Below are 230,686 nucleotides of genomic sequence, written 5' to 3' on the forward strand. Positions count from 1 at the left end.
AGCTACCTGAGTGCTATCCAACGTCACTCGTGCCGCGGCGCGACGACCGAGGACTGGGAGTGCGAATACACCTGCGTGACTTGTCTGTACTGCCGCGATAGCCGGTTTCAACGCCGGGGCGGACAACGATGATCCTCACGGCATAAAGTATCGGCGATTTACGGTGTTCGTAGGAGGTTGGCGTTCGTCCGACCGTTTTCACGTTGTTGCGGGCGGGTCCCGATAGGTGGCCTGAGTCGGGCGTAGCAGGTCGCTGGGGGGCAATGACGAGCGTGGCCGCGAGAATTCGCGCGGCCTTGGATTTCCGGCCTTGAATTTCCGGCGGTGGGGGAGACAGTGAGGACGACGCGATTACGGCATAGCCCCGGCCTGAGGAGACGCAAAGTCCCTTTTTCTCGGGTGTGTTTCGGCCTAGCCTGTCAGTTTGTTGAGAGCAATGACTCGATTCCGATAGCAGAATTCCGCTTCGCGCGTCGATCGTCGTCAATATACGCGCTAGCGTGTATATTGATTCAATGACCCCGTACCGATCAACAATGGTGATCACGCTGAACGGCGCCTCAGATCCGATGCGCGAGGCAGGACGCAACGACGATCCTGGTAGCGACCGTCATGTGGGATGATTAACAGACTTCCGAGAGAAGCGACCGATGAAACTCACATATGATCCGCAGGCCGACGCTCTTATGATCATCCTCGTTGAGCGCCGCACAAGAGCTGCTCAACGACATCTCGTCACCCGCGAAATCGCACCAGCCATGTACCTTGATCTGGATGCGCGCGGCAATCCCGTGTCCATCGAAATCCTCGATGCGAGCGCGCGCATCCCACACAAGCAGCTCAACTCTCTTCCGTCACCAGCACGAATCCTTTCACTCGCACAAGCGGCGAAGGAAAGCCGGCTCTCACCTGACACACTTCGGCGCCAGATCAACAACGGGCGGCTCAAGGCCACAAAACGGGGCCGAGATTGGGCAGTGTCAGCAACCGATCTCCTGAACTATCTGGAATCGCGGGACACTCGCGGACGACCATCGCGACTGGACCCATCGGCGCGCTTCCAACTCGATCGGCGAAGGGCACTTTCCCCTTCATCCTGACAGGATGCTGGGTAAGCGGCGTGCGGCTATGATGGTGCCTCTCACCCCAATTCCGCCAGCAACTCCCTCAGCTCCGCCGCGCTCCCCGGCCTCCCACCGGGCTCCTTGTCGAGCAACCGCATCACCAGCCCCGACAACGGCAACGGCACACTGGCATCGCGCTCCGCCGGCGACACCGGCACTGTATGCAGCACCTTCGCAATCAGCGCGATCGGTGACGCGCCCTCGAACGGCAGCGCGCCGGTCAGGCACTCATATAGAACGACACCAACAGCGTACAGATCGCTCCGCGCGTCCACTTCCTCGGCGAGTAGTTGCTCCGGCGCCATGTACGCCGGCGTTCCGATCACCATGCCAGCCTGGGTCAGCGTGCTGGTGTGTTGCGCCAGGCGCGCGATTCCGAAATCCATCACCTTGAGCACGCCGTCCGGGTCCAGCAGCATGTTCTGCGGCTTGATGTCGCGATGGATCACGCCCTGGTCGTGCGCAACCTCCAGCGATGCCGCGAGCTGCTGCGCGATGCCGAGTGTCGAAGGCACGCTCAGATGCCCGCGCATGTCGATCAGCTCGCGCACGGTGATTCCCTCGACGTACTCCATCGTTACGTAGTACGCGCCGTCGTGCTCGCCAAGATCGTGCGTGCGCACCACGTTGCGATGCGAGATGCGCCGCGCAAGCCTGATCTCTGTCTTGAATCGTTCCACGACGGTCGGATCGTCGCTCATCGCATTGCTGCGCAACGTCTTGATCGCAACGTCCTCGGCGAGCTCGCGATCGCGCGCCTTGTATACCATCCCCATTCCGCCGCGGCCCACCACGCGCGTGATCTGATACCGGTTCGCGAACAGCTCGCCAGGAATCAGCGCGCCGTCGTCCGGCTCCTGTGTGTCGCCGGTGGCAGCGGCCGATCGCTTGGCCTCGTCCATCTCACGACGAAGATTCGTCACGTGATCCTGCAACCGCTGTTCGCGCGCCTTCACTCCAACGGCCATCGAGTCGAACACGCGAGCAAGCCGCCCAAGCGCATCACCGCGCTCCGCGACCTGCGCCAGCGACCCCGCGGCGTATATCCCACGCTCGACCGCGGTCGCGGCCTCGGCGACTCGCTCCACCTGGCGCAGATAGTCCACTTCCAGATTGCGCAGTCGCTTCTTCTCTATGGATGCACCGACGCGCGCGCGCAGAATCACCTGATCGAATGGCTTGGGAAGAAAGTCGTCCGCACCCGCTTCAATGCACCCGGCGATCGTGGACAGATCATCCGCGGCGGATATCATCACGACCGGAATGTCACGCGTCGCTGGATCCTGCTTGATGCGTCGCAGCACTTCCCGGCCATCCATTCCCGGCATCCGAACGTCGAGCAGCACGACGTCGCACGAGGCTCGCTGCACGATCTCCAGCGCCTTCGCACCGTCTCCCGCGGATACGACGGTATATCCCTGACGCTCCAGATGCCGCTCGAGCACTGCACGGTTGTTCGGCTCGTCATCAACAATCAGGATCGTGCCGCGTCCCTCCGACGAAATATTTTCTGCCGCGGCAATGTCACGCTCAGGCGTTGCAGCTGGCTCGATCGACGCACTACGCTTCGCTGCAACCAGCTGCTCGGTCGCATTGCGGATCTTCCGCACGTCCGCCGAAAATTCCTCGTCGACGGTAGCATGATCCTGCGGGGTGAGCAGTGCGGCCATCGATTCCATGATCCGCGCGTGCGGCGCGCGCAACCTGTCGTACAACGCATCCACATCCCGCTGCGTCACGTCGCGACCACCAGGCGAGAGCGACGCGTTGATCATCTCCAGCGCATCCCGCACCGCGCGCAACGATTCCTCCAGCCGCGCGCGCCGTGCTGCATGATCGGGACCTTCCGCATCCTCGAGCAGCAGCTCACAGTAGCCGACTATGTGGTTCACCGGCGTGCGCATATCGTGACGCAGTGTCGCCACCTCATCCGCGGACAATGTGCGCGTTTGCGCCTGCTCACCCACCTCGGTCACGATCCGCCAAGCAGTGTGTTCATCTTGAGCAGCAGCCGGTCGATCTCTACGGGCTTCGTATCATAGTCGCTGCATCCGGCATCCATCGCCTTGTCCCGATCGCCGGACATCGCATGCGCGGTGAGCGCAATTATCGGAATGGTCTGCGTCTCCGGAGCGGCACGCAGCTGTCGTGTCGCTTCCCAGCCGTCGATCACGGGGAGGCTCATGTCCATCAGGACGATGTCGTACGCGCCACTCCGCGCCATCTCCACGCCCTGCGCCCCGTCGAGTGCCATGTCGACCTCGAAACCCTTCTTCCGAAGCCTGCGCGACAACATGTCACGATTCATCTCGTTGTCCTCCACCAACAGCACCCTGGACATCAGTGGGTCTCCCCGATCTGCGTGTCTCGTCTGATGCGATTGCCAAGCTTGGAGGCAATCTCCGAGAGCAGCTCGTCGCGCGAGTAATTTCCCTTCTGCAACACTGTCGTCACCTGCCCGTTGAGCTTGCTGCGTTCTGCGGCTGTCAACTCCTTTGCTGTCACCACGATCACGGGAACGGTACTCGCGCGGGGCAATGACCGGATCTCGGACAGAAACTCGAAGCCGTCCATCTCCGGCATCATGAGATCGAGCAGGATTATCGCGGGCTCCTCGACATCCATCTGCGTCAGCGCCTCGCGTCCATTCCTGGCTACTTTCACCCGCCACCCCTCGGCTCCGAGCGTGCGTCGCAACAGCTCGCTCGCAGATGGATCGTCCTCCACCACGAGTACCGATCCGCCCTCTTCAAGCGGCCGGTACTTCGCGAGCACCCGGCGCAACTGCTCGCGGTCGATCGGCTTGGTCAGATACTCCGAAGCGCCGAGTGCGAAGCCGGCTCGCTTGTCGTCCACGATCGTCAGCATGATGACCGGTACGTCGCACAGATCCGGATCCGCCTTGAGCGCGGCCAGCACCGACCAGCCATCCATCCCGGGCATCATCACGTCGAGCGTGATGGCATCCGGCCGTGTTTCCCGGGCCGCGCGCAGCCCTGCCTCTCCAGTCGCTGCCTCGTCGACGGTCAATCCTTCACGCAGCAGGAACCTGCGCATCAACGAGCGCACCGATGCCTCGTCATCGATCACAAGTACTCTGCCGGCACTCTGCGTGACGTCGCTGGCTGCGACCGGCGTCTCCGCCGGCGTGTTCTCGCCCACGCTGGCAGGCAGACGAACTGTGAACGTCGATCCGCGCCCGTGCTCGCTCTCCACGGTGATAGTGCCGCCCATCATCTCGCAGAAGCGTCGCGATATCGCGAGGCCGAGTCCGGTGCCGCCAAACCGACGCGTGGTCGACGCTTCTGCCTGCGAGAACGCCTCGAACAGTTTTGCCTGTTGTGCATCCGTCATTCCGATCCCGGTGTCGGAAACGCGGAACGTGTACTCGTCCCGGCCACCTTCAGCGGCACGCGCACGCGTTACATCGAGACGCACGGTTCCGTGATCGGTGAACTTCGACGCGTTGGACAGAAGATTGAGAAGCGTCTGCCGCACCTTGATCATGTCCGCTCGCATCGCACCGAGTCCGGGCGCACAGTTCACCTCGAGGTGATTTCCATTCTGCGCTATGAGTGGCTCGACGGTCGTCACGACGTCGTCAACTGTTGCGCGCACATCGAACGTCTCGAGGTACAACTCCATCTTGCCTGCCTCGATCTTCGACAGATCGAGCACGTCGTTGATCAGCGCGAGCAGATGCTTGCCGGATGATCTGATCTTGCCCAGATCGGCGATGTATGCGGTGTCGCCATTCTCCTCCGCGTCTTCCTTCAGCATCTCGCTGTAGCCGATGATGGCGTTGAGCGGAGTGCGCAGCTCGTGACTCATGTTCGCCAGGAACCGGCTCTTGGCCTGATTCGCAGACTCTGCTTCGCGCTTGGCACTCAACAGATCGGTCACGTCGTGATACAGCGCCATTATGCCGACGTTCTTTCCCTCGACTGCGACAGGCACGCCTGCGAGCTCCACGTCGAGCATCGAGCCATCCTTGCGGCGACGCTTGCCGATCCCTCTCGCCGTACGATGCGTTGCCTGACTCGTGTACGCCTTAGCCTCGGCTTGCGTCTCCTCCGTGTTGATCAGATCATCCAGATCGCGGCCGACGCCTTCCTCCTGCGTGTATCCGAACAATTTCTCGAAGGCGGGATTGAACGACGTGATGCGTCCGTTGGTCTCGAGCGTCACGATTGCAACGGGACTGTTGACGACCACCGTCTCGAAATACTCCTTCTGCCGTTGTGCTTCGGTGTACAGTCGCGCATTCTCGATCGCGATTGCGGCTTGTGGCGCGAACAGATTCAACAATCGCAGATCGTCGGCACCGAACTGTCGTGCCGGATCCGAGTGCACGCTCGCAATCGCTCCAACGAGCCGCTTGCCGATCAGCAACGGTGCAGCCATAACTGCGCGCACGGTACTGCGCACGTCGGAATAGCTTCGTGAACGACCCGACCATTCGTCGTATTCCGGAATGATCAACGGTTCGTGCGTCACCGCGACCGTACCCATCGCGCCTTCACCGAGTCCAAGACGGACGCCGGTGGAATCCTTGCCGATGTGATGGCTCGCGACGATCACGAGCTCGCGCGTCTGCTCGTCGTAGATCGCGAGCTCGCCACCCGTGACGCCGAGCAGCGTGACGGCGCGCTCGAGCACAGCCTGCAGCAGCTTGGAGAGTTCGCGCTCGGACGACAGGTCGGCCATCGTATCAAGCAGTGCCTTCTGTTCATCCGCGCGTCTGCGCTCCGAGACCAGCAGCCTCGCGCGTCCGATTGCGAGACTTGCGAAGTCGGCCACCGCGCTGAGCACCTTGAAGTCGGACGGCGTGAATGCGTTCGGCTCCGCACTTTCCACCACCAGCACACCGATCACCTGGCCATCGATGTGCAGCGGAACGTCCACCTCCGACCCGCTGTTGAGGCTGGGCAGGTAGCTGCGCTCGCCCGCGACGGCGGCGGTGTAATGGAGCTTCGCGTCCTTCATCGCTCGATCGCTCAGCCCCTCGCCGGGATGTACCCGCCAGGCTTTGGGGGCGTCCGGCCAGCCAATGCTCGCACGGAGCACGCGGTCGCCCGTTTCATCCAGAAGAAAGGCGCCGAGGAAGTCGTAGCCCAGCGCTTCGTCATGCAGGCCGTCGACCAGGCGCTGGCAGACCTGCGCTTCGTCGGTAGCCGCTACAAGATCGACGGCCAGCCGCAGCAGCGCGGCCTGTCGATGTGCAAGAGTCCCACGTCGCGGCGTCCTGCGAGCCGCGGATTTAGAAGACACCTGGCGCATGGCGCTCTGTCCTCTTGCTTGTGAAACCGCTGGGTCCGACCGGTCAAGTATGCGGGCAGGGCGTGGCCAACGCTACGGGGAAAAACGAATTGCCTTCGGCCGCTAGTGCGGGATGGCTCCGGCGCCTGCCGCCGGCCCCCATAATGCCGTAACGTTACTTGCCGGGGATGCCCAGCGCACGCATGGCCAATCAGCGATCGGGCAACTACGATGACAGCGATCATGCTCCACAACCTGCGCCTCGCACGGCGCCACGCCGGCGCCATTCTCACATGGATGACCCTGGCGCTCGCCGGCCTCCCCGCCGGCGCTCAGTCCTCCAGCGTCGGTTCGTTCGCCGAAGCGGCCGCGCGCGCCGCGGCTACTGCCGGTGCAGGCTTCGCCCGTCGCTCGTCGCTCCAGCAGATGTACAGCGGCACCGCCGTTCGTCCTTTCTGGACCGCCACCGGTCGTCCCACGCGCCAGGCCATGGCGGTAATTGGCATCCTTGGCGATGTCGCCACACGCGGCCTCGACGCGCGGAATTACGCTTCTACCGAGCTTGCCACCATGGCCGGTACGCTCGATGGCCGCAGCGACTCGACCCAACTGGCCCGGTTCGATGTTGCGCTATCACGCTCGGTGATCCAGCTGCTCGGCGATCTGCACGAAGGGCGCACGGATCCTCGCAAGCTCGGCTTTCACCTTCCCCCCTCGCACAGCAATCTGGATCTCGCGGCAATGGCGGTCGACGTGAGTGCCGCACCGGATCCGAACGTCGTGATAACGTCCGCCGAGCCAGTGTACACCGGCTACAGGGCGCTTGAGGCCATGCTCGCACGATACCGTACACTCGCCGCTGATCCGGGCCTTACAGCTCCTCCGCCCGCCAGTGGCACGCTCCACGTCGGCGACAGCTATGCGGGGGCGGAATCACTTCGTCGTCTGCTCGTCGCACTTGGAGACCTGTCGCCGAGTGCGGCGGCATCGGATGCGGCGCAAGGTGCGCAGCAGTACACCACGACTCTGTCGACGGCAGTGGCTGCATTCCAGCGCCGTCACGGGCTGCTGGATGACGGCGTCGCAGGCCCCGCGACGATGCGGGCGCTGCGAGTTCCTCTCGCACACCGGGTGCAACAGATCGAACTGACGCTGGAGCGATGGCGATGGCTTCCCGATAGCGTGCCTCCCCGCTACGCAGTCGTCAACATTCCAGGTTTTCGGCTCTACCTATTTGAAAACGACCGGTACGCGTCGAAGCCGGAGATTCGCATGAATGTCATAGTGGGTCGTGCGGGTCGCACCAGGGCGACGCCGATCTTCACCGGCACCATGAGCGAGGTCGTGCTTCGGCCCTACTGGGATGTGCCGATCAGCATATCGCGCAATGAGATCATTCCAGCGGCGCGGAGCCGGTCGGGCTACTTCGCCGACCAAAACCTCGAGATCGTCAGCGGTGGCGACGTGGGGGCTGCGATCTATCCACTGAGCTCGGCGAATCTGTCCCGCGTTGCGTCGGGATCGCTGCGAATCAGGCAGCGACCGGGGCCGAACAATTCATTGGGGCTCATCAAATTTCTCTTCCCCAACGAGTTCAACGTGTACCTGCACGATACGCCAGCGCAGTCATTGTTCTCACAGTCGCAGCGCGATTTCAGTCACGGCTGCATCCGCGTCCAGGATCCACTCTCTCTCGCCGAGTTCGTACTTCGCAATCAGGACGGATGGAACCGCAGCTCCATAGATAGCGCGATGCACGGAACGAAAACGATGCGCATATCTGTGTCGCGTCCAGTAGCGGTCTACATTCTCTACCAGACTGCGGTCGTTGCCCCGGAGGGTATCGTGTATTTCTACGATGATCTCTACGGACACGATGCGAGGCTGGCGCAAACGCTGGCACGGAGTCGTCCACGGGTACAGTGACGCGCCGGTTCTGTTACATGTTCTGTGCGGCCCAACACTACCTACGCGGCTCGCATCGGCCGGATTTTCGACAACGCCTTCACCGTCTTGCCAGCCCGGGCTACGTGATAGATATCACACCGAAGCTGCGCGTTGAGCCAGCTCTGCGCACTCACGCCAAAAAACTTCTCGAGGCGTAGTGCGGTATCAACGGTCATATTTCTCTTGCCGTGGATGAGTTCATTGAGCCGCGCGTAAGTCACGCCAATCGATTTCGCGAGCTGTACCTGCGAAATCCCGAGCGGCTTTAGATAGTCGCCGAGCAGAATCTCTCCGGGATGCTGAGGCTCTCGCTCTTTTGGTACGCGAATCATGAATCAATTCCTCTGTGGTGTACCATCCAATGCATCGATACATGCGTCGGGGATGAAATGACGACGCTTACGTCAGTAGTGATAGTCCACGATCTGGACATCGCTTGCTCCATCATCCGTCCATACAAAGCAGATGCGATATCGGTCGTTGATCCGAATGCTGTGCTGTCCAGCGCGATCGCCCTTGAGTAATTCCAGACGATTGCCGGGTGGAATACGCAGGTCCTCCAATCGCACCGCGTCGTCGATTCGGTCGAGCTTGTCTCCGGCAGTGCGAGCTAACTCTTCGGGGCACGTCTTCCGAGCTGCCTTGGTAGAAAATCCATTGAAAACGTCTTCCGTACCGCGATTATGAAATGAGCGGATCACACATGGGTTCTCTGGTCCTACCTGTTTGCCTGTATTATATATCGATATACGATATATTGCAAGTGACATAAGTACCCCTGTTTTTGGCTGCTCGCCACGGACAGGGAACATCAGTCAGTATACGGACAATGGTCGTTCCCCATAGTACCGTATCCGTACCGGCGACATCCAATACCACACGCCGCTACGGGGTCTCACTGAACGGCTCCGCCATGCATTCGCTCGACCTATTAGACTTCCACCATGGCCATCATCTCGCGTGGCTTCCGCAGCCGGCGGCCTCCCGTGGATCCCTCCCGCGTTCCGCCGGGCCAGTATGTGACGAACGATTTTCCGGTTCTGTCAGCCGGCCCTACGCCGCACACTCCACTCGACAAGTGGACGTTCACGATCCGCGGCCTCGTCGACACACCGAAATCGTGGACGTGGGACGAGTTCGCCCGACTCCCGCACGAGGAGGTGAAGGTCGACATCCACTGTGTCACCAAGTGGACCAAGCTGGACACCATGTGGTCCGGCGTCGCGATCGATACGCTGCTGCACGGAATCGACATCGGTAAATCGAAGTACGTCACGGCATTCTGTGACGGTGGCTACACCACGAACGTTCCGCTTGCGGATCTCGTCAACGGACAGGCGTGGATTGCAGTCGGCTACGACGGAGCGCCGCTGCATCCGGAACACGGCGGACCCGCGCGTTTGCTCGTGCCGCATCTCTACTTCTGGAAGAGCGCCAAGTGGGTGCGTGGACTCGAGCTGCGCGATCACGACGTTCCCGGATTCTGGGAAGTGAACGGCTACCACGACTACGGAGATCCATGGAAGGAGCAGCGCTACCAGGGCGACTGATCTGGCGCTCGGCGCGCGTCGTCGAGATAATCGAGGAGACGCCGCGCGTGCGCACGCTTCTGCTGGACTGCCCGGACTGGCCCGGTCATCTCGCAGGCCAGCACGTGGACGTGCGGCTCACTGCAGACGACGGCTACCAGGCGGAGCGCAGTTATTCCATCGCGTCAGCGCCTGCCGATGAAGTACTCGCGCTTACCGTGGAGCGCATCGACGACGGCGAGGTGTCACCGTACCTCGTAGGCGAGCTGCGCGTCGGGGATGAGATGGAGCTGCGCGGACCGATCGGCGGCTATTTCGTATGGAGCAAGATGCGTGGTGGTCCGCTGCTCCTGCTGGCCGGTGGGTCCGGCATCGTGCCACTGCGCTGCATCATGCGCCAGCGTGCTGCGGTGATGAGCGACGCTCCGATCAGGTTGTTGTACTCCGTGCGCTCGCAACACGAGATCATATATCGTAAAGAACTGGATCAGTTCGCTCGTAACGGAGTCGAAGTGATCTACACGCTCACCCGCGAGTGGCCCCCCGAGTGGACAGGATACCATCGCCGCGTCGACGGCGATATGCTGCGCGAGATCGCGTGGCCCGCCAGCGAGCGTCCGCTGGCGTACGTCTGCGGACCGACCGCGTTCGTCGAGCGTGGAGCGAGCGAACTGGTGTCATTGGAGTACGAGCCGGACAGAATCAAGACCGAGCGATTCGGTCCGACCAACGACAGCACGATCGTCGACCGATCGGCGCGCCAGAACAAATCACCAATCACATGAGTCGCTGACGCAACGAGTGCAGCCCGCGGATTCCCGAAGGCTGCACTCGTTTCGCTTCACGGAGCCGCATCAATGTCCGCGCGGCCACCCGTGATTCTGCTGGTTCGATTGGTCGGTGCCGGGGAGCGTCTTGCCCGTGCGGCTCGACTGACTTGATTGAGTCGACGTCGTTGGAAGTGTCTTTCCCGACTGCGCATGACCGCTCTGGTATCCACCGTTCGGTGTCACACGATCGGGATAACGTTGCCGAGTCGGATAGCTGGTGGAGCGCTGCGGAGCGGGTAGCGCCTTTCCACCCTGCACACCGCGGTCACCATACACTGGCTGCCGATACACGGGTTGATACACCGGCTGCTGGACGATCACCGTCTGCGGATACGTGTTGTATCGACCGTAATTGCCGTACTGTCCATCCTGACCGTAGCTGCCGTACCGGCCGTAGTTGCCATCCGGCTGCCAGAATGCTGCTACGTCATACGCTCCAGCGCCGCCCTGCGCGTCGCGAATGCGGACCACGGTCGTGTATCCGTTCTGCGCCGTGGGCTGCTCGATGACGTCGGCCCTGCCGCGCCCCTCGCGCATCTGCACAGTCACGTAGCCGTCGACCGGTGGAACCGCACTCATCGCTCGCGTGTTGTCGTAACCGGTCATCTCGCGCGGCCCCATCGCCATCACGGAAGCGCGGCCACCCTGCATCTGAACGCGGATCTCCTGATCCACATTGCCGCGCCACTCGAACAGCTCGCGCTGAGTCGAGCGCTGCGCGTTCGCGGGGGCGGATATTGTCAGCGCCGCGAGTGGGATTGCGGCAACGCTTGCTACTCTGAGAACAGAACCAACGAATCCTGCCTTCATGACAACCTCCTGTTGTCTTGCACGCTCTTGTTCAGAGTCGTGCTCCTGCATTCACACGATTGGACGTGGAGAACAGCGCTTGCGTTAAGGTATTTTCGGTCATTTCGAGAGTGAAAATCGGCTCCTTCCTGTCATGAAGATGACATTTAGTTCAGACAGGATCACTTGTGTCACGCCGGCACCGTCCGTGCGTTTGCGCTGGTCGCGCGACTTTGGCATGCAAGGCGCATATGACGCGCACGAGGCGCCTTCACATTCGACCGCGTGCCGCGTCCAACCAACAGACACAACTCGAGAGGATGACTTCCATGCGCTTTCGCACATTCAGTTTCGCCGCAGCGGTTGCGATGCTCGCGGCTTCCGTGGCCTGCACCGACAACACGTCACCGTCCAACAGGTCGGCCGGCGGGACATATGACCTCCAAACGGTGAACGGGACGTCGCTGCCGTATTCGTACAACACGAGCTCGGGTACGCTCACGATCGAGAGCGACATCTACACGCTCAACAACGACGGTACGTACAACGAAGCGATCAGTGAGACGGTCTCCAACGGTTTCAGCAATACACCGACCAGCGATGCAGAGGCCGGAACGTGGTATCAGAGCGGGAACGCTGTCGTGTTCTCGCCAAACTACAGCACGCAGGGCAACTACACGCAATACACCGGAGCGCTCTCAGCCGGCGGAACATTCAGCCACAGCTCGATAACGTTCTCGTACAATGGAGTGGTGTGGGTGTACAACCACACATGATGACGCGCAGCTCGTTACGCCTGGATCAGCGGGATGCCATAGATCGCCAATGTTCGTGGGCCGGCACGCGCTCGGCGCTGCTATCTGTCGCCGAGCGCGGCCAGCCGTCGATCCAGAAAGCGCTGCTCCTGCAACTGAGTCGCAAGGCTTCTCGCGGTCTTGTAAGATATGATTGCTTCGTCTCTCCGACCCGCACGCAATAACAGCGCGCCCCGCGCCGAATGCGCGAGATAGTATCCCGCAAGCTCTCCGTGCTGCATCAGACTATCGATCAGCTCCAGTCCACGCGTCTCGCCATCCCGCATCGCGATCGCCACCGCGCGGTTCAGCTCGACCACCGGCGATTCGTGAATCCGCAGGAGCACGTCATACAGTCCTACGATCTCGCCCCAATCAGTCTCCGCCGCCGTTCTCGCTTCTGCGTGCACCGCTGCGATCGCCGCCTGCAACGCATAGGGCCCGACCCTTTGCGATGCGAGAGCGCGCGTGGTGAGCGTGATCCCTTCGCGGATCTTCGCCTGGTCCCAGAGTGTGCGGTCCTGATCGTCCAGCAGAATCGGCTCACCGTCACCAGCGATGCGTGCGACCCGTCGCGAGTCGTGCAACAACATGAGCGCGAGCAACCCATCCACCTCCGAATCTTCATGAAGCTCGGCGAGCATCCGCGCAAGGCGAATCGACTCGGCGCACATGTCTGCGCGCGTCAGCTCGTCGCCGAACGTCGCTGAATAGCCTTCGTTGAAGATCAGATAGATGACCGCGAGCACGGCGTCGATTCGCTCCGGCAACTCGGCCTGCCCCGGGATCTCATACGGAATTCGCGCGTCCCTGATCTTGTTCTTCGCGCGCACTACGCGTTGCGCAAGCGTCGGAGCCGGTACGAGAAAGGCGCGCGCGATCTCTTCCGTCGTGAGCCCGCCCACGGTTCTGAGCGTGAGCGCAACCTGTGCCTCGATTGCGAGCGCCGGGTGACAGCACGCGAAGATGAGTCGCAGTCTGTCGTCGGGAATCTCATCGTCATCGCCACCGTGAACGCTGATCGGGACGTGCGATTCCAACTCCGCCGCTATCTCTGCGTGCCTGGCGTCGAACCTCGCACGACGCCTGATGTGATCTATCGCGCGAAAGCGTCCGGCGCTTACCAGCCAGGCGCGAGGATTCGCCGGCACGCCGTCGACTGGCCATCGCTCCAGCGCCGCGGCAAAAGCGTCGTGCAACGCTTCTTCCGCAACGTCGAAGTCGCCTAGCAACCGGACGAGTGTTGCCAGGACGCGGCGCGAGTCGGACCGGTAAGTGCTCTCCACAATCTCTCGCGCACGCGTCGAAGCATCCGTCATTGCATTCGAGCCGCTGTCAGCTGTTGAATACCATGATGGGCCGTACTTCTACCGAGCCAAGTTTGGCGCCTGGAATTCTGCCTGCGACCTGCAGTGCGTCGTTCAGATCCTTGGCCTCGATCAGATAATATCCGCCGAGCTGCTCCTTCGTTTCTGCGAACGGACCGTCGGATGTGATCGTCTTCCCGTTGCGAACGCGGATCGTCGTGGCCGACGACGTTGGCTGGAGCGCGTTACCGCCGATGAAATGCCCGCTGGCCTTGATGTCCTCACCGAACGCGTTGTACTCTCCCATCACCTTGCCCATCTCGTCCGGCGACATTTTCTGCCAGAGCGATTCCTCGTCGTAGATCAAGCAGAGGTACTTCATAATCGGCCTCACTGAAAGGGTGATTTCCTGCATCTTCGTCCGATAGTCGAGCGACCCGGCACAAAATCGACAGTTGGCAAAAAGAAACAGCTGTTACGCCCATCTCGCCCCGGTGAACGGCAGATAGATTTCACAAAACCTGCTTCCTTGCACCCATTTCGCCGAGAGAACGATGAGAGTAATCATCCGTACAGCTGCCGCCGTCGCATTGCTATTCACCGCCGCGGCTGTCTCAGGCGCACAGAAGACCACGCAGCTTGGCACGGGTGGCGGCGGCAGCCCGCACGTCAAGACGGACTGGACGATCGGCACTGCACACATCTCGATCTCGTATGGCCGCCCTGCGTTGAAAGGCCGTGCCGAGGCGACGTTGATGCCAACTGGCAGGCCATGGCGTACTGGCGCGGATGAAGCGACGGTGCTCACCACGGACAGGAGACTCACCTTTGGATCTGTCGCCCTCGCCCCCGGAAGCTACACCATCAATACAGTGCCGGGCGCAGCGTCGTGGCAGCTGGTACTGGGCAAGCTGGGCAGCCCCAAGCAGTGGGGAATACCGTATAAGAAGGAGCTGGAGATCGGCCGCGCCCCGATGGTACTTGGCAAGACCGCGGCGCCGGTCGAGCAGCTGACCATTTCCATCGATGCCGAAAGATCCGGAAGTGGCGGACTTCTCCGCATCGAGTGGGGGAGCACGAGCGCGGCGACAATGTTCACGATCGGATCGTAAACCGGATCGGTGCGCGCGCCGCAGCGTTACGCCATCATGGCGCGGCTGCGGTCGCGCCCTTGATCCTTTTCGCAAGATTATCGCCGATTCCCATTGCAATGAGGCCCACGAGAAGGTGCAGAACCTGGATCACCCAGTGCGCCGATCCCTGCATCAGCGCTCGCTGAGTCATGCCGAGCGCGAGGACCACGATTCCCCAGATGAAGCCAAGCGCAATGAGGCCACCGGATTGATGTGCAGCTATGGCGACGCCGGCGAGAACCCAGAGCGCGATCACGAACAGCACGCCGATCAGCATGTGTGCGTTCACCAGCTGCAGCGCATGGCCGGTCCAGAAGAACAGGCCCAGTATGATCAGTATCAAACCGAACAGACGCACGACAATCTGCGCCACTGCGGTAGTCGTCCTCATCAATTGATTCTCCTCTTGGTCGATGCGGAACTGCAAACTCTCGGGGAACGATGGGGCAGATACTTTGGGTACGTCAAGTATCTGGCCGGGTCAATTATCGCGAATCTTCTGGAAGTGACCCGGAATGTGGTGTCGATGCGTCATCGAGCGTATAACTACATATGACCAAATAGACACGCACATGCCGATCCATTCCGAGTTCTTTTTCTTTACCTCGGCGTTCGTACTGGGAGTCGTAGCCGGAATGCGCAGCATGATGGCACCGGCGGTACTGGCGCTGACGCTGTGGCGTCGTCCGGAATACGTCCCCGCCAGTGCGCCGGCGCAGTGGCTTGCGCTCTTTCCCGTCGCCGCAGTGCTTGGCATCGCGGCGCTGGGCGAGCTTGTAGCCGACAAGCTGCCGATGACACCAAACCGTACCGCGCTCGGGCCATTTGTAGTCAGGCTCGTGACCGGCTCGATCACAGGGGCTGCGCTGGTGCAGGTGGGGGGAATCAATCCCTGGGCCGGAGCGGCATGCGGCGCAGTCGGCGCGATTGCCGGGACGTTCGGAATGTTTCACCTACGCAAGTTTGCCGGGCGCGTTACCGGAATCAGCGATCCGTACATTGGTGCGATCGAGGATGTGGTTGCGATCGCGATTGCGGCGACGGTCGTTGCGCGGCTCGTGGGGTGATGGCGCGCGGGTAAATCCGCGGTTCATCCAATTCTGATCTCACGTGAAGGGGCCAGGCGCGGATTTATCCGCCAATTCCGATCTCACCTGAAAGGGCCCGGCGCGGATTTATCCGCCAATTCCGATCTCACCTGAAGGGGCCAGGCGCGGATTTATCCGCGCCCTACTACTACGGCCTCGGCGAAACGCGCGGCGCCAGATGTAGTGTGCGAGAAGAACAGCGACGGCTCCAGCATCTCCAGTTCGAGCAGTACGAAGCCAGCATCGGTTTCTATTCCATCCACGCGCGCGTACAGCCACGGCGATGGCGCGACATCGAGCACGCGCTGCGCGGCCCGTATGACTTCACCGTCCGGCTGGTCGGTGATCGACCGGCCGCCAAATCCGGTCTGAACACGAAAATCTCCTTCGGTTGGCATCTTCCGCACCGCGTGACTGAAGTCGCCATCGATGAACATCAGCGACCACTCGCCTCGTGTCTGGATCTCGGGCATGAACGGCTGCACCATTACATCACCAGCATCGAGTGACTCGGCGAATTGCACGCCGACGTCGAGCACCGTGGCGTGCGACACGCGCCATGTGCGGGTGGCGGCCGCGGAGATCACCGGCTTGACCACAGCATCCATCCATCCACGCTCCGCGAGCAGGCCGCCGAGGTCGGGCTTGGTGCCCTTCTCCAGCCATTCGGTGGGAACGATGGACACGCCCGCCCGCTCCAGATCACGGAGATACGTCTTTTCCATGTTCCAGCGCAGCACCGCTGGCGGATTCCACATCGGAGCGCCCGCGGCCTCGAGCGCATCGATCCATGCCCGAAATTCCGCGGCGTGGTGATGGTAATCCCACGTCGAACGAATGATTATCGCGTCAAAAGCGGCCCAATCGACCGATGGGTCGTTCCAGATCGCAGCGGCGACCCGAGCACGACGTCTTTCCAGCTGGGCGACCGCGAGCTGGTCATCCGGAGTCAGGTCCGGGTGAGCGGTTGAAGTAACGAATGCAATGTTCACCAGACAATGATTTCATGATGCCGCTCCAGGAACAAGTGCCAGCGACAAGAGCCAGGAACAAGTCTCGGGGCAAGTGCGAAGTGCGCGCCGATTGTCCATATTTTACGCGGACGAATTCACCGTAGCTCTCGTTGCCGTTTCAGTGCCCGAATATCGGCGAAAACTGGCAAAATCATCGCTGGATCTGAGGCAGGAATGAAAAGAATCGCTCTTGTAGTCGCTGTGGCATTGGGATCGGTCGCCCCGCAACTCACCAACGCTCAGACCGCCCAGGACGTCGCACGCTGGCAGAAGGAGGCGCAGAGCGTCACGATCACCAGGGACGACTGGGGGATCGCGCACGTCCGCGGGAAGACCGACGCGGATGCTGTCTTTGGGATGATCTACGCGCAGGCGGAGGACGATTTCAATCGCGTCGAGACCAATTACCTGAACTCGATGGGACGTCTCGCCGAAGCGGAAGGCGAGCCGGCGATCTATCAGGATCTTCGCATGAAGCTTTTCATCGACCCTGATTCGATGAAGACGCTGTATGCGTCGAGCCCCGAGTGGCTCAAGAAGCTGATGAACTCCTGGGCTGACGGCCTCAACTATTACATGTACAAGCACCCCGACGTGAAGCCGCGCGCGATCAAGCACTACGAGCCGTGGATGGCGCTGTCGTTCAGCGAAGGGAGCATCGGCGGTGACATCGAGCGCGTGAACCTCAAGCAGTTGCAGGCATTCTACGGTGGCGGTCCGGTAACCGCCGAGCCGGCGTCGGGTGTTCTCCCGCCGCCCGAGCCGGGCGGATCGAATGGAATGGCGGTTGCTCCGTCGAATACAAGAGATCACCATGCGCTGTTGTTGATCAACCCTCACACGTCGTTCTTCTTCCGATCTGAATTGCAGATGACGAGCGATGAGGGACTCAACGCGTACGGTGCCGTGACGTGGGGCCAGTTCTTCGTGTACCAGGGCTTCAACACGCGCGTCGGCTGGATGCACACATCGAGTGCCGTGAATGCGGTATCGGAGTTTCTCGAGACCGTCGAGAAGAAGGGCGATCGCTTCTACTACAAGTATGGGAACGAAGAGCGGCCGATGGTGACCAGGACGATCACCGTGCCATACATGACCGCAAGCGGAATGGCCAGCAAGACGTTCACCGCCTATTACACGCTCCATGGTCCCGTCATAAGAAAGAGCGACGGAAGATGGGTGACGATCGAGCTGATGCAGCGCCCGCAGATCGCGCTCATCCAGTCGTACATGCGCACCAAGGCGATGAACTACAAGGAGTACGAGAAGACGATGGAGTTGCACGGCAACTCGTCCAACAACACCATCTACGCAGACGCCGACGGCAACATCGCGTACTGGCATGCGAACTACATTCCACGTCGCGACACGTCGTTCGACTGGACTCATCCGGTTGACGGCAGCAATTCCAGGACCGCCTGGGGTCCCGTGTTGTCCGTTGCGGAAACGCCGCATCTGCTGAATCCAAAGAACGGCTGGTTGTACAACAGCAACAACTGGCCGTGGTCGGCAGCCGGCGCGTACAGCCCCAAGCAGAAGGACTTCCCGAGCTACGTCGATGTCGGAGTCGAGTCTGCACGCGGCCTGCATGCGATCCGCGTTCTTTCCGACAAGAAGGATTTCACGATCGAGTCGTTGCGTGCAGCCGCGTATGACAGCTATCTGCCAGCGTTCGCGATCATGGTTCCACCACTGGTCAAGGCGTGGGACGATGCTCCTTCTTCCAATCCGCTCAAGGCGAAGCTCGCCGAGCAGATCGCCGTCCTGCGCAAGTGGGATTACCGTTGGGGCGTCAATTCAATTCCAACGTCGCTGGCGGTATTCTGGGGCACGGAGCTTGGCCATACGAACCGCCACGCAACCGCGGGAATGTCGCCGGAGAAGTACGCGGCCAATGAGGCGACTCCGCAACAGCAGCTGGAAGCTCTCGCTGCCGCGTCCGACAAACTCACAGCGGATTTCGGAACGTGGAAGACGCCGTGGGGCGACATCAATCGCTACCAGCGCAACAACGGTGACATCGAGCAGAAGTTCGATGACTCCAAGCCAAGCATCCCGGTCGGCTTCACGTCGTCGCTGTGGGGCTCGCTGGCTTCGTTCGGCGCCCGCCCATATCCGGGAACCAAAAAGTGGTACGGCACCAGCGGCAACAGCTTTGTCTCGGTAGTCGAGTTTGGCGACAGCGTGCGCGCGGTGGCGATCACGGCTGGTGGCGAGAGCGGCCATCCGAGCTCTCCGCACTTCAACGACGAAGCGGAACGGTATGCGACCGGTAATCTGAGACCGGTCTACTACTATCCATCGCAACTGAAGGGACATACGGAGCGGGTGTATCATCCGGGGAACTAGCGGAGCCCGTTTCACTTGGTGAAACATGCGCCGGTCGCTACCATGTGGATGGATGGCGCGACCGACGCATGACACGTAAGATTCCCGTATGGCCACGTCGTATCGATCGATAGTCTCGCTGCTTCTCGCACTCGGCGCCGCGCCAGTGCTCCCCGCCCAATCCCGGCCCGCTCCGACTGTAACGTCGGACGGAATATTGCAGAGCAAGCGTCCCATTCCGGGCTCCGTTTACGAATCGCCCGCGTTTACGCGCGCCGTTCTGAAGGGAACGCGCACGCGCACCGGCGTGCCGGGCCCGAACAGCTGGGTTCAGCACGCGCGCTACAAGATCGATGCGAAGCTGGATCCCGCGACCAATACTGTCAGCGGGTCCGAGCACGTCGTCTATCTCAACAACTCACCGGATACGCTCCCGTATCTGATGGTGCATCTGTACCAGAACGTGTTCCGCCCCGAGAGCCAGCGCAGGGACGCAGCTCCGATTACCGACGGGATCAAGCTCGCGCGCGTCGCAGTGGAGGGAACGCAGCTTGCGCAGCAGAGCCAGAGTCAGGGCAGACGCGCCCGCGGATCTGCGAATGCAGCCGGCTACAGCGTGGATGGTACCGTCATGCGGATCGCGCTCGCCAGGCCGCTCATGCCGCACGACAGCGTGTCGCTCGATTTTGCGTGGTCCTACAATCCCGCGATGACTCCGTCCGATGGAAGGGAAGGGCGCGACGATCATCTCTATTTCATGGGATACTGGTATCCGCAGATCGCAGTGTACGACGACGTCGATGGCTGGGTCGCGGATCAGTACGTGCTGCAGGCGGAGTTCTACATGGAGCCCGCGGACTACGACGTCACGGTCACCGCACCGCGCGGTTGGGTCGTCGGTGCTACGGGATCGCTCCAGAACGCGGACGCGATCCTCAGCTCCACTGCGCGCGCGAAGCTCGCCGAGGCTCGGCGCAGCGGCAAGGTCGTGACGATCAGTACGCCGAGTGATGGTGCTGCAGCGTTCGCGAGCAGAGCACCGATGGTGACGTGGCACTTCACCGCGCCGGATTTACGTGATTTCGCATGGGGCGCCAGCGATCGCTATGTGTGGGACGCCACTCGCGCACTCGTGGCCGACTCCGGCCAGAAGGCCGATACCGTCGACATCTTCAGCTTCTATCGCATAAGTCCGGCTGCTGCGGCGTGGGCGGTTGGTGGCGCGCGGTACACTCGCGATGCCATCGAACAGCTTTCCGCGTATCTGTGGAAATACCCGTGGCCGACGATGACGTCGATGGAAGGCGTCCTGACCGGCGGCGGCATGGAGTATCCGCGCATGACGTTGATGCAGCCATGGGCCGATACGTTGTCACTCGCTGGCGACCTCATGCACGAGACCGGACACATGTGGTTCCCCATGATGGTCGGATCCAACGAGACGCGCTATACCTGGATGGACGAAGGATTCACGCAGTTCGACGAGGCGCAGGGATTGCGCGTGCTGTACGGAGAGCCGCGCAAGGGCGGTCGCATCGCGGACACCGAGCAGGGTCAACGCCTGCTGTACACACGCACGGCTGCTGCGGGTGACGACCAGATATTGATGACGCGCGGCGATCTGTTTCCGCCGGCGACGTACAACATCATGTTCTACGACAAGACGGCGCAGGTTCTCGCCGCCTTGCGCGGCATGTTGGGTGAGCCGACGTTCCACCACGCATTCCGCGAATACGGCAAGCACTGGGTCGGCAGGCATCCGTATCCGAACGACTTCTTCAATGCGATGGATGCTGGCGCCAAGCAGGATCTCAGCTGGTTCTGGAACACGTGGTTCTACAATGCATGGCCTCTGGATCAGGCAATTACGAGCGTGACTCCCGACGCAAACGGCGTCGCGATAACGATCGAGGATCACGGCCTTGCACCGATGCCGGTGAAGCTGGCCGTCACACGCGCCGACAGGACTGTGCAACGTATCGACATCCCGGTGGATGTCTGGCTCAATGGCGCACGGAGTTACGTTGCGCACGTTGCGGCGACACCAGGAGTAGTACGCGTCGAGATCGATCCGGACGGATTGTTTCCGGATATCAACCGCAAGAACCAGGTGTGGATTAAATAATCCCCGCTGTACGACGACGATCCCGGCGCGTTTCGCGTCGGTGTCGCGCACGTGATCGCCCGCATCGGGGTGGGGCAGGCACGGAGGCCTGCCCCTACGGCTCGTTCGGTACCAGTGGCTTCACTCTCTTCCCCCACATCGCCGGCGGCGGCTCGTGCGTTGCCCGATCTACCGGATGCTCGGCGAGCATCTTCATCGCGGTAGCGACAGCCTGCTCCAGCTGAGCATCGTGTCCGTCGGCGACATCCTTCGGCCAGTTCTCGACGTCGATGTTCGGTGAAATTCCCTCGTTCTCCACCGCCCACGCCTTGCCGTCTTTCCTGAAGAACCCTCCGCGCGGTGCGTACATGATTCCGCCGTCGACGAACAGCGGCGTATCCCATATCCCCACCAATCCGCCCCACGTCCGTTTGCCAACGAGCGGACCGACGCCACGGAACTTGAACATGTACGGCATGAGGTCTCCGCCCGATCCCGACATCTCGTTGATGATCATCACCTTGGGACCCCAGATTCCAGCTGCCGGGCTCGTGAAGGGATACCTGTCACCGACCGGATTGTTGAAGTAGCCGTCGATCGAGCGCTGCAATACGTCGATGATGTAGTCCGCAGCCGATCCGCCACCGTTGTATCGCTCGTCGATGATCGCGCCCTTGCGATCCTGCTGCGCGAAATAGTATCTGTTGAAGCTGCTGTAGCCGCCCTCTCCAGTGTTCGGAAGATGCACGTACGCAAGCTGTCCGTGCGACAACGAATCGACGATGTGACGGTTGTGCTCGACCCATGCGCGCGCGCGCAACCCGGCGTCGTTCGCTATCGGAATCACATTCACCCGACGCGCTCCCTCCATCGTCGGGCGCGCACTGACTGTCACTTCCGTCTGGTGGCTCGCCGTTCCGTCGAATGCGCGGTAGATACTCTCCGGAGCGCGAACGGGGATTCCGTTTACCGCAAGTATGTAGTCACCGACGTGCACGTCCACACCAGGAGCCGTGAGCGGAGCGCGCAGCTCCGGATTCCAGCTGTCGGTTCCGTAGATCTTGGTGATTCTGTAATAGCCGTTCTCGACGGCGAAGTCTGCACCCAGCAACCCGACCGTTACACGCGGGACCGCCGGCATGTCGCCGCCACGCACGAACGAGTGGCCGATCGCTATCTCCGAGCCCATCATGTCGAGCAGATAGTTGAGATCCGCGCGGTGCATGACGTAGGGAAGCAGCTGTCCGTACATCTCCTTCATCTTCGGCCAGTCGGTTCCCTGCAGATTCTTCAGATAGATGTAGTCGCGCTGATTCCGCCATCCCTCATCGAAGATCTGCTTGAACTCCGCCTTGGGATCGACCAGCATGCTCAATTGCGCGTTGAGCTTCCCCTTGCCTGCTGCCGGTGAAGTCGGCGACGTCGCGTCGACGAGAAACAGCGCACCCGTCGGGCCCGGTGTGCGGTACAACAGCTTCTTGCCGTCGGCACTTACAAAGAACTGCTGCACGTCGTGCACGAAATCGGTCGCCTTGCGATCCTTCAATTCGTATCTGTGAAGCACGGCGCCGAAAGCGGGGTTGTCCTCGGTCCCCGTCTGCGGGACGTTCTCCATGAAGAACACTGTGCCCGCCGATCCGGCGCGCAACTGATCGTAACCACGCTCCGCGATTCCCGACACGTCTACTACACGCTGTTGCAGGCCGTCGAAGTCGATCACGACATTGCGACGCGGCGCGAGCATCGCCTTGAGCGAATCCGACATCGGTTTCTTCGTCGTGTCGGATGTCGCCGTATCAGCCGCTGCCGCCTTCCGTGCCCGCGGAGCGCGTGGTGGCATTCCCGGAACCGGTGGCTCACTCGGGATACCTGCATCCTCGTCGCTCTCGGGGAGCAACGGTGATGGATCGGTCTTCTTCAATACCGCGAGATACAGCGCATCGGTCTCGAGGTGTCCGTAGCTGGACATGTCGAGCCAGCCGGACCCGAGCCCAAAATCGGTGGAGGCGAGGAACCAGAGATACTTGCCGCTCGCGTCCCACGCCGGCGCCTTCGCGTCCGCGAGACCATCGGTCACCTGATGAGTCTTGCCGTCCGTAATGTCGTATACGAATATCGCGCGGTAGAGAGATGGAAGCCGTTTCGCGTACGCAACCCAGCGTGAGTCGGGACTCCATACCGGATCCAGTGACCGATCGGGTACCATGAACTCGTCACCGCCGATGTCGGTTGCCTTTCCGGTCGCGACGTCGACTACCCACAGCCGCAGATCGGTGTCCTGCAATACTATGTGCTTCCCGTCGGGCGACCACGACGGCGTGTAGTAGTGCGTCGGATGCGGCAGCGCGATCGAGCGCGCCGGCTTGCTTCCGTCGGCGGATGCGATGACCAGCTGATACTCGCCCGATTTGTCGCTGAAGTATGAGATCCACTTGCCATCCGGCGACCATGCCGGATCTCGCTCCGCGGATCCGCTCGATTGCGTCATGTTGCGCACGTCGCCCTTCTCGGCGGGGACCGTGAAGATCTCGCCACGCGCTTCGATCGCCGCACGCTTGCCGGTCGGCGACAGCGCGATGCTTGCGATGTTGCGCGATACGTCCTTCCACTGCGGCATCATCCATGGGAAATCGCCGGCCACGTTGATGTTCACCACGTGTTCGCGACCGGTCTTCGGATCCAGCTCGTGAACGTAACCGCCCTGCTCGAACACAATCGCGTCGGCGTCCGCGTCCAGCGTCTTGACATCGAAGTCCGAGAAATCCGTTATCTGCTTCACCTGCTTCGACTGCATGTCGTACGACCACACGTTCGACACACCATCACGATCCGAGAGGAAGTACACCATATGGTTGCCGTACCAGACCGGATACATCTCCTTGGAGTTCGGACGCGGTACCGTGTCGACAGCCAGCGTCCTGGTATCCATGATCCAGATCGGACGATTCTGGCCACCGCGATAGTTGCGGCGCTCCTCGTCCCACGAGTTGTTCATCCTGTAGGCGATGTGCGCGCCATCGGGCGAGATGTGTCCCTGATAGGCGCGATACATCGGCATCGCGACCGACGGCCCGCCTTCGACCGGAACCGTGTACCATCTGGGCTCGGGCGTCGGAAGATTGGATGATCGCGTCGACGAGTACACGATCGACTTGCCGTCCGGCGTCCATCCCTGCACCTCATCCGGTGCAGGATGCCATGTCAGCCGCTGCGGCTCACCACCCGCCGCGGGCACGACGTACACGTCGGTGTTGCCTGCATACTCCGCGCTGAACGCGATCAGCCGCCCGTCGGGGGAGAAATGCGGCGACGACGTCTGTCCCTGGAAACTCGTCAGTCGCTGCGCAGAGCCGCCCGCACGCGGAACGACCCAGATGTTGTTCGCATACGCGAAGGCGATCTGTGTTGCACTGACGGTAGGTGAGCGGAGCATACGCGTCTGAGCCGGCGCGATTGCCGGAATGAACCAGACGATGGACGCGAGGCAGATGGCGCGACGCATGGCGGCGGGAGTGGGAGTTGGCGTGTCGGCGATCATGAACAGCTGCAAGGATCAGCTGCGAAAATGCACACGCCTTTCACCCGCCGCTAGAGACGGAATGCCGAGCGGTTGCAGGACCGCCGCGAGCGGCTCGGCATCCCTGGCTGCTACATGGAGATATTCGTGTTTGTCGTGTATCGGTAACCTGACGGTATCTCGAACAACGCCGCCGGCTGCGGGCCCAGCCTGACGGTCGTTATCGCCATCGAGCGCGTACTGGTGTGCTGGATTCCCTTCTCATTGACCGTGCTTGCCTTCATCTCGGTCCGCAATGGCGTCCCCTCGAGTGCCTGAGCGCGCACCCTGGTCTCCTCTTGGACGAAGTCGGCGTCGGTTTGTGCTTCCGCTGTAGCGGCGTGTTCGAGCAGCGCCATGATCGGGTTGTTCCCGAGATCGAGCCCCGGGCTGACCCAGTAGTCGGTAACGACTGTGTGATGCTCGGTTCCACCGTCGAACCCCATCGCAACGATGTGCACATCGAACCGCTCGGTAATCCGGATCTGCTCCGTTCCGTAGCCGAGTAGCTTCTGTCCCGTCGCTACACGCGCGAACGAGATCCTGGTGTTCTGCACCTTGAACTTGACGAGGGGCGACACCGCCTTGAGCGACGTCCCGATGATCCGCTCGAAATTCGGTGAGCTGATCTGACTCACTTCCTTGCGATCGGGATGTACGGACAGCATCCGCTTCCCGCCATCGGTGAGAATGATGTAGTCGTGCGAGTCGTTCCTGTCCATGTCGATGCGGGTGCGATCGCCATGCACCCGGACAGTCCCATTGGTCTCGGAGCCGGACTCGTCCCTCGTGGTGAACGTGTACATGTAGTCGCCAGCTGGCGGCGGTGTTGGTACGTCGCGACATGAACGCGTCGCGCTGTTACCCGCCAGAGTGGCACCGATTAGCATCGCAATTGTACCGATCATCTCTCCCCCTGTTGTTCCACACGAACCGCTACGCCAGATGGGTCACCGCAAACAGATATACGGTTCGCGGAGCAACCGGGGAGGGCATGGTCCATGCAGCCCTCATACGTGCCGATTCAGCTCCGGAGGAGAGATGGACAAGCGGGAAAAGCCAGCGCCGAACGATCGTTCCAAAACAGATTCGACAGCCGGGACAAAGAAGCCGGTGCGCCCCGATCCACCCCGCACCACAAGGGGCAAGTGGACTGTACCGAAATTCGGGTCCGCCGGCAGTGGCGGAGCGGAGCTGGAGCCCGGTCCGGAAAAAGATTGATCGTGTAGCTGAACGTGTAGTTGCGTATTCTTCACGTAGCGGCGAGGTACACACTTCGCCGCCAGGGTCTCCCTGCAACACGATCCATCCGCACAGGAGCGATCAGGAATGGCCAGCGCGACAACTACCAAGGCGACACACAAGTCACCGCACCTCGCGGCGCCAGATATCAACCCGTCGTTCACCAAGGGTGTCTTCCTCGGTGAGATTCGCGAGGATCTGGTCTTTCCGTTCCCGGTGATGTCGCCGGAAGAGACCGAGTCGCTTCGCATGATCATCGACGCGTTGCGCTCCTTCGCTGCCAGCAACATCGACTCGGCGAAGATGGACCACGACGGGAAGTTTCCTGACGAAGTCCGACACGGATTGCACGAGCTCGGTCTCATGGGCCTCAACATTCCGGAGGAGTACGGCGGCTTCGGTGCATCGGCCACGGTGTTCAACCGCGTCTTCGGAGAGCTTGGCGGAACCGATCCTGCGCTCACCGTCTATTTCGGTGCGCACGAGTCGATCGGGTGCAAGGGGATAACGCTCTTCGGGACCGACGAACAGAAGAGCGAGTGGCTTCCGCGTTGCGCGACGGGCGAGATAGTCGCAGGGTTCTGTCTCACCGAGCCTGGCTCCGGCTCCGACGCACAGGCGATGGCATCAACCGCCGTACTCAGCGACGACGGAACGCACTACGTGCTCGACGGCAGAAAGATTTGGATCTCGAACGCCGGCTACGCCGGCATGTTCACGGTCTTCGCCAAGGTGCCGGTGATGATCGATGGCAACATCAAGAAACGCGTCACGGCCTTCATCGTCGATGCACACAGCGATGGCATCATACTCGGTCAGCCAGAGCAGAAGATGGGCATCAAGGCGTCCGACACGCGCACGGTCACGTTCGAAAAGGTACGCGTTCCCGTTGGAAACGTGCTCGGTGAAGTGGGACAGGGATTCCACATAGCGCTCGAAATTCTCAACTCGGGCCGGCTGGGCCTCGCTGCGGGATCGTCACGCGGTGCGCGCCGGATCATGACCGAAGCCGCCAGATACGCCAACCAGCGCGAGCAGTTCGGCAGATCGATCGGCTCGTTCGAGATGATCCAGCGCAAGTTCGCGCAGACCGCCGCCGACATCTACGCCGCCGACTCCGCGGTGATGCTCACGTCAGAGATGATGGACCGCGGCGCGATAGACTTCTCGCTCGAGACCGCCGCGTGCAAGGTGTTCGCGTCGGAGCTCGCAGTGCACGCAGCGAGCGAAGCAATGCAGATCGCCGGCGGAATCGGATACTCGAAAGAATTCCCGTACGAGCGTGCGATGCGCGACTCACGCATCAACATGATCTTCGAGGGCACCAACGAGATCCTTCGCGCGCTGATCGCGTTGAGCGGTCTGCAACAGCCCGGTGAGCGCCTCAGGAAACTTGGCTCCGCATTCAAGGACCCGCTCCACTCGATGGGGGAGATCAGCTCGTACATCGCGGGACGTGCGAAGCGCGTTGTGAAGAAACCGGAATTCACACGCGTGCATCCGTCGTTGGCCAAGGAGGCGGATCGCGTCGCGACGCTGATTCACACTCTCGCGCTCGCTGTCGAGAGCGCAGTGATGAAGCACGGCAAGAAGATCGTCGAGCGGCAGTTCATTCAGGAGCGAATGGCCGACGCTGCGATCGGCATCTACATGAGCACCGCCGTGCTGTCGCGAACGACCTGGGAGATCGAGCGCGCCGGAAGCGTCGATGCTGTAAAGCCGGAGATGGACTGCGCGCGCCTCTTTCTGGCGGATCGTTATCGCCAGGTGCGTCGCTCGATCCGACGCATATCACGCAACCAGGACGATCGAATGAAAGCCGTCGCCGAGCGCGTGCTGGAGACGTCCGAAGCAGCACCGATAGCGCCGTCGGATCGCGTGTAGTGTCGGTTTGACTAGTCTGGTCAGACCATATACTGTTAATGCATGCGCGACACGTATTCCCTGTATGAGGCCAAGGCCAAGCTATCCGCGATAGTTCGTCAGGTGCGGGAGGGCCATCCGGTCGTGGTCACTTTGCATGGCGAGCCGGCGGTGGAGATTCGGGCCGTGTCGGGTGTGCGAGAAGGCATCGACGCCAAACTTGAGAGGATGGCCGAGCGCGGGGAACTCCTGCGTCCCAGTGGTCCTCGACGGTCTTTCCCCAGGCTTGCTCGGCGGCCAGGTGCGGTCGATCGATTTCTTGCTGATCGAGGCGAATGACGCAAGGAAGCAAGTCCGGAGTCGCCTACGTCGACACGTCGTGTCTGGTAGCGGTTGCTCTGGGTGAGCGTGGCGCGTCCGCACTCGACCGTCGGCTGAGTACATTCGGCGAGCTCGTCTCTTCCAACCTGCTCGAAGCTGAATTGCGGGCCACGTTGACGTGCGAAGGCGTCGTTCTGGATCCGGGCTTTCTCGCGGACATGTCGTGGGTGCTTCCTGCCCGTCCGCTGAGTGCGGAGATCGAGCGCGTAGTGGCCGCTGGCTACATACGGGGCGCCGATTGCTGGCATCTGGCAGTGGCGTTGTACATCGCGGATGATCCTGCCGAAATCACCTTCCTCACCCTGGACAACAAACAGCGCGAGGTTGCGCGGTTGCTGGGCTTTGGTATCTGACCTACGCCTGCTACCCGGCCTTCCTCACCCCGAATCTGATTTCCATCTGAGGTCTGGGCTCTGCTCGTTCAGGTTCGTCGAGCTCGGTGGACTCGTCCACCAGGTGGCTCAGCTTGTAGAAGAGGTGGAGGGCCTGGATCGGGGCGATGTGGCTGGTCGGGCCGGCCTTGGCTATCACGGTCGCTTCCTCGCGAACGATACGTGGAAGCTGCCGAGCCTGCGGGAGGGCCAGGAGCCGGTAGATCTCTATAGAGTGGCGGGCCAGCAATGCTGCGCAGAGGGCGTCAAGGAAGGCTAGCACAAGTTCTCCGTCTGTCAGGTCTTAATGTACATATTGCAACTATTATCGGCAAAATGGAAGGGGAATTAATCACAAAGTGGTAACAATTCGAGCAGGATTCGGTCTCTTCATTATCGGCCCCCAGAGGTCGCCGACGGCCTCGAGACGGCCTGGCAGGGTGCGGATCGTGAAGTCTCTGGGATCGAGAGCGGGCGTCAGCTCGTCCCAGCGAAGGGGGGTGGATACCGATGCCTCCGGACGAGCCCGTACGCCATAGGCGGCCGCGATGGTCTTGCCGCGGGCGTTCTGGCCAAAGTCCACGTAGATCTTCGAGCTGCCACGCTTGCTTATGGGCCTCACCACCGTAGCGGACTGCGGATGCGCACCGGCAACCGCCTCGGCGATCAGGCGCGGGACGCGCTCCGCTACGGCGTCCGTGGAGTTGGGCGGAAGCGGGATGACGATGTGGATTCCGGTGGCGCCGGATGTCTTGACTCCCGCACGAAGGCCGAGATGATCGAGCGCTTCCTTCACCCACAGCGCGACTTCGATGACACGCGCGAAGGGAGACTTTGGACCGGGATCCAGATCTATCACGGTGAAGTCGGGGTTGCTCAGCGATCCTACCCGCACGTTCCACGGATTGCATTCGAAAGCGCCGATCTGCGTGCAGTAGAGAGTCGTGCCAAGCGTGCCGCCGATGATGCGTTTCTGGATTTCTCCCGCGGGCGACTTTATCGACTCGACGCGGACGACGTCGGGCGGATTGGGCGGAGCCTTTTGCTGGAAGAAGAACTTGCCGGCGACGCCGTCGGGGAAACGCTTGAGTGACAGTGGTCGATCCGCCAGCACCGTACGCAGGTACGGCCACACGCTGGTGTAATAGCGCATTACTTCGCCCTTGGTGATCCCGGGCTTCGGAAAGAAGATCTTCGCAAGGCTCGACACCTTCAATGAGCTGTCGCGCCCGAGCTGAATCACTCCGTCGCCACTCGCGGCTTCGACGGCCTTAAGTTGGTCGGTGACCTTTCGAAGCGCGGCAGCGGACGGCGTCATGCAGCTGCGATCAGCGTGATGAATGCCAGACGCGCGTGCCGTCGGCTATCTCGTCCATGGTGCGGTTTGTCGTCACCGACTTCACATACTTCGTGGTGAGTATCGATTCGCTTTCGGGATGCGCGTCTTCGTCGCGGTGCTTGATGAGAAGCCATGATGGTTTCGATGCGCTTCTACCGAAGCCGCGCGTACGCACGAGTGCGTAGGATCCCTTGATGCGTTTTCCGTGGAAGTTGATCTTGAGCTCGCCGCGCTCGTACTGATCGCGCGCGGCGGAGTTCATGTCGTCGTCAGGTGGATTCTCGATCTCGTACGTGCCGTTGTCCCACAGCATCACAGTGCCGCCGCCGTACTCGCCAGATGGGATCGTTCCCTCGAAGCTGTTGTACTCGACGGGGTGATCCTCGACCTGCATTGCGAGACGTTTCACGCCGGGATCGGCGGATGGGCCTTTGGGCACGGCCCAACTCTTCATCACTCCGTCGATCTCGAGTCGAAGGTCGTAATGAAGTTGAGTGGCGGCGTGCTTCTGAATCACGAACTGGAGCTTCTTAGCGGCGGCGGAACGAGAAGACTTTCGCGCGCGCGTCGATGCGCCCGAAGGCTCCATTGTTTTCTCGAAGTCGCGTTTGCGCTGGTATTCCGTCAGCTGCTCGGCGGCGCTCGGCGCTTTCTTCGCCGCGGTCTTGCTCGCGGATTTGCTTGCAGTCTTGCGTGCAGTTTTGCTTGCAGTCTTGCTTGCAGTCTTGCTCGCAGTCTTGCTCGCAGTTTTGCGCCCGGTCTTCTTGCGAACGGCCATGGTCAGTGGTGGCGGCGTTGTGTGAAACAGAAAAGATCGGACGACGCGATTCGCATCATCCGATCTTCACGACGTCGGCAGCTTGCGGGCCTTTTTGACCCTGAACGATTTCGAACTCGACCTTGTCGCCTTCAGCGAGCGACTTGAAGCCGTCCGATTTTACAGCACTGTAATGAACGAACACATCCGGGCCGCCTTCGCGTGAGATGAAGCCGAAGCCCTTGGCGTCGTTGAACCACTTGACAGTTCCTTTGATCCGTTCCATGCCCGGGGTTTCCTCCGGAGTTTATCCGGGGCAAGTTTTGTGCACCATCATGCGGCGCCAGCTATGTAGCGCGCGATGCGCCCGCATTTGACGCAGCGAAGCGTCACGTGCGACTGCGGTGGTGGCGGCGTAATGTGTGGCTCGCGCTCGATGTTCGCAGCTCCGCAGGCAGGACAGCTCAATGGATCGCCAGTGCGATCTCTGCTTACGAGTGCCAGGACCTGGGCGGGGTTGTAAGTATTCGGTCGGGGTTTGCGCATACTATCCTACGATATGCCGAACGATTGTTCGACCTGGTTGGCTGTAGTGCTGGGGACGTGCTACGAGACACGTCTACGTACCGCCAGCTCAGAATGGACGCACCGACGGATAACCTGAATAGTAGTAGCTCAAGTCCGCGGATGGTCCTCCGCCCGTCTTATACCGGGGGTGGAACGGAAGGTTCCCTTCACCCTATTCGGGTTCGATTGCATCTGAATGGGCCAGGCGCGGATACATCCGCGCCCTACGGGGGAATGACGGCGCCCGGCTAATCCCAGTCGTGGCCTCTTCTATAGACGTGGCGTTTCACGCGCCATGGTTTGGTATCGCTGGTCTCTCGGCCGGAGGCAAAATTGGTCGGGTCGTCTATCGAATCGCTCATGTCGCACGCCTTGGCGGACGCCTCGTCGGCCCAGTGCACTATTTCGGCTTCCACGGTCATGGGTTGTACGGGACTTCCGAATTCGAGGCTGCCGTGGTGGGAGAGGATCATGTGCTGGAGCTCGAGGATCTGACCTTCGCTGCAGATAGGCGCGCCGAGCTGCGCGAGCGCGCGCTCCAGCATGAGCGCGCCCAGGACTACGTGGCCGAGTAGAAGTCCGCAGGGAGTGGTGGAGAAGCCGGTTGGGGCGACGTCGTACGCTTCGACCTTGCCGATGTCGTGCAGCAGTGCGCCGGCGAAGACCAGGTCCTGGTTTGCACGTGTGGTGCGTGCGGTGGCTCGCGCGATGGACGCGACTTCGAAGGTATGGAGGAGCAGGCCGCCGAGTTTGGCGTGATGGCCGGCCGGCGATCCAGGAGTGCGCTCGAAGCGGACGCGGAATTCGTCGTTTGCGAAGAAGAGATCGACGACGCTCTTGAGCGTGCGCGACTGCATTGCAGCGCGCTGCTTGTCCATCCAGTCCCAGAGGGCGGTGCAGTCGCCGACGGACTCGAGGAATGAGAGGACGTCGACCTGGTTTTCCGGGATCACGCGGAGCGGCGCCGAGAGGGCGAGCTGGCGTTTGGCGGATCCATTGCGGCCGTAGAGCGCGACGTCGCCGATCGCCTGGACGACCTTGCCGCGGTCCGCGCCGTCTGCCCAGTCGAGCTTGTCGGACCAGATGGGCGACGTGTCGATTCTGCCGGAGGAATTGCCGAGTGTGAGGATCGCGAACGGGTCACCGTTGGCGGTCTTTTTTTCCGTGCGCTCGAGCACGAGGAAATCACTCTGGACCCGCTCGCGCTCCTGGAGCGCAGGGATGTTGACGGCTGGCATCGTGATGAAGGTGATGGCGCGGGGTCGATCCGGCAATAGCGGAAACTGGCTTCCTTGCTTTCGGTATTTGTTCGGTATAAGCTTTTCTCATCAACCACGCCGAGTGCGCCATGCCGAAAACAGATGTCTGGTTCGATCCAAGCCGGTACGCGACTGTCGCGGAGCGGATAGCGCTGTTCTACAAGAGTCATCCGGGCGGGCGGATACTGACGGAGCTGGTGAACCGTGATACGGAGTCGGTGACGTTCAAGGCGCTGGTATTCCGGGGCGAGGGAGATACGGTGCCGGCGGCGACGGGATGGGCGACGGAGCGTGAGGGGGACGGCGACATCAACACGGTGGCGTGTCTGGAGAACACGGAGACGTCGGCGATCGGGCGTGCGTTGGCGAATCTTGGCTTCACGGCGGCTCGCGAGCGGCCCAGTGTCGAGGAGATGGAGAAGGCGGGCCGAACGCGGCGAAATCGCGGAATGGCGGTTAGAAGAGCTGATGCTGTCGCTATCATGGCGGAGCAATCGCCGGAGTATCGGAGTGCGTCCTCGGATCTGCTCGGGTTGCTCGTCGATGCCGAGCGGGCCGGGCTGCCCAGGGAGCGGGCGCAGCGTCTGCGCGACAGGCTGGAGCGGGGGCCTGCGATTCTTCCGTCCCGGATGGTTGAGTTGGAGCGGTCGCTGAGGAACTGGCTTTTCAGGAAGGAGAATGTCACCGGGTCGCGTCTATCCCCATGAGCGGCGGAACATGAGCTGAACGTGAGCTGAACGTGAGCTGAACGTGAGCTGAAAGTGAAAGGGGGCGGACGTGGAGGGTTGGCGGTTTGGGGAGCGGAGCGACATCGAGCTGCTGACCGGGATCCGGCGGAATGAGCTGCGAGCGTTACGCGAGTTCGTCGCCCGGTACGAGCCTGTGCTTCTGGACCAGGCTCGGCGGCTCTCTGTAAGTCCGAGTGATCGGGGGATGATCGTAACCGGATTCCTGGACGACATCCTGGTCAAGCTCGCCAGCGGGAAGGCGGAGGCACCGCGGTCACTGACCGCATTCGTGATCACGTCGTTCCGCAACTGCGTGATCGATCTGCATCGTGAGGCGACGGTGCGTGAGCGGCATGCGCGATCGGAGGAGGAGGCGATCGGCACGGAGTACGTAGTGCGTGCCACGTGCTCCGAGTTCATGCTGCGCGCGGCGCGTGGAGATGATAGTGGCGAAGAGTCGTCATCATCCGCCGCTGCCGAGCTTGTTCGTGTGCTGCTGGATGGATGCTCATCGGACGAGCGACAGCTGCTGGTCTGGAGCGCGCACCGCGTTCCGTTGCGTGAGTGCGCCGCGTGGCTCGGAATCGGTTACGACGCGGCCAAGCAGAAATTGTCGCGGCTCCGCGTGCGGCTCGTACGCGACAGCATCACGCACCTGTCTTCCCTTGCCGACTCCGATCGCAGAGAGGTATCGCGTCTGCTGCGACGTGCCGGCATAAGAATCAATAATGACGGAATGAGGTCCACAGCATGACCGGAGAACATCAGAACCATTCACTTCATCTCGAGATCGATAGCGACGACGATACCAACTCATTCACCCGGCTCGTGGGCGATGCGTTGGATGCGAGCGGTGATTGCAGCGCGTACGAGAACGACCGGTTTCTCGCGTGGCTCGAGCGTGAAGTGCATGGACGGAGTTCTGTTGCGGATCGGCAGTCGAGCGAGCGTGCGGCGCAACAGATCGCGAAACGTGCTCAGGCGCGCATTCGTGCGGCTCGCGTAGCTGCAGCGCTGCCGGCGCGTTCGTTCAGGGTTCGTCCGGCCGCACTGGTGGGGGACTTCGGCCACGTTGCGCGCGCAGCTTCGGAGTCCGGTTGCGCGCCGTGGGTGGAATCGCTCGCGGTCGCGGCCGGTACCGGGCGTGAGATCTGGGACGAGCCGTGCGAGCAGTGGGTGGAGCTGCCAACCGGATTTGCAGGTGCGGGCAATCTCGCGCTCACCGTTACGGGTGACAGCATGACGCCGTGTCTCGAGAGTGGTGACGTGATTCTCATCAACACCAGGAAGCCTGTGACGCGCGACTGCATAGTCGTCGCGCGTCGCGCGGATAATGGTTACGTGGTGAAGCACGTGACGAAGTGTGGACGGGCTGCGTTGGAGCTGTCGTCGTTCAACAGCGCGTACGAGCCGTTCGTGATCGATCGAGTGGCGGGAACAGTAGTGGGAGTGGTGATTGCGAAGCTGGTGCGCGATGGAGGAGTATCGTGAGTGAAATCGCCGACTGGCTGGACGATGCGGTTCCCGCGCTGGAGCAGGCGATTGTGCGACGGGCGATGTGCGACATCGGGATAGTGGAGATGCCGCCGGGATCGAACCGGTCGCCGAGGATCGATGAGTATGTGGCTGCGGTGGGGTCGCCGGTCGGGTCGCGGTGGTGTGCGGCGGCGGTAGCGGCGTGGTGGCGGGAGTGTGGTGCACAGGTACCGCCGTTGAATGGCGGGAGCTGTAATGCGTGGATGGCGTGGTCGAAGCGGCAGAACTCATGGAGCAGCGTACCCGTCGCAGGCAGCGCAGTAGTGTACGGGACCAATGGGATCGCGGTGCATATCGGCGTGATCGTGCGCGTTGCGCCGCTGCTCTTGAGCGTCGAGGGAAATACGAGCATTGCTGGCAATTCCGATCCGGGCGGTATTGCAGTCGCACTCAAGCAGGTCACGGCGTCGCGCGTGCTCGGGTACATCAAGCCAGGAGGTGCACAGCAAACGAAAGGGCAGTAACGCGGGTGCCATTACCCAACCAGGAGGATCGATGCAGCAGGTGCAGGACGTTTCGATGCGGAACAGGATCACGAATGTCGTGGCAACGACAATCGCGATAGCCGGAGCGATAGTCGCGTCGCCGTCGGCGGTGGCAAATCTGCCAGACGCGGTCGTGACGGTTCTCAAGACAGCTGCGACGCTCGGGAACACGACGCAGCCGTTGATCGTGACGGTAGCCGGGATTGTCGTGGCGGCCGTGACACATCCGCCGGCGTGGCTGAGCGCATTGAAGCAGGGGATCACGAGCCGATTGTAGTGGACGTGAGCGCGAGGTGAGCGCGGGTCACATGCGACACAGAGAGCGGCTCTCCAGTTCGGAGGGCCGCTTTTCCGTCGATGTCACCGGGTTCCGTCTGTGAAAGTGTGAGCTGCGCGAATGCGCGATCACTGTGCAGACATCGAACTAGGGAGTCGTTGCATGTGGAGAGACAGTAGTAGATCGCCGCGAATGTGGCACGGAGCCACGCAACATGCGATGTGGATGGTCGCATTGTTTCTCGCGACCGCGCTGAGCCTCGTACCAGCGTTCGCATCCGCCCAGGTGATCACTGGTGGAGGAACGATCAATCAGAATCCAAACGGAAGCTATTCGGCATCGTTCACCGTTACCGGTACCAGCGGGCACATCTACGATTTCAGCAGCAGTTGTACGGGATATGTCACCTCATGCGGTGTACCATCTCCCGAAGGGCTCAGCGCACGCACGGGGCATTTGAGTGCGACGGCCACTGTCACTTATACGACCGCTTCGGCCGGCAGTGGCACGCTTACTTTTCAGACCTTCGACGAATCCACTCTCGGCACGGTTTCGGCGACGCTGAACGTGTCACCGGTGAACACAGCCACGCCGTCTGTGACTGCAGATGACAACACCTGGTACACATCCGAAAATGCGAGCACCAACTATCCTCATTTTCATATCACCAACAACGGCAATACCGCGGCGAGTTACACGTTGTCGTATTCGTGTTCCGGCAATGTGTCGAGCTGTTCCGTAAGCTCGCCTAGTCCAACGATAGCGGCCGGAAGCTCCGCCGATATAGCGGTTTACTACCACACGGGGCCGTTCACGAGCGGGAACGCGACCGTCGGGTTGTCCGCAACGTCACCGTACTCGGAGACGGCGTCCAAGTCGATTACGGTGGTGCCGCTCTCGGAAGCCGTATCGGTGAGTCCGAAGGGTGGTACGACATCGGTATCGATACCAGGGGCGCAGGGAAGCGTGCCGTTCACTGTTATCGATATGGGCAACTCGAGCCCGGTGACGTACCACGTCACGTTCTCGTGCAGCGGAGTAGTGACGACGTGTCCGTCGCCATACGATCTGGCGGTAGCGAGTGGTTCGCCTGAGACTCGGTACCCGCAGTTCTGGGTGAGCCCCGACCTGGCTGGTGGAACGGGAACGTTCGCGATGACGGCGTCGATCTTCGACGGGTTCAATACTTATAGTGATTACGGATCGTATACAGTTACGGTACCGGATACGAGAACCTACACCGTTGCTGTTACGCCTACAGCGTTCGACGACTACACGGCAGAGAATGTATCGACCAACTACATCTTCACTGTAACGAACAACGGGAATACAGCAGCGACATATAGCCTTGGCGCTTCGTGCACCGGTGGGGAAACAAGTTGCGCAGTGGCGCCGACCGTGTACCTCGCCGCCGGATCGTCATCGCCTGTGGCTGTAAGTTTCAACACGAGTGCTGCAGGAAGTACAGGGTATGTCTCTCTCGTTGCGACAGGGTTGTCAAACAGCTCGACCGGCCAGGTTCACGTGATCCCACTGTCTCAAGCCGTGAGCGTTTCGGCGGGGGTGGCGAGCGCCGCGATGACACAAGGCAATTCGCAGGCACTGGGCTTCACGATCAGCGCGATTGGCAACACAACCAGTCCGATCACCTATACGCTCGGTACCGTTTGTACGGGTGTTGTGACCTGTCCTGCGACACCAACGCCATCGAGCGTCAATATCACGCCAGGCAGTCCCGGAAGCAGCAACGGTCTCGTTACCGCTTCGAGCAATCCTGCTGGCGGCGCGGGCGCGGTGACACTGACCGCGAGCTACACAAATGCATGGGGTCAGCTGTACCAGTCGAGTGCGACGACGACGATAACAGTTCCGGATGTGCGGAATGACTCGGTGATCGTTACGCCCAAGAACGACTCGATCGTGTCCGCTCCGGCCAATGCCAGTACGAGCTATGGCTTCAAGGTCCGTAACGCGGGAAACAATTCGGCGACGTACAGTCTTTCCATCACCTCGTGTACGGGGACGGCAAGCGGTACGGGTGGATGCTCGTTCGGGACGGGCGGTAATACCATAACAGTCAATGCCGGCAGCACGGGGACCGCATCGGTGTACTTCAGCACCGGCCCCGTGAATCAGACAATCACGATCGGGTTGCACGCAACGGCTACGACGCCGGCCGGTCACGTATACTCCGACGATGGTCTGGTCGAGATCATTCCTGCCATCAAAGGTGCGCCGATCATCGACCTGAGCAAGGCGAACTTCGGAGAAGCGATAACACGTGACCGATGCCTGACGATATCACTCGGCAAGGGTGCTGCATACAACTGCGGCGATCTGAGGCTCGTACACGTGCTTCCGACCATCCAGACCTACACCGAGCCGCGGACGCCAGCGCTGATATACGACAGCCAGCACGCAGCGCCGCATCCGATTATTTCGGCGGATGTGATACTTCCGTCGGACTCACTGCTTCCGCCGACGGTGAGTGAATCGCTCAAGGTAGCTGGAGTAACGCGCGCCACGGCTACGTGGGCTGGATCAGCATGGAGTGCGACCGGCACGGCGAGGCGTGTTGCGCTGTCGTTCGACGCATCGAGCCTTGCTACAGGAGTGTATCCATACACCGTCACTGTGACGAGCAACTTCACGTCTGGACCACTCAGCACCAGCGCGTCCGGAAATCTCATCGTGGTGAACAGGAGCGCGAGCTCTGGATGGTGGGTTGCAGGCGTGGAGCAGCTGTTCTTCCCGTCCGATACATCGACGCGTCTCTGGGTTGGCGGCGACGGCAGCGCGCGACTGTATCACTGGGTGAGCGCCAACGTATGGAAGGCGGCCAGCGTCGACCGGCCGGACAGTCTCACGCTCTCGGGAAGCACCTATACGCGCTGGGATGAGCATCGGTTGCAGGTACAGTTCGATGCATCGGGAAGACACGTTGCAACGGTGACGCGCCAGGGGCACGTCACTTCCTTCGGCTATAGCGGAACAGTGCTGACGTCGATCACAGTACCTGGTGCATCGTCGGCGTACACGTTCTTCCGTACCGGTACCGCAATCGACTCCGTGAAGAGCCTCGATCGCAAAGTTACGCTCACGCGCGGAGCTTCGAGTCTGACGTTCACCGACCCCGACGGTAGCACTGTGCGGTACGACTATGCGGGCTCGACGCCGGTCATCAACAAGCGAACGGATCAGCTTGGCAACGTTACTACATATCAGCTCGACTCGATCTCCAGCACGCTTTCCGGCGTGAGCGTCGCGATGCAGAGCCCGTCGTCGGCGATAGTCACAACTTTCCGTGCTGCCGAGGGTGCCGCGCTCTCGGGTCCGATCGACAGCGACAGCGTGTATACCCTCGTGAATGGTCCTCGCGCCGACACTACGGTTACCAGGGTGTGGGTCGATCGCTTCGGCGAGCCTGCCAGGATCGTGAACGCGCTTGGTGGGTCCACGTTGCTCGAGCGGACTGACTCGCGGTTCCCCGCGCTGGTGACGCAAACAACCGACCCAACGGGATTCATTACTACCGCTACGTACGACAGCCACGGCAACGATTCGACTGTCACGAGACACAATCCTCTCGGCGACGGCTCCAATCCGACCACTTCGTACAGCTGGGACCAGACATTCGATTTCATCAGCGGTATCACTCAGCCAACGGGTGAGAAGATGACGATGATCTACGACCCGGCGACAGGAAACAGGACATCGCAGTACCCGGGCACGAGCTCGAGTCGTGCGGTGCAGTTCTTCTACGATCCGGTAACGAAGAATCTTTCTGCGTCTCAGCTGCCTGGCACGACTGCTCGTGACTCGATTGCGTATGACTCGCTTGGAAACGTCGCGTTCACGAAAACGCCACTCGGTCACGAAACCACGTACGCTCGTGACGCAACGGGACGAATCGTCGGGACCACGGGACCGCTCGACAACGCCGGTAATTACCACATATATACACAAATTCAGCTCGACAGGATGGGCCGTGACACGATGGTCGCGAGCTGGAGCGACTCGGGCGCCAACTCACCGGGTTATATAATCCGCAAGAGTTACGACGCCGAGGGGAATCTGCTATCCGTCGTGAGCAAAAACGATCCGAATCAGGCCATCGGGACGATCAGAACGACGATGACGTACGACGCACTTGCTCGCGAAACGGCAGAATATACGATCGGCGCTGCCGGTGATACGGTGACAGCAAAACATTTCACATACGACGCCGCGGGGAACAGGACCAATGGCGGATCTGATGGCGGAGCCGGCGTATCAGTTACGTTCGACGCACTGAACCGGCAGATCATGCGCAAAAGCATCGATGATTCGGCCGCCTATTCATACGATGCGGCGGGTCGGTTGCTGACGGCAAACAACCGCTACGCTCAAGTATCGCGCGGCTACTATCCTGGTGGTGCGCTGCGCGTGGATACTCTTCGGGTAGCTGTGACGGATACGACTGTGGGAATCCCCGCACGGTTTGCCCAGCACGTGTATCGCGATTCGGTAACGTACGACGCTTCCGAGAGAAGGGCTACGTTGATATATCCCGACAACAGCGCCGCGACGTATGCGTACGATCCGGTGTTTGGTAATATCGCAACGATCATTGGTCCCGTCGGGAAGGCATACTCGATGCAGTACGATCTGTCGGGTCGCCTGGCCGAGCAGGTAAGGTTGAGCGGGACTGCAGACAGTGTTTACGAATCGTTCGGATACGATGACGATTCGCGTCTGGTGCGCGACACCGTCAAGGGAGCCGGTCTGTACAGCTCGACGTTGCGTACAGGGTCAGTGCAATATGACGCACGCGACAAGGTGTTGAATGCTCCAAACAGCATTGCTCCGGAAGCGTTTACCTACTCGCCGCTTGGCGCTGTTATCGCCGGCAACACGATGAGTGGCGCGACCGAGGAGTTCACCGTCGATGCTCTAGGCAATGCATACACGCACGAGCTGAATGGCGTGACGTCGAGCTATGCCTATCATGCTGGCACAACGCGGCTCGACATGATGCTGACGCCGAACGGGATCTACACCGATACCACGCGGTACGCGTACGACATCGACGGCAACCGGCTCGATGAGACGACCTCGCACTATCTCTCAGATCCGACGCCCGGGTTCACCAACAACTGTGCTCCAGCGGGCGATGCTCTCTGCATCAACACGGCAAGGAGCTACTCGTACAACGACGAGAACCTTCTGGAGCAGACCTATGTGATGATCGATTCGACGGTCACTCATCCGGGCTACTATCCGTACACGACCGACGAGCACTTCCGGTACGACGCACTGGGCCGGAGAGTGTGGGCCCGGATGAATCACAGCGCGAACTGCAGCAAGCAGAAGCCGTGGGGTGGCTGCTTCAACACGCTGCTGCGCTCGGTGTGGGACGGTAATCAGTTGATCTACGAGATCCAGACCAGTGCCGACAGTACAGCATCACTGGAGAACGACAGTCCAAGCGGGAGCGGGAGCTACGGGATCGTGAGCTACGTGCATGGTGCGGAGCTGGATGCGCCGCTCGCGATCTACAAGGGTGGGAGCCTGGCCGTGCTACCGTATGTGAACTACCGGGGCGAGACGGATATGGTTGTTTGCCCGAACGTGTGTAGCGGTGTGCCGATGCCGGGTCTGACCGATGGATTGAACCATCTGGACGGCGGGACGACATCGGGCCCGACGGGGTTCTATGGTACGCTTCAGTCGGAGGGGAAGACTGGAAGCGGGCTGGTGTATGCGCGGAACCGGTACGTGGATCCCGAGACGGGCAAGTTCACGCAGGCGGATCCGATCGGGCTAGCGGGTGGGGTGAATGCCTGGGGGTTTGTGGGCGGGGATCCGGTGTCCTACAGTGATCCCTTCGGCCTGTGCCCACCATGGCCCGATTGCATCGCTCAAGGCATCGCCAATTGGGGCGCTCAGCGCGGTGGTACCGTCGGCACAATTGCCCTAAACGGCGGTGCAGCGCTGAACGCAGGATTCGAAGCGATCGGCATCAATGACGCCGCGCGAGGTGGCGAGGCTATTGGCAATGGTCAGTACAAAGCCGCCGCAGGCTTCCTCGCCCTTACCTTTGGTGGTGAGGCATTCAAAGGTGCAAAACTGCTCAAGAATGTCCACGGCGGTTCTGCTACGGTGGACGAGGCATTGCGAGGAGCGGAGAAGTGGCTTGGGGAGGGATACCGAGAGCTGGACGAGGGAGTATTCCGCTCAGCCGACGGCACCCGACAGTTCCGTATGACAACGCGGGACTTGACAGACAAGAACCCGCATGTGCATTTCGAATCGGTCGGAAAGAACGGCAAGACGATCGAGCAGAACGCGCACGTTTATCTGCAGCAATAGCTGCAAGAGGACAAATGCGATACGTCACACTGATTCAGCCAGCGGACATCCACCCGGCGGCGAGACACTTCAAAGGGCTTCCGGCCGAACTGACGAATGAGCAGGATTCTCCGGAAGAGATGCCCTGGCCACGGGTTCTCGTGATCAGACAGAGTAAGGGGGGAGTCTTTCTCGATCGTTACACCGAGGAAGGCGAATCGGGCGGCGACACCTGGCACCAGAGCATTGAGGAGGCGCGAGAACAAGCACTCGCTGAGTACAACGGCAGCGTAGGGCCGTGGCGGGACGTTCCCGCGGAAGTGGATGATGCGGAGCTGATCGCCTTCGCGCTAAGCGAATTCGGCACACAGTAGCGCCACGTTATCAGGTGAGAGCCGCATGAGGGATTCGCTCATGCGGCTCTCGTTCCAAACAGAAGACAGTTCTACGGCTGTTTGGCCGTCTTGCATCACTACGATCCCCTAGCGCCATCAGGTCTCAATTCGGAGGCACGCAGGATGCACGCGGGGGTGTTGGTCCTCAGCCGGGGTGAGCCACGTCCGTGGCGGCGATCCGAGCGCGATCAAGTCTTATGGAGAAGGCTGCGGGATGTCGCTGGGAGCCTGTGCCCGCGCCTCGAATCATCCGACGGATCCGCGCCCGATCACCGCGTACTGCATTTGCTCCTTCTCGCGACATCGGTTATCAAACAGCTCGGTGCAGCTCGGCGTGACCGCGACTCTCGATGCTGTCATGGACTCGGAGGCGACTGCGACTCGCGCACAGCGAACAGCACACCGTGCACGAGTGTCCCTCGACACCCTGGTATCGGAGACGATCCGCACTCTTCCTAATGGCAGCAAAGCATTCCAGTCTGAAGTCTCTGGGCGAGTTCCCGGAAGTAAGGCCGTATACGAGAGGCAGGTTGACGCTTCTGGAAAGACGTTGGAATTTACCAAGACTACGGTCGATCCCGCTGGCAATGATGTTCATGTGAAAGACAAGATTCGGAACACCACCATCTACCCTCAACAGCAAGGCCGCCATGAAAGACCGTGCTAGCTTGCTTCGATCCTTGATCGACTTCGACGATCCAATTCAGGAGATCATGGCCGAACTGCAGCAACTCCCATGGGATGTCGAGATACCCGTGGTTCAGTTCTCCGTTGGCGATGCCACATCCGTTCTAAGGAGATACGAAGCCGGTCAGCTCTCTGCACCAGATATCGAAGCGTGGGCCAATGCAATTGAGGGACGCGATGACATCGGTATCGACGATCATCTGGACCTGCGTGAAATGATTTACCAGCTTGCCAACCCGTCATTGACGCAACGATTGACTCGTGATGCAGCACAGGGCTGGCTCAAAAAGCTAGGCGGATAATTGGTCGACGACTGCGGCAGTAGTGGATGTCTCGTTACTGCCGCAGTCGTGCTTTCTGACTTCTGCGCGTCTGCAACATAAGTGCGACCTCACCGTGCGGCGGCGGGTCGTGTATAGTCCTGGGCGTCGTGCGCTGTTTGCATCGCAGAACCTCGGGAGTGGTGAGCAGCAGTAGGCCGAGTGTGAATTGGTGCTTCGTGAGATGGCCGGATCACAGGACCTCTGTCGCCCATGCGGATGATTCGGGAGCGAGCTGTGTATTTCTTGGCGGATCATTACGATCCTGTCCGGATCTCCGAGCTTCATTACCCTCCGTGTAGCCACGGCCCAATGCTGCGGACGAGCATTCAGCTATCGTCGGGGGCGTGCGCCAGCTCCCGGCACGGCCGACCAATCTTGAGACCGTCCGCGCTCTTCGTGTAGCGGCATCACTTGCAAATATCAAACAGCGCCGACTTTCAGCGTACATTCCGATCCTTTCCGCAACGATCAACCGGCCTTGGCGTTCTGGAGATCATCGATGTCTTCAGGTGCGACGTCGAGTGATTTCACCCCTGGCGCGATGCATCTTCACAGACGACTGAAATTAGGAAGTTAGAATCCTGCCCCCGAACCCCGCATCGATGCAACATTTATCAATAGATTTGATACAGTCACTGAAGGAACGCGATACACCGTCGAAGTGGAGATCGGGTTTAATATGCCAGATGCGCTGATCGATCGATCTTTGCGCGGCGTGGTTCGGAGCTGGGTCCGGCGATTCGTGCTCGAGCCGATGCGTTCCGCCACACATGGAAGATTCACGAATGACTGATACAGCTCCGCCAGTCGGCAAACAACCACAGCGCGGACCATTTGCATGGGTGCACGCGTTCACGGGTTTCTATCCGGCGATGGCCGAAGAATTCTCCCACCTGGATCCGGTAACGCGGTTCCTCTACGCGTCGCGCAGCGTCATCCTGGTGATCTCCGCACAGGCTGCTTTGATCGCCGGACTGCTTGCCGTGATCGCCGGCGGCTTCGAGCCCATTCCGTTCGTGCTGGTGCTCGTTGGCTACGTGGTGCTCCACGCGATCAGCAACCTGTCCAACGATTATTTTGGATATCGCAGAGGACACGACACGGCTGACTCGCCGCGCCGACGCTACACCCTGCATCCGATCGCAAGCGGGGCAGTGACACCGCGGCTGCTGATCACCGGGCTCGTCATTCTCTCCGCCATAGCAGCGGCGATTGCGGTTTACTTCGTCACGTTGCGCGGACGGAATGCACTTGGACTGGTAATCGCAGGCGCACTGCTGCTCTATGCATACGACGCCGCCCCGAAAGCATTGAAGGAGCTCGGGCTCGGTGAGGCAGCTGCGTTCGTCGTATGGGGACCGCTGATGATCGGAGGCGGCTACTACGTGATCACCGGACAGTGGTCGGCGGCCGCGTTTCTCGCATCCGTACCATACGGGCTCGGCGTCGCGTCGATTCTCATTGGAAAGCACATCGATCAGCGCGGCTTCGACTCGTCGCAGGAGCAGCGGACGCTGCCGGTCCTGCTTGGCGAGCGTCGCGCGCGATTGTTGAATCAATCGGTGCTGGTTGGCATGTACGTTGTGATCGTAATCGCGGTCATCATGCACGCGCTGACGCCATTCGCCCTGCTGGTGGTGTTTGCGGCCCCGCGCGCGATGCGTGCGCTCCGCGTGATGTCGCGACCGGCACCGGCCGAAGCGCCGGCTGGCTACGTTGGTTGGCCGCTATGGTATCATCGGATGTGCCTGGTGCACAATCGCGCGTTCGGCTGGCTGTACATCGCAGGCCTCGGCGCAGGCGCGCTGTTCGCAACCTTTCTCGCGCGCTAATCGCCGACCATCCGCGCCAGTTTCCGTATACTCCATATTCCGAACGCAGGTCCAATAGCGAGCATGGCGAACGCCCAGCGCCAACTCACTAACTGCGCCATGTGCGGAATTCCCTGAATCGTCACCATCGTCAACAGAAATCCAAGTGACGTCTGCACGGTAAGCGCAGTCCCCACAGCGTGAGGCGGGACACTTTCCGTAACGAGTACCGAGAACTGCGCGCTGTCCGCGATCACGAAAAAGCCCCACACGAGCGCAACTGGAACGACAAGCCACAACGTCATGCCGAAGGTGAGTCCGATAAGCAGCGCACACAAGCCGCTCATCGTCATCGCAACCGTTACAAGCCACTCGCGCCCGCGTCGGTCCGCGACCAGACCACCCCAGATGCATCCCGCTCCACCGATCGCGAGCGCGGCAAACGATACCGCGGACGCAATGGACGTCGCACCACCTGCGTGACCCTGGTGCGCGATGATGCTCGCCGAGATGAATAAGGGCAGCCACGTCCACGCTGCGTACAGCTCCCACATGTGACCCAGATATCCACCTGTCGCGAGCCGGAAACACGGCTCGCGCATGATGTCGGCAACGAGCCTCCATGAGAACGGGCGCGGCGGAAACGGATACGGTCCGTCGCGATATCCGAATGTCACGAGCGCCGCTGCAAGGAGTGCGGCAACAGACGCGGTGAGAACCACAGGGCGGATTCCAGCGCCGGGAATTGCATGCACGAGATAGGGCGTCGCCTTTCCAACTGTCAGCGCGCCTACTATCGCTCCGACAGCGAGTCCGCGGCGCGCGCGAAACCAGGTGGAGATCATCTTCATCGCTGGCGGATAGACGGCGGCGAGTGCGATACCGGTGAGCATGCGACACGCAAGCGCGGTACGAAATCCCGGTGCGAGAAGCAGCGCAGCATTCGACGCCGATCCAACCAATGCGCCGGCGGCGAACAGGCGGCCGGCTGGTACGATGTCGACCACGTTGAGCGTCGCGAGCACCGCGGTGCCGACTACGAAGCCGAGCTGAACGATCGTAGTCAGCCACCCCGACTGCGATGCGCTGAGGTCCCACAACGTGCGATACTGTGCCGACACCGCACTCGCGGCGAACCAGAGCGACATGCCGAGCAGCTCAGCGCACGCAAGCAGCACGAGCATGCGCCAGCGCGATGGATGCGTGTCAGCTGGAAGTGTCACGGACGGGGCGCGCACTGCGCCATCACCAGCAGGTACAGATCGCGCGAACAAATTCGGTGAGACCATGAAGGAGGAAACTGGCTGACCAGCGGCTCCGCCGCAATCCAATGGACGGGTCTGCGCTCGTCCGCAGGAGCGATCCGTGCTACAGCCAGCCCTTCTCTCTCGCTATCCGAGCTGCTTCCACCCTCGTCGATGCGCCCAGTTTCGACATCGCCTCCGACAGATAATTGCGCACGGTTCCCTCCGACAGGCAGAGCATCGATGCTATCTCGGCGCTGGTCTTTCCTTCGCCGGCAAACCGTAACGCCTGTCTCTCCCGATCAGTGAGCGGATCAGGTGCGCTCCACGCCTCGGCGGCAAGATCGGGATCCACCGCGCGAAGTCCAGCGTGGACACGGCGCACAGCGCTCGCCAGCATCTCCGGCGGGCTGTCCTTCAACAGATATCCGCTGGCGCCAGCTTCCAGCGCGCGACGCAGATAACCAGCGCGTGCGAACGTAGTAAGAATCACGACCCGCGTCGACGATTTGAGTCGCTTGAGCTCGGCCGCTACTTCGAGACCGGTGAGATGCGGCATCTCGATATCGGTCAGGAGCACGTCTGGTGCATGTTCGACCACGAGTGATACGGCCTCACGTCCGTCGCGAGCACGCGCGACGACATGAATATCAGGCTCGATCTCGAGCAACGCGGATAGCGCGCCGAGCACCATCCCCTGATCCTCGGCGACAATCACACGGATTGTCATGCCGGCACGGCGAGTCGCGCGCCAGGCGCAGCGTCGGGTTGCGCGGGTGCGATCGATGCGAGCGTCACGAGAATCCGCGTTCCATTAACCGACTCGACGGAGATGTGGCCGCCGACCGATGTTACACGCTCGCGCATTCCGGTCACTCCGTTGCCATCCGGCGCCTGCTTGCCAATCCCGTCGTCATAAATGGAGAACGTTCGCACAGCATTCACACCGATGAGCGCGATGTCGCAACGCGTTGCATTTGCATGGCGGACGACGTTGGTCACTGCCTCCCGGAGAACGAGCGAAAGAACAGCTTCTTCCGCAGGAGAGAGCTGTACGGGCTCGATGTTCGCGCGCATCTCCATACCGCCGGCCTTAAGCATCGATTCTGCACTTGAAATCTCGCTGGCCAACCCGGAATCGCGATAGCCGGCGACCGCTGCCCTCACTTCCGAAAGCGCATCCCGCGAAATGCGCTCGACGTCTCGAATCTCGATCGCAGCGCGCGCCGGATCGCGATCGGCGAGGCGCGACGCGAGCGATGCCTTGAGCGTTATGAGAGATAGCGTGTGGCCAAGCAGATCGTGCAGGTCGCGGGCGATCCGCTCTCGTTCGGCGAGTTTGGCAAGATGTCCGATCTCCTCGTTCGCGCGACGGAGTCGCCTATTGGTCTCGCGGACTCTTGCGAAGTGACTGTTGCTGAAGCCAACGACAGCGCTGATCCCCACCTGCCAGCCCCATGTCCAGGGCGGAAGATGCAGAACTATCGCTTCGATCAGCGCTGTCGCGACCACGACCAGAATGCCCTGCGTCGCACGTCGCGCCGGCCGCAGGTTGCCGGCGAAAGACGCCGCGTAGACCGTGAGCACCGGTGCGCCAGGATTGACCGGGGTAAGTACGAGACCGATGATACCGATGCTCGCGATTATCCAGTACATCTCACGGTTGCCTCGGCACCAGAACCCGCGGAAATACAGCGGCAGGAATAGAATGCCGCCAGCAATCGTGGCGATCCAGACTCCAGTGCTGGCGTGCGAGAGCGCGGGCCACATGAACAGCACGGGGTAGTAGATCAACCACGCGAACGGGGTCCAGCCGATTTCGGGATCGCGCGGGAGGACCCTGAAACGCGAGGACGGCGCGCCGCTCAACATGCGTCAGCCGTAGGTCTTGCCTTCATCGCGGCGGTAGCCGATGACGGCGATGACAGTGAACAGCGCGCCGAATCCAATGAGTGCTGCAATGTGTCCCAGTGCGTGTGACGCAGGCTCGATGCCCACCGCCTCCAGCGCAAGCCGTGCGAGGTGGTAGGGCGGGAAAGCTACCGCGAATCCCTGCAGTAATTTGGGCAGCATTTCCGCGGGAATGAAGAGGCCTGATAGAAATGCCATTGGCAGATAGAGAATATTGACGACCGGCGCAGCCGAGTTGGGGCCTGCGAGATACCCGATCGCGAGGCCCATGGCGCAGAACGGGATCGCGCCGAGCGTCTCGGAAACGATCAGCATCGTCCACTGCGCCGCAGACATTCTCACATGTCCGAACACCGCTCCGATTGCGCACATGAGGAGCATCAGGACCGCTCCGATCGCGAGCGTCGTCAGATATTTGGCGGTGAAGTATGCCGGCAGCGGCATCGGACTGGCCTTCTTGACCGCCAACCATCCCTGTCCCCGCTCGACTGCGACGCCGACGCCGAGCGCAAAGAGGGCGATGCTTATCACACCGAACGCACCGTACGTCGCGAGCATGTATGTCGCGATCATCTCCGAATTCTTGCTCCCGTGCTGCATCACGAGCCCGAACAGGACGTAGAACATGATCGGAAATCCGATAGTCGGGATCATGAACGCCGGCATCCTGGTTTGCTTCCGAAGCTCGTACTTTGTTTCTGCGAGATAGATAAGGATGGACCGGAAACGCGGAACGGAGGTGACGGTGTCGTGGGAAGACGGCCGGGTTGCAAGTGTTGCGCTGGTCATGCCATCTCCCGCGGTTGCGTGATCGATTGTGTGAGCGCGAGGAACGCTTCCTCGAGCTGGATGGCGGATATTTCGAGATCGGCCAGCGACTCGTCGGCCCACAACAGCTCTCGCGCAACGGACTCGGCGTTCGTCACGACGAGATCCGTGTTGCCATGATCGTAGCGCAGCTGCGTAACGCCAGGAATGGCGCGGAGTTCTTCCTCGCTCAACCTTGTCGTGCAATGGATCTTGCGCCCCGAGACTCGTTGCTTGATCGCAGCCGGTGTTCCATCGGCGATGATCGATCCGTGATCTATCACGACGATGCGATCGGCGAGGGCGTCGGCCTCTTCCATGTAGTGCGTCGTGAGGAGGATTGTACGACCGCGCGACACGAATGCGCGGATCTGCTCCCAGAAACTTCTGCGCGTCTCCACGTCGAAGCCCAGCGTTGGCTCGTCGAGAAACAGCATGTCGGGATCGCCGCAGATTGCGAGCGCGAACAGCACACGCTGACGCTGACCCCCGGACAGATCGCCGAACCTGCGATCGCCAAGTCCATCGAGACCCGCGGCCGCGAATATTTCGGCTGTCGGCATCGGGTTCGGGTAGTAGGTGCGAAAGAGATCGATGTGCTCGGATACTCGCAGTGTTTCGGGAACCTTGCCAACCTGCAGCATCGCGCCGATGCGCTGGCGTGTGGACGAGCGTCGTGGATCGCCGCCGAATAGTGTTACGGAGCCCGATGTGGGTGCCGCAAGGCCGAGCAGCAGCTTGACGGTTGTTGTCTTGCCAGCGCCGTTGGGGCCGAGCAGAGCGACTACGCCACCCGGATCGATGTCGAGCGAGACGTCGCGCAGCGCGACTTTATCGTCGTAGGTCTTGGATACCGATGACAGGCGTGCGGCTGAAGTTGTTTGTGTCATTTGAAGCTCACCTCGTCGATTCGCAGGCTGAACGGGCCTGGAGTCGGTCCGGCGGTGAAGGCGATGCCCATCACGTCGTGACCGTCGATTCCCTCGAACGCGGTGAATGGGAATGCGTATTCCTTCCATTCCGGTCCGGCGACGAAGTCAACAGAGAGCGGCATGAACCCCTTGCTCTTGGCGAACAGCATTACGTGGTACGTGTGGCCGTCGCCTTTCGCCCAGAAGTGCAATGATTTGGCGGATGACAGATCTGCCGGCGCCATTGCCTGGATGCCGGGCATGAACATCGGGCCGGCCCATGCGTATTGCAGGCCTGGTGCGACTGTGCCAGTGGTCTCGAGCGATTTTGCCGTTCCGTTGGCGCCGCCATCGACGACCTTCATGGCGGCTGTTGATTTGCCACCGGCGAGCTGATCGGTGCTGACGATCCATCCCAGTCCGAACGATGCCTTTGTTGTACCGTCGTCGAAGTTGCTCACCATGCCGACGACAGATCCATTCGGTGTTGCACGGGTCGATGCCGGCGGTGGAGGTGGTGCGGGGATGCGATCGTACTTCACGCCGCCTTTCCATATTCCCTTGATGTCACGCGTTGCGGTGATGTCGGTTGTCGGGTCGCCGGCGACCAAGAGAAGATCCGCTCGCTTGCCGACCGCAATGGTGCCACGATCCGCGAGGGAGAAGATGCGTGCGGGAACGCTCGTGGCGGCGGCGAGTGCCTGTGGTGGAGTGCGACCCGCGCGCACGAGCAGCTCGAGCTCGCGATGCAGCGCGATCCCGTGCGCGGTACCGGGATTGGAGGCGTCGGTACCGGCGAGAATCGGCACATTCGCTGCAAGCAACTGCCTTACCGTAGCTTCTGCGAATGCGAAATTCATCGCTGCACGCGCACTCTTCGGGAACGGGAACGATGCGTCGATCATTGCGCGGCTACTCGCCGAGAGGTATGGCGACAGGCGCGGGTCGCGCGCGAGCGCCGCGACGCCGGAGCTATCGGCGATGCTCTCGAGAACGGTGAGAGTCGGTGTGACGAATGCGTGATGCGATGCGACGAATCGTCCGAACTCCGGATCAGGCGCGCGATCGATGAACAGGTGCTCGAGCCCGTCGACTCCTGCGTCGATTGCCATTCGTGCGTCGGCGAGTGAGCCGATGTGTGCGACCGCAAGCTTGCCACGTGCGTGTGCAGCCCTGACGAGGGCAGCGACGATTGGAGCGGACAGAGTCGGGATGTGTCTGCCATACGTCGATCCGTCGTCGATTATGATCTTGATGTAGTCCGATCCTTCGGCGATGCGCGCATCGACCCAGGCCTGTGCGGAATCCGGTGACGTGATGGTGGGGACCTGCACGCCATACTCGGTGCCGTGTCCAGCGGGAGCAGTGGCGAGGATGCCTGCGGAGTAGAGGTCAGCGCGGTCTGCTACGTTTCCCTTCTTCTGCTCTGCGCGCATGCTGGCGGCGAGACCCGGATCCGTGAACATGTCGAGCTCGGTCGTTACACCGAACACGAGCGCCTGTTGCAGCGCATCACCGAATGCGTGGGTGTGCGAGTCTATGAGACCCGGCAGTAGTGTTGCCCCGGTGCCGTCGATGACAGTTGCGCCTGACGGTGTTGGAATGTGTGACGCGATGGCGGATATTTTTCCATCGCTGATCAGTACATCACGCTCGCCGAGTGTTTTCGATCCGTCGAATACGCGGACGTGGTGAAAGAGAGTTGCATCGCGCTCGGATTGCGCGGCTGCGGGATGTGGTGAAGCGAGACTGATCAAGCTCGCGATGACGATCTGATATGGAAGCGGTGCACGCATTGTCGTACGCTCCGATTGGTCCTGATGTGGAACCGCCGAGGACGTGGCGGCACAAGGAGTATCTCGGATAGCGGAATGTGCTGGTAGTGGAGCGTGTCACCTGGATGACGTGACAACTGTCATGTGGACCGCGTAAGTTTTAGCAACCATGACGACACCAACGATTACTCCCGACGAGTTTTTTGCGGCCGATCTGCGTGTGGGGCGCGTTCTGTCAGCGGAACCGTTTCCGGAAGCGCGTAAGCCAGCGATCAAGCTGCGTATCGATTTTGGGGAGTTGGGCGTGCGGAGGTCGAGCGCACAGTTGACTGCTCATTACACGCCGGACGAGCTGGTGGGGCGGTTGGTGGTCGCGGTGGTGAACTTTCCGCCGCGTCAGATCGGGCCTTTCATCTCCGAAGTACTGGTCCTCGGGGCGTGCACCACACCGAGTGATGTGGTGCTCCTGGTGCCTGATATGGACGTTCCCGTGGGAACGCGGATTTCCTAGTGAGCGGAGGGTGTGTCCTACGCGGATCGTTGCTGCGGAATCAGAAAGCCCGCTGCGAGATCCTGGCTTCGGCTTTCGGATTGGTCGGGGCCTCCGGTCTCATCGCTGGGAGCGAATGGATCGGGCCAGTGCTCGAGGTAGGCCTTGAGTAGATCGGACGTTTGTTCGATGGCAGTCTGGCGTTTTACTCTAGAGATTCTGGGGTGGAGCTCGAGTGCCATTTGGGGTGCCTATCCTGGTTTGAGCGTCAGAATCGCACCGTGCAGGATGCACACCACTGAAGCCGATGGGAGTCGATCGAATTGGTAAGGATTCGATGCCGAATCAGGCGCGCGGGCTTTCGGGAGGGTAGGTGTAGATTGCCGTTGGCAGGCCTTCTGGCTTCATCTGACGCAGCTCGATGAAGGAGAAGCCAATCTTCTCGAGCAGCTTGATGGAGCGCGCGTTGTCGGGCGAGACCAGGGCCAGGGTGCGCGGCGCCTTGAGTGTGGTGCGGGCGAATTCCAGCATCGCGATCGCCGACTCGGTGGCGAACCCCTGGTACCAGAAGTCGGGGAGGAAGGCGTAGCCAAGGTCGGCGTCCTCGAACTGGGCCCGCCTGAGGAGTCCGCAGATCCCGATCGGGACGAAGGTGGTCTTGAGAGCCACCAGGTAAAGGCCGTGGCCGTGGCGCTCGTAGCTCGCGATTGGCCCGTTGAGCAGATAGGCGACCGCATCGTCGCGGGTTCGGATGCCCCGGTCGCCGATATTCGCGATGAACGACGGATCGTTGACGAGCTCGAGGATGAAACCGGCGTCGTCGGTGGTGAAGTGACGGAGGACGAGCCGGTCGGTTTCCAGAACAGTCGTCGGGGCGCGTGGCGTCACCCGCGACACCGCCGAGGCGCACTGGGAGTGTGGTTTGGTTTCGGCATGCAATGGCAGGCTACATTTGGAGACGGTGTGCCGGAGAGATGTACCGGACACGCATGTCATTCTTATAGAGTATCACAGTTTTCGAGGCGTTCCGTGGCACCACAGTTCATATATGTCATGAAGGATCTCCGGAAGGTAGTTCCACCTTCGCGCGAGATACTGAAGGGAATCTGGCTTTCATTCTATCCTGGCGCAAAGATCGGCGTGCTCGGCGCGAACGGCGCCGGCAAGTCGTCGTTGCTGCGTATCATGGCCGGCGTCGATCAGGATTTTCAGGGCGAGGCGTGGGCGCACGCGGGGACGCGGATCGGCTATCTCCCCCAGGAGCCGCAGCTGGACCCCACAAAGAACGTGCGCGAGAACGTCGAGGAAGGGGTGAAGTCGACGCGGGATCTTCTCACGAAGTTCGAGGAGATCTCGATGAAGTTCGCCGAGCCGATGAGCGATGATGAGATGAACAAGCTGCTGGAGCAGCAAGGGCGCGTGCAGGAGCAGATCGACGCGGCGAATGCGTGGGAGCTGGATCGCACGATCGAGATCGCGATGGACGCGCTGAGACTGCCGCCCGGTGATGCTGCGGTGACGAATCTATCGGGCGGTGAGAAGCGTCGTGTAGCGTTGTGTCGCGTGTTGCTGGAGCAGCCTGACATGTTGCTGCTCGACGAGCCGACGAATCACCTGGATGCTGAATCGGTTGCGTGGCTGGAGCGGCATCTCGCGGACTTCAAGGGAACGGTCGTCGCCATCACGCACGATCGTTACTTCCTGGATAATGTCGCGCAGTGGATCCTGGAGCTGGATCGCGGCGCGGGAATACCATATGAAGGGAACTACACGTCGTGGCTGGAGCAGAAGCGCGCGCGCCTGCAGCTGGAAGAGAAATCGGAATCAGCGCGTCAGCGCACTCTCGAGCGTGAGCTGGAGTGGGTGAGGATGGCGCCGCGCGCGAGGCAGGCGAAGAGCCAGGCGCGCGTGAAGCGATACGAGGAACTGGCTGAAGCGGACACGGCCGAGAAGACGATGTCGCACGAGATAGTGATTCCGCCACCGCCCAGGCTTGGCAACGACGTAGTGATCGCGAAGGGATTGAAGAAAGGCTACGGCGACAAGTTGTTGTACGACGATCTCACGTTCTCGCTGCCGCGCGGCGGGATCGTCGGCGTCATCGGGCCGAACGGCGCGGGAAAGACGACGATGTTCCGGATGATCGAGGGGACCGAGAAGCCGGACGCGGGATCGTTGACGATCGGAGACACGGTTGTGCTTGCGTACGCGGATCAGGAGCGCGCACTTGACGGAACCAAGTCGGTGTACGACGAGGTGAGTCAGGGGCACGATCTGATTCAGGTCGGTAAGCGCGAGATGAATGCGCGCGCATATTTGTCGACGTTCAACTTCAAGGGGACGGATCAGCAGAAGAAGGTCGGCGATCTGTCAGGCGGCGAGCGGAATCGGTTGCAGCTCGCGAAGGTATTGAAGGCGGGCGGGAATCTGTTGCTGCTGGACGAGCCGACGAACGATCTCGACGTGGATACGTTGCGCGCGCTGGAAGATGCGCTGATCGACTTCGCGGGATGTGCGGTGGTGATCTCGCACGATCGGTGGTTTCTGGATCGAATTGCGACGCACATGCTGGCGTTCGAGGGGAATAGCGAGGTGGTGTGGTTTGAGGGGAACTACAAGGAGTACGAGGCGGATCTGCATCGGCGCAAAGGCATAGATGCGGATCAGCCGAAGAGGATCAAGTACAAGGCGTTGGTGCGGGGGTAGGTATTCGCTCGCTGTAGCCAGTACCGCGTCGACAGTTTGAGCTTGCTCGACGCCATCAAGCGTGCGCTGTAGAATTGTGCTCCACGGTGAGCCAACGTTCGCGTTCATTGCTTCTGGTGGCATTGGTCGTCGTGTGAGCTTGTACTTGTGGGTATTTCGCAGGACGCGACCATCCTGCCTCTGCGGCAGTGACGTATCGGCGGTCAAGCCTCGTGGTTACCAGCCACGAGGCTTGACCAGTGTCCCCGTCATGTCTGTGATTGTATCCGGAAACTGGCTTGCGCCAAGCACGCCTGGTCGGATGACCTTCACGAACGATGCTGTCTCACGGAGTTTCACCGGAACCGGAATCCTGGGACTCAGCACACCGACAGGCAGATGCAGGCGATGCGCGACAACGTCTATCGGCATCACTAGATCAGAATCGCTTGAGATGACTCCTGCAGCGTCGAACTTGTCCTCGTACGCATCACAGAGCAGTTGAGTTGCGATGTTCACGTCGGAGCCCTTCTCTTCCGTCTTCATGTATCTGATCCATCTTGGCGGAGGATCCAGATTGATGGCGGAAGTGGCGTGCGAAAGGAAATGACCGAAGTATATCTCGACTTCCGGTAACGTCATCAACGCGCGCAGATAGCTTTGTTGGCGAGTCCGTTGTTCGGGATCGTCGGGCCTCGACGAAATTCGCGCGGTGAAGTACTTCACCTTCACAGCGTTCGCTCCCGGTAGCAGATGCCGAGCTAGAGCTACGAGGTCGAGCCACTTATACGGAGTGCGCTTGAGGCACCGGTTGTACAAGTTGAACCCATCGACATACACGTACGCGCGCTGACGCATATTCCCCCTTGAAAAGCAGAAGCCGCCTTTCGGCGGCTTCGCGCCCTGCCGCCGAAGAGGCAGGGGGGGTTGAGATTAAAGATAGGGTTGGCGGGCTCAATGCGTCAAGTCTTCTTGCTGCACGCGGGTGGGCACTTTCGCGCACTGACGGTCGGGTGTAAACAGCGGGTGAAGATTGCACAGATGAGCTGCTGCCGGTTTCAAGGACACCATATTTAGTGGACTGGACTTGCCAGGAGTGAAAGAGCAAGGATCGATTCACACATAAGTGGCCGTAATCCAGGGACAGGCGTGATGAGGTGTAACGAGTCAGACGGAGGGAAGGCGTTGGTGCGGGGGTAGGTTGCGTACATCGCCTCCGTCCGGAGCCGGGCCGCTATTCGCTCTCTTCCGATCCACGCATGAACAGCCGCACATATTCGTCAAACATGAACTGTCTGTTGCGCTTCTGTCCGGTGAGCTCACGCAGGATGCCAAGGCGTACGAAGTCGGTGATGAGTGCGGCGGCGGTATTGGTCTGGACGCCAAGGGATGCCGTGGCTTCCTTGATCGTGATCATCGGTCGTTGATACAGATTCTGCATCAACGCTTGCGCATGAGCTTGCCGGCGAGGATGAAACGTTGGGAGCTTCTCGCGCTCGATCCTTTCCTTGAGCGTGGTTATGTCGCGAAATACCTGGATGGATGACGCCGAGGTTTCGTGCACGCCGGTCAGGAAGAACTGTAGCCACGGGAGAAGCTTGCTCGTGCTGCGTACGGACATGAGCGCGTCGTAGTACTCGGACTTGTGGCGCTCGAAGAAGTCGGACAGGTACAGGGCAGGCTTCGCGAGCAGGCCGAAGTTCGCCATGTAGAGCGCGATCATGAGACGCCCAAGACGCCCATTCCCGTCCAGAAATGGGTGAATCGTTTCGAACTGGTAGTGAATGATCGCGATTCTGATCAGATGCGGCACATGGATGTCGTCGTCGTGCATGAACTTCTCGAGATCGCTCATCAGCTCAGGCACGTGATCCTGATGCGGCGGTACAAAGGTCGCGTTCTTGAGGCTCGTGCCGATCCAGTTCTGGCTTCTGCGGAACTCTCCGGGCTGTTTGTTCCTGCCACGCACGCCTCGCATCAATACCGCGTGCGTGTCGCGTAGCAGCCTGTTGGAGAGAGGCATGGTCTGCAGGCGCTCGATGGCGAAGCCAATCGCCGCCGTGTAGTTCTGTACTTCCACCCAGTCGTCGCGACGTTCCGGATCGATGTCGTTCGCGTCGAGGAGTGCCTCCTCCATGTTGGTCTGGGTACCCTCGATCCGACTCGACGTGGTCGCTTCTTTCAGGAGGTGCATGTGAATGAAGAAGTCGACGCCGGGAACGATACGCGAATAAGTGCTGAGCTCGCCCAGGAGGCGGCTGGCATCTTCCAGGAGGGTCAGCGTCTGGGGGTCAGAAACAGTCCACTCTTTGTCGATGGTGGTCGGCAGGAAGCTTCGATACTGGTACTGCTGTTCCGAGCGGCCCGACTTGAAATCCTTGACGTCCATGAGTGAAATCCGGGTCATCTTGACATTACGAGTCCTGGTATATCAAATATAAGCCAGTATTTGACATACCATGTATTTGATTTCAATCTGACATAACTTGCCGACTAATGTCAAATAGTCAGCACAATTTGATATACCATCTTCCTCGGGGGGGGGGTGGCGACCGGGAATGGTAGTTGCCGGTCACGGGGGTGCGTGAGTAACGGCCACGTCATGGGGAGGGGCTATGCTGATGCAGGCGGCTGGTGGGCTGGTGATCGACTGGACTCAGATGCCGACGTACAACACGATCATGGCTGTTGCGGCGGGAAGCGGACTGATTTCCCTCGTGTACTTCGCGCGCGAGCTCAAACACGAGACTGACGTGCATCTGGAATCGTGGGCGCTTGCGTTTGCGGTGCCGGGATTCATTCTCGCGATCACGGGGATTCACATGACGTTGACGTGGCCGTTCGCAAAATACTTTCCGTACGACAACATCATCTTCGGTGAGACCAGTTTTGCGTTCGGCGTGCTGTTGCTTGCCGCCACGTTCTATCTGTGGAGTCGTGGATCGACTGTAATCGCCAGCGGTGATCCGGCCCGGTATCTGGCGCGGGTAGCGAGACCTGTGTCGCTTTTCATTTTCGGAATGGGCCTGGCGCTGTGTGCAATCGCCATGGCTGGTCTCGTATTCAAATTGTTCGCAGCGCCTCCCCAAGAGCCGATCTCCGGAATGTTTGCTGGCTATCCGTGGATCGAGGCGATATTCATGTCGGGCCTGTTCGGTCTCGTGGGAATCGGCGCTCTACTGTTTCCGTTTGCGCTGCGTGGTTTCGCGCACGGTTCTGCTGATACTGTCACACAGCGAATCACCGGGTGGTGCTGGGTGCTTGGCGGTGTGGCGTTCTTCCTGTTTGGCGCGCTCAACTTCTTCACGCACATCGGGTTGATCGTTCACACGATGGGGTGAAGAGTGGCGTTACGAGATCGTTCTCTCGGATGCCTGCGAGTAATACGAACTCCGAACGTTAAACGGGTGATTAATCGGAGACGTGTTGCTGATCGTCACCTTACTGTCTTCCCGTCAACTCGAAGCTGAAAGGCTCCTGGACAAACTGCTGCACGCTGCATCCTCCAATGCGCGCGGGTTCGAACTCAGCGTTCGGCAACCAGCGCATGACGGAGTTCAGGAAGTCATTGTAGGCGGCGAGCAATTGTCCGGTCGGCCGCTTTTGCCGTGATGCCCAAACTTCCCTGACCGATCCGGGGATCACGTGACCGGTCGTGTCGATCCGGAACTCTGCTATCACGACGGCAGTGATTCCGGCACGCCGTTCGGTGAGCGGGTAATCGGGTCCGGAGCCAGCCTTCATTCTTGCTGGTACTTCCGGTGGAAAGAGGACGGAGAACATGGGAGATGCAAAGCGGCCGGAATGTGACAGTTGAATCTTGCCGGGATCCGTCAACTCGACGCTGAGACCGAATGTCAAGGAATCGCCGGGCGTGCCCTCAGGCCAGGATGGTCCTTCGCCTTCGTCCAGGGTCCTGTGCACAGCAGTGAGCAATATTGCTGCTGCAGCGGAGTCGGTATGCGGTGATATCAGCTGAAAGACGGGAGCGGCGTTGCGATAGGTGGTGACGGCGAGGGAAATGTGGGACTCGATCCTGTGCCAGGTGATGAGTGGCTCACCCGGCGGAAGCGTGTCGCCTTTAGCGTTGAGAAGACCGCGCACGTGCAGCGATACCGACTGCGCAAACAGGTCCGCCATTTGTCCAACGCCGGAATCGGCTGGCTCCTTGATGGTGGCTCTCAAGTAAACGATGCTCGGAATCGACGGGACTATGGAGACCGTGTCCAGACACGATGGCGCGTGCGTGATTGGACTCTTGTCGGGAGACTGCGCGAAAAGTTCGGGTGTCGACAGAGCGATGCACGCGGTGACTGCAAGCCAGACGATGTCATTCGGACTTCGTGTGTGTTGCATGATGAGTGAAAGTGTCGGACCAAATAAGCGAACGTGATTCCGAAGCTACCAACACCAGCAATATCCAGTGGGAAATCCCCGCTCGCCAATGTAGCACTTTCAGTTGATACAAGCTTGAGGTACCTGGGTCGCGCATCGGCCTCCTGTAAGTCCGGCGGAAAGGAACGGTCAGAAGGTAAGGCAGCTGGTCCAGATGAGGTTCAGGTTCGAGCCGAGCCAATGATGTATGGCTTGCGAAACGCCGAAGGTGTAACACTTTGTTGTATTGACGGAAGTTCCAGTGAATCGCAGTATTGCTCTCCATGCGATATTCACGCGATTCTTTCTACCGGGCGAGCGCGCTTGTAGCGCTTGTCATAACCTTTGGCTGCGGTGGAAGCGACTCGGTGGCACCGACAGTGCCTCCGGCGCTCACAGTCCAGGCCGGCGCGAACCAATCCGTCGTCGTGGCCACAGCAACACCCGTTAGTCCGTCAGTGACGTTGACCGATAGTCACGGCGGGCATCCAGCTGGCATCACGGTCACGTTCACACCGGACAGCGGCGCGGGCAGCGTCTCGACGCCGAGCGCAAAAACCGATAACTCCGGAGTCGCATCCGCGGGCGTATGGATGATCGGGACTGTTGCAACGACGCAGCATCTGACGGCATCGGCGACGGTCGATGGTACGGTGGTGAACACAACGCTGAGTGTTACGGCGTTGCCCGGCCGAGCAGCGGTTATCAAGATCGTATCTGGCGATGCGCAGAACGGGCCGTACGGAGCGACGCTTGTTACGCCGATTCAAGTATCCGTGAGGGATCAATACGGTAACGCGACACCTGGCGTGAATGTCCGATTCAGCGTGGACACTGGTGGAGTTACGGCGGTGACGGGTACAACCGGAGCAGATGGGACGGCGAGCACGCGCGTGCGGCTCCCCTTGACTATGGGGCCAGTCGTGTTGTCGATAGCAGCCGACTCCGTTCCAGAGGTAACGAGCAGCTTCACGTCACGCGGCATTCGCTTCGCCAGCTTCACCATGGATGCAAATACGACGTGTGGATTGTCAGTTGAAGGATATCCGTACTGTTGGGGTGATAACGCGGCTGAACAACTCGTGCCTGTGGGGGTTCCAGAAGGGCAGAACGCGATCAAACCATGGCCGGTCAAAGCCGATCTGGATCTCAAGTCGATATCAGTTGCGAACATCGGCGGTTGTGCCTTGCGCACTGACGGAACGGCGGTCTGCTGGGGAAGTAATGTTTTCGGAGCGAATGGAAATGGTAGCGAGTCACTACAGCTGGAACCGATGACTGCAGTTGCAGGTGGCCTTTCATTCGTCGAAGTTCAGCGGGGGCCTAATGCAACCTGCGGCACTACCAAGACGGGACAATCGTATTGCTGGGGTGGTAATGGCGTTGGCCAGATAGGCTCCGCGAACCTGTATCAGACGTCAGTGTTGAAACCCGCGTTGGTCGACAGCAACATCACGTTCCACAGCTACGCACTAGGATCACTTCATACATGTGCGCTCGATCCTTCCGGCAAGGCCTATTGCTGGGGAATGGATCTGCAGGGTCGTCTCGGCGTCGCCGCAGCAACCGTCGCGTGTAACTCGACCACCTATACATCAAGCGGAAGTACGACGATCGCGACCACGTGCTCTCCGTCACCCGTGCCGGTCAATACTTCGTTACGGTTCACGACTCTGGCAGGCGCGTCGGACGCCACGTGCGGTCTCGATTCAGGTGGTACGGCTTATTGCTGGGGCAGCAACGATTTCGAGCAACTTGGAAATGGCAGTTCTGTTGCTGACACGGTTCCCGCTCAGGTTCCCGGTGCGCCGGCGTTCAAGCAGCTCAGCGCTCACGACCGAGGTTTCTGCGGATTGACCAGCGCCGGCGACATCTACTGCTGGGGCTATGTTGGGTCAGTAGTCGGTGTTCCGAATCTGAGCTGTCCAAACTACAGTGATTGCACACCGACTCCGACCAAAGTCCAGACGGGGCGACAGTTCTCGTCGATCTCCTTCACGACTGGTCAGCTGTGCGGAATATCAGATGGAACCGCCTACTGCTGGGGAGGTGACTATCACGGCGCACTCGGGATTGGAGTGGGCAATGATCTCGGTGTCACTACGCCGACTCAGGTGTCGGGACAGACGCCATAGTGTCAGCCTCGCGAAACGCAAAATGAAATGCGCGACTTGTCTCGCTTGCTTTGCGGCGTTAATGGCGCAATTCGTATCTGCGCCAGTTGCGTCGGCGCAGACGCACAAATTCACTGGTGACATCTGGACGGAGGCAGACAGTGGCAGAATCGTTCACGCTTCCGGCGCGACTGTGTACCTCTGGCCTGAGATCGCTGCCGTAAAGAGCGTGATGAATTCGGCATGCACGGCGTACAGGACCGACATGACATCCTGGACCACCGCGCGCGAGACGCTGAACGATACTGGCTCGGCCATTCCTGCAAGTGCGGCGGTCACGCGCGATCTGGCTCTGCTGCACTCGATCGCGCAACTCCCACATGCAATGGTGCAGGCGGACTCGCTGGGCCACTTTGTCTTTGACTCGATTCCTGGTGGCACGTACTGGATCGAAGCCGAGACAGTGCGGAACGGCAGAATCGTTCAGTGGTGGAAGAAAACTTCACTGTTGACTCTTCCCTTCCGTATCGGCGGGAAGAACTCCGCCGCGCTGGGTTCGACGCGTCTGGGGCCACTCGAGTACCATTCATCGCAATTCTGCACCGACCCGGAACCACGCGTAGGTGCAGCCGCGTTCGCGAACGACACGCCATTGACGCCGACAGATGGAGTTTATCGACCAGACGAGCTCGACAGGAACGTGCAGGTCGTTTACAACGGTGATCGGATTCAATACCCGGAATCGATGCGCAAGGCCGGTATTCCTGGTGATGTCGTCCTCAGTTTCGTGGTCGATGCCAACGGGAACGCAGAAATGGACGCGGTCCGGGTAGTACGAGCTACTGCTCCGGAATTCGTCGACCCGGCAAAACGCAAGCTTGCCACAATGCGGTTTGCTCCGGCCCAGGCCAACGGTAGGCCGGTTCGGTCACGCGTGAGTGAGACGTTCAGCTTCAGCGTCCAGCCGTAGGCTGCCAACCGTCTCGGCCGGCTACTCGTCCGAGCCTGACTCGCTCTCTCCATTCTTCCGCGTCGGTAGCAACCGCGACGACGGCTAACGCGTACTTTATTCGGCGAGTATTTTCGCAGCTAGAATTTCCAGTCTCAGTCCAGTTTCCTTTTCAGAAGGCCCATTTCGAATGTCGATCTCTCGCTTGATCACCATCGCCGCCATTGGTATGGCGGCGCTCACATCTGTCGCCAACTCCGTCGCCAGCGCTCAGTCCACCGATGCCCTCTACGCCGAGATGCACTGGCGTGAGATCGGGCCGACGCGCGCGGGGCGCGCCCGGGCGCTCTCGGGGGTGGCCAGCCAACCGAATGTCTTCTATGTCGGGTACGACAACGGCGGTGTCTGGCGGTCCACAGATTACGGCTCTAACTGGGTGCCTCTGTTCGATAGCGAACCAACGGGATCGATCGGTGCCATAGCTGTCGCGCCTTCGGATCCGAACATCATCTATGTGGGGACTGGCGCCGGAATCATCCGACCGGATCTCTCGGTCGGCGACGGCATGTACAAGTCGACCGACGCTGGCAAGACGTGGACGCATCTGGGTCTCCGCGACAGTCAGATGATCGCGAACATCGAGGTCGATCCTACGAATCCCAACCGGTTGTTCGTCGCGGTGCTCGGACATCCTTACGGTCCGAATGCGGAGCGCGGAATATTCCGCTCGACTGATGGCGGCAAGACTTTCGAGAAGGTGCTTTACAAGGACGAGTACGTGAGCGGCAATGATGTTCGCATCGATCCAAAGAATCCGAACATCGTTTACGCTGCACTCTGGCAGCAGCAACAGAGTTACATCGAAGGCGCGGAGTTCGGCGGCACGGAAGGGGGAATCTTCAAGTCGACCGATGGCGGCACTACGTGGAAGCAGCTCACGAATGGACTTCCCGCAGGGGTGATCGAAGCGAATCTCGGTGTCTCGATGAGCGCGCCGAGCACTATCTATGCGATGGTGGCAGGCACATCCGGGTCCGCAACACCAGCTCGCGGTGGAACGACTGGAACGATTGGCTTCTACAAGTCGACCGACGCAGGCGAGCACTGGACACTTGCAGCGCGAGATGCGAACAATCCAGGAGCATCGTCGAACGCGGTGCTGGATCCGCGTCCACTCGTGCGCATCGGCGGTGGTGACCTTCCGACAATCGCAGTAGATCCAAAAAATCCGAACGTCGTCTACAGTGCATCGACGGTGTTCTGGCGCACTGAAGATGGAGGTGTCACATGGAGCGCAGTGCGCGGTGCACCGGGCGGCGATGATTATCAGAAGGCATGGGTAAACCCGAACGATACGAACATTCTGCTCGTAGTCGCGGATCAGGGCGCGATCGTTTCGGGCAATCGCGGCGTGTCGTGGAGCAACTGGTACAATCAGCCGACGGCTGCGATGTATCACGTGTCGACGGATGACGCATTCCCGTATCGCGTGTGCGGCGGCCAGCAGGATTCCGGCTCCGCTTGCGTGGACAGTAGATCGATGGATGGCGAGATCACGTTCCACGACTGGCATCCGGTGAACATTCAGGAATACGGCGTGGCGGCGAGCGATCCCAAGGATCCGGATCTCGTTTTCGGAAGCCAGCGCACCAACATCTCACTGTACAATCGCAGGACCGGCCAGACGACAAACGTGGGCCCCGACGCGGAAGCACGAGGCACCGAGTTCGGTCGCAACGTGCGTACGATGCCGATCATGTGGTCGCCGGTGAATCACAACGTTCTCTTCTATACGTCGAACGTCGTGTGGAAGTCGACCGATCAGGCGCACAGCTGGACGCGCATCAGTCCCGATCTCGCGCGTCAGACGTGGGCCGTGCCGGCCACAGTCGGAAAGTATTCCAGCAGCGTGAAGCCGGCACCACAGGGAAGCATCACTGCGCTCTCCGCGTCGCCGCGGGACGTGAACGTGATCTGGGCGGGAACCGACGACGGCAACATCCAGGTGACTACGAACGGTGGCGCCAAGTGGACCAACGTCACGCCTGCTCAGATCAAGCCGTGGACGCGCATCTTCAACATCGATGCGGGTCACTTCGATACACAGACCGCGTACGCTGCGGCGAATACTATGCGTATCGACGACCTCAATCCGCATCTCTGGCGCACGCATGATGGTGGCAAGACGTGGACCGAGATCGACAACGGTATCGCGCCCGGCGCTGCTACGAATTCCATCCGTGAGGATCCGCACAAGAAGGGATTGCTGTACGCGTCGACGGAAACTCAGGTGTGGGTGTCGTTCGACGACGGTGATCACTGGCAGTCGCTCAGGCTGGACATGCCCGCCGTGTCGGTGCGCGACATACAGATCAAGGACGACAGCATCTGCATGTGCTCCGATCTCATCGCGGGAACGCACGGGCGCGGCTTCTACATTCTCGATGATGTGACACCGTTGCGCCAGGCTGCGGAGGCTCGCAGCGCCAATGGTGCATACCTGTTCAAGCCGCAGACGGCATTGCGTATTCGTCTCGCGACCAACGATCCGACGCCATGGCCACCGGAGCTTCCCGCGGGAGAGAATCCGCCGAACGGCGCCATCATCGACTACTATCTGTCGTCGAACGTGTCCGGTCCGGTGACGATCGACATACTGGATGCGAGCAACAAGGTGGTGCGCACCTACACGAGTGAGCTCAAGCGCGATCCCGATCCGGGAGTGGATCGTGCTGCCTACGACAAGGTCTGCAAGGCGAATCCGGAGTCGCCGGATTGCGACGTGCCGTTGTACTGGCCATCGCGCATCAAGTCCATGCCGACGAGTGCCGGCATGCATCGCATCAGCTGGAACATGAGATACCAGCCGCTCGCCACGGAGCGCGGCGGAGTCGATGCTACGGGTGCGGTTCCGAATCGCAGCTCGCCGTCGCCGAGCTCGCCGTGGGCGCCGCCGGGTCAGTACACCGTGCGTCTCACCGTTGCGGGCAAGAGCTACACGCAGCCGTTGACTGTGCGTCTCGATCCGCGCGTGAAGACGTCGCCGTCTGCGCTTGCGGAGAACACCAAGCTGTCGCTCGAGATGTACGAGCTAGCGCGCACGACGCGCATGGCGTACGGGCAGGCGCACGACCTGGGAGAGAAGGTCGGTCAGCTTGTGAAGGAGCAGAATGTCGACGGTGCGTTCAAGACGGAACTCGATTCGGTTGCGCCGGACGAGGCGCGCGGCGGTCGACGGTTCTTTGGACGTGGCGGCGGTCGTCCTTCTGTCACACTCAACGCAGCGAGCAGTGCAGCGTTGGCGGCATCATTGTCGATGCAGGCCGCAGAGACGGCACCCACGGCGGCACAGATCGCTGCGTGCGCACGGGCCAGAGTGCAGGCTGCTGCGGCGATGGCGCACTGGAATACGCTCAAGACGACTGGGCTGTCGTCGTTCAACGCGCTGCTGAAGACGAAGGGTCAACCGGCGCTGACGCTGCCGGCGCTCAGGCTGCCAGCGGCGTTGCCGAGTGATGAAAATGGGAACGTGAATGAGAAGGAGAACGAAGGGTAGGCGTTGTAGGCGACACCGGCCACGACAACCTGAGGGGGTCGCATGTATTATCGGGCGCTGATGCGCAGACGTCCGCACGTTACTGCGATGGTTACTTTCGTCCTGGCATTTCTTATTTGGGGATGGTTGCTGCCGTGGGTATGGCATCAGCCTCGTGATTGGGCCACGGCGATCTCGATGGCGGTAGTGCTCGGGTTAGTATCGTACTTCAACCGCCTTCGCGCAGGGCGAGCGAAGGCGTTGATCATGGGGCTGCTTTCACTCGGCGCACTCGTACTGTACGCGAGTTCGGTTTATGCTGACGGGATTCCGCAGGACACCACCGAGCGGTTCTATTTTGCCGCAGTAGTTGCGATTCCGGTGTTCGGCGTCGTGTTGGCGCTTTGGATGTTGCGAAAGTCGCGAGTAGCAGCATGAACGGACTTGCACGCATGTCGGTTCTGGGAGTGCTGGTCGTGATCGCGTGCGGTGGTGATTCCACGAATTCCACCGCACCGATCGGACCAACCGATCAGGCCGCACTACAGAGTCTCACAATGGGGATGGCAGCCGTCACCACCTCGGCGGCATCGTCCGACGCAGGGTTCGCTCTGGCGATGCTGCCGCCTGTATCGGCGTTCACGGGTCAGGCGTTGAGTCACACATCCATCACTGTGGACGGTACGTCGGTGCAGGTCTTCGCGCTCGCTCGGCGCGTTACATACCCATCTGGTACATGCCTGGAGCAATTGCTTGGTATTTCCAATTTCGCCAATCCTGGTAGCTGCACAAGTTTTCCGGGAACGTTGTCGTTGATTCTGTGGCAAACAAGTTCAGCGTCGCAGGCACCAGACAGGGTTGTCGTGATCCTCGCCGATGCCGGCAACGCCAGCTTTGCGGGCCTGTCATCATCTGGCGATCCATTTCTGACTGGCACCGTGTTTCCGCCCATCGGCATCTATCTCGAGCGAAGCGGTGGCGTGTGGTTGGCGTCGGGCGGAAGTCTCAGTAGCACTGTCACGGCTACAGTGCAGACGTGTACGATGGCGCCGCCGATATTTGCGAAGTCTGCGACGTGCGGCATGGGATCGTTCCTGGAGACCGGCAATATTGCGTTCTCGCCGCTCGAAGTCGGTGGCGTCACAACGACCGGAACGCGCTCCATCACCATATCCGCACAAACGCTCAGCGGAATGATTCAGACTGTAACCGCAACTGCGCCGCTCACGATTCCAATCAGTGGATAATGACCATGCGTCGGTCCCGATAGGCTGAGTGCACGGGATGTCACTCATGACCGTCCGATGGATTCTGCTTGCCCTCTCCGGCTTCGCTCTACTGACCGGATTCGCGATGCACGGGTTGGTACGCCGTCTTCTGTTGCAACCCATCGTCAATACAACACAGCTGAGCAGCGGCATTTCATCGCTACCCTTGAAAGTGTTCCGGTTGATGATCACGCGTGCGTGGGTGTTCCGGATTTACCATCTATGCTTCGCAGTGTTGCTGTTCGCAGGCTGGTGGTACTTTGGGACCGACGCCGGGCGCCTCAGGTGGATGCAGTGGACGGTGCATCCGCAGTGACCACGACCACGGCAGTTACCAACCCGCTTACCCCTTGTCTATGAGAATCACACGCCTGGTACTTATGCTTACGGCCGCGATGACGGCCATGGTTGCGCCGCAGGCTGCGATGAGCCAATCATCATACCTGTTCGTGTGGGCCGGCGGAAGCGGACCTGGCGCGAGCGACTTCATGGCGACGATCGACGCGAATCCTACATCTCGAAGTTACGGGCGCGTGGTCGCAACTGTTCCGACCGGCACTATCGGCATGCCGCATCATACCGAGCAGGAGCTGGGCCCGAACGGCCATCTGCTCGCGAACGACTTTACTGCGGGACGCACGTGGCTGTTCGATCTGCACGATCCGCTCAAGCCGCGGATAATAACATCGTTCGGTGATGTGGCGGGATTCAGTCATCCTCATACCTACAGCAGGCTTGCGAACGGGCACGTGCTGACGACGTTTCAGTATCGCGCCGACGCGAACACGGCAAAGGAGATGAGAGGTCATGCGAGCGGTATGGCCAGCATGAACAATTCTCAACCGAACGTGACTGGTGGACTCGTGGAGATGGATGAGCGAGGCCATCCCATCATGTCGGCAAGTGCCGTCGATCCGTCGATCAGGGATCACTTCATCTATCCGTACAGCGTCCTTCCGATTCCCAGCATCGATCGCGCCGTATCGACGACTACCGACATGAACCTCGGTGACACGGTGGCCACGTCGCAGTGGGTACAGATCTGGCGGCTGTCCGATCTCAAACTGCTGCGCAGCATTGCACTGCCGCCTGGCTCCGGTGCACACACCAAGGCTAACGAGTTCTCGGGCGAGCCGAGGCTTCTGGCTGACGGCAGGAGCGTTTACATCCACACGTTCAATTGCGGGTTGTATCTGCTCCGGGATGTGTCGCGTTCGACGCCCGTTGCAACGCTCGTGCATACGTTCGACGGAACTGAGTGTGGAGTGCCGATTCTCACCTCGCACTACTGGATCCAGACAGTACCGGCGGATCACGGCCTCGTCACACTCGATGTAAGTGATCCGGAGCATCCGCGCGAAGTATCGCGAGTAATGGTTGGCAACGATGAGCAGCCGCACTGGATCGCGATCGATCACACTGGCAGAAGAATCGTGTTGAATTCAGGCGGGAAGGGAAACCGGCTGTTCATCATCAACTTCGATCCCGCGAACGGGCACGTGTCAGTCGACAGCGCGTTTCGCGATCCGGGAAGCACCAAGCCGGGAATCAGTCTCGCCGGCGCGAACTGGCCGCGTGGCTTCAAGGGGAACATAGTGCCACACGGAGCGGTGTTTTCGCGATAGCGTCACGATCACGTCGTACGGTATCCGACGGGAATCATTGACGGACCGGGACGTCACCCGACGTACAACCTTCCGAGCCATTCCTCTGTCCAAGTGAAAAGGCACCGATTCATCGTCGGCATGTCGCAACTTGGAAACAATCATGGCCCGCTTGAATATGAGACATCCGCTTGCATCTTCTATAGTTGTCGCACTTATCTGTGGGACCGGCCTTGGCGCGCAGGTCGCCCGCCCTGTCGCTGTAATCAATCTGGAACCCTATCAGGACAATCCCGACTTCCTGACGGTGCGCGCGAGCGTGAGCGGTCAGACTCGAACGTTTGCTTTCGACTCAGGCGAAGGCGTGTCGATGATCAGCCCCGAACTTGCGCAGGCCATCGGATGCAAGCCGTGGGGGCAGGTCACGGGTTTCCGCATGAACGGTGAGCGGATCGACGCTCCGCACTGTGACGGCATCACATTCGATGTTTCCGGTCAGCACTTTGCGGCGCCGAGTGTAATCGTGTTCGACCTGATGAAATTCTTCAAGCCGGGCCAGCCGCGCCTCGATGGGTCGCTAGGCTTCGATCTGTTCGCGGGGCGCGCGATTACCTTCGCATTCTCCGGCCGGTCCATCGTCGTGGAGAGTCCGGCGAGTCTTGCAGCACGCATCGCGAGTGGAACGGAAGTACCGATTCGCATCGTACGTGACGCCGAGGGTCTCGCGCTCACTGTCGATATCGGCGTGCCGACCCCGGAGGGAATGGCATGGATGGAGCTGGACTCGGGCGGCGGCAATTCGATCATAATCGGAAAGCACATCGCGTCGTTGTTCAAACTGGATCCGGAATCGAAAGCCATGCAGCAGGTGAGCTTCACCCTTGCCGGAAAGATCCCGGTGATAGCACCAGCTCGGGTAATGGATCACATGATCATGGATGGAAATGTCAACGTGCCGTTTCTCAGTAAATGGGACGTGACGCTCGATCTTGCGACTGGACGCGCGTGGGTCGCGCCAGCCGATCACGCCACGCACTAGTCCCGGGCGGCCGCCAACAGATCTGCTCGCATCATCGCCCCTGCGTAAGGTCGCCGGACGCTCGTGGCGCCGTTGGCTTTCCGGTCAGCAGATTGCGGATTGCGCGCCAGACCGTACGAACGAGCAACAAGACGAGTACGAGCAATATCAGCGCAGCCGCAAGTGCGATTATCGGATGTTGCCACACCGTGTAACTCATCGTTGCAACGACCCCGAGCTCAGCGACGTTGACGATTCCATTGCTGACTGGCTCCGGCGATGTGTCGACTGCGGTGCGCAGACCGAGCTTGGCAAGATTGGTGGTCAGGCCGAGTCCGCCGCCAAGTAATCCTGCGAGGGCGATGATCGCCGGATCGGCGTGCCAGGCAGTGGCAATCGCGAGTGCCGCTGCGGCCGGCGTGCGGATCAGCGTGTGCGTTGCTTCCCATGCGGACGCGACTCCGGGGATCAATGTCGCTAGAAACTCGACGATCGCCAGAACCAGCGCGACTCCGATGATTATCGGGTTGGCGAGTGTGGACAGCAGGCCTGGCAGGGGGCCGATCCAGCCGAAGCGCTCCCCGATCCCCACGAGGACGACGGTGGCGTAGAGGCTGATTCCGGAAGCGTACGCGATCCCGAGCGACTCGGCCAGCGTAATCAGAGAATCCATGCGAGTGTTGGGCAGGTAGGATTCGAGGTTCCGACGAGCGCGCCTATCTGTCGGAATGTATCATACCTTTCGCGAGCACGCGTGGCGGGCCTGGCCTGGCCAGCGGCTACCCGCCCCGAGCCAATGACCGAGAGATGCCAAGTGACGGATGAAAATGACGTCGCGGAGTTCTACACCAGGCGAATAGCGACTCTGCGTGCATCGCACGACGTCGCCGCGCGGCAATGGCGTCGTCTTGCCAATCTGCGGCTGGTCGTATTCGTCTTTGCCGCGGCGTCGGTATGGTGGCTCGTCGACGCAGGGCTCGCGTTGCGCTCGATGCCCGCGGCCGCCACGATCATCACGATCGTGCTGTTCTGGTATCTGGTCAGGCGCAGCTCGCGCTCGAGGGTCCGGGTGACGCGTCTGGCCGATCTCGTACTGATCAATGAAGAAGCGGTGCATCGCGTTGGGAGAGAATGGTCCCTGCTCGAACAACGTCCATGGGCCGACGTTCCAGTCTCGCATCCGTATGCGTACGATCTCGACGTGTTCGGATCGGCGTCGCTCGCTCAGCTGTTCCCGGGAGTGAGCGCCGCGCCGGGACGTACGACGCTCGCGTCATGGTTGTTGGCCCCCGCGTCGGTGGGCGATTTACGGAGGCGCCAGAAAGCCGTAGCTGAATTGAAGAACAGGATCGAGTGGCGGGACGAGCTGGTGCTTCATACGCGACGAATAACGACCGGCCCCGACCGGCTGCATGCGTTTGTCGAGTGGGCGAATCACGAAGATTGGGCTGCTGACAATGGCTGGGTCTTCGTGGCGGCGGTCGCGCTCCCGGTCGCGCTGGTACTCCTGGCTGTGGCGCAAGCGGTGGGAATCATTTCCGGCGCATACTGGCTTATCCCGATCGCGCTCGGCGGCGCCCTTACGGCGCGGTTCAAGAAACCTCTGCGGGTGGCGCTCGGTCAGGTTCAGGGTCAGCGCAACATGTTGAAGGGATACGCGACTGTCACTCAGTTGGTGGCGACGGAGTCATTCGAGTGCGATGCACTGCGGGACATTCAACGCGATCTCACTGGCGATGCAAACGCGGCGGGCCAGATGCGCGCGCTCGAACGACTGGCAGATTGCGCGGATGTGAAATTATCGCCGATGCTTCATTTTGCCGTGCAGGGGCTCTTACTGTGGGATTTTCACGTAGCGTATCTGTTGACGAGATGGAAGCGTGATACCGGGAAGCACATCGGTGGCTGGCTCGGGGCAATCGGCGTGGTCGAGAGTCTCGCGGCGCTTGCCACGCTTGCGCACGACAATCCCGATTGGGCGTTTCCGATTATTGACGCGCGTGATCCCGTAATCGTATCGGCGATTGCGCTCGGCCATCCCCTGCTGCCAGCGTCGATCAGGGTCGCCAATGATGTAACGGTCGGACCGGAACGAACACTGTTGTTCGTAACCGGCTCGAACATGGCGGGGAAAAGTACGCTCTTGCGTGCCATCGGGTTGAACGTCGTTCTCGCGCAAGCGGGATCGGTGGTCTGTGCCGAAGCAATGACGTGTCCACCAGTGTTGCTCCATACCAGCATGCGCGTGCAGGACTCGCTCGCGCGCGGCGTGTCGTACTTCATGGCGGAGCTGGAGCGGCTCAAGCTGATAGTGGACGCGGCCGAGGCGGTGAAGGAATCGCATCAACGGAAGTTGATGTATCTGCTGGACGAGATCCTGCACGGGACCAATTCCGCGGAGCGTCTGATTGCTGCGCGGCACGTGCTGGTGCGGCTCATGGATCTCGGCGCGATTGGAGCAGTGACGACGCACGATCTTCAACTTGCAGACGCCAGCGTGCTGGAGCACGCAGCGCAGCACGTTCACTTTCAGGAAGTGTTCTCGCGCAGCGCGGATGGTCGTGCAACGATGTACTTCGATTACAAGTTGAGGCCGGGGAAGGCAACATCGAGCAACGCGTTGAAGTTGCTGGAGCTGGTAGGGCTAACGACGGAAGGGGTGATTTCATAGGCGGTTGCGTTGCATCCGCGGACCACGAATTCCAATTATGCGTAACCGGATCGGACGGCGACATCACGGGTTCTTCCGAATACGTTTTACACGTAAATGGATCGCGCGCGGGTTTATCGGCGTTCATCCGATTCCCATTGCGCGTAAATAGACCAGGCGCGGATAAATCCCGTGAACATCGACGTTCGGTTGCATCCATGGGGGCCAGGCGCGGATAAATCCGCGCCCTACGCGGGACCACCAATGCGGTGCGGCATTGTGCGTACGTGGCGCAAGGATGGATCCGATCGGGATCCGCTATTCACCACATGATTTACTCATGCCAAAATTTCACTCGCGCACCCATCCGCGCTGGAAATCATACGACTATACGCGATCCGGTGTGTATTTTGTTACGACGATAATCCATGATCGCCGGCCTATCCTGGGCATTGCGACGCAACGTGGAATCGTACTGACAAGTGCTGGACGTATCGTCGATCAGTGCTGGCGGATGGTCTCAGACCAGTTTAAGGGTGTGGTGATCGATCAATTCGTGGTAATGCCGGATCATGTGCACGCGATTGTCGTGCTACTCTCCACACCAGATCGAACGCTCAACCTGAGCGACGTAATTGGCTGGACGAAAGGCCGTGCGGCACGCGAAATCAGTGCCCAGCCATCGCCACCTGCCGGCCCGATATGGCAACGCAGTTTTCACGATCGTATTGTTCGCAACGCCGAAGCCCTAGCACGAATTCGCAATTATGTGGCCGCCAACCCGGCGCGCGCGTGGAACGAAGCCCGGGCGTTGCGGCCGCGTCGAATTGGTGGTCCCGCGTAGGGCGCGGATTTATCCGCGCCTGGCCCCCATGGATGCAACCGAACGTCGATGTTCACGGGATTTATCCGCGCCTGGTCTATTTACGCGCAATGGGAATCGGATGAACGCCGATAAATCCGCGCGCGATCCGTTCATGTGATCGGAATTGGATAAACGTCGCGTCAATATGACCGTCGATGCACCCGGTCCTTAAAGCGTGGTCGTAACGGGATGATGTTCCATTGGACACCCGGTCACCAACGGTACACGTTTGGTCGGCGTAGATACGACGTAACCACTATACCTGCGCTGTCGCGCACAGGGGACCCAATGTCGCTCATCGCCCGGATCACGACCTGTGCGGCCGTACTGGTGGCCGCCGTTCCAGCCGCAACTCCTGCTGGTGCACAGGGAGTGGCGTCATCGCAAGGTTATCAGGAACCACCCGAATCCATCCGTCGCATTCTGGACGCGCCACCCGCGGCAACGGGGAGTGTCAGTCCCGACGGCAAGTGGATCGTGATCGCGGCGCGCGAGCCGGCCGTCACGACCATTGCCGACATGGCGGAGCCGACGCTGTATCTGGCGGGGCGCCGGTTTCATCCGGTCGCGAGCTATAGAGTGGACACCGTGGGAATTCGCTCGATGCGCCTCAAGCCGGTTACGGGGAGCGCGGCAAAACCGGTTCCAGTGCCGGCCGGTGGACGGATCGCGCAGTATTCGTGGAGTCCCGATGGTCACATGATCGCGTACACGACCGTGGACAGGTCGTTTGGGATGGGCATCAAGCTGTTTCCAGTATCCACCGCAACGGAGATATCGGTGTCGGCCGCGGGTCTGCACGGCAAACTCGGTGCGCCGTCGTGGTCGAACGACGGAAAGTACGTCGCATTGACGGAAGCAACGCGCAATGGGACGGCGCTCTGGATGGTGAACGTTGCAGCGCACACGGCGAAGCGCATAACGCCATACACAATCAACACGGTTACCGGTGGGTGCGACTGGCTGTCGAAGGCGCCGCAGCTGGTTTGTCTCATGAACGTGCCGGGACGTGGTGCGCCACCACCCGACGGCCAGACACCGGCTGGGCCGATAGTACAGGAATCGTACGGGCGCGCAGCACCAGTGCGCACTATCGAGTACCTGCTCAAGAACCAGCACGATGAAGTGCTGTTCGATTACTACTTCACCAATCAGATCACCATAGTCGCGCCGGACGGTGCGAGCAGAAATGTCGGCAAACCGGGAATTCACACCCGCGCCGATGCGTCGCCGGACGCCAGGTGGCTGCTCGTGCGCACGGTGCATCGGCCCTACTCGTATCAGGTCGCGCTGAATGATTTTCCGGAGCGCATCGAGGTGTGGTCGCTGGACGGGAAGGTTGCGCGTACAGTCACTGACAGACCGCTCACGGATAATGTCTCCAGTGCACGCGACGCCGTCGCCGCTGGAATACGCGTTGCGTCGTGGCGGCCGGACGTGCCTGCCACCGTGTTTACGGTCGAGGCGCTGGACGGCGGTGATCCGCGCAAGCAGATCGACAGGCACGACCGCGTGAGTCTCATATCTGCTCCGTTCACGAGTGCGCCACAGCCATTCATGGATCTCGAGATGCGTTATCGCGGGATCACCTGGATGTATCCCGATCTGGCGCTCGTGAACGAAGGTACGTCGCGTACGGCGAAGCTGCGCACGTGGGCGGTGAATCCATCCTCTCCTGCTTCAGCACGCGTACTGTTCGATCGGAGCTCGGAGGATCGTTACGGTGATCCGGGCAGGTTTGTAATGGTGTACGACGCCGCGAGCGATCGGCTGGTGCCGCTTCGTAGCGCGGACGGTCACACGATGTACCTCACGGGTGATGGCGCGTCGGCTGAGGGCGACCGTCCATTCCTGGATGCGATCGATATGCAGAACGGCAGCAAGCGTCGCATCTGGCAGAACTCGGGCGACCATTACGAATTCGTTGCATCGCTGACGGATCCGGCTGCCAGGAGCTTCGTCACCAGGCGCGAGTCACCGACCGAGCCGCCGAATTTCTTCCGGCGTGAAGTGGGGAGTGATGTTGCCACGAAGCTCACGGAGCTGGCCGATCCGGCACCGGCGTTCGCCGGCGTCACCGGAAAACTCATCACGTACACGCGAGCGGATGGCGTCAAGCTCTCGGCGACGATGTATCTACCCGCTGGCTACACGCCGTCACAGGGTCGGCTTCCGTTCTTCTTCTGGGCGTATCCACGCGAGTTTCTCTCCGCGGCGGCCGCTTCGGAAGTGCGCGGATCGCCGTACGAGTTCAAACGGCCGTCATTGCCGCGCGATCGTCAACTGCTGCTGCTCGCGGCAGGTTATGGAGTTCTGGATGGGCCATCGATGCCGATCGTTGCGAAGAACGGCAAGGAACCGAACGACAGCTATGTCGAGCAACTCGTGGCCAGCGCGAAGGCGGCGATCGACGCGATAGATTCGCTTGGTGTTGGTGATCGCAATCGCGTCGCAGTGGGCGGTCACTCGTATGGCGCATTCATGACGGCGAATCTGCTGGCACATTCGACACTGTTCCGTGCCGGAGTCGCCGAGAGCGGTGCGTACAACAGGACGCTCACTCCGTTCGGATTCCAGGCGGAGCCGCGTACGTTCTGGCAGGCAGAAGACATTTACAGTACGATGTCGCCCTTCTATTACGCAGACAAGATCAAGACGCCGATTCTGTTGATTCACGGCGTGAATGACGACAACGACGGAACGTTCCCCATCCAGTCGGAGAGAATGTTCGCCGCGATCAAGGGAAACGGCGGCACCGTGCGATACGTGCAGCTGCCACTGGAGCCACATGGATACACTGCGCGCGAAAGTCTGCGGCACGTGATGTGGGAGACGGTTACCTGGCTGGACAGGTACGTCAAGAATCCGACGGAAAAGACCAACTAGCAGCAACTCGAGAAATGCGCCCGTTGCGATATCGGTCGGAATCGCAACGGGCGCATTTCTCGTTTCCGCCACCTGTAGGGGATTCCCCTATCGACTTTCCAGTTTCTCCCGACTGAACGCGTGAGCGCCGGCTGGTAGGTTGCGGAGAACATCATCCGAAACCCACCGGACGGATACCGTGAGCAGATCGAGCATCGATATCGAAACCATGGAAGACGCTGTTGACGCAGTGGCGTCGCGGCGTGAGTCGCGACGTTCGTTTCTTCGCAACGGCGCAGTTGCCGCGGTTGCGGGAACGCTGCTGAGCGCATGCAAGCCTGCCGCCGCCTCCGAAGGCGCGCCGAAAACAGTGGCGAGGGCGACTCCGCCAGTATCACCTCCAGTCGCGTTCGGTGTCGACGACGTGAGTGCTGCGTCGATTGCCGCTGCCGACGCGATGGACAGGATGCACGAGGCCGGCATCAAGGCGTTCCCGGCCGCGAGCAAGGGGAGAGGGAATCAGCTCCTCGCACCACGCATCGAGCGCGGGGTGAAGGTGTTCGACCTCACTGCAAGGAGAATGCAGTGGGAAACCGAGCCGGGAAAGGCTACGGAGGCGTGGGCTTACAACGGAATGGTTCCTGGTCCAATGATGCGCGTTCGCGCAGGCGACCGCGTCAGGGTCAACATCAAAAACGAATTGCCGGAGTCTACATCGATCCACTTTCACGGTGTGGAGCTCGCAAATTCCCAGGATGGAGTGCCGTTCATAACGCAACCTCCGATCAAGCCAGGGCAGAGTTACACGTACGACTTCATACCGCCGAATCACGGCTCGCACATGTATCACTCGCACCACAACTCCACCAAACAGGTCAGCCTCGGCCTGCTCGGGGCATTCATCGTGGAGCCCAAGGACAGCTCGGAAGAGCCGCACGCGGACGTCGATCACGTGCTGATTCTGAACGACGGGCTGAACGGCTTTACCATCAACGGCAAGGGGTTTCCGGCTACCGAGCCGATCGTCGCCAAGCTCGGGCAGACGGTGCGGATCCGCTTCATGAACGAGGGGATGATGATCCACCCGATGCACCTGCATGGCATGCACATGACGGTGATAGCCAAGGACGGGTGGGCCCAGCCGCAGCCATGGAAATGCGACACCCTCAACGTGGCTCCGGGCGAGCGCTGGGACGTGCTGGTGAAGTGCAACAACCCCGGCACCTGGGCGTTCCACTGTCACATTCTGCCTCATGCGGAGTCGGAGCACGGAATGTTCGGAATGGTGACGGCGCTGATTGTGAAGTAACTGGCGGAAGGCGATCGGCAGGTAGTGATCTTCGTTGGTCGTGGTAGCTTTATAGCCATGACCAACGACAGTCAGGCCAGCGGGGACGGTACCCCTCCAGTCATTCCGGCCCCACCGTCCGGGTCACAATCGCGGCCACCGTCGGCCGGCATGTACGAGAGGATTGTGGAGGTCGCGGCGGATGCAATTGTGACGATCAACGAGGCACAGGAGATAGTGCACTTCAACCGCGGCGCGGAGCAGATTTTCGGATATCGGAGGGACGAGGTGCTGGGCACCAACCTGAACGCACTGTTGCCGCCGCAGTTCCGCGCGACCCATGCCGCATACGTAGTCGCATTCGGCGAATCCACTGAGACGGCCAGACTCATGGGTCATCGCCGTGAAGTGTTCGGCCTCAGGAAAGACGGAACGGAGTTTCCAGCCGAAGCATCGATTCTCAAGCTGGATGCGCCGGATGGCCGCCGGCTGTATACCGCTCTGGTGCGCGACGTGACCGATCGCAGGCAGATGGACGCGCACCAGCGGTTTCTCGCTGAGGTCGGTATCGCGCTCAGTCGCTCGCTCGACTACGAGGCCACAATCGCATCCGTGGTGCGCCTTCCCGTGCCGATGCTTGCAGATGCCTGTATCATCGAGGTGATCGACGAGTCGGGGGAGATTCGTCGTGCAACGCACGGGAGAGCCGACCTGTTGAGTGGAGCGGCATCTTCCGATGCAACAAGGCAGGAATTACCACTCATTGCGCGCGACCAGGCGGTGGGTGTGTTGACATTCCTGAAAGCCGGCACGCCGCGTAGCAACGACCGGGGTGAGGCGATCATCGCAGGTAACTTTGCCGCGCGTGCCGCGCTCGCGATCGACAACGCGCGACTGTATCAGCATGCGCAACGCGCAACGGCCGCCAGGGACGAGATACTGGGAGTCGTATCACACGACCTCAGGAATCCACTGAGCGCGATCGCGATGTGCTCGCGAGTGCTCGTGGACACACCGCCTTCCGATCCCGTGGCGCGACGCGATCTGGCGAAGACCATATACGAATCGACAACGTGGATGTCGCGCATGATTCAGGATCTGCTCGATGTGTCCGCGATTGAAGCGGGGGTCCTGTCGGTAATCCGCGACACCGAGGACATCGGCCAGATCGTGACGCGGGCCGCGGGACTCTTCACGCGGAGAGCGGCCGACAGCGGTGTCGCACTCGTAGTCACGCTGGAGGAACCGCTGGCGCGAGTGTCCGTAGACGCCGAGCGAATGGCACAGGCGATAGCGAACCTCATAGGGAACGCGGTGAAGTTCACCCCCTCGGGCGGACGTGTCTCAGTCGAGGCGTGCGCGCGGGGCGAAACCCTGGAGGTTGTCGTGGCGGACACGGGACGCGGAATCGCCGAAACGGACATCCCATTCATTTTCGATCGCTTCTGGCATACGCGCGGCTCCGCTGCGGGAACGGGGTTGGGGTTGGCGATCGCGAAGGGAATCGTCGAAGCTCACGGTGGAACCATTGCTGTTGCAAGCAAGATCGGAGAAGGCAGTCGTTTCATGGTCAGTCTGCCGCGAACGGGTGCTACTGACTGACCGGGATGAAAGTTGCAGGGTATCCAGTACAAACTCACCAGCAGCAGGAGGTTGCCATGAAGAACCAGCCTGATCCCAGGAACGACACCGGAGCATCGGACGCGGACGTTCCCCGGTTTCGCGAGCTCGACCGCGGTGAGATAGAGGAGATCCTTGCTCGCAACAACGTCGGGAGAATCGCATTCTCACTTCATGATCGCGTGGACATAGAGCCGATCAACTACGTGTTCGATGCCGGCTGGATATTCGGTCGTACGAGTCATGGTACAAAACTCGCGACGATCGCGCACCATCCCTGGGTTGCGTTCGAGGTGGACGAGGTCCACAGCCTCTTCCATTGGTCGAGTGTGGTGGTCAAGGGCGCATTCTATCTGATAGATGCGGACACATCGATACGACAGGATCCCGCTTTCAATCGCGGCGTCGAGTTGCTTCGGGCGCTCATACCTCAAACACTGACGGCCAACGATCCAACGCCGTTCCGCAATTCGGTGTTTCGCATTCACCTGGACGAGGTGACAGGCCGCGCGGCGAATGGATAGCGCTCTCGGGTATCGCAGCAAAGGCAGAGTGTCCCGTTGTTAGTTCCAAAGCTCGTTACCACGCTCAAGACGTACGATCGCGATCAGTTCCTTGGCGATCTTACAGCGGGAGTGATCGTTGGGGTTGTTGCACTCCCGCTCGCGATAGCCTTCGCAATTGCGAGTGGTGTTCCGCCGGGTCGCGGTCTGTGGACCGCGATCGTGGCTGGCTTCATAATCTCTGCACTCGGCGGATCGCGCGTTCAGATCGGCGGTCCGACCGGTGCGTTCGTGGTTATCGTTTACGGCATCGTCCAGAAATACGGGATCGACGGTCTCACCGTAGCAACGCTCATGGCGGGCGCGATACTCGTCGTCATGGGGCTGGCGAAGCTCGGCTCCGCGATCAAGTTCATTCCGCGGCCCGTCGTGACCGGTTTCACCAGCGGGATCGCGGTGATCATCTTCTCCGGAGAGATAAAGGATTTCTTCGGACTTTCGATGGGTACTGTTCCGTCGGCATTCATCGCGAAGTGGCAGGCGTTCGCTGCGCACGCGGGAGCGATCACTCCGGCTGCGCTCGGTGTGTCCGTTGCATCGATGGCGATAATTCTGCTGTGGCCACGTGTGAACCGGCGCATCCCGGGGCCGTTCGTTGCTCTGATCGTGATGACAGCGGCGGCACAGCTGCTGCACCTTCCCATCGAGACGATCGGCTCCAGATTCGGCACGATTGCGGCGTCAGTACCTCATCCGGAAGTACCGCATCTGTCGCTCGCCCAGATATCCGCCCTCGTCGGTCCCGCGTTCACGATCGCATTTCTGGCGGCTGTGGAATCATTGCTGTCCGCTGTTGTTGCAGATGGAATGATCGGCAGCAGACATCGCTCGAACATGGAGCTCGTCGCGCAGGGCGTGGCCAATCTTGCGGCGCCCTTGTTCGGCGGCATTCCAGCGACCGGTGCCATCGCCCGCACGGCGACGAACATCAAGAACGGCGGACGCACTCCGGTCGCTGGAATGGTGCACGCGCTGACGCTGCTGGTCATCACGGTGTTCGCGGGACAGTGGGCGGCGCTCATTCCACTCTCTGTACTCGCTGCGATTCTCGTCGTGGTCGCGTACCACATGAGTGAGTGGCGAACGTTTCTCACGGAGCTGCGCTCTCCCAAGAGCGACGTGGCGGTTCTGCTGACGACATTTCTGCTGACACTGCTGGTCGATCTGACAGTTGGTATTGGTGTCGGCATGGTGCTGGCAGCGTTCCTGTTCATTCGCCGCATGGCTGAGGTGACGCAGATCAGCTCCGTTGCAGACGAGTCCGACGAGGATGCGCACGCCGGCGATCCATATGAGACGGATCCGAACGCAATACATCGGAGGTCGGTACCGAAGGGCGTCGAAGTATTCGAGATCAACGGACCCTTCTTCTTCGGCGCTGCCGAGGCGTTCAGGGATACGATTGGACAGGTGGCTCGCAAGCCGCGCGTTCTCATCATTCGCATGCGCTACGTGCCGGCGCTCGATTCCACGGGTATGTACACGCTGAGTGAACTGGCGCGACGCTCCAGGAAGGATGGCACCACGGTTCTCCTTTCCGACGTGCACATGCAACCGATGGTTGCACTCACCGGATCGCCGGCACTCACGGAGATCGGGAAGGAGAATCTGTTCGACAACATCGACGCTGCACTGGTCCGGGCCCGCGAGCTGGTCGGTGTCCCGGTGGTGGACAGTGAGATAGCGGCTGGCGGTGAGCCCTAGCCCAGCGCGGCGTCGGACGCGTGACGCAGAGCAGTAATGAAGCCGGCGATGTGATCCGGGGCGGGCGGAGGCGCGGCGAAAAACGGATCCATCACTGTGGACCGAAGGACGACGAGTCCATCGCTGCCCGCGCGCTTCCAGTCATCTTCGGTGCAGACGCCGAGCTCGTGGAGCAACGTCGTGATCGCTCCATCGTACATGGGTGTCTGGAATCGCGTTCGAGATATGATGTATTCCGGCGTCGCGCCCGCGACCTCGAGACTCATCAGCGAGTAGATGCGCTCGTTGAACGCATTCACGGCGTCGAGAGTGGTGAGTGACGGATGATGAACCAGGTAGCAGATGATGTTGATGTCCGGTCGCGGTAGAAGCACAACCCGGAATGGCGCGACATCGGCTGTGTACAATCCGTCGTAAAGGCGGCGCGCACCAGCGGCAGTCTGTTCGATGAGATGACCATAGCCAGTCTCATTCAGCGGAAGGACCTTGTGGCTCAACCACACCGCCGCCGCTGCCGCGCCGGGCTTCGATCCCTCGAAGATGAAGCGTCCGAGGTAGAGATCCTGGACGGAGTCGAGTCCTGCCGTCGGCGCGAGGTAGGGCGGGTCGGTGGCGACCAGCTCTCTCGCGCGTCGTTCCTTCAGCAGAAAGGCTCCTGCCGGATAGGGCACGTAACCCAGCTTGTGCGGATCGATCGTGACGGAGTCCGCATCGCCCAGTGCGGTCATTGCGCGAACCCACAGCTCGCTCGGCCAGTCGCACCCTGACGATGCGCGGATGTCGGCAGCCGAGCGACGGTTGCCGTCCGCACTCCACGTCACCGCAGCTGCGTAACCGCCGTAGCACGCGTCGGAGTGTACGTGAAATGTGACACCGAGCTCTGTCTCGGCGCGCCCGCGTACAGCGAGAACCTCGTCGAGCTGATCGACAGCGGATTCTTCAGTCGTTCCGCACACCGTTATGCATGCCATGATCGGCACGCGTCGCCTGGTGAGAGAGCGAACAGTGTCCCATAGTGCCGCTGTATCGAGGCGAAAGTGACTGTCGACCGGAATCCGGACAATCTGATTGGACCCGATTCCAAGTGCACGGATGATCTTCTCCCACGAATAGTGCGCTGTGGATGCGACGAGGATGACACTGGCGGGCAGCGGATCGCCATAATCCAGTGCGAGGCGGCGTCCGTAGTCCTGGTAGCCGACCGTGGAGAGTGAATGGTTTGCTAGCGCCCAGGTCACGCGTTCGTGGGAATCCGATTTCCAGAGTGCGTCCCACAGCTCGAGCGAGTCTGTTGTCCGGATGTTAAGCAGCTGTTGGAGCGAGAGCGACTCGAGCGGCGCGGTCGTACCATCCGGTAGCGCAACCGTGAGATCGACGTGGAGATCGCGCGCCGCTCCAGCTGCGGCGAGTGGGAGGTAGAACACGTTTCGGGCGATCCACAGAGCCTCGAAATTCGCAACCGTTCCGCCGGACGTAAGATGTCCCCACGATTGGGCCGGATCGTATCCGATCATGCCTGCCAGCTGTGCGGCGACTTCCAACTCCAGGCGCGAGGTGACCGGAGACGCCTCGACCGAAACGTTGTTCGGATTGTAGAGCATGGTTGCGAAAAAGCCAACCTGCGCGGCGATCGTCTGCTCCGATAGCATGTGCGCGCGATATCGTCCGCTGAAGAACGGGACTCCTCGTTTGAGCTCTGCGAGGAGTCCCATCAACTCCTGCGTCAGCGTCGATACGGCGTTCTCGTACCCGGGCTTGCGCTTGTCGGTCTCGCGAATTGTAAAGCCATCTTCCGGATGGTAGTTGCGCCGCCAGAATACATGATCGCGCAGCGCCTCGACGATCACGCGCTCCAGCAGGTCGGCGTTCTCGGCGCGAGGGCCCAGGAACCATGCGCGAAGCGCGTCATGCGATTCCGAAGAATCCGGTGCAGGCGTGTCAGCCGCCGTCATGCGCCTGCCGTGTGCGATACGTACGCCAGCACTGCCCAGTAGTGACAGAAGCTTCCAGCCATCACGAACAGGTGCCATATCTCGTGAAAGCCGAACGTGCGTGGCGCAGGATCGGGCCACTTGGTGGCGTATACGACGGCGCCTACGGTGTAGAACGCACCGCCTGCGATGATCCAGATAAAGAATCCCATCGGAGCAGCGCCGAGCAACGGCTTCGCGACTATCATCGCAGCCCAGCCCATGCCCAGATAGAGTACGGTCGAGAACCAGCGTGGTGCCTGCATCCAGGACAGTTTCTGCACGATCCCCGCCAGAGCGATCATCCACACCGCGATCAGGAGACCGATGCCCAGCCGGCCTCGGAGCAGTACCAGACAGACGGGTGTATACGTGCCCGCAATCAGCACGTAGATCATCATGTGATCCAGGCGTCGCAGCATTGCCAGGCCGCGCTCCGAGCAATTGACCGAGTGATAGATCCCGCTGGCGCTATACAGGAGCACGAGGCTGGTCCCGAATATCGCGAACGCTACTATCTGCCGGGCGCTATCGTTGGCTACGCCATTGGCGAGAAGGACCACCATGCCAACCGCCGCCAGCGCTGCGCCGAGCAGATGCGTGAGAGCATTGACTGGTTCGCGAATCGCAAGCCGATATCTATGTCGCATGGGTATGATCCTTGTATCGATGATGTAAGGTAGAAGGCCAGTGCCGCTGGCGGTGTCGGTATTTCCCTGAGATGACGACGGCAGTTCCCTTATGAAGAATCCGACGATGCCTGACGGTGGGAAGCCAACAGGGGTCGTAGATTTCGTTCCGAGCCGGTTTCTCACGATCACTTCACTCATCCCCATATGCCGCCGCTAACCTGGCCGTATACGCATCTCCTGATCAATCACTTTCCTATCGTCCTGGTGACCATGGCGCTGGTTGCTGCACTCGGCGGTCTGTTGCTGCGACGTCGCGGTCTGTGGCTGTACGCGATGGGGACGCTTACCGTCGCTGGGCTGTCCATATACCCGGTGCATTTCAGCGGTGATCAGGCGGACCACGCGCTACACGACCCATGGTACATCGCCCGTGGTGCGATCGACGCGCACGACGACGCAGCCGGAATCGCCATGGTCATCATTCTGATTGCGGGCGTGGTGGCTGCATACGGATGGTGGCGCGCTCTGCATCGACGCGATGAAATCATCCCTGTGTGGATCCGCGCTCTGGTACTCGTCGGTGCGCTCGCAGGCTTCGCGTCCGTAGCGTACACGTCGTATCTGGGGGGCAAGATAATCCACGACGCTCCCGTACTCACGTTGCCGACGGCACCGGCAAACCTTCCGCCAGGCATCGCCACTCCACCGCGCGCGTCGGGACCGGGGAGCGAGTAACCGCGGCGCCCCGACGGCGTCAGCGAGCGCGGGCTGGTATGTAGGAGCAGTACGGATCAGAGGCGAGATAGTTGCCGGTAGTGGCGTAGGCGCGCGCACGCGAGCCACCGCAGATCGTGCGATACTCGCATACGCCACATTTGCCCTCGAGCCTGTCCGTGTCGCGCAGATCGCGGAATAGCGGGCTGTTACGATAGACGTCCACGACGTCGTGTGTGCGCACGTTTCCAGCGCTCATCGGCAGAAAGCCGGACGGATATATGTCGCCGCGGTGACTTATGAAGAGAAACCCGTTGCCATCGTTCACGCCCCGCGCGCGTCCAACGCCATCGGCAAGACTGAATCCGACTCCAGCCGTGAGCGGCGTCGCCGCTCGATCGTGTTCGCCGGCGCGTCGCTCCGCAACCTGGCGCTGCAGCACCACGCGGCGATAGTGTGGCGCTGCCGTGGTCTTGATGTCGAAAGGCGCAGTCTTCGACAGATCGTACAATCGGTGAAACACGCGCTCGAACTCGTCGGCTGTCGTCAGGTCTGATGTTCTGGCGCGCCCGGTCGGGACGATGAAGAATACCGACCACAATGCGATCCCGAGTGTCGTGATGAACTGCACGATTGGCTCGACGTCGTGCAGGTTATGGCTCGATACGGTCGTATTGATCTGCGTCGAGAGACCGATCTTTTTTGCTGCGTCTAGCATCCTGACAGTCCATTCAAATGAGCCGGACACGCCGCGGAATCGATCGTGAATCGCCGCATTGGATCCGTCGAGGCTGACAGCCAGACGTGCAAGACCGGCGTCACGAAGGCGGCCGAGGACGTCAGGTGTCATCAGCGGTGTGCCTGATGGCGTCATCGCCATGCGAAGTCCGATGGATGTACCGTGTCGGACCAACTCAACGGTGTCGTCCCGCTTGAGCGGATCGCCACCCGTCAGAACGAAGAGCGGCTTGCCAAACTGTCGCACGGTATCCATCAGACGCTTTGCTTCCGCCGTGTCGAGTTCGCCGCGGTCACGGGATGGCTGCGCGGAGGCTCGGCAATGGAGGCATGCAAGATCACACGCCTGTGTGGTCTCCCAGATGACTATGAACGGGGACTCGTTGAAGTCCGTGTCGCGGATGGACGGGCGTGTGGACGGCATCACCGGGGCAGGGTTCGGAGTGGTTGGGGACATCAGACACCGCGCGCGAGACGCACCGCCGCAATCACGATGATGATACCGAGCACGGCGTTCGCGCGCGCGAGGTGTGCCGCGTGACGCCTGAGCACGATTGCGCGTGGAGAGCCTGGTTTCTGGCGGCCAGCGGCTGGCCCAAGGATGAAATCATGAACGGCGCTCACCGTGACCATCGCTGTGACGGCAATGAGCTTGCATGCGAGCGAGTGTCCAACGCCACTGTGCCAGAACGCAGACGAGGCCCATACGTCATTCCACTGGAGCCAGCCACGGTAATGCAGATTTATCACGCCGGTGACGATGAGAATTGCGATTGCAATCCAGCCGGCGGTGCGGAATCTGAGTCCCAATTCCCGAAAGAGACGCTGCCGCAGCTCTGGAGGCTCGACAGATCGAAGGAGCGGAGCGCCAATAATGGCGATGAAGGACATGCCACCGAGCCAGAAGAGGGCAGTCAGTACATGGATCGTTACGACCGCGTAGTAGGTGGCCGACATATTGTGGATGCGTGTCGCTGGGCGAATTGACGTTGATCAGGTGTGCCATGGAAGATCGCCTGACACGTTACCGAGGTGCAGTGACGTTTGTCACAGTTCCGACACTGCACGAGAAACCCGGCGCGACATAGGAATCCATCATCAGCACGAACGAACCCATGCCGGGAACGGAGCTCTCGATGCGGACGGGGAGGCGGCAGCTGTCATCACTCAGAAATACGCGAATGATTCCCTCACCGCGGTAGCGCCGCGGATCGTGCACACGCATCTCCATGAGCGTCGTTACATAAGCACGGGATGCAGTCTGGACCACGCCGCCAGATGACTCACGGACCGTCACCGGATCGCGTGTCGCATCGAAGTGATTGTTGAATTGGTAGAGCGTATCCTTGCCCTGCGGAAGGGTCCGCAGATAGTAGATGAACGAAAGCTCATCCAGCGAAGCGTTCGTGATGCTCTCGCCGGAACTTCCGTCATCCCCCGTCCAGAGCCGATCGTCGGGATGGATCTTCACCGTGATGCTGTGGGAACGAAAGAAACGGCGCTCCTGCTCGTGGAAGCGGAGCGAGCGGACCGTCAACGGATCCAGCCATGACTCCATCAGCTGAAATCCCTTGAATGGACCCATTCCGGCTCTGGTTTGTGACCGGAGCAAGTACGTCGACGTCCCGCTCACATCCACCGGCCCCTCGACCGACATGGTTGCGTGACCGATTGCACCCACGCCACCGACATCCACCCGGTAGGTGATTTTCTCACCGGGAGCGAATGGCAGTGGCGTCTGACCGCGAGCCGGCGCGCCGAGCGCAGAAACTACGAGCGCAACGGCGGCCGGTGCGATGCATGGTATCCGGTTCAGAAGGATACCGTTCCTTCCATCATGAAGCCCTTGATCTTGCCGCCGCTTCGGATGTCAGTGATGGGGAAGTCGTTGTAGTTCTGCACCATGTACTCGCCCTTGAGTAGAACTGTCGGGGTGACGAACCACCCACCGCCGCCCTGTGTCCGATTCACATTCACGTCGGTAGGCATTCCGAGGAAGCTTCCCTTGACGTAGTTGTATCGGCCGCCGACGTAAAGCTTGTCATCCATGAAGCGATACAGACCCTCGCCGACGTACTGGTGCCAGGTACGATCTACCGACTCCGTGGCGCCTCGTCCCTTTGCCATTTCGGCGTTACCGAAGAACTCGAAGCCCTGATACTTGATGAACGGATTGACGACGACCGCAGTCACCTTGCTGCTCAGCTTGGGCTGAATCGCCCCGGACCACGCGTTTGCGTCCTCGGTGGAAGCGGTATTCTCCATCACGTCGTAGTAGCGCGATCCGGCGCGATCGCCGCTATACAGCGTGTTGTTTACGGAGCGAGAGGTGCCGTAAACCGAGCCGGTCAATCTGAAGCGGAGGTCGGGATTGACCTGGGTATCGTAACCGATCTTGCCAAGGAAGGTCGGCGAGCGCTTCTGCGGCTGCGTGACCTGTCCGTGGATTTCGCCACCGGTGACACCAGCCATCGCAAGGAATCCGTTCGCACGCACGTACGCCTCACCACCTATTTCAGTAGTGAACGCGTCCATTATGTAGTTTCCGACAAACGGGTTGTACATTGCCAGGCCATTGTCAGTTCTGCGATAGTGTGCATCGCCGTAATCCACCTCGAAGTGCCCGACCCTCAACGTCAGGTATTTCATGATGGAATTGAGAATGTCCACATCGATGGGTGATGCGTCGACAAGCAGATATCCGTCTTTCACCCACGCATCCTGGTGGTGGCGGGACGACAGGAAGGTCGTAACCTCGACACGCATTCCTTTCGCGAGCTGTGCGTTGAGATAGAGGTTTGCGACGGCATTGTTGAAGCCGTGTCCTATCTGAATGAGCTGGTTTGCATCGACGCCGTTCACCACCTTCGGCGCCGCGGTGTTGCTGTGCTCGAGTCCCTGGAATTGCTGCGTGAACGCCGCACCGAGTCCAATCTTGAAATTGGTGAACGGAACTGTGTCCTCCTTGGGTGGTTCGAAGACATTGATACCGCGTTGGTCACGTGGACGCATGTGCTGGATCTCTATGAGCGGAACCAGCGACGGATTCACGGTACTGTCGGCGGCGCGTGCGGCAGGTACGCCGTTCTGCGCCGCGAGCGTTGGGGCAATCGCACCGATCATCGCGATACTGATCGCGCTAAACAGGAACGGTTTCATTTTCGGTCTCCGTGAGGGAGTGAGATTGTATGTGTGACGCACGTGTTACTTGTGTGACTCGCGGAGCGGTGGTGTCACGCGCGAGGTATTCGCTGCGAGCTCCGATGAGAGCCCGGAGATTGCATCGGCGATTGCCGCGTGTGTCGCCTTCAACGTGAACTTCACCTGCAACTGATCACCAACGCGAAGCGTTCCCAGCATGAACGTCGGCGGTTTGATGCCGAAGGCGCTCATCTTGATGGCCTGCGCCGCCGTCGCGGATACGACGCCGTCGGATCCGCGCGCCGCCTCGATGGTCATTCGGATGGGATTGGCCTTGCCGGCAATTGTGAGCTCTCCCTGCGTTACTGCACTGAATTTTGACGCCGCCGCACTTTCAGCGATCAGGTCGTAACTCGTGAGCTTGTATATCACGTAGGGGAACTCGGCTGCATGCAGGGTCTTGTACATGTTGCCCTCGAGATCGCCTCCGCATTTCAGGCTCTTGACTGGAATCACCACCTGCACATTCACAATGGGATGCACAAGAGTGTTCAGGGCTGCAGTTTGATACGATGGATCGACGTCTATGTACGCCTGCATCGTGCTCGTGGTGCAGGTAAATCCATGCAGCGTGGATGTACCGTCGAAGGTGAGTTGACTGCCTGGAGCTAGCTGAAGGCGTACGGCACTTGCCTGTGCAGACAAAGTGGTGCCAAGCAGCGCGATGGCCGCTGCAGTCAAAACTGTCCGTGTGATCATGGCTCGTCCGTTCTGGTGTGAGTTTCTTCGTGCGTTTACGAACGAACGATACGGCCGACAGGTAGCCGCCGTCTGTCGGCGCTACCCTGAATTGTCGTAAGGGTATTTCCGATACGTGGATCATGACGAGCCATGGTACTGGAATGCCCTACAATCATTCCGGGAACGGCCGACAGACGGCGACCGAGGGGCGAGACAGATTGCGTTATCACTCACTGGAGGTGCACAGATGTCCAGCCCCGCTTTCTCCGCTGCGACGACACCGGCGGAAGGATTTCACGGAATTACTCGTCGCGGCTTGCAGCCGGCACTCGATGCCGTGTTTCCACTGTTGCTGGCAATCACCGAGGACGAGCGTGCGACGCCGGCCATCGCCATGACGCGTGAGCTGGCGCGCACTCATGGTGCGATTCCGACGGTGTTGCGTGCACTTGGCAGAGATCACGAGACGGAAGTGCTGATCCAGCCGTTCGCAGGTTACGTTGCAGAGGGCTTACTGAGCCCGGAGTATCGTGACGAATCCAGAGAACTGTTGCAGAAACAGGTGACTGCGGTGGCGGGTGACGTGCGGTGGCAGTTCGAAGTCGCCGATGAGCCACCGGTCGAGGCGATCGTCAATCATGCGCGACAGTTGCGCGCCGGTCTGATCGTCATTGGCCTGCGACGGCACGGCGTTGTGCATCGTGTGGTCGTTGGTGACCTGCTGCGGTCGGTCGTCCGTCTGGCTGGCGTGCCCGTGCTTGCGGTTCGGCCGGATCTCCTTGCCCTGCCGAGGCGTGTCGTCGTCGCGATCGACTTCGGCGAGGCGAGCGTTCGCGCAGCGAGCATGGCGCGACACATGCTTGCTGAGGATGGGGAAATGCATCTCGTGCATGTTGTAACCGACGCGACGCATCGGGATAGAGCTCCGGCGGGCATGCTGGGCGCCGGAACCTTCTCACGCGCGACGCGCGACCTGGCATCAATGGTCGATGATCTGAGACCTGGCCCGCGGATGACCATTTCGTCCCACGTGATAGAAGGCGAAAAAGAGGCGGCAATCGACGGCTTTGCGGAACGCGTTCGCGCGGATCTGCTCGCGGTGGGGAGTGATGAACACCCCTTGCTGGACAGACTGGTAAACAGAAGCGTATCGATGGGCCTTGCCAGGACGGCGCACCGGTCGGTGCTGGTAGTTCCTGCCAGGAACCACGAGCAGAACTCCACCGCGACGGGCAAGGGCAGCACTACGTAAACAGCGCAACGGGAGGACCGATGAGCATCACACGAAAGGACTACGTGAACGAGTTGGACGCGCCGCTCGAGGAGCCGTCGGCTGCACCAGAGGCTCTCGCAGCTGCCGGAGAGTTTGGCGTCCTCCTGGCGCTCAACGAGGACGAGCTTGCGGATGCGGCCGTCGCCGTGACGCGTGCTCTGAGCGAGCGACGTGGCGCCGGTCCTTCCGCGCTCTACGTCATCGAGGTTGGTACGTCAGTGCCGGAAGCGGCGATCGTAATCGTATCGATCGAGGAGGACCTGCAGGATCCACGAATACGTGAACGGCAGACTCTCGCGATGCGGAAGACGCTGCACCTGGACCGCGGTCCTGCGGCGGCGTGGCCCCTGACCCTGGCTGTGGGAAACGTAGCGCGAGTCGTGGTCGAGCATGCCGAGCGGAGTGGCGCACGGATGATTGTCCTGGGCCTGAATCGCCACAGCACGGCGGGCCGCGCGATAGGCAATGATACAGTCCGCGGTGTGATGGGACTCAGCAGTGTGCCGGTGCTGGCTGTACGCCCGGAACTGACGGACCTTCCAAAGCGGATCGTCGTGCCAGTGGACTTCAGCCGGGCGAGCATTCGGGCTGCGCAACTCGCGCGACGTATCGTCGATGAACATGGAACCATGCATCTCGTTTTCGTCGAGCCATCGAGATCTAAGGTCAGGACGGAAAGCGAAGAAGCGTTCGAGCTGATTCACACGCGCGGAGTCGAGGCAGCGTTCAGTGAGCTGGTGGCGGAGCTATGGCCATCGGTTGGTGTGAAGATCGATACCGTGGTGCGGCAGGGAAGTCCGGTCGCAGAGATAACCCGCTTCGCCGAGGAATCCAATGCCGATCTCATAGCCATTGGAAGCCAGCGGCATCCGTTTCTCGATCGATTGCTGCTGGGCAGCGTAGCCAAAGCCATCGCGGCAGATGCCAGATGGTCGGTTCTCGTGACGCCGCCGGTCCGGGCCGGCCATCACTGACCGCAAAGCACGCCTGGCAGGTACGGCGAGCAGGTACTATGGCTGCTCGCCGCGCTTTCGCCACCACCGCGCGATGCCGTCAACACTCATTCGATAGTTGCCGGCTTCTTCGTATCTGCGAAGCAGCGAAGGATCTCCAGTTCGGGTCAGGGTAACGTCTTCCATTGCTCTTAGTGCGTCCGAAGCAACGTCGGCTTCCTCGCCTGCGGCGAGCCGCCCGCCGACCCAGCCGGCCCAGAACCACGTGCGCGAGAGCAGCTCGTCCAGATGCCACGCTACGTCGTCGTAGCCTCCAAAGTGGGTGAGATACAGACGACGTGGCTCGAGTGCGCGCAGAATAGCGACGCTCTTCTGCCATTTTTCAGGCGAAAATTCCGGTGGTGGTGTCGGAGGCCTCAAATGCCTTGTGCCATCCAGACGAACACCGGCGACGTCACCCGTGAAGACCGAGCCGGTATCAGGATCGTGCAGCGCAAGGTGGTGATTCGCATGTCCTGGAGTGTCGTACGCACGCAGTGTACGTGCACCCGTGCGCAGATCGGCGTGATCCTCGAGAACACTGAGACGTTCCGCTGGTATCGGAATCATCTCCCCCCAGAGCGGTCCCATCAGATCGCCGTAGATTCGCGTCGCGCTCGCCATCAGTTTGGCCGGATCTATCATGTGCGGCGCGCCGACCGGGTGTACGTACAGTCGTGCGCGCGGCATTACACGGAGCAGGGATCCGGCACCGCCGGCATGATCGAGATGTATGTGAGTCACGACGACTCGCTCGATGTCTGCGGGATCGAAGCCTGCCTGGCGTATGCCGGCAAGCAGCGTTCCGCCTGTACTGGCCGGCCCAGTCTCGATCAGCGTCAGTGCATCGCCGTCAGCGACCAGATACGATGCGATGACGCCAGGCGAGCCCCGGAAATGATGGTCGAGCAGAAATACACCAGGCTCGACTTCGCTCGCCAGACGGTTGGATGCTGGAGTATGATCAACCGAAGATGTCATTGGCATGCCTGCAGTATTATTGGGCCAAACGTCAGGATGCAAGCACACGCCGGCGCGCGCGGGCGTTGGAATCGAGCTGACTGCACATGATGTCGCAGAGCGCGAAGACAGATTGATCTGCAAGCGCGTAGTAGGTGAACAGTCCATCCTTCCGCCGGGTAACGAAACCCTGCGCGTGCAGCAGCTGAAGGTGTTTCGAGACATTGGCCTGGCCAAGCCCCGTCTCACCAACCAGGTCAGTGACCGTCATTTCGTGCCGTCTCATGCACTGCAGAATCTGCAGGCGTGCCGGCTCGGCGAGTGCTCGAAAACGCTGCGCCACTAGTGCAAGAACATCGGGTGTCAGTTTCGTTTTTGCCATGTCTATTTTTCCTGTGGCACTCGATAACAGTATCGTAATGTAGTTATCGAATGCGTATCGAACAAAAGAGCGCAGTCGGGGCGGCGCATCGCCAATGAGGCATCATCTGCCTGCGCTGCTCTGGTCCCGTTGACGCCCTGCGGGTGTGCACCCCGCCAGCCCTCCCCAGCCAAGCATCCGCTCCAGCGGACAGAATCCCGTGAAACTCGACTGCAGAAGATTGACGCCTACAAAGGCAGTGAAGAGAAACCACGCGGGGTGAACCCAGTAGCCGAGTACCAGTGATGCAATGATGAATGTCCCGGCGAACCGCCGGATGATGTTGTCGTCACACATTGTCGGACTCCTGACCTGAAGTGTTTGCCGCGAACGCAGGGTGCGCACGCAGGTTCGAACCAACGCCACTCGATCGCACGTCGCGACTGCGCAATTCCCAGTAAAGAATTGGAACAACGATCATCGTCAGCAGAGTGGCCACTACCGCACCACTCATCAGCGCCACTGCCAGACCCTGGAAGATCGGATCGAGCACCATCACCAGGCCGCCAATCACAACTGCTGCTGCCGTCAGTGCAATCGGTCGGAATCGCACGGCGCCAGCTTCGATGACAGCTTCGCGAAGTGGCCGCCCACGCGCTTCCGCGAGTTGTATGAAGTCCACCAGCAGGATGGAGTTGCGCACGATTATCCCGGCAAGCGCGATCATGCCGATCATGGAGGTTGCAGTGAAGAACGCGCCGGTGATCGCGTGGCCCGGCAGGATGCCGATGAGTGTGAGCGGGATGGGCGTCATTATCACAAGCGGTACGGTGAAGGACTGGAACCATCCAACCACGAGCACGTAGATCAGCACCAGAACTACCGCGAACGCGAGGCCCAGATCGCGGAATACCTCGATCGTCACCTGCCACTCGCCATCCCACTTGATCGCCGTCTCGGTGAGCCGCTCGGGCTGGACGGCGTTGTAGCGCGCGATGCGCGCGCCGTCCACGCGAATCGCGTCCAGCTTCCTGTTCATCGTGAGAATGGCATACACCGGTGATTCGATCTGCCCAGCCACGTCACCCGTGACGTAGATGGCCGGCCGCAGATCTTTGCGCACGCGACTGCTCTCGATGGTCCCCGTGACCACGCTCACGAAGCGCGCGAGTGGCTGTGGTCCAGTAGCCGTCGCAATCGGGAGGGCAAGCAGTGCATCGATCGACGACCTCTGTTCGAGCGGCAGCCGCGGCACGATTGCGATGCCCTCGCGTGCGGTAGCCGAACTCGCGATGCCGGCTGGAGCGCCCGAGAGGGCGAGGTAGAGTGTCCGCGTTATCTGCTCGACACTGGCGCCCGCTTCTGCAGCGCGCGCGCGGTCGACCCGAAATCTGCGTTGCTGTTCCGGTGCCTCGACGGTCCAGTCGACGTCCACCACGCCCGGTGTGGTTTCAAAGATTCTTCTCACCTGTTGCGCGGCCAGCAGTCGCGTCGAGTCGTCCGCGGCATACACCTCGGCGACTAGTGTCGAAAGCACCGGCGGGCCCGGCGGGATCTCCGCGATCTTTGCCGAAGCGCCATATCGGACGGCAATTGAATCGATCGCCGGCCGCACCGCGACGGCAATGGCGTGGCTCTGGCGCGAACGCTCACCCTTCGACAGGAGATTCACCTGAACGTCGCCCACGTTTGGGCCAGACCGCATGAAGTAGTGCCGCACGAGTCCATTGAAGTTGAACGGCGCGGCGGTACCGGAATACACTTCCGTGCTCCTGACTTCAGGCACCCGGCTCAGATATCCGGCTATCTCCTGCCCCAGCGCGTTGGTGGTTTCGAGCGTCGATCCCTCTGGCAGGTCGAGCACCACCTGGAACTCGTTCTTGTTATCGAACGGGAGCATCTTGACCTTGACTGCCTGGATGAAGATCAGCCCGACAGATAGCAGGAGCAGTGCAACTACGCCTGCATAGAAACCGAACCGCAATCCGCGGCGCTCCATCAGTGGCGCCATGACACGCGAGTAGAATCGCGCGAAACGCGACTGCTCTTCCATCTCATGCGCACTGTCAATCGGCAACGTGGACGCCGGCACGGTGCGCACGTGTCCTTTCAGCAGCCGATATGCAAGGTACGGCGTCACGACGAACGCGACGGCAAGAGATGCCAGCATGGCGAACGATGCGCCGATAGGAATGGGACGCATGTATGGGCCCATCATCCCGGAGACGAATGCCATCGGCAGGATTGCAGCAATTACCGTGAAGGTCGCCAGGATCGTCGGATTTCCCACCTCGTCCACCGCGTCGATCGCTGCAACGTCCGGCGGTCGATCACCGATCTTGATGTGTCGGTAGATGTTCTCGACGACGACTATGGCATCGTCGACGAGAATTCCGATGGAGAAGATCAGCGCGAAGAGCGTGATCCGGTTGAGCGTGTAGCCAAGCGCGTAGTACGCGAACAGTGTCAGCGCGAGCGTGACCGGCACTGCTACCAGTACTACCGCAGCTTCCCGCCAACCCAGAAACAGCCAGATGAGTACCGTGACGGATATGGTTGCGATGAACAGGTGAAGAATCAACTCTCTGGCCTTGTCACCCGCTGTCTCTCCGTAGTCACGTGTCACGGCAAGATGTACATCAGCCGGAAGCAGGCGTCCTGTAGCCGCATGAACGCGTTGCATGACTGCGCGCGTCACCTCCGTCGCGTTGGCACCATGTCGTTTCGCGACCGCTATGGTGACAGCTGTCTCGGATGCTCCGTGCGATGCTGTATGCGACACGTAAGTCGTCGGCTCACCGTAACCCTGCGAGACGTCGGCAACGTTGCTCAGGTACACGGGTGCGCCCGCGTGCGTGCCGACCACCACGCTCGCCACTTCCGAGGACGACGTGAGCGGAGCGCCAATGATTACGCGGTATACCTGATTCGTAGCGGAAAACTCCCCCGCCTGAAGTTGCGCGTTTGCTCCGGTCAGTGCGGAAGCAACCTCGCCCGGCGTCACACCGTTCGCTACGAGCCGCGCCGGATCGAGCGTGACGCGGATCTGCCTGGGTTGGCCTCCCACAACGAACGTCTGCGCGACGTCCGGAACAGTTCGGATCTCATCTTCGAGATGGCCAGCGATCTGTCGCAACATGTTCGCGTCATAACTGGCTGAGTGAAGGGTGAGCGTCAGCACCGGTACGTCATCGATGGAGTGGGCCTTTACGACTGGCGGGTTCGCTCCCGACGGCTGTTCATCCATCGCACCAGCGAGCTTCGCCTGCACCCTCGTCACACTTCGTTCCTGATCTTCGCCGACCTTGAACCGTACGGTTACCATGGCGTAGCCATCGCCCGACAGCGAGTACACATGGTCGACGCCCGGTATCTCCAGCATGCGCTGCTCGATCGGACGCGCCAGCAGGTTGTCGGCCTCGCGCGGCGATGCGCCAGGCAAGGTCGAGATCACATCGATCATCGGCACGGAAATCTGCGGCTCCTCCTCGCGCGGTGTTGCAAGGATGCCGAGCGCGCCGAGGCCAAGCGACGCCAACGCGAGCAGAGGCGTCAGCTTCGATCGAATGAAAGCCCGGGCGATACGTCCTGCAATGCCCATGACTCAGCGTCTCCCGGCGGGAGCCGGCGCAACCGCTGGCGGAATTACGATCACGTCGCCAGCGCGCAAGCCGGAAATGACTTCTACGTCGCTTCCCGTCGTGTGTCCCAGTTGCACCCAGCGCTTCTCATCGCCCTCGGCCGTTCGAAGGGTTACACCGGTGAGGTCGCCCGAGCGCGAGACTGCGCTGACCGGCACTACGAGCGCACTCCGTGTATTCTGCGGCACCGACAGAGTCGCGACGCTTCCTGACAGACGTGCGCCGTGCGCGTTCGGGACGAGCGCGTTGATGGTGTACAGATTGCCACTCGCCGATGGCACGACCCCTTCCACGCGCGCAGTGACCTGCGCACCTTCGACGGTCGCTCGCAGCGACTGCCCTCGCCGAACCAGTTGTGCGATGTCCGGCGTTACGGTCGCGCTGAGCCGAAGCTGGCTGGCGTCCTGCACGGTCACAAGCGGTGCACCAGGTGTTGCGAACGCACCCGGATCCACGAATCGATGCGTCACGATGCCGGCGAAAGGCGCTCGTACGTCGGCATAAGCGCTCATGGCACCGAGTTCGGCGGCGGATGCCCGCGCAACGTGCACGCCGGCGTTGGCGCGCGCGAGCCCGGTTTCGACGGCATCCAACTGTGAGCGAGTCGCCGCGCTGTCCGCGTATAGTGCGCGAATGCGCGCGGCCTGTGTTGCGGCGTCGCTCTGGATCGCCTCTGCATCCGCAATCGACGCTGTGATCTGTGTCTGCCTCGCTGCAAGCTCGCGCGCATCGATCCGTACGAGCCGCTGACCGGCAGTGACGGCGTCACCTTCTGTCACGAGCACCGATACGACGTTGCCCATGAGCTTGGTGCTCAGCGTTGCCTGTCGCAGCGGCTGCGCAACGCCGTCGGCATCGAACACAGCCTGCACCGTCGTGTCCCTGAGCGTGTACGGCGTGCCCGCTAGCCGCACAGGCGCATGGCTGGCCGTCTCCGTTCTGGACGGTGAACAGGCTGCAAGTACGAGGACTCCCACGGTGCTTGCATCGAACAATCGGATACGCATGATCGGATATTCCTGGAGTGAGCCGAAAGGATCAGCGCTGGCGTTGCGCGCGTGGATTCGAAACTGGCGCGATTCCGACAGTCGGCGCCGCAGTGGCTGGCGCGTCGTCGTTGTCGAGCGCGGTGAGAGATGCCGGGTCGGCGCCGAGTGCACGACGACGCTCGGCATCCGCAATGATCGCACGATACCGGGCCTCGGAGAGAGCGAGAGCACTGTTCATCTCGACCGACTGTGCGTCGAGCAGATCTACAATGCTTGCCAGGCCACCTTCATATTTGCGCGATACTATCCGGTGAGCTTCGGCGCTCTGAACTACAGATTGCTCGGCGATACGAAGTCTGGTAAGCGCTACGGAGAGAGCGGTGCGTGTCTGCGCCACTTCGAGCGACGCCTGGGCCTGGACAGCGTCCGCCTGCGCCTGCGCCGCGGACGCATATCCGGCTGTCGCGCGGATGTCGGACAATTCCGCCGCGCTGCCAAACGGGCTCACTGATGCCATGATTCCGACTGTCCAGTTCCGCTGGCCGCTGTAGGGTCGGTTGGGAGCGTTCCAGTCGTACCGTGCGAACGAGTTGACGTGTGGTAGATATGTTGCGCGTGCGCGAACCGCGTCGGCGCGCGCGCTCGCCGATCGCAGCTGCGCGCTGCGTACATCCTCGCGTGGTGCCATCGTTGCGGCAGTGTCACCCTCGACCACTGCGCGAATGCGATCGGCCGACGGGAGCGAGGATGGCGCCTCCGATGTCTTCATCAACTCAGCCGGCGGCATGCCGAGAACCATGGCGAGCTCGCGTTGCGCAGTGTCGACGTTGCCATCCGCCTCGGCGAGTTGTGCCTCGATGTCGGCTACCCGCACGGATGCAAGCAGTGCGTCAGACCGTGTGACCATACCCTGTCGCACCATCGCCTCCGTCTGCGTCAGGTGCGCGTGGGCGGCGCGAGCCGCTGCGCGAAGAGTCGCGGCCCGCTCAGATGCGAGCACGGCGCCGTAATACGCGCGCACAACGTCCACTCGCGTCGAGAGCCTCGTCCACGCTGCACTCGCGTGGCCGGCGTCGGCCCCGCGGCGGGCTGCGATGCGGGCCGCCCACGCGTCGGCATTGAAAATGGGCTGTTCCAGCACAACGCTGCCCTGGTAATTGTCCATGGCGGCAGGAAAATTCAATCGTGCGGGGTCGAAATCAGCCTGTGTGGCGATGCCCTGCCGGAGTCTGTCTCCGAAGACGCCGATGGGATCAGTGGTTCTCGTGTATCCGGCCTCGAGCCGGACGTTCGGGAGGACGCCTTGGAGGGGAGCGATTGCCCGCGCGTCCTGTGCTGACGCCGTGGCGGCCGCGGCGCGGTTGGCGTACGCCGACCGATCTGCCTGTCGAAGTGCTTGAGAGAGCGTGATCTGGGAGCCGGCTGGCTGAGCGACGATCCCGCCAAGTATGACTGCAAGGAGCCCGACTGTGGATTTGTGCATGGGCGTTAGCGGCTGTATGACTGCAATACTATATGCGAATATAGTTATATACATCCACGGCAGAAGTCAACCGTCGTGCGTGCGTGTGCGCCACTGGCGCTACTCTATCGAGTACATCTCGCGCCGCTCCCCTGGGGGAATCAGCTGCAAATCAGCGATGGGCGAGCGAATAGACGTACGCTGCAACCGCGCACACCTGGGCGGCGCTCAGGGTGCCGCCACCCATGGGCGGCATGGGCGCAGAGTGCTGCTTCGGGTTGGGCACTCCGGTGCGCACCAGTCCGGCGATGGCCGCGTATGACCCATCGATATTGAGCCACTGCGCATCAGTAAGGTCGGGGGCCAGGGGGGTGCCCTTGGCGTTCGCGCCGTGGCACGCAAAGCAGTTGCCTGCTCCGCTGAACACGGTGCGGCCGCGGTTGGTCAGCGCCTGATCCACTGGAGGGCAATCGACAGTCGCCGCTGCCTGCGCCGCCGCGGGCCTGGGTGCGGCGCTCGTGTCGGCGTGGACCCGCCCCATCATCGACATGGAGCCCATTCGACCGCCCATGGCGCCGCCTGAGCTGAGTGTCGTCTCCGCTGCGATCGCCGACGTGGATGCCCCGCCGGTTTCTCGCGATGGAGGTGAGCAACCGATGATGAACGCGGCCACTACAAGGGTCAGACACTTCATGCGAGCCTCCCGCACCTAAGCGTGTGGTGCTTCGCCGCTCACGATTCGCCACGTATCACGGGCGATGAGCAGCTCTTCGTCAGTCGGTATTGTCCAGAGCTCGACGCGTCCGCCATCCCGGTCGAATCGACCTTCAGCGCCACCCGTGAGAGTGGCATTGCGTCCGGCATCCGTCTGAATTCCGAGCCAGTCCATGCCGGCGCATATGCGCTCGCGGACCGCGGGCGAGTTCTCACCGATTCCGCCGGCGAACACAATTGCATCCGCACCGTTCATGGCGGCGAGATATGCGCCGATGTACTTGCGCACGCGGTAACAGAAGACGTCGATCGCAAGCCGCGCTCGGCGGTCACCATTCTCGGCGTCCTCCGCCAGAAGCTCGCGCATGTCGGCGGTGAGTCCCGAAAGGCCGAGCAGACCGGACTGCTTGTTGAGCATCACGTCCATTTCACGGCTGGTGAGCCCTTCCTTGGCGCCCACGTAATCGATGATCGCCGGATCGATGTCGCCCGAGCGCGTTCCCATCACCAGCCCTTCGAGCGGGGTGAACCCCATCGATGTGTCCACCGAATGTCCATGCACGATAGCGCACGCAGACGCCCCGTTTCCAAGGTGCAGGGTGATGATGCGCGTCTGCTCGGGGGTCTTTCCGGTGAGTTGCCGGTAACGATACGCAACGTATCGGTGTGACGTCCCGTGAAACCCATAACGTCTCACCTTGTATCGCCTGTAGAGTTGGTACGGTATGGCGTACAGATGTGCGGTCTCGGATATGGTCTGGTGAAATGCGGTATCGAACACAGCAACCTGCGGCACTTTGTCACCGAGCACTTCGCGCGCGGCCGCGATGCCTGTGAGATTGTGCGGATTGTGCAATGGTGCGATATCGATTAGTTGCTCGAGGTTGCTTCGGACGGCTGCATCGATGAGAGTGGATCGCGTGAATCTCTCACCGCCATGCACGACACGGTGGCCAACAGCCTCGATGTCGGATGCAGCTGTGATCTCGACACCCGAAGCAGGGTCAGCCATCCATTTGATGACGCGCTCGACTGCATCTGCATGACTCCGGATCTGCGCCGTCGTGCGCGATGGTGTCGCAGTGCCTGCACCGAGAGTGAGGATTGCCTCGCCGCCGATGCGCTCGATCTGACCGCTGGCAAGTCGACGGTCCCTGTTGCCGTCGATCGCGCTCTGGTCGGTATCTATGAGCTGAAACTTGAGCGACGAGGATCCGACATTCAATACAAGGATCTTCATGAGGCGGCGTGTCGGGCCCAACGCCAGTCGCGAATCTCAGGCATGTCGTCGCCATGTTCGTTTACATAGGCGCGATGCTCGACAAGCTTGGAGCGAAAGAGATCTGCCGCCACGGATGCTGCGGCGTGATTCCTGAGACGCGGTACACGCGCAATGACATCCAGCGCCAGATTGTACCGGTCCAGCTGGTTGAGCACTGTCATGTCGAACGGTGTCGTGGTCGTTCCCTCTTCCTTGTAACCGCGCACGTGCATGTTGTCGTGGTTTGTGCGGCGATACGTGAGACGATGGATCAGCAGCGGATAGCCGTGAAAGGCAAACACTATCGGTCTGTCCCTGGTGAACATCGCGTCGAATTCGTCATCCGGCAAGCCGTGCGGATGTTCGCTGTTAGGCTGGAGCGCCATCAGGTCCACGACGTTGACGACACGCATGCGCAGGTCTGGTATGTGAGTCCGTAGCAGATCCACCGCCGCGAGGACTTCGAGCGTCGGCACATCGCCGCAGCATCCGAGCACCACGTCCGGGTCGGTGCCGCCGTCGTTGCTCGCCCAGTGCCAGATGCCGAGCCCTCGTTCGCAGTGGTCAGTTGCGGCGTCGATGTCCAGCCATTGAGGTTCGGGCTGCTTGCCTGCAACAATCACGTTCACGTAATTCCTGCTGCGAAGGCAGTGGTCCGCCACGGACAGCAGACAGTTGGCGTCGGGCGGAAGATACACGCGCACCACATCAGCCTTCTTGTTCACCACATGGTCGAGAAATCCGGGATCCTGATGGCTGTTGCCATTGTGATCCTGCCGCCATACGTGGGAGGTAAGAAGGTAATTGAGCGACGCGATCGGCCGCCGCCACGGGATGTTGCGAGCCGTGGCGAGCCATTTCGCGTGCTGGTTGAACATCGAGTCCACGATATGGATGAACGCTTCGTAGCAGGAGAACAGGCCGTGTCTGCCGGTAAGCAGGTATCCCTCCAGCCATCCCTCGCACATGTGCTCGCTCAACACCTCCATCACTCTGCCGTCGGGTGCGACGTGCTCATCGCTCGGCAATATCTCGGCGGTTGACGTGCGATCGGTGACATCGAACAGTGCGTCCAGCCTGTTGGAACTCGTTTCGTCCGGCCCCATGATCCGAAAGTTGCGTGCGCTCATGTTGAGTCGCATTACATCCCGAAGAAACTTGCCGAGCACGCGGGTGGATTCTGCGTCGACGGCTCCCGGCGCCGGTACGCTCACGGCGTAGTCACGGAAGACCGGCATTGCGAGATCCTTGAGCAGCAGCCCGCCATTGGCATGCGGATTGGCGCTCATGCGGCGTGTGCCTGTGGGCGCGATGCTAGCGATCTCCGGAACGAGTGTGCCATTCTCATCGAACAGTTCTTCGGGGCGGTAGCTCTTCATCCACTGCTCGAGCAATGCGACATGTCCCGGATTATCCTCAAATCCGGTGACCGGTACCTGATGCGAGCGGAACGATCCCTCCGTCTGCTTCCCGTCGACGAACTTGGGGCCCGTCCATCCCTTGGGCGAACGCAGGACTATCATCGGCCATGGAACGCGATGCGTGAAGCCGTGTTCGCGCGCGTCCTGCTGGATGCGCTTGATGTCCGCCAGAACGGTGTCCATGGTGGCGGCCATGAGCTGGTGCATCACGTGTGGGTCGTCGCCGGAGACGAAACGAGGATCGTAGCCGTAGCCTCGCAGCAGCGACGTCAGCTCGTCGTCGCCGATTCGTGCAAGAACGGTCGGACCGGCGATCTTGTAGCCGTTGAGGTGCAGGATCGGAATAACGGCGCCGTCCCGTGCGGGATCGAGGAATTTGTTCGAATGCCAGCTTGTCGCGAGCGCGCCTGTTTCTGCCTCACCATCCCCGATTGCACAACAGACGAAGAGATCCGGATTGTCGAATACGGCGCCATACGCGTGCAGCAGCGAATATCCCAGCTCTCCGCCTTCATGGATGGATCCAGGTGTTTCCGGAGCGACGTGACTGGGGATGCCGCCCGGAAACGAGAACTGCTTGAACAGGCGCTGGAGACCAGCGGTGTCACGACTTACCATCGGATAGATCTCGCTGTACGTCCCCTCGAGGTAGGTGTTGGCGACGACACCAGGTCCGCCGTGGCCTGGACCGGCGATGAAGATCGCGTCGATGTCGTGCTTCCGGATCAGCCTGTTCATGTGCACGTACATGAAGTTCAGTCCTGGTGTCGTGCCCCAGTGACCGAGCAGCCTGCGCTTTATGTGGTCGAGGCTCAGCGGTGCGCGCAGGAGAGGATTGGCGAGGAGATAGATCTGGCCGACGGAGAGGTAGTTCGCGGCGCGCCAGTATGCATCGATCAGCCGGAGTTCATCCGCGGAAAGTGGATTCCGGCTCGGCGTTTCATTCGCAATGACTGTCGTCATGTCGATTGCTCCATGGGAATTGCAGGATCAGGATGATCCTGCCGTCCTGTCAGTGACTGGCAGGACGGAATACGCCGATGCAGCGCACGCGACATGCCGCAGGAGTGGCGACGTGCGGGTCAGAACCGCTCGCCCTTCGCCTCGCGTGCCTGACTGCCCACAGGCCGAATTCTTGTCCACATCGTGAAGAAGAAGACCCCGATCGCGATTCCCTGCAGGAAGCCGGCCGCGACGATCGCGACGCGCAGCCACATTGCGGAGATGTTGAACAGGCTGGATCGCATTATTTCGCCACCGACCCGCGTGACGGTTCCGATCGTGATCAGCCAGTAAGCGATCGCGGCCAGTCGCGGATTGTATTGCGCGTCCGTCTTTTCCGGACGCGGAAAGAGCCACAGCGCGACACCCATGATCATCATCATCACGAAGCCGACGAACAGCGCGTGCGTGTGAGCGCTGACGAGATATTCGTCCGGTGCCGCACCCTGGAATTCCCGGCGCGCGATCAGGTACCCGCCTATCGACAGCCCGACTGCCAGAAAGGCGATTGCGGTCTTGAGGTAACGGCGGACGAGCGTGTACACGTCGCGCTACGCGCCGGCGCTCATGCAGCGACGCTCATGCAACTGCATTCATGCAACTGCATTCATGCAGCTGCAGTCGTGCGGCCACCTGGCCTGGGCGTGATCGCCGCCAGTACGACGAATGGACCGCGAGGCGCGCGCATGCCGTGCAATTCGTTCGGCTCGTAGGTAACGACGCTTCCCGCGGAAACCGTCACGTCCTGTATCTCTCCATTGACCGGTCCGGAGATCACACCGGTGCCGCTGACCACTGAAAGAACGACGGTAGACGTACTCGTGTGCATGGCCACGCTGTCTTCAGGATTCAGTCGGAAGACGACGAGGCGCACATCTGGCGAGTCGTGCACGATCGCGCTTGCCGCTCGGCCAACCGACCCGGATACTGCCTTGTCGGCGATCGTCAGGCAGTCGTGTACTTGCATCATACTGCCATTCCCGTGCTGTGGCGCCGGCCGGCGACCACTGCGTTCAGTGCGTTCAGCAACGCAGCTGGATCTGCACCGTCCCGCAGGGCGGCGTCCTGAACGGAAGTTGCACCACCGCAACACGCGTCTATTCCAAACTCGTTGAACACGTTTGTCGTGCCAGGGTGTGACTGTATGACGTCGTTGACGACGGATGCAAAAGTGATGACTTCGTCTTGCAATGACATGAGTGATGTCCGGATTTGATAAATGAATGTAGGCAATTCGCGACCTGATTCAAACTAGAGAACCGGGCGCACCATCGGTGTCAGTGTTTCCCTGAGATGGCGCAACCCGTTGCCTGACAAAAAAATCCGGGCTTGCCCGACTGTTTGCGGTGTCCGGCGCCCGTACGTTCATCTCAATGCAGTCACTCACCCGCGCTCCACGCGAGCCATAAGCGAGGTAGTTGTATGAGATCGTCGGTCAAGCTATATGCGGCTGTCGGGTACGTAGGCATCACCCTGAGCGGCCTCGCGTATGCCTGCGCGCCGAGTGTCAAGACGAATGCGTCCTCCGGCCTGCTGGCCGGTGACGCCGCGACTCGAACCTACGTGCCGCCAGGTTCGTACGACGAGTATTACGCCTTCCTGTCGGGCGGCTTCAGCGGCCAGGTGACGGTGTATGGGCTCCCATCCGGTCGTCTTTTCAAGCAAATACCTGTTTTTTCGCAATTTCCACAGACGGGCTACGGCTACAACGAGGACACCAAGGCGATGCTGACGACGACCTTCGGCCAGGTGCCGTGGGACGACTCGCATCACACGGAGATGTCGCTCACTGATGGCGTCCCGGATGGCCGCTGGCTGTTCATCAACGGTAACAACACTCCCCGTATAGCCCGTATCGATCTCAAGAAGTTCGAGACCGAGGAGATACTCCAGATTCCAAACGCCGCGGGTGGCCACGCGTCACCGTTCGCGACGCCGGATACCAAATACGTGGTGTCGGCGACGCGCTTCAGCGTTCCGATTCCGCAGACCGACGTTCCCATCGACAGCTACAAGAAGAACTTCAAGGGAACCATCACGTTCGTCAGAGCCGACCAGCCAGGGAAGATGGACGTCGCCTTCCAGATCATGATGCCGGGATACGACTACGATCTCGGGCACGCCGGCAAGGGTCCGTCCGACGGCTGGTTCTTCTTCACGACGTACAACTCCGAAGAAGCGAATACGAAGCTCGAGGTGAACGCGTCACAGGCCGACAAGGACTACATCGCCGCGATCAACTACAAGCAGGCGGAGAAGTGCATCGCCGACGGAAAGGGAAAGAAGTTCGGCGGGAGCTACGTCCACAACTATATGAATCCGGCCACCGGGATCGCGACGAGCGAGACGAAGACCGGTGTGACCATGTTGTATCCAGCCGATTGTGACGGTCTCGTGTACTACCTGCCGACGCCGAAATCACCGCACGGTGTCGATATCGATCCGACAGGCGAGTACATAGTTGCCGGTGGCAAGCTGGCTACCGTCATTCCCGTGCACTCGTACACGAAGATGATCAAGGCGATCGCGGACAAGCAATTCGAGAAGACGATCGACGGAATCCCGGTTCTCCGTTACCAGGCAGTCATTGCAGGCGAAGTACAGAAGCCGGGCCTCGGCCCGCTGCACACCGAGTTCGACGGCAAGGGCAACGCCTACACGTCGATGTTCATCTCGTCCGAAATCGTGAAGTGGAAGCTCGGCACTTGGCAGGTACTGGACCGGATCCCGGTGTACTACTCGGTGGGACACCTGATGATTCCCGGCGGAGACAGCAAGAAGCCGTGGGGCAAATATCTCGTCGCGCTCGACAAGATCACCAAGGACCGCTACCTGCCCACAGGCCCGGAAGGATCGCGCTCGGCGCAGCTGATCGACATCAGTGGCGACAAGATGAAGATGTTGCTGGACTTTCCGACCATGGGTGAGCCGCACTACGCGCAGGCAGTTCCGGCGAGCATGCTGCAGCCCACCTCGCTCAAGTTCCAGAAATTGACGGACAACCACAATCCGGATGTCACGACTTCGGAAGCCGCTGGCGGAATCACACGCAAGGGCAAGCGCGTCGATGTGAAGATGATTGCGATTCGCAGTCACTTCGCGCCCGACAATCTGGAGGGAATCGAGCTCGGCGATACAGTGTACTTCCACGTCACCAACATCGAGCAGGACTGGAACATCGCGCACGGGTTCGCCGTGTTCGGTGCGAACACGTCCGGTGTCACGCTCCCGCCAGGTGAGACGAGGACACTGAGATGGGTTCCACAAGCAACCGGCATCTATCCTTTCTACTGCACGGACTTCTGCTCCGCGCTGCACCAGGAGATGCAGGGATACGTTCGAGTGTCGGCGCCGGAGATGCACGTTCCACTATCGGCGAACATCAGCAAGATCGCACAGACTCAGAATGGTCGCATGCCTGCCGAGCGCGGGCAGCACGGCGAGCGTGGCGAACATGGCGAGCACAGGTAGAATGATGTCACGCCTCACCCGCATGCTCACGGCGATTGCGTCGCTCGCTCTTGCAGGACTCTTCGTCCTCCCACTGTGGCGCGTACAGCTGGTCGCGCCACAGTACCCGGAGGGACTGGGCATGCGGATCGGGATCAGCGATGTCCGCGGGACCATGCCGACAGATCTCGACAACATCAATGGTCTGAATCACTACATCGGCATGAAGCACATCACGCCGTCCGCCATTCCCGAGCTGCGGTACATGCCGTGGATCGTTGCCGCACTGATACTACTCGGGCTCATCGCCGCCAGCGTGGGCAGCAGAAAGTTGCTGCTCACCTGGATCGGCGGATTCGCCGTCCTTGCAGTTGCTGGACTGGCCGATTTCTGGCGCTGGGAATACGACTACGGCCACAACATCGACTTCGAGCACGCGATAATCAAGATCCCGGGGATGACGTACCAACCTCCGCTGATAGGCGTGAAACAGCTGCTCAACTTCACGGCGATATCCTGGCCGGATACCGGTGCGTGGCTGGCACTGGCTGCATTCGGACTGGGTGTGCTGGCAGTCATCATGACGTTCAGGCAGCGCGTTCCGGCTGCTCAGGAACATGCGCCCTCGTAAGTTGCTGCGCCCCGGCGCAGCCGCGCTGCTCTTGAGTCTTGGTGCGATCACCACGCCAGGGCTGGCGTCGCCTGTGCGTGCTGCGCAGCAGGTCGTCAACGTGTCGCCGACCGGGCCGGTACGCAGCATACGGCAGGCGCTGACGATGGTCGCGCGCGGCGGCACGATCATCGTGCATCCCGGAGTCTACAGGGACACCACGATCGTGGTTTCAATCCCCGTCACGATCATGGGAGACCGGTATCCGGTCCTCGATGGCGAGAACGTACGCCAGATAATGACCGTGACGGCGGACAGCGTTACTGTGCGCGGCATCGCATTTCGGAACGTCGGTGTCGCGTTCACGGAAGATCTCGCCGCGATAAAGGTCGTGCGGGCGCGCTACTGCTCGATATCCGACAATCGCATCGACAACGGCTTCTTCGGCATCTACCTGCAGGAAGCCCAGTACTGTGCGGTGATTCGCAACGTGATACGCGGCACGCACGCGCGGGATGCAACATCCGGCAACGGTATTCATCTCTGGCATTCGCGCGACATCGTCATCCAGGGAAACCGAGTGTCCGGTCATCGCGACGGAATCTATTTCGAGTTCGTTCGTGAGGCTCACGTTCACGACAATCTCAGCACGGGAAACCTGCGGTACGGCCTGCACTTCATGTTCTCCGACAGCTGCGATTACGAAGGCAATACCTTCCGGCGCAACGGTGCCGGTGTGGCGGTCATGTACACGCACAACGTGCGGATGGTGGGTAACCACTTCACCGATAACACCGGCTCGGCCGCATACGGCTTGCTGCTCAAGGAGATATCCGACAGCGAGCTCAGGGACAACATCTTTTCCGGTAATACGTCGGGGCTGTACGCAGATGGAGCCACGCGGCTGAATGCGCATCACAACACCTTTCTAAACAACGGCTGGGCGCTCAAGCTCCAGTCCAGCACCGAAGATGCCACATTCACGGCCAACAACTTCGCTGGCAACACGTTCGATGTGAGCACCAATAGTCGCTCGGCACACTCGACCTTTCGCGGTAATTACTGGTCCGAGTATCAGGGATACGATCTCAACCGCGACGGTGTAGGAGATGTGGCGTACCGTCCGGTACGGCTCACGTCCGTCGTGGTAGCGAGATATGAGCCTGCGCTCATCCTGCTACGCAGCAACTTCCTTTTGTTGATGGACGCCGCGGAGCGAGTGCTGCCGGCTCTCACACCTGAAACGCTGGCCGACTCCGCGCCCGCGATGCGATGGGTAAAATGAAACGACCACTGCTGCAGATCATGAACGTGTGCAAGAGATTCGGCGCAATGGACATCCTGCGCTCCGTAGATCTTACTGTCGCGGCCGGTAGAGTCCTGGCAATCGTCGGCCCCAACGGCGCCGGCAAGACCACGCTCATCAAGTCGGTGCTCGGACTTACCCGTCCGGATGCAGGACGTATAACATTGATGGGCACCGACGTACTGGGCGCGAATGCGTATCGCGCCAGCATCGGTTACATGCCCCAGATCGCGCGCTTTCCAGAAAATCTCACGGGCGCGGAACTGATCGCAATGCTGAAGGATCTGCGCGGACCGACGGCGCTGCTGGACACGGAGCTCATCGATTGTTTCGGGCTCGAGCAAGCTTTGGAAAAACCACTTCGCGTGCTGTCCGGTGGGACTCGGCAGAAGGTCAACGCAGCAATGGCATTCCTGTTCTCGCCAGAGCTGCTGATTCTGGATGAACCAACCGCCGGTCTCGATCCGCTCTCGAGCAGTGTGCTGAAGGACAAGATTCTGGTGGAGCGCGGCGCGGGCAAGACGATCATGGTCACATCACACATCATGAATGAGCTGGAAGAGCTGGCAGACGACGTCGCGTTCATGGTCGATGGCCGCCTGGCGTTCTCCGGAACACTCGACGATCTGAAGCGTGTAACGGCGCAGACGACCATGGAGCGGGCCGTGGCAGCGATGATGATGCGCGACTGTAGGGAGGCGGCATGAACACCATGATGAAGGTTCTCAAGTATCAGGCGAGAGACGCCATCCGCAGTCGGTGGTTGATTGCCTATGCGCTGTTCTTCCTGGTGGTGACCGACGCGCTGCTGCGCTTCAGTGGCGATCCGGTAAAGGCTCAGCTGAGCCTCGTGAGTATCGTCCTCTTCGTCGTTCCGCTGGTCGCCATCGTGTTTGGAACCGTATACCTCTACAACGCACGGGAGTTCGTCGAGCTGATTCTCGCACAGCCTGTCGATCGTCGTCAGACGTACTGCGGCCTCTATCTCGGCCTCACACTTCCGCTGATCGTAACCTTTGTCGTCGGTCTTGCGCTGCCATTCGCCTTGAACGGACTCGACGCGTTGGCCTGGGGCAGGCTCGCAGCGCTCCTCGTTGCCGGAACCGTCCTGACGTGTGTATTCACAGCAATCGCGACGTCGATCGCCGTGAAGTGCGAGGACCGGCTGCGCGGCCTCGGAGCCGCGATCGGAGTGTGGCTGCTCGTTACCATCGTGTACGACGGATTCGTGTTGCTGGTACTGGCGGTGCTATCGGATTATCCGCTGGAGCGTGCGACGCTCGGACTGATGATGGCCAACCCGATCGACATCGCACGGGTCGGCCTGCTGCTGAGATTCGACGGGGCCGCGATGATGGGTTACACCGGCGCCGTATTCCTCAAGTTCTTCAGTGGCTCGTCTGGAATGGTCGTCGCCACGCTTGCGCTGACGGCCTGGATCATCGCACCGATCGCGTTCGGGGTGCGCGTGTTCCAGAGGAAGGACTTCTGATCCGTAGTCAGAAGCACAGCAAGCACGGAAACTGCAAAAACAACAATCTTACCGGATGCAATCGTGAATCGTTCAGGTCTCAAGTCGAGCTTTGTCGTACTCTCCCTATTAGTGATCGGCGCGTGTGGGGGCGGGGAAAAGAAGGGAGAGAGCGAGGCGGGAGCTCCAGCGTCTTCGTCGCAGTCGTCGTCCCCGAGTGGCGACGTGGCTGCTCCGACTGGAAAAGTGGTGGTCGTCGAGCTCAACAGCGACGCGCAGGGCAACTATTTCAAGCCTGCGAAATTCGAAGTGCATCGCGGTGACGTGATCCGGTTCACTCTGAAGAGCGGAGTGCATAACGTGCACTTCCTGCCTGATTCCAATCCCGGCAAGACAAACCTCCCTCCGGCGAGTGATTTCCTTCAGCTGCCGGATCAGACTCTGGATGTCCCCGTCAACCTGGCACCGGGAAAGTACTATTTTCAGTGTGATCCACACGCAGCGCTGGGGATGCACGGATACGTGGAGGTAGAACGCTGAAGGCAAGTGCCACCGATGAGGTGCGACGGAGCAAGGTCACCAACTGGTACAATTCTCCGGCTGTAATTCCCGGCCTGGCGACGGCCTTTGTCCTGGGTGGTCTCGCGGCATGGATCCTCAGGTTACCCGTATGGGCCCATCACATATGGATGGCTGGGCTGGTTGCGGGTGGTGCAATCGTCGTGACGGGCACCATCCGCGGTGCGCTGCACGGCAGGTGGGCGTCGGACATCGTCGCGGCCATGGCGATCGTCACATCTGTCGTCATGGACCAGCCCCTGGCCGGCCTCATCGTGGTGGTAATGCAAACTGGCGGCGAGGCGCTCGAGCGATATGCGGAGGGTCGAGCATCGCGTGCGGTTCAGGAGCTCGAGGCGGATCGTCCCAAATCAGCCCACGTTCTGCGCGGCGGCGAAGTATCCGATATCAGAGCAGACGAGATTGTCGTCGGCGACAGGGTAATCGTACGCGCCGGCGAACTGATACCGTGCGACGGAATCGTCGAAGAGGGTAGATCCGAGCTCGACACATCAAGGCTCACCGGTGAATCGCTGCCGCAGTCGATCGAGCCGGGCGTACCGGTCAGTAGCGGAAGCATCAACGGCGATCGGTTGTTCACGATGCGCGCCACTGCGATCGCCGAGGCCAGTCAGTATGAGCGCATCGTGCAGCTCGTTCGGGCGGCACTGGAAACCAAGGCGCCGTTTCAACGGATCGCGGATCGCTACGCCGTCTGGTTCACGCCAATCACGCTCGTGGTAGCTGTTGTCGCGGCGGCAACCACGGGAGACTATCAGAGATTCCTGGCGGTGCTCGTCGTCGCGACACCATGCCCCCTCATACTCGCCCCGCCGATCGCGATAATCGGGGGAATCAATCGTGCGGCCCGGCGTCAGATAATCGTGCGCAACGGCGCGGCAATCGAGCGACTCGCGACCGCCAATGTTGCCGTGCTCGACAAGACCGGCACACTGACGATCGGAAAGCCCGTAGTTCATGCAGTCATTCCACATCCACCATTCTCGCGCGCAGACGTATTGCGTCTGGCCGGCGCCGTGGAGCAGGGCGCCGCCCATCTGCTCGCACGTACACTCACCGACGCAGCGAAGGCGGAGAATGCGTCTCTACCACCCGTTCGGGATGTCGTTGAAGCTCCCGGCCGCGGCGTCACCGGGAGTATCGGCGACGATACGGTGATGGTCGGCTCGCACGGTTTCATTGCTGAGCGTCTGACGCTGGACGCCGATAACTCGATTCCCGAGGATTCCTCCGTCGGACTCAAGGCGTATGTCGCGATCAATGGAAGATTCGCTGGCGTGGTGGCATACGACGAGCAGCTGCGAGAGAGCGTGCCAGCAATTCTCTCCGATCTCGAGTCACTCGACATTCCACGCGTCCTGCTGCTGTCAGGCGATCACGGTGACAATGCCCGTGCGATAGCAAAGTCGCTCGGCATTACCGAAGTTCGCGGCGATATGAAACCGGGAGACAAGGTTGATGTAGTAAAGGAGTTGACCGCAGCGGGTGCTCGCGTTCTGATGGTGGGTGACGGCACCAACGATGCACCGGCGTTGAGCGCCGCAACCGTCGGAATAGCGCTCGCAGGTCACGGCGGCGGTGTCACTGCGGAGGCAGCCGATCTCGTGATTCTGGTCGACGATCTGGGCCGCGTACCCGAAGCGATTCGCATCAGTCGCCACAGCATGAAGATCGCACGAGAAAGCGTCTGGGCCGGACTTGGGCTCAGTGGAATCGCAATGCTGTTCGCGGCCGCTGGCAAGATCGCGCCAGTGCCCGGCGCGCTGCTTCAGGAAGTGATCGACATCGCGGTGATAATCAACGCACTACGCGCCAGTGCTGGCCCGCGACGACCCGTTCAGCGACCCATCAAGTAATCGATGACGTCGGACGCGGTGTACGTCGTACGCGTGCCGAGGAAGTTCTGAATACCAAGCAGATCATCACCGCTCGTCAGCAGCGGCGGCTCCTCGATTCCGCCACCTCGCACCTGCGCCTGCCCGATGTTCGCTGTCAGTCCGTTGCAGAGACATTCACGACCCTCTGTGTCCGCGAGCGCGCCGCCCTTCTTGACGTACGCGTCCACCGGCTCGGCGGGACAGCGATATCCAATGCGGCCATCCGCATCGCGATAGGCAGTGCGCAGATAGCCGAGATCGCATTTACGCTCACGACGCGGCCCGTCGGCGTTGTCGCCGACCCATCGCACGACCTTGAAGGGATATCCTGTTGGCGACGCACGCGGATCCGTCACCACATCCAGGTCTCCCAGCGCTGCATGGGCCAGGACTTCCTTCTTGAGCGACTCAGCGATGCCAGATTCCTCGCAGTACGCGAATAGCGTTCCGACCTGAACGCCGGCCGCACCGGCGACAAGCGCGTCAACGAGTGCTTTCGGTGATCCGGCGCCACCCGCGATCCAGAACGGCAGACCGAGCTCGGCGATGCGTGCGATGTCGACGACGTCGCGCTCTCCATAGATCGGCTCGCCCCGCTCGTTCAGCTTCTGTTCACCTCTCGGTGGCGCGTTGTGGCCACCTGCGGTCGGACCTTCCACCACGAAACCATCCACGCGGCCGTTCGCCTTTCTGGCAAGCGTGGCTGCAAGCGACGTCGCCGCCACGATGGCGATGAATTTCGGCCGCTTCATCGGCATCGACTGGTCGACACCATGAGCCGCGGGATCGAAACTGAGAATTTCGGACTCCCCGGCCGGCATTCCCTCGACGTCGAATTTCATCGATGCAGTGCGATGCTCGGAGAGCGCGTCCAGCACGCCGGGGATCTCACGTGGGATTCCAGCGCCCATCAACACGTAATCCACGCCAGCGAGCATTGCACCGCACAGCGACGCCAGATTTGGCAGCTGTACCTTGGCGAGAAGATTGACGCCGACCAATCCGTCGTGGCCTTCCCTGGCCAGATACACTTCGACGAAATTCGCGAGCATCGTGACCTGCTGGCGCGCGACGCTGACGTGTTGCTTGTACATCGGAAGCATCTTGTACGGCTGAGCTGCTGCGCGACCATTCGGAAGGAAGTAGCGCTTGAGCGCATCCTCACCGACGTGGGCGATCGGAAAATGCTCGATCGCTCGCCGTATGTGTCCACCCGGATCGCCGTCCTGGAGTCGGCGCACGAAAACCGTATCGAGCGCAGTTCCCGAAACGACGCCAAGATGACCGGCGCGCGCAACGGCGCGCGCCAGAGGCCAGTTTGAAACACCGACTCCCATTCCACCCTGAATGATGGTCGGAAGCATGATGTTGCGCGGTACGGTAGTCATGCGGTGGGAAGTTACGGTTGGCTGCTTCTGCGTTCAGTCGGGGTAAGCTGGAAATATCGTAAAGGAATCCCCGACCATCATCACTTGCGCGACGGATCTGGCGCCGCCGTAAATACGAACGTTTTGACTATCGCGAATGCAAACAGCACGAGCAACACCGACTGAAGGGCAGTAGTCTCGACCGTGGGGAACACTCCCAGCCACGAAATGTCGGGTACGTGCGGCAACGGCGTCATCGGCAGCACGTTACCCTCCTGCAATTCCCGTATTCCGCGACCCGCGAACACGAACGCCATGTAGTACAACAGCAGGCTGGTTGCCGCGAAGAACGTCCGCATCGGAATCTTTACACCGAACCGGTAGAACAGCACGAATACGATGCCCAGCGCGACGGAGCCTGTGACAATTCCCAGCGTGAGCGGCAGCGCCGCGCCGTGTGCCTGACTGAACAGCGCCTGATAGAAGAGAGCTGTCTCTGCGCCCTCGCGGTACACCGCAAGGAATGCGATGAGCATCAATGCTCCGCCACTACCTTGCTCCAGCGCCAACGACACCTTCTCTCTGATGAACTTCTGCCATTTGTGCGCTTCGACCTTGGAGATCAGCCAGTAGCTGACGGAGAAGAGCACCACGACTGCAACCAGCAGCGATACCGCTTCGACGATTTCGCTGCTCGCTGGAATCGCGGCGAGCGCAGTCTTGAGGATCACCGCTGTTATCGCGCTGGCGACGACACCGAGTGCCGCGCCGATCCAGATGGAGCGCAACCGTTTACGGTTTCCGGTCTTGATGAGAAACGCGACTACGGCACCCACAACGAGTATCGCTTCGAATCCTTCTCTGAGGATTATGATGAACGATTGCCAGAACATCGTCACGGCACCTTCGTCACTTCCATTTGCGAGCGCCACCGCGCGCGGTAGTGTGTCTGCGATCTCGTTGCGAGCACGAGTCGCCGCAGCCGTATCACCGCCGCGCACGGCGACCCTGAACTCGCCGAACAAGCGCTCCAACAATGAAACCAGTCGGGGGTCCTTCGCGCGCACGACAGTTTCGAGCGGCTCGAAGGCGAGATACGCGTCGAACGCTCCGTCGCTTGCCGTGGCGGCGTTTCCGCGCCTCGCCGATGCGAGCGAGCTGTCAAGCAATGCGACTATCGAGGCCGCGGTGCTGCTGGCACCGGCTCCAGCGCCGGCAGCCTGCGACGGGAGTGGCATCGGCTGTCCGCGCAGCTGGTACACATAGTTCACTACCTCCCATCGCTGCTGAGGAGTGAGCGATTCCCCGAACGGCGGCATGGCGGTGCCGTTGATGCCGACCGACGTCACATTGTACGCAAGCGTCGGAGTCAGATTCGGGGTGCCCGCCGCGCTTCCGATCGCCGGCACAGCCGTGGACAGAGTCCGCGCCACGGGTCCGTCGCCGAGCCCGCGCGAGCCATGGCACGAAGCGCAGCTTTCCGTGAAAATCTGTCGCCCGACGGCGGTATCGAGTGGTGCGGACGGCAGCTCCAGTGCAGCTGCATCGCCCAGGGCCGAAAGCAACGAGGCCCGGTATTGCTCCAGAGCCGCCGGCGGTCGTTTCTGCTTCACGGCGTCGATCAGTTCCTGGAGTGCCGCGCTGGCGGCCGGAGCGTCCCGTCCCTCCAATCGGCCCGCGACCTCACTGGCGTTTTCCAGGAATCCGGCGACCTCGGCGTACTCCTCCGCCGAGATAAGCTGGCCTCGCTTGTCGACCGCCAGCCCGTACTCGGAGACTGCGACCGATACGATGCTCGCCAACCTTCTGGCGGCCGTATCCTGGGATCTCATGGTCGCTGGCGTAAGCCATAGTGAGGCGAGGGCGCAAAGGCACCCTACCCGCCGCTTGCAGTTCATATCCGATAAAAACTATCGGGTTACACTTGTACCGCTACTGCGGGCCTGTCCGGCCGCGAGGCCGCTTCAGACAGGGGTGGCTCCGGGCCGCCGCCGGGCGCCGTCGATGGTCCGCCAGATATTGTATACAAAACAGTATGCTGCGACGGCTGCCAGGACGCCTCCCGTGCCCAGCACGAACGGCGCAGCCGGCACTGCATTTGGCGCGAGGCAGAAGCCGATCACCATCAGCGCCAGACCTGCATTGGCGAGCCACCATTGCACAGCTGCCACGCTCCGATTGTGCAACGGATGGCCAGTGAAACGCGGAATTACATGATATGCGACACCGTAAATCATCATCGTCACAAAGCCCAGCAGATTCATGTGAACGTGCGCAGGCCGGTAGATAATGAGTTGCGGATGCACGGCCATGGCGACACCAAGCGTTACGCCGAGTGCGAGCCAGGTGATGCTTGCCTTGAGAAACGCCTTTACGAACCACTCCATTTACACAATTGCGTGTGAGTGAGATACATCTGCTGCTTGTGACGCAACTTACGTGGACGAGGAATTGATCGGTGTCGGCGTTTCCCTGAAGTGAGCGCGGCGATCTCCCGACACGGAATCCTGCGTCAGCGCACCGTGGCAGAACTTCTTTGTTCTGGTCTTCTCTAATCCCGGGCTGCGTCGACTGGGGCGAGCAAGGCTGTCCACAATCCTACGCGCTCGGCTGTAATCGCGTTTGGCGGCTCGAGCCGGTACCGTGTGGGAACAGAACCGATCGGCCAACCAGCGAGGTAATCCTGTACTGTACCGGACACACCACTCCCACGCGCTTCCCGGACTGCGCGCGTGGGGTAGTGCACCATGATCTCTCCGCCACGAGCGGTGTAGCCAAGTCCCGTGGAATCAATCAGCATACGAGAACCTTGCGCTGACGATCACTTCCGGGCAATCTGCACGCGCCAGATTTCCGGTCCCTGTGCCTGATACGTCCACTCGAAAGTACCGGGATGCTCCGCTTCGAGCTGATACCGAAGCGGACGCGGATCGTGGTCGTTGATGAGAATCATCGACTCCCCTTTCTTGAGACCCTCGAACGCGCGGAAGATGGTGGGATGCTTGTCGCGCGGAGGAATGACGCGAACGTCGAGCTCTATCGGGCTGGTGGACTGTGCTGCAGTTGACTGTGACACGTATTACTCCTGATAGGAAAATTGGTATCTGTCGTTAATGGTGTGATTTCGCCTGCTATGCGTTGCGCCAGATTCTCACCTGGACTTCGCTGGTCTCTGGTTCGTCTATGATGAAGTGAAATCCTCGCTCTCTCAGGATTGGTAGAAGGAACTGTGGGACACGCTGATTGACCTGGACCAGCATGCTATCAACAGGCAGCGTCTCGAGCGCTTCCAGCGTGCGCACCAGTGGCTCTGGAGGTTCGAGGTCGCGGACGTCGAGCCACACTTCCGTCCGTGCCGTGACACGGTTGTCCGCGCTGTCGCTCATCACGATTCGTGGTGCGACAGGTGCCGACGCCGTTGCTGGTGCCGTTGCTGGTGCCGTTGCTGGTGCCGTTGCTGGTGCCGTTGCCGAGGGCTCGATTGGTTCCTTTCGCCGAAAGAACCAGACCGACCAATCATCATCGGCATGCTGCTCGACCTTGTGACCAAAGCCGCGCTTCTCCATCACTCCGAACAGCGGCACCGGCTCGAATGGGGCACGTAGATGCAATACCGCGTCATCACCGAGCCCAGCGACAGCAGCCATGATTCGCGAGAACGGCTCACCTCCCTTCTTGAGCTCATCGCGCACGTCCAGCTCGACGACGGATGTGAACGGGGGCAAGGGGGTCGAATCGTCCGATGTTGCCGCGACCGGACTTGCGGAAATACTTGCGCCTCCGATTCCGAGTACGCCGTTGAGCTCGTTTACGAGAGACTCGACGTTCATCTTGCAGACGCGAGCTGCCTGTGCCACCGTGGTCACACGGGCCATTATCCGGCGCATCGGCGAATGACGCAATTTCGCCAGTTGCGGTGAGTGGCTCGCTATGACGTCGATCAAACGCTCGTCGCGCTCGAACAGGCTCTGCAGCTTGTCCGACGCCTGTACAGGGGTAATGCTCGTATTCATCTCGATGCCTTCGTGATTGTGGGTTGCACGCTCGCCGAGCCTATGCCTCTGAACGATGTGGCAAGCGCCACGCGTGCTATCTGACTCACGAACAGCGCTACGGCGGACGCTACCAGGATCGCTGCGATCCGGACCACTGGCGAAATGCCCGTTACGACACCTGTAACCATGCCGAGACTGCCGATAGCGAATAACGCGAGATCGATGTGCGCCACGAGCGGGGAATACAGCTCCGCCACGGTCGGAACACGCTTCTTTCCCATCTCGTTGCGGAAGCGTGCCATCCAGGCGAGGAACGGCACGATCTTGTAGAACTGCCCGATCACATAGAGTGTGAGGCCGCCGAGCAGGCCCAGCATCACGTAGGCAGTATCGAGTCGACGGTACTCCGGGCCTAAGGCCAGAACTACCGGAGCCAGTGCGGCAGTCGCCGCGAGAAAGATGAGAGCGGTGCCAGCATGTCGCAGTCCCGCGTCGAGTCGCGGCCGCTTGCGTGCTCTGAAAAAGAGCCACGCCTGTCGGAGAAAGCAGAATATTCCGCATTCAATCAACAGGAGCCCCAGCCACACGACGACGCTGGATCTGACGCTGTGGCCGACCAATATCCCCGGTGCCAGAAGCAGGACGCCAGCCGTGAGCAGCGTGAGTGCGCGAGCCGTCCATCTCGTATCGGCGCCGTGCGCCAGGAGAAACATCGGCAGGAGGCGATGTGATATACCGACGATCATCACCAGAACCCATCCGATCAGCGCGACGTGGAGATGCGTCGCGAGCACGGTGACGCGCCAGTCGCCGAGGAATCCGGTGTGCAGATTCTGCGAGAGTATGGCACCAATGCCGAACGTCACGGTGAGAAACGAGAGTGCTATCACGATCGCACTCCATATCACGTCGCGATCGGCCACTCTGCGCAGCGACAGCGCGACATTTACGATGAGACACGTGACGCCGATCGCTATCAGCGTGATTCCGGAGTTGCGGAGCATCACCGAGCTGAATGCGACTCCGGACGCAAACAGTGCGACACCGGGCGCGAAGGCGCAGAAGCTGACGTGTCCGGCGCGCTCCGATCTGATCGATACACCGAGTGCGACTGGCAGCAGTTGGTACATCGCCCCGAAGATCGTCATGCTGAGCCAGCCGAGCGTGAAGCAATGTGTCACGCCGGCGACATGCGGAGAGAGATACAGACCGGCGGCGAGCTCCGGCGCGATCCAGATGAGTCCGATGCAGCCTGTGCACAGGAAGAGCAGCGCGGCCGCGAAGTGCTCGCCGGGAAGGCGTAGCGACGGAGCGCCTTCCATTGCGAGCGCCGCCATCCCTGGCGCACGTGGTGGTGCTGACCGCGCGGACCAGGCTGGAGCGCGCGCCGCGATGCGCGGTACCGGTGGAGCGGCACTCACTCTGCGACTGCCTCGCCTTGCGCGAGCTGCCAGCCAAGCGCGTTGACGACTCTGTGCGCGATCGCGTCGAAGCTTCTGGCGAACTCGCTGTCGCCTCGCGTGATTACAGTCGGAGTGCCTGCGTCTCCCTCGCCCACCGCCAGTGCATCGAATGGGACTGTTCCGAGCAGCGGCACGTTCAGCGCGGTCGCGACGATGTTACCGCCGCCGCTGCCAAACGCGCCTGACATGTTTTCCACGACGCCCAGTACGGGCACATCCAGCTTCGCGAACATGTCTCCCGCCTTCTGCGCCTCGACAGCTGCGAGCCGTTGCGGTTGCGTGACAACGATTGCACCGGATACTTCGACGGCCTGCACGAGACTGAGCGGAATGTCGCCCGTGCCCGGCGGCAGATCGACGACGAGTACGTCGAGCTGCGGCCATTCCACTCCACGCGCGAACTGCTTCACCGCCTTCGATACCATGGGGCCGCGCCAGATCGCCGGCGACCCCTCGCCCAGGAAGAAACCAAAGCTGATGAGCGTGAGTCCCAGCACCTCGACCGGAATTATGTGCTTGTCGGCGGTCACGCGAACCTGTTGCGCGCCGTTCTCGATTCCGAGCAGGATCGGCACACTGGGGCCGTAGATATCGGCGTCGAGAAGGCCGACCACGAATCCCGCGCGAACGAGCGCAAGGGCAAGGCTGACTGCGACCGTACTCTTTCCAACGCCGCCCTTTCCCGCGCCGACGGCGATGATGTCGCGGACGTTGCTCAGTCTGACGCGGTCCGCCCATGGGTCCGGTACTCCGGCGCGAGCGTGTCCGGAGTCAGGAGCGTGCGGAACTGGCCTGGTCGGTGGATCCGGTTTGACTATCTCGACCGTGACGAGTGTCGCGCCCATTGCGGAGAGGCGATCCCGGACCGCGACGCTGAGCCGCTCGGGGATGGACTCGTCCGTGGTGCGGAGCCCCAGCTGAACCTTGACCTGGGTCCCGCACACGGAGACGTGCTTCACCATCCCGAACGACACGACATCGCGCGTCAGCCCGGGGTAGTGAACGTCTCCGAGCGCGCTGCGTACCTTATCAACGTCGAGCTCGATATCTGGCTCAGCTGTTGCCATGCCAGCACGCTAGCTTGACTCCATCTGGCGAGGTGTGACGGATGTCTCAGGAAGACGAGCGATGAGCGATCATGTAGTTGGTTCTGCAGCCCGCGCGAGGGTTCTGCACGAAACGCTGGCGACACAGTTTCCAGCGTCATTGTTCCAGTTCGATGCGCGAATGGCGGACGGATACTACTCCGACCGCTATTTCGTTCTGACCGCGAAGACCATATCGCACGCCGGGCTCGATCCGATTGTCACCATGCAGGTGTTTGCAAAACAACAGGGGATCCTTGCTGGCGTTTACGAAGCGCTTCGAATACTGCAGACTCAGCTCGCGATCAATCCGCGTACCGGAGTTCGCTACGACTTCGCCGAGCTCACGATCGATACGCTCGTGGATGGCGACGTCGTCGTTCCGTGGGAGCCGGTCATGCACATCACCGGTCCCTACCTTGCGTTCGCGCATCTGGAAACCGATTACCTGGGCGTGATCGCAAGGCGCACATTGATCGCAACCAACGTGCGACGTGTCATCGACGCTGCCAACGGTAAGCCTGTCATCTTCATGGGTGCCCGGCACGACGACTGGCGCGTGCAGACCGCGGACGGATTCGCGGCGAAGATTGGTGGCATCGCCAGCGTCTCCACGGATGCGAATGGCGCGTGGTGGGGCGGTGGTGGCGTCGGCACGATGCCACACTCGATGATCGCGTCGTTTGGTGGCGACGTGGTGCGCGCGACACTTCAATTCGCACGATACTGTCGCGAAGCAGCGCTGAACATCGACGTCGTGAGTCTTACCGATTATCACAACGATGTGATCGGCGACTCGCTCGCAGTCGCGCGCGCAATGCGCGATGAGTTTGGCGACGGCGCGCTTTGGGGTGTGCGCGTCGATACGAGTGAGAAGCTCGTCGACAGGTCGCTCGAGGCGCAGGCGATGCGCTTTCCGGAACGACGGCTCAATGGAGTGTGCCCGGAGCTGATCGTTCTGCTGCGGTCGGCGCTCGATGCCGAAGGGTTCCGGTACGTCAGGATCGGCGTGTCCGGCGGATTCCACGGGCGGAAGATCGAGCGCTTCGAGACGGACCATGTTCCCGTGGACTTCTACGGGGTGGGGAGCTCCCTCCTTGGTCACAATAACGGTGATATCGACGGCCTCGCGAACAACTTCGACTTCACCGCGGACGTAGTTCGCCTCGATGGGAACGCCGAGAGCAAGGTGGGCAGGGAGGAACGCGGCAACGCGAGGTTCATACGGGTGGATCACGACCGGCTCGAGCGCACAACTGCCGCGCGATGAAGGCCGCTTCAGCTTGCATGTAGTCACACCGCCCCGCAGATTGCGCGCGATGATACCGGTCGAGGTTGGATAGTGACAGTCTGCCTGTGGCTCACGGCGCATGGGTCCAGTTGCCTGGAGGCTGTCGCGGTCATCTTTGGTATCATCAGCGTCTACCTCGGCACGCGCGAGAATATCTGGAGCTGGCCAACTGCGCTCGTCAACGTGGCGCTCTTCTTTGCGCTCTTCCTCGAGTCCGGTCTGTACTCGGATACGGGGCTGCAGGTAGTCTATTTCGTCCTGTCACTGTACGGGTGGTACGAATGGCTGTACGGTGGTGCCGGTCGTACTGCGATCACTGTAACGCGCACGTCGCGAAGGACGTGGACCGTGCTGGCCGGAATCGGCGTCGTGGTATGGGCGTTGCTCGGAACCATCACGTCCCGGCTGCCGGGAACAGCACTGCCGTACGTCGACGCCGCGACCACGACTGTGAGTCTGCTGGCTCAGTGGATGATGACCCGCAAGCTCATCGAGAACTGGTTGATCTGGATTGCCGTCGATGTGGTGTACGTCGGCATGTTCATCTATAAGGGGCTGTATCTCACCGCATTCAATTATGGGATCTATCTCGTCCTGGCGGTGATGGGCTACTTCGCATGGAAACGATCGCTCGCGGCGACGGCTTGATCCGGGTTGTTCTGATCGGATCGGAATCCACTGGCAAAACTGAGCTTGCCAGGGAGCTAGCCGAGCACTATCGCGCCGAGCTGGTGCCCGAGTTCGTGCGCGATTTTGCCGTGCGGAAAGCATCTCCGATCGAGCTTGCTGATACCGACGCAATCGCGCACGGACAGATGGCGCTCGAAGATGAGCACGCAAAGCGGGCAACGCGGCTGTTGATACAGGATACAGATCTGCTCAGTACTGTCGTATATAGTGGGCACTATTACGGAAAGTGTCCGGCGTGGATTGCCGCCGCTGCACACGAGCGCAGGCCGGACCTGTACCTTCTGCTCGAGATCGACGTACCGTGGGTACCGGACGATGTGCGGGATCGGGGAACACGCCGCAAAGAGATGCAGCAGCTCTTCCGCGACGCGGTCGCCAGATCCGGGTCGGCCTACGTCGTGATCGAGGGGACGTGGGAGCAGCGATCACTGCGCGCGCGCGCTGCGATCGATCGGTTGCTCGCGTAGCGTTCGGTAACGCCTGTACTACGCGAGCAACCACGCCTGGTCAGATCCCGACTTTCAGTGTGACGAATACGTTGCGGGGCGGAAGCACGAAGTAGTACGACACCCCTTCACTCGCATATCCACTTCCGTACTTCTTGCTGTTCGTGAGGTTGTTGCCGCGAACGAGCAACTCCGCCTGACCGATTCGCCAGCCGATCGACGCATCCAGGTCAGCAGACTCCGGCAGGACATATCTGCGATCGCTCGTGTTCGCCAGGAATGAGACGCTCTGATATCTACCCTGCACGGCGAGATCGATCGACGGCGTCAGCGCGAACTGCGCGCGCGCGAAGCTCAGGAAGCGCGGCGTGAGCAACGGCTCGACGTTATGGTAGGTTACCGGCACATTGCCCGACGAATCGGTGTATTCGCGGATCCGGTTCATGCTTTCCGTCGCGTTACCGGAAAGTATCCAGCGCGGAAGTCCGCGATAGGTGACGTCGGTCTCGATACCGCGACGGTAGCTCGATGCGACGTTCTTGTTCAAAGGGCTTCCGATGTAGCTGAGTGCGCCAATCGGTGCGATCTCGTTGCGGAAGTCCATCGAGTAGAGGTTGGCCTGGACATCCAGCGTCGCGCTGCGGTAGTTCGTGCCGATCTCGACGTCGTGAACCGTTTCCGGTTTCACGCGACTCAGGCTGCCGACGAATCCGACACTGGACGTGTCCAGATTATCGAAACCGGCGAACATGTCGGTACGCGTCGGCTCGCGCGAATTCTTGCCGTACGACGCGTACACGGAAAGCGGACGCGTGAGCTGGTATGTAGCACCCACCTTCGGATTCAGGAACGACCATGAGGTCGAGCTGCCCGGTATGTCGGCATGAACGTCCGGCCTGTACCTGAACTCGGCGTGCCGTGCCTGAAGATCTCCGAATAGAGTTGCGCGGCCCAGGGTATATCCAACCTTGGCGAAACCAGCCAGATCATGCTTGTAGCTCGTATTGAAGTACAACGGATTGCTGAGATCAGGATGCATGAATGCGTAGTGATCGCGCGCGTAGCTGTCACCGTTGGCTCCGACGTCGAGCTTGAATCCCGAGAGATGATAACTCCATGCGCCGGTGAAACCGTACGACACGAAGTCGAGGTGCAACGTTTCGAGCGAGTCCAGAAGGACGTCGTAATCGCCCGTGGCAGCCAACCTGTAAATCGTCCCTGTGAAGGACGAGTTGGAGTTGACCAGATGGGTGTACGACAGGGCCGCCAGTCGCTCACCGAAGCCGTCGCGTTCCTGCGGGGAGAGCGGATTGATGCGGCGATTGGTGTCCAAGTCGGCTTTTGGAACGGCGAGGTAAGCCATGGTGTCTCGCATGTAGCCGGCCGTGACTGTGAATTTCAGAATGTCCCTGTCGCCAAAGTAGCCGCCACTCAGAAAGCCGGAAGCGCCATTGACCCCGGAGTGATACCGGTATCCGTCGGTCTTCAGCTGCGAGACGCGTCCGTAGAAGGCAAGATGGTGCGGTAGCAGACCTGTGTTGTAGTTCGCGCTGGCCCGCAATGAACCGAACGATCCGGCCTCTGCCTGGAGCGTGCCGGACCGCGGCGCAGCGGCGAGCGACATCGTTTCCATGTTGATGGAGCCAGCGTACGAAGCTGTACCGTTGCTGCTGGTTCCGACGCCTCGCTGCACCTGTATGGACTGCAGACTGTTCGCGAGATCGGGAAAGTCTGCGAAGTAGAGAACCTGATCTTCCGGATCGTTGAGCGGGATACCGTCCAGAGTGATGTTGATTCGCGACTGATCGATGCCGCGCAACCGGATGTAACTGTAGCCCCAGTAGTTGCCCGTTTCGGCATACGACGTGAGCGACGGAGTAGCGCCCTGCAGCACGAGCGGAATGTCCTGCCCGAAATAGTGCTGCTGGATGTCGCTGCGCGACAGTGTTTTCTGCGAGATTGGCGCGTCGGGTTCTCTGACCGCCGAGATCATCACGCGCTCGAGCTTCCGGGCCGAATCGGCGCGGGACGTCGTATCTCGTTTTGTGTTCTGGGCCGTGAGCGGCGCCGTGGCCGCAAGCGTGATGAGGATTGACGTCGCAAAGGCAAACGTCGTGACGCGCCTGTAGCGCGGGGGTGTAGCAACTCCATTCATTTCACTGACTCCCTACGCCGGTACAAACCGGATCAGGTTCTACGGGACTCTCTCAGCCTGCGCCCTTCGTGGGCAGGCACCCCGGTCAATGGATCAATTTATCGAGCTATGCGTGACGGCGCCACGCTCTTGCGCGGATCACTCAGTGGCTGTTTCGACTTCCTCGTCCAGGGGAGAGCAGAGCCACGCATACAACCCGACGGTGAAGATTGCACCGCCAAGCAGCATGAGCCACAGCTGCTCGTGCCAGATGAGGCCGATGAATGCGATGGTAATCCCAGCAGCGGTAATCAGCGGCTTGACCGTGCCTGCTGGTACGTCGATCCCGAGCTCCGCGGCTGTTGATTCAGTCTCGTGCTGGTATGGCGCGGCGCCACTGGCGATCGGGTGGCCATTTCTGTCCCACAATGGATATCGTGACTCGATGGTCGGCACCACAGCGTAGTTATAGACTGGTGGCGGCGATAGCGTGGACCACTCGATCGTCGGTGCGCCCCATGGGTTGTTGCCTGCGATCGCCCCATGCCGGCGACTTCGCAGAACGTTGATCACGAAGATCAGCGTCGCTACGGCGATGATGTACGCGCCGATCGTCGATATCTGGTTGTCCAGCGTGATCCCCTGTGCGGCGTCGTACGTATACACTCGCCTCGGCATCCCGTTGAGGCCGGCGAAGTGCATGGGGAAGAAGGCGAGGTTCGCCCCGATCAGCGTCAACCAGAAATGCCATTTGCCGAGTGGCTCGTCGAGCAGGTGACCGGTCACCTTGGGGAAGTAGTAGTAGAAGCCCGCGAACAATCCCATCATTGTTCCGCCGAACAGCACGTAGTGAATGTGCGCGACGACAAAGTACGTGTCGGTTTGCTGCAGATCGGTAGGCGCCGATGCGTGCATGACACCGGAAATTCCGCCAATGGTGAACATCCCGACCAGCCCCAGCGCGAAGAGGCACGCGGTGGCGAAACGGATCGAGCCGCTCCATACGGTCCCCAGCCAGTTGAAGATCTTGATTCCTGTCGGGATCGCGATCAGCATCGACGTAACGCTGAAAGTCGCATCGGCGACCGGCCCCATGCCGACGGCGAACATGTGGTGCGCCCAGACACCGAACGCGAGAAATCCGATCAGTATCAACGAATACACCATCGCAGGATATCCGAACAGCGGCTTGCGCGCGAAGGTCGGCAGCACTTCAGAGACCAGGCCGAACGCCGGGAGAATCAGGATGTACACTTCCGGATGGCCGAACAGCCAGAACAGGTGCTGCCACAGCAGCGGGTCGCCACCGGCCGCGGGTTCGTAAAACTGCGTCCCGAAGAATCGGTCGAACAACAGAAATGTCAGCGCGACTGTCAGGACCGGAAACGAAACCAGAATCAGGAACTGAGTGACGAATGCTGACCACGTGAATACCGGCAGCCGCATCATGCGCATGCCGGGCGCACGCATGTTGATGATGGTCGTGATGAAGTTGAACGATGAGGCAAGCGTGGACAGTCCCAGGATCTGCAGTCCGATCACATAGAAGTCCATGTTGAGGCCCGGATTGTACAACCGGGTGCTCAGCGGCGCATATCCGAACCATCCGCCGTTTGGCGCCGCGTTCCACAGCCAGCTCGCGTTGATGAAGAGTCCACCGAGCAGATAGACCCAGTAGCTGAACGCGTTGAGCCGCGGAAAGGCGACGTCGCGCGCGCCGATCTGAAGCGGGACCAGGATGTTGAAGAAGGCCGCGCTCAACGGCATGAGAGCCATGAATATCATGGTCGTGCCGTGCATCGTGAATATCTGATTGTACAGCTCGGCGGACACCAGTCGACCATTTGGTCCAAAGAGCTGCGCGCGGATTACCAGCGCTTCGATTCCACCGAGCAGGAAGAACGTGAGCGAAGTGTAGAGGTACAGCTGGCCAATTCGCTTGTGGTCGGTGGTGGAGAGCCAACTCCAGATACCGCTTCGTTCTTTCCTTTCTACGTGCGGCGCACCATCCACAGACGTTCGTGGAGGAGCGGTCACCGTCGTTGCCATGCGTCCATCCCGTGTGCGAAATGGGCAGAGCTCGAAGTGGTGATGCACGGACCATTTCGGCAGTGCCTCCGACGCAGTCTAGGACGATGGACGGTCGCTTGATGTGACTTATGTCACGTTTCGCGAGTACCTATCTCCCTTGAGCGCGCGCTCGCAGCTTTGCAACATCAGGAATCCGCATCCGCCCGCGCGGGAGCGATTCCACCAGCCCGGTGCGCTTCAACTGCCGCATCGCGCGTGAAACCGATTCCCGGGCGCTGCCTATCTCCATCGAGAGCTCTTCCTGCGTACGATCGAGCTTGATCTCGATTCCGAACTGAGTGTGCGTGCCCGATCTTTCCGCATATCCGACGAGCAGCATCGCCAGCCGCGCGGCTACATCGTGGAACGCAAGCGTCTCCGTCACGTGAACGAGGTGCCGGAGGCGCTTGCCGAGTGCGCGAATTATCGCCTGGGCTATGTCCGGATGCTCGCGGTACATCATTTCGAAATCATCACGCGCGAGAAACATCAGACGTGACGGCTCGACGGTAATCGCCGACGCGGGGTACGGGCCCCCGTCGAACAGTGGCAGCTCGGCGACAGGACGTCCGGGGCCCTCGATGTGCAGTACCTGCTCCTTGCCGTCCGGGCTCGTGCGATAGATACGCACTCGTCCCGACTGGATCACGTAGAGGCCGCGGCAGGTATCGCCAGCGGTAAAGAGCACACGGCCGGCGCCGAAGTCGCGCGCGACACACCGGGCTGCGAGCTGGTGAATTGCCGAGTCTTCGAGTTCCGAGAAGATCGCCATCTGCCTGAGCAGATGGGTGATCCCGGTTGACGACTCGTCAGTCGATTTTTCCCGTATCATGGGGCGCCGATTCGGAGCGGCGACCACGATGGAGGATCGCTGGCCGGGAAGCTGTCGATGGTGCTGTCACGGAATATTTCGCGCGTATCGTGCACACGACGTTGCTCGATCGCGCTGTCAAACAACGCACGGGTGGAGTCCGTGCAACTGTCTCCGACGCAGGTGAGCGGCGGTACCGAAACGATTCTGCGGTTCCGGACCCTGGCCATCGCGAGTGGCGTGCGCAGACGCGTGCCGTCCTGCAGCATCATGGTTGGCGTCCCGCGGACGTGATATTCCTCCCGACCGATCCTGCCCTCCTCGGCGACTGCGGCACGTGCGGCCGGACTGGCGAAGTCACGCTCGAATCGTGCGAAGTCGAGATCGGCAGCGCGTGCCAGCTCCAGCAACACACTGCGGTCGCCGATGTTGCGGCTCTCGCCGAAGAAGGCGCGCCGTACCGCGAGATCGAGACCCATGGCGATATTCATCCCCTGTTGCCGCGCTGCCCACACGGCTTCGAACGCCGGGAGAGTGGTCGCAGGCCAGTCAGGTGCAGTATAGGGGACGAAAGATGCGCCTGGCTCCTGTATCGCCGCGAGCCACCATTCCTGCTCCAGCACGTCGCGCGGGGGTGCCTCGTGATTGAACAGCTCCAGCGGGAAGAAACGCGTATATGCCAGAACGCGGCCGGCGTACTCCGGCTGAACGCGATGCACGCGGACAGCCATCACGTAGCACCAGGGGCAATAGTATTCAGCCCATTCCCACAATTCCGCGATCGATCGATCACTCATCTGTGTGACCTCCCGTCCAGTTCTGAAGTGTGCGCTCTGAAATCTGCGTCCTACAGCGTGCGCCCCGGCGGTACTCGGTTGCGGTTGTGACAATAATCACGTTTCCACGTCCGGCACAGCGCGATCATTCAATCTATCAGATACGACGGGCAGAGGATGCAAACACGCCCTTTCGCAGACAATACACGTACTTGAGCAGACTGGAATACGCCGATGGAGACACATAACGCAGCCGAAGGCGACATCTGGAACGCGCTACGTACCGTTATCGATCCGGAAATCGGTCTCGATATCGTTACGCTGGGCCTTGTATATGATGTCGCCGTCGGCACCGATTCCGCGGTGCCTGGCGAGACTATCCGCGTCACGCATACACTCACCACGCCCGGATGCCCCATGGAACGTATAATCACGTCCGGCATTCGCTCGGCGGTGGGTCGTGTTCCCGGTGTTGTGGCGGTGGAGACGAACCTGGTGTGGGATCCCATGTGGCACTCCGGGATGATCGCACCGGGTGCGTGGTGACGCTGATTACCCGGAGCAGCTGACAGAACCGCGCTCGCGCTGTTGCTGGCATCGGATGCCAGCGCTGCGAGCGGCGGTTCTGTCAGATGATTCCAGCTTCGCGCGGGTCGCAGCACTTGACGCATTCGAGCGTCTTGCCCAGGAAAGTCGCGCGGCCCGATTCAGTCGTGACCCAGGTTCTGACCTGCCACGGTGGGTCGTGCCGCACGTGTTGTGTGTGCCCGCACTCGAGATCGGCGACCCAGTGGTTCTCTTCATCCTGATGGAATCCGATTATCCGTCTTGGAATCGCCGACCCCGCGCATGCATCCCGCTGCATTACAAACTCCGTTGATGTCCGTCGATGTCGCCTAGTGCGACATTGTGGTGAACTGCTTTGGTGTTCCGACCTGCACCATCCCGACCGCGCCCTTCTCGGCGTCGGCGAACGAGTGGGTCACGAAGGGATACAGACCTTCGCCACTCTCGTCCTTGTTGAACACCGCCTCGAACACTACTCCGCCACCGGCGGGCACCGGATAGGTCTGAACACCTTCCAGAGCGTGAGCCGGGTTACCGTCGGGATAGACACGATCGAATATCGCGCCGACGAGATGGAAGTCGCTGTTGAAGTTCGGTCCGGCGTTCACTACATAAAAACGTACTCTGTCGCCAACCGCAACCTTGAGCGGATGTTCCTTGTACTGGCTCGCGCGGCCGTTGAAGACAACGTAGCTCGCCTGCTTCGCGCGCTCGGCGTCCCAGTCAGCCTGGACCACGTTGCTGTCGGCAGTCGGCTTGGTGTAGAACTCGCTCTGCACGATTACGAATTCCTTGTCGGCCTTTGTGCCCCAGCCGTCGCGCGGATCCACGATGATCGGGAGATACATCCCCTGCATGATGTGCATGGTGACAGGCGGAGTTCCGCAGTGGACCATGAACGCTCCTGCGTCGCGCGCAACGAACTCGAATGCTACGGAGTCCCTGGGGAGTATCATTCGATATGCGACGTTCGCCGCGATCTGCGCGGCGTGAAAGTCGATCGAGTGCGGCATGTTGGATTCGTTGACGACGTTCACGCGAACCCGATCACCCTGCCGGACGTGTATTATCGGACCAGGCACGGTCCCGCCGAATGTCCATCCGTCGTACTTCACGCCGTCCGCGATCTCGATCACGGCGTTCTTGATCGGGATGCGGTATTCCTTGATGCCAGCGTCGGACGCGTCGGTCAGACGCGCGTTGTACACTGGTGTGGTGGCGGTTACGACCTTGTCAAAATCGATATACTGCACCTTGTTCGCGCGGATCGCATTGTCGGTGAACCCCAGTACACCAGCTGTGAGGACACCAGTTACGGCCAGCGCTGCAAGAATCTGTGTACGTGTCATGATCTTCTCCGGATGATGCGAGATGTTCTGTTTCTCGCCTGCGGTTGTTCCGCATGTTGCATCGGGAAGCTAGGAGAAATATGGTATCCAATCTGTCGGGTTAAGCTGGAAATTCCCTGCGGGAATTGCCGTCCTGCGGGTAAAGGAAAGCCTTACCCGGAGTGGCCGCTGTAGGGGATTTCCGTACATATTTCGTTGTGGCTCCCCGACTTTGGAGAGTCTCCGACAGGGGTAGCTTTGACTCATGGATGCGGCCGCAAAAGAGACGGTGGAGCAGGGAGCCCGGCCGGAGGAGGAGATCCGTCCGGTGCCGCACGGCGCGCTGCTGACCCGGTTGGAGCGCGCCGATCAGTCCCCCCCGGGATTCCAGGACCGAGACACGGACTTGGACGCCGATCTGACAGCGCGTCAGGCGGACGGGCAGGGTGTCCGCAGAGTCCCTCGCTGGATCGAGCGTCTGCTCCGCATCCCGCTGCCAGTGAAGCTTGTCGGCGCAAACGTCCTTCTGCTCGTCGTGGCGGCAACTACAGCGCTCGTGCTACGCCATCGCGAGCTGAGCACCGGCCCCGTCCTCGCGGTTGTGATCATCGCATATCTCGTCGCACTGCTGCTGAACACGGGGCTCGTCGTACTCGCGGTTCGGCCGCTTCGTGTACTCGAGAAAACGGTGGACACGATCTGGCATGGTGATCTCGATGCACGGGTCCCGATATCCCTGCTCGCCGACAGACATGTCAGGCGTGTTGCGCGCATGTTCAACATTCTGCTCGATGGCCTCGTCGCGGACCGCGCACGCACGCGCCGCCTCGCCAGCGAGATCATCGACGCTGGCGACAGGGAGCGCGCCGCTATCTCACGCGAGTTGCACGATTCAGCCGCTCAGTCTCTCGCAGCGCTCGCGATGCAGCTCGGCGTCGCGGTCCGAAGCATCGACGACGCACCGCCCCACACGGTCCGCGAGCGCATCGAAGGAGCTCGGACACTCGCAAACAGCACGCTGGAAGAAATACGCATGCTGGCGCATACGATGCACCCGCGCGTGCTCGACGATCTCGGCCTCATCGCAGCGCTCAAGCGCCTCGCGCGCGAGACGGCGGATCATTCCGCCAGCTACGCAACAGCGGGGAAGGCCGGGGCCATCGTCGTTGAAGTGCTGGCGACGGAAGGCAGCGACGATGCGCTGTCGGCACCTGTCAAGTCGGTGTTGTATCGTGTCGCGCAGGAAGCTGTGCAGAATGCGCGCCGGCACGCAGCGCCCAGACATATCGAGATCCGTCTCGAGACCGGCGCGCGCTCCGTGATTCTGGAGATCGCAGATGACGGCCGCGGCTTCGATCTTGCCGCTAAGCAGCGCGAACAGACGGGCATTGGACTGTTCACGATGCGGGAACGCGTCGCCCTCGTCGACGGTGAGTTGCATGTCACAACCAGGCCGGGAGGCGGTACGTCCGTAGTTGCGTCGATACCGTTGCACGATTCATCTTCAGAAGTTCAACGCGGAGCAGATACATGAGCGCACCCACCATTCGCGTAATTCTCGCCGACGATCACGCCGTCGTCCGTGCAGGCCTCAGGGCGGTGCTCGGCGCCGCACCCGACATCGATGTGATCGGTGAAGCCTCCAATGGAGCCGAAGCCGTGCAGCTCGCCGACACTCTCGATCCCGACGTCGTTGTCATGGATCTGACGATGGATGGCATGGATGGCGCCACCGCAACACGCGAGATCGTCGCCAAGCATCTGCGCGCGCGCGTGCTCGTGCTGACGATGCACGCCGAGGAGGACTATCTCATCCCCGTACTCGAAGCAGGGGCGGCGGGCTATCTGATGAAGAACGCCGCCGATCGCGAGCTGGTCGATGCCGTCCGCACCGTTGCAGGCGGCGACATGTTCATACGTCCAAGCGCCGCCAAGATTCTCGCGCAGGGCGTGACGAAGAAGGATCCGCTGAACGCCGACCGCACGCGCTTCGAGCGCCTGACCGATCGCGAACAGAACGTCCTGCGCCTGACGGCGCAGGGATATTCGGCACCGGAGATCGGCGAGCGGCTATTCATCAGTCCCAAGACAGTCGATACATACAAGCAACGCATAGGCGACAAGCTCGGACTCACTCACCGCGCCGAATACATCGCGTTCGCGCTGAAGCTGGGGTTGCTGACGGAATAGCACTCGTCATTCCTGCTCCCCCTACCGCTTCGTGTCCAGCTGCGCCAACAGTGTCGCGACAGCGGCATCAAGCTGTGAATCCTTCCCCGAATAACTCTCGCCCATCGGACGTGTAACTTCCACGTCCACTGGACGCGGATGCAGCTCCATGTCCTTTCCGTCGAGACTCGTGATTCGCGTTGACGGAAGGCGCTCGGTCGTGCCATCGATCAACGTCGCCGCCGAGGTGAAGATGATCCACCCGCCAGTCGGCTCGCCAACTACCTTGCCGAGCTTGAGCGTGCGATAGCCCTGCGTGAAATCCTCGCCGTCACTCAGCGTGTGCTGATTGGTCACGAGTATCGTCGGACGCTCCAGCGAGCGCTGGCCAAGCTGCGTGCGCGCCGACACCACGGGCCGGTCCCGGCTCTCCATGTTCAGATACGGTTGCCGCGATAGTACGTCCATCGCGTAAACATTGACGAATCCGCCATTGTTGTTGCGTACGTCTATCACGACTCCGTCGCGCTTCATGTTCTCTGCATCGAGATCGACGTACAGCTGGTCCAGCGCGTTCTGCGACATGTCGTACATGTGTACGTAGCCGAGGCGCCCGTGGCTCGCCTTCTCGACGTACGCTCGCCGCTGCTCCACCCACGCACGATACAGCAATCCCTTCTCCGTAGTCGTGTTCACCGGGAGCACTGCAACATCGCGTGGTGCTGCAGACGGCGTGGCCGAAACTCCGAGCGTGGTTCTCCGGCCAATGGTGTAGGCGAGCAGCTGCTGAAGATTGGAGTGAGAGGTGAGCGGTGTGCCGTCCACGCTGCGCAGGTATTCGCCGACCTTGATGCCTGAAACCTCAGCCGGTGAAAGTGGAACGACCTGCGTGATGTGAAAGACACCGCTTCGCTCGTACTCGTCGCGATCGAATCCGAGCCCGACGCGGCCCGCATATGGAGGATGCGGAGCCTGCGCACCGATTCCGGAGTGCGACGAGTTCAGCTCACCGACCATGAGCGACAGAATTCTGCGCATCTGATCCGGTGTCTCCGCGCCTTCGATTCGCTGTGCGTATTCCGTGCGTATCGCGTCCCAGTTGACGCCGTTCATTCTGGGATTGAAGAAATTGTCGCGGAGATAGCTCCATGCTTCCGCGAAAACTTCGCGTTTCTCCCGCGAGAAGTCGACGTCCATCTCGGCCGACACTGCCAGTGGATGCGCCACGCGCGATTCGACCGTGATGCTGTTTATCCGGCCGCCTTCCAGGTAGAACACTTCCTTGCCGTCAGGCGACCATTGCGCGTCCGACTTGCGGCCCGTACTCGACGTCAGTTGCCGAGCCACCACGGGAGTCTTTGCGAGATCGTCGAGCGAGTACGTGTACAGGTTCGTCTGACCCGCCGAGCCCGCCGTCAGCAGCGCCGTTTTACCATCGGGACTTATCGACACGTCGAAGACATCCACTTCCACTGGAAGTAGCGACAGACGATCGCGAATTCTATCGAAGACGATGTTCGTCCGCGCCGGCGACCCCTTCACTCCATTGCGCCGCGCGGGTTGTGAATCCGGGCTGCTGATTGCGTTCCTGCTCGTGTCGCTCGAATCCCGCGGCGTCGCCGGCTGCTGGCGCCGCGGCAGCGGTTGAGTTTGCGGAGTCGGGACCCGTGGCGATTCCTCGCGAAAGAGATCGTGGAACTGATCTTCGCGAAAGTGCGGCGTACGCGGAATGAGATCGATGCGCGCAAGCTGGCGCATCTCTGTTCTCTGTCCCGTTGAGAGGAGTATGTAACTGCCATCCCTGCTCCATGCAATCGCGTTGCTGGACGTATTCGCCAGGAAGCTCACTGGCCTGCTATCCCCCCCGGCGATGTTCACTACCTGCACGTTGGAGAAATTTCTCGGGCCTGCATCCGGCGTGTAGGCGACCCAGCGGCTGTCCGGCGAGAACGCCATGTCGGATCTGCCAAGGAAGGGCGGCCGACTCAACTCCGCCGTTGCGAGCAGCCGATCGCTCATACTCGGCATGTCGAGCACTCGCAGCTCGCGTGCATCACGCGTGTACACGATGTGCGCGCCATCCGGCGACCATTGCGGAGATACGTCGCTCGAACCACCGTGCGTGAGCTGAGTTTCTTTGTTCGTGGTGAAGTCGTAACTGAAGAGGTGTCTTGGTCCGTCCCTGTCGCTGGTGTACACCAGCCGCTTGCTGTCGGGAGCCCACTCGAGCTGGTCTTCGGCGGCCGGCGTATTGGTCACGCGAATCGCATCGCCTCCGTCTTTTGACGACGCAGCGAATACCTCGCCGTGCACGATGAACGCCACCTTTCTGCCATCAGGCGATAGCGCGAATCGCTGAATGCCGTTCGTGAATGTGCGATGGTCGGTGCCTGCGGCAGCGGGGGAACCGCGCAGTGTGATCGGAACCGCAGCAGCCTTGTGCGTCGCGACGTCGTAACGCCATATCCCGAAATTGCGCTCGAACACGATCGACTTGCCGTTCGCCGATATCGCCGGCCAGATCACGCGGCCGTCGGTGAACGTCGTCAGTTGCCGTGCAGTCGCATTGGCGGATGCGGCTTGCTCCCACAGATTCGCGGTACCGCTCCGGTCCGACACGAAGTAGATGGTCGCCCCGTCAGCACTCCACATCGGCCAGCCACTCTTCGCGCCCATCGGAACTATCGGTGTATAGGTCGGCGTGCCACGTACATCGCGAACGAGATCGATCTCGCTCTCGTCCAGGTGGCTGTGACCCTTCCGCCACCACTGCCCGCGCGAGACGCCGCGCGCCGTGATCGCGAGTGTGTTGCCGTCGGGCGATGGTGCACCCCAGAATTCCGCCGCATAGCGATCGCCCGCCACCGCCATCGGCGTCCCGCCGTCGGAGTGCACGCGAAATTCGTCACTCATTCCCGAGATGTCGCTCCGGCCGGACGAGAAGTACAGCCACGCGCCATCGTGCGACCACGCGTCCAGCTGCTCTGCCTGATCGTCGTACGTGATACGTTGCAGCTCTCCAGTCGCCAGCGTCAGCACGTATATGTCGCCGTTTCCCGTGCGCGTGGATACGAACGCCATGCGCGTACCATCCGGCGAATACAGCGGCCGCGATTCGTCCGCAGCGTTCGACACCAGCAACCTTGCATCGCCACCCTGCGCTGGCACCGTCCATATATCGCCCGCCGATACGAACGCAATCTCGCTTCCGTCCGGCGACAGACTCGGCTCCGCGAACGACGGGAGCGCAGTTGGAGTGGGAGCGACGGCAGCTGTGGAACCGCGTTGCACCGACATCGGTCCGCTCGGAAGCGCGGCGATGGCGACGGACATGGCGAGGACTACGCGCGAGGAAAACAGCATGGCGAGTTTGATTACCGAGTGAAGAACGAAATCCCGATCGTGAATGCGAGCTGGTTCAGGCTGTCACTGTGGTTGGAGCACCCCGATGGGCGCAATTCGCCTCGCTACACCTTCGCTGCATATTATGTACGATAGCGTACATATCCAGTGATGGGTGTACACAGAGCCGGCATTCCGGGGCAGAATAATCTGGCCAATTCTGAGCGAGCTTGTGAGGGTGCGGGAGGTGCGCGTCCGTTGCTCGTTGCCCGTGTCTGGCACACTACTTACAGCTACCCCGGTGTGAACAGTCGACATCGACACGCAGCGGTGGTCATCATTGCGTTGCTTTCCTTCACCGCTTGCCATGGCCACTCGCCCGACTCCGGCGGTGATGTGGCACTCGCGCGCGATCTCGCCGAGGCTCAACTCGCTGGCTCGTCTGCGAGCGCGGGAGGGCGTGTCGCGTCGGACTCGGCGGACGCCGCCCCCAGCTCGGATGCAGGCAATCCGCCCGCCGTCACACCCCCCGGTGCGGCTTCGCTTGCGACTCGTGCCGCCGTCAGGAACGCCGTGGCATCTGCTGCATCGTCGCGGAAAGCTGTGGATCGCACACGCAACCGTGCGAAACAAACACGAACCGATCCTTGTGCATCAACCGAATCGCAGGATCAGAGCAGGTGCCTCGCGCTGAGTGCTCATCGCTCCAATGTGCGACTCGACTCGATCTATCGACTGATTGTGAAGGCCGTGCGCAAGCAGCAGCGCGTTCCGGCTGGTGCCGCAGATCCGCCCTACGCCGCGACGCTCGGTCAGGCAGAGAAGACGTGGACGTCGTGGCGCGACGCGGAATGTGAGCGAGTCACACGCGGCAAGGGCGGTGATCAGTGGGCCGTGCCGCGCGCCAGGTGTCTTGCGACTCTGACCGATGAGCGCGCAGCCGAGTTGGATCGGATACTGGGGAAGGCAAGGAAGCGCTGACGCGCCGTGCTCACCGCCAGCTATGAGGGGCGAGCCCTACTTCGTTCCGTCCTTGACCGCCTGTGCTACCGCTGCGGCCACCTGATTCCCGATGCCAGCGTTGACGGTACATGGCGCCGGGTCGCCGGACGTGCCGTTGGCTTTTGCCGACGCACTCGCAACGCTCGTAACTGCGCTGCTCTTTTCAGATCCGCGCAACGCTGTCGTCACCTGTATCGTCACGTCGTATCGCGAAGCGTTCGGAATCCCGGCGACATCGCCGCACTCGATCAGCGACGTGAGCGGCTTGCCACCGAAGTCGCTGTGCGAACGATCACGCTCTCCAGCGATGACGTGCGTCGTGGAATCATACTTCGTGATTCGCAGACCCAGCTTGCTGTACGCGATGGGTAGATATTGCCAGGTGGTTGTGGCTGACGCCTCGATATTGTGCCACACAAGCGGGGTCGGAGAGTTCGGAATGAAATCCACGCTCGTTGCGCCCACCTGAACCTGTTTGACGTCGGTCGTCTGCCCAATGTCGCTCGACGTGCCGGCGCCACCGCTTGCGCAGGCCATACAGGCTACACAGGCTGCCAGGGTGAGTGCACCAATTGTCGCAGATGATTTCATCCTTACCTCCAATAGGCGATTTTCTTCAGGGCGATTCCGCGCGTGGCCGCTCAACCCGGAAGCTACAGCGCGCAGGCTGGCGGCGACAGCTGTTCCCGGGGGATACCTTTATAGCCGGGTATCACAGGGTTCCACGCAATCACCAACATCCGTCCTGGACAAACCGTAAGCTTGCTATGCTGACCCCATATTCGCTTTTACAGGCAGCCGAGGTCCATATAACGGCCTCGGACGTCGCGACTGAATACGCCGGCTTCCTCGCGTACTTCGGTATATTCGGAGCCCTCGGCTTCCGATGGCTCGTGCTCCGTCGAACTGCGTCACGCCAGCCGGAGATCGGCGCAACCGGCAGTCCAGTTGCGCTATCGCTGCAGTCGGCGGAGATAGGCGCCGCGCGCATCGGTATGATCGGTGCGTTTTTCATGTTGCTCAATCTGCTGATGAACCTTTCAGCCCGAGCCGCCGACAAGGGAATATCCTTCGGGAGCGCGATCGCAGCGGGCGGTGGGCGGACAGTAGCAGCGTTCCTGTTCGTCGCCGTGTTTTTGCTGGCGTTCGCGGTCGCACTCAAGCGTGCACGCGCCGCGTGGATCGTTGCTGCGCTTGCCGGCATCATATACGCATTGCAGAATATCAGGTCGGGCAAGTGGGCGTCACTCGTCAATCCGCTGCACGAAGTGGCGGCATCGCTGTGGATCGGCACGCTGTTCGTCCTCGTAGTCGCGGGGCTCCCCGCGATTCTTCGCAGCTCGCTTTCGTCCGAGCGGCGCGGCACGCTGGTCGCTGATCTGGTCGGCGACTTCTCTCCGGTTGCGATCGGTGCCTCGTTGCTGCTTGTGATCACAGGTATCACTACAGCGTGGCGCCATCTCAAGTTCGTAGCGGCGCTGTGGACCACACCGTATGGCTACGCCCTCGACGTCAAGCTCGTGCTGGTTGCAACAGTCGTCGCGCTCGGTGCGTGGAACTGGCGACGCATGCGTCCGCGGCTCGGCGCGGAGCAGGCCGCGCATGACATACGGCGCAGTGCAAAGGCGGAGTTGTTCGTTGCGTCGCTCGTGCTGGTTGTAACTGGCATACTCGTAAGTCTGCCATCACCGCGGCTTCCACACCCGTAGCGAGAGCTGGGGACGACTCAGGAAGAAATCGTTTCACTCGCCGTCGCAGGCTTTGAGCTCGGCGGTGATGTCAGTATGCCGCGCCTCTCGTAGATCGGGTGCATCACCGCGCGCAGTCTGGGAAGACGTGACGCGAACCATATTCCGGCCGCGACCGAGGCTGCGCCGCCGAACAGGATCGTGTACTCCGATCCGATTTTCGCGGCGACCGCTCCGGCCAGGAGACTGCCGATCGGTGCGGTGCCCAGGAATGCCATGACGTAGAACGCCATCACGCGCCCGCGGAGACGCTCGTCGACGAGCGTCTGGATGATGGTGTTGATCGATGCCATCTGCACCATGAATCCTGCTCCCACGATCGGCAGTATCGCGAGCGACAGCCACAACTGGCGCGACAGCGCGAAGCCGATGAGTCCGAGTCCGAACGTGACGGTTGCCATGGCACTCACGTCCTCGAGTCCTATCACCGACAATCTCGAAGCGAGATACAGCGCGCCGATTAGCGCGCCCACACCCGATGCTGTCATGAGGAAACCCAGCGTGTGCGCGCCGCCATGCAGCGTTTGCGTTGCGATTGCAGGCATGAGCACGGTGTAAGGCATGCTCATCGTGCTCACGATCGCGAGCAGTATCAGCGCGGTGCGAATCGGCAGCGAGCCCTTGATGTATTGCAGTCCCGTGCGAAACTCCTCCGTCACGCGCGTCGTTATCGGCTCGCGCTCCGCGCGTGTGACGTGCATCGCCAGCAGCGAAGCGATCACCGCGATGTAGGAGATTGCATCGACCATGAAGCACCAACCCTCGCCGGCGAGCGCGATGATCATACCACCGATGGACGGCCCCACGATGCGACTCGCATTCACCATCGTCGAGTTGAGCGCTATCGCGTTTGACAGATAGCTGCGATCCTCCACCATCTCGACGACGAACGCCTGGCGCGCGGGAGTGTCGAACGCATTGATGCTTCCCTGTACCAGCTGGAGGATCAGGATCTCCGTGACGGTGATCACGCCGGCGAACGCAAGAATGGCGAGCGCGAGTGATTGCAGCATCGATAGAACCTGCGTCACCACCAGCACGGTATGACGGTTCCATCTGTCGATCAGCACGCCGCTGAACGGCGTGAGGATCAGCGTCGGGATCTGGCTGCAGAAGCCGACGACGCCGAGCAGTAACGCGGAGCCGGTGAGTCGATATACCAGCCAGCTCGTTGCGATTCGGGTGATCCATGTACCGACGAGCGATACACTCTGACCGCCGAAGAACAGGCGGTAATTGCGGCTGCTGAGTGCGCGGCCGATGCTCGGTCGGCGGGAAGTCGGTGGTGGTGTGGGGAGGGGTGCGGAGATGGGTGCGGTCATTTTTTCATGCCGCACGTCGGTTATTCAAGGAGCACGCCGCGCCGGCTTTCCGCAGCGTTCGTCAGATGGGGCCCGAATCAGTGCTCGTCGGATCCGGCAGGCAGCGTGGCTGCCAGGTCGGCCGGCTGGATCCATTCATTGGCCCAATCGCCGATCGCGACGATCGCCGTTTCGAGTGCGCGGCCCTTGTCCGTAAGCTCGTATTCGATGCGCACCGGTGTCGTGGGGAATACGTTCCGTTTCACCACCCCTTCGGCTTCCAGCTCCCGTAACCGCTCCGCGAGCATCCGATCGCTGATGTCGGGGACGTTCTCCCGGATTTCGTGGTATCTGGATTTGCCGGCGAGCATTGCGCTGATGATCGCGCCAGTCCAGCGGCGACCAATCAGTTCGACCGCCTTGTGATACTTGGGGCAAACCGATTCCTGGCTCATATACTGTATGTAAATAGGAGTACGGGCATTGACAATAGTTACTTATCTAAATATAGTAACTTATCTAGAGTTATCTACATGACTCTATGACCGAACGGTTTAAAATCCCCTTCTCGGAGACTTTGGATGTTTACAAGTACAAAGAACGACACAGGAGCTGGCGTGACTAGCTTGGCCGGAACATGGAAGATCGATCCTGCGCATTCGGGAGTCGAGTTCGTCGTCACCCACCTGATGATATCGAAGGTTCGGGGGCGGTTTTCGGATATTTCCGGCTCCGTCGTGACCGATGGCCATCCGGCGGGATCGCGGATCGAGGCGGAGATCGGCACGGCGAGCATTACGACCAATGATGCGGGGCGAGACACGCATCTTCGGTCGGGGGACTTCTTCGATGTGGAGAAATTTCCGAAGATCCGGTTCGTAAGCACCGCCGTGAAGCCGGCCGGGGACAACGAGTTCGTGGTAGCCGGTGATCTGACGATCCGCGGCGTCACGCGCCCGGTGGAGATGAAGGTCACCGCCGAGGGGTTCACGAAGGATCCGTGGGGCAACGACAGGGCGGGATTCAGCGGCTCGCTCAAGATCGACAGGCGCGACTTCGGCCTCACGTGGAATCAGGCGCTGGAAGCCGGCGGCGTCATGGTGTCGAACGAGGTGAGGCTGACGGTTGACGTCGAGCTGACGCATGCGCCGCAGTAGACTCGCCATGTAGCACGGATTTTGCCCCCTTTCTGCTTCGCGAGGCCAATACGGCAGACAGCGAACCAGAGAGGTGGCAATCATGGTACGTGGGACCAGAAGCAGCGCATTTGCGGTCGCGCTCTGCGCGGTGACGATGCTCGGCGCATGCAAGAAGGGGAATGAGGCGGCCGATACGACCATGGCCGGTGCCGGCACAACCGACACGTCGATGGCTGCCGGCGCGGGATCGAGCACTTCGATGAACGCACCCGCCGCGACCATGACGGATGCGCAGATCTTCGCGATGCTGGCGGCAGCCAACCGGGGCGAGATCGACGCCGGCAAGATGGCATCGACCAAGGCGACGAGTGCATCGGTCAGGTCGTTCGCGCGCGATATGGTGACGGCGCATACCAAGATGCTGAACGATGGCAACGCACTGGCAAAGAAACTCAACATCACGCCTGACACGACAGCGGCCGATTCCATCAATGGAATGAATCAGTCGACCGCGGCGACGCTGACGGCAGCGGCGAAGGGTGCGGCGTTCGATTCGGCGTACGTGAACGCGCAGGTAGCAGGGCACGAGTACGTGCTGGACATGATCAAGCGCGCGGAAGGGCAGGCGCAGAACCCGGAGCTCAAGTCAGCTCTGACATCGGCGGAGCCCCAGGTTCAGCAGCACCTGGACCGAATAAAGGATATTCAGAGCAAGCTGAAATAGCACTTCGCGGACGCGACATCGATCGCGTATTTCTGGACGGAGTGGAGCGTCGCTCGAGAGCGATGCTCCACTATCTGGTCGCCGCGATGCGGGCGACACAGACGACGGAACTGCAGTATCTGATTCAGAGAACTGCGCCGGTGTTTCTGAACGACATGGACCGCGCACACACGCTCAGAGGAATATTCTGAGAAGTGGAGTGCGCGGTTTTTGTCCGGTGTCAGTGCCCTGTGCGCGATGGTCGATGCGTTCATGCGTGGTGGCAGTACGATGCGCACGATTGGGGACCACTTAGGCATCCATCACTCGCGCGTGAGCCGGATCAGCAGCAACTCAGAGAGAGCGCGCGCGGGACGAGGCCTGACCGCGGATTTTCGGGTGCTGGATCTTCGGGTGGACAACCACCGCCTGAAACACCAGATTATCCCGGCCTCCTCGAAAACAATCATGCTCCTGCGTCGTTGTGGCAATGTTGCGCTGATTCTGTTGCTGGGCGTCGCGCTAAGCTGTTCAAGCGACACTGTCGCCGGTCCCGGACGACCCGCCGCGGGCACTGCGTTCACACGATCGCTGACGTCGGTCTCCGGTGCACGCATACCGGCTGTGTATTTCTCGAACCCGACCGCGGGCTATCGCTCGTGGGCAGATAGTGCTACCGCGACGTTGCAGGCGGACGGTGTGCTGGCATTCCATCTTTACGAATCAGGCACCAGCCCGCTCAGCGCGCCACACGAAAACCAACCGTCCACCGCGTATTTTGCGTCCGGGGTCCTGACCAGCGATTCGACGTTCGCCATCTACTATTTGGGTTCCTCGATCCCCGATCTCGGAACGATAAACGCCGATGGCAGTGTCACTGTCAACTTCAACGGCGTCGATGATAACGGCCAGCGAGTGTCATTCGGTCGCTGGGTTTTTGCGAGTGCGTATCGCGGACCGGCGCTCAACCCGGCGCCGCACATCAGCGGTGTCGATCCAGCAACCGTCACGGTCAGCGACAAGGCTGTCATGCTGACGATCAATGGATCCAGCTTTACGCCTGCCTCGACAGTCTCCGTCGGCGCTCAACAGCTGCAGTCGGTCCTGGTAGGCTCGACGCAATTGCAGGTGAATCTGCCACCGCAACTCGTGGCGACTCCGAGCACGTTCAACATCCTGGTTACGAATCCCGGGCCCGGCGGTGGCACGTATTACTACCCGGTCTCCGTCACGCGCGCCGCTCCGACAATTGCTTCGCTCTCTCCGAACACTGTTGCCGCCGGCGCCGAGATCTACACCATCACGATTACAGGATCCGGGTTTGACGCTGGCACGATGGTGTCGGTCAATGGCGTGCTGCGACACGCTTCGGGGGCGGTAACACCGACGACTCTGTCAGTGTGGATGGATCCATCGGAACTCGCCGCTGCTGGCGTCATCCAGATCGCGGTGGTGAATCCACCACCGGGTGGTGGGTCATCCAGTTCGCTGCCGTTCACGGTAACTGCAGCAGCGCGGCAACTCACATCGGAGATCATTGCTCCGGTATCGGCGACCGTCCTGGCCAGCGACCCTGTTCGGTCAGTGGTCTATGCAGGAGAGGACGGCTTCGATCCCGTTCACCCGAGATCCATAATCGCGCTCGACGGGGCAACTGGCAACGTGCTCTGGTCGATACCGACGCGCGGAACGCCAACGATGCTTGCAGTCTCGGGCGATGGTCAGTTCCTGTATTATGCCGCGTCCCTGGACTCTGCAATGCACCGCGTTGTACTCGCAACGGCGACGGTCGATCTCACGATACCGATGTACAACACTTCGCAGTGTTTTCCTCGGGTACCATTCGGCGTCGTGACTCCGGGAAGTCCTCACACTCTCGTCGTAGAGCAATACTGCTTTCCAGGCCTGGATTTCGGGTTTAGCGGAGTGATGGTATACGACGACTCGATTGCGAGGCCGAAGTTTGCATTCGATCCAAACAGTACGATGCTGGGTCCGCTCGCATTTGGAGCGTCTGCCACGGCACTGAATGCATTCTATGCGGGAGCAGTGTATGACATTTCGATCGATGCAGCTGGAGCGACGAGCAGCGCACCCCACTATATAAACGGCGGTCCACCCAATTCCGACATCGCGTACTTGAACGGAATAGTCTATTCGACCATAGGGCCACTCTATAATTCAGTCACGCACGGTCAGGTTGCGCGATCGACCTGGTTCCCATCCACCGTGTATTCCATCACCCCCGGCCGCGACGGAAAAACCCTGTACGCAATCACCGACAGATTGACGCTCGATGCGCTGGACGTGAGTCAGGGCACATTTGTCGGGAGCGTAGCTGTTCCCGGTCCGGATGCTCCAAGGCAGCAACTCGTTCGCTGGGGTACCGACGGTGTCGCGTTTATCGGTGGCGGAACTGGCCACGGTGGAAGTGTCTATCTGGTACGATCCGATCTCGTTCACTAGCGTTCACTATTGTCGTTTGCCTTTCCCCTCTGCCTCTATCGCCCCCGCTCCGCCGGCTCTCCTCGGATCAGCGCCCGCCGTAACAGTCCTGTCACTGAACGTGATCGCGGCTGCGTAGCCCATCCTGAGCTCGCCAGGTAGCGAGATGAAACGAAGCTGGTGGCCGAATTTCTCGAGGTCGCGCTCCACACTCGGCGCGAAGCCATCCTCGAGCTCGACGACGAAGTCGCTGCGATTCCCCACGCGGTCGCGTGAAAGAAGAAAACGAGGGAGCTCGATTGCGCGCTGAACGTCCAGCTTCTGATCCAGCACTCCCTCGACGATGCTGTATACCGCCGACGTGATCCACGAGTTGCCTGCGGCACCAACCGCGAGCACGGGCCGAAGCTTCGCGCCCGATCCATGGAAGACGATCGTAGGTGCAAGCGTGCTGCCGTTGCGAGCATACGGTGCGCGACCTCCGAACGCGGCGCTGTCGCTGCCGTACGACGTGACCTTGTCGTTGTAGAGGAAGCCGAGCCCAGGTGACACGTAGAAGCTCCCACCCCATGTGCCGAGTGTCTGAGTCACCGCTACCACGTTGCCGTCTGCATCGCCGACGGTGAATGCAGTGGTGCCGGTGCGGTGACAGTCGCTCTCGCCCTCTTCGGCGTCTGTGCCGCCGCATCCTGTCGCAAGCATCGTGTTTCCGCCGTCGGCTCCGCTCTGCTTGCGGCCAGTATCACTCGCTGCACCGCTCGCACTGTCCTTCGCGGCGCCACCGGTGTGCGCCATGGCGCACTTGGGTGTGTCGCCGCTCAACTCCTTGCTCGTGAGCGCGCGCCGCGCATCGAAGCAATTCCATCGTGCGCGCGCACTGTCCTTGCTCGTGAACGCGCTGATGTTGACCGGCCAGAGGCCGGGATCTGCGATGCGGTTGCGTGCCGATGGAACGAGCTTCCACGCTTCGATCATCGCGTGGATGGTGGCCGCATCTTCAGTATATGATGGGAGCCGCGGCAAACGCTCGAGCATGTTGAGCTGCGCAACGAGCGTCGCGCCGCCCGAAACTGGAGGGGCGCTCGAGTAAACAGTAAAGCCGCGGTAACTTCCGGCAACCGGCTCGCGCTCGGCGGCGTAGTAGCGCATGAGATCGCTCATGCGCATCGCGTTGCCGTGTCCGCGCAGATCGGCGACCATTCGGCGGCCAACGGCGCCCCGATACACCGCATCCGCGCCGCTGTCGGCGATCTGTTGAAGTGACCAGGCGAGATCAGGATTGCGAAGTGTATCGCCAGCTTGCAACGGCTTGCCGTCCGGGAAGAACAGCTTGCGACTTCCTTCGTATTTGAGGAAATGCTCCCGCTCCGTGGCGAGTGTGGTGGCAAGCCCATCGCTCACGACGTATCCGCTCCTCGCTGCGCGTATTGCGGGTGCGACGAGATCGGCCCACTTGACCTTGTGGCTCCCGTATTCCATCCATGCCTTGTGCATCCCTGCAATCGTGCCCGGTACGTTCGGCAGCACGGGGCCGTCGTCAGGGTAGCGTCCGTTGACGAGAATCGCGTGCTCGTTGGTGAGGACGTCCTGTGGAAGTCGCGTCATGAACTCGATGACGACGGGGTGCGGCATCGAGTCGAGCCGGATGAGCATCTCGCCGTAGCCGCCGATCCCGCTCGCGTCGGGCTCTACGACGCCGAGTGCGAATGACACAGCTACCGCGGCGTCGACGACGTTTCCACCCTTGCGAAGAATTTCGAGACCAGCTTCAGTGGCAACCGGATTCGCGCTCGAGACGGCGGCGTGTCCTGTAGCTGGTTCGCGCAGCGATGGACGACGCAACAGCATCTCGTGCACGATCTTCGCGAGATCATCATCGGACCTTGCCGCAAGTGCGCGCGGACGGAACGTGTCGCGGAGTGTCTCCCACTGCGTGCGACGCGACGCAGCATCCGGAGTCGAGTAATACAACTGCGCGGTGCGCTGCCACGCGGCGTCGAATCGCGCAGCGTTGCGATCGCGACGATCGACTGCGATCGCCAGCGTTGCGGAGTTTCCACTATCGGGTGCGGGCGGTGCGGACACATACCACAACTCGCCCGATCCCTTCTGCACTGCGCCCGCGGCGCGATCACCCAGACGGTCTGGATCACCGTTGTAGCCGGGTGGCGGCGGTGGAAGCTCCACGAGTGCGAGAGTGCTTCCGCTTGGCGACCACGATGGTGCAGCCCGGCGCGCGCTGACGAGATTCACGTAATCGTTATCCGGCGTGGTGATCCAGACACCAGCGGGACCGCTACGCGTGCCGAATGCGATCCGATGCCCGTCCGGAGACCATGTCGGATGCTCGACTTCGCGATTGGTTACTACGGTTGAAATGGAATCGCCATGCATCGAGGCGATGCGGAGCCTGCTCCCCGTTTCCGTGACTGCCACGAAGGCGATCTGTTTGCCATCGGGCGCGAACGCCGGCCAACCCTCGGCGCCGGTCTTCGACTTGGTGAGTCGTCGCTCATGTCCATCTGTCGAACGGATGTAGATGCGTGCTGTGGGGCCGCGGCCGCGTACAAAGGCCAGCGTGCCGTCGGGTGCGAATGTTGGGCTGCTCTCCCATGCGTTTGAATCGGTCACACGCTGGGGAGACCCCGCGGCCGTGCTCGTTCCTGCGGCGCCGAGCCGCACTTTATAGAGTCGGGAGTCGCCTTCGCGACTGGACGCGAACACGAGAGAGCTGCCGTCCGCGCTCCACGCCGGCTCGCGGTTCCATGCAGCTCCTGACGTGATCTGGATCCAGTGCGTGGCATCACTCGCAGAGCGCTGCACCCAGATGTCGCCGTCGATGGCGAGTGCCAGGCGGCCGCCCGGTCCGTAAGCCGCGTCCTGTACGCCGCCGGTCGGTGTTCCGGGACTGGCTGCTGTCTGGAGGACGAGCAACATGGCTGCGAGCTGAACCATCACTGGGTGATCTCCTTGAGTGATCGGGGGCGAGGCCCGACCCGTGACTACCGACCTCGAGCGTGGAAGAGGACGGGAAGCGGAATTGCTTTATTGATTACGGTATGTACGCGATGCAGTCGATCTCGACTCGCAGTCCGTCGCCCGGCAGAGCCGCCGCCTGCACCGTCGTGCGAGCAGGGCGGTGATCGCCGAACACGCGACCATAAACAGCGTTCATCCGGCCGAATTCATTCATGTCGATGAGAAACACTCCGCAGCGCAGCACATGCTGCAGGCTGGATCCGGCCGCCTCGAGTATGGTCTGCACGTTCCTGAGGCACTGCTCCGTCTGACTTTCGACATCTTCACCCGCCATGCGATTCGTGGCCGGATCGAGCGCGCCCTGTCCGGAAACGAACACCAGTCGCTCGAATCCCATCGCGGGAGAGTATGGGCCGAGCGGCCTGGCTGAGCCGCTGGGTGTGATGGGGAAGTGGTCGGTCACGATGTGTGGGGCTGTGAGTGAAATTGTACCTGAGCCTAGTGCGTTGGCGTGCGTGCCGGTAGTCGTGTTCCTGCTGCCATGGATCCGGAAGCGGGTGGCGGCGCGGAGCGTTGGAAAGTTCTTCTTGCGGTTGTGCGCGACGCCGGTATCTTGGTGCCCTTGGTCAGGCGTTCGCACCTGCGCAATCTGTCGCTCTCCACGCACAACGAGGCGTCGTTGAGTACTTCCGTTGGGCGTCCCGCGAACCTCCGCTCCTTTGCTCGGAGCCTGATGGCGGCATCGCTTGCGATGCCCATAGTACCAGTGGCTGCGCTGCATGCGCAACCCATGGTGGTGCAACAGGTCGGCTCCAAACCGGCTGCAGACACGCTCAGGAACCCGCCGGTTCTGCGCAACATCTCCTCCAAGCCGCACACGGTCGAGGTAAACATCGTCGCGGCGCCCGCCCGGATTTCTGTCCTGCCGGGCCGTCTCACCGATGTGTATGCGTATAATGGATCCATTCCGGGCCCAACGCTGGAGGCACGCGAAGGCGACCGAGTCATCATCCACTTTCGCAACGAGCTGCCGGAGGCGACAACCGTGCACTGGCACGGGGTGCATCTGCCTGCAAAGATGGATGGCAGCCCGTTCGACCCCGTGCCGCCGGGCGGACACTACGATTACATCTTCAACATCCCACGCGGAACCGCCGGAACGTACTGGTATCACCCCCATCCCGACGGACGAAGTGAGTACCAGGCCGCGATGGGATTGTTCGGCGCATTCATCGTTCGCGCAGCCAATGATCCAATAGCGACGCTTCCGGAAAAGTTGCTCATACTGTCGGATAACCGCTTCCGACCCGACGGATCGATCGAGTTCGCCGATTCGAATTCAACCCAGTCAAACATTGACATGGAGAACGGGCGCGAAGGCAACGTGCTCTTCGTCAACGGCCAGGTCATGCCTTCCATCGTGATCCGTAAGGGCGAGGTCCAGCGTTGGCGCGTGGTCAATGCGTCGGCGGCGCGCGTGTACCGGCTTGCCATCCCCGGTCAGGTGCTGCTGCACGTTGGGAGTGACGATGGTTTGTTCGAGCACGCGGTGCAAAGGAACGACATCGTGGTTGCCAACTCCGAGCGAGTGGAGCTGCTCGTTCGTGGAACAGGGAAACCCGGGAGCAACGCGGAGCTCATGGATCTGCCCTACGATCGCTACATGCCGCAGACTCGGCCGGCGGACTGGAATACGTCGCGTGTTCTGCTCGACTTGCACTACAGCGATCGGGTGATGCCGGCTCCTGTCACGCTGCCGACGACGTTTCGAGTCGTTCCAGCACTCGATACGGCCACTGCTACGGTTACGCGTACTGTCGTGCTGAGCCAGGGTATGATCAACGGACACACGATGGACATGTCACGCGTTGACATGCAGGCGTCCGTTGGCGCGACAGAGATATGGGACGTAGAGAACGTCGTTGGCATGGATCATCCATTTCACCTCCACGGATTTCAGTTTCAGGTGATCGACCGGAACGGTGTACCGGAGCCGTTCCGCAGCTGGAAGGACGTCGTCAACATCCCCAAACACGAAGCCGTGCGATTCATCGTCCGCTACGCCGACTTTCCTGGGAAGTGGATGTTTCACTGTCACATCCTCGCGCACGAGGATCATGGCATGATGGCGGTTCTGCAAGTGCGATAACCCCTGCAAGGAGGTCAAAGTGACGCGAACCTTCCTTACGCGACTGCTTGCTGTCAGCTCATTAATATCTGCCGTCGCAATAGTGGGATGGGTGCACCAGAGTCCGGACGAAGTCGGCCGCGTCGCCTTGAAGTCGAATCACCTGACGCCTTCTCCCGACGACGAGATTCTACTGGGACGATCCCTGGTATTGAATCACGATTGCGCAGGGTGTCACGGCGGTGTCAGCCCGGCATCGAAGGAGTGGCTCGCCGGCATGACGCGTCCCGACCAGGAGTTTCTGATCGGGCCCTGTGCGCTCAAGCTCGATGCAAAACCGTGCTGGCGCACGCGTCCGCGCAATCTCACACCGGACAATGCAACAGGCCTGGGGCGGTTTACCGAACGGCAGATATTCAACGCGCTGCGTTATGGCCTTCGTCCGGAAGACACGCCTGACGTCGACATCACGTCGGGTACTCCGGGCGTCGGCAACTTTCCTCAGCACCCGCACTATCTCGCTCCACCGATGCCGTGGCCGGGTTGGCGCTACATGTCCGACAGGGAGCTGCAGGCGATCGCCGCATATCTCAAGCGCGCCGTCAAACCTGTGAGCAACAAGGTTCCGGAGAGCGAAGGACCGCCCGACTTCTGGGCGAGCGTTTACACCGTCGATCTGATCGGTCCCTATCCGCCGCCGGCATTCCCCGCTGCCAACGAGCGGGTTCCTTGATGGAGAACGAAATACGGGACGGCAGCTGCGGATCGAGTCCGAGCTGCCGTCCGGTATTTCGTTATTGCGCTGGCTGGCTCGACGGCGGCACGAGCCCGAGCATGCGCATGTAGGTAACCATGTTTCCGTAATGCTCGTTGTCGTGCGTCGCGTTTACCAGGAGCACACCACCCTGCGTGAAATGCTGTCCGAACATTTCCACGGCTCCGCCCAGATTCGAGGGCGGCACTGCATACGCGCGTGCACAGTACGTATTTGACTCATCCAGTGCCTTCACGAGCTCGGCCTTGGACATGTTCCGCTTCTCGAAGTCATCTTCGGCTGGCACCTTTTCGCCAAGTGCAGCGGCGCAGAACATCATCTGAGAGCCGGCGACGTGCGCGACGAGCTGACCGAAGCTTCGAACGGTCGCGACCGGCTTGTACGCATAGGAGGATTCCGGCACCGCTGCCGCCGAACGAGCCAGGTACTTGCTGACGGTGACCCACTGGTCGCGCACTTCGGAATCGGGGGAGCGTGGCGACGAGCCAGGGGCCTGAGCGAACAAGGGCGGCGCAACAAGGAACGCCAACACAATCGCTGGGCGGATGAACATGGCGAAGCTCCTGAGCGAGAGGGGGCCGACGATACTCGAATGTCGCGCCGGTCGGGATTGCGCGCAAGGAGCAAGATGGCGTGCCCCCGCTGCTGGAATCCCTCGCCGAATAACCTTGTGCGACGGGAACAACCTGATCCCGTCGCACAACCTGCGGACCTCCCTACGGCTTCTTCGTCTCGCTCTTCGCCTCTTTTCGTTCGTCCTTCGGCGTCTCGTGTCCGACTTCCACTATCGCGCCGGTCTTTGCGTTGACGTTCACTTCGTCGATACCGCTCTTGCCGGACGTCTTCATGTCGAACGAGTAGATCAGACGTCCCTTTTCCTGTTCCAGCTCCTGCGACTGAATCGACGCTTTCGGCAGACGCTTCATCGCGATGGCGCGCGCAGAGTCGAGTGATATCTTCGCCTGCTTTGCGAGCGCAGGCGGGACGTCCGTCTTAGGCGTCGTTCCCTGTGCGAACAGGGGCGCGGCGATCAGAGTAGCGGCTGCTGCCGCGATCGATGCGATCTTCATGATGCTATCTCCTGTGATGGTTGAGCGCGGCGTGCACTTCGCGCCGATCATCTAACCATACGGCGTCAACCTGTCCCGCCGGTTACAACAGGAGCCCGATCGCCAAACGCTCGATCGGGCTCCGGTTGCACTCTCGTTGTGTAGATACTACCGACTCATCTCGATCAACACGAACGATCCCGGCAATACGGGCGGACGCCTGCGCGGTGCACCAGCTACCTGCGCGGGTGAAGGACCGAACTCCGCGGTAACTGTGTACAGTTTGTGAGTCTTTGGATCGAACGTCATGGTGCGCGCCGCTGGCATCGTCGTGATAGTCTGCAATACGGCAAACGTGCCAGGCTTCGTCTCATGCGCGACAGTGATCGTGCCGTCTCCGTTGGAGCTGAACGCGAGGCCGGTACCAGGATCGAACTTGTTTGCATCCACACCAGATCCGATCGGCACCGTACCAACCACCGCACCGCGCTTGATGTCGGACATCGCCATCACCTTGCTGTGACATCCACTGAACAGCAGCATGTGCGCGCGATCGATCGCCAATCCACTCGGCGACTGGCACGGTGCCAGCGGCCAGCGACGGACAACCTTCATGGTGCGCGTGTCGATCTCGACGATCTGACTCTTGTCCTCGATGTTGGCGTACACCTTACCGTTGCCGCCACTGACACCGAATTCCGGCTTGCCGTCCAGCGGAATGTTGGTGATGAGCTTGCCAGTTACCGGGTCGATCACCGATGACGAGCCAGCGTCACCATTCATCGTGAAGATCCTGTTCGACGCATCATCGTAGAGAATTGCATCATCGTCCACTGCAGCAACCGTCTTGCCGAGTACGCGGAGCGTCTTGAGATCGAACATGTACACGGTGCTGTCTTCGCCTGATGTCACGAACCCATGTCCTGCATGGTATGCGAAGGCGACACCGTGCGCACGGTTGAGTCCCTTGATCTCACCAAGGAGCTTTCCGTTGGACGGATCCACCACCATTACGCGATTTTCGCGTGCAATGAAGATGCGGTTCCCGACAGTATCGAACGCAAGGTAGTCCCAGCTTCCGTCGCCGCCGAGCTTGTAGCGGTTGGTGATGTGGTACTGGCCGTTCTGTGCGGCAAGCGCGAGTGGAACCGCAAGCGTCGCGATCAGGGCGAGCTTACCGATGGTACGTAATGTCATTTACGGTTCTCGAATAGACGCGGGACGATGGCTGCCACGGCATCACTACCTGCAGCTACGGTTTGATCGGGAACGGTGCGTCGCGGAAGACTTCCGCTTCTGTCTTGTATCCGCCGCGTGGTGCCTGTTGCACCGGCGTTGGACGACGTGTCGCCTCACCGGTTGCGGGCGTTGGTGTCACGGCAGTCGGTGCGGCAGCTACTGCTTGCGGTGGCGTCACAGGCTGCGGCGCAGCTGCGACCGGCTGGACAACTGCAGGCGGCGGCGCTCTGTGCTCGGCGACCTGTTTCTGCGCTGGAGCGGGCGCGCGTTGCGCGTCCGGGGCTCGCTCGACCGCAGAAACTACATCGCGACTACCGGATGCGGGAGCGAGCGTGAGCGAAGACGATGTCGACGACGCCGCGTCGAGATCTCTGCTCAGATCCGAAGACGGCTTGGCCGGCGCGTTGCACGCCGCCACGCCAGTGACAGCGACCAACGTCATTCCAGATAGCCATACCAAGCGTCGTGTCTTCACCGCATCCTCCACAGGATCATCAGTTGAACCTACGATCTATAGTACTCCCTACCCGCCTGTCCGAGCCATCGAATACCGCGAAAGCCCGAATCGAACGACCGTTCGAAGAATTTACCCGTCAGACTTGAGCGAATCACTTGTATGTGCCCGTTTCCTGCAAGGGTAGGGTGATTTGTCAGTGTATCGGGGGCATCGAAGGGTGGATACGTTTCTTGGGAGAGCACTTACTGACGCCGCGACGGGCCTGCCGAACATCCCCTATTTTCGGATAATTCAGAACTGGGAGGAGCGGAGGGCCAGGCGCAGGAACACCATGGTCAGAGTAATACGCGTCGCCGCCGAGGGCGGCGCCGAGAGCCTGCGGCGCGCCCTGCTGTGGCGACTCTGCCAGGAGCTCCGGACTTCGGACCTGATCGCGTCGGAGGGGAAAGACACATTCCACATCCTGCTGACCACGCCGGATGCCGAGAATGCCGCCGCGATCGCAGAGCGAGTTCAGCGCCTCGGCGCCACGCTCGGGGAGTCCGCCAACCTCGAAGGCTCGCCGCTCGTGCTACGGACGGCAATAGAGCCGCCGACGGAACATGTCGCCGAGAAGGGACCCTGCGACCCATGTGAGGACCACGAACTCATCAGACAGCCACCGCCCGCGGCGCGTGGTGACGGGCCGGCATCTGACGATCCGGCCTGATCGCACCAGGCGGAAAGCGCTGGCGCTGGCCCGGCCCCGGGCCGCAGGGCATTTTCAATGCTCACCAATAACCCGGAAGTTTCGTTTGACTGACGAACTCGGATCGCGCGCATGCAGGGCTGTCAGGCGTGCGCGTCCCATGCACGCAATCGCTGGAAATTGCTTCGGTGCGCTGATCGCGCTGGTTCTGTGCATCGGGACGAATGCGCTCGCACAATCCACAAAATCTGCACCGCGTAAATCCTCGAGTAAATCTGCGCCCGACAAGTCTGCGTCGATAAAGAGCGCCGAGTCTTTTGTGTTGAAGAGCGGCAATGACACAATCGCCGTCGAGACCGTGCAACAGAACGGCAACGACATCAGCGCGGCGATGGATGCGCGCGGCAGCAGTCGTTACACGCTGGATGTGAAAGTCGATTCGCAGAGTCTCGTGTCACGTCTCGAGATCAAGGCGTACAGTCAAGCGGGCACGACACCGACGGCACACGCAATCGTCGCGATCGTCGATGATAGTGTATTCGCACAGGTCGGTACGGGAATACAGCGCGCCGCCACGAAAGTCGGGGCAATTCCGTGGGTCAATCCGTCGTTTGCATTGCTGCAGGTACTCGTGCAGCGCGCACGTCGACTCGGAGCGGGACCGGTCACGATCCCTCTCTTTCTCATCGAGGGCGGCAGCACCGTCTCGGCGACTGTCACGCGGCTCGGCGCGGATTCCACGATCGTCGACGTGGGTGGCGCAGAGCTGCGGTTGCACACGTCACCGAATGGAGAGGTTCTGGGCGGCGCAGTTCCCGCCCAGCATTCGGAGATCGTACGTCACACGATTCCGTATTCCGCGACCGGTGTCGCGCTCGCCAAGCCCGATTATTCCGCACCGGCGAATGCGCCGTACACGAGTGAAGAAGTGAGGGTGACTACTCCCGGGTCGTTCGTACTGGCTGGAACACTCACGATGCCCAAACGCCGGAACGCACGCGTTCCCGCGGTGGTCATGATAACGGGTTCTGGACTGGAGGATCGCGACGAAACCATCCCCGGTGTGGTTGGTTATCGTCCGTTCCGCCAGATAGCCGATACACTCAGCGCGCGCGGTATCGCGGTCCTGCGCATGGACGACAGGAGCTTCGGCGCATCGGGCGGCGATGCTGCTTCGGCCACGACGGCCGATTTTGCGAATGACATCCGCGCTGCGCTTGCATATCTCAAGTCGCGCCCCGACGTAGATGACGGGCACCTCCTTTTGATCGGACACAGCGAAGGTGGCGAGATCGCGCCGATGATTGCAGCAACCGATCCATCGCTCGCGGGAATCGTGACGCTCGCTGGACCGGCGTCGACCGGCCGCGAGATCAGTCACGCACAGCTCGAATACGCTGTCACGCGTGACACTGCGCTCAGCGCCGTGCGGCGCGATTCCATACTCAAGGGACAGGACGCGATCCTGGATTCGGCGGCGGCGCATCAACCGTGGGTGAAGTACTATCTGTCGTACGATCCGATCGCCACGGCCAGGAACGTACGCGTTCCCGCTCTGGTGCTTCAGGGTGGCAACGATCGGCAGATCAGCCCGGATCAGGCGGAGAAGCTCGCGGCAGCGCTACGGGCTGGTGGCGACAAGGATGTTACGGTGCACGTCTTTCCGGAGCTCGACCATCTATTCCTGGTGGATCCGACCGGTGATCCGAGCGGTTATGCGAGGTTACCGTCGAAACTCATCGGTGCTGACGTCCTGGGGACGATCGCCGATTGGGTGAGCGAGCACTCGAACTAGAGCGATCAACGTGGAGTGCAGGGCGAGTCGTGGTGACGCACAATGTCGGATGGGGTTGATCCGCGGCGAGTGTAGCGGATGCGAGACCAACCCCACCCTCCATCCCAGCTTCAACTACGGACCGTAGCCTGGAGGTGGCGCCGGATTGTTCGTCGTCGACGATGCGGCGACGATGATGGTGCCAGTCATCTGCGGATGGATCGTGCAGTGGAACGTGTAAGTCCCAGCTGTGCTGAATGTGCGCGAGATCGACGTGTTTGCATTGACGCCGGTTATGTCGCCGGGCGGATTGGTTCCGGTATCGAACTTCACCGCATGCCCCACCGTTCCGAAGGCGAAGGTCACCGTACCGCCGGGCGCGATGGTGACGGCGTTGGGCGAGAAAGCCAGTTGTGCTGTAGCGGCTACCGTCGCGGTTTGGGGGGACGGCCCCGGCGGTCCCATGGTTCCGCTTCCGCTCGCGCCTGACGATCCGCATCCGACGAGTCCTGCGGCGAGTACTGCGGTAGCCAGTGTCAGGTTTCCAAGGTGCATTTCGGGTACCTCTGTTGTAGAGATGAAGTCTTACCTGTGGATATCTGATTTGCGTACATGTACGTAACAACCACATTGCGAGAGAGCGCATTCGCAGCACGGTGAATCGCATGTGATTGTCGGTCAACGATTCGCACTGCGCGATGTAGTTGTCTGCGTGGATTTCGTTGGCATTCGCGATGAGTATTGCGATGCGAGTTGACTGATGTCACGAGCATTTGCACCGGCACATGCATGCGACAATCACGGCTTGCCGTTGACGGACGCAAACACGCCGTCCAAGCGCAGGGATATACCGTTCACCGTATTGCGATTCATGATGCTATTATTACAGGATGTCACGGGGCGTCCAAGCGATGGGTAGAACCGTTACGCCGGCCTCCGGCGCCGCATCTGATACCGGGATGAGCGGCCTCCGGTGGAGGACGCTCATCGCGATCTGGTCGCTTCCCGCCTTCGTCGCGTCGTACTCTTCATATGTAGCCGCCGGCGCCCAGGGGCACCCGATTGCGTTCTGGCGAGCGCTCGCGATGCAGTGTCCGGGATGGTATGTGTGGGTGCCGCTCACGCCAGTCGTGTTTGCGCTTGCGAGAAGATTCCCCGTCGAGCGGCGTCCGAATCTTCGCACCGTCGGCGTGCACGTGGCGTTTCTGATTCTCGCGCTCGTCCTGTACACCACGGTCTACGTCTGGGCCAACATCGAGTTCAGGCCGTCACCGCTCGCGCTCACGCCTGCGTTGGTCAAGTCGGTGCTCGTCGGCTCGATCGTCATGACGCTGGTGCTGTACGCCGCAACGCACACAACGTGTCTCGCTTTGGAATATGCAACGCGCGATCGCGAGCGCGAGCGGCGCACACTGGAGTTGGAAGCGCAGCTTGCCCGCGCGGAACTGCATACGCTCCGCGCACAGTTGCATCCGCACGTTCTGTTCAACGCGCTTCACACTATCGCCTTGCTGGCGCGCCGCGATTCCAATGAAGCGATCCGCGTTACCGTGCTGCTCGGCAACGTTCTCCGAAGCGTGCTCGACAGCGGTGGCACCGACGAGCGTCCGCTGCGCGAAGAGATATCGCTGATACAGCAGTATCTGGCGATCGAGCTCGTGCGCTTCGCCGACCGGCTTCAGGTGGTGTGGGAAATCGAGGACGAAACGCAGGACGCGATGGTTCCAACGTTGCTGTTGCAGCCCCTGGTGGAAAACGCGCTCCGCCACGGAATCGCGCGCAGCGTGAATGGTGGCACCGTAGTCGTTTCAGCACAACGGTCGGAGCAGAGCGTGTGCATCACGGTCTGGAACAACGGACCGTCGTTGCCCGGTGGCAGAATCGGGCGCCGCGGTGTGGGGCTGCAGAACACGGAAGAGCGGCTGCACAGGCTCTATGGTGACGCCGGACGCCTTACCATCGTCAATGATCCGCGCGGCGGGGTGAGTGTCCGCGTCTGCGCGCCGTGGCGTACCGCCGATGTCGCGGCACCCGGTGACAAGGCGGAGCTAGTGGTCGGTCCCTACACCACGTACAGCGTGACTCGCGAGGCGAACTCGGATCTCGTCGTAGCGTCGACGCCCGACAGGTAGCCGCGTCCCGTCACGCAGTACCATCGCGGCTGATCCGTCACGTTCGCGCCTCAGCTCGGCAATCTGATCGACGTTCACCAGAATCGATCGATGCGCGCGCGCGAAGTTGTTCGGATCGAGATCCTGTTCGATCGCGCCGAGTGTGCCGCGCAGTAGATGCGCCTTTCCCTGCGAATGGACGACGATGTAATCGTTGTCGGCCCCGATCCATTCGACGGTATTCACCGGCACGATGATTGTACGCACGCCATGCGGAATCAGAATGCGCTGTACGTACGCCTTGGGTGTGGCTGCAGCCGCAGACGGCGCGAAATCATTCCGCGCCAGCGACAACACTGCCTGGCTCAGCCGCTCCGCCCGTATGCGCGCATGCAACCGTCGCACCCGATCCATGCAGCGAGCGATTCTCGCATCGGTGAACGGCTTGACGAGGTAATCCGACGCGGCGAGGTTGAACGCTTCGATCGCATAGCTGGAATACGCCGTGACGAAGACGAAGATCGGCAGCTCTTCCGGCGGCGCTTCTTCCTGCAAGGTGCGTACGACGTCGATTCCGTTGACGTCGGGCATCTCGACATCCAGAAAAACGACATCCGGCCGGTTAGCGCGGATCATCTTGATCGCCTCTCTGCCGTTCCTGGCGCCCGGAAGTACTTCGATCCCATCCAGTGCGGCGAGGATATGGCCAAGTCCGTCGCGCGCGATGGCCTCGTCATCCGCTACCAGAGCGGTAAGTGTCGCCGTGGGCGTCGTGGCCGAATTCGACTCGTCGGACGTCATACCATGGAGAATACCATCCGACGGCGTAAAGGGCGAACCAGCACGCCTAATGGTCGGTGGCACGGGCTGAACGGTCGGCCTCGCGGGTCTAGCTGATACGCTGCCCGGCGAAGCGATATCCACGTTTCCGGACTGTCATCAGATAGCGCGGCTCGGACGGCACCGGCTCCAGCTTGCGCCTGAGCTCAGCGATGTGAATGTCGACTGTGCGTGTGACCACTTCCGAGTGGTAGCCCCAGACCACCTTGAGCAACGTCGCGCGCGAGGCGATGGCGCCGCGCATTCGTATCAGCGCGACCAGCAGGTCGAATTCCTTGGTCGTGAGCGCAACAGGTACTCCGTTCTTCCTGACGGCGCAGGCAGGAATATCGATCTCGACGTCGCCGAAAGCGAGCACGGTCGCAGTATCATCATCGCTCGGCGCTGATTCCTGTACCAGAGTCTTGAGTCGCGCCAGAAATTCGGTGGGAGCGAACGGCTCGACCGTGCACCTGCCGCCCATCGACGCTCCCAGGGCGGAAGACCCGGTCCCCGACGCCCATGGAGCGAGTATCAGAATCGGTGTGTCTCGGCTCGCCGAGCGCGGCGTGCTGATCATCGAAAGTGGCGGTGCATTGGGAGTGCAGGATGCAACGACGATAGCACCGGGGCGATTCACCAGCGTGCTGCTCGCGATTCTGAGATCGTCGGCTCTCTGAACGTCGTAACCAGCGGCGGCCATGAGTCTGTCGATGCCGAGCGCCGCGCCATATTCCGCGCCGATTATGGTGATGCACTGTGCTGGGTTGGCCATGCGTCAGCTCCGTTCAGTGGTGAACAACTACACGCAATGCTAACGTAACCCGTACAATGCTGTCCTGTCGCCGACATTGCGGTGAGGTGCACCGGCCGCGCGGCGAACGGTCCCATTCGCCGCATTCATGCACCCGCCGCAGCTATTGCCGCACCATGGTCTCCTGCGCGGCAGTAGCCTGCCAGCGCCCGTCCAGATACCGGAGCACATCGGTGAAGCGAAGCGTGGATACCGGCTTGTTGTCCGCACCGGCGATCGTATTCAATCCCCGCACCAGTACAGTGTTGTCGAAGCGATCGATACGCCACTCGCTGAAATGCTGAGTCAGTCCCGGCGGGGTTACCGGGGCGCTCGCGAGCACGTCACGTCTGGTTCGCAACATGCCCTGCCAGTTGGTATCGACAAAATTGTTGGCCAGCATGCATCGTAACGTGGTGGTGTCATGCGCAACCGCCGCCGTCGCCCATGTCGTTTCGAACGACACGACGGCGGAGTCCGTCATGATCCTGTGCATTGTTGGCGCGCAGGAGGATCGTTGCGCACCAGCAGGCGCAACAGCGGCGATTATCCAGAGGCTGGTCGCTGCAATTGATGCGAATCTCATTCAACCGCTCGTTCGTTCAGATCCACAGCCATTCACGGGTAGAATGGCCGCCCGTCCCGGATACGACCCGCTTGTCCCACGGGTATGGACAATCGACGTCATGATCGATTAGTCATAGGGTGAACTTACGCATTTTTTCTCCCACTATAGCTTGGTGGCATGAGAGTGTTCTGGCGGCGCGCAGAGATCGTCGTGGTCGTGGCCACCGCGGTCGGCCTCCTGATGTTCGGATATCACTACCTCGACTTCGTGACGCGGGGAGTGTCCGTGCCGATCTACGATCCTCTCATAAGCGAGATGACCGGCGCATGGGGCGCGATTATCCTGCTGATGGGCCCCGTGCTTCCCATTGTACGCAGGATTCAGAAGCGTGGTGGCGCCCTGGCAGTACCGTTTCACCTTGCCGTGCTCGTTGGCTTCTCTGTCCTGCACACGTCATGGAACGCCGTCACGCGGCAGCTCCTGTACACGATCTTCGGGCTCGGTCACTACGATTACGGAATCATGCCGACGCGCTATTTCATGGAATTTCCCATGGATGTGATCGCGTACGCATTGTTCGTATCCCTCGTGACGCTGGTAGATCACTATGGCGCGTCTCGCGATCGCGAGGTGCAGGTTGCGCGACTGGAAGGAGAGCTCAACAGGCTGCGGCTCGCGACGCTCGAGTCTCAGCTGCAACCGCATTTTCTTTTCAATGCACTGAACACCGTGTCGTCCGTGATGTACGAGGATCTCGCTGCCGCGGATAGCATACTCGCGTCTCTCGCCGATCTGCTGCGCCGCACACTGCGCTCGTCGCCGGGCCCGGAAGTATCGCTGCAGGATGAGCTCGAGACGTTGGACCTCTATCTCGCGATAATGCGCGCGAGGTTTGCGGACAGACTCACTGTCGATGTCGATATTTCCGATGACGTACGTCGCGCGGCCGTCCCACCGCTGTTGTTGCAACCGCTCGTTGAAAATGCGCTCAAGCACGGCGATCCAGGGCCTTCGATTCCGGCGCATGTCACGCTGCGAGCCCGACAATCAGGCGGCGATCTTCTGCTCGAAGTCCAGGACAACGGCCTTGGAATCACGGGATCTCCCGAAGCTGCAATCGGAAAGGGGATAGGACTCGGCAATACCAAGCGTCGCCTCGACCATCTCTATGGCGACCACCACCAGCTGGCGTTGCAGAACAGATCGTCTGGCGGTCTCAGTGTCACGGTCAGGATCCCGTTCCACCGTATCGCGCCGGAGGCGACTCATGAGTAACGCAGCCGGCCTCAAGGTGCTGATAGTGGATGACGAGCGCCCCGCTCGGCAGAAGCTGCGCAGATTGCTTGGCAGTGATACGGAGGTCGTTGCGATATATGAAGCGGCCGACGGCGTCGCGGCGATCGAGACGATCCGCAACGAAGCACCCGATGTAGTATTTCTGGACGTCCAGATGCCGGGCGTGGACGGGTTCGGTGTTGTTGATGCGCTGCCACCCGATGCGTTGCCCCACCTGGTATTCGTCACGGCTTTCGACACATACGCCGTGCGAGCGTTCGACATGCACGCCGTCGACTATCTGCTCAAGCCGTACGATGCCGAACGGTTCGAGCGTGCGTGGGCGCGTGCCAAGGAGACCGTCGCGGGCAGGCTAGTCGGCGAGGAGCGCGACCGTTTGCGCCGATTGGTCGAGGACGCCGAGGCTTCGCGCCCGCAGCGCGCAGAACGGATACTCGTCGAATCGGGCGAGCGCGTATTATTGATTTCCGTGGACAGGATCGACCGTATCGAGTCAGTGCGAAATTACGTGCGGCTGAAGGTTGGACCGGATGTCTACCGCGTTCGCGCCACCCTGACGCAATTCGAGCGGCGGCTCGATCCCGTGAAATTCGTGCGCATCAGCCGCTCGCAGATCGTGAATCTCGATCGCGTCGCCGAGCTCAGGCCCTGGTCGCACGGAGACTATGTAGTCGTGATGCGCGACGGCTCGCAGACGCGGTTGAGTCGCCGTTACCGGGACGGGCTGGATCGATTCGGACTTTCCTGACCCGGGCGCCGGGCGGGGCACTCCGCCGGCGTGGGGCGGCCAGCTTGTCGCTCAACCATCTGTATCAACCGCTCGCCGCGCGATGGCGGTCATCGGCGGACGTTACGTCAGATGCCGCGGTGCAGTGGCCATATTTATAGTTTGTGGGGTATCTTCGCACCGTGGCCCAATCATGATATCACAGCTCTCATATACTACTCCTGCACGCAGGATATCTCACCGCATCCTTCACGCCGCCCTGGCCGCGGCCTTGCTCGTCGGCGCCAGGCCCGTCGTGGCGCAGTCGGGTGAGGGAATCGCGATCGGGGCGATGGCGCCGGCAGTGACCGTCGCCGACGTGTCCGGCAAATCCGTTCGCGTGACGCCGACGATCGGACGCCCCATGCTGATCGAGTTCTGGGCGACGTGGTGTGAATTCTGCGAGCGTCTCGAGCCGACGATGAAGGCGACGTACAGCAAGTACGGCGACAAGGTTCAGTTTGCAGCGATCGCCGTGAACGTGAATCAGTCGCCCAGGCGCGTCGCGAAGCACGTGAAGGATCGGTCGCTCAAGTATCCCGTGTACTACGACGACAGTGGCAAGGCAACCGATGCATACGATGTCGCAGCCACTTCTTTCGTCGTGATCATCGACAAGAAGGGGAGGGTCGCGTACACGGGCGTTGGCGACAAGCAGGATCTGGACGCGGCCATTCGCGGCGTTCTGTAGTCAATTCGGTTGTCAGCACGGTAATCAGTTCTTCAATCCATCCCGTAGTTCGTCCGTAACTCTCCAGCAGCGAGTCGATGACAATGTTCAGGATCATGAAATTCCCGGCAATCGCGATGTTGATGGCAGCGCCATTCTGTTTGAAGGCCCAGGGATCGATGGGTGGAATGGCGATGCCTCCGGCGCAGGCTTCATCCGCACCCGAAGTGGGCACGATGGCGCCTGATTTCACGGCGCAGGGCGCGGACCAGTCCGGTACGCATGCTGTATCTCTCAGTTCCCTGCGCGGGCACGTTGTCGTGCTGGCGTTCTATCCGGCGGATCGGTCGAGCGGATGCACTCACGAGCTCAACAAGTTCCGCGATGAGTACTCCAAGATATTCGGATCCGATGTAACGGTGCTTCCCATCTCGCTCGACAGCCTCGAATCACACGTGAGCTGGGCACACGACTCGAAATTCCCATTCACGCTCGTCGCCGACAACGGCGGAAAGATCGCGAGCACGTATGGCTCGTTGATGGCGGGGCGTCCGTACGCCAGCCGGACCGTGTTCGTGATCGGCAAGGATGGCAAGATCGTGAGCCGCAACATGAAGTTCGGTGCACTGGATCAGCACGCCTACGACGATCTTACCGCGGCGATCGCGAAGGCGAAGACCGAGTAGCACGACAGTCGGGAAACTGTAGCTCGGAAGCGTGGATCTCTCCCAGATCGGAATCCGGCTGTCGCAGAGTCCTGCGACAGCCATTCCGATCCTGTTCTTCACCGGCGTCCTCACCAGCCTGACGCCGTGCATCTATCCAATGATTCCGATCACCGCGGCAATAGTCGGTGGTCAGTCGGTTGGCCGCAGCACTCGCCGCGGCGTCGCGTTGACCCTGATGTACGTCTTCGGGCTCTCGCTGGTTTACGCGCTGCTCGGGTTGCTCGCGGGGCTCACGCAAACGCTGTTCGGCACTGTGAGTGCGAGTCCGTGGGCAGCACTCGTCACCGGCAATCTGCTGCTTCTATTCGGTCTCTGGATGCTCGACGCGATTCCGATCCGAATCCCCTCCGCACTACTCGGCGGCGGACGCACCGAATCGGTCAGTTCGCTCGGCGGCGCATTCATAATGGGATGCGCATCGGGACTCGTCGCGGCACCGTGTTCCGCGCCAGTGCTCGCCGCGGTTCTCACATGGGTCGCGGTGACCAAGAGCGCGGTACTCGGCTTCATCTACCTGTTCGTCTTCTCCATCGGCATGTGCGCGTTGCTGGTGGTAGTCGGAATATTCGGCGCAACATTCGCGCGATTGCCGAAGTCAGGGATGTGGATGGTATGGGTCAAGCGCGCGCTCGCGCTCGTGATGCTCGGCGCTGCGGAGTACTACTTCGTCCACGCCGGCTTGACGATGTAGGCGTGTTCCACGCGCACTCTGGATCTCGCGTGTCGAGCGCCGCACGGGTGCGCTGCAGGACTCAACCGATTCCATCGGGCTGCAATACAACGCCGTTAGAACGCCGCAGGCAACAGGCGTCGCGGTGGATCGAACGCCTTGTGACCGCGCGTGTCGTACGGGACGTCCCGCGGCGCACCTCCATTCGGCCAGTCCAGCTCCTTCCCGTGTGAATCACGTCGCGGATGAGACACGACAAACGCCGCGACGTCGTATGCTTGCTGATCGCTCAATATGCCAGCCGAATCGAACGGCATGTTGTGTCTGATGAACGACGCCGCGCGCTCCATACGCGCCAGCGACGCCCCTATCGAATAGGAGCGGGGCCCCCAGAGAGGGGTTGCAGGTGGTATCCCCTGTCCATCGGCGCCATGGCAACGCGCGCACCGCGCGGTAAATATCGATGCGCCACGTGACGTCTCGCCGCTCATATCAGGCATCTTCGGCAACCCTTCGCCGCTCACGTGACTCCCCACCGCCACTCCGTGCGACACGAGCGCGAGATATGTAACTATGTCGTTCATCTCCCTGCTGTCTGACGGAATATTTCGCCCCGCCATGCTGCGCCGCATGCAGTTGTTGACACGATCCTGGATCGTGATCACGCGCCCGTCGCGCGTCGCATAGTTGGGATAGCGTGCGTACGCGCCCGTCAACGGAATCCCGTTTGGGCGTCGGCCGTTGTCGACGTGGCAACTGAAGCAGCGGAGTGAATTGCCGACGTAGCCGGGCAGGCTGTCGCGCGTTGCCGCAAGAATCGCGAAGCCGCGCCGCGCCGACGCCCCTTCCGGGCCGGATGGATATGTCGCGGAATCGTAAAGCGTCACAATCGTTCTGGACGCGATCGTAGTCGTACTGCTCGTGCGAAGACTGTCGCGCGCGTTTGCAGCATCATTCGCACGAGTGCCACACGCGAGCGACGCAAGCGCAACTACGCTGGCCGTAATGCGAAGCATGAATTCCCGTCCAACTCCTGACATCGGTCCTCCGTGGAGCGCTGCAACGTCCCAGGCAATGGGAAGGTAACGCTCCACGGAGGACCTGCGCGACCGCTGGTCGAGCCCGCCAGCCGCGATCGCCAGCCGCGGCCGCCAGCTACGCGGGCATCACTGTTGCGCCGGCAGCGCGAACGCCATCACGTAGTCGCCAACGCCGAATTCCTTGCCTCCGCCGGCCGTGATCACCATGTACTGCCTGCCATCCCGTCCGCTCACGTAGGTCATGGGCGTCATGCGAGCGCCTGCCGGAAGTCGAGCGCTCCAGAGTTCGTTTCCGTTCGCCGCATCGTAAGCGCGCACCATGCGGTCCAGTGTGCCGGCCTGGAATATGACTCCGCCCGCGGTCACGATGGGGCCGCCCAGCGCCAGACCACCCCATTTCTCGCGGCCCGGCCCGCCCGTTGGCCAGCCGCCGAGCGGCACTTCCCAGCGCCGCGCGCCGGTCGACATGTCGATTGCAATCAGCGTTCCGAATGGCGGCTTGACGCACGGTACGGAATCCGGACCGACCAGCAGGGAACGGCGTCGCATCACATACGGAGTTCCGTGCATGTGTGTGTATTCGTATCCCAACCGCGAATCGGAGCTGCTGATGCCGTCGCGCTTGTATTCAACCGAGTCGATGAGCTGCACCATCGCCGGAATGCGATTCGCCGGCACGATGATCGTGTTGGTGCGAGCGTCGAAAGCCACTCCGCCCCATGCCGCGCCGCCGACGTTGGATGGACGTTGAATCGTGCCGCGCAGGCTTGGCGGCGTGTACATCCCATCGTTGCGAAGAGACCGCGTCATGGCGCGACAGGCGGCAAGCGTCTCCGGTGTATCGCCCCATATCTCTGTCGAGTCGATTCCCTGGGGCGTGAGCGGAGCAATGACAGTGTTGAAAGGCTGCGTTGGCCAGCTCTGCTCGCCAGGAACGTCGCTGCGTGGCACCGGGCGCTCCTCGACCGGAAAAACTGGTTTTCCAGTAGCTCGATCGAGCACGAACAACTGACCCGTCTTGGTTGCCTCGACCACGACATCCTGCTTGCGCCCGTCCTTCGTGATGGTGACGAGCGCGGGCGGTGCTGCATTGTCGTAATCCCACAGATCGTGGTGCACCGTCTGGAATTCCCACACCACCTTGCCGGTCGATCCACGCAGTGCAACTATGGAATTTGCGTAACGGTTGTCACCCAGCCGCTCGCCGCCATAGTAATCGGGACTGGGACTCGTGGTGGGCAGAAAGACGAGATCCCGCGCCGAGTCGACCGCCATCACCGACCAGACGTTCGCTGCACCCGTGTTGTGGCCGTTCGGGCCGCCCCAGCTCTTGTAGTGCGGATCGGATGGATCCTGGGTGACAGGATCGAATCCCCACCGGCGCGCTCCGGTCCGTGCGTCGAACGCGCGCACTTCCCCGCTTGGCTTGTCGACACGTCCGTTGTCGCCAATGCTCGAGCCGATTACAACGAGACCATCGATGATGACTGGCGGAGACGTCTCCACATATTCTCCCCAGTTCGTAAGCGGTGGATTGCGCAGCCCTTGCTTGAGATCGATCGTGCCGTGATCGCCGAAATCATCGCACACCTTTCCGGTGTGGCCATCGATCGCGATCAGACGTGCATCGACCGTCGCCAGGAAGATGCGCATCGCGCATGGAGCATCATGGTTGGCTGCCGCATCGATCCATGCCGTGACGCCGCGGCTTGCGAAATCACCGGGATCGACCGCGCGATCGACGTGCGCATCGAACACCCATAACTCCGAGCCGCTCGTCGGATCGAGCGCGATTACTCTGCCGAGCGGAGTGTTCAGATACATGACTCCGTCGATCACGATCGGAGTCGTCTCGAACTCCGCGCGATTTTTCGCAGCGAGCTCGGGACGTGTTTCGCCCGTGCGGTAGGTCCACGCAAGCGTGAGTGAATGCGCGTTCGCGGGAGTGATCTGCGACGCTGGCGAGAATCGTGTACCGGCGGCATCGTAGCCATAGGATGGCCAACCGATCGCGTGGAAGGCGGCGGAGCCCGCGACGCGTACGCCGCCGTCCGTCGTGGCCAGCTCCGCGGCTGTGTGCGGTGTTGTGGCGCACGCAGAGAGAGCGAGTGCGCCGGCAGCCGTCATCAGTGCAATCAACCGGTCGAGCACCCACGTCCTAGGATGAGATACAATCTGCATCATGAGTCGTGTTGGATTGAAGTTTTCCGGGACACGCCGCTACGCACCGAGCGCCCGTTACTGGTGAAACTCGCAGGGATGCCGACCCGCCAGCAACGGATTTGGGACAGACGGGACTGGCACGGGAGGAAGGGGACTGAGGTCGGCAATTTTCGGGAGTCGCCAGCGAATTAGACTTTATCGCCAGACTAGCAGGTCAGGCCCCGTGTTGAGCCACGCGCGATGATGCGATCATGTTGTTGCACTGCCAGTTGGACTCAGCGATCACCGTCAACGCGGAGGGGCTCAGACGCAACACAAGACGGATGAGGTAATCGCAACTTCCTTTGGCGTGCCTGCGGTATCCAATTACTCATCTACTATGGTGCATTCAGCTCTTCACCGTTGTACTGGATCCGCCGTAGAGTCGCCTGGTTCCGCGGGATGGCCAGGACCGATCGCCCCTGCATCTCGATTCCTACTGAATGCAACGATAACTGCGGCAGAGGAACCACGGTACAATGTTACGCTAAAGCCGGCGTTTGATTTGGTACGGTGCTCTCGTGCATCCCCGACAATTACGATAACTGGCGAATGACTGACGACGATCCCGGAAATTGGTACTGAATCTCGCGGGTCGATTCGGGTTCCGTGCAAGGAATCAGCTTTCATCCATGCGTAGCGCGCCCTCCACGAAACGGCGCACGCCTCAGCAGGTGAGAAGTCCTTCTTTGAAGGCCAAACTCGAATTGGAGCCAGCTTTGACGCGCTTTCAGGACAGTGATACTCTTTCACCCACGCACGGACGAGCGGTGTATCTCCAAATCTGGACGTCGTATGTCGATCTGTCGCAACAACTCTTTGCGTAACATCTTGGCTGATCGCAAAACTTGAAACGGCGATCAGCGATAGTACCGCAGCAGAGTTCAGGATGTACGCAATTGTCATGTGGCCACCATTAGTAGGCTGACCATATCAGCCCCGCCTCGACACCCGGATTAACTCCATCGTACGGGCGATAGTAGAGTTCACGATGCTGCGTGACTACAACTCCAATTTCATGGAGATTATTCCAGATCGCCTCGTCGTGCGCATCATAACGATCTGAGCTATTCTCTAAACGTGTGGAAATGGACATAAGCGAAAGGCGGTGACACCTTCTCTGGTGAGACCAATCACCACCGGCCTTGTGCCGGTCAAAGAAAAGGAGCCACCGCCCAATGAGGAAGATCGTCACAGCAGCAGCGGAGTCAAGTAGCTCGTCAAGCCCAGCGGCAGGTCCGCCTGAGCTACGGTCGTGGGAGACGTTGGAAACATTCGCTAGAGGAGGGATTCAGCAGCTCCTTCAGCGCGTGCTCGAGGAAGAGGTTGATGAGCTACTGGGCCGGAAGAAATCAGAACGTCGGACGGAAGAAAGCGCACCAGGTTATCGGAATGGTGTTGGGCGGCCACGGAAGCTCACGTTGTCGAGCGGCACGATCACGGTACAGCGGCCACGCGTGAGCCACATGGAAGAGAAATTTGCGAGTCGCTTGCTTCCGTTGTTCAAGCGACGGACCGAGGAGGTCGGCGCGCTTTTGCCGGAGCTGTACTTGCACGGCTTGTCACTCGGCGATTTCGATCTCGCACTGCGCGGCCTCTTGGGCGACGCTGCACCGCTCTCGCCGAGTTCGATCCTACGATTGAAGGCGGAATGGCAGGAGCAGTACAACATATGGAAGCGGCGTGATCTCTCCGACCTTGAGATCGTGTATCTCTGGGCCGACGGGATCTACGTGAAGGCCGGCCTGGAGAAGGAAAAGGCCGCGCTCCTGGTGCTGATAGGTGCGACTTCTAACGGTGAGAAAGTGATCCTCGCCGTCGAGAGCGGGCAGCGTGAATCGAGTGAGAGCTGGAGTGCCGCCCTCCGCGACCTGAAAGCTCGCGGGCTGCGCGCGCCGAAGCTTACGATTGCAGATGGACATCTCGGTATCTGGGCCGGGCTCGGCAGCGTGTATCCAACATCGGCCGAGCAGAGATGCTGGAATCATAAGTTGCGCAACGTACTGGATGTGATCGCGCTCAAGCATCAGCCAGAGGTGAAGCTCAAGCTGCAAAAGATCGCTACGGCGGAAACGCAGAAGGAATGCGAGCGGCTGAAGCGAGAGTTTCGGAAGTCATACGAGCGCGCGCATCCGAAAGCAGTCGAACGCCTCGAGCGCGACTGGGACCGCATGGTGACGTACTACACATTTCCCCAGGAACACTGGGCGCACATCAGGACAACGAACGTGGTAGAATCACCATTTGCCGCGGTCCGACTTCGCACCGGCGCTGCGAAGAGATTCAAGAGGGTCGAGAATGCAACGGCCTTGATCTGGAAGATGCTGCTGGTCGTGCAGCAGAACTTTAGGAAACTGAACGCACCGCACCTGCTAGCCCACGTTTATGCCGGCACTGAATACCAAGACGGGATTCGTGTCGTCAAACCAGCCAGAGAAAAGCTCGCCGCCTGACGCGCGTTTCCACACAATTTGACAAGAGCTCCACACACAGCTTCAACTCAACAAACGCTTAGGGCGATACATGTTACCAATCGTGATGCGCGTGACCACGTAGGCACAGTTACGAGCCGGAGACAACATATCTCCGTTTGAGTTCTGCGCAAGAGCAAATATGAATCGTCGCAAATTTCAAGGAATCTCTGAGATCCCATCGAACACGCTGACTCATTGGGTAAGCAGACGGCTAGACGGTGCCTCATCCCCGTACTGCCCTGCCGACTCGACTCGGCTGATTTCCGCGAGGTTCGATCACATAACCCCGTCTGACCCGGGCGACGAAGACGCCACGCGATGTCGTACGAGGCCGCTCAGACAGTGTAGGATCGCCTAAGCTCGCGCCGTCCCCCATTCCTATCCGTACTTAACGCCAATTCATCCCACAATTCATCCCAGTCTTGACGACACTTAACCGTGGGTATAGACTAGAATTAACCAAGGTTAAAAGACCACATCGGGTCAATACGCACAAAAATGCTCTCCCCGTCCGTCGAAGACTATATAAAGGCTATCTACAAGGCCCGCAGCGATAAAGGCACCATCACAACGCAGGATCTGGCCGACCGGCTCGGCGTCAGCGCGCCCGCGGTCAGCAAGATGATGCGGCGCCTGACGGAGCTCCGGCTCATCTCGCATGCCCCGTATCAGGCGGTCGAGCTGACCGAAGCCGGCGAGAAGATGGCGCTCGAGATCATCCGGCATCACAGGCTGCTGGAGCTCTACCTAGTACGGGCGATGGGCTTCACGTGGGACAACGTGCACGAGGAAGCCGAACGGCTGGAGCACCACATCAGCGAGGAGTTCGAGGACAGGATCGACGAGCTGCTGGGTCATCCGGCTGCCTGTCCGCATGGCGATCCGATTCCGACGCGCGCCGGCGCCATCGCACGCAGCTCCAATCGCTCGCTTGCGGTGCAGCGTGAGCCCGAGCGTCTCGTGGTCCAGCGCGTAAGCGACGAGGACGCGGACCTGTTGCGTCACTTCAAGTCACTCGGCGTCGTTCCCGGCACGGCGTTCGAGTTCGTTCGACAGGAGCCATTCGAGGGGCCGCTCGTGCTCCGGATCGGCGGCAAGCTGGTGCGCATCACGCCGCAGGCCGCGCGCGAGGTATTCGTCGATCCCGTGTCGAGAGAGGATTCACACTCATGACCCTCACCTCGACGGAACCCGAGCTCGATCCCGAAGACACGGGCGTTAGAAAGCACGGTTGGAAGCGGCTCAGCATCATACCAAGCCTTCCCGAAGTCAACCGCTCGATCCACGTACCGGACAAGCGGTACATCTGGCGGCGTGCACTCGCATTTGCGGGCCCTGGCTACCTCATTGCCGTCGGATACATGGATCCCGGCAACTGGGCCACCGACATCGCGGCGGGAAGTCTATATAACTACTCGCTGCTTTCTGTCGTTCTCATCGCGAACTTCATCGCGATCTTTCTGCAGGCGCTCTCCGCCAAGCTCGGCATCGTGTCGGAGCGCGACCTGGCGCAGGCGTGCCGCGACGCATATCCACGCCCGGTATCGATCGGCTTGTGGCTTTCCGCCGAGATCGGGATCATAGCATGCGACATCGCCGAAGTGCTCGGGGCCGCGATCGCGCTGAACCTGTTGTTTCATCTGCCGCTCGTGTGGGGAGTGGCCCTGACCGCGCTCGACGTTCTGATAGTCCTCGCGCTGCAGAACAAGGGATTCAGACTGATCGAAGCCTTTGTCGTGACGCTGATCATAACGATGATGGTGATATTCGGGTTCGAGATCGCGTACTCGAAACCCGACTGGGCTGCGACCATGCGCGGATTCATACCTACGTCGCAGATCGTGACCGATCCAAAGATGCTGTACATCGCGCTCGGCATACTCGGCGCGACGGTCATGCCGCACAATCTGTATCTGCACTCGTCGATCGTGCAGACGCGCCGGCATGGACGGAGCGTTTCCGATCTGCGCGACGCGCTCAAGTATTCGTACACCGATTCAACAGTGGCGCTGATGCTCGCGCTCTTCGTGAACGCGGCGATCCTCGTCGTATCCGCGGCGACGTTCTACAGGACCGGTCACCACGAGGTTGGCGAGATCCAGGATGCGTACAAGCTGTTGTCGCCATTGCTCGGCGTCGCGGTCGCCACGCCATTGTTCGCGGTTGCTCTGCTCGCGTCCGGGCAGAATTCCACACTGACCGGAACGCTCGCGGGCCAGATCGTGCTCGAAGGCTTCACCGAGTTCCGCATTCCGGCGTGGCTGCGCCGGATGATCTCGCGAATGCTCGCGATCGTTCCGTCGATTTTCGTTGTCGCGTGGTATGGCGACCGTGGAATGGGGGCGCTGCTTCTGTTCAGCCAGGTGATACTCTCGGCGCAGCTCTCCTTTGCGGTGATTCCACTGGTCCAGTTCACGAGCGACCGTACCAAGATGGGCGAGTTCGTGAACGGTACCGTGACCAGATGGATCGGGTGGGGACTTTCGGCCCTGATTGCGGGTCTCAATGCGTATCTGATCGTCACGGCGCTCAAATAACGTGAACGGTCCGGCGTCTTGACATAGGGGTGGGGGGTATATAACGTTCACGCAGATACCCGTCCAGGGTATGTTCCGTCAAATCTGGAGTCCACCATGACAGCACCGGCCGCGAGCCGCGATGAATCCCTCGTTCTCGACATCACGGGAATGAGCTGTGACCACTGTGTAGCCCGAGTCAAGAAGGCCGTCGACAGTGTGACTGGCGTTCACGCGAGCGACGTCGGGATCGGAATAGCCACCGTCAACTTCGATCCATCAACCGTATCGGCAGATGACATAGCCGCCTCAGTCACACGTGCCGGTTATCCGGCGCGCGCCAGGGGTGCGGCGTAAAGGGTTCCGATCGTGACCAACGCAACAAGGGTCGCGCCGGCAGGGCGCAATCGCGCCACCGCCGACGGCGATCGCAGCGCGATCCGGATACCCGTGTCGGGTATGACCTGCGCCGCGTGCCAGGCGCACGTGCAGCGTGCGCTCGAGGGCGAGCCGGGTGTTCTCGACGCGTCCGTGAATCTCATGATGAACAGCGCCGATGTGAGATACGATCCGGCGGTCGTCACGCCCGACAGACTCGTTGCCGCGATTGTCGATTCGGGATATGGCGCGGAGTTGGCTTCACCGGACCAGACGGCGTTCGAGGAGCAGGAAGCGAGGGAGCGCGCGCAGGACGAGGAGTTTCGCGATCTGCGTCTCAAGGCGATAGTGAGCGGAGTCGTAGCCGTCATCGCGATGCTGCTCTCGATGCCGTTGATGCAGGCCAACGCGATGATCGTGCATGGTCCCGTCGCCGATCCGTTCATGCGCTGGGTGATGACGTCGCTCACTCCGGCGTTGCAGACAGTTGCGCCGTGGGCGTACGCGATCGATCCCGAGGTGCTCTCATACGCGCTGCTGATCGTCACGCTCGCGATCATGGCATGGGCGGGCCGTCGCTTCTATACGGGTGCATGGAGCGGATTGCGTCACCGCACGTCGGACATGAACACGCTGATCGCGGTTGGTACCGGCGCGGCGTTCATCTATTCGACGATCGCAACGGTAATGCCTGGATTCTTCATCAGTCACGGTGTTGCGCCAGACGTCTACTACGAAGCCGTCGTCTTCATCATTGCACTGATTCTCACCGGCAACGCATTCGAGGCGCGAGCGAAGCGGCAGACTGCGGGTGCTCTTCGCGCCCTCGTCGATCTCCAGCCAAAGAACGCCCGCGTTCTACGTGGCGATGCAGAGGTGGCCGTTCCAATCGATTCGATTCAGCACGGCGATACGATAGTGGTACGCCCGGGCGAGCGGGTCCCCGTGGATGGGCAGATTATCTCCGGCCACAGCGCGGTGGACGAATCGATGCTCACCGGCGAATCGCTGCCGATCGAGAAGACCACTGGCGATCGCGTGATCGGTGGTACCATCAATCGCACCGGCAGTTTCCGCTACGCCGCAACGTCGTTGGGCCAGAACAGTGTCCTCGCGCAGATAGTGCGGCTGATGCGCGATGCGCAGAGCTCGCGCGCCCCGATACAGCGCCTCGCAGATCGCGTGAGCGCCGTGTTCGTGCCGGTCGTGATAGCGCTTGCCGTCGTAACGTTCATCACGTGGTTCGCGGTCGTGAGTGTGCACGGCGGGTCCGCGCCTCTCGTGCGCGCGTTCGCTGCGTCCGTAGCGGTACTGATCATCGCATGCCCGTGCGCGATGGGACTTGCCGTCCCGACGGCTGTAATGGTCGCAAGTGGACGGGGGGCCGCGCTCGGCATTCTCATCAAGGGCGGCGAAGCGTTGCAACGTGCCGCGGATGTGACGACTGTCGTGCTGGACAAGACGGGAACGGTGACCGAAGGGCGTCCGTCCGTCACCGATGTCGTCCTGCGTCCGGCAACTGATGGCGGCGCTGCGATCGACGAAGCTGAATTTCTGGCGCTGGTGGCGTCGATCGAAGCACAGTCCGAGCATCCGCTCGCGGAGGCGATACTGCGGCATGCTGGTGAGAAGGCGATTCGCGGCACCACACCCGAGGCGTTCCAGTCCGTCACCGGACAGGGCGCACTGGGCGCCGTAGGCGGTACCGCCGTGATCGTCGGTAACGAAACATTGATGCGTGAGTACGCGATAGATGTTTCGTCGTTGCGCCCGGAAGCGCAGCGACTGTCGGGCGACGGAAAGACGTCGATCTATGTCGCCATCGATGGCAGATTGTCGGGTCTCGTTGCAGTTGCGGACCGCGTCCGCGATACTTCACGCGAGGCAATCGCATCGCTTCATGAGATGGGACTGGAGGTGGCGATGTTGACGGGCGACGATCAACGTACCGCCGACGCAGTCGCTCGCGCAGCGGGAATATCGCGCGTCGTTGCCGGTGTCCTGCCTGATGGAAAGGTAGCGGAAATTGTACGATTGCAGTCCGCAGGGAACATCGTAGCCATGGTCGGGGACGGCATCAATGACGCACCGGCGCTGAGCCAGGCCGACATCTCGTTCGGCATCGGCACCGGTACCGACATAGCAATGGAAGCAGCAGATGTCGTGCTGATGCGCGGCGATCTGCGAAGCGTCGTCGATGCCATCACGTTGTCGCGCCGTACGCTTGCGACGATGAAGCAGAACCTGTTCTGGGCATTCATCTACAACGTGGTCGGAATCCCCATAGCTGCCGGAGTGCTCTACCCGAGCTTCGGAATCCTGCTCAGTCCCATCCTCGCGAGCGCCGCAATGGCGTTCAGCTCGGTGAGCGTGGTGAGCAACAGTCTCCGGTTGCGCCATGTTCGGATCGCGTGACATGAACGGGCCAACAATTACATCAACAAGACTTGATTGATGCCAACATCCGCGAAAACACCCGCCAACACGACACGGAAGGCGCCGGCTTCACCGAGTTCCGGTCGAAAGGCAGTCGGCGTGGACTCCGACGCCAAGTCCAGAAACCTCCTCCGGCTGCGCAGGATCGAGGGTCAGGTGCGCGGGCTGCAGAAGATGGTCGAGGATGACCGCTACTGCGCCGACATCATGACGCAGATAGCGTCCACGCACGAGGCGTTGCGCGCGGTCGGTCGCGAGTTGATGCGTAACCATCTCAAGCACTGTGCGGCGTCGGCGATCCGTACGGGCGGTGAGGAAGCGTCCGAGATGTACGACGAGCTGGTGGACATGATGTACAAGCACAGCCGGTGACGACGCCAACCACGCGCCGAATTGGTGGGCATTTCCGACGACGCCATCCGCGCGCCGAATTGGTACGCGTTTCCGACGACGCCATCCACGCGCCGAATTGGTACGCATGCGTAGGGCGCGGATCCTTCCGCGCCTGACCCCGTTACACGCGATCGGAATCCGATAAACGCGGTATATATCCGCGCGTGACCCCGTTACACGCGATCGGAATCCGATAAACGCGGTATATATCCGCGCGTGGCCCCTGTCGGCGCGATCGGAATCGGATAACCGCGCCGCCGATTTCGGAATGCCGCGTATCGGATCATTATGATGGATGGAATTCGGATCGCGTGCCGTATCGTGATGCCGACAGCCGACAATTTCGGCGTTTCTGAATTACAACGATTACATCGGGCGCCGACCAGAACGATCACGACGATCGGCGTCGGTCGGATACCCCATTCCGGTTGCGCGTAACGGGGCCAGCCGTGGATATATACCGCGTTTATCCGATTCCGATTCCACGTAAATGGGCCAGGCGCGGAAGGATCCGCGCCCTACGCATGACCACCAATCCGGCGCGTGGGTAGGATCATCGGAAGCGCGTACCAATTCCGCGCGTTAGAATATCCCGATGACCCGACTCGATCTCATCGTCGCCGTGACTATCGTGTGCGCCACCGCACCGGGAATCGCTCGCGCTCAGGCACCAGCCACGCTCAACCTGATGCCTGTTCCGAGCAGTGTAGCGGTTCAAAACGGATCAATAAATATTGATTCGACATTCCGTGTCGCAGTCGTGCATGGCGACGATGCGCGACTGATGCACGCTGTAGAGCGAATGATACCGCGCCTGGAGTATAGAACAGGTATCGCGATGTCCCACGCAATCGCACACGATTCCACCGGCGCGACGCTCGTGATCGATTGCGACGGTCCCGGCGAACGAGTGCAGGGTATCGACGAAAATGAATCGTACACGCTCACAAGCGGCAACGGATCCCTGACCCTGCACGCAGCGACGACCGTCGGTGTGATCCGCGGACTCGAGACCGTCCTCCAGCTCGTCGACGGCGACGCGCAGCACTACTTCATCCCCAATGTCAGCATCACCGACACGCCGCGCTTCAAGTGGCGTGGACTGCTCGTCGACGTGAGCCGCCACTTCGAGCCGGTATCCGAGATCGAGCGAACGCTGGATGGCATGTCGGCCGTCAAGCTCAACGTTCTGCACTGGCACCTGTCCGACGATCAGGGCATTCGTGTCGAGAGCAAGCGTTATCCCAAACTGCAAGGCGTGGGCTCGGACAGTCTCTACTACACGCAGGCGCAGATCCGCGAAGTCGTGGCATATGCGCGCGATCGCGGCATTCGCGTGGTGCCCGAGTTCGACATGCCGGGACATTCGAGCGCCTGGTTCGTCGGATATCCGCAGTACGCCAGCGGACCGGGGCCGTACGCGATCGGTCGACGCTGGACAGGCTACGCTGGCGTGTTCGATCCGACGCGCGAGACGGTCTACAAATTCATCGACCGCTTCATTGGCGAGATGTCCACGTTGTTCCCCGATGCGTACTGGCACATCGGTGGCGACGAGGTAAATGCAACACAGTGGAAACAGAGTGCGCGCATTCAGAAGTTCATGGCAGCACGCCATCTCGCGGATCACGCTGCACTGCAGGCGTACTTCAACCAGCGCCTGTCGCGCATTCTCACAAAGCATCACAAGCACATGATCGGCTGGGACGAAATCCTGCACCCCGATCTGCCGCGCACCACGGTCGTTCAATCGTGGCGCGGCACGCAGTACCTCGGTCAGGCGGTCTCGCAGGGTTTCAGCGGAATTCTCTCGGCGCCCTACTACCTGGATGCGATGAAGTCGTCGGAGCAGATGTATCTCGCCGATCCACTCGCCGGCGACAGCACGCTTACTCCGGACCAGGTCGCGCGCGTGCTCGGTGGCGAGGCGTGCATGTGGTCCGAGCTCATCGCTCCCGAGAGCATCGACTCGCGCATCTGGCCGCGGTTGGCTGCGATCGCCGAGCGTTTCTGGTCGCCGAGGAGCGTGACCGACGTGGGAGACATGTATCGCAGACTCGCCATTCAGGACGTGCGCCTGGAGCAGCTTGGGCTGGGACAGGAGTCGCATACCGACCGATTCCTGCGACGCATCATGAATGGTCCTGATATCGCGCCGCTCGCGCATTTGCTCCGGTTCGCCGAACCGGTGACATTGGGCCAGCGCGTGCACGGCGGGCCGACCACGCAGATGACACCGCTGGTGCAGGTTGTGGATGCAGCGCAGCCCGATCCACCGAATAGATGGCGCATTCAGCAGTTGGTTGCCGACGTCATCGCTTCGCCCAGGACAAACGTTGCTGCGCACGATACACTTGCGAAGTGGTTCTCCGACTGGCGCGCGCTCGCACCGCGCGTGCATGATGCCGGGAATCGGTCGCCGCTCGCGCAGGGTGCGATTCCAGCAGCTGACGCGCTTGCACGTGTTGGCACGATCGGGCTCGCGGCGCTCGAGGCGCGCAAGAGTGGCATGCCGTTATCGCAGGCCTGGACTGACTCGGCGAAGGTGATTCTGACTGCGGCTGACAAGCCGCAGGGGTTGCTGCATCTGGTCGTGGTGCCGGCAGTGCGGCGGTTGTTGACGCAGTAGGTTGGAGGCAGTTGCCGCAGCCGGCCAACTACTGTCCGGAAATGGGACGCCCTATCCCGATTCCGGACATTTTCCCATTGAATCAAGCGTCATTATAATCGACTAACTCGTTGTCCCACAACGAGATATGCCTATCCGCGCCCGTGGCACGCTTGTTCCCTTAGGACGGGCACCACAACGGGGGCAAAATGGGCGTAGGTGACTCGCTGAAACGTGAAACCGGGCGTGCGATCCGCTCGCTCGCGCGTAGTCCCGGCTTCACGCTGATCGTGGTCATCACGCTCGCGCTCGGGATCGGAGCGACGACGGCGATCTTCACGATGCTGGACCGGGTGGTGTTGCACGCGCTGCCGTACGCGGATTCTGACCGGCTCGTTTGGTTGGACTCGCCGACGCCGGGGATCAAGCCCGACTCGAGATGGGGACTTTCTTCCGCCGGCTTCTTCTACTTCCAGAAGAATGCGCACACCCTCGAAAATGCCGCCGCACTCATGCCGGAGCGGATGACGATTACCGGCAACCGGGCCGCAGAGCGCGTTCCGGCTGCGCTGGTAAGCGGGAGCATCTTCGACGTCCTTCGTCTGCGTCCGATGCTGGGACGCGCGCTCAGTCACACGGACAATCTGCCGAATGCGCAACCCGTGGTTGTGATCAGCTACAACTACTGGAAGACGCGTCTCGATAGCGACCCGCACGTGGTTGGCCGATTGATCACCGTGAATACGATTCCGATGCAGGTGGTCGGAGTGATGGGCCCGGACGCGACCGTCCCCGACGTGACTTCTCCGAATATCGACCTGTGGCTACCGGCGGAGCTCGATCCCAATGCGACGCCGCAAAATCATCACTATCTCCCAGTAGTTGCACGCCTGGCGCCCGGTGCAACGGTGGCGTCAGCACAAGCAGAGCTCGCGCAGATCACGAAACGTTTTCCGGTCATGTTCCCTACTGCCTACAGCGATGGTTTTCTCAAGGGCACCGGGTTCACTACCGCCGTAACGCCGCTTCGGACACGCATCATTGGCGACGTATCAACACGGCTGTGGATCCTGCTCGGTGCGGTGGCGCTCGTGTTGGTAATTGCATGCGGGAATGTCGCCAATCTGTTTCTCGTGCGTGCAGAATCGCGTCAGCGAGAAGTCGCGATCCGGACAGCTCTGGGAGCGAAACGGGCGGACCTTGCACGGCACTACTTCGCTGAGACGATACTGCTCGCGTTGATCGGCGGCGCCGCGGCGTTTGGACTCGCCGCGATCGGATTGCATGTAATAGTTGTGCTCGCCCCACCTGATCTGCCCCGCATGAGCGAGGTTCATCCCGGATGGCTGAGCTTGCTGTTCACCATGGGGGTGTCGCTAGCCGCCGGCATTCTGTTCGGAGCGCTGGCTCTGATGGGTGCGGAGTCCGCCGATGATGCAATGATGTTGCGTGAGGGCGGACGCGGCATGTCGTCGTCGGCGAGGCAACATTTCACGCGCGGCATGCTCGTCGCCGCGCAAACCGCCCTCGCGCTCGTGCTGCTCGCAGCAGCCGGCCTCATGTTGCAGAGTTTTCGAAATCTCCGTGGCGTCTCACCCGGGTTTGACCCTTCGAACGTACTGACTGCGGAGTTGAGCCTGCCTGCCGCTCGGTACTCGACGATGGAGCAGGTGGAGGGCTTCTATCACGATCTGCTGACACGCACCGCCGCGATCCCCGGAGTTCAGGTTGCAGGCGCGGGTGAAGTGGTTCCGCTCGGCCCGTCCAATGACGGTACTGCAATCGGCGGGTTCAGCGGCTGCTCTGGAATGGCGATCGAGAATCCTGGCGAGGATGGAGGACGATCGGTCGGCTGCATCGGCGCCAAGACGATTTCACCTGGGTATTTCAGTGCACTCGGCATCAAGCTGCGGGGCTCCGAGCCGAAATGGAGCGACGTCGAGTCGCATACGGCTGGCGTCGTCGTCACCAGGGCGCTGGCCGCGCGCCTCTGGCCAGGCCAGGACGCGATCGGAAAGGGAATCAAACTCGGTACGCGCAAGCCACCCTTCTATCGTGTCGTAGGAGTTAGTGACGACATTCACGGCTCGGCGTTGAGCGATCCGCCGGCCGAGGCAGTCTTCTTTCCGTTGCTGCCCATTGCGAATACATACCTGGAAGGACCGGTGAGGACGATGACGGTCGTGCTTCGGTCGACCGGCGTACCACCAACTGTGCTCGCCGGATCTCTCCGACGTATCCTCCGGCAGATGGATCCCGATGTTCCTCTCGGTAATGTCAGACCGATGGAAGACATAGTCGCGCGCTCGATGATCCGGCTCTCGTTCACAATGACGCTACTCGGGATCGCAGCTTCGATGGCGTTGATCCTGAGCGCGATCGGTATCTACGGCGTGATCTCGTACATCGTCGGCAGGCGTCGCGGCGAGATCGGAATTCGCATGGCACTCGGCGCACATGCGTCACGTGTCGGTACGATGGTGGTAAGACAATCCGTACAGTTCGCCGTGGCGGGGATCGTCATTGGCATCCTCGCGACGGTCGCGATAACGCGCGTACTCAGCTCTGTACTGTACGGCGTAAGCCCCACCGATCCAACGACGTTGGTCGTCGTCTCCATAATCATGCTGCTCATCGCAGTTCTCGCGAGCTACGTTCCCGCGCAACGCGCAATGAGCGTCGATCCGGTCGAAGCACTTCGAGCGGATTAGTGGCTGTTCAAACAATATGACAGAGCAAAGAATCTAAGTGGACATTCCGCGAGAACGCGCGCCGAACAGACAGCGCTACATATATGGAGGAGTCGGACTGGCCGCGATCATCGCGGTTGTCATCGGAGTCGCGAGCCTCAAGCCCGCGGCGCCGAGCGTCGACAGGTCATCGGTCGTGATTGATTCGGTGCGCCGCGGCGACATGGTGATCGATGTGCGTGGCCCTGGCTCACTCGTGCCAGAGCAGATTCGCTGGGTATCGGCGATAACCGCCGGTCGTGTGGATCGCATCGACGTGCGCCCTGGTGCGACGGTCACAGATACGACTACGCTGCTCGAGCTGAGCAATCCCGACGTGCAGCTCGAGGCTCTGAGCGCACAACAGCAGTTGAATGCCGCCGAGGGTGCGCTTGTTACGCTCCGGATCAACCTGTCGACACAGAAGCTCGCGCAGGAGGGAGTCGTCGCGACGACGACGTCCGACTACAACGACGCGATGCGAAACGCGACGGCATTCGACGAGCTGGAGAAGAAAGGATTTCTCGCAAAGGGTCTTCTTGCTCCGATGGATGTCAGCAAGGCAAAGGACAAGGCCGTCGAGCTCAAGGCGAGGATGGCGATCGAGAAGCAGCGGCTCGATGTGATGTCGCAGTCGATCGCACAACAGATCGAATTGCAGAAATCACAGGTCGACAAGTTGCGCGATATCGCGCAGTTCCAGCAGAGTCGCATAGCGTCAATGCAGGTTCGTGCCGGTGCTGCCGGCCAGGTAACCGAATTGTCCCTCGAGCCCGGTCAATACGTGCTGCCGGGAACCAATCTCGCGAAAGTCGCGCAGCCTGGCCGCCTGAAGGCGGTGCTGCACATTCCCGAGACGCAGGCGAAGGACATCCAGATCGGTCAGCTCGCGTCGATTGATACGCGCAATGGAATCATTCCAGGTCACGTCATACGCATCGATCCGGGTGCGGTGAATGGGACAGTCGAGGTGGACGTCGGGCTCGATGGAGCGCTGCCGAAGGGTGCGCGGCCCGACCTCAGCGTTGATGGCACGATCGAGTTGGATCGCCTGAAAAACGTTCTCTACGTGGGGCGTCCGGCGTATGGCGAGCCGGAGAGCACCGTAGGCCTGTTCAAGGTGACCAACGGTGGCAAGGAAGCACAGCGAGTGAACGTGAAGCTGGGACGCGCCTCGGTCAACATGATCGAGGTCGTTCAGGGATTGAGCGCAGGCGACAAGATCATCACATCAGACATGTCCGGCTCGGATACGCAGAGCCGAGTGAGACTGCAATGACTTCACAACAGGTGGACGGAGCCCAGGACCGGCTACTCGAATCATTTCTGCGCGATCTGCGCTACGCCGGACGGCGGCTGCGCAACAACTGGGGCTTCACGGCGCTAGCCGTGCTCACGCTTGCGCTCGGTATCGGCGCCACAACTGCTGTGTTCAGTGTCGTCAACGGCGTGTTGCTGAGACCGTTGCCGTATCCCGAATCCGACCGGATAGTAACGCTCGCCGAGCGTACAAAGTCCGGTGGTAGCATGCGCGTCGCGAATCCCAACTTCGCCGATATACGAGATCAGAGTCGAAGCTTCAGCAGAATTGCGTTTTACGGCGACTGGCAAACCACAGTGGTTGGCGGAAGCGAACCAGTGCTCGCCGGAGTCGCCCACGTCTCGACGGATTTCATTCCGGTAATGCGCGTGAGCCCAGTAATGGGTCGCTCCTTCACGCGCGAGGAAACATCGCAGGGCGGGCCAGCAGCAGCGCTGGTGAGTTCCGATTACTGGCGTGATCATCTGGGCAGCGCGGCGAACCTCGATGGTCACACGCTCAAGATCGAAGGTGCCAGTTACCAGATCGTTGGTGTAATGCCCAGGGGGTTTCACTTCCCGGACGCTACCGAAGTGTGGATTCCGGACCCGTTGGATCTTGGGCCAACGAGAACGGCTCATAACCTTCAAGTCGTCGCACGACTTCGGGATGGCGTGACAGTCTCGCAGGCGCAGAGCGACCTTGATCTCATCTACAGGCGTCTCAAGGGTACGTATGGCACGGGGATGGATGCCCACGGCTTCAGCGTCAAGACGCTGCACGACGATCTCGTCGGGTCCGTGCGGAGTCCGCTGCTCCTGTTGCTCGGTGCAGCTGCGCTCGTGCTGCTCGTTGCATGCACGAACGTCGCGAGCACGCTGCTTGCCGCTGGTGCTGCGCGGCGTGGCGAGATAGCGATTCGTGCCGCGCTCGGCGCAAAGCGTGCGAGAATGCTGCGCCAGCTTACCACGGAAGGTTTGCTACTGGCGATGCTTGGCGCCATGGCCGGACTGGCGCTCGCGGCGTCCGTGCTCAAGATGATGCAGCTGCTCGCGCCGTCCGGCGCGCTGCCGCAAACCGGTGACATTGGTCTGGACGGAAGAGTGGTCACGTTCGCGCTCGCGGTTGGAATTCTCGCGGCGGTCGTGTCCAGCCTGTTTCCAGCGCTCCGCACGTCGAGTGTGAGTATCACCCAGGATCTGGTGACGCGTGGCGACGTTGGCGGTCGCGGACGGATATGGGGATTGCTCGTCGCGACCGAGGTGGCAATGGCGTTGCTGTTGCTCGTTGGTTGCGGGTTGCTCGTCCGCAGCTTCGCCAAGGTGGCGAGCATCGATCCTGGCTTTCACACCGATCACGTGCTCACGGCGGATATCGCGCTACCAGAGGCGAACTACCCGGATACGACTTCAGTCGCAACGTTCTACGATCAGATGCTTCCTCAGCTGACCCGGTTGGCCGGCGTACAGGAGGCCGGTATGACCCACCATATCCCGCTGACCGGCTCGGCTGAGAACGGTGGCTTCGAGATAGAAGGCGTCGGCAAGGCGAAGAGTTATACCGATTATGGAATAGCAACCAGCGGGTATTTCCGGGCACTGAAGATCCCACTCAAGAGCGGCCGACTGTTCGACGACAGGGACCGAGCCGGCACGCAGGACGTGGCGGTCGTGAACGAAACGTTCGCTAAGGAGTTCTTCCCGGGCGTGAATCCAGTCGGAAAACGCGTTCGCAATCTGGCCAACGACGACTGGATCTATGGTGCAGATCGCTGGGTCACCATCGTCGGAGTCGTCGGTGACATTCACGAAGCGAGCCTGACAGCGCCGGCGACACCAGCCATCTTCGTAAATCCGCTCCAGCGTCCGTTCAAGGCGCGATACGCTTCACTCGTGGTGCGGAGCACGGTCCCGCCGGAATCACTCGTGCCGGCGATGCGCGCCATTCTCAAGCAACGTGGCGTCCCAGCGACGTTTCTGACCATGGATGCGCGAATGTCAGGGTCGGTCGCCGGCCGCAAGTTCAGCACGTCGGTGCTCAGCTTCTTCGCTGTAGTAGCGCTGGTGCTCGCGGCAATCGGCATATACGGCGTGGTATCGTACCAGGTCGTGCAGCGGACCCGAGAGATGGGCATCCGCATGGCGCTGGGCGCGCAACCCGCTCAGGTGCGAGGGCTGATCGTGCGCAATTCGATGCGAGTCGTGGCGCTCGGTCTCATTGCAGGCGTGCTGGCAACGCCGCTGCTGACACACGCATTGCAGACGCTGTTGTTCGGGATCAGCGCAGCAGATCCCGGGACGTTCGCGATCGTGTTGCTGATCTTCGCGGCGGTCGCGATGCTCGCGAGCCTCATACCGGCTCATCGCGCGACGCGTATAGATCCCGTGCTGGCACTGAGAAGTGAATGACTTTCAACCACCAACGACCTGAGAGCATCATGAACGACAATGCTACGGCTGGCCCGAAATCATCTTCCGCGACCGCCGGAATGCCCGCGACACAGTCTCTCATCAAGCTCGACGGCGTCACGAAAGTCTATTACACCGACGAGCTCGAGACGCACGCACTCTCAGGGATCCAGTTGGATATCCTGGAGGGAGAGTACGTCGCGATCGCCGGTCCATCCGGTGGCGGCAAGACAACGCTTCTATCGATACTCGGCCTGCTCGATTCGCCTACACAGGGCGTGTATCTCCTCGGCGGGCAGCCGGTCGAATCGTTGAGCCGATCGCAACGCGCCGACGTTCGCAACCAGCGGATCGGGTTCATCTTCCAGGCGTTCAATCTGATCGGCGATCTCACCGTCTACGAGAATGTAGAACTGCCACTCACCTATCGCGGAATGCCGTCGGACGAACGCAGGCAGCGAGTAAACGCTGCGCTGGAGCGGGTCGGTATGTCGCATCGAACCAACCACTATCCGGCGCAACTTTCAGGTGGTCAGCAACAACGCGTCGCGGTCGCACGAGCCGTATCGGGCGATCCGCTCATTCTTCTCGCCGACGAGCCGACAGGAAATCTCGATTCCGCGAACGGCGAGGCGATTATGGAGTTGCTCGGCGAATTGCACGACAATGGCGCCACGATCTGCATGGTAACGCACGACCCACGCTTCGCGCGGCATGCCGATCGGTCGGTGCATCTGTTTGACGGCAGGATTGTGGAAGAAGAGCGTGGTGAGCGGGCAGCTACGGATCAGCGCGAGCTGCGCGAGAGTGGTTTCGGCGTTGTGTAATGAGCCCTCCGGGTTCGCGGCCGTCGCCTTGTTGCTCGGTGCTATCGGCATATACGGCGTCGTCAGCTACTCCGGCGAACAGCGGAATAGGGACAATCAACAGCTGGAACCTTCATGAACACGCTGCTCAGTGACACCCGCTACGCGATCCGCGGTCTCGCACGAAGCCGTACCTTCACTATCGTTGCCATACTCGCGCTCGCCATGGGTGTCGGTGCGAACAGCGCTATCTTCTCGGTAGTCAACACAGTCCTGCTCCGCGCGTTGCCGTACCCGCAGCCGAATCGTATCGTGATGCTGTGGGAGCACAATCTGTCAAAGAGCGTCTCTCCACACAACGTGGTGAGTCCGGCGAATTTTCTCGCGTGGCGGGACGATGCAAAGTCGCTCCGCGCCATGGGTGCATGGTTTGACCAGCAGGGTGCCGTGAGCGGTGGAGGCCGAGATCCTGTCTCGGTGCCCATTCGACACGCCTCGGCGGCGACGTTTGCCGTCCTTCGCGTCAGCCCCGTCCTCGGTCGCACGTACACTCGCGACGAGGATGTACGAAACGGCCCGCGGCTGGCAGTCATCAGCTACGACTTCTGGCAGCAGTATTTCGGTGGTCGTGCGGATGTGATCGGTAGTCCGTTCCGGCTCGACGGTGAGAGCTTCACCGTGCTTGGCGTGATGCCGAGGGACTTTCGCTTCTTCGATCCGGTGAAGGTATGGGCACCGATGCAGTTCGACGACTCCGCTCGCACTTTCGGCGGACGATACCTGCACGTCGCAGCGCGTCTCGAGCCTGGCGTCACCGTCGATCAGGCAAACAGCGAGATCCGGACGATCGCCGAGCGACGGGCTCGTGATGTCCCGCAACTCGACGCCAACTGGACCGCGAACGCGCAGCCGCTGCGGGATGCGCTCGTCGGCGATGTACGTACGGGATTGCTCGTGCTGTCGGGAGCGGTAGGATTCCTGCTGCTGATAGCGTGCGTAAACGTCGCGAACCTGATGCTGGCCCGAGCAAGCAATCGTCAGAAGGAGTTCGCGATCCGCGCGTCACTCGGCGCAACTCCCGCACGACTGGTGCGGCAACTGTTGACCGAAGGAGTGGTGCTCTCGGTTGTCGCATCGCTGGTGGGGATCGGTCTCGCGCTATTTGGCATCCGTGCAATCGTTGCGCTGGTTCCAAGCACGTTCCCCATACCATCGATCTCCGACGTTGCAATCGACTGGCGAGTCCTCGCCTTCACGCTGGTCATTGCAGTGCTGACCGGAATCGCATTCGGACTGTCGCCGGCGCGGACCGTCTCGCAAGTAGAGCTGCAGGATTCGCTGCGCGAAGGAGGACGGACCGGAACCGGGGCAGGTCGTGCCAGCACACGAGTGCGCGGCGCGCTCGTCATCGCCGAAATGTCGCTGGCGATCGTGCTGCTAGCTGGCGCCGGACTGATGATGCGATCGTTCTCCCAGTTGAATAGCGTGAACCTGGGCATCGAGCCCGACCATGCTCTCATGGCGGAAATCGCGCTTCCGAACGCGACCTACAGCAATGATACGACGCGCGTCGCGTTCTTCAATGAAGTGGAATCCCGGATCGCGAAGCTACCCGGTGTGAAATCGGTTGGCTCTATCAGCTACCTGCCGCTGACCGGACTGCGCTCAGCTACGGGGTTCGCAGTCGCCGGACGGCCAAGACCGCCGAAAGGCCAGGAGCCGACGGGCGACATGCGAGCGGTGACCCCGGGATACTTCCGCGCGATCGGGACGACCATCAAGGCCGGCCGATCCTTCACTGACGCCGATATCGCCGGCAGACCTGAGGTAGCGATCATCGGTGAGACGCTCGCACGAACGTACTGGCCAAATCAGAATCCGGTCGGCAAGTACATCGATTATGAGTGGGATGGAGATACACACGTCCGGATCGTGGGCGTTGCCAGCGACGTGCACGACGCGGGGGCGGGCAAGGATCCGTACATGGAGATCTATCGTCCACTGGCACAATTCCCGTACTCGGGAATGACGATGGTAGTCCGCGCATCGGGCGATCCGGCATTGCTCGAAGCTCCACTGCGCAACGTTGTGCGATCGGTCGATCCCAACCAGCCAATCGCGAAGCTGGAAACGATGGACGCGCTCGTATCGCAATCGCTCGCCAACGGCAGGTTGAGCATGATGCTGTTCGGCATGTTCGGAGCCGTGGGGCTGCTGCTCGCGTGCATTGGCATATACGGTGTCACATCCTACGGCGTGCTCCAGCGCACTCGAGAGTTCGGCATTCGAATGGCGCTCGGCGCGCAGCCGTCCGATGTACGAAATCTGGTAGTTCAGGGGGGTGCGAAGTTGACACTGATCGGAATCGGCATCGGACTCGTCGGCGCGATCCTGCTCACAAGGCTCATGCGCAGTTTGTTGTTCGGCGTCACGCCGACCGATCCGATGACGTACGCAGGAAGCGTCGCCGTGCTCGCCCTCGTGTCGGTGGTCGCGTCGTATGTGCCCGCTCGCCGCGCGACCCAGGTGGATCCTGTAATCGCTCTGCGCAATGAATAGAGTCATAGCTCGCACGATACTCGTCTGTACGTTCGCCGCACCTGCCAGCGCCAGTGCGCAGATCCCAACGACCGGCCGCACCCAGCTGCCCGACGCGTCGCCGACCACGTTGACGATGGATCAGGCAGTTACGCTGGCCCATCGAAACAACCCCGATTTCCTGGCGACGCGTAACAATCGTCGCAATGCATCAGCGGAATTGCGGACCGCATACGGAGGGTTGCTGCCGCAGCTCAGCGCATCGCTCTCCGGCCAGTACCAGCAGGGCGGCCAGCAGTTCTTCAATGGTGTGTCGTTGAGCTCCAATAGCGATGTGATGCAATCACAGTATGACATCGGTCTCAACTATCGCATCAATGCCGCGACTTTCATCACGCCAAAAGTGCAGCGTGCCAACAGCGCTGCCGTGAACGCCGACATTGCCGGCGCATCGGAAAGCCTCACCGCGACAATCAAGCAGGATTACCTGACCGCGCTTCAGAGCCTGGCGCAGGCCCAGCTTCAGGACTCGCTCGTCACAAACGCCAGGGCGCAGCTGGAGCTGGCACAGGCGCGATCCCAGGTTGGTACTGGTACGCTGCTCGATGTGAGGCGCGCCGAAGTGGCGCTCAGTCAGCAGCAGGTAGCGCTGGTCAACGCACGCAATCAGAACGAGATCGACAAGCTGCGACTCTTTCAGCAGATGGGCGTGCCACAGCCACAGAACGTACAGCTCGTGAGCGATCTGAGGGTTGGCGACCCGTTACCTGCACTCGATACCATTCTTGCACTTGCGCATCGACAGAATCCCGGTGTCGTCGCGCTGAGAGCACGCGAGCATGTTGCCGATCTCACCGTGGATCGCGAGCGCACCGAGTACACTCCCACACTCACGCTCAGCACCGGCATTGGCGGGTACACGTATCAGTATCGCGATCCCAACTTCCTCGTGAATCAGGCACAGGCGAATACAGCCAGTGCACGGTCGAGCTGCATCGCTACCCAGGAAGTACGGCAGGCGGTCGGGCTTCCGAACACGCTCGCGCAGTGTAGCACCATTCAGTTCACCGATGCGCAGGCCGCGCAGCTACGGGCACAGAACGCTCAGTTCCCGTTCTCGTTCACACGCGCTCCGGCGAGCGTGACCGCGCAACTGTCGCTTCCTATCTTCGATGGGTTTGCACGCGAGCAGCGTCTTCAGGAGTCGCAGGTGGCGCGGGAGAACGCCCGCTACAAGGTGAAGTCGAGCGAGCTGGCACTCAATGCCGATATCACGGCAGCGTATCTGTCGCTCCAGACCGCGCAACAGACAGTCGCCCTCCAGGAGGCAAACGCCGCCAAGGCGCGCCAGGAGCTCGACTTCGTACAGAATGAATACGCCGTCGGTCTCTCTACGTTCATCGATCTGTCGACGTCGCGAACTGCCTACGCACAGGCCGAGACCGACCACATCAACGCGATCTACAGCTACCACAAGGCATTCGCGGTCCTGGAGAGCGCTGTAGGGCGGCCGTTGCGGTGATTGCGCAAATAGCCGCAACGCATAATCCCGCAATGTAAATTTGCATGGTGGGTATTTGCCGTATATTCAGGCAACGAACCAACGCCGCCGCCAGGTCTTGAATGCCCACAATCCTCGTAGCTGACGACCAGCCGGACATCATCGAGGCCCTCCGCCTCCTGCTCAAGGGCGCCGGCTACAGCATCGAGACCGCGCGCTCCATCGCCGGCATCATTGCGGCCGTCGAGAGCAAGCCGCTCGATGTGGTGCTCATGGATCTCAACTACACGCGCGATACCACCTCCGGGCGTGAAGGTCTGAGCGTGCTCGGCCGCATAAGAGAGATCGATGACTCGCTTCCGATCATCGTCATGACGGCGTGGGGAAGTGTCAATGGCGCGGTCGACGCGATCCGTCACGGTGCATCGGACTATATCGAGAAACCGTGGGACAACACCCGCCTGCTCACCACGATCAACACGCAGCTCGAGCTCGGCAAGGCAGTGCGCGCGGGACGCCAGCTCGAGCGCGAGAACCGCGCGCTCAAACGGACGGGCATGCCGGAGCTGATCGCGACGTCGCCACGCATGCGACCGATCCTCGATCTCATGGAGCGCGTTGCTCCGTCGGACGCGAACGTGCTCATAACGGGCGAGCACGGAACGGGAAAGGAAGTGGTGGCACGCTGGCTGCACGCCGCATCGCCGCGCGCGCGCTCCGCGTTCGTAGCGGTCAACATGGGCGGGCTGTCCGACGGTGTCTTCGAGAGCGAGCTGTTCGGTCACGTGAAGGGCTCCTTCACCGATGCGAGAACCGATCGCGCCGGCCGCTTCGAGCTCGCCGACGGCGGAACGCTGTTCCTCGATGAGATCGCCAACGTCCCGCTGAATCTGCAGGCCAAGCTGCTGCGCGTTCTGCAGACACGCGAAGTCGAGCGCGTCGGCTCGTCGCGTCCGAAAGTAGTCAACGTGCGCGTCCTCTCCGCGACCAACGTCGATCCGCACGAAGAGGTGTCCGCCGGTCGCTTCCGCGAAGACCTGCTGTTCCGTCTCAATACGATCGAGCTCAGACTGCCACCGCTGCGCGAGCGCCGCGAAGACATTCCGGCACTTGCAGCTCACTTCCTCGAGCGCCAGTCTACGCGTTATGGCAAACATCTCACCGGCTTCGATCAGCCGGCGATGCAGACGCTGATGGATCACCTCTGGCCCGGCAACATCAGGGAGCTGGAGCACACAATCGAGCGCGCAGTACTCCTCGCCAATGGAGACGTCGTGCGCACCTCCGACCTGGCATTGACGGAGCGCGGCTCGACCAGTGCGCAGCGGCTCGAAGATCTCACTCTGAGTGAAGCCGAGCGTACTCTCATCCAGAAGGCACTCGCGCGCTTCGACGGCAATGTGAGTCACGCCGCCAAGGCGCTTGGCGTCAGCCGCAGCGCACTCTACAGGCGCATGTCGGCGCATGGCCTCTGACGACAGACTGATCGGATCCGAGCGCGGCGCCGCACACTTCGAGCGCCGCGTTCTGCTGCTCGCTGCGGCCGTCGCCGTGCCGGGCACGACACTCGCACTCGTGCTGCTCTGGATCAGCAGCTATTCGCTCGGCGCTCGCATCATGATTACCCTGGCGGTCGTGCTCGCGTGGATGCTGCTCGCGGCAGCTCTGCGTGCCTATGTGATCCATCCACTTCGCACGATCTCGAATCTCGCAGCCGCACTGCGCGAAGGTGACTTCTCCGTGCGCGCACGCGGCGAGAGCACCAGCGACGCACTCGGCCTCGCACTGTTCGAGTTCAACAGACTCGGTGCGATACTTCGCACTCAGCGGCTCACCGCGCTGGATGCCTCTGCCCTTGCACGGACAGTGATGCGCGAGATCAACGTCGCGGTTTTCGTGTTTGATGACGAAGACATCCTGCGCCTCGTAAACCGTGCTGGCGAGCGACTCATCCACTTGCCCTCCGAGCGCGCCATCGGCCGCTCCGCGGCTGCACTCGGACTCGCCGACTGTCTCGTTGGCGATCCCGACAGAGCGTTTGAAGCCGAGTTCGTTCCCGGTGAGAATCGGTGGCAACTACGCAGGACGACTTTTCGCCAGGGCGGGCGCCCACATCGGCTTGTGGTTCTCGCCGATCTGAGCCGCGCGCTGCGTGATGAGGAGCGCAGTGCGTGGCAACGGTTGCTTCGTGTTCTCGGTCACGAGATCAACAACTCACTCGCGCCGATTCAATCGCTGTCCGCCACGCTGCGCGAGCACGTCAAACGAACGCCGCGCGCGAATGACTGGGAAGAGGATCTCGATCGCGGGCTGGAAGTAATCGGCGGGCGGTCAGCAGCACTCGCGCGCTTCATGGCGGCATATACTCTGCTCGCGCGCATGCCAGCCCCGACGCGTGCCCCCGTCGATGTCGCAGCGTGGATCGGCCGCATCGTTCAGATGGAGACACGTGTCCCGATCAGCGTTCAAACTGGCCCGCAAATCGTGATCGATGCCGATGCCGATCAGCTGGATCAGATGCTCATCAATCTCGTGCGCAATGCAGCCGATGCATCACTCGAAACCGGCGGCGGCGTAACCGTCGGCTGGAGCGTCGAGGATTCGTTCGTGGATGTGTCGATTCAGGATGAGGGGTTTGGTCTGCCCGAGACGGCCAATCTCTTCGTCCCGTTCTTTACGACCAAGCCGGGCGGATCAGGTATCGGGCTTGTTCTCAGCAGGCAGATCGCCGAGGCGCATGGCGGCAGCCTTGCACTGATCGACGGACAGGGCTGCGAGGCGCGGGTGCGCCTTCCGATCGCTCCTCTCTTATAGAGGTAGATCGGTCATCGAACGATCGTTCGAATAATGCCCTCATCTGGTTCGGACCCCGCGTCGATTCTCACGCACCTCGCTCGACGTGTATGTAGGGGACACACACGAACAATAGGAGATCAGGACAATGCGATTCATGATCATCGTAAAGGCGACCAGGGAGTCCGAGGCTGGCGTGATGCCGACCCGTGAGATGCTGGCAAGGATGGGTGCGTTCAACGAAGAGCTCGTGAACGCTGGCGTGATGCTGGCGGGTGACGGGCTCCTCTCCAGCGCGAAGGGCGCCCGTGTGAAGTTCGCGAACGGCAAGACTACGGTCATCGACGGGCCGTTCACCGAGACCAAGGAGCTCGTCGCAGGCTTCTGGATCTGGCAGGTCAAGTCGAGAGATGAAGCCATCGCCTGGCTCCGGCGAGCGCCATTCGATGACGCGGAGGTCGAGATCCGACAGGTGGCCGAAGCCGAGGATTTCGGTGATGAATTCACGCCGGATCTGAGAGAGCAGGAAGACCAACTCCGGGCACAGATCGCACGCGGGTAGCGGTCATCGTCATCCCCGCCGTCGGCGGTGATGACGACTCTCGACTTGAACAACGGGCCGTGCATGCCCTGATTTGTATGCGTGACAGAATCCGCTACGCATCGCGCAATCGACGCAGTCTGGAGAATCGAATCCGCGAAACTCATCGCGGGCCTGACACGCATGGTACGCGACGTCGGCCTCGCCGAGGACCTCGCTCAGGATGCACTTGTCGCCGCGCTCGACCAGTGGCCCCAATCGGGAGTTCCTGACAATCCCGGCGCATGGCTCATGGCGACCGCCAAACGTCGCGCGATCGACGCCATGCGTCATGGCAAGGTCGTCGAGCGAAAGCAGGATGACGTCGGGCACGAGATCAGGGCGCAGCACGATGCGGCCGCTGTCGATCTCGACGCGACCATCGATGACGATGTCGGTGATGATCTGCTTCGTCTCATCTTCATCGCCTGCCATCCAGTCCTTTCAGCCGAAGCGCGCGTCGCGCTCACTCTGCGTCTCCTCGGCGGGCTCACCACCGACGAGATAGCGCGCGCCTTTCTCGTTTCGGAGCCGACGATCGCACAGAGAATCGTTCGTGCCAAGCGCACGCTCCGTGATGCCGAAGTGCCGTTCGAGCTCCCCCGGGGAGAGGCGCGCACCGCGCGCCTTGCGTCGGTGCTCGAGGTCATCTACCTCATCTTCAACGAAGGCTACGCTGCGACCGCCGGAGATGACTGGATGCGGCCTGCGCTATGCGAGGATGCGCTGAAGCTTGGTCGCATTCTGGCGGAGCTTGCGCCTCAAGAGCCGGAGGTTCACGGACTGGTCGCCTTGATGGAGATCCAGGCGTCACGCGCACACGCACGCGTCGATCAGCATGGCGATCCCGTGCTTCTCCTGGAACAGAATCGTGCGCGCTGGGATCAGCTTCTCATACGTCGCGGACTCGCCGCGCTCGAGCGCGCCGAGCGACTCGGCAGTCCCGGATCATATACGTTGCAGGCCGCGATCGCAGCGTGTCACGCGCGCGCACGAACAGCTGAAGAGACGGACTGGAATCGCATCGCGTCGCTGTATGCACTGCTCGTGCAACTCGTTCCGTCTCCGGTGATCGAGCTCAATCGCGCAGTCGCAGTATCGATGGCGTTCGGCCCCGCAGCTGGTCTGGAAGTAGTTGACGCACTCATGTCGGAGCCGTCACTACTGAACTATCACCTGTTGCCCGCGGTCCGGGGCGACCTGCTCGCCAAGCTTGGCCGCCGCGACGAAGCGAGATCCGAGTTCGAGCGCGCCGCCTCGCTCACGCGCAACATACGAGAGCGCAATCTGCTCGACGGCCGCGCCGCGGCGATGACGACCTACGACACGACGTCCACCAGCGCTATTTCCCGGCCGCCAGCGCGTGAGTCAGCCGATACAGAAACTCCAGACCATCATAGTACGACTTGATCCACATCCGCTCGTCTCTCCCGTGAGCGTGCGAGTCACCGTTGCTGAGAATGCCGCTTACACCATAAGTGGGAATTCCAGCAGCACGAAGGAATCGACCGTCGGTCGCACCGGTCGACATCACCGGAACCACGAGCACATTTGAGCCGAACATGTCGTGAGTGATTTTCGTCACGGCGTTCATCAGCTCCGGTGTCAGAGGACTCGGAGCAGCCCTGGCCTTGGGCAATGGAAACAGTGGCGTGATCTTGACGCCGGTGTCGGCGATGACTCTGGCGAGCGTCGCCTCGACCTCCTGGGGATCCTGCGTCGGGACGATGCGGCAATTCACATTTGCAGTGGCGGTCTGTGGAAGTGCGTTGTACGCATGCCCACCCGCCAGCCTCGTCGCGACACAGGTGGTGCGCAACATCGAGTTGTAGCGTGGCTCCGCGGAGAGTGTCGCCGCTGCCGCACGATCGTTTGGGTTCGCAACTATTGCACGCATTGCCGCACCCGCCGCTGAAGTGTCCGACGCGCCCGTCTGACTCAGGTATGCGCGCGACACTTCGTTCAGCTCGACGGGAAACTGGAAGTGCTCGAGTTTGAGGAGCGCGTGCGCCAGCTCGTAGATCGCGTTGTCCGGACGCGGCACCGACGAGTGCCCGCCGCTGTTGGTTGTCGAAACCGTGAAATGAACCGAGACTTTCTCGGCCGCCTGAATGTTGTTGGAGAATGGCTTGCCGTTGCGAATGGACCCGCCGCCACCCTCGTTTATGGCATAGGCGGCGTCGATCAGATCCTTGTGGTTCGCGACCAGCCAGTCGACCCCGTTCGCGTCACCGCTTTCCTCGTCCGATGTGAGCGCCAGGATCACGTCACGATCTGGCTTCCAACCCGCCGCCTTGTCGCGCAGAAGATTCGCGACGAAGATCGATGCCATCGCCTTGTCGTCACTGCTGCCACGCCCGTAGTAGTAACCATCCTTCTCGGTGAGAACGAACGGATCCATGCTCCAGTCCGAGCGCAGCGCCGCAACGACGTCCAGATGCGCCAGCAGAAGCAGGGGCTTCTTGTCGTGCCCCGTGCCGCGATAACGCACGACGAGGTTGGCCTTTGTCGGATGCCCCTCCGGCGTCAGGATCTGGACGTCGGCCGCGGGAAAGCCGGCGGCGCGAAAGCGAGCTGCCATCGCGTCGACCGCCGTCGTCACCGAGCCGACGCTGTCCGCAGTGTTGATCTCGATCAACTGCTTGTAGATGTCGTGCGCCCGTGCCTGATTCGGCGTGAGCGGTGTCTGTTGGGCACGGACGGCGGTGGGGCAGAGTCCGGCCAGCATCGCTGCAGATGCTGCCGCAGATACCATGGTCGTACGAACGAAAAGAGAGCGCATCGTGGGTTCCCTGTGTGAGCTGCAGACGTAGCGAGAGGTGGTAATGTTGATCGTGCTAGTCGGGTTGTCAAACGACCGCCCGGCGATCAGCTTCCGACAGGACACCAATTCGATCAAACCAGAGATTCCAATGCCCACAACTCGTGGCTACGCTGCAAAGTCTGCAACCCTTCCGCTGGAACCATTTTCATTCGAGCGCCGCGAACCTCGCGCGCACGACGTGGTCATCGACATCGCATACTGCGGCGTCTGTCACAGTGACATCCATACGGCGCGCAACGAATGGGGCGGCACCATCTACCCCGTCGTACCAGGTCACGAGATAGTCGGCCGCATCGTACAGACCGGGTCGGAGGTCAAGCGATTCGCGGTCGGCGATCTCGCGGGAGTCGGGTGCTTCGTGGACTCGTGCCGGGAATGCGATAGTTGCCGCGACGGCGAGGAGCAATTCTGTGAGCGGCACCTCGTGATGACCTACAATAGCGTCGAGCACGATGGAAAGACGCCGACTTACGGCGGCTACTCGTCCCGAATCGTTGTCGACGAGAATTACGTGCTCACGATTCCGGATAATCTTCCGCTTGAAGGGGTTGCACCGCTGCTGTGCGCCGGAATCACGACCTATTCGCCACTTCGTCGCTTCAAGGTCGGACCGGGCCAGAAGGTCGGCGTGGTTGGACTGGGCGGCCTCGGTCACATGGCTGTCAAACTGGCCTCTGCGATGGGTGCGCACGTGACGGTGTTGAGCACGTCCAAATCAAAGGAAAAAGATGCGCGCCGCCTCGGCGCCGATGACTTCGTCGTGACGAAGGAGCCAAAGAATCTGGCGCCGCTGGCCGCGACTTTCGACTTCATCATCGACACGGTATCAGCGCCGCACGATCTGAACATGTACCTCGGCCTGCTCAAGCGACGTGCGGTGATGGTACTGGTCGGTGCACCGCCAGAGCCAACGGCGGTTGCGTCGTTCTCACTCATCATGAAAGGCCGGATGCTGGCAGGCTCTCTCATCGGCGGAATTCGCGAAACGCAGGAGATGCTCGATTACTGTTCGCAGCACGGAATCACGTCCGACGTCGAAGTGATTCCGATTCAGGAGATCGAGCGCGCGTACGATCGCACTGTCAAGGGTGACGTTCGTTATCGATTCGTGATCGACATGAAGTCGCTTGCGTAGCTGCCGGTCTGGTTGCCGGTGTAGTTATCGCTTGCAGTAACCAACAGATATCGCCTGAATGGTTTCCGGCTTTGGCGCCTGGTTTCGCACCGGCTTTCGGGCAATGCTGTCGGGACTCAGCGCTATCGAGTCGGTGGCGAATTCGACGCCGCACAGGCGGCTGAGTGTGGCTATTTTTGCGGCGCCGCGCTTCACGATCGTCGCTCCCGAATCAGCGGCAACAGTCGCGAATGGCGTTCCGACGGCTATGCCACCGGTAGTGTGTGGCCCCGTGTGGGTTATGAATACCCTTCGCAGCGTGTCGTTCTGGAATGTGAGAGTCACCGTATCCTTGCCCATGCCGCGAACGACGATGATATCCTCACTGTCGCGGCCGGCGCGCGCACTGATCGCGTACACGAACGACATCACCGGCCGTCTCCACTCGCCGACGTGCAACGGGCCGACAGCTTCCCGTCGGATGATCGAATGATCTCCTTCCATCAGAGGGCCTTCATCTACCGGCTTCGCTACCGGGCCCGTGTCCGTTGTGCGTTGCGCAACGGTTTGCCCGGAAGGAGTGGATGACGCGCCTTTGGTGACGTCCTTCGCCCCGCCGCCGCACGCCACAAATCCAGACACGGCCGCCGCAATGCCTATCGCCCGGATTCTGGCGTGCAAGACTGCGCGCATCATTTCCGTCACGCTCGCTCGCGCGCCTTCTGTGCACGCTCGGCGCCATACTGGCGTCCGTAATTCGACGACGCCCAGATGACCAGAAGGATTGCGCCGACCACGATGTAGTAACCCCTTGCGACTCCGCTCCAGTTTACGATCCATGGCAGGACTATAAGCACGATTCCGACCACCAGCTCTATGAGCCCATGATTTCGGAGCGATAGCGGCTTGTGTCCGGTGTCGGGGAATTTTGTCGATAGCGTGACGATGAGATGGATTGCCGCCAGAACGTACGACACGATCGCTGGAGGCCCGCTCATGCCGAGCAGGATGGGAGCCGCGATCAGGCCGATCACGGCAACCATGTCGAGGGAGCGGTGCACGGACGCCGGTATGAGTTTCATCTGAGATCCTGATGGAGACGCCTCCAACATACCAAATCTGCGCCGGACTGGCACGGCCGACCGCCGTACCGGCTTGTGGCGGCTCACGCCGGCAGACACGTTATGGCATGTCAAAATCCTTCGACTTGCGTGCCGCGGCTCATCAGGCAATGCTGGATAACGGCTTCATCCCCGACGTGCCCGCTCAGGTTACGGCCGAGGTCGCCGCCGCGATCGAGCCGAACGGCGCGGTGGCCGCCGGTGTGTTCGACCTTCGCGGCCTCCCCTGGTCCTCGATCGATAACGATAACTCCAGAGATCTGGACCAGCTGGAGATCGCGGAAAAACTTCCCGACGGAACGGTGCGCGTCCGCGTTGCGATCGCGGACGTCGATACCACCGTGCCGAAGGACTCGGCCACCGATCGCTTTGCGGGCGCAAACTCTACATCGGTGTACACCGGCATCATCACGTACCCGATGCTCCCGGATCGACTGTCGACCGACCTCACCTCGCTTGGTCAGGACGACGATCGCATGTCGGTTGTAATCGAGTTCGTCGTTGCTGTGGATGGAGGCATCGTGTCGCACAACGTGTACATGGCGCGCGTCTTCAATCACGCCAAGCTCGCCTACAACAACGTCGGTGCGTGGCTCGACGGCAGCGGGAGCCTGCCAGCCAGCGGCACAGCAGCAATTCAGGATCAGCTTCGCCTTCAGGACAGCGTTGCACAGACGCTCCGTGCCGTTCGCGCCCGCAATGGCGCACTGGATCTCGAGACGATAGAAGCGGAGCCCGTGGTGCATCCGGACAATTCCGTGGACGTCGAGCTCGTGCAGAAGAGTCGCGCCGGCCGCCTGATCGAGGATTTCATGATCGCTGCCAACGTGGCGATGGCGCGATTTCTGGACGAGCATAATTCGCCGACGATTCGACGCATCGTGCGATCGCCGGAACGATGGAATCGGATAGTCGCGCTCGCCGCCAAGCTTGGAACGACGCTTCCGGATCAGCCGGATTCCCTGGCGCTATCCGAATTCCTCGTCGCACGACGGAATGCGGATCCCGACCACTTCGCCGATCTGTCGCTCACAGTCGTCAAGCTGATCGGCCCCGGAGAGTACGCCGCGCATGTGCCGGGCGAGACGGACGTCGGTCATTTCGGGCTCGCAACCAATGACTACACCCACTCGACCGCGCCCAACCGCCGGTTCGCGGATCTGGTTACGCAGCGACTTCTGAAGGCCGCGCTGGCCGGAAAGCCGTCGCCCTACACGCGGGACGAGCTCGTGTCGATCGCCGCGCACTGCACCGAACGCGAGGATAGCGCGCGCAAGGTCGAGCGTCAGGTGCGCAAGTCAGCTGCCGCGGTATCGATGTCGTCCCGCGTAGGTGAGGACTTCGATGCGATAGTAACAGGCGTCAATCCCAACGGCACCTTCGTCCGCCTGATCCACCCGCCGGTGGAAGGACGAGTCCTTCGCGGCGAGGCCAATCTGGACGTCGGAGACAGGATACGGGTCCGGCTCCTGTCCACCGATCCGAACCGTGGCTTCATCGACTTTTCCGCGGAATCCCGTGACGGCGCCGCCCACTGATCGCGCCGCTCTGGTCACCCGGCTGACCCGGAGTTACGATATCCGCATAATCCTCCGACCTCCGAACAACTCAGCGATGCCAAACAGACGCATCCCGGCCGTGGCCATGCACATTGCGAGCGCACGCTTCGTAACCACGCTCACGCTTACCATAATTGCGATTGGAATCGGTGCGCCTTCACTCCGCGCACAAGCGACCGCCAGCTCTGCGGTGCCGATTCCGCCAGTACTCAAGGTCTTCGACCCATCGTTTATCGATACGACCGCTCATGCGTGTCGCGACTTTTTCGCGTTCGCCAACGGCGCGTGGCTCAAGCGCGATACGATTCCCGCGGCATTTTCGACGTCGGGTGTCGGCAAGGACATGACCGACGCGAACGAACTCGTAGTGCGCTCGGTTCTGGACGAGGCGATGGCATCGCGCCACAGCGAGCCGGCGACCAGCACCCGCGCGAAGCTTGGCACTTTCTACGCGACGTGCATGGACTCGACGCTCGCTGAGAAACAAGGCGTGAGCCCGATTCGCGCGCAGCTCGACGGCATCTCAGCGATCAAAACGCGCAGCGAGCTCGTACGACAGATTGGCGAGTTGCAGAAATCAGGCGTCGGAGCGCTCTTCGAATTCGGTCCCGGCGCCGATCCGAAGGACGCGAACCACTATATAGTGTGGGTCAGCCAAGGCGGGCTCGGCATGCCGGATCGCGACTACTACACGAAACCCGATCCCGCGTCGGATTCGCTCCGCAGGAAATACGTGGCTCACGTCGAACGGTCGCTTGTGCTCGCGGGTGAATCAGCCGCTGACGCGGCGACCGACGCACAGCGTGTGATGACGCTGGAGACCGAGCTCGCAAAGGCATCGATGACACGCGTAGCGATGCGCGATCCAAACGCGACCTATCACAAGACCGCGCTCGCGGATCTCGAGCGTACAGCGCCGGCAATCGAGTGGCCGAGCTATTTCCGGACTGTCGGACTCACCGTTCCGGTGCAGTTCGTCAACGTCGCGCAGCCGGAGTTCATTCAGAAGGCGAGCGCCCTCGTCCAGACCGCTCCAATGGAGGAATGGCGCGCGTATCTCAGGTACCATCTCATCTCCAGTGCGTCGCCATGGCTCAGCTCGCCATTCGCGAACGAGAGCTTTGCCTACTCGTCGCTCTACAGCGGCGCGAAGGAGATGCTCCCGCGCTGGAAGCGCTGCCTCCGTGCCGCCGATCGCCAGATCGGTGAGGCGCTGGGCCAGGCGTACGTCGACAGGACGTTCCCGCCAGCGGCCAAGGCCGCGGCGAAGCAGGTGATCGATGACATTCGCTCGTCGTTCCACGATCGTCTCCTCGCGCTTACGTGGATGTCCGATTCCACACGAAAGTATGCGCTTACCAAGCTCGCGAAGATGAACGAGAAGGTCGGATATCCAGACCACTGGCGCGACTATACCGCGCTGCGCGTCTCCGACGGCGCGTTCGTACACAATGTGTTCAACGCAAACGTGTTCGAGTGGAACCGCGTCATCAATCGCCCCGGAAAGGTTGTCGACAAAACCGAGTGGGGAATGACTGTGCCGACCGTCAATGCGTACTACGATCCGTCGGTGAATGAAATGGTCTTTCCTGCGGGTGCTCTGCTCCCGCAGACGTTCGACGCGAGTGGCGACATGGCTGCCAACTACGGCGCGCTCGGCGGAAGCTGGGCTGGTCACGAGCTCACGCACGGCTTCGACGACGAGGGCCGCCACTACGACGCCGACGGCAACCTGCGCGACTGGTGGGTCGCGAGCGACACGTCACGGTTCGACGAACAGGCACAACGTATAGTCGATCAGTTCAACGGCTACATCCAGGTCGATACGACGCACGTGAATGGCAAGCTGACGCTCGGCGAGAACATCGCTGATTACGGCGGCCTGCTCACTGCCTACGACGCGATGGAACGCGCGCTCAACCGCACCGGAAAGCGCGAAACCATCGACGGTTACACTCCGGAGCAGCGCTTCTTCATCGCCTACGCTCAGACCTGGCGCGAGCATTCCCGGCCCCAGACGATGCTCACCAGAGTGACAGTCGACCCGCATGCACCCGCGGAATGGCGCACCAACGGTCCGGTTTCGAACATGCCGGCCTTCGCGAAGGCGTTCAACTGCAAGCCAGGCGATCCCATGGTTCGCCCGAAGGACCTCGTGCCACAGATCTGGTGATCACTGCCGGCGCCACTGGCGCCGGTCGTCCGCTCGCGCCACGTTATCCGCTCGCCCGCCGTATGTAGGGCAACGATCCGGGTGCCTCCATCGCGCCCACAGACCGCCCGCTCGAAAGAGCGGGCTCACTCCAGCTCTGGTCAGCATGCTTCGTAAGACACTGTTTCTTGGCGCGCTCCTCGTCGCGCCGTACATCCCGCTGCACGCCCAATCCTTCCCAACCGATGACCCGATCATCAAGCGAATCTGGGCGCTCGGTATGGACAGCACGCACGTTTATGAGCTGTCCCAGGCACTCTTCGATTCCGTAGGCCCGCGACTGCAGGGCGGCGACGAGCTTCGCGCCGGCAACGACTGGCTCGTGAGCAAGTACAAGTCGTGGGGCATCGAAGCCCACAACGAGCAGTATGGCACCTGGCGTGGATGGCGTCGTGGTTACTCCCACATCGACCTGATCTCACCACGCGTTCGCTCGCTCGAAGGACAGATGGTGGGCTACAGCCCGGGTACCGGCAAGAAGGACCTCACGGCGACCACGATCATTCTGCCTCGCTTTGCCGACAGCACCGAATTCGTCAAATGGCTCCCCAACGCCCGCGGGAAGTTCATCCTCGTCTCCGCGCCGCAGCCGACCTGCCGTCCCCGCGAGGACTGGGCGACCAACGCCACGCCCGAGTCCAGGGCTCGCATGGACAGCCTCCGCACGGCGATCAACGCCGAGTGGGGCGGCCGCAACGTTCGCGGAACCGGCTACAGCCTCGCACTCGGCGGCGGTGAGCTCGGCAAGCGCCTCGAAGAAGGCGGAGTTGCCGGCCTCATCACGTCACGCCCGAAGGACGGCTGGGGGACGATCGAGGTCTTCGAGACCTACAACACCCGGGCGCCAACCGTTGCGCTGAGCTGCGAGGACTACGGTCTCGTCTTCCGTCTTACGGAAAACAAGCAGAACCCGCAGGTTCGGATGAACCTCGACGCCGATCTGCTTGGTGAGCGTCCTGTGTTCAACACGATCGCCGAGATCAAGGGAACGGAGAAGCCGAACGAGTACGTGATGCTCTCGGCGCACTTCGATTCGTGGGATGGCTCCTCCGGCGCGACCGATAATGGAACGGGCACCATCACCATGCTGGAAGCGATGCGGATTCTCAAGCAGGTATATCCGCACCCCAAGCGCACGATTCTCGTCGGCCACTGGAGCGGTGAGGAAGAGGGCGAAGTAGGATCCAAGGCCTTTACCGAGGATCATCCTGAAGTCCTCAAGGGACTGCAGGCGCTCTTCAACCAGGACAACGGAACAGGTCGCGTCGTTCGCATGGGCGGCGCTGGTCTTCCGAATGCCGCTGTCCACATCGAGCAGTGGCTGTCCAAGCTTCCGACGGTCTTCCAGGAGCAGGTCAAGTTCAACGGACCTGGCTTCCCGGCCGGCGGCGGAAGCGATGACTTCTCCTTCGGCTGCAATGGTCTGCCAGCCTTCGGACTCGGCGCCCTCAACTGGGACTACGGGAACTACACCTGGCACACCAACCGCGACACGTACGACAAGATCGTCTTCGACGACCTCAAGTCCAACGCGACGCTCACGGCGATGCTGGCCTACCTCGCCTCGGAAGATCCGACGATGATCACGCGCGAGCGTGTCGATCTCGTCGCCGAGGCAGCTCGCATGGCAGCGCAGAATCCCGCAGCTACCGGCAACGGGCGGTTCCGTGCGCCGACGACCTGGCCCGCGTGCGTCAAGGCGCCGCGGACGACGAACCCGCGTCTCAAGTAATCAGATCGCGGTCTGAAACAAGGATCCCCGGCTGCGCAACCGATGCGCAGCCGGGGATCTGCTTATGTGGGCGTCGCGGTGGACTTTAATCGTTGTCCAGCATTGCTTCCGGATGCGGCTGCGCCGGTCCGTCGATCAGCGCCAGCAGCGCACGATCGCTCAGCTCCTGCCATCCAGCCGGAAAGCTCCAGAATCGCCGAATGACCATCTCGTTGAGAGCGATGAGCGACTTTCGGGCGACCGATCCGTCGCTTTCGGACATCTCCATCTCGCGCACCCGCCATTTCTTTCCCTGAGCGTCGGCCACGTCGCGGCACGCCCCCTGATGCTGGGTGTTCACTGTTCAGCGCATGATTTGGCGAACGACCGATTCATCAGAACCCACAGTTCAGAGATAGCTGCATAATTCACGGCACTTCGGACGTATCCGAATTGGCAAGCCAGCGAATCACCGCGAATTGCGAGCCAGTCTGGCGCAAATCGTGGCGATCAGCCCTACTTTGATTATCGCGGTGCGTAAATGCATTTCTTGAGTTTGCAGGCGACTGGATGAATCAACGCCGTGCATATGGATCGAACAAGCGTTCCAGCCCGATGAATTCCGCCGCCAGCGCGGCTAATTTTTGATGTGAGCCGGACTTCCGGCACCTGAATCGCAACCTGAATCCGACCATGGCACAACTGAATTCATTCGACGTGACGACGGGCGTAGATATGCAGGAAGTCGACAACGCAGTCAATCAGTCGCAGAAGGAGATCGGCCAGCGGTATGATTTCAAGGGCTCCAAATCGACGATCGAGTTCAAGCGCGCCGAAGAGATGTTGGTGCTTGTTGCAGACAGCGAGTATCAGATGAAGGCACTTACCGACGTGTTGTGGGGCAAGCTCGTGAAGCGCGGCGTTCCGGTAAAGAACCTCGACATTGGTGAAGTTAAGCCTGCCGGCGGTGATACTGTGCGGTGCGAGATAAAGCTCAAGACCGCGCTCGACACTGACACGGCAAAGAAAGTCGCTGCAGCGATCAAGGAAGCCAGGATTCCCAAAGTTCAGGCAGCGATTCAGGCGGACCAGGTGCGCGTGAGCTCGCCATCGCGAGACGATTTGCAGAATGCCATGGGTGTACTTCGCGCCGGCGACTTCGGCGTCGAGTTAAAGTTCGGCAACTATCGCTGAGCGATGGTGTTATCTGTCACAAACGTCGATCAGCTGACAATTCGCGCCGCGACGTGCGAAGACGCTCCCGCACTCGCGGAATTTGCAGAGCGATCGTTTCGCGATACGTTCGGATGCGACAATGTGGAGTCCGACATGGCGCAGTACGTCGCGCGTGCGTTCGGTGAAGAGACTCAGCGTGCCGAGCTTGCCGACTCGCACCGCGTCGTCCTGTTGGCGGAAATCGGCGGCGTGATTGCGGGCTATGCGCAGCTGATGAATGACTCCGCGCCGGACGATATCGCGATGGAGCGATCGGTGATCGAGCTTGAACGGTTTTATGTCGCGCACGAGTGGCATGGGCGCGGAATCGCGCAGCAGCTCATGGCGCGTGCGACGGAGGCGGCAGATCGGTCGGGTGCCGCGACGTTATGGCTGGCCGTGTGGGAGCGTAATCCCAGAGCGATAGCTTTCTATCGCAAATCCGGATTTGTGGACGTTGGGTCCAGGCTTTTTCTGCTTGGCAGCGACCGTCAGACGGATCGTGTAATGAGCCGGCTACTGCCGAGCTGAGCTGCCACAGATAGTCAGTTGCATGCTGGCGCGCCGTCGAATACCGCTGGTGCAACAGGAGCCGTTCCGACAAATATCGCGCATGTATGGCCTGGCGCGTTCAGGTGCGTCGCCTTGGCACTCCAGCCCGACACTCCGGAAGCGGTCGCGACGACGGTGACATTCTGCGATGCACCGAATGTGTTCGTCGAATCGCTTGGTGTCGTGTAGGTGTGTGAGAAGTAGGCGCCTGAGTTGGCGGATGCGTACGCCTCTTCCGATATCTCGAGATTCTTGAGATCGGTCTTGACCGCGGTAAGGTACGCCCGCTCCTTGACCGCGCTGTATTGCGGAATTGCGATCGCCGCGAGAATTCCGATGATCACGATCACGATCAGCAGCTCGATGAGGGTAAAGCCTCTGCCGACTCTCAATGGGTTTGCCCTCACGTTGACAGGTCTCCGGTAAGCGTTGCGTTCTGACGGACACCACTGGACTTGGCAACGCCCGCGCCACGTTGTGGCACGGATCGTAAGACCTTGCTGCGTAACGCTTTAGGTCGCTGCCCGGGCTCGGCCAAACGTTTGATGCCCGTTGTAATCCGCAACCACTATTGCGTTTCGCGGCTGTGTCGGCCGATCTTCGTCAGCTGCCCGCAGGCACCTTGACCGGCTTGATAGCGTGACCGTCGCGGATGTCGTCCGAGGGGTTGAGCGCGACCGTCGCTCCCTCGTCCACACCCGATAGAATCTCTACCGTGGCGCCGTAATCACGTCCAACGGCGACCTTGTGATAGTGCGCGACGTTATGGTCATCTATCACGATCACCTGAGTGCCGCCGGCATTGAAGAGAAGCGCATTGGCCGGCACCACAACCGGCGCGACCATTCCGCCGGTCGCAAGATCTACCTGCACGAAGCTTCCGGAGAGCAGCGAATGATCGGTATTCGCGACGTCCACTTCTACGAGGAGAGTCCGCGTGCCGGGATCGAGTGCTGCAGCAGTGCGTGCAACCTTGCCGGTAAATACATGGTCGTGCTGCTCGGCCAGCGACACGCTTGCCTTCTGTCCGATCTGAATGGAAGGCGCGAGCGATTGCGGCACGTTCACGTAAACGCGCATTGTGTCCGTCTGCGATACGCGAAATAGGCCAAGTCCGCCGGTGCCGGCGCCACTGGTGCCTGGACTCACGAGGGTGCCGACATCGACATTGCGCGCGGTAACCACGCCGGCGAACGGCGCAGTGACCTTGCTGAATCCCTGCACGCTCGTGAGGCGCTGAACGTTGGCGCGTTGTGCATTCGCCGTAGCGGCGCTCGCCTCGTACGCCGCTGTCTTCTCATCCAGTTCCTGCTGGCTCACTGCACTGTCGCGCGCGAGTGACTTCCATCGGTCCAGGTCGCTCTTCGCAAGCGCGAGTGACGCGTTTGCCTGACTCAGCTGCGCCTTCGCTTGCTGTACTTCCTGATCCACTTCGGGTGCTTCTATGGTTGCGAGCACCTGTCCGTCCTTCACGCGGGCACCGATGTCGGCATACCACTGGCGGACGTATCCAGCTGACCGCGCATAGACGACGGCCTCGTGCAGTGGCTGAAGTGTGCCGGGCAGAACGAGCGGCGAGCTCTTTGCTCGCACGGCTGTAGAGACCGAGGTCGGCATGGCGGTGTCGGAAACCGCGCGGACTTCGTCAGCCAGCGCGCGTCGCTGCGCGATGCGGGGAATGATTCCGATCGCCAGCAGGATCATGATGATGGCGGCGAAGACCGGCAGTGTCGCGCGTGAGCGGCGTAGCGGGGCGGGGGAATGCGATGATGAGTGCGTCATGAGTGCAACAGTGGGTCATCCACGCCACCCGGTGGTCGGATGCGCAGAACGCTGTAAACAACGGGAACGAGCACGAGTGTCGCGACTGTCGCGATGATCAATCCACCTATCACCGCTCTGCCAAGTGGTGCATTCTGCTCACCGCCCTCACCGAAGCCGAGCGCCATGGGAAGCATGCCGATTATCATCGCGAGCGCAGTCATGAGTACCGGCCGAAGACGAGTCTTGCCTGCATCCAGAGCCGCCTCGACAGCATCGAGCCCGTCTGCCCGGCGGGAATTTGCAAAGGTGACGACGAGGATACTGTTGGCGGTCGCAACGCCCATCGCCATCACCGCGCCCATGAGCGACGGAACACTGAAAGTCGTGCGCGTGACGAAGAGCATCCATACGATTCCGACCAGCGCGGCTGGAAGCGCCATGATGATAATGAAGGGATCCAGCCACGACTGAAAGTTCACGACCATCAGGAAGTACACGAGCAGAATCGCGAAGGCCAGACCAAAACCCAGTCCGGTGAACGCCTCGCGCATGCTGGACACCTGTCCCCGCATCACGATAGTCGTCCCGAGAGGCATCTTTTTCTGTATCTGTGCGACGACGTGATCGATGTCGCGCGCGACGCTGCCAAGGTCGCGGCCTTCCGCGCCGGCGTAGACATCGTACACGCGCTGCACATTATAGTGGTCCACCACCGCCACGCCACTTCGCCGCGATCCGGTGGCGAGGTTGCCGAAGAGCTGTGGTGCCACACCAGCGGCGATCACTGGCGTCGATTCCAGATCACTGAGCGATGACAGGCGATATTCCGGCGTCTGCACTGCAACCTTGTACGACACGCCGTTCTGGGGATTGAGGAAGAAGTTGGGAGCCGTCTGGCCGCTCGAGCTGAGCGAGATCAGCAGACTGTTCGCAACGTCGCGCTGCGTGAGGCCGAGTTGGGAGGCACGCGTGCGGTCGACGGTGAAGTACAGCTCCGGAGCGTCGATGACCTGTTGCTGGCGTACGTCCACCGCTCCCGGGATGTGCCGCATGGAGTCGGCGATCTGGCTCGCGACCGCATACCCGTCGACGTTCTTGCCAGGCACCACCTGCACGTCGATTGCTGCTGGAAGACCAAGGTTGAGTATGCGATTGACTATGTCGGCCGGCTGGAACGCGAACGTGACACCGGGAAACCGCTGTCTGAAGTCGTCACGAAGCATGTTCATGTATTCGGCGGTCGAGCGAGCGCGGCCCTCATTGAGCGAGATCAGCAGCTCTGCATCCGCCGGCCCGATCGTCGCGTTGTCGCCCGTCGACAGGTTGATGCTGCTGGACGGAACTCCGACGTTCGCGAGGATCAGCCCGAGATCGCGGGGCGGAACGTCTTCGCGAATCGCGTGCTCGACCTGCGCTATGATGGCGTCGGTCTCCTCGAGTCGCGTCCCCGCCGGCGCACGGACATGAACTCGAAACTGGCCCGCGTCCACACGAGGAAAGAAATCCTGGCCTACGAACGGGAGCAACACCAGCGATGCGAGTACGGCAGCCGTTGCACCCATGGCGACGCGACGCCGATGCTGCAGCGCCGTCGCCAACACGTTGCTGTACCATGCGCGCATGCGGTCGAAATGCGTCTCGAACCAGCGATTCACGCGCCAGAAGATGTCCGACACGGCCGCACCGCCGTGGTGCGCCGCGTACATCGTGACTTCAGCTGGCAGCAGATACCGCACCATCAACGGTACGAGAGTACGCGACAGAACGTACGAGGCGAGCATCGCGAATATGACCGCCATCGCGAGCGGTTGAAACAGCGCGCCTGTGACGCCTCCGAGGAAGAACACCGGCGTGAACACGACACAGATGGCGAGAGTCGAGACGAATGCGGGTACAGCTATCTCGTCGGCACCATCGAGAATCGCCTGCATGAGCGGCTTGCCCGTTCCCAGATTTCGATGAATGCTTTCTATCGTGACCGTAGCGTCATCCACCAGGATTCCGACTGCGAGCGCGAAGCCGCCAAGAGTCATGACGTTGAGACTCTGACCGAGCGCGGCGAGGCAGATCATCGAAACGAGGATGGACAGCGGGATCGACGTCGCCACCACCAGCGTGCTGCGCCAACTGCCGAGGAAGAGCAGTATCATCGCTGCCGTCAGCAATCCGGCGATGATCGCTTCGCGAAGCACCCCGTGCAACGACGCGCGCACGTACAGCGACTCGTCCAGCATGAGGTTGAGCGATACACCCGCGGGAAGGGCCGCCTTGACGGCCGGCAGCGCAGCCTTGATGCGCGCGACGACGTCCAGCGTCGAGGCGTTGCCGTTCTTTACGACGCTCTGATAGACACCGCGATGCCCGTTCTCCCGTACGAGATTCGTCTGCACTGCATAGCCGTCGCGAACCTGCGCCACATCCTTGATGTAGACCGTGGTTCCGTGCACCGTCTTGATCGGCATGTCGTTGAGCATCGCCGCGACGTCAGGAGTGGAGTTCAGTCGTATGTAATACTCACGACTTCCGAACTTCGCCGTCCCGGAAGGCAGTACGAGATTCTGTACGTTGATTGCGTCGCTGACATCCGATGGTGAGACGCCTTTTGCGTACATCGCCGCCGGATCCAGGTCGACCATTACCTGGCGTGCCTTGCCCCCGTACGGCAAGGGAAGCGATGCACCCTGCACGGTGGCAAGCTTGAGCCGCATCGTGTTGGTCGCCAGATCGTAGAGCTGAGTCTCTGACAGAGTCTTGCTGTCGACGCCGATCTGCAGCACCGGAACGTCCGTCGCGTTGAAGCGAAGGATGATCGGCGGCTGAATTCCCGGTGGGAGATTCTTGACCGCGGTCTGTGAGGCGGAGGTGATCTCCGCGAGTGCGGTCGGTATGTCGGTGCCGGGCTGGAAATAGACCTTGATGACGCCAACGCCGTTGATCGACTGCGATTCGATGTGCTCGATGCTTCCGACGGTCGCGCTGTAGTAGCGTTCCGCAGTCGAGACGATTCGGCGTTCCATCTCTTCCGGCGGCATTCCACCGTACTGCCACACCACCGTCACGAGCGGAATGTTGATGGCGGGGAAGATGTCGGTCGGCATCCTGAGCGCCGAGACGACTCCGAACAGCGCGATCAGTATCGAAACCACGACGAAAGTGTATGGCCTCCGAAGTGCCAGCTTGACGATCCACATCTATCTGAGCTCCCGGCCGAGCACGCGCTCGAGTCTGGCTCGCGCGATCTGATAATCGTAGCGTGCCTGGACGAGCGAAGTTTCTGCCTGCGCGAGATTGAGCTGCGATGTTACCTCATCGAGAAAGGTCGACGCGCCGGCTCTGTACCGCAGCTCCTGCACGCGTAGATCCTCGCGCGCAGCATCGACTGCCTCGCGCGCGAATCCGATTCTCTGCGCCGCCACTGTCGCGTCGTCGTACGACTTCACCGCGTCGGCGCGCACACCGCGCTCGGTATCGACGGCTGTCGAGTGTGCTGCCACCGCATCCGCCTCTGCACGAGTCACGGAAGCGCCACGCTGGAATCCGTTGAACAGCGGGTAGGAAATCCCGAGCTGCAACGTCCATCCGCCAACCGGGCGCGGATTCACCGAGCGTTGTTCCAGCCATCCGTAACCGCCGCTCGCAAGAACGGTGGGAAGGTACTGTGCGCGCGCTGCCGTAATCGCCGCGTCCGCCGATTGCGCGGCGGCTGTCGCGGCACGTGCCACCGGCGCTGCGCTCACTGCATTCCTCACCAGCGAATCGCGAGAGACCGGAAGCGGAAGCGAATCGTCGCCGGGCACCGGCGCGGCATCTACAGGTACGTCGCTGCCGATCGCTCGGGCCAGTGCGAACTGGCTCGCCGTCTTCTGCGATCCAGCCGTTGCAAGCGCGTCTCGCGCCGTGGCCAGTGCGACCCGCGCGCGAAGTACGTCGGAGCGTGTCGTCGTGCCCGCGCGCAGCCGACTGTCGGCGTCCCGCATTGCGAGCTGTGCCTGTGCAACCTGCGCTGTAGCGACATCGACGAGCTCGCTCGCCCGCAACACGTCGAAGTAAGCCTGCTTGGTCGCGAGCCGCACGTCGTATTCACTCGCGGTGAGCCCTGCATCCGCAGCGACCTGTTGCGCATCGGCGCTCTGGCGCTCTGCACCCCGTCGTCCACCCGTGAAGACCGGAACCGCCGCCGAAATCCCGGAGCCGTACGTATCGTCCAGAGGGCGGACGGAAGACGACACCGGAATCCCGTTGGTGACGCTACTTCCTCCTTGAACAGTCGTTCCACGACCGGCGCTGGAGGCGACGCCGAGTGATGGGAGGTATTCGCCGGTAACAACGCGGCGGTTTGCTCGGGCAGTCGTGACCGCTGCCTTGCCCGCCGCGAGCGCCGGATTGACACGCGCGGCCATCGCCAACGCCTCGGGCAGTGTTACGGTGCGAAGAGAGTCGGCCGGCTGCTGGGCGCGCATCAGCGCGGGTAACATCACGGCGGCGGCAAGAAGAGCGCGCACCCTGAGAGAAAGTGGAACCGGAATGTTGGTTGGAGCTGGGATGGTACGACTTGATGGCGGCTTGAGCGGCGGCGGTGCCCTGCCAGGACAGATACGCCCTGGTCCCGCCGCCTGTTGCGGCGGGTGGCGGCTGGAGTCCCGATCAACTAAGCTACGCGTTCCATGACTTTGTGTCCTCCATGAGTGTTCTTGCCATGACGGGGCTGGTCGCGATTGGCTCATTCGCGGCTGGCATGCTTGGAGCACTCACGGGGCTCGGCGGTGGCATGATCATCGTGCCCATGCTCACCCTGGTGTTCGGAGTGGATATCAGGTATGCGATCGGCGCTTCACTGATTTCGGTGATAGCGACGTCGTCCGGTGCGGCCGCCGCGTATGTCCGCGAGGGCTACACCAACATTCGAATCGGAATGTTCCTGGAAGTAGCGACCACGCTCGGCGCGCTGGGCGGAGCCTACATTGCCGGACTCATCTCGACGAGCGCCATAGCGGTAATCTTCTCCCTGGTCCTGGCATACTCGGCCTACCGGTCGTTTCAGCCGCGGGAAGAACATTCCATCGACGGCCCGCCGGACAAGTGGGCCACGCGCCTCAGGATGGACGGCACATATCCTACCGCCGAAGGGCTGCAGGCGTACACCGTCCACGCAGTGCCGACCGGCTTCTCGCTCATGTTCCTCGCCGGAATCCTGTCCGGGCTGCTTGGCATCGGATCGGGAGCCGTGAAGGTGCTCGCAATGGATCAGGCGATGCGTCTTCCGTTCAAGGTCTCGACGACGACGAGCAACTTCATGATCGGCGTGACCGCGGCGGCGAGCGCGGGCGTCTATCTGCATCGCGGGTACATCGATCCTGTGCTCGCGTTCCCCGTCATGCTCGGCGTGCTTGCCGGTGCGCTTACGGGTGCACGAGTTCTTGCCGGCGCGAAGGTGCGCGCACTGCGCACGATATTCACCGTCGTGATAGTGTTCCTCGCTGTGGAAATGGCTTACAAGGGTCTGCGAGGCGGCATATGAGTGAGCCGCTGTGGCGCACCGGTCGCTGGAGCGACGAGCACGTAGAGCTCTTCGTCGGAAATCTCCTGCGTTGGGGAGTGATCATAGCCGCTGCCGTGACTGTTGTCGGTGGCGCGCTCTTCCTCTCGCTGCATGGCGGAAGAATCGCGGATTACCACGTATTCCATGGACAACCGGATGCGCTCAAATCCGTCTCCGAGGTTGTGGCCAAGGCGCTGCGGTTCCAGCCTGAGGCGGTGATCCAGCTCGGGCTGCTGCTGTTGATCGCAACCCCGATCGCCCGCGTCGCACTGTCCCTGCTCGCCTTCGTGAAGCAGCACGACCGTACCTACATCGTAGTCACGGCGATCGTGCTGGGCTTGCTTCTCTACAGCTTGACGGGAGCGGGCGCCTAGCCTGCCCACCGAAACCGTTCTCCGCAACAGGTCACGTCAATGTTAGCGTCGATTGTCACCCTCCTGACGTTGCTCGGCACGATATCACCTGCGCACGTCGCTCCGGCGCCTGTCGCGCAGATTCACTACACGGTAGCGATGCCGGATCCGGCGTCGCACCTGTACACCGTCACCATCGATGTCGATGGCGTGAAGGGTTCTGTCCTGAAGCTGCAGATGCCGGTCTGGTCGCCCGGACGGTACGCGCGCATGGATTTCGCCAAGAATGTACAGGAGTTCTCCGTAACCGATGGTAACGGCAAGGCGCTCAAATGGGATCGCGAGAACGGATCGCTGTGGCGCGTTTATCCCGGTGCTGCGCATCGCGTTGTAGCTCACTATCGCGTATTCGGCGACGATCTGTCCGGAACATTCAGCGTGCTCGACACGTTGCACGCGAACTGGAATGGTGCATCGCTCTTCATGTACGTCGAGGGCCGCAAGCCCTCGCCGGTTACGTTGCATGTCGATGCACCCGATGGGTGGCACATCATCAACGGCGACGCGCAGAAGCTCGACCAGACCGATTATTCATTCGAGAACTACGACCGCCTGATCGACACGCCGACCGAAGTCGCGCCTGGTTTCATGGTCGATTCATTCACGGTCGACAACAGACTGTATCGCACGGTCGTTCATCACAACGGACCGACCACTCCCGAAGAACGCGCCCGCTTCGTGGCCTCGATTCGCAGGATCGTCGAGGCTCACAACCGCGTGATCGGACCGCCGCCGCTGCGCATGTACACATTCCTGTTCCACATCGGCTTCCCCGGCGGCGATGGCATGGAGCACCTGTACTCGACGCAGATCATCGATCGCAAACCGTGGGTGGATACTGCCTCCGTTCTTGCGGGAGTCGAGACGGCCGCGCACGAATACTTCCACGTGTGGAACGTCAAGCGCATCCGGCCGTTCGCGCTCGGGCCGTTCGACTACACGCGCGAGCAGTATCAGCCGAGTCTCTGGGTGGCGGAGGGCTGGACGCAGTACTACGGCGAGATGGCGACGTCGCGCGCGAAGCTTGGCTCGACCGAAGACACGTATGCGATGATGGCGGGAATCGTCCAGGCAAACCTCACCGCGCCGGGCCGCAAGGAAGTCTCCGCGCGCATGGCCTCGTTCGAGGCTCCGTTCTTCGATGGCGCACCGCGTGCTCAGAAGACGAATGCGTCGCAAACATTCTTCACCTATTACTTCAAGGGTGCTGGCATTGCGCTCGCGCTCGATCTGATGATCCGCGACCAGAGCAACAACGTGCGCTCGCTGGACGATGCCCTGCGTGCGCTCAAGAAGCTTTCGTGGGATCAGCCGAACGCGTCCTACTACCTGCAGGGACGCGGCTACACCGAGGCCGACGTGGAGCACGCGGTATCGCAGGTGATGGGCAAGGACATGCATCCCTGGTTCGAGCGCTACGTGGGCGGAAAGGAAGACATGGACTTCGACAGCATCCTCGCTCTGGCCGGTCTGAAGCTGAACCGCGACGCCACGCGCTGGACGATTACTGCCGATCCGGGCGCATCGTCAAGACAGATCGCGATACGGGACTCGTGGCTGGCGGACTCCCAGCAGTAGCTCGCCAATGGTAGCGCTGGCGTCCTAGCGCGCCGCCTCGAACCGCGTCCTCTTGCCGATCCACGAAGCGATGGCAGTGACACTGCCATCGCAGGATCGTCATTTGTCAACCTCAACGACGTGTAATGCAACCTGGGTCCCCCTCACCTGCACGGTCATGGCGCGCTGCGCTAGTCGTCGCCTGCCTTGCCGGCACGACGGTTGTGTGCGCCATCCTGGCAACTGAGGTACGGCAGGTCAATGCCGCCCTCGACACGACTACATCGCAGACACTCCGGGACTACGCGACTTCGGCGGGCCGGATCCTGGGCACGGAGGCGATCCGACGGTCGGAGGGGTTCAGGTCGAGACTCTACGGTCCGTTGATGGGCACCATAGTCGTGGATGGAGCAGCGCCGCCATTGGCCACCTTCGCGCACCGCGCCGACTCTCTCTACGCCGCAGAGAAATACGACCCTGATTCGCTTCGCGGCTATATCCGCGTCGATGTGCGAACCCATAGTTGGGAAGGCGTGGGCTCGATGGCCGATTCCAGCCGTGCGGCTGCGGTGGTGGCCAAGGCCCTGGCGAGAGCGAGACTGGATACGGCACGAACGCCGCTCCTCGTGCTTCCCGGCGCGCACGAGCCCATAATCGTCTCGGCCGCGGCGGTCGCCGACTCGGCCGGGCGTCAGTACATGTATATCGTCGTTCAGGCGCGTGCAACGAATTTTCGCCACGCGATGCAGGCGACAATGCAGTCGGTACCGCTTCTGCCGCCGTCATTCGCGGGATCTGCGTGGAACCTGGACAAGTCCGCCGCTGCCAATCACGTCTCGAACGATTCACTCATCGGTGTACGGATCACCGCAGTCGATGGAACGGTGCTCTACGTATCACCCCATTCCTACGACAGTCCCTACCGCGGAGAGTACCACTTCCAGAGCGGACCGGACGGCTTCACCATTGAAACCGTGCTTCGTCCGAGTCTCGCTACGGCGCTCGTGCCCGCAGTCGTTCGCACCGCCAGCCGGTCGCTTTACATCGGGCTCGGACTTGTAGGCTGCTTTCTTCTGGCCGTTTCCTTCATCGCCTTCTGGGGCGAGATGTCGCATCAGACGGCCGAGCGGGCCAAATCGCTGCAGCAACTCACGACAGGACTTCGGCATGAGCTGAACAATGCGCTCGCGAGCGTCATGCTCGAATCTCAGATGCTCGCGGCGTCCGACGACGCATCGCTCGATGCGCGCTATGCGGGTGCCGCGATCGCTGAACAGGCGGAGCGGATGCGGAAAGCTCTGCGGCGGCTCGACAACGTCGATCACCTGCCGGTGGTCAACTACTTCGAGGGAAAGTCGATGCTGGATCTCACCGGCTCGCACCCTACGGAGCAGGAGCGCGAAGCCGCACGCGCAAGCTGACCTAGGCTCGGAACGGCGTTACTCTCCCCTCCGTTTTGCCCTCGCCGTCGGCGCTGCAGTCAGGGGATCTTCCGGCCAGACATGCTTTGGATACCGTCCGCGCAGCTCCTTCCGTACCTCGAAATAACTCCCGCGCCAGAAACCTTCCAGATCACGCGTGACCTGCACTGGCCTGCGCGCTGGCGATAGCAGCTCGAGCGTCAAGGGAACGCTTCCGGCATCGACAGTCGGTGTCTGCTTCACGCCGAACATCTCCTGTAGTCTCACGGCAATGCTTGGCGCGTCCGGCTTGCCGTAGTCGATTGCGACACGCGTGCCCGTCGGCGCGACATAATGAAGTGGTGCGAGTCTGTCGAGATCGCTGCGCTGCCGCCAGTCCATCATCGCCATCAATGCACGGTCGAGATCGTCGTCCAGATCTCGCAGAGACGTGCGTCCGTCCAGAATGGGCGCCAGCCAGTCGTCGAGCGTCGCCGTGAGGAACTCGTCGGACATGTCGGGCCAATCCGCGTGTCTCGCTCGCACGAATGCGACACGCTCGCGGACTGTCTTCGCGGCGCCACTCCATGGAAGCGTCTGAATCCCTTCGCGGCGCACTATGTTCAGCATCAGCTGCGCCGCGCCTTTCATTCCAGAATCGGTAACTAGCGATTCACTGAGTGTGATCGCGCCGAGTCGCGTTCGCATTCGCGCGCGAACGCTGCGCGCGCGATCATCCCACTCCAGAACCTCCTCGACCTCGATCTGATCTGCGAACAGCGCATCGATCTCCGATTGCGTCAACGATGCACCTAGAAATATTCGCGACGATCGCGCATCACCGTCGAGCTCGGCGGCTACTATGTATTCGGCTGACGACAGTCCCTGCGGGTGTGTGAGCGCTGCGCCGCGCCCGTTTCGAAGCAGGAAGCGCCCGTCCATCACGTCGCCCCGCGCCTGACCGATGCGGTCGGGGTATGCGAGCGCCAGAACCACTCCCGCGTTCGCTGTCTCACCCGCGGAATGACTGGCAACACCCAGCTGACGTCTAAGCGCCATGCTTTCTGCCGCAATCCGTCGCAGTTGCGTCCCGTCGACCTGCGCGCCGTGCAGTGCGACGCGACCAGCCGGCGCGTGCAGCAACTCCAGACGAATCCCGATGTCGGCGTCGGCAGCTCCATCGACGCCACGTACGAAGTCACGCTCGCCGAGTATCGCGGCAATGTCACATGCGATCGCACCATTGCCGATAGCGATCGATCTTATCAGCATGTGCGCGATGCGTGGATGAACCGGCAGCGCCGCCATCGCGCGACCATGATGCGTGATGGCACCGGACTGATCGAGCGCGCCGAGCATCGTCAGCAGTTGCGCTCCCTGCTCCAGCGCCGATAGTGGTGGAGCATCGAGCCAGCGAAGCTCGTCCACATCCTTTATCCCGGCAACTGCAAGCTCGAGAACAAGCGGCGCGAGATCAGCCTGAAGAATCTCCGGACTCGTGTGCTCCAGAAGATGATGCTGCTCGTGCTCCGGCCAGAGACGGTAGCACCTGCCCGGCGCCGTTCGTCCCGCGCGTCCCGCGCGTTGGTCGGCAGAAGAGCGTGATGTGCGGACGGTTTCGAGGCGCGTCATTCCGCTTCGTGGCGAAAAGCGGGGTGCGCGCGCGAGTCCGCTGTCGATCACGACCCGGACACCTTCGATCGTGAGACTCGTTTCCGCGATTGGCGTCGAGAGCACGACCTTGCGCGAGCCGCGCGGTGCGGGTGCAATCGCCGCATCCTGTGCCTGCTGCGACAGATCGCCATACAGCGGCTCGACGTGCACGTTGTCCGGCACGCGCCCCGCGAGCAGTGCGGCGACACGCCGTATCTCCGCTCCGCCGGGAAGAAATACCAGAATGTCGCCGTCGTTATCGTCGAGTGCAGCCACGACTCTGGATGCAACCGCCGCTGCCAGGCTCCGTGCGTCCGGCCGCGCCGAGTACGCCAGCTCGACCGGGAAGATCCGCCCTTCGCTTCTGATCACAGGAGCACTATCCAGAAGCGTTGCGACCCGCGCGCCGTCCAGCGTGGCCGACATGACGAGTATTCTGAGATCAGGTCGTATCAATGACTGCGATTGCAGCGCGAGTGCGAGCCCGGTATCGGCGTGAATACTGCGTTCGTGAAACTCATCGAAGATGAGAAGCCCCACGCGCTCCAGCGTTGCATCGCTCTGCAACATTCGCGTGAGGATTCCCTCCGTCACTACTTCGATCCTCGTTCTCGGCCCTATTCGCGTGTCGCGCCGCACCCTGTATCCAACAGTGTCGCCGGCGCGCTCACCGAGCAGCTGAGACATGCGATGCGTTACCGCGCGCGCGGCCAGCCGGCGCGGCTCCAGCATCACGATCCTGGAGTTGCCGAGCCACGGCTCGTCGATCAGAGCGAGAGGGACGTGAGTCGTCTTTCCGGCGCCGGGAGGGGCCTGCAGTACGGCGCCGTTCCCGCTCGCCAGCGCCGCGCGCAGGGCGGGGATCGCCTCGTCCACGGGAAGCCGCGCTCCAGGTAGTTCTTCGCCGCCGGCGTCGACTGGTCGAGTCATTCACAGTTGAAGTTAACGACACCCGGCATGTTCCCGGTCGCGCCGTCGCTGGCGTACGGCACGGGCGCGGCGATCGGGAACATGCCGGGTGATCCGAGTGGAACGGTGTGAACACGCCTTCGAACATGTGATCCGACAACCGGTGCGCCTGTCAGCCCACGCGGGCGACCTGTGAACCGTATATTCGGCGACTGGCTCGTGTCGGTCGTCAACCACTGCTGTGAGGGCTACATGCGATTTTTCAGTCTCCCGTTTCTCGCTTCGCTTGGCGTGCTCGCCGTCCCGCTGGTCGCGGCGTCTCCGCCTCCATCGGGCGACATCCTCGGCTTCACTCCAGCATCGTCGCGAATTCAACGCGACTGGGAGAACAAGTTTCGCGCGTTACCCGATCCAGCGCGCATGCGCGCGGACATGAAACTGCTCGCCGCGCGTCCACATCACGTTGGCTCGCCGTACGACAAGCAGAACGCGGAATGGATCCTCAAACAGTTCAAGGATGCCGGATGGGATGCGCACATCGAGACGTTCAACGTGCTCTTCCCGACACCAAAGCAGCGACTCGTCGAGCTCGTCGCGCCGACACGCTTCACGGCGAAGCTTCAGGAACCACCGGTACCGGGAGACCCGACGTCGTTCCAGACATCGGAGCAACTTCCGACTTATAACGCGTACTCGATCGACGGCGACGTCACGGGTCCACTCGTCTACGTCAACTATGGAATCCCTTCGGACTACGATGAGCTTGCACGGCGCGGTGTATCGGTCAAGGGCGCGATAGTCATCGCGCGTTACGGGCAGTCGTGGAGAGGCATCAAGCCGAAAGTCGCCGCGGAGCACGGCGCGATCGGTTGTCTGATCTATTCCGATCCTGGCGATGACGGTTACAACGATGGCGACGTCTTTCCGAAAGGACCGATGCGTCCGGCCGACGGCGTCCAGCGTGGCAGTGTGATGGACATGCCAACCTATCCAGGTGATCCGTTGACTCCGGGTGTCGGCGCTACGAAGGATGCAAAGCGTCTCGCACTCAAGGACGTGAAAGTACTCACGAAGATCCCCGTGCTTCCCATCTCGTACGGTGATGCGAAGCCACTGCTCGCGGCCATTGGCGGTGACGTTGCGCCGAACGGCTGGCGTGGTGCGCTCCCGATCACGTACAAGGTTGGACCCGGACCTGCGCGAGTCCATCTCGTCGTCAAGTCCAACTGGGACATCAAGCCGATTTACGATGTGATCGGCCAGTTGCGCGGAAGCTCGTCGCCGGATGAATGGGTGGTTCGTGGAAATCATCACGACGCATGGGTGAACGGCGCGGACGATCCGATCGCCGGTCAGGTTGCGCTGCTGGAGGAAGTCCGCGCAATGGGCGCGCTCGTCAAACAGGGCTGGCACCCCAAGCGCACGATCATCTACGCCGCCTGGGATGGAGAGGAACCCGGTCTGCTGGGTTCGACCGAATGGGCTGAAACACACGCGAAGGAGCTCGCGGCACATGCAGTTGCGTATCTCAACAGCGACACTAACGGACGCGGTTATCTCGGCGTCAGCGGCTCGCACGTGCTGGAGAAGTTCATCAACGGTGTGATGCGCGACATAACCGATCCCGAAACCGGCGCGAGCGTTGCAAGCCGGTCTCGCGCGCGTTCGCTCCTGCATGCGTCCGCCGCCGCGCGCAAGGATATTCGGAACCGCGCCGATCTTCACATCGGCGCACTTGGCTCCGGCTCCGACTACACTGCGTTCCTGCAGCACGTCGGCGTTCCATCGATGAACCTGGGCTTCGGCGGCGAGGATCAGGGTGGTGTGTACCATTCGGTGTACGATGACTTCTACTGGTACACGCACTTCTCCGATACGTCGTTCGTATATGGCAAGGCGCTCGCGCAGACTGCCGGCACCGCCGTGATGCGCCTCGCTGACGCTGACGTGATTCCGTATGACTTCACCGATCTTGCGCAGACCGTCGGCACCTACGTGACCGAGCTCAAGACGCTTCACAAGACGATGGCATCGGATGTCGTCGAGCACAACCGTGAAGTTGCCGACAGTGGATTCTTCCTCACCAACGATCCGCGTCATCCGCTCACGCTTCCGAACGCTGAAGCGGCGATACCGGATCTAGACTTTGCGCCGCTGGACAGCGCGACTGCTGCATTGACCCGGGCCGCTGAGCGCTATCAGGCGGCATTCGCGCAATCGATGGACGGCGCAGCCACGGAGAGCTTCGTCAAGCTCAACGCAGATCTGCTGCAGAGCGAGCGCGTGCTCCTGTCGGATGCCGGACTCCCGAACCGTCCCTGGTTCAAGCACCTGCTGTATGCGCCCGGTTACTACACTGGCTACGGCGTCAAGACGATCCCCGGCGTGCGCGAGGCGATCGAACAGAAGGAGTGGCCACTGGCAACAACCGAGATCGGACGTGTGTCAGCGGCACTGAACGCCGAGGCCGCGTTGGTTGACAGAGCCGCAACGGAATTGGGCCACTGATAGAGCGATAGGCGTGATGTTCGTCATTCCCGCGAAAGCGGGAATCCATGTTGTCGATCTCTGGTTGCGATGACACCAGGAAGTTGATCGGCATCAGATGGATTCCCGCTTTCGCGGGAATGACGAGTCTACAACGTAGTATCCCTGCTCAGAGCCCCGACGTCTTGTCGATGAACGCCGCTACGTTGCTCTTGAATTGCGCGAGTGACGGAACATTGACATAGATCATGTGCCCCGACATGTACTCGGCTTCGGTGATCTGACTGCGTACCTGCTTCGGAACGCCGAGATGATCCATTGTCCACTCGGCGGCAAAGTACGGCGTCGCAAGATCGAAGAGGCCGCTGTTGAGCATCACGTGCAACTTGGGGTTCGTGCTCAATGTGTTCGCGAGATCCACCGCAACGTTGGTATGGCCCGGCCAGCCGCGTCTGTCGCCATGCGTCCAATCCCATGGATTCACCCTGCCGGAGATCGCGTAGAGCTTGTCGCGGCCGTAGTTGAGTTCCTCGTGCATGTACTGGTTGAACAGCGACACGTACGCCGAACTGATGTCTGCCGACTGCGGATCGTACTCGGCGTTTTCCGCGAGCAGGTCCCCGGTCTCACCGACAAAGCGCGCATCGAGACGACCGACTGTCTGGCCGTGCTCGCGCAGCAGCTCCTTCTCGAACTGTCCAGCGTTCACCCGAAGGTTCGCCTTGTCGATGTACGCACCGTTGAGTCCCGTGTACTGCTGCAGCTTGGCGATGATTCTCGCGCGATCCGCGCTCGAGAGATTGTCGCCCGCCATCAGAGCCTGCGCATAGTCAGTCGTGGCGAAGTGCTCGACTTCCTTGAGAAACGGGCGCAGCTCGGCCGGTCGATTCGCCAGTGCGTTGTGATACCACGCAACCGCCGCATACGATGGCAGATACATGACGTACGGCATGTCGTTTCCGGCGTCGAACGTGATTGTCTGGAAGTCCAGCACCGACGACAGCAGAATCACACCATTCAGATCGATGTTGTAGCGATTCTGCAACACGGCCGATAGCGCCGCGGAGCGCGTGGTTCCGTAACTCTCGCCCATCAGATAGCGCGGCGAGTTCCATCGCCCCGACTCGCTCAGATAACGACTCACAAATTCGCCGAGAGAGCTGGCATCCTGATCCACGCCCCAGAAATTCTTTCCCTTCGCCTTGCCGACCGGCTTGCTGTATCCCGTTCCCACCGGGTCGATGAAAACGAGATCCGCCTTGTCCAGCATGCTGTACTGATTGTCCACCAGATGATAAGGTGGCGGCGCTGAATGCACGGTGTCGGGAATGTCGACGCGTTTGGGCCCGAGCAATCCCATGTGAACCCACACGGACGACGATCCCGGTCCACCGTTGTACGCGAACATGATCGGTCTGCGAGAGCGGTCTGTTACGCCACGTTGCGTATACGCCGTGTAATAGATCTCCGCCGTCGGCTCGTCTGTGCTGTCGCGCAGAATTATGTTGCCAACCGTAGCGTCGTAATCGATTCGCTTGCCGCCGATCGTCGCCGAGTGATGCGTAACCACATGCACCTCTCTCGCGGGTGCTGGCGCGCGGGAGCCTTGCAGGATGGTGGTTTCGACCGTTGTGTCGGCGCGCCCCCGAACCGTCGTGTCGCGGCTGCTGTCCGGACGTGCTTCCCCGCGTCGCGTGGCACGCTGGCCGAACGCGGCGGCTGGAATCAATACTGCCGCGACAAGAAAGGCGGCTCTCTTCATGTTGGAATTCCGGTTTTGGCTGAATTTCATGGGCTGTGTCAGATTCGCACGGCGGCGGGTAACAGAGGCAGATATTACACACACGATCGCGCTCCGCTAGCCGCCATCCGCTGATAACGGGCCGCAACCGGAATCCCTGCTCGCTCATTACCTATATTTCAGCCCTACGCCCATGAAGACCGCATTCATATATACGGCTGCAGTCGTCGCCCTCGGCGCCTGCTCCCAGACGCCCGGGGTTGCGGCGCAAACACCTGTTCACTGGTCAATTGCCCCGGTTCGGGGTGCGATCACCAATGGTACGGTATCGACCGTAAGGGTCGATGGCACCATTCAGGCCGGCTGGCACATTTACTCCATCAGCCAGCCGCCCGGCGGACCGTATGCCACCCGGATCTCCGTTCCAGATGGGCAGTCGTTCGTCGCCGCCGGCAGCCCCGAGGCGGTCCTGCCGCCGCACGTCGCATTCGACAGCGCCTTCAAGATGAATGTGCAGTTGCATGAAAACGCGGCCAGCTTCGACGTACCTGTGCGCTTCACCGGAAAGTCCGCCGCTGGCGACTCCGTCCACGTGAACGTCAGGTACCAGGTCTGCAACGCATCGCTCTGCCTCCCGCCGCAGACCGCGAAGCTCGTGGCGCCGGTCGTAACAACGGCCAGGTAGTCACCGCCGATGATTCTCAGCGTCGGATGAATCCGTGATCCAGGCACCGGCGGGAGTTTCTCCTGCCTTTCTCTGGCTTGCTGCGACCGCAGGTGCGTTGTCGCTGCTCACACCGTGCGTCTTTCCCATGGTGCCGATCACGGTATCGTATTTCCTGCGTCACGCCCAGACTAGCCGAGCCCGAGCGTTCACCGCGGTCGCGATCTTCGGACTCGGCATCATCGTCACCTTTACCGCACTCGGCGTTACCGTCGCCGCGCTCGTTGGAGCTGCGGGGCTGACGCGCTTCGCCGCCAACGCATGGGTGAACCTCGCGATTGCAGCAATCTTTCTCGCTCTCGCGCTCAACCTGCTTGGCTTCTATCAGTTGAACGTGTCGAGCCGAGTGCTGAGCGGCATCGATTCGGCCACGCGGGGCAGGAAAGAATCCGACGCAACGACCACGCTGCTCATGGGTGTGCTGTTCACGCTCACGAGCTTCACGTGCACCGCGCCGTTCATCGGCACGCTGCTGGTCGCCGCATCACAGGGCGAATGGCAACGGCCGATTGTCGGAATGCTGGTTTATGCCATCGTATTCGCGCTTCCATTCATCGTTCTCGCGACTGTTCCTCGCTGGATCAACAGTCTGCCCAGCTCCGGCGCATGGCTGAATCGCGTCAAGGTCGTGATGGGCTTCGTCGAGATCGCCGCGGTGGCGAAGTTCATATCCAACGCGGATCTGGTCTGGCACTGGAATATCTTCACGCACGATGTCGTGCTCGCGATCTGGGTAGCGCTCGCGCTGATCGCCACGTTCTACCTGTTGGGCGCATTTCGTCTGCCGCACGAGCCGCCGCTCGCGCGTTCGGAAGCAACCCGGACATCGCAGCGCGCCCTGCCGCACATCAGTGCCTCGCAGGCGATTCCGGCGCTGGTGTTTCTCGCGATTGGCATGTGGCTGGCCACCGGCCTGACGGGTAGCACGCTCGGTACGCTGGAATCATTCCTTCCTCCCGTCGGCGGCGCACCGGCTCCGGTAAACGCCGCCGATGTCCCAGCCGAGCTCAACTGGCGGCTCAACGATCTTCCCGCCGCGCTCGCCGTAGCGCGTCAGGAGAACAGGCGTGTATTCATCGATTTCACTGGATACACCTGCACCAATTGTCGCTGGATGGAAGCCAACATGTTCACTCGACCCGAGATAAGAGTCGCGATGAACCGCTTCGTCCTCGCGCGTCTCTACACCGACGGCGACGGCGATATCTACGACAGGCAGCAGCAGATGCAACAGCAGCGCTTCGGAACCATTGCCCTGCCGCTCTATGCGATAGTCGATCCCGACGGCAAGACCGTCACAACATTCGCCGGGCTTACACGGAGCCCGAATGATTTTCTTTCCTTCCTGTCCGACGGCCTGAATTAGTCTTTTCCCGTCGATTTGTCCGGTACGGATCGTACCATGCTGTAAGTCAGATGTTGTATTTCTTGCCAGGCGAAAATCGCCGATTACCAACCCATGGGCGGCTCGTCCTAATGGGACGCACGCGATCGCGTGCTGGGGAATTCGGGCGGAATCAGCTGTATGGGATACGTCCCTGTGGCGCACCTTTTGGAGGCTCGACCATGTTGTCCCATCGCTCGTTGTGCATTGGGCTCCTGCTGCTGCCGGCGCTTCCTGCGTTCGGCCAGAAACCCGCCGCGTCGCATCGTCCCGCGCGGGCGCACTCGCAACAAACGTCGGCATCTCTTGCTACACCGCAGGTACGCGCAGTCGTGCTTCCGGTCGACGGACTCGAGAGTGATTCGGTGCAGACGATCATCTCGCGCGATCTGAATTTCGGCGATCGCGTACAGGTCGTATCCGATCTGACACCTGCCATTCCGTCCACCAAGAAGGCGCAACAGCCAACTACTGTGGTCAGGACAGTCGCCACTGCGACCGGAGTGACCGTGTCGCTCGTCGATCCGCTGAGCGGTACAGTCAGGCAGCAGCATGATTTTGCGCTTCCTCAGGTGCCGCATCGCACGGAGCAGGCGATTGCCGATTCGCTGAACCAGGCCTTCGACGCACGCGATCTCATGCGTCGCACGCGCATAGTTCGCGCAGAGACAGTTCGCGACTCGCTCCAGGTGGAGATGGCGAAAAAGGCGCCCAGGCTGCGCAACAAGGAGGCGAAGTCGCAGTACGCCGAGCTCGTCGCTCAGCGCAACAATATGCTCATCGGCGCGCTGGGAGAGCTCGCGATAATCCGTGGCGAGCGTGAGCGTGACGAGGCTGCGCGCGCCGGAGTCCAGCGCGATGCGATCGCACGTGAAGCAGTGATTCGCGATTCAGCGACCGCGGCCCGCCGCTGGGCAATCCACGGTGTTTCTGACGCTGTCGAGGAATGGATGACCGGCCACCGCGGCATCGCGCAGTCACGCGTGGCATACGTATCGAACGGTGTGATTCGTGTCGTCGATTTCGATGGCGCCAACGATCATCCCGTAACGCGTATCGACAAGGAAGGCGACAAGGCGATGTCGCCTGCATGGCGCCGCGACGGCACCGGCATCGTTTACAGCGAGATGAGTGATGCAGGTACGCAGATCGCCCTGGTCAATCTGGTTACCGGAAAGACTCGCACGTTGGCGGCAACGCCGCGCGGCCTCAACATCACGCCGATCTTCTCCTCCGATGACAAGTCGGTCATATACGCGAACGGCTCCGATTTCCACACGGGTCTTGTCTCGGTCCAGCTCGACGCCGCCACGACGGCCAGGCCGCTTCCCGTGAACCGCGCCTTCGACGTCGATGAGCCGATTCTGAGCCCCGATGGTACGCGCATCGCCTACGTCTCCTCCCGTCCCAAGACTCCGCAGATCTATTCCGCCAATCTCGACGGAACGGACGAGCGTGTCGAAGCACCGGCTCCCCCAAAGACACGGGTCTATCACACCAGCCCGGACTGGAGCCCTGACGGACGGATGATCGCGTACCAGCAGCAGAATGGCGATTTCCAGGTCTGGGTAGTAAACCGGGACAATCACAACGTCCGCCGCCTCACCTCGGTTGGAGAAAACGAGGACCCGTCTTGGGCACCGGACGCGCGCCACATCGCTCTCACATCCAACCGTGGCGGTTCCAAGGCCATCTGGGTTCTGGATATCCAGACCGGTCGCTCCCGGCAGCTCACGGCAGCCGGCGACGCTCGGCTGGCAGCATGGTCCGGTCCGCTCGGCTCCAACGCTCCAGGACCCCTGGCGATAGCGCGGTAATCGAATGTTCATCATGGGCTGAAGCGTTGCACCTGTAACGCTACGTTACAGCCATTTCGTTTCGTAAACCGGCGGGTCGCATCGTAAGTCGTTGCTATTCAACGATTTAGCTTGTGGCCCGCCGGTTGCTTTAGAGCCCGGTGCAAGAACCTTCGCACATTACTGGAGCCAAGCACATGTTTCGTACTTCGATCGTTCGCTCTACCATATTCGGTCTCGGCGTCGCGCTCATCGCGACAGGGTGCACACCGGAGAACCTTTCCGGCCCCCAGGCATCGCTGACCCCGCCGAATGCTGCAGTGGCGGCAACGCCTGGAGCCAATGCCAACCTGCTTGGTGGAGTCATCAATCTTACTGGAACGGTCGTTCAGACAGTCGTTCAAACTGTGAATGACCTGCTTTACCCGGTCGTTCAGCGCCAGCAGGCGCTGGCTCATCCGATCACGGTCACCCACACAATCGGCACCGCCGGTGGGTCGATCTCGATTCCCGAGGCAGGTTTCACCATAACGTTCGCCCGCGGCGCGGTGCTCACGCCCACGCCGATCACCGTCACCGCCGACTCTGGCAAGGCGATCTCATACGAGTTTGGTCCGCACGGCACGCAGTTCTATGCGCCCGTAACGATCAAGCAGGACATGAGTCTGACGACGCTGGTGGACAATCCCGGCGCCGCATCAGGCATCCATGGCGGTTACACCGCAAACGGCCTGCAGGACATCATCAACGGATTGCTGGCACGTGTCGCTGAGATTATCAACGCCACGACAACGATCATCATTGGCCCCGATGGCAAGGCGCACCTCGGCACTTCCAGCTTCATAATCAAGCACTTCTCGGGCTATATCCTCATCAGCACCTGAGGCGCCCAATGAACTCCGAAGCGATGCACTTTCCACCCACACCCTTCGATGAGCTGCGCGCACGCGCAGCTCAGTTCATTGAAAAGGCCAAGACAGCGCAACGCCATGGCGACGCGGACAGTGCGTTGGCGCACTACGACGACGCGCTCTCGTTGATGGAGGATGAGGGCGATTCCCCCATGGCTGCCGATGCGCTCAGATGGAAGGGCTGGGTGCTCAGCGAACGAGGGGATACACCTGCCGCGTACAGGTTCTTCAATCGAAGTCTCGCAATGGCGGAGCGGCTCGACTACGTGAACGGCCAGGCGCATGCGCTCAACTGCCTCGGCACCATTGCACAGCGTCGAGGAGAGTTGAAGAACGCCGAGCGGCTGTACAGCCAGGCCGCATTTCGCGCCGAAGCGAGCGCAGACCGGCGGTTGCTCGGGATGGTCGAGCTGAATCAGGGAGTGATCGCATCGTCGTTGGGTGACTGGGACACTTCGATAGTGCGGTTGCGCTTGAGCCTCAAGGCGTTCGAGAGCGTCGGCGACAAGGAAGGAGCGTCCTACGCGCACAACAACATCGGACTGCATTACGTCGCAAGGAAGCGTTATGCACAGGCGGTCGAATCGTTTGAGATGGCTCTTGCCATCGCGTACGCGCGGGAAGACATGGTGGTCGAGGCAACGGTCGAGCTGAACCTCGGCGACGTGCGGATACGGCAGGGGGAGCTTGACAGTGCGACGCGGTCCGTTGCCCGGGCGCTCAAGATCGCCGAGATCCGGCGGGACCGCCTTCGTATGGCCGAGGCGCTACGGCTCAAGGCACGGATCGAGCGGTTGCGGGGACAGTTGGCGACAGCGGTGGAGACACTGCGGCAGGCTCGCTATCAGGCCCGGGAGGGCGAGGACGCCCTGCTTCAGCTGGAGCTCCTGACCGAGCTGGGCGAGCTTTGCCGGGAGCAGGGCGATTCGGAGCGAACCAGGGATGTTCTCCGAGAAGCCCTGGTCGGCTTTACCGAGATAGGAGCGATCAGACGAGCCGAAGCAATTGCGGAGGAATTGGCCGCTTTGTAGCCCTCTCGGGGGGCGCCATTTGGTTACAGCTTGATGCGAGGCTGGCCGACACTCTGAGAGTGTCACCTACCTCGCATCCGCATTGAGTACTTACACCGAACCTGCTTCGCTTGGGATTGGGTGGGCGCCTCCGCGTCTGCCTGACCCAGCCGCGCGTCAGACCGCCCGTCAGGAGCCGGTAATCTGGACGGAAGGGATGGTCGTGGGGCAGAGTGACTCTCTGCAGGCAGCGGTGGCTCTCGCGACCAAAGTAGGCATTAGCCGCGCAGCGACCGTGCTGGTCTGCGGTGAGACAGGGACCGGAAAGGAGCTCTTCGCGCGCGGAATCCACGCGTGCTCCACCCACTCCAACGATCCCTTCGTTGCAATAAACTGCGCGGCGATCCCGGAATCCCTTCTGGAGAGCGAGCTCTTTGGCCACGAGCGCGGCGCATTCACGGATGCACGCGCGATGAAGCGAGGTCTGCTCGAAGTCGCCGGCCGCGGCACGATCTTCCTGGACGAGATAGGTGAGCTGCCGCTCAAGCTGCAACCGAAATTGCTCCGCATACTGGAGCAGCGCACGTTCCGGCGCGTGGGTGGATCCGTCGAGCTGCCGATCGCGGCGCGAGTCATTGCAGGTACCAACGTGTCGCTCTCGGATGCGGTCGACAGCGGGGCGTTTCGCGAGGATCTGTTCTATCGATTGAGCGTCGTACGTCTGGATCTTCCACCGTTGCGTGAGAGGTCTGGCGACGTCGAGCTGCTTGCGCGTCACTTTCTGCGCGACCTTGCGCGTGAAAGCGACGGTGTCCCCGCGACACTATCCGCCGATGCGCTCGCTGCTCTCTGCACGCACACGTGGCCCGGCAACGTGCGCGAGCTGAAGAACGTCATCGAGCGCGCCGTAATCGTCGCCGGTGGAAAGACGATCCAGCGACAGCACCTGCTGTTCCAGCGCAGGCGCAGCGTTCAGGCAGATGTCGATGTGGAATGCGGAACAGTGATCCGCATTCCACCCGGCGGCAAAACGCTCGACGAGATCGAGTCGGAAGCAATTCAGGCCACGCTCGCGCTCACGCATGGCAACCTCAGCGCGACGGCCCGGATCCTCGGAATATCGCGTCCGACGCTTGGCAGAAAACTGCGCTCCGCGGGTCTCGAGCGACGCATGGTCGTATCGAGTCAGTGACGACGGCGACAATGGCGCAGATCGACGCAGTACCGCATGCTGTTTCTACCGTTTCGTTCGACGACGTGGTCAGCGAGGCGAGGAGTCTCGAGCGGAATGGCAGATGGGCGGCGGCGCGCGCGTGCTACGAGAGTCTGCTGGATGATGACGCACTCACTCCGGCGGCGCGCTCGTCGTTGTTACGCTGGATCGGACGCACGCACGCCGAGGAGGGGAATCCGGACACGGCCTTCTCCGTGCTGGAGCGCGCAGTGGCGGCTGCGGAATCATCGGGTGACGTGGGTGTGGAAGCGCACGCGCTGAACGGGCTGGCGGTAGTCGAGCAGACGCTGGGCAACCTAGACCGTTCCGAGGAGTTGTATCTGCGCGCGCGAAGCCGGGCCGTACAAGCGGATGATGAGCTGCTCCTGGCGATACTGGATCAGAATCTCGCAACCGTTGCCAACATTCGCGGCAATCTCGAGCTCGCGCTGGAGTCGTATGGATCGAGCCGGAGGCGCTTCCATGCGCTGGGTCGCTCGTCCTACGAAGCACACGTGCTCAACAATGTCGGGATGGTGTTGACAGATCTCGGACGGTGGGAAGACGCCGAAGCGGCCTACGGCTCCGCGTGCGAAGCGTGTGCAAGCAGCGACGACAGAGAGCTGCTGCGCAGGATCGAGGTGAACCAGGCCGAGCTCTGGATCGCACGCAACGATCTGCCCAGGGCGCGTGAACGTTGTGAGCGGCTGCTGAACGATGCGCAGCGCGAACACAACGTATCGGCGCCGTGGCTCGGCGAGGTTTACAAGCACTACGGCGTCGTGTGCAGGGAGCAGCGTCAGCTGGATCGTGCGGAGGGCTGGTTTGCGCAGGCGGCCCGGATCGCGGACAACTCACATGATTTGCTGCTGGCCGCTGAAACGGCGCGGGAGCAGGCCGAGCTCTACTGGATTCAGGCGCGAAACAGCGACACGCTGCAGGCGCTGAACGCAGCACACGGCTGGTTTTCACAGTTGCGCGCGGAGCGTGATCTCGATGCAATCGCGCGACGCAATGGACGTCTGGAAGAGCGGTTCCTCGAAGTGGTGCGGAAGTGGGGCGAATCGATCGAAAGCAAGGACTGTTACACACAGGG

At 61.1% G+C, this 230,686-nt stretch carries 193 protein-coding genes and 1 riboswitch (1 of these 194 running past the window's edge); of the genes, 105 read left to right on the top strand and 88 right to left on the bottom strand.

What is annotated here, in order from left to right; translation table 11 throughout:
• Positions 1–650: 650 nt before the first annotated feature.
• A complete protein-coding gene (locus tag V4529_12105) occupies positions 651–1,100 on the top strand; it encodes a DUF2283 domain-containing protein (protein MES2359065.1) in 450 nt (149 codons plus the stop codon).
• Between the two features lie 41 nt (positions 1,101–1,141).
• On the opposite strand, the gene V4529_12110 is transcribed toward V4529_12105, so the two are convergent.
• The 3 genes from V4529_12110 to V4529_12120 are packed head-to-tail and all read right to left on the bottom strand — an operon-like array spanning position 1,142 to position 6,404.
• Entirely contained in the window at positions 1,142–3,100 is a 1,959-nt protein-coding gene (locus V4529_12110) for a protein kinase (GenBank protein ID MES2359066.1), read from the bottom strand.
• On the bottom strand, positions 3,097–3,465 hold the full coding sequence (locus V4529_12115) for a response regulator (GenBank protein MES2359067.1): 369 nt from the start codon (positions 3,463–3,465) through the stop codon (positions 3,097–3,099). Before V4529_12115 ends, V4529_12110 begins: the two co-directional genes overlap by 4 nt.
• Positions 3,465–6,404, bottom strand: coding sequence for a response regulator (locus V4529_12120; protein MES2359068.1), 2,940 nt, complete (start codon positions 6,402–6,404; stop codon positions 3,465–3,467). The genes V4529_12115 and V4529_12120 overlap by 1 nt, the downstream gene beginning before the upstream one ends.
• Positions 6,405–6,614: 210 nt before the next feature.
• Between V4529_12120 and V4529_12125 the strand changes: the two genes are divergently transcribed.
• On the top strand, positions 6,615–8,309 hold the full coding sequence (locus tag V4529_12125) for a L,D-transpeptidase family protein (protein MES2359069.1): 1,695 nt from the start codon (positions 6,615–6,617) through the stop codon (positions 8,307–8,309).
• A gap of 41 nt (positions 8,310–8,350) precedes the next feature.
• Here V4529_12125 and V4529_12130 read toward each other — a convergent pair whose 3' ends face one another.
• Positions 8,351–8,662, bottom strand: coding sequence for a HigA family addiction module antitoxin (locus V4529_12130; protein ID MES2359070.1), 312 nt, complete (start codon positions 8,660–8,662; stop codon positions 8,351–8,353).
• A gap of 72 nt (positions 8,663–8,734) precedes the next feature.
• Complete coding sequence (locus tag V4529_12135) at positions 8,735–9,031, bottom strand: type II toxin-antitoxin system RelE/ParE family toxin (protein MES2359071.1); 297 nt, start codon at positions 9,029–9,031, stop codon at positions 8,735–8,737.
• A 243-nt stretch (positions 9,032–9,274) separates the two neighbouring features.
• Here V4529_12135 and V4529_12140 point away from each other — a divergent pair, with 243 nt between their 5' ends.
• Together V4529_12140 and V4529_12145 are read left to right on the top strand one after the other, a co-directional pair.
• Positions 9,275–9,880, top strand: a complete 606-nt coding sequence (locus V4529_12140; protein ID MES2359072.1) for a sulfite oxidase-like oxidoreductase — start codon at positions 9,275–9,277, stop codon at positions 9,878–9,880.
• Positions 9,850–10,644 carry a ferredoxin reductase gene (locus V4529_12145; protein MES2359073.1) on the top strand — a complete coding sequence of 265 codons (795 nt, stop codon included), beginning with the start codon at positions 9,850–9,852 and terminating at the stop codon, positions 10,642–10,644. Before V4529_12140 ends, V4529_12145 begins: the two co-directional genes overlap by 31 nt.
• A gap of 69 nt (positions 10,645–10,713) precedes the next feature.
• On the opposite strand, the gene V4529_12150 is transcribed toward V4529_12145, so the two are convergent.
• The gene (locus V4529_12150) at positions 10,714–11,499 is read right to left on the bottom strand and encodes a hypothetical protein (protein MES2359074.1); all 786 of its coding nucleotides are present in this window, start codon (positions 11,497–11,499) and stop codon (positions 10,714–10,716) included.
• Positions 11,500–11,807: 308 nt separating this feature from the next.
• Between V4529_12150 and V4529_12155 the strand changes: the two genes are divergently transcribed.
• On the top strand, positions 11,808–12,254 hold the full coding sequence (locus V4529_12155; GenBank protein ID MES2359075.1) for a hypothetical protein: 447 nt from the start codon (positions 11,808–11,810) through the stop codon (positions 12,252–12,254).
• Positions 12,255–12,334: 80 nt separating this feature from the next.
• On the opposite strand, the gene V4529_12160 is transcribed toward V4529_12155, so the two are convergent.
• Positions 12,335–13,591 carry an RNA polymerase sigma factor gene (locus tag V4529_12160; GenBank protein ID MES2359076.1) on the bottom strand — a complete coding sequence of 419 codons (1,257 nt, stop codon included), beginning with the start codon at positions 13,589–13,591 and terminating at the stop codon, positions 12,335–12,337.
• Between the two features lie 16 nt (positions 13,592–13,607).
• Positions 13,608–13,961, bottom strand: a complete 354-nt coding sequence (locus V4529_12165; GenBank protein MES2359077.1) for a YciI family protein — start codon at positions 13,959–13,961, stop codon at positions 13,608–13,610.
• 172 nt (positions 13,962–14,133) lie between these two features.
• Here V4529_12165 and V4529_12170 point away from each other — a divergent pair, with 172 nt between their 5' ends.
• On the top strand, positions 14,134–14,691 hold the full coding sequence (locus V4529_12170; GenBank protein ID MES2359078.1) for a DUF2911 domain-containing protein: 558 nt from the start codon (positions 14,134–14,136) through the stop codon (positions 14,689–14,691).
• Between the two features lie 34 nt (positions 14,692–14,725).
• On the opposite strand, the gene V4529_12175 is transcribed toward V4529_12170, so the two are convergent.
• Positions 14,726–15,103, bottom strand: a complete 378-nt coding sequence (locus V4529_12175) for a hypothetical protein (protein ID MES2359079.1) — start codon at positions 15,101–15,103, stop codon at positions 14,726–14,728.
• Between the two features lie 181 nt (positions 15,104–15,284).
• Between V4529_12175 and V4529_12180 the strand changes: the two genes are divergently transcribed.
• Positions 15,285–15,779: a DUF4126 family protein gene (locus V4529_12180; GenBank protein ID MES2359080.1), complete on the top strand. Its 495-nt coding sequence runs from the start codon at positions 15,285–15,287 to the stop codon at positions 15,777–15,779.
• Between the two features lie 152 nt (positions 15,780–15,931).
• Here V4529_12180 and V4529_12185 read toward each other — a convergent pair whose 3' ends face one another.
• Complete coding sequence (locus V4529_12185) at positions 15,932–16,792, bottom strand: hypothetical protein (protein ID MES2359081.1); 861 nt, start codon at positions 16,790–16,792, stop codon at positions 15,932–15,934.
• 195 nt (positions 16,793–16,987) lie between these two features.
• On the opposite strand from V4529_12185, the gene V4529_12190 reads away from it, so the two are divergent.
• Complete coding sequence (locus V4529_12190; protein ID MES2359082.1) at positions 16,988–19,162, top strand: penicillin acylase family protein; 2,175 nt, start codon at positions 16,988–16,990, stop codon at positions 19,160–19,162.
• An 88-nt stretch (positions 19,163–19,250) separates the two neighbouring features.
• Positions 19,251–21,266, top strand: a complete 2,016-nt coding sequence (locus V4529_12195; GenBank protein MES2359083.1) for a M1 family metallopeptidase — start codon at positions 19,251–19,253, stop codon at positions 21,264–21,266.
• A 94-nt stretch (positions 21,267–21,360) separates the two neighbouring features.
• Here V4529_12195 and V4529_12200 read toward each other — a convergent pair whose 3' ends face one another.
• The gene (locus tag V4529_12200) at positions 21,361–24,783 is read right to left on the bottom strand and encodes a PDZ domain-containing protein (protein ID MES2359084.1); all 3,423 of its coding nucleotides are present in this window, start codon (positions 24,781–24,783) and stop codon (positions 21,361–21,363) included.
• A gap of 110 nt (positions 24,784–24,893) precedes the next feature.
• Positions 24,894–25,709, bottom strand: coding sequence for a hypothetical protein (locus V4529_12205; protein MES2359085.1), 816 nt, complete (start codon positions 25,707–25,709; stop codon positions 24,894–24,896).
• 421 nt (positions 25,710–26,130) lie between these two features.
• Here V4529_12205 and V4529_12210 point away from each other — a divergent pair, with 421 nt between their 5' ends.
• Both V4529_12210 and V4529_12215 read left to right on the top strand, forming a co-directional pair.
• Positions 26,131–27,927: an acyl-CoA dehydrogenase family protein gene (locus V4529_12210; protein MES2359086.1), complete on the top strand. Its 1,797-nt coding sequence runs from the start codon at positions 26,131–26,133 to the stop codon at positions 27,925–27,927.
• 314 nt (positions 27,928–28,241) lie between these two features.
• Positions 28,242–28,640, top strand: a complete 399-nt coding sequence (locus tag V4529_12215) for a PIN domain-containing protein (protein MES2359087.1) — start codon at positions 28,242–28,244, stop codon at positions 28,638–28,640.
• A gap of 10 nt (positions 28,641–28,650) precedes the next feature.
• Here the strand turns inward: V4529_12215 and V4529_12220 are convergent, their stop codons facing one another.
• From V4529_12220 to V4529_12245, 6 genes are all read right to left on the bottom strand, one after another.
• Complete coding sequence (locus V4529_12220; GenBank protein MES2359088.1) at positions 28,651–28,941, bottom strand: hypothetical protein; 291 nt, start codon at positions 28,939–28,941, stop codon at positions 28,651–28,653.
• 69 nt (positions 28,942–29,010) lie between these two features.
• Positions 29,011–29,976: a hypothetical protein gene (locus tag V4529_12225; protein MES2359089.1), complete on the bottom strand. Its 966-nt coding sequence runs from the start codon at positions 29,974–29,976 to the stop codon at positions 29,011–29,013.
• Between the two features lie 10 nt (positions 29,977–29,986).
• Positions 29,987–30,775: a DNA polymerase ligase N-terminal domain-containing protein gene (locus tag V4529_12230; GenBank protein MES2359090.1), complete on the bottom strand. Its 789-nt coding sequence runs from the start codon at positions 30,773–30,775 to the stop codon at positions 29,987–29,989.
• Positions 30,776–30,830: 55 nt separating this feature from the next.
• A complete protein-coding gene (locus tag V4529_12235) occupies positions 30,831–31,040 on the bottom strand; it encodes a cold-shock protein (protein MES2359091.1) in 210 nt (69 codons plus the stop codon).
• A gap of 47 nt (positions 31,041–31,087) precedes the next feature.
• Complete coding sequence (locus V4529_12240; protein MES2359092.1) at positions 31,088–31,300, bottom strand: hypothetical protein; 213 nt, start codon at positions 31,298–31,300, stop codon at positions 31,088–31,090.
• Positions 31,301–31,569: 269 nt separating this feature from the next.
• Positions 31,570–32,559 (bottom strand): HD domain-containing protein, encoded by a 990-nt coding sequence (locus tag V4529_12245; protein ID MES2359093.1) that lies wholly within the window; start codon positions 32,557–32,559, stop codon positions 31,570–31,572.
• 110 nt (positions 32,560–32,669) lie between these two features.
• On the opposite strand from V4529_12245, the gene V4529_12250 reads away from it, so the two are divergent.
• The 9 genes from V4529_12250 to V4529_12290 all read left to right on the top strand — a co-directional run bounded on the left by V4529_12250 (position 32,670) and on the right by V4529_12290 (position 45,173).
• Positions 32,670–33,287 carry a hypothetical protein gene (locus V4529_12250; GenBank protein MES2359094.1) on the top strand — a complete coding sequence of 206 codons (618 nt, stop codon included), beginning with the start codon at positions 32,670–32,672 and terminating at the stop codon, positions 33,285–33,287.
• A gap of 226 nt (positions 33,288–33,513) precedes the next feature.
• Entirely contained in the window at positions 33,514–34,062 is a 549-nt protein-coding gene (locus tag V4529_12255) for a hypothetical protein (GenBank protein ID MES2359095.1), read from the top strand.
• Positions 34,059–34,799, top strand: coding sequence for a S24 family peptidase (locus V4529_12260; protein ID MES2359096.1), 741 nt, complete (start codon positions 34,059–34,061; stop codon positions 34,797–34,799). The genes V4529_12255 and V4529_12260 overlap by 4 nt, the downstream gene beginning before the upstream one ends.
• The gene (locus V4529_12265; protein MES2359097.1) at positions 34,796–35,308 is read left to right on the top strand and encodes a hypothetical protein; all 513 of its coding nucleotides are present in this window, start codon (positions 34,796–34,798) and stop codon (positions 35,306–35,308) included. The genes V4529_12260 and V4529_12265 overlap by 4 nt, the downstream gene beginning before the upstream one ends.
• Before the next feature lie 31 nt (positions 35,309–35,339).
• Positions 35,340–35,606: a hypothetical protein gene (locus V4529_12270; GenBank protein ID MES2359098.1), complete on the top strand. Its 267-nt coding sequence runs from the start codon at positions 35,340–35,342 to the stop codon at positions 35,604–35,606.
• A 192-nt stretch (positions 35,607–35,798) separates the two neighbouring features.
• On the top strand, positions 35,799–41,957 hold the full coding sequence (locus V4529_12275; protein MES2359099.1) for an RHS repeat-associated core domain-containing protein: 6,159 nt from the start codon (positions 35,799–35,801) through the stop codon (positions 41,955–41,957).
• Positions 41,958–41,971: 14 nt separating this feature from the next.
• Positions 41,972–42,310 carry a hypothetical protein gene (locus V4529_12280; GenBank protein ID MES2359100.1) on the top strand — a complete coding sequence of 113 codons (339 nt, stop codon included), beginning with the start codon at positions 41,972–41,974 and terminating at the stop codon, positions 42,308–42,310.
• A gap of 671 nt (positions 42,311–42,981) precedes the next feature.
• On the top strand, positions 42,982–43,320 hold the full coding sequence (locus tag V4529_12285) for a hypothetical protein (GenBank protein ID MES2359101.1): 339 nt from the start codon (positions 42,982–42,984) through the stop codon (positions 43,318–43,320).
• An 806-nt stretch (positions 43,321–44,126) separates the two neighbouring features.
• Complete coding sequence (locus V4529_12290; GenBank protein MES2359102.1) at positions 44,127–45,173, top strand: prenyltransferase; 1,047 nt, start codon at positions 44,127–44,129, stop codon at positions 45,171–45,173.
• Here V4529_12290 and V4529_12295 read toward each other — a convergent pair.
• The 6 genes from V4529_12295 to V4529_12320 all read right to left on the bottom strand — a co-directional run bounded on the left by V4529_12295 (position 45,170) and on the right by V4529_12320 (position 51,821).
• Entirely contained in the window at positions 45,170–46,390 is a 1,221-nt protein-coding gene (locus V4529_12295; GenBank protein ID MES2359103.1) for an MFS transporter, read from the bottom strand. The two genes, V4529_12290 and V4529_12295, sit on opposite strands and share 4 nt — an antisense overlap.
• Positions 46,391–46,520: 130 nt before the next feature.
• Positions 46,521–47,126, bottom strand: coding sequence for a response regulator transcription factor (locus V4529_12300; GenBank protein MES2359104.1), 606 nt, complete (start codon positions 47,124–47,126; stop codon positions 46,521–46,523).
• Positions 47,123–48,265, bottom strand: a complete 1,143-nt coding sequence (locus tag V4529_12305; protein MES2359105.1) for a sensor histidine kinase — start codon at positions 48,263–48,265, stop codon at positions 47,123–47,125. Before V4529_12305 ends, V4529_12300 begins: the two co-directional genes overlap by 4 nt.
• A gap of 6 nt (positions 48,266–48,271) precedes the next feature.
• A complete protein-coding gene (locus V4529_12310) occupies positions 48,272–49,096 on the bottom strand; it encodes an ABC transporter permease (GenBank protein MES2359106.1) in 825 nt (274 codons plus the stop codon).
• Positions 49,093–50,004 carry an ABC transporter ATP-binding protein gene (locus V4529_12315; protein ID MES2359107.1) on the bottom strand — a complete coding sequence of 304 codons (912 nt, stop codon included), beginning with the start codon at positions 50,002–50,004 and terminating at the stop codon, positions 49,093–49,095. Before V4529_12315 ends, V4529_12310 begins: the two co-directional genes overlap by 4 nt.
• Entirely contained in the window at positions 50,001–51,821 is a 1,821-nt protein-coding gene (locus V4529_12320; GenBank protein ID MES2359108.1) for a CIA30 family protein, read from the bottom strand. The genes V4529_12315 and V4529_12320 overlap by 4 nt, the downstream gene beginning before the upstream one ends.
• Before the next feature lie 148 nt (positions 51,822–51,969).
• Here V4529_12320 and V4529_12325 point away from each other — a divergent pair, with 148 nt between their 5' ends.
• Positions 51,970–52,311 (top strand): tRNA-binding protein, encoded by a 342-nt coding sequence (locus V4529_12325; GenBank protein ID MES2359109.1) that lies wholly within the window; start codon positions 51,970–51,972, stop codon positions 52,309–52,311.
• A 324-nt stretch (positions 52,312–52,635) separates the two neighbouring features.
• Here the strand turns inward: V4529_12325 and V4529_12330 are convergent, their stop codons facing one another.
• Complete coding sequence (locus V4529_12330; GenBank protein MES2359110.1) at positions 52,636–53,178, bottom strand: GNAT family N-acetyltransferase; 543 nt, start codon at positions 53,176–53,178, stop codon at positions 52,636–52,638.
• Positions 53,179–53,319: 141 nt separating this feature from the next.
• Here V4529_12330 and ettA point away from each other — a divergent pair, with 141 nt between their 5' ends.
• Positions 53,320–54,996, top strand: a complete 1,677-nt coding sequence (gene ettA, locus V4529_12335; protein MES2359111.1) for an energy-dependent translational throttle protein EttA — start codon at positions 53,320–53,322, stop codon at positions 54,994–54,996.
• 216 nt (positions 54,997–55,212) lie between these two features.
• On the opposite strand, the gene V4529_12340 is transcribed toward ettA, so the two are convergent.
• Both V4529_12340 and V4529_12345 read right to left on the bottom strand, forming a co-directional pair.
• Complete coding sequence (locus V4529_12340) at positions 55,213–55,833, bottom strand: NYN domain-containing protein (protein ID MES2359112.1); 621 nt, start codon at positions 55,831–55,833, stop codon at positions 55,213–55,215.
• Positions 55,834–56,209: 376 nt separating this feature from the next.
• Positions 56,210–57,382, bottom strand: a complete 1,173-nt coding sequence (locus V4529_12345) for a Fic family protein (protein MES2359113.1) — start codon at positions 57,380–57,382, stop codon at positions 56,210–56,212.
• A 208-nt stretch (positions 57,383–57,590) separates the two neighbouring features.
• Between V4529_12345 and V4529_12350 the strand changes: the two genes are divergently transcribed.
• Positions 57,591–58,316: a DUF981 family protein gene (locus tag V4529_12350; protein MES2359114.1), complete on the top strand. Its 726-nt coding sequence runs from the start codon at positions 57,591–57,593 to the stop codon at positions 58,314–58,316.
• Between the two features lie 100 nt (positions 58,317–58,416).
• Here V4529_12350 and V4529_12355 read toward each other — a convergent pair whose 3' ends face one another.
• Entirely contained in the window at positions 58,417–59,331 is a 915-nt protein-coding gene (locus V4529_12355) for a hypothetical protein (protein ID MES2359115.1), read from the bottom strand.
• A gap of 302 nt (positions 59,332–59,633) precedes the next feature.
• Between V4529_12355 and V4529_12360 the strand changes: the two genes are divergently transcribed.
• From V4529_12360 to V4529_12395, 8 genes are all read left to right on the top strand, one after another.
• Positions 59,634–61,484 (top strand): Ig-like domain-containing protein, encoded by a 1,851-nt coding sequence (locus tag V4529_12360; GenBank protein MES2359116.1) that lies wholly within the window; start codon positions 59,634–59,636, stop codon positions 61,482–61,484.
• Between the two features lie 61 nt (positions 61,485–61,545).
• Positions 61,546–62,433 carry an energy transducer TonB gene (locus V4529_12365; protein MES2359117.1) on the top strand — a complete coding sequence of 296 codons (888 nt, stop codon included), beginning with the start codon at positions 61,546–61,548 and terminating at the stop codon, positions 62,431–62,433.
• Positions 62,434–62,602: 169 nt separating this feature from the next.
• On the top strand, positions 62,603–65,968 hold the full coding sequence (locus V4529_12370) for a glycoside hydrolase (GenBank protein ID MES2359118.1): 3,366 nt from the start codon (positions 62,603–62,605) through the stop codon (positions 65,966–65,968).
• Positions 65,969–66,028: 60 nt separating this feature from the next.
• On the top strand, positions 66,029–66,385 hold the full coding sequence (locus V4529_12375) for a hypothetical protein (GenBank protein MES2359119.1): 357 nt from the start codon (positions 66,029–66,031) through the stop codon (positions 66,383–66,385).
• Positions 66,382–67,194 (top strand): hypothetical protein, encoded by an 813-nt coding sequence (locus tag V4529_12380; GenBank protein MES2359120.1) that lies wholly within the window; start codon positions 66,382–66,384, stop codon positions 67,192–67,194. The genes V4529_12375 and V4529_12380 overlap by 4 nt, the downstream gene beginning before the upstream one ends.
• Before the next feature lie 37 nt (positions 67,195–67,231).
• Positions 67,232–67,531 (top strand): hypothetical protein, encoded by a 300-nt coding sequence (locus V4529_12385; GenBank protein MES2359121.1) that lies wholly within the window; start codon positions 67,232–67,234, stop codon positions 67,529–67,531.
• A 109-nt stretch (positions 67,532–67,640) separates the two neighbouring features.
• Positions 67,641–68,840, top strand: a complete 1,200-nt coding sequence (locus V4529_12390; GenBank protein ID MES2359122.1) for a hypothetical protein — start codon at positions 67,641–67,643, stop codon at positions 68,838–68,840.
• A 142-nt stretch (positions 68,841–68,982) separates the two neighbouring features.
• A complete protein-coding gene (locus V4529_12395) occupies positions 68,983–69,858 on the top strand; it encodes an aspartyl protease family protein (GenBank protein MES2359123.1) in 876 nt (291 codons plus the stop codon).
• Between the two features lie 31 nt (positions 69,859–69,889).
• On the opposite strand, the gene V4529_12400 is transcribed toward V4529_12395, so the two are convergent.
• Complete coding sequence (locus tag V4529_12400; GenBank protein ID MES2359124.1) at positions 69,890–70,510, bottom strand: DUF4126 domain-containing protein; 621 nt, start codon at positions 70,508–70,510, stop codon at positions 69,890–69,892.
• A gap of 141 nt (positions 70,511–70,651) precedes the next feature.
• Between V4529_12400 and V4529_12405 the strand changes: the two genes are divergently transcribed.
• The 7 genes from V4529_12405 to V4529_12435 all read left to right on the top strand — a co-directional run bounded on the left by V4529_12405 (position 70,652) and on the right by V4529_12435 (position 81,392).
• Positions 70,652–72,508 (top strand): hypothetical protein, encoded by a 1,857-nt coding sequence (locus tag V4529_12405; protein MES2359125.1) that lies wholly within the window; start codon positions 70,652–70,654, stop codon positions 72,506–72,508.
• Between the two features lie 277 nt (positions 72,509–72,785).
• Entirely contained in the window at positions 72,786–73,331 is a 546-nt protein-coding gene (locus tag V4529_12410) for a transposase (protein MES2359126.1), read from the top strand.
• A gap of 309 nt (positions 73,332–73,640) precedes the next feature.
• Entirely contained in the window at positions 73,641–76,238 is a 2,598-nt protein-coding gene (locus V4529_12415; protein MES2359127.1) for a prolyl oligopeptidase family serine peptidase, read from the top strand.
• Positions 76,239–76,416: 178 nt separating this feature from the next.
• Positions 76,417–77,526, top strand: coding sequence for a multicopper oxidase domain-containing protein (locus tag V4529_12420; protein ID MES2359128.1), 1,110 nt, complete (start codon positions 76,417–76,419; stop codon positions 77,524–77,526).
• 57 nt (positions 77,527–77,583) lie between these two features.
• Entirely contained in the window at positions 77,584–79,107 is a 1,524-nt protein-coding gene (locus tag V4529_12425) for an ATP-binding protein (protein MES2359129.1), read from the top strand.
• Positions 79,108–79,163: 56 nt separating this feature from the next.
• Positions 79,164–79,649 (top strand): pyridoxamine 5'-phosphate oxidase family protein, encoded by a 486-nt coding sequence (locus tag V4529_12430; protein MES2359130.1) that lies wholly within the window; start codon positions 79,164–79,166, stop codon positions 79,647–79,649.
• 36 nt (positions 79,650–79,685) lie between these two features.
• Positions 79,686–81,392 carry a SulP family inorganic anion transporter gene (locus V4529_12435; GenBank protein ID MES2359131.1) on the top strand — a complete coding sequence of 569 codons (1,707 nt, stop codon included), beginning with the start codon at positions 79,686–79,688 and terminating at the stop codon, positions 81,390–81,392.
• On the opposite strand, the gene V4529_12440 is transcribed toward V4529_12435, so the two are convergent.
• Both V4529_12440 and V4529_12445 read right to left on the bottom strand, forming a co-directional pair.
• Entirely contained in the window at positions 81,389–83,422 is a 2,034-nt protein-coding gene (locus V4529_12440; protein MES2359132.1) for a pyridoxal-dependent decarboxylase, read from the bottom strand. The genes V4529_12435 and V4529_12440 overlap by 4 nt on opposite strands.
• Complete coding sequence (locus V4529_12445) at positions 83,341–84,012, bottom strand: hemolysin III family protein (GenBank protein ID MES2359133.1); 672 nt, start codon at positions 84,010–84,012, stop codon at positions 83,341–83,343. The genes V4529_12440 and V4529_12445 overlap by 82 nt, the downstream gene beginning before the upstream one ends.
• Before the next feature lie 186 nt (positions 84,013–84,198).
• Between V4529_12445 and V4529_12450 the strand changes: the two genes are divergently transcribed.
• Positions 84,199–84,729, top strand: a complete 531-nt coding sequence (locus V4529_12450; protein ID MES2359134.1) for a hypothetical protein — start codon at positions 84,199–84,201, stop codon at positions 84,727–84,729.
• A gap of 19 nt (positions 84,730–84,748) precedes the next feature.
• On the opposite strand, the gene V4529_12455 is transcribed toward V4529_12450, so the two are convergent.
• The 5 genes from V4529_12455 to V4529_12475 all read right to left on the bottom strand — a co-directional run bounded on the left by V4529_12455 (position 84,749) and on the right by V4529_12475 (position 89,346).
• Positions 84,749–85,870 carry a TIGR04053 family radical SAM/SPASM domain-containing protein gene (locus V4529_12455; protein ID MES2359135.1) on the bottom strand — a complete coding sequence of 374 codons (1,122 nt, stop codon included), beginning with the start codon at positions 85,868–85,870 and terminating at the stop codon, positions 84,749–84,751.
• Between the two features lie 32 nt (positions 85,871–85,902).
• Positions 85,903–86,403: a DUF4149 domain-containing protein gene (locus tag V4529_12460; protein MES2359136.1), complete on the bottom strand. Its 501-nt coding sequence runs from the start codon at positions 86,401–86,403 to the stop codon at positions 85,903–85,905.
• A 67-nt stretch (positions 86,404–86,470) separates the two neighbouring features.
• The gene (locus V4529_12465) at positions 86,471–87,268 is read right to left on the bottom strand and encodes a DUF3108 domain-containing protein (protein MES2359137.1); all 798 of its coding nucleotides are present in this window, start codon (positions 87,266–87,268) and stop codon (positions 86,471–86,473) included.
• Positions 87,259–88,605: a hypothetical protein gene (locus tag V4529_12470; GenBank protein ID MES2359138.1), complete on the bottom strand. Its 1,347-nt coding sequence runs from the start codon at positions 88,603–88,605 to the stop codon at positions 87,259–87,261. The genes V4529_12465 and V4529_12470 overlap by 10 nt, the downstream gene beginning before the upstream one ends.
• A 45-nt stretch (positions 88,606–88,650) precedes the next feature.
• Positions 88,651–89,346 (bottom strand): YceI family protein, encoded by a 696-nt coding sequence (locus V4529_12475; GenBank protein ID MES2359139.1) that lies wholly within the window; start codon positions 89,344–89,346, stop codon positions 88,651–88,653.
• 229 nt (positions 89,347–89,575) lie between these two features.
• On the opposite strand from V4529_12475, the gene V4529_12480 reads away from it, so the two are divergent.
• Both V4529_12480 and V4529_12485 read left to right on the top strand, forming a co-directional pair.
• Positions 89,576–90,580: a universal stress protein gene (locus V4529_12480; protein ID MES2359140.1), complete on the top strand. Its 1,005-nt coding sequence runs from the start codon at positions 89,576–89,578 to the stop codon at positions 90,578–90,580.
• 20 nt (positions 90,581–90,600) lie between these two features.
• A complete protein-coding gene (locus V4529_12485; protein ID MES2359141.1) occupies positions 90,601–91,575 on the top strand; it encodes a universal stress protein in 975 nt (324 codons plus the stop codon).
• Positions 91,576–91,611: 36 nt separating this feature from the next.
• Here the strand turns inward: V4529_12485 and V4529_12490 are convergent, their stop codons facing one another.
• From V4529_12490 to V4529_12545, 12 genes are all read right to left on the bottom strand, one after another.
• The gene (locus tag V4529_12490) at positions 91,612–92,580 is read right to left on the bottom strand and encodes an MBL fold metallo-hydrolase (GenBank protein ID MES2359142.1); all 969 of its coding nucleotides are present in this window, start codon (positions 92,578–92,580) and stop codon (positions 91,612–91,614) included.
• A 25-nt stretch (positions 92,581–92,605) separates the two neighbouring features.
• On the bottom strand, positions 92,606–92,935 hold the full coding sequence (locus V4529_12495) for a metalloregulator ArsR/SmtB family transcription factor (protein MES2359143.1): 330 nt from the start codon (positions 92,933–92,935) through the stop codon (positions 92,606–92,608).
• A 102-nt stretch (positions 92,936–93,037) separates the two neighbouring features.
• The gene (locus tag V4529_12500; GenBank protein ID MES2359144.1) at positions 93,038–93,271 is read right to left on the bottom strand and encodes a DUF2892 domain-containing protein; all 234 of its coding nucleotides are present in this window, start codon (positions 93,269–93,271) and stop codon (positions 93,038–93,040) included.
• Positions 93,264–96,515, bottom strand: coding sequence for an efflux RND transporter permease subunit (locus V4529_12505; GenBank protein MES2359145.1), 3,252 nt, complete (start codon positions 96,513–96,515; stop codon positions 93,264–93,266). Before V4529_12505 ends, V4529_12500 begins: the two co-directional genes overlap by 8 nt.
• A 3-nt stretch (positions 96,516–96,518) precedes the next feature.
• Positions 96,519–97,562, bottom strand: coding sequence for an efflux RND transporter periplasmic adaptor subunit (locus V4529_12510; GenBank protein MES2359146.1), 1,044 nt, complete (start codon positions 97,560–97,562; stop codon positions 96,519–96,521).
• A 31-nt stretch (positions 97,563–97,593) separates the two neighbouring features.
• A complete protein-coding gene (locus V4529_12515) occupies positions 97,594–99,027 on the bottom strand; it encodes a TolC family protein (GenBank protein MES2359147.1) in 1,434 nt (477 codons plus the stop codon).
• Between the two features lie 151 nt (positions 99,028–99,178).
• Positions 99,179–99,700, bottom strand: a complete 522-nt coding sequence (locus V4529_12520) for a c-type cytochrome (protein MES2359148.1) — start codon at positions 99,698–99,700, stop codon at positions 99,179–99,181.
• A 15-nt stretch (positions 99,701–99,715) separates the two neighbouring features.
• Positions 99,716–100,960 (bottom strand): acetate kinase, encoded by a 1,245-nt coding sequence (locus V4529_12525; GenBank protein ID MES2359149.1) that lies wholly within the window; start codon positions 100,958–100,960, stop codon positions 99,716–99,718.
• Complete coding sequence (locus V4529_12530; GenBank protein ID MES2359150.1) at positions 100,957–103,365, bottom strand: phosphoketolase family protein; 2,409 nt, start codon at positions 103,363–103,365, stop codon at positions 100,957–100,959. The genes V4529_12525 and V4529_12530 overlap by 4 nt, the downstream gene beginning before the upstream one ends.
• Before the next feature lie 119 nt (positions 103,366–103,484).
• Positions 103,485–103,949, bottom strand: coding sequence for a cbb3-type cytochrome c oxidase subunit I (locus V4529_12535; protein MES2359151.1), 465 nt, complete (start codon positions 103,947–103,949; stop codon positions 103,485–103,487).
• A gap of 62 nt (positions 103,950–104,011) precedes the next feature.
• Positions 104,012–104,371 carry a hypothetical protein gene (locus V4529_12540; protein ID MES2359152.1) on the bottom strand — a complete coding sequence of 120 codons (360 nt, stop codon included), beginning with the start codon at positions 104,369–104,371 and terminating at the stop codon, positions 104,012–104,014.
• The gene (locus tag V4529_12545) at positions 104,371–104,601 is read right to left on the bottom strand and encodes a DUF542 domain-containing protein (GenBank protein ID MES2359153.1); all 231 of its coding nucleotides are present in this window, start codon (positions 104,599–104,601) and stop codon (positions 104,371–104,373) included. The genes V4529_12540 and V4529_12545 overlap by 1 nt, the downstream gene beginning before the upstream one ends.
• Positions 104,602–104,826: 225 nt before the next feature.
• Between V4529_12545 and nosZ the strand changes: the two genes are divergently transcribed.
• The 7 genes from nosZ to V4529_12580 all read left to right on the top strand — a co-directional run bounded on the left by nosZ (position 104,827) and on the right by V4529_12580 (position 112,676).
• Positions 104,827–106,875: a Sec-dependent nitrous-oxide reductase gene (gene nosZ / locus V4529_12550; protein ID MES2359154.1), complete on the top strand. Its 2,049-nt coding sequence runs from the start codon at positions 104,827–104,829 to the stop codon at positions 106,873–106,875.
• 1 nt (position 106,876) lies between these two features.
• Entirely contained in the window at positions 106,877–107,485 is a 609-nt protein-coding gene (locus V4529_12555; protein ID MES2359155.1) for a hypothetical protein, read from the top strand.
• Positions 107,472–108,749: a nitrous oxide reductase family maturation protein NosD gene (locus V4529_12560; protein ID MES2359156.1), complete on the top strand. Its 1,278-nt coding sequence runs from the start codon at positions 107,472–107,474 to the stop codon at positions 108,747–108,749. Before V4529_12555 ends, V4529_12560 begins: the two co-directional genes overlap by 14 nt.
• The gene (locus tag V4529_12565; GenBank protein ID MES2359157.1) at positions 108,746–109,477 is read left to right on the top strand and encodes an ABC transporter ATP-binding protein; all 732 of its coding nucleotides are present in this window, start codon (positions 108,746–108,748) and stop codon (positions 109,475–109,477) included. The genes V4529_12560 and V4529_12565 overlap by 4 nt, the downstream gene beginning before the upstream one ends.
• Positions 109,474–110,262, top strand: a complete 789-nt coding sequence (locus tag V4529_12570) for an ABC transporter permease subunit (GenBank protein MES2359158.1) — start codon at positions 109,474–109,476, stop codon at positions 110,260–110,262. Before V4529_12565 ends, V4529_12570 begins: the two co-directional genes overlap by 4 nt.
• Positions 110,263–110,325: 63 nt before the next feature.
• Entirely contained in the window at positions 110,326–110,781 is a 456-nt protein-coding gene (locus V4529_12575) for a plastocyanin/azurin family copper-binding protein (GenBank protein MES2359159.1), read from the top strand.
• Between the two features lie 20 nt (positions 110,782–110,801).
• Entirely contained in the window at positions 110,802–112,676 is a 1,875-nt protein-coding gene (locus V4529_12580) for a heavy metal translocating P-type ATPase (GenBank protein ID MES2359160.1), read from the top strand.
• On the opposite strand, the gene V4529_12585 is transcribed toward V4529_12580, so the two are convergent.
• The 8 genes from V4529_12585 to V4529_12620 all read right to left on the bottom strand — a co-directional run bounded on the left by V4529_12585 (position 112,658) and on the right by V4529_12620 (position 120,589).
• Positions 112,658–114,085: a nitronate monooxygenase gene (locus V4529_12585; protein MES2359161.1), complete on the bottom strand. Its 1,428-nt coding sequence runs from the start codon at positions 114,083–114,085 to the stop codon at positions 112,658–112,660. The genes V4529_12580 and V4529_12585 overlap by 19 nt on opposite strands.
• 80 nt (positions 114,086–114,165) lie before the next feature.
• A complete protein-coding gene (locus V4529_12590; protein ID MES2359162.1) occupies positions 114,166–115,896 on the bottom strand; it encodes an FTR1 family protein in 1,731 nt (576 codons plus the stop codon).
• A 132-nt stretch (positions 115,897–116,028) separates the two neighbouring features.
• Positions 116,029–116,451: a hypothetical protein gene (locus V4529_12595; GenBank protein ID MES2359163.1), complete on the bottom strand. Its 423-nt coding sequence runs from the start codon at positions 116,449–116,451 to the stop codon at positions 116,029–116,031.
• Between the two features lie 164 nt (positions 116,452–116,615).
• Positions 116,616–116,864, bottom strand: a complete 249-nt coding sequence (locus V4529_12600) for a hypothetical protein (GenBank protein MES2359164.1) — start codon at positions 116,862–116,864, stop codon at positions 116,616–116,618.
• Positions 116,865–116,885: 21 nt separating this feature from the next.
• Positions 116,886–117,104, bottom strand: a complete 219-nt coding sequence (locus tag V4529_12605) for a DUF2249 domain-containing protein (GenBank protein MES2359165.1) — start codon at positions 117,102–117,104, stop codon at positions 116,886–116,888.
• Positions 117,105–117,195: 91 nt separating this feature from the next.
• Positions 117,196–118,077 (bottom strand): DUF2249 domain-containing protein, encoded by an 882-nt coding sequence (locus V4529_12610; protein MES2359166.1) that lies wholly within the window; start codon positions 118,075–118,077, stop codon positions 117,196–117,198.
• On the bottom strand, positions 118,074–119,480 hold the full coding sequence (locus tag V4529_12615; protein MES2359167.1) for a hypothetical protein: 1,407 nt from the start codon (positions 119,478–119,480) through the stop codon (positions 118,074–118,076). The genes V4529_12610 and V4529_12615 overlap by 4 nt, the downstream gene beginning before the upstream one ends.
• A complete protein-coding gene (locus tag V4529_12620) occupies positions 119,477–120,589 on the bottom strand; it encodes an Mrp/NBP35 family ATP-binding protein (protein ID MES2359168.1) in 1,113 nt (370 codons plus the stop codon). Before V4529_12620 ends, V4529_12615 begins: the two co-directional genes overlap by 4 nt.
• A 61-nt stretch (positions 120,590–120,650) precedes the next feature.
• On the opposite strand from V4529_12620, the gene V4529_12625 reads away from it, so the two are divergent.
• From V4529_12625 to V4529_12635, 3 genes are all read left to right on the top strand, one after another.
• Positions 120,651–121,877, top strand: a complete 1,227-nt coding sequence (locus tag V4529_12625; GenBank protein ID MES2359169.1) for a quinolinate phosphoribosyl transferase — start codon at positions 120,651–120,653, stop codon at positions 121,875–121,877.
• Between the two features lie 72 nt (positions 121,878–121,949).
• On the top strand, positions 121,950–122,546 hold the full coding sequence (gene pnuC / locus V4529_12630) for a nicotinamide riboside transporter PnuC (GenBank protein ID MES2359170.1): 597 nt from the start codon (positions 121,950–121,952) through the stop codon (positions 122,544–122,546).
• Positions 122,516–123,055, top strand: coding sequence for an ATP-binding protein (locus V4529_12635; protein MES2359171.1), 540 nt, complete (start codon positions 122,516–122,518; stop codon positions 123,053–123,055). The genes pnuC and V4529_12635 overlap by 31 nt, the downstream gene beginning before the upstream one ends.
• A 40-nt stretch (positions 123,056–123,095) precedes the next feature.
• On the opposite strand, the gene V4529_12640 is transcribed toward V4529_12635, so the two are convergent.
• From V4529_12640 to V4529_12655, 4 genes are all read right to left on the bottom strand, one after another.
• Positions 123,096–125,189 (bottom strand): TonB-dependent receptor, encoded by a 2,094-nt coding sequence (locus V4529_12640; protein ID MES2359172.1) that lies wholly within the window; start codon positions 125,187–125,189, stop codon positions 123,096–123,098.
• Positions 125,182–125,283, bottom strand: a riboswitch (TPP riboswitch). It overlaps the preceding gene by 8 nt.
• A gap of 44 nt (positions 125,284–125,327) precedes the next feature.
• Entirely contained in the window at positions 125,328–127,217 is a 1,890-nt protein-coding gene (ctaD, locus tag V4529_12645) for a cytochrome c oxidase subunit I (protein MES2359173.1), read from the bottom strand.
• A 130-nt stretch (positions 127,218–127,347) separates the two neighbouring features.
• Positions 127,348–128,070, bottom strand: a complete 723-nt coding sequence (locus V4529_12650) for a Crp/Fnr family transcriptional regulator (GenBank protein ID MES2359174.1) — start codon at positions 128,068–128,070, stop codon at positions 127,348–127,350.
• Positions 128,067–128,846, bottom strand: coding sequence for a DsbA family protein (locus tag V4529_12655; GenBank protein ID MES2359175.1), 780 nt, complete (start codon positions 128,844–128,846; stop codon positions 128,067–128,069). The genes V4529_12650 and V4529_12655 overlap by 4 nt, the downstream gene beginning before the upstream one ends.
• A gap of 213 nt (positions 128,847–129,059) precedes the next feature.
• Here V4529_12655 and V4529_12660 point away from each other — a divergent pair, with 213 nt between their 5' ends.
• On the top strand, positions 129,060–129,371 hold the full coding sequence (locus tag V4529_12660) for a metal-sulfur cluster assembly factor (GenBank protein ID MES2359176.1): 312 nt from the start codon (positions 129,060–129,062) through the stop codon (positions 129,369–129,371).
• 82 nt (positions 129,372–129,453) lie between these two features.
• Here the strand turns inward: V4529_12660 and V4529_12665 are convergent, their stop codons facing one another.
• Together V4529_12665 and V4529_12670 are read right to left on the bottom strand one after the other, a co-directional pair.
• Positions 129,454–129,660 (bottom strand): DUF3565 domain-containing protein, encoded by a 207-nt coding sequence (locus V4529_12665; GenBank protein MES2359177.1) that lies wholly within the window; start codon positions 129,658–129,660, stop codon positions 129,454–129,456.
• 61 nt (positions 129,661–129,721) lie between these two features.
• Positions 129,722–130,741, bottom strand: a complete 1,020-nt coding sequence (locus V4529_12670) for a multicopper oxidase domain-containing protein (GenBank protein MES2359178.1) — start codon at positions 130,739–130,741, stop codon at positions 129,722–129,724.
• 244 nt (positions 130,742–130,985) lie between these two features.
• On the opposite strand from V4529_12670, the gene V4529_12675 reads away from it, so the two are divergent.
• Together V4529_12675 and V4529_12680 are read left to right on the top strand one after the other, a co-directional pair.
• Positions 130,986–132,254 (top strand): sensor histidine kinase, encoded by a 1,269-nt coding sequence (locus V4529_12675; GenBank protein MES2359179.1) that lies wholly within the window; start codon positions 130,986–130,988, stop codon positions 132,252–132,254.
• Complete coding sequence (locus V4529_12680) at positions 132,251–132,910, top strand: response regulator transcription factor (protein ID MES2359180.1); 660 nt, start codon at positions 132,251–132,253, stop codon at positions 132,908–132,910. The genes V4529_12675 and V4529_12680 overlap by 4 nt, the downstream gene beginning before the upstream one ends.
• A 21-nt stretch (positions 132,911–132,931) precedes the next feature.
• On the opposite strand, the gene V4529_12685 is transcribed toward V4529_12680, so the two are convergent.
• On the bottom strand, positions 132,932–136,252 hold the full coding sequence (locus V4529_12685; protein MES2359181.1) for a S41 family peptidase: 3,321 nt from the start codon (positions 136,250–136,252) through the stop codon (positions 132,932–132,934).
• Between the two features lie 150 nt (positions 136,253–136,402).
• On the opposite strand from V4529_12685, the gene V4529_12690 reads away from it, so the two are divergent.
• Positions 136,403–137,212, top strand: a complete 810-nt coding sequence (locus V4529_12690; protein MES2359182.1) for a lysozyme inhibitor LprI family protein — start codon at positions 136,403–136,405, stop codon at positions 137,210–137,212.
• Between the two features lie 36 nt (positions 137,213–137,248).
• Here the strand turns inward: V4529_12690 and V4529_12695 are convergent, their stop codons facing one another.
• On the bottom strand, positions 137,249–137,824 hold the full coding sequence (locus tag V4529_12695; protein MES2359183.1) for a hypothetical protein: 576 nt from the start codon (positions 137,822–137,824) through the stop codon (positions 137,249–137,251).
• Positions 137,825–138,000: 176 nt separating this feature from the next.
• Between V4529_12695 and V4529_12700 the strand changes: the two genes are divergently transcribed.
• Positions 138,001–138,942, top strand: coding sequence for a CopD family protein (locus tag V4529_12700; GenBank protein MES2359184.1), 942 nt, complete (start codon positions 138,001–138,003; stop codon positions 138,940–138,942).
• A gap of 17 nt (positions 138,943–138,959) precedes the next feature.
• Here the strand turns inward: V4529_12700 and V4529_12705 are convergent, their stop codons facing one another.
• Positions 138,960–140,303 carry an MFS transporter gene (locus V4529_12705; GenBank protein ID MES2359185.1) on the bottom strand — a complete coding sequence of 448 codons (1,344 nt, stop codon included), beginning with the start codon at positions 140,301–140,303 and terminating at the stop codon, positions 138,960–138,962.
• Positions 140,304–140,380: 77 nt separating this feature from the next.
• Positions 140,381–140,737 carry a winged helix-turn-helix transcriptional regulator gene (locus V4529_12710; GenBank protein ID MES2359186.1) on the bottom strand — a complete coding sequence of 119 codons (357 nt, stop codon included), beginning with the start codon at positions 140,735–140,737 and terminating at the stop codon, positions 140,381–140,383.
• Positions 140,738–140,899: 162 nt separating this feature from the next.
• On the opposite strand from V4529_12710, the gene V4529_12715 reads away from it, so the two are divergent.
• The 4 genes from V4529_12715 (at position 140,900) to V4529_12730 (ending at position 144,590) form a co-directional block, all read left to right on the top strand.
• A complete protein-coding gene (locus V4529_12715; GenBank protein MES2359187.1) occupies positions 140,900–141,439 on the top strand; it encodes a YceI family protein in 540 nt (179 codons plus the stop codon).
• 82 nt (positions 141,440–141,521) lie between these two features.
• Complete coding sequence (locus V4529_12720; GenBank protein MES2359188.1) at positions 141,522–142,145, top strand: DUF4142 domain-containing protein; 624 nt, start codon at positions 141,522–141,524, stop codon at positions 142,143–142,145.
• 62 nt (positions 142,146–142,207) lie between these two features.
• A complete protein-coding gene (locus V4529_12725; protein MES2359189.1) occupies positions 142,208–142,336 on the top strand; it encodes a hypothetical protein in 129 nt (42 codons plus the stop codon).
• 256 nt (positions 142,337–142,592) lie between these two features.
• Positions 142,593–144,590, top strand: a complete 1,998-nt coding sequence (locus tag V4529_12730; protein MES2359190.1) for an IPT/TIG domain-containing protein — start codon at positions 142,593–142,595, stop codon at positions 144,588–144,590.
• A 6-nt stretch (positions 144,591–144,596) separates the two neighbouring features.
• On the opposite strand, the gene V4529_12735 is transcribed toward V4529_12730, so the two are convergent.
• Positions 144,597–147,524 (bottom strand): gamma-glutamyltransferase, encoded by a 2,928-nt coding sequence (locus V4529_12735; protein MES2359191.1) that lies wholly within the window; start codon positions 147,522–147,524, stop codon positions 144,597–144,599.
• A 97-nt stretch (positions 147,525–147,621) separates the two neighbouring features.
• Entirely contained in the window at positions 147,622–148,188 is a 567-nt protein-coding gene (locus tag V4529_12740) for a Rid family detoxifying hydrolase (protein MES2359192.1), read from the bottom strand.
• 93 nt (positions 148,189–148,281) lie between these two features.
• Between V4529_12740 and V4529_12745 the strand changes: the two genes are divergently transcribed.
• Together V4529_12745 and V4529_12750 are read left to right on the top strand one after the other, a co-directional pair.
• Positions 148,282–149,697 carry a multicopper oxidase family protein gene (locus tag V4529_12745; protein MES2359193.1) on the top strand — a complete coding sequence of 472 codons (1,416 nt, stop codon included), beginning with the start codon at positions 148,282–148,284 and terminating at the stop codon, positions 149,695–149,697.
• A 19-nt stretch (positions 149,698–149,716) separates the two neighbouring features.
• A complete protein-coding gene (locus tag V4529_12750; GenBank protein ID MES2359194.1) occupies positions 149,717–150,409 on the top strand; it encodes a hypothetical protein in 693 nt (230 codons plus the stop codon).
• Positions 150,410–150,470: 61 nt separating this feature from the next.
• Here the strand turns inward: V4529_12750 and V4529_12755 are convergent, their stop codons facing one another.
• The 4 genes from V4529_12755 to V4529_12770 all read right to left on the bottom strand — a co-directional run bounded on the left by V4529_12755 (position 150,471) and on the right by V4529_12770 (position 153,214).
• Entirely contained in the window at positions 150,471–151,004 is a 534-nt protein-coding gene (locus V4529_12755; protein MES2359195.1) for a DinB family protein, read from the bottom strand.
• A gap of 163 nt (positions 151,005–151,167) precedes the next feature.
• Entirely contained in the window at positions 151,168–151,521 is a 354-nt protein-coding gene (locus tag V4529_12760) for a PepSY domain-containing protein (GenBank protein ID MES2359196.1), read from the bottom strand.
• A 147-nt stretch (positions 151,522–151,668) separates the two neighbouring features.
• Positions 151,669–152,697: a YncE family protein gene (locus V4529_12765; protein MES2359197.1), complete on the bottom strand. Its 1,029-nt coding sequence runs from the start codon at positions 152,695–152,697 to the stop codon at positions 151,669–151,671.
• Positions 152,698–152,752: 55 nt separating this feature from the next.
• Positions 152,753–153,214: a hypothetical protein gene (locus V4529_12770; GenBank protein ID MES2359198.1), complete on the bottom strand. Its 462-nt coding sequence runs from the start codon at positions 153,212–153,214 to the stop codon at positions 152,753–152,755.
• 313 nt (positions 153,215–153,527) lie between these two features.
• On the opposite strand from V4529_12770, the gene V4529_12775 reads away from it, so the two are divergent.
• Both V4529_12775 and V4529_12780 read left to right on the top strand, forming a co-directional pair.
• Positions 153,528–153,905 carry a diguanylate cyclase gene (locus V4529_12775; protein MES2359199.1) on the top strand — a complete coding sequence of 126 codons (378 nt, stop codon included), beginning with the start codon at positions 153,528–153,530 and terminating at the stop codon, positions 153,903–153,905.
• Positions 153,906–153,990: 85 nt separating this feature from the next.
• On the top strand, positions 153,991–155,679 hold the full coding sequence (locus V4529_12780; protein ID MES2359200.1) for an alpha/beta fold hydrolase: 1,689 nt from the start codon (positions 153,991–153,993) through the stop codon (positions 155,677–155,679).
• A 114-nt stretch (positions 155,680–155,793) separates the two neighbouring features.
• On the opposite strand, the gene V4529_12785 is transcribed toward V4529_12780, so the two are convergent.
• Positions 155,794–156,213 carry a plastocyanin/azurin family copper-binding protein gene (locus V4529_12785; GenBank protein ID MES2359201.1) on the bottom strand — a complete coding sequence of 140 codons (420 nt, stop codon included), beginning with the start codon at positions 156,211–156,213 and terminating at the stop codon, positions 155,794–155,796.
• Between the two features lie 356 nt (positions 156,214–156,569).
• Between V4529_12785 and V4529_12790 the strand changes: the two genes are divergently transcribed.
• Positions 156,570–157,790 carry a histidine kinase gene (locus V4529_12790; protein ID MES2359202.1) on the top strand — a complete coding sequence of 407 codons (1,221 nt, stop codon included), beginning with the start codon at positions 156,570–156,572 and terminating at the stop codon, positions 157,788–157,790.
• On the opposite strand, the gene V4529_12795 is transcribed toward V4529_12790, so the two are convergent.
• From V4529_12795 to V4529_12805, 3 genes are all read right to left on the bottom strand, one after another.
• On the bottom strand, positions 157,707–158,570 hold the full coding sequence (locus V4529_12795) for a LytTR family DNA-binding domain-containing protein (protein ID MES2359203.1): 864 nt from the start codon (positions 158,568–158,570) through the stop codon (positions 157,707–157,709). The genes V4529_12790 and V4529_12795 overlap by 84 nt on opposite strands.
• Before the next feature lie 88 nt (positions 158,571–158,658).
• The gene (locus V4529_12800; GenBank protein ID MES2359204.1) at positions 158,659–159,363 is read right to left on the bottom strand and encodes a response regulator transcription factor; all 705 of its coding nucleotides are present in this window, start codon (positions 159,361–159,363) and stop codon (positions 158,659–158,661) included.
• Positions 159,364–159,505: 142 nt separating this feature from the next.
• Positions 159,506–159,865, bottom strand: a complete 360-nt coding sequence (locus tag V4529_12805) for a nuclear transport factor 2 family protein (GenBank protein MES2359205.1) — start codon at positions 159,863–159,865, stop codon at positions 159,506–159,508.
• 261 nt (positions 159,866–160,126) lie between these two features.
• On the opposite strand from V4529_12805, the gene V4529_12810 reads away from it, so the two are divergent.
• The 5 genes from V4529_12810 to V4529_12830 all read left to right on the top strand — a co-directional run bounded on the left by V4529_12810 (position 160,127) and on the right by V4529_12830 (position 164,100).
• A complete protein-coding gene (locus tag V4529_12810) occupies positions 160,127–161,224 on the top strand; it encodes a histidine kinase (protein MES2359206.1) in 1,098 nt (365 codons plus the stop codon).
• The gene (locus V4529_12815) at positions 161,217–161,993 is read left to right on the top strand and encodes a LytTR family DNA-binding domain-containing protein (GenBank protein MES2359207.1); all 777 of its coding nucleotides are present in this window, start codon (positions 161,217–161,219) and stop codon (positions 161,991–161,993) included. Before V4529_12810 ends, V4529_12815 begins: the two co-directional genes overlap by 8 nt.
• Before the next feature lie 172 nt (positions 161,994–162,165).
• Positions 162,166–162,702 (top strand): TlpA disulfide reductase family protein, encoded by a 537-nt coding sequence (locus V4529_12820; protein ID MES2359208.1) that lies wholly within the window; start codon positions 162,166–162,168, stop codon positions 162,700–162,702.
• Between the two features lie 77 nt (positions 162,703–162,779).
• Positions 162,780–163,367, top strand: a complete 588-nt coding sequence (locus V4529_12825; protein MES2359209.1) for a redoxin domain-containing protein — start codon at positions 162,780–162,782, stop codon at positions 163,365–163,367.
• 31 nt (positions 163,368–163,398) lie between these two features.
• Entirely contained in the window at positions 163,399–164,100 is a 702-nt protein-coding gene (locus tag V4529_12830; protein MES2359210.1) for a cytochrome c biogenesis protein CcdA, read from the top strand.
• 95 nt (positions 164,101–164,195) lie between these two features.
• On the opposite strand, the gene V4529_12835 is transcribed toward V4529_12830, so the two are convergent.
• On the bottom strand, positions 164,196–165,119 hold the full coding sequence (locus tag V4529_12835; GenBank protein ID MES2359211.1) for a c-type cytochrome: 924 nt from the start codon (positions 165,117–165,119) through the stop codon (positions 164,196–164,198).
• A 126-nt stretch (positions 165,120–165,245) separates the two neighbouring features.
• On the bottom strand, positions 165,246–167,300 hold the full coding sequence (locus V4529_12840; protein MES2359212.1) for a pyrroloquinoline quinone-dependent dehydrogenase: 2,055 nt from the start codon (positions 167,298–167,300) through the stop codon (positions 165,246–165,248).
• A 1,199-nt stretch (positions 167,301–168,499) separates the two neighbouring features.
• Between V4529_12840 and V4529_12845 the strand changes: the two genes are divergently transcribed.
• The 17 genes from V4529_12845 to V4529_12925 all read left to right on the top strand — a co-directional run bounded on the left by V4529_12845 (position 168,500) and on the right by V4529_12925 (position 194,191).
• Positions 168,500–169,774, top strand: a complete 1,275-nt coding sequence (locus V4529_12845; GenBank protein MES2359213.1) for an IS256 family transposase — start codon at positions 168,500–168,502, stop codon at positions 169,772–169,774.
• A gap of 519 nt (positions 169,775–170,293) precedes the next feature.
• Positions 170,294–170,968, top strand: coding sequence for a metal-dependent transcriptional regulator (locus tag V4529_12850; protein MES2359214.1), 675 nt, complete (start codon positions 170,294–170,296; stop codon positions 170,966–170,968).
• A complete protein-coding gene (locus V4529_12855; protein ID MES2359215.1) occupies positions 170,965–172,332 on the top strand; it encodes an Nramp family divalent metal transporter in 1,368 nt (455 codons plus the stop codon). Before V4529_12850 ends, V4529_12855 begins: the two co-directional genes overlap by 4 nt.
• A gap of 96 nt (positions 172,333–172,428) precedes the next feature.
• Entirely contained in the window at positions 172,429–172,668 is a 240-nt protein-coding gene (locus V4529_12860; GenBank protein ID MES2359216.1) for a cation transporter, read from the top strand.
• A gap of 12 nt (positions 172,669–172,680) precedes the next feature.
• The gene (locus V4529_12865; GenBank protein ID MES2359217.1) at positions 172,681–175,104 is read left to right on the top strand and encodes a heavy metal translocating P-type ATPase; all 2,424 of its coding nucleotides are present in this window, start codon (positions 172,681–172,683) and stop codon (positions 175,102–175,104) included.
• A gap of 39 nt (positions 175,105–175,143) precedes the next feature.
• On the top strand, positions 175,144–175,497 hold the full coding sequence (locus V4529_12870) for a metal-sensitive transcriptional regulator (GenBank protein MES2359218.1): 354 nt from the start codon (positions 175,144–175,146) through the stop codon (positions 175,495–175,497).
• 616 nt (positions 175,498–176,113) lie between these two features.
• A complete protein-coding gene (locus V4529_12875; GenBank protein ID MES2359219.1) occupies positions 176,114–178,147 on the top strand; it encodes a family 20 glycosylhydrolase in 2,034 nt (677 codons plus the stop codon).
• Between the two features lie 188 nt (positions 178,148–178,335).
• On the top strand, positions 178,336–180,837 hold the full coding sequence (locus V4529_12880; protein ID MES2359220.1) for an ABC transporter permease: 2,502 nt from the start codon (positions 178,336–178,338) through the stop codon (positions 180,835–180,837).
• A 37-nt stretch (positions 180,838–180,874) separates the two neighbouring features.
• Positions 180,875–182,134: an HlyD family efflux transporter periplasmic adaptor subunit gene (locus tag V4529_12885; protein MES2359221.1), complete on the top strand. Its 1,260-nt coding sequence runs from the start codon at positions 180,875–180,877 to the stop codon at positions 182,132–182,134.
• Positions 182,131–184,563, top strand: coding sequence for an ABC transporter permease (locus tag V4529_12890; GenBank protein MES2359222.1), 2,433 nt, complete (start codon positions 182,131–182,133; stop codon positions 184,561–184,563). The genes V4529_12885 and V4529_12890 overlap by 4 nt, the downstream gene beginning before the upstream one ends.
• A gap of 80 nt (positions 184,564–184,643) precedes the next feature.
• Positions 184,644–185,390 carry an ABC transporter ATP-binding protein gene (locus V4529_12895; GenBank protein MES2359223.1) on the top strand — a complete coding sequence of 249 codons (747 nt, stop codon included), beginning with the start codon at positions 184,644–184,646 and terminating at the stop codon, positions 185,388–185,390.
• Positions 185,391–185,504: 114 nt separating this feature from the next.
• Entirely contained in the window at positions 185,505–187,928 is a 2,424-nt protein-coding gene (locus tag V4529_12900; GenBank protein MES2359224.1) for an ABC transporter permease, read from the top strand.
• On the top strand, positions 187,921–189,429 hold the full coding sequence (locus tag V4529_12905) for a TolC family protein (protein MES2359225.1): 1,509 nt from the start codon (positions 187,921–187,923) through the stop codon (positions 189,427–189,429). Before V4529_12900 ends, V4529_12905 begins: the two co-directional genes overlap by 8 nt.
• A gap of 101 nt (positions 189,430–189,530) precedes the next feature.
• Positions 189,531–190,883, top strand: coding sequence for a sigma-54 dependent transcriptional regulator (locus V4529_12910; protein ID MES2359226.1), 1,353 nt, complete (start codon positions 189,531–189,533; stop codon positions 190,881–190,883).
• Positions 190,873–192,222 (top strand): ATP-binding protein, encoded by a 1,350-nt coding sequence (locus V4529_12915; protein MES2359227.1) that lies wholly within the window; start codon positions 190,873–190,875, stop codon positions 192,220–192,222. The genes V4529_12910 and V4529_12915 overlap by 11 nt, the downstream gene beginning before the upstream one ends.
• A 127-nt stretch (positions 192,223–192,349) precedes the next feature.
• Entirely contained in the window at positions 192,350–192,763 is a 414-nt protein-coding gene (locus V4529_12920) for a YciI family protein (GenBank protein ID MES2359228.1), read from the top strand.
• Positions 192,764–192,844: 81 nt separating this feature from the next.
• Positions 192,845–194,191 carry an RNA polymerase sigma factor gene (locus V4529_12925; GenBank protein MES2359229.1) on the top strand — a complete coding sequence of 449 codons (1,347 nt, stop codon included), beginning with the start codon at positions 192,845–192,847 and terminating at the stop codon, positions 194,189–194,191.
• Here V4529_12925 and V4529_12930 read toward each other — a convergent pair.
• On the bottom strand, positions 194,124–195,563 hold the full coding sequence (locus V4529_12930) for a M20/M25/M40 family metallo-hydrolase (protein MES2359230.1): 1,440 nt from the start codon (positions 195,561–195,563) through the stop codon (positions 194,124–194,126). The genes V4529_12925 and V4529_12930 overlap by 68 nt on opposite strands.
• A gap of 130 nt (positions 195,564–195,693) precedes the next feature.
• Between V4529_12930 and V4529_12935 the strand changes: the two genes are divergently transcribed.
• Entirely contained in the window at positions 195,694–196,740 is a 1,047-nt protein-coding gene (locus V4529_12935; GenBank protein MES2359231.1) for an NAD(P)-dependent alcohol dehydrogenase, read from the top strand.
• Between the two features lie 24 nt (positions 196,741–196,764).
• Here the strand turns inward: V4529_12935 and V4529_12940 are convergent, their stop codons facing one another.
• Together V4529_12940 and V4529_12945 are read right to left on the bottom strand one after the other, a co-directional pair.
• Positions 196,765–197,415, bottom strand: coding sequence for a hypothetical protein (locus V4529_12940; protein MES2359232.1), 651 nt, complete (start codon positions 197,413–197,415; stop codon positions 196,765–196,767).
• 5 nt (positions 197,416–197,420) lie between these two features.
• The gene (locus V4529_12945) at positions 197,421–197,801 is read right to left on the bottom strand and encodes a hypothetical protein (protein MES2359233.1); all 381 of its coding nucleotides are present in this window, start codon (positions 197,799–197,801) and stop codon (positions 197,421–197,423) included.
• 107 nt (positions 197,802–197,908) lie between these two features.
• Here V4529_12945 and V4529_12950 point away from each other — a divergent pair, with 107 nt between their 5' ends.
• From V4529_12950 to V4529_12960, 3 genes are all read left to right on the top strand, one after another.
• The gene (locus V4529_12950; GenBank protein MES2359234.1) at positions 197,909–199,378 is read left to right on the top strand and encodes an RNB domain-containing ribonuclease; all 1,470 of its coding nucleotides are present in this window, start codon (positions 197,909–197,911) and stop codon (positions 199,376–199,378) included.
• 76 nt (positions 199,379–199,454) lie between these two features.
• A complete protein-coding gene (locus V4529_12955) occupies positions 199,455–201,572 on the top strand; it encodes a M13 family metallopeptidase (GenBank protein MES2359235.1) in 2,118 nt (705 codons plus the stop codon).
• A 145-nt stretch (positions 201,573–201,717) separates the two neighbouring features.
• Positions 201,718–203,343, top strand: coding sequence for a M20/M25/M40 family metallo-hydrolase (locus V4529_12960; GenBank protein MES2359236.1), 1,626 nt, complete (start codon positions 201,718–201,720; stop codon positions 203,341–203,343).
• An 85-nt stretch (positions 203,344–203,428) separates the two neighbouring features.
• Here V4529_12960 and V4529_12965 read toward each other — a convergent pair whose 3' ends face one another.
• On the bottom strand, positions 203,429–203,683 hold the full coding sequence (locus V4529_12965; protein ID MES2359237.1) for a hypothetical protein: 255 nt from the start codon (positions 203,681–203,683) through the stop codon (positions 203,429–203,431).
• 332 nt (positions 203,684–204,015) lie between these two features.
• Between V4529_12965 and V4529_12970 the strand changes: the two genes are divergently transcribed.
• Together V4529_12970 and V4529_12975 are read left to right on the top strand one after the other, a co-directional pair.
• Positions 204,016–204,516, top strand: coding sequence for a YajQ family cyclic di-GMP-binding protein (locus tag V4529_12970; protein MES2359238.1), 501 nt, complete (start codon positions 204,016–204,018; stop codon positions 204,514–204,516).
• Between the two features lie 3 nt (positions 204,517–204,519).
• Positions 204,520–205,068: a GNAT family N-acetyltransferase gene (locus tag V4529_12975; protein MES2359239.1), complete on the top strand. Its 549-nt coding sequence runs from the start codon at positions 204,520–204,522 to the stop codon at positions 205,066–205,068.
• Between the two features lie 14 nt (positions 205,069–205,082).
• On the opposite strand, the gene V4529_12980 is transcribed toward V4529_12975, so the two are convergent.
• From V4529_12980 to V4529_12995, 4 genes are all read right to left on the bottom strand, one after another.
• The gene (locus V4529_12980; GenBank protein MES2359240.1) at positions 205,083–205,481 is read right to left on the bottom strand and encodes a prepilin-type N-terminal cleavage/methylation domain-containing protein; all 399 of its coding nucleotides are present in this window, start codon (positions 205,479–205,481) and stop codon (positions 205,083–205,085) included.
• 211 nt (positions 205,482–205,692) lie between these two features.
• Complete coding sequence (locus V4529_12985) at positions 205,693–206,871, bottom strand: efflux RND transporter periplasmic adaptor subunit (GenBank protein MES2359241.1); 1,179 nt, start codon at positions 206,869–206,871, stop codon at positions 205,693–205,695.
• On the bottom strand, positions 206,868–210,044 hold the full coding sequence (locus V4529_12990; GenBank protein MES2359242.1) for an efflux RND transporter permease subunit: 3,177 nt from the start codon (positions 210,042–210,044) through the stop codon (positions 206,868–206,870). Before V4529_12990 ends, V4529_12985 begins: the two co-directional genes overlap by 4 nt.
• Entirely contained in the window at positions 210,045–211,355 is a 1,311-nt protein-coding gene (locus tag V4529_12995; protein ID MES2359243.1) for a TolC family protein, read from the bottom strand.
• A gap of 179 nt (positions 211,356–211,534) precedes the next feature.
• Between V4529_12995 and V4529_13000 the strand changes: the two genes are divergently transcribed.
• From V4529_13000 to V4529_13015, 4 genes are all read left to right on the top strand, one after another.
• Positions 211,535–212,371, top strand: coding sequence for a sulfite exporter TauE/SafE family protein (locus tag V4529_13000; protein ID MES2359244.1), 837 nt, complete (start codon positions 211,535–211,537; stop codon positions 212,369–212,371).
• Positions 212,368–212,766, top strand: coding sequence for a DUF1634 domain-containing protein (locus tag V4529_13005; GenBank protein MES2359245.1), 399 nt, complete (start codon positions 212,368–212,370; stop codon positions 212,764–212,766). The genes V4529_13000 and V4529_13005 overlap by 4 nt, the downstream gene beginning before the upstream one ends.
• A gap of 39 nt (positions 212,767–212,805) precedes the next feature.
• A complete protein-coding gene (locus V4529_13010; GenBank protein ID MES2359246.1) occupies positions 212,806–214,383 on the top strand; it encodes a hypothetical protein in 1,578 nt (525 codons plus the stop codon).
• 125 nt (positions 214,384–214,508) lie between these two features.
• Positions 214,509–215,783 carry a histidine kinase dimerization/phospho-acceptor domain-containing protein gene (locus V4529_13015; GenBank protein MES2359247.1) on the top strand — a complete coding sequence of 425 codons (1,275 nt, stop codon included), beginning with the start codon at positions 214,509–214,511 and terminating at the stop codon, positions 215,781–215,783.
• 18 nt (positions 215,784–215,801) lie between these two features.
• On the opposite strand, the gene hrpB is transcribed toward V4529_13015, so the two are convergent.
• Positions 215,802–218,345, bottom strand: a complete 2,544-nt coding sequence (gene hrpB / locus V4529_13020; GenBank protein MES2359248.1) for an ATP-dependent helicase HrpB — start codon at positions 218,343–218,345, stop codon at positions 215,802–215,804.
• A 171-nt stretch (positions 218,346–218,516) separates the two neighbouring features.
• Here hrpB and V4529_13025 point away from each other — a divergent pair, with 171 nt between their 5' ends.
• A complete protein-coding gene (locus V4529_13025; protein MES2359249.1) occupies positions 218,517–220,832 on the top strand; it encodes a M28 family metallopeptidase in 2,316 nt (771 codons plus the stop codon).
• Positions 220,833–220,980: 148 nt separating this feature from the next.
• On the opposite strand, the gene V4529_13030 is transcribed toward V4529_13025, so the two are convergent.
• Positions 220,981–222,573 (bottom strand): peptidase S10, encoded by a 1,593-nt coding sequence (locus V4529_13030; protein MES2359250.1) that lies wholly within the window; start codon positions 222,571–222,573, stop codon positions 220,981–220,983.
• A gap of 172 nt (positions 222,574–222,745) precedes the next feature.
• Here V4529_13030 and V4529_13035 point away from each other — a divergent pair, with 172 nt between their 5' ends.
• The 7 genes from V4529_13035 to V4529_13065 form a co-directional block, all read left to right on the top strand.
• Positions 222,746–223,237, top strand: coding sequence for a protein-disulfide reductase DsbD domain-containing protein (locus V4529_13035; protein MES2359251.1), 492 nt, complete (start codon positions 222,746–222,748; stop codon positions 223,235–223,237).
• 34 nt (positions 223,238–223,271) lie between these two features.
• Complete coding sequence (locus V4529_13040) at positions 223,272–224,642, top strand: cytochrome c biogenesis protein CcdA (GenBank protein MES2359252.1); 1,371 nt, start codon at positions 223,272–223,274, stop codon at positions 224,640–224,642.
• A gap of 200 nt (positions 224,643–224,842) precedes the next feature.
• Positions 224,843–226,477 carry a hypothetical protein gene (locus V4529_13045; GenBank protein MES2359253.1) on the top strand — a complete coding sequence of 545 codons (1,635 nt, stop codon included), beginning with the start codon at positions 224,843–224,845 and terminating at the stop codon, positions 226,475–226,477.
• A 176-nt stretch (positions 226,478–226,653) separates the two neighbouring features.
• Positions 226,654–227,340 carry a hypothetical protein gene (locus tag V4529_13050; GenBank protein ID MES2359254.1) on the top strand — a complete coding sequence of 229 codons (687 nt, stop codon included), beginning with the start codon at positions 226,654–226,656 and terminating at the stop codon, positions 227,338–227,340.
• An 8-nt stretch (positions 227,341–227,348) separates the two neighbouring features.
• Entirely contained in the window at positions 227,349–228,398 is a 1,050-nt protein-coding gene (locus V4529_13055) for a tetratricopeptide repeat protein (GenBank protein MES2359255.1), read from the top strand.
• An 82-nt stretch (positions 228,399–228,480) separates the two neighbouring features.
• Positions 228,481–229,569 carry a sigma-54 dependent transcriptional regulator gene (locus V4529_13060; protein MES2359256.1) on the top strand — a complete coding sequence of 363 codons (1,089 nt, stop codon included), beginning with the start codon at positions 228,481–228,483 and terminating at the stop codon, positions 229,567–229,569.
• Positions 229,566–230,686, top strand: partial view of an HD domain-containing phosphohydrolase gene (locus V4529_13065; GenBank protein MES2359257.1) — the 5' portion only. The gene runs 508 nt beyond the window's last position; the window shows 1,121 of its 1,629 coding nt (coding positions 1–1,121); the start codon lies at positions 229,566–229,568; its stop codon lies off the right edge, out of view. Before V4529_13060 ends, V4529_13065 begins: the two co-directional genes overlap by 4 nt.

Source organism: Gemmatimonadota bacterium, assembly GCA_040388625.1.
Lineage (GTDB): Bacteria > Gemmatimonadota > Gemmatimonadetes > Gemmatimonadales > Gemmatimonadaceae > Fen-1247.

Bases quoted from the DNA above. Each gene is read 5' to 3' on its own strand.
- V4529_12290 (MES2359102.1), top strand. From the start codon at position 44,127: ATGACTGATACAGCTCCGCCAGTCGGCAAACAACCACAGCGCGGACCA.
- V4529_12230 (MES2359090.1), bottom strand. From the start codon at position 30,775: ATGGCCGTTCGCAAGAAGACCGGGCGCAAAACTGCGAGCAAGACTGCG.
- V4529_12525 (MES2359149.1), bottom strand. From the start codon at position 100,960: ATGAAGATCCTTGTATTGAATGTCGGATCCTCGTCGCTCAAGTTTCAG.
- V4529_12150 (MES2359074.1), bottom strand. From the start codon at position 11,499: ATGAAGGCAGGATTCGTTGGTTCTGTTCTCAGAGTAGCAAGCGTTGCC.
- V4529_12920 (MES2359228.1), top strand. From the start codon at position 192,350: ATGCGATTCATGATCATCGTAAAGGCGACCAGGGAGTCCGAGGCTGGC.
- V4529_12840 (MES2359212.1), bottom strand. From the start codon at position 167,300: ATGCAGATTGTATCTCATCCTAGGACGTGGGTGCTCGACCGGTTGATT.
- V4529_13000 (MES2359244.1), top strand. From the start codon at position 211,535: ATGAGTGTTCTTGCCATGACGGGGCTGGTCGCGATTGGCTCATTCGCG.
- V4529_12250 (MES2359094.1), top strand. From the start codon at position 32,670: ATGCCGAAAACAGATGTCTGGTTCGATCCAAGCCGGTACGCGACTGTC.
- V4529_12510 (MES2359146.1), bottom strand. From the start codon at position 97,562: ATGCGTATCCGATTGTTCGATGCAAGCACCGTGGGAGTCCTCGTACTT.
- V4529_12390 (MES2359122.1), top strand. From the start codon at position 67,641: ATGAGCCAATCATCATACCTGTTCGTGTGGGCCGGCGGAAGCGGACCT.
- V4529_12685 (MES2359181.1), bottom strand. From the start codon at position 136,252: ATGCTGTTTTCCTCGCGCGTAGTCCTCGCCATGTCCGTCGCCATCGCC.
- V4529_12650 (MES2359174.1), bottom strand. From the start codon at position 128,070: ATGATACGGGAAAAATCGACTGACGAGTCGTCAACCGGGATCACCCAT.
- V4529_12310 (MES2359106.1), bottom strand. From the start codon at position 49,096: ATGACCAGCGCAACACTTGCAACCCGGCCGTCTTCCCACGACACCGTC.
- V4529_12900 (MES2359224.1), top strand. From the start codon at position 185,505: ATGAACACGCTGCTCAGTGACACCCGCTACGCGATCCGCGGTCTCGCA.
- V4529_12755 (MES2359195.1), bottom strand. From the start codon at position 151,004: ATGTTCATCCGCCCAGCGATTGTGTTGGCGTTCCTTGTTGCGCCGCCC.
- V4529_12255 (MES2359095.1), top strand. From the start codon at position 33,514: ATGATCGTAACCGGATTCCTGGACGACATCCTGGTCAAGCTCGCCAGC.
- V4529_12905 (MES2359225.1), top strand. From the start codon at position 187,921: ATGAATAGAGTCATAGCTCGCACGATACTCGTCTGTACGTTCGCCGCA.
- V4529_12145 (MES2359073.1), top strand. From the start codon at position 9,850: ATGGAAGGAGCAGCGCTACCAGGGCGACTGATCTGGCGCTCGGCGCGC.
- ctaD (MES2359173.1), bottom strand. From the start codon at position 127,217: ATGGCAACGACGGTGACCGCTCCTCCACGAACGTCTGTGGATGGTGCG.
- V4529_12985 (MES2359241.1), bottom strand. From the start codon at position 206,871: ATGACGCACTCATCATCGCATTCCCCCGCCCCGCTACGCCGCTCACGC.
- V4529_12930 (MES2359230.1), bottom strand. From the start codon at position 195,563: ATGCGCTCTCTTTTCGTTCGTACGACCATGGTATCTGCGGCAGCATCT.
- V4529_12475 (MES2359139.1), bottom strand. From the start codon at position 89,346: ATGATCACACGGACAGTTTTGACTGCAGCGGCCATCGCGCTGCTTGGC.
- V4529_12690 (MES2359182.1), top strand. From the start codon at position 136,403: ATGGGTGTACACAGAGCCGGCATTCCGGGGCAGAATAATCTGGCCAAT.
- V4529_12785 (MES2359201.1), bottom strand. From the start codon at position 156,213: ATGCACCTTGGAAACCTGACACTGGCTACCGCAGTACTCGCCGCAGGA.
- V4529_12810 (MES2359206.1), top strand. From the start codon at position 160,127: ATGAGAGTGTTCTGGCGGCGCGCAGAGATCGTCGTGGTCGTGGCCACC.
- V4529_12835 (MES2359211.1), bottom strand. From the start codon at position 165,119: ATGTCAGGAGTTGGACGGGAATTCATGCTTCGCATTACGGCCAGCGTA.
- V4529_12300 (MES2359104.1), bottom strand. From the start codon at position 47,126: ATGACAATCCGTGTGATTGTCGCCGAGGATCAGGGGATGGTGCTCGGC.
- V4529_12340 (MES2359112.1), bottom strand. From the start codon at position 55,833: ATGCGTCAGCGCGCGTACGTGTATGTCGATGGGTTCAACTTGTACAAC.
- V4529_12195 (MES2359083.1), top strand. From the start codon at position 19,251: ATGGCCACGTCGTATCGATCGATAGTCTCGCTGCTTCTCGCACTCGGC.
- V4529_12415 (MES2359127.1), top strand. From the start codon at position 73,641: ATGTCGCTCATCGCCCGGATCACGACCTGTGCGGCCGTACTGGTGGCC.
- V4529_12240 (MES2359092.1), bottom strand. From the start codon at position 31,300: ATGCGCAAACCCCGACCGAATACTTACAACCCCGCCCAGGTCCTGGCA.
- V4529_12410 (MES2359126.1), top strand. From the start codon at position 72,786: ATGGATCCGATCGGGATCCGCTATTCACCACATGATTTACTCATGCCA.
- V4529_12695 (MES2359183.1), bottom strand. From the start codon at position 137,824: ATGAAATCATCTGCGACAATTGGTGCACTCACCCTGGCAGCCTGTGTA.
- V4529_12640 (MES2359172.1), bottom strand. From the start codon at position 125,189: ATGAATGGAGTTGCTACACCCCCGCGCTACAGGCGCGTCACGACGTTT.
- V4529_12395 (MES2359123.1), top strand. From the start codon at position 68,983: ATGGCCCGCTTGAATATGAGACATCCGCTTGCATCTTCTATAGTTGTC.
- V4529_12460 (MES2359136.1), bottom strand. From the start codon at position 86,403: ATGTCGGCCACCTACTACGCGGTCGTAACGATCCATGTACTGACTGCC.
- V4529_12800 (MES2359204.1), bottom strand. From the start codon at position 159,363: ATGGCCAACCCAGCACAGTGCATCACCATAATCGGCGCGGAATATGGC.
- V4529_12545 (MES2359153.1), bottom strand. From the start codon at position 104,601: ATGTCATTGCAAGACGAAGTCATCACTTTTGCATCCGTCGTCAACGAC.
- V4529_12710 (MES2359186.1), bottom strand. From the start codon at position 140,737: ATGAGCCAGGAATCGGTTTGCCCCAAGTATCACAAGGCGGTCGAACTG.
- V4529_12570 (MES2359158.1), top strand. From the start codon at position 109,474: ATGAACACCATGATGAAGGTTCTCAAGTATCAGGCGAGAGACGCCATC.
- V4529_13010 (MES2359246.1), top strand. From the start codon at position 212,806: ATGTTAGCGTCGATTGTCACCCTCCTGACGTTGCTCGGCACGATATCA.
- V4529_12285 (MES2359101.1), top strand. From the start codon at position 42,982: ATGAAAGACCGTGCTAGCTTGCTTCGATCCTTGATCGACTTCGACGAT.
- V4529_12160 (MES2359076.1), bottom strand. From the start codon at position 13,591: ATGACGGATGCTTCGACGCGTGCGCGAGAGATTGTGGAGAGCACTTAC.
- nosZ (MES2359154.1), top strand. From the start codon at position 104,827: ATGAGATCGTCGGTCAAGCTATATGCGGCTGTCGGGTACGTAGGCATC.
- V4529_12215 (MES2359087.1), top strand. From the start codon at position 28,242: ATGACGCAAGGAAGCAAGTCCGGAGTCGCCTACGTCGACACGTCGTGT.
- V4529_12895 (MES2359223.1), top strand. From the start codon at position 184,644: ATGCCCGCGACACAGTCTCTCATCAAGCTCGACGGCGTCACGAAAGTC.
- hrpB (MES2359248.1), bottom strand. From the start codon at position 218,345: ATGACTCGACCAGTCGACGCCGGCGGCGAAGAACTACCTGGAGCGCGG.
- V4529_12280 (MES2359100.1), top strand. From the start codon at position 41,972: ATGCGATACGTCACACTGATTCAGCCAGCGGACATCCACCCGGCGGCG.
- V4529_12350 (MES2359114.1), top strand. From the start codon at position 57,591: ATGCTGATGCAGGCGGCTGGTGGGCTGGTGATCGACTGGACTCAGATG.
- V4529_12315 (MES2359107.1), bottom strand. From the start codon at position 50,004: ATGACACAAACAACTTCAGCCGCACGCCTGTCATCGGTATCCAAGACC.
- V4529_12585 (MES2359161.1), bottom strand. From the start codon at position 114,085: ATGACTACCGTACCGCGCAACATCATGCTTCCGACCATCATTCAGGGT.
- V4529_12190 (MES2359082.1), top strand. From the start codon at position 16,988: ATGAAAAGAATCGCTCTTGTAGTCGCTGTGGCATTGGGATCGGTCGCC.
- V4529_12450 (MES2359134.1), top strand. From the start codon at position 84,199: ATGCCGCCGCTAACCTGGCCGTATACGCATCTCCTGATCAATCACTTT.
- V4529_12680 (MES2359180.1), top strand. From the start codon at position 132,251: ATGAGCGCACCCACCATTCGCGTAATTCTCGCCGACGATCACGCCGTC.
- V4529_12485 (MES2359141.1), top strand. From the start codon at position 90,601: ATGAGCATCACACGAAAGGACTACGTGAACGAGTTGGACGCGCCGCTC.
- V4529_12140 (MES2359072.1), top strand. From the start codon at position 9,275: ATGGCCATCATCTCGCGTGGCTTCCGCAGCCGGCGGCCTCCCGTGGAT.
- V4529_12845 (MES2359213.1), top strand. From the start codon at position 168,500: ATGAGGAAGATCGTCACAGCAGCAGCGGAGTCAAGTAGCTCGTCAAGC.
- V4529_12205 (MES2359085.1), bottom strand. From the start codon at position 25,709: ATGATCGGTACAATTGCGATGCTAATCGGTGCCACTCTGGCGGGTAAC.
- V4529_12745 (MES2359193.1), top strand. From the start codon at position 148,282: ATGGCGGCATCGCTTGCGATGCCCATAGTACCAGTGGCTGCGCTGCAT.
- V4529_12795 (MES2359203.1), bottom strand. From the start codon at position 158,570: ATGACGTCCGACGAGTCGAATTCGGCCACGACGCCCACGGCGACACTT.
- V4529_12825 (MES2359209.1), top strand. From the start codon at position 162,780: ATGACAATGTTCAGGATCATGAAATTCCCGGCAATCGCGATGTTGATG.
- V4529_12790 (MES2359202.1), top strand. From the start codon at position 156,570: ATGGGTAGAACCGTTACGCCGGCCTCCGGCGCCGCATCTGATACCGGG.
- V4529_12760 (MES2359196.1), bottom strand. From the start codon at position 151,521: ATGAAGATCGCATCGATCGCGGCAGCAGCCGCTACTCTGATCGCCGCG.
- V4529_12275 (MES2359099.1), top strand. From the start codon at position 35,799: ATGTGGCACGGAGCCACGCAACATGCGATGTGGATGGTCGCATTGTTT.
- V4529_12940 (MES2359232.1), bottom strand. From the start codon at position 197,415: ATGATGCGCGCAGTCTTGCACGCCAGAATCCGGGCGATAGGCATTGCG.
- V4529_12655 (MES2359175.1), bottom strand. From the start codon at position 128,846: ATGAGTGATCGATCGATCGCGGAATTGTGGGAATGGGCTGAATACTAT.
- V4529_12400 (MES2359124.1), bottom strand. From the start codon at position 70,510: ATGGATTCTCTGATTACGCTGGCCGAGTCGCTCGGGATCGCGTACGCT.
- V4529_12325 (MES2359109.1), top strand. From the start codon at position 51,970: ATGACGACACCAACGATTACTCCCGACGAGTTTTTTGCGGCCGATCTG.
- V4529_12365 (MES2359117.1), top strand. From the start codon at position 61,546: ATGGCGCAATTCGTATCTGCGCCAGTTGCGTCGGCGCAGACGCACAAA.
- V4529_12820 (MES2359208.1), top strand. From the start codon at position 162,166: ATGATATCACAGCTCTCATATACTACTCCTGCACGCAGGATATCTCAC.
- V4529_12175 (MES2359079.1), bottom strand. From the start codon at position 15,103: ATGAGGACGACTACCGCAGTGGCGCAGATTGTCGTGCGTCTGTTCGGT.
- V4529_12125 (MES2359069.1), top strand. From the start codon at position 6,615: ATGACAGCGATCATGCTCCACAACCTGCGCCTCGCACGGCGCCACGCC.
- V4529_12670 (MES2359178.1), bottom strand. From the start codon at position 130,741: ATGACACGTACACAGATTCTTGCAGCGCTGGCCGTAACTGGTGTCCTC.
- V4529_12875 (MES2359219.1), top strand. From the start codon at position 176,114: ATGACCCGACTCGATCTCATCGTCGCCGTGACTATCGTGTGCGCCACC.
- V4529_12260 (MES2359096.1), top strand. From the start codon at position 34,059: ATGACCGGAGAACATCAGAACCATTCACTTCATCTCGAGATCGATAGC.
- V4529_13045 (MES2359253.1), top strand. From the start codon at position 224,843: ATGTTGTCCCATCGCTCGTTGTGCATTGGGCTCCTGCTGCTGCCGGCG.
- V4529_12805 (MES2359205.1), bottom strand. From the start codon at position 159,865: ATGACGGACTCCGCCGTCGTGTCGTTCGAAACGACATGGGCGACGGCG.
- V4529_12105 (MES2359065.1), top strand. From the start codon at position 651: ATGAAACTCACATATGATCCGCAGGCCGACGCTCTTATGATCATCCTC.
- V4529_12345 (MES2359113.1), bottom strand. From the start codon at position 57,382: ATGACCCGGATTTCACTCATGGACGTCAAGGATTTCAAGTCGGGCCGC.
- V4529_12180 (MES2359080.1), top strand. From the start codon at position 15,285: ATGCCGATCCATTCCGAGTTCTTTTTCTTTACCTCGGCGTTCGTACTG.
- V4529_12720 (MES2359188.1), top strand. From the start codon at position 141,522: ATGGTACGTGGGACCAGAAGCAGCGCATTTGCGGTCGCGCTCTGCGCG.
- V4529_12945 (MES2359233.1), bottom strand. From the start codon at position 197,801: ATGAAACTCATACCGGCGTCCGTGCACCGCTCCCTCGACATGGTTGCC.
- V4529_12495 (MES2359143.1), bottom strand. From the start codon at position 92,935: ATGGCAAAAACGAAACTGACACCCGATGTTCTTGCACTAGTGGCGCAG.
- V4529_12730 (MES2359190.1), top strand. From the start codon at position 142,593: ATGCTCCTGCGTCGTTGTGGCAATGTTGCGCTGATTCTGTTGCTGGGC.
- V4529_13030 (MES2359250.1), bottom strand. From the start codon at position 222,573: ATGAAGAGAGCCGCCTTTCTTGTCGCGGCAGTATTGATTCCAGCCGCC.
- V4529_12115 (MES2359067.1), bottom strand. From the start codon at position 3,465: ATGTCCAGGGTGCTGTTGGTGGAGGACAACGAGATGAATCGTGACATG.
- V4529_12235 (MES2359091.1), bottom strand. From the start codon at position 31,040: ATGGAACGGATCAAAGGAACTGTCAAGTGGTTCAACGACGCCAAGGGC.
- V4529_12890 (MES2359222.1), top strand. From the start codon at position 182,131: ATGACTTCACAACAGGTGGACGGAGCCCAGGACCGGCTACTCGAATCA.
- V4529_12455 (MES2359135.1), bottom strand. From the start codon at position 85,870: ATGCCGTCCACACGCCCGTCCATCCGCGACACGGACTTCAACGAGTCC.
- V4529_12735 (MES2359191.1), bottom strand. From the start codon at position 147,524: ATGGTTCAGCTCGCAGCCATGTTGCTCGTCCTCCAGACAGCAGCCAGT.
- V4529_12500 (MES2359144.1), bottom strand. From the start codon at position 93,271: ATGTGTGACGACAACATCATCCGGCGGTTCGCCGGGACATTCATCATT.
- V4529_12385 (MES2359121.1), top strand. From the start codon at position 67,232: ATGTCACTCATGACCGTCCGATGGATTCTGCTTGCCCTCTCCGGCTTC.
- V4529_12620 (MES2359168.1), bottom strand. From the start codon at position 120,589: ATGGCAACAGCTGAGCCAGATATCGAGCTCGACGTTGATAAGGTACGC.
- V4529_12705 (MES2359185.1), bottom strand. From the start codon at position 140,303: ATGACCGCACCCATCTCCGCACCCCTCCCCACACCACCACCGACTTCC.
- V4529_12355 (MES2359115.1), bottom strand. From the start codon at position 59,331: ATGCAACACACACGAAGTCCGAATGACATCGTCTGGCTTGCAGTCACC.
- V4529_12935 (MES2359231.1), top strand. From the start codon at position 195,694: ATGCCCACAACTCGTGGCTACGCTGCAAAGTCTGCAACCCTTCCGCTG.
- V4529_12320 (MES2359108.1), bottom strand. From the start codon at position 51,821: ATGCGTGCACCGCTTCCATATCAGATCGTCATCGCGAGCTTGATCAGT.
- V4529_12165 (MES2359077.1), bottom strand. From the start codon at position 13,961: ATGAAGTACCTCTGCTTGATCTACGACGAGGAATCGCTCTGGCAGAAA.
- V4529_12870 (MES2359218.1), top strand. From the start codon at position 175,144: ATGCCAACATCCGCGAAAACACCCGCCAACACGACACGGAAGGCGCCG.
- V4529_12210 (MES2359086.1), top strand. From the start codon at position 26,131: ATGGCCAGCGCGACAACTACCAAGGCGACACACAAGTCACCGCACCTC.
- V4529_12975 (MES2359239.1), top strand. From the start codon at position 204,520: ATGGTGTTATCTGTCACAAACGTCGATCAGCTGACAATTCGCGCCGCG.
- V4529_12990 (MES2359242.1), bottom strand. From the start codon at position 210,044: ATGTGGATCGTCAAGCTGGCACTTCGGAGGCCATACACTTTCGTCGTG.
- V4529_13015 (MES2359247.1), top strand. From the start codon at position 214,509: ATGCAACCTGGGTCCCCCTCACCTGCACGGTCATGGCGCGCTGCGCTA.
- V4529_12520 (MES2359148.1), bottom strand. From the start codon at position 99,700: ATGAAGTGTCTGACCCTTGTAGTGGCCGCGTTCATCATCGGTTGCTCA.
- V4529_12700 (MES2359184.1), top strand. From the start codon at position 138,001: ATGCTGACCCCATATTCGCTTTTACAGGCAGCCGAGGTCCATATAACG.
- V4529_12910 (MES2359226.1), top strand. From the start codon at position 189,531: ATGCCCACAATCCTCGTAGCTGACGACCAGCCGGACATCATCGAGGCC.
- V4529_12600 (MES2359164.1), bottom strand. From the start codon at position 116,864: ATGCTGATTGATTCCACGGGACTTGGCTACACCGCTCGTGGCGGAGAG.
- V4529_12505 (MES2359145.1), bottom strand. From the start codon at position 96,515: ATGGGCATTGCAGGACGTATCGCCCGGGCTTTCATTCGATCGAAGCTG.
- V4529_13005 (MES2359245.1), top strand. From the start codon at position 212,368: ATGAGTGAGCCGCTGTGGCGCACCGGTCGCTGGAGCGACGAGCACGTA.
- V4529_12775 (MES2359199.1), top strand. From the start codon at position 153,528: ATGGTCAGAGTAATACGCGTCGCCGCCGAGGGCGGCGCCGAGAGCCTG.
- V4529_12430 (MES2359130.1), top strand. From the start codon at position 79,164: ATGAAGAACCAGCCTGATCCCAGGAACGACACCGGAGCATCGGACGCG.
- V4529_12245 (MES2359093.1), bottom strand. From the start codon at position 32,559: ATGCCAGCCGTCAACATCCCTGCGCTCCAGGAGCGCGAGCGGGTCCAG.
- V4529_12540 (MES2359152.1), bottom strand. From the start codon at position 104,371: ATGCAAGTACACGACTGCCTGACGATCGCCGACAAGGCAGTATCCGGG.
- V4529_12225 (MES2359089.1), bottom strand. From the start codon at position 29,976: ATGACGCCGTCCGCTGCCGCGCTTCGAAAGGTCACCGACCAACTTAAG.
- V4529_12675 (MES2359179.1), top strand. From the start codon at position 130,986: ATGGATGCGGCCGCAAAAGAGACGGTGGAGCAGGGAGCCCGGCCGGAG.
- V4529_12590 (MES2359162.1), bottom strand. From the start codon at position 115,896: ATGAGATCCCAGGATACGGCCGCCAGAAGGTTGGCGAGCATCGTATCG.
- V4529_12155 (MES2359075.1), top strand. From the start codon at position 11,808: ATGCGCTTTCGCACATTCAGTTTCGCCGCAGCGGTTGCGATGCTCGCG.
- V4529_12370 (MES2359118.1), top strand. From the start codon at position 62,603: ATGTCGATCTCTCGCTTGATCACCATCGCCGCCATTGGTATGGCGGCG.
- V4529_12360 (MES2359116.1), top strand. From the start codon at position 59,634: ATGCGATATTCACGCGATTCTTTCTACCGGGCGAGCGCGCTTGTAGCG.
- V4529_12130 (MES2359070.1), bottom strand. From the start codon at position 8,662: ATGATTCGCGTACCAAAAGAGCGAGAGCCTCAGCATCCCGGAGAGATT.
- V4529_12375 (MES2359119.1), top strand. From the start codon at position 66,029: ATGCGCAGACGTCCGCACGTTACTGCGATGGTTACTTTCGTCCTGGCA.
- V4529_12625 (MES2359169.1), top strand. From the start codon at position 120,651: ATGAGCGATCATGTAGTTGGTTCTGCAGCCCGCGCGAGGGTTCTGCAC.
- V4529_12470 (MES2359138.1), bottom strand. From the start codon at position 88,605: ATGAAACCGTTCCTGTTTAGCGCGATCAGTATCGCGATGATCGGTGCG.
- V4529_12610 (MES2359166.1), bottom strand. From the start codon at position 118,077: ATGAATACGAGCATTACCCCTGTACAGGCGTCGGACAAGCTGCAGAGC.
- V4529_12635 (MES2359171.1), top strand. From the start codon at position 122,516: ATGGAAACGATCGCTCGCGGCGACGGCTTGATCCGGGTTGTTCTGATC.
- V4529_12765 (MES2359197.1), bottom strand. From the start codon at position 152,697: ATGACATTACGTACCATCGGTAAGCTCGCCCTGATCGCGACGCTTGCG.
- V4529_12960 (MES2359236.1), top strand. From the start codon at position 201,718: ATGCTTCGTAAGACACTGTTTCTTGGCGCGCTCCTCGTCGCGCCGTAC.
- V4529_12855 (MES2359215.1), top strand. From the start codon at position 170,965: ATGACCCTCACCTCGACGGAACCCGAGCTCGATCCCGAAGACACGGGC.
- V4529_12120 (MES2359068.1), bottom strand. From the start codon at position 6,404: ATGCGCCAGGTGTCTTCTAAATCCGCGGCTCGCAGGACGCCGCGACGT.
- V4529_12915 (MES2359227.1), top strand. From the start codon at position 190,873: ATGGCCTCTGACGACAGACTGATCGGATCCGAGCGCGGCGCCGCACAC.
- V4529_12955 (MES2359235.1), top strand. From the start codon at position 199,455: ATGCCAAACAGACGCATCCCGGCCGTGGCCATGCACATTGCGAGCGCA.
- V4529_12880 (MES2359220.1), top strand. From the start codon at position 178,336: ATGGGCGTAGGTGACTCGCTGAAACGTGAAACCGGGCGTGCGATCCGC.
- V4529_12850 (MES2359214.1), top strand. From the start codon at position 170,294: ATGCTCTCCCCGTCCGTCGAAGACTATATAAAGGCTATCTACAAGGCC.
- V4529_12490 (MES2359142.1), bottom strand. From the start codon at position 92,580: ATGCCAATGACATCTTCGGTTGATCATACTCCAGCATCCAACCGTCTG.
- V4529_12950 (MES2359234.1), top strand. From the start codon at position 197,909: ATGTCAAAATCCTTCGACTTGCGTGCCGCGGCTCATCAGGCAATGCTG.
- V4529_12860 (MES2359216.1), top strand. From the start codon at position 172,429: ATGACAGCACCGGCCGCGAGCCGCGATGAATCCCTCGTTCTCGACATC.
- V4529_12200 (MES2359084.1), bottom strand. From the start codon at position 24,783: ATGATCGCCGACACGCCAACTCCCACTCCCGCCGCCATGCGTCGCGCC.
- V4529_12595 (MES2359163.1), bottom strand. From the start codon at position 116,451: ATGGAGTGGTTCGTAAAGGCGTTTCTCAAGGCAAGCATCACCTGGCTC.
- V4529_12445 (MES2359133.1), bottom strand. From the start codon at position 84,012: ATGCGACATAGATATCGGCTTGCGATTCGCGAACCAGTCAATGCTCTC.
- V4529_12270 (MES2359098.1), top strand. From the start codon at position 35,340: ATGCAGCAGGTGCAGGACGTTTCGATGCGGAACAGGATCACGAATGTC.
- V4529_12725 (MES2359189.1), top strand. From the start codon at position 142,208: ATGCTCCACTATCTGGTCGCCGCGATGCGGGCGACACAGACGACGGAA.
- V4529_12560 (MES2359156.1), top strand. From the start codon at position 107,472: ATGCGCCCTCGTAAGTTGCTGCGCCCCGGCGCAGCCGCGCTGCTCTTG.
- V4529_12555 (MES2359155.1), top strand. From the start codon at position 106,877: ATGATGTCACGCCTCACCCGCATGCTCACGGCGATTGCGTCGCTCGCT.
- V4529_12480 (MES2359140.1), top strand. From the start codon at position 89,576: ATGTCCAGCCCCGCTTTCTCCGCTGCGACGACACCGGCGGAAGGATTT.
- V4529_12440 (MES2359132.1), bottom strand. From the start codon at position 83,422: ATGGCACCTGTTCGTGATGGCTGGAAGCTTCTGTCACTACTGGGCAGT.
- V4529_12660 (MES2359176.1), top strand. From the start codon at position 129,060: ATGGAGACACATAACGCAGCCGAAGGCGACATCTGGAACGCGCTACGT.
- V4529_12515 (MES2359147.1), bottom strand. From the start codon at position 99,027: ATGCACAAATCCACAGTCGGGCTCCTTGCAGTCATACTTGGCGGGATC.
- V4529_12380 (MES2359120.1), top strand. From the start codon at position 66,382: ATGAACGGACTTGCACGCATGTCGGTTCTGGGAGTGCTGGTCGTGATC.
- V4529_12970 (MES2359238.1), top strand. From the start codon at position 204,016: ATGGCACAACTGAATTCATTCGACGTGACGACGGGCGTAGATATGCAG.
- V4529_12565 (MES2359157.1), top strand. From the start codon at position 108,746: ATGAAACGACCACTGCTGCAGATCATGAACGTGTGCAAGAGATTCGGC.
- V4529_12530 (MES2359150.1), bottom strand. From the start codon at position 103,365: ATGACGACAGTCATTGCGAATGAAACGCCGAGCCGGAATCCACTTTCC.
- V4529_12425 (MES2359129.1), top strand. From the start codon at position 77,584: ATGACCAACGACAGTCAGGCCAGCGGGGACGGTACCCCTCCAGTCATT.
- V4529_12815 (MES2359207.1), top strand. From the start codon at position 161,217: ATGAGTAACGCAGCCGGCCTCAAGGTGCTGATAGTGGATGACGAGCGC.
- V4529_13035 (MES2359251.1), top strand. From the start codon at position 222,746: ATGAAGACCGCATTCATATATACGGCTGCAGTCGTCGCCCTCGGCGCC.
- V4529_13055 (MES2359255.1), top strand. From the start codon at position 227,349: ATGAACTCCGAAGCGATGCACTTTCCACCCACACCCTTCGATGAGCTG.
- V4529_12170 (MES2359078.1), top strand. From the start codon at position 14,134: ATGAGAGTAATCATCCGTACAGCTGCCGCCGTCGCATTGCTATTCACC.
- V4529_13050 (MES2359254.1), top strand. From the start codon at position 226,654: ATGTTTCGTACTTCGATCGTTCGCTCTACCATATTCGGTCTCGGCGTC.